The sequence below is a fragment of the Phycicoccus flavus genome, from assembly GCF_004025965.2.
GTDB lineage: Bacteria > Actinomycetota > Actinomycetes > Actinomycetales > Dermatophilaceae > Phycicoccus > Phycicoccus flavus.
In genome coordinates this window covers 1-225466 of record NZ_SAYU02000001.1, presented here as the reverse complement: position 1 = coordinate 225466, position 225466 = coordinate 1, and the positions used below count along the sequence as shown (strand labels likewise).

Annotated in this window: 209 protein-coding genes, 4 tRNA genes and 3 pseudogenes (1 of these 216 cut by a window edge); 93 read left to right on the top strand and 123 right to left on the bottom strand. The window is 74.5% G+C overall.

The features are described 5' to 3' along the window. The 8 genes from dtd to EPD83_RS01035 form a co-directional block, all read right to left on the bottom strand. A protein-coding gene (gene dtd / locus EPD83_RS01070; protein ID WP_128364941.1) for a D-aminoacyl-tRNA deacylase crosses the window boundary here: on the bottom strand, positions 1-160 show its 5' portion. The gene continues 266 nt to the left of window position 1, outside the view; 160 of the gene's 426 nt are visible here — the first part of the coding sequence; it begins with the start codon at positions 158-160; its stop codon lies off the left edge, out of view. Continuing rightward, positions 157-1215, bottom strand: coding sequence for an asparaginase (locus EPD83_RS01065; RefSeq protein ID WP_128364942.1), 1059 nt, complete (start codon positions 1213-1215; stop codon positions 157-159). Before EPD83_RS01065 ends, dtd begins: the two co-directional genes overlap by 4 nt. Before the next feature lie 146 nt (positions 1216-1361). Further along, positions 1362-2033: a hypothetical protein gene (locus EPD83_RS01060; protein WP_128364944.1), complete on the bottom strand. Its 672-nt coding sequence runs from the start codon at positions 2031-2033 to the stop codon at positions 1362-1364. A gap of 74 nt (positions 2034-2107) precedes the next feature. After that, positions 2108-2482 carry a helix-turn-helix domain-containing protein gene (locus EPD83_RS01055; RefSeq protein WP_128364945.1) on the bottom strand — a complete coding sequence of 125 codons (375 nt, stop codon included), beginning with the start codon at positions 2480-2482 and terminating at the stop codon, positions 2108-2110. 103 nt (positions 2483-2585) lie between these two features. Then, positions 2586-3092 carry a DUF4395 domain-containing protein gene (locus tag EPD83_RS01050; RefSeq protein WP_128364947.1) on the bottom strand — a complete coding sequence of 169 codons (507 nt, stop codon included), beginning with the start codon at positions 3090-3092 and terminating at the stop codon, positions 2586-2588. Between the two features lie 175 nt (positions 3093-3267). After that, positions 3268-4128, bottom strand: a complete 861-nt coding sequence (locus tag EPD83_RS01045) for a BKACE family enzyme (protein WP_128364948.1) — start codon at positions 4126-4128, stop codon at positions 3268-3270. Positions 4129-4180: 52 nt separating this feature from the next. Next, entirely contained in the window at positions 4181-5209 is a 1029-nt protein-coding gene (ygfZ, locus tag EPD83_RS01040; RefSeq protein WP_128364950.1) for a CAF17-like 4Fe-4S cluster assembly/insertion protein YgfZ, read from the bottom strand. After that, complete coding sequence (locus EPD83_RS01035) at positions 5206-5625, bottom strand: Fur family transcriptional regulator (RefSeq protein WP_128364951.1); 420 nt, start codon at positions 5623-5625, stop codon at positions 5206-5208. Before EPD83_RS01035 ends, ygfZ begins: the two co-directional genes overlap by 4 nt. A gap of 57 nt (positions 5626-5682) precedes the next feature. Here EPD83_RS01035 and EPD83_RS01030 point away from each other — a divergent pair, with 57 nt between their 5' ends. Further along, positions 5683-6750, top strand: coding sequence for an LCP family protein (locus EPD83_RS01030; protein ID WP_235950275.1), 1068 nt, complete (start codon positions 5683-5685; stop codon positions 6748-6750). A gap of 30 nt (positions 6751-6780) precedes the next feature. Here EPD83_RS01030 and EPD83_RS01025 read toward each other — a convergent pair whose 3' ends face one another. Genes EPD83_RS01025 through EPD83_RS01015 form a run of 3 tightly spaced genes read right to left on the bottom strand, consistent with a single transcriptional unit; the run spans position 6781 to position 8502 of the window. Continuing rightward, the gene (locus tag EPD83_RS01025; protein ID WP_128364953.1) at positions 6781-7290 is read right to left on the bottom strand and encodes an FABP family protein; all 510 of its coding nucleotides are present in this window, start codon (positions 7288-7290) and stop codon (positions 6781-6783) included. Between the two features lie 35 nt (positions 7291-7325). Further along, positions 7326-8189 (bottom strand): hypothetical protein, encoded by an 864-nt coding sequence (locus EPD83_RS01020; RefSeq protein WP_128364954.1) that lies wholly within the window; start codon positions 8187-8189, stop codon positions 7326-7328. A 16-nt stretch (positions 8190-8205) separates the two neighbouring features. Next, positions 8206-8502 carry a MoaD/ThiS family protein gene (locus EPD83_RS01015; RefSeq protein ID WP_128364956.1) on the bottom strand — a complete coding sequence of 99 codons (297 nt, stop codon included), beginning with the start codon at positions 8500-8502 and terminating at the stop codon, positions 8206-8208. Between the two features lie 22 nt (positions 8503-8524). Between EPD83_RS01015 and EPD83_RS01010 the strand changes: the two genes are divergently transcribed. The 9 genes from EPD83_RS01010 (at position 8525) to pstB (ending at position 19112) form a co-directional block, all read left to right on the top strand. Continuing rightward, on the top strand, positions 8525-9223 hold the full coding sequence (locus tag EPD83_RS01010) for a winged helix-turn-helix transcriptional regulator (protein ID WP_128364957.1): 699 nt from the start codon (positions 8525-8527) through the stop codon (positions 9221-9223). 2 nt (positions 9224-9225) lie between these two features. Next, positions 9226-10149 (top strand): mycothiol synthase, encoded by a 924-nt coding sequence (gene mshD, locus EPD83_RS01005; RefSeq protein ID WP_128364959.1) that lies wholly within the window; start codon positions 9226-9228, stop codon positions 10147-10149. Between the two features lie 50 nt (positions 10150-10199). Next, on the top strand, positions 10200-11294 hold the full coding sequence (locus EPD83_RS01000) for a WD40/YVTN/BNR-like repeat-containing protein (RefSeq protein ID WP_128364961.1): 1095 nt from the start codon (positions 10200-10202) through the stop codon (positions 11292-11294). Between the two features lie 104 nt (positions 11295-11398). Beyond that, complete coding sequence (locus tag EPD83_RS00995) at positions 11399-13723, top strand: RNA degradosome polyphosphate kinase (RefSeq protein WP_407676006.1); 2325 nt, start codon at positions 11399-11401, stop codon at positions 13721-13723. 16 nt (positions 13724-13739) lie between these two features. Then, entirely contained in the window at positions 13740-14684 is a 945-nt protein-coding gene (locus tag EPD83_RS00990) for an NUDIX hydrolase (protein ID WP_128364964.1), read from the top strand. A 295-nt stretch (positions 14685-14979) separates the two neighbouring features. Beyond that, positions 14980-16095, top strand: a complete 1116-nt coding sequence (pstS, locus tag EPD83_RS00985; RefSeq protein ID WP_235950274.1) for a phosphate ABC transporter substrate-binding protein PstS — start codon at positions 14980-14982, stop codon at positions 16093-16095. Positions 16096-16199: 104 nt separating this feature from the next. Beyond that, complete coding sequence (gene pstC, locus EPD83_RS00980) at positions 16200-17144, top strand: phosphate ABC transporter permease subunit PstC (RefSeq protein WP_128364965.1); 945 nt, start codon at positions 16200-16202, stop codon at positions 17142-17144. Continuing rightward, positions 17144-18265 (top strand): phosphate ABC transporter permease PstA, encoded by a 1122-nt coding sequence (pstA, locus tag EPD83_RS00975; RefSeq protein ID WP_128364967.1) that lies wholly within the window; start codon positions 17144-17146, stop codon positions 18263-18265. The genes pstC and pstA overlap by 1 nt, the downstream gene beginning before the upstream one ends. Before the next feature lie 67 nt (positions 18266-18332). Next, the gene (pstB, locus tag EPD83_RS00970; RefSeq protein WP_128364968.1) at positions 18333-19112 is read left to right on the top strand and encodes a phosphate ABC transporter ATP-binding protein PstB; all 780 of its coding nucleotides are present in this window, start codon (positions 18333-18335) and stop codon (positions 19110-19112) included. A gap of 129 nt (positions 19113-19241) precedes the next feature. Here pstB and EPD83_RS00965 read toward each other — a convergent pair whose 3' ends face one another. The 4 genes from EPD83_RS00965 to EPD83_RS00950 all read right to left on the bottom strand — a co-directional run bounded on the left by EPD83_RS00965 (position 19242) and on the right by EPD83_RS00950 (position 22231). Beyond that, positions 19242-20237: an inorganic phosphate transporter gene (locus tag EPD83_RS00965; protein ID WP_322095760.1), complete on the bottom strand. Its 996-nt coding sequence runs from the start codon at positions 20235-20237 to the stop codon at positions 19242-19244. 6 nt (positions 20238-20243) lie between these two features. Further along, complete coding sequence (locus EPD83_RS00960) at positions 20244-20867, bottom strand: DUF47 domain-containing protein (protein WP_128364970.1); 624 nt, start codon at positions 20865-20867, stop codon at positions 20244-20246. Positions 20868-21070: 203 nt separating this feature from the next. Then, the gene (locus EPD83_RS00955) at positions 21071-21262 is read right to left on the bottom strand and encodes a hypothetical protein (protein WP_128364972.1); all 192 of its coding nucleotides are present in this window, start codon (positions 21260-21262) and stop codon (positions 21071-21073) included. Positions 21263-21583: 321 nt separating this feature from the next. Next, positions 21584-22231: a hypothetical protein gene (locus tag EPD83_RS00950; RefSeq protein WP_128364973.1), complete on the bottom strand. Its 648-nt coding sequence runs from the start codon at positions 22229-22231 to the stop codon at positions 21584-21586. A gap of 163 nt (positions 22232-22394) precedes the next feature. Between EPD83_RS00950 and EPD83_RS00945 the strand changes: the two genes are divergently transcribed. The 4 genes from EPD83_RS00945 (at position 22395) to EPD83_RS00930 (ending at position 25703) form a co-directional block, all read left to right on the top strand. Then, positions 22395-23600, top strand: a complete 1206-nt coding sequence (locus EPD83_RS00945; protein WP_205859359.1) for a YihY/virulence factor BrkB family protein — start codon at positions 22395-22397, stop codon at positions 23598-23600. 120 nt (positions 23601-23720) lie between these two features. Continuing rightward, positions 23721-24935, top strand: a complete 1215-nt coding sequence (locus tag EPD83_RS00940; protein ID WP_235950273.1) for a serine/threonine-protein kinase — start codon at positions 23721-23723, stop codon at positions 24933-24935. 258 nt (positions 24936-25193) lie between these two features. After that, complete coding sequence (locus tag EPD83_RS00935; protein ID WP_128364975.1) at positions 25194-25487, top strand: DUF4193 family protein; 294 nt, start codon at positions 25194-25196, stop codon at positions 25485-25487. 140 nt (positions 25488-25627) lie between these two features. Then, positions 25628-25703: transfer RNA gene (locus tag EPD83_RS00930), tRNA-Lys, on the top strand. Between the two features lie 127 nt (positions 25704-25830). On the opposite strand, the gene EPD83_RS20305 is transcribed toward EPD83_RS00930, so the two are convergent. The 5 genes from EPD83_RS20305 to EPD83_RS20300 all read right to left on the bottom strand — a co-directional run bounded on the left by EPD83_RS20305 (position 25831) and on the right by EPD83_RS20300 (position 27253). Continuing rightward, on the bottom strand, positions 25831-26016 hold the full coding sequence (locus EPD83_RS20305) for an anthrone oxygenase family protein (RefSeq protein ID WP_205859358.1): 186 nt from the start codon (positions 26014-26016) through the stop codon (positions 25831-25833). After that, positions 26013-26300 (bottom strand): putative quinol monooxygenase, encoded by a 288-nt coding sequence (locus EPD83_RS00920; RefSeq protein ID WP_128364976.1) that lies wholly within the window; start codon positions 26298-26300, stop codon positions 26013-26015. The genes EPD83_RS20305 and EPD83_RS00920 overlap by 4 nt, the downstream gene beginning before the upstream one ends. Positions 26301-26358: 58 nt before the next feature. Next, positions 26359-26667, bottom strand: coding sequence for a putative quinol monooxygenase (locus EPD83_RS00915; protein WP_205859357.1), 309 nt, complete (start codon positions 26665-26667; stop codon positions 26359-26361). Further along, positions 26660-26902, bottom strand: coding sequence for a hypothetical protein (locus EPD83_RS00910; protein ID WP_128364978.1), 243 nt, complete (start codon positions 26900-26902; stop codon positions 26660-26662). Before EPD83_RS00910 ends, EPD83_RS00915 begins: the two co-directional genes overlap by 8 nt. A gap of 147 nt (positions 26903-27049) precedes the next feature. Beyond that, positions 27050-27253 (bottom strand): response regulator transcription factor, encoded by a 204-nt coding sequence (locus tag EPD83_RS20300; protein ID WP_205859356.1) that lies wholly within the window; start codon positions 27251-27253, stop codon positions 27050-27052. 233 nt (positions 27254-27486) lie between these two features. Here EPD83_RS20300 and EPD83_RS00900 point away from each other — a divergent pair, with 233 nt between their 5' ends. From EPD83_RS00900 to EPD83_RS00885, 4 genes are all read left to right on the top strand, one after another. Next, positions 27487-27807 (top strand): nucleotidyltransferase family protein, encoded by a 321-nt coding sequence (locus tag EPD83_RS00900; protein WP_128364982.1) that lies wholly within the window; start codon positions 27487-27489, stop codon positions 27805-27807. 186 nt (positions 27808-27993) lie between these two features. Beyond that, positions 27994-28122 carry a HepT-like ribonuclease domain-containing protein gene (locus EPD83_RS21015; RefSeq protein WP_164896028.1) on the top strand — a complete coding sequence of 43 codons (129 nt, stop codon included), beginning with the start codon at positions 27994-27996 and terminating at the stop codon, positions 28120-28122. A 714-nt stretch (positions 28123-28836) separates the two neighbouring features. Beyond that, the gene (locus tag EPD83_RS00890) at positions 28837-29130 is read left to right on the top strand and encodes an ArsR/SmtB family transcription factor (protein WP_235950272.1); all 294 of its coding nucleotides are present in this window, start codon (positions 28837-28839) and stop codon (positions 29128-29130) included. Positions 29131-29195: 65 nt separating this feature from the next. Continuing rightward, positions 29196-29351 carry a hypothetical protein gene (locus EPD83_RS00885; protein WP_164896030.1) on the top strand — a complete coding sequence of 52 codons (156 nt, stop codon included), beginning with the start codon at positions 29196-29198 and terminating at the stop codon, positions 29349-29351. Positions 29352-29378: 27 nt separating this feature from the next. Here EPD83_RS00885 and EPD83_RS00880 read toward each other — a convergent pair whose 3' ends face one another. The 6 genes from EPD83_RS00880 to EPD83_RS00855 form a co-directional block, all read right to left on the bottom strand. Continuing rightward, a complete protein-coding gene (locus EPD83_RS00880; RefSeq protein ID WP_128364986.1) occupies positions 29379-29648 on the bottom strand; it encodes a hypothetical protein in 270 nt (89 codons plus the stop codon). Positions 29649-29935: 287 nt separating this feature from the next. Further along, positions 29936-30250 (bottom strand): hypothetical protein, encoded by a 315-nt coding sequence (locus EPD83_RS00875; protein WP_128364988.1) that lies wholly within the window; start codon positions 30248-30250, stop codon positions 29936-29938. A 151-nt stretch (positions 30251-30401) separates the two neighbouring features. Beyond that, a complete protein-coding gene (locus EPD83_RS00870) occupies positions 30402-31295 on the bottom strand; it encodes a carbohydrate ABC transporter permease (RefSeq protein WP_128364990.1) in 894 nt (297 codons plus the stop codon). Then, on the bottom strand, positions 31292-32248 hold the full coding sequence (locus EPD83_RS00865; RefSeq protein WP_128364991.1) for a carbohydrate ABC transporter permease: 957 nt from the start codon (positions 32246-32248) through the stop codon (positions 31292-31294). Before EPD83_RS00865 ends, EPD83_RS00870 begins: the two co-directional genes overlap by 4 nt. Positions 32249-32255: 7 nt before the next feature. Continuing rightward, positions 32256-33563: an ABC transporter substrate-binding protein gene (locus EPD83_RS00860; protein ID WP_128364993.1), complete on the bottom strand. Its 1308-nt coding sequence runs from the start codon at positions 33561-33563 to the stop codon at positions 32256-32258. A 168-nt stretch (positions 33564-33731) separates the two neighbouring features. Continuing rightward, complete coding sequence (locus tag EPD83_RS00855; protein ID WP_235950271.1) at positions 33732-34754, bottom strand: NADP-dependent oxidoreductase; 1023 nt, start codon at positions 34752-34754, stop codon at positions 33732-33734. Positions 34755-35054: 300 nt separating this feature from the next. Between EPD83_RS00855 and EPD83_RS00850 the strand changes: the two genes are divergently transcribed. Genes EPD83_RS00850 through EPD83_RS00840 form a run of 3 tightly spaced genes read left to right on the top strand, consistent with a single transcriptional unit; the run spans position 35055 to position 38077 of the window. Then, on the top strand, positions 35055-35633 hold the full coding sequence (locus EPD83_RS00850; RefSeq protein WP_128364996.1) for a TMEM165/GDT1 family protein: 579 nt from the start codon (positions 35055-35057) through the stop codon (positions 35631-35633). A gap of 57 nt (positions 35634-35690) precedes the next feature. Continuing rightward, positions 35691-37217, top strand: a complete 1527-nt coding sequence (locus EPD83_RS00845; RefSeq protein ID WP_128364998.1) for a S10 family peptidase — start codon at positions 35691-35693, stop codon at positions 37215-37217. A gap of 35 nt (positions 37218-37252) precedes the next feature. Next, positions 37253-38077, top strand: coding sequence for a transglutaminase-like domain-containing protein (locus EPD83_RS00840; RefSeq protein WP_164896032.1), 825 nt, complete (start codon positions 37253-37255; stop codon positions 38075-38077). Between the two features lie 44 nt (positions 38078-38121). Here the strand turns inward: EPD83_RS00840 and EPD83_RS00835 are convergent, their stop codons facing one another. The 7 genes from EPD83_RS00835 to EPD83_RS00805 all read right to left on the bottom strand — a co-directional run bounded on the left by EPD83_RS00835 (position 38122) and on the right by EPD83_RS00805 (position 49566). Further along, entirely contained in the window at positions 38122-41331 is a 3210-nt protein-coding gene (locus EPD83_RS00835) for a fibronectin type III domain-containing protein (RefSeq protein WP_128365001.1), read from the bottom strand. Positions 41332-41336: 5 nt separating this feature from the next. Then, positions 41337-44465, bottom strand: coding sequence for a CBM96 family carbohydrate-binding protein (locus EPD83_RS00830; protein WP_164896034.1), 3129 nt, complete (start codon positions 44463-44465; stop codon positions 41337-41339). Beyond that, positions 44462-45769 carry a glycosyltransferase gene (locus EPD83_RS00825; protein WP_205859355.1) on the bottom strand — a complete coding sequence of 436 codons (1308 nt, stop codon included), beginning with the start codon at positions 45767-45769 and terminating at the stop codon, positions 44462-44464. Before EPD83_RS00825 ends, EPD83_RS00830 begins: the two co-directional genes overlap by 4 nt. Beyond that, a complete protein-coding gene (locus EPD83_RS00820) occupies positions 45766-46380 on the bottom strand; it encodes a sugar transferase (RefSeq protein WP_164896035.1) in 615 nt (204 codons plus the stop codon). The genes EPD83_RS00825 and EPD83_RS00820 overlap by 4 nt, the downstream gene beginning before the upstream one ends. Before the next feature lie 330 nt (positions 46381-46710). Beyond that, entirely contained in the window at positions 46711-47544 is an 834-nt protein-coding gene (locus tag EPD83_RS00815; protein ID WP_128365006.1) for a phosphotransferase, read from the bottom strand. Then, positions 47534-48664: a cellulase family glycosylhydrolase gene (locus EPD83_RS00810; protein ID WP_128365008.1), complete on the bottom strand. Its 1131-nt coding sequence runs from the start codon at positions 48662-48664 to the stop codon at positions 47534-47536. Before EPD83_RS00810 ends, EPD83_RS00815 begins: the two co-directional genes overlap by 11 nt. Then, positions 48661-49566, bottom strand: coding sequence for a hypothetical protein (locus tag EPD83_RS00805; RefSeq protein WP_128365010.1), 906 nt, complete (start codon positions 49564-49566; stop codon positions 48661-48663). The genes EPD83_RS00810 and EPD83_RS00805 overlap by 4 nt, the downstream gene beginning before the upstream one ends. A 204-nt stretch (positions 49567-49770) precedes the next feature. Between EPD83_RS00805 and EPD83_RS00800 the strand changes: the two genes are divergently transcribed. From EPD83_RS00800 to EPD83_RS00780, 5 genes are read left to right on the top strand one after another with little or no spacing between them, the layout of a single operon-like run. Beyond that, on the top strand, positions 49771-50703 hold the full coding sequence (locus EPD83_RS00800) for a YveK family protein (RefSeq protein WP_128365012.1): 933 nt from the start codon (positions 49771-49773) through the stop codon (positions 50701-50703). Further along, positions 50700-52853: a glycosyltransferase gene (locus EPD83_RS00795; protein ID WP_128365014.1), complete on the top strand. Its 2154-nt coding sequence runs from the start codon at positions 50700-50702 to the stop codon at positions 52851-52853. The genes EPD83_RS00800 and EPD83_RS00795 overlap by 4 nt, the downstream gene beginning before the upstream one ends. Continuing rightward, positions 52850-54355 carry an O-antigen ligase family protein gene (locus EPD83_RS00790; RefSeq protein ID WP_128365016.1) on the top strand — a complete coding sequence of 502 codons (1506 nt, stop codon included), beginning with the start codon at positions 52850-52852 and terminating at the stop codon, positions 54353-54355. Before EPD83_RS00795 ends, EPD83_RS00790 begins: the two co-directional genes overlap by 4 nt. After that, entirely contained in the window at positions 54352-55929 is a 1578-nt protein-coding gene (locus EPD83_RS00785; RefSeq protein ID WP_164896037.1) for an oligosaccharide flippase family protein, read from the top strand. The genes EPD83_RS00790 and EPD83_RS00785 overlap by 4 nt, the downstream gene beginning before the upstream one ends. Beyond that, complete coding sequence (locus tag EPD83_RS00780) at positions 55926-56864, top strand: sulfotransferase family protein (protein ID WP_128365019.1); 939 nt, start codon at positions 55926-55928, stop codon at positions 56862-56864. The genes EPD83_RS00785 and EPD83_RS00780 overlap by 4 nt, the downstream gene beginning before the upstream one ends. 16 nt (positions 56865-56880) lie before the next feature. Here EPD83_RS00780 and EPD83_RS00775 read toward each other — a convergent pair whose 3' ends face one another. After that, on the bottom strand, positions 56881-57708 hold the full coding sequence (locus EPD83_RS00775) for a D-hexose-6-phosphate mutarotase (RefSeq protein ID WP_128365020.1): 828 nt from the start codon (positions 57706-57708) through the stop codon (positions 56881-56883). 291 nt (positions 57709-57999) lie between these two features. Here EPD83_RS00775 and EPD83_RS00770 point away from each other — a divergent pair, with 291 nt between their 5' ends. The 3 genes from EPD83_RS00770 (at position 58000) to EPD83_RS00760 (ending at position 63637) form a co-directional block, all read left to right on the top strand. Continuing rightward, complete coding sequence (locus tag EPD83_RS00770; protein WP_164896038.1) at positions 58000-59445, top strand: sensor histidine kinase; 1446 nt, start codon at positions 58000-58002, stop codon at positions 59443-59445. Then, on the top strand, positions 59442-60167 hold the full coding sequence (locus EPD83_RS00765) for a response regulator (protein WP_235950270.1): 726 nt from the start codon (positions 59442-59444) through the stop codon (positions 60165-60167). Before EPD83_RS00770 ends, EPD83_RS00765 begins: the two co-directional genes overlap by 4 nt. Before the next feature lie 212 nt (positions 60168-60379). Further along, positions 60380-63637 carry a PxKF domain-containing protein gene (locus EPD83_RS00760; RefSeq protein WP_128365024.1) on the top strand — a complete coding sequence of 1086 codons (3258 nt, stop codon included), beginning with the start codon at positions 60380-60382 and terminating at the stop codon, positions 63635-63637. Positions 63638-63857: 220 nt separating this feature from the next. On the opposite strand, the gene EPD83_RS00755 is transcribed toward EPD83_RS00760, so the two are convergent. From EPD83_RS00755 to EPD83_RS00725, 8 genes are all read right to left on the bottom strand, one after another. Continuing rightward, positions 63858-64922, bottom strand: coding sequence for a TerC family protein (locus EPD83_RS00755; RefSeq protein ID WP_235950269.1), 1065 nt, complete (start codon positions 64920-64922; stop codon positions 63858-63860). 248 nt (positions 64923-65170) lie between these two features. After that, the gene (locus tag EPD83_RS00750) at positions 65171-66535 is read right to left on the bottom strand and encodes a cryptochrome/photolyase family protein (RefSeq protein ID WP_128365025.1); all 1365 of its coding nucleotides are present in this window, start codon (positions 66533-66535) and stop codon (positions 65171-65173) included. 13 nt (positions 66536-66548) lie between these two features. After that, positions 66549-67271, bottom strand: a complete 723-nt coding sequence (locus EPD83_RS00745) for a CPBP family intramembrane glutamic endopeptidase (RefSeq protein WP_128365027.1) — start codon at positions 67269-67271, stop codon at positions 66549-66551. A gap of 43 nt (positions 67272-67314) precedes the next feature. Next, on the bottom strand, positions 67315-68331 hold the full coding sequence (locus EPD83_RS00740; RefSeq protein WP_128365029.1) for an NAD(P)H-binding protein: 1017 nt from the start codon (positions 68329-68331) through the stop codon (positions 67315-67317). Beyond that, a complete protein-coding gene (locus tag EPD83_RS00735) occupies positions 68328-68759 on the bottom strand; it encodes an SRPBCC family protein (protein WP_128365030.1) in 432 nt (143 codons plus the stop codon). The genes EPD83_RS00740 and EPD83_RS00735 overlap by 4 nt, the downstream gene beginning before the upstream one ends. 3 nt (positions 68760-68762) lie before the next feature. Further along, positions 68763-70007: an SAM-dependent methyltransferase gene (locus EPD83_RS00730; protein WP_128365032.1), complete on the bottom strand. Its 1245-nt coding sequence runs from the start codon at positions 70005-70007 to the stop codon at positions 68763-68765. Continuing rightward, positions 70004-70768 (bottom strand): DUF1365 domain-containing protein, encoded by a 765-nt coding sequence (locus EPD83_RS20295; RefSeq protein ID WP_235950268.1) that lies wholly within the window; start codon positions 70766-70768, stop codon positions 70004-70006. Before EPD83_RS20295 ends, EPD83_RS00730 begins: the two co-directional genes overlap by 4 nt. Then, a complete protein-coding gene (locus EPD83_RS00725) occupies positions 70765-72051 on the bottom strand; it encodes an NAD(P)/FAD-dependent oxidoreductase (protein WP_128365033.1) in 1287 nt (428 codons plus the stop codon). The genes EPD83_RS20295 and EPD83_RS00725 overlap by 4 nt, the downstream gene beginning before the upstream one ends. A 77-nt stretch (positions 72052-72128) precedes the next feature. Between EPD83_RS00725 and EPD83_RS00720 the strand changes: the two genes are divergently transcribed. From EPD83_RS00720 to EPD83_RS00710, 3 genes are read left to right on the top strand one after another with little or no spacing between them, the layout of a single operon-like run. Then, the gene (locus tag EPD83_RS00720) at positions 72129-73256 is read left to right on the top strand and encodes a MerR family transcriptional regulator (RefSeq protein WP_128365035.1); all 1128 of its coding nucleotides are present in this window, start codon (positions 72129-72131) and stop codon (positions 73254-73256) included. Between the two features lie 58 nt (positions 73257-73314). Next, positions 73315-74616, top strand: a complete 1302-nt coding sequence (locus tag EPD83_RS00715; protein ID WP_128365036.1) for an SAM-dependent methyltransferase — start codon at positions 73315-73317, stop codon at positions 74614-74616. Continuing rightward, positions 74616-75413, top strand: a complete 798-nt coding sequence (locus EPD83_RS00710; protein ID WP_128365038.1) for a DUF1295 domain-containing protein — start codon at positions 74616-74618, stop codon at positions 75411-75413. Before EPD83_RS00715 ends, EPD83_RS00710 begins: the two co-directional genes overlap by 1 nt. Before the next feature lie 25 nt (positions 75414-75438). On the opposite strand, the gene EPD83_RS00705 is transcribed toward EPD83_RS00710, so the two are convergent. Next, entirely contained in the window at positions 75439-75903 is a 465-nt protein-coding gene (locus EPD83_RS00705; protein WP_205859354.1) for a DUF2177 family protein, read from the bottom strand. A gap of 106 nt (positions 75904-76009) precedes the next feature. Then, positions 76010-77257, bottom strand: a complete 1248-nt coding sequence (locus EPD83_RS00700; protein WP_322095761.1) for a DUF445 domain-containing protein — start codon at positions 77255-77257, stop codon at positions 76010-76012. A 202-nt stretch (positions 77258-77459) separates the two neighbouring features. Here EPD83_RS00700 and EPD83_RS00695 point away from each other — a divergent pair, with 202 nt between their 5' ends. From EPD83_RS00695 to EPD83_RS00670, 6 genes are all read left to right on the top strand, one after another. Beyond that, a complete protein-coding gene (locus tag EPD83_RS00695) occupies positions 77460-78896 on the top strand; it encodes a GuaB1 family IMP dehydrogenase-related protein (RefSeq protein WP_128365041.1) in 1437 nt (478 codons plus the stop codon). Between the two features lie 248 nt (positions 78897-79144). Next, on the top strand, positions 79145-80368 hold the full coding sequence (locus EPD83_RS00690) for a cysteine desulfurase-like protein (RefSeq protein WP_128368614.1): 1224 nt from the start codon (positions 79145-79147) through the stop codon (positions 80366-80368). 421 nt (positions 80369-80789) lie between these two features. Then, positions 80790-81842: a PHP domain-containing protein gene (locus tag EPD83_RS00685; protein WP_165566116.1), complete on the top strand. Its 1053-nt coding sequence runs from the start codon at positions 80790-80792 to the stop codon at positions 81840-81842. 216 nt (positions 81843-82058) lie between these two features. Then, positions 82059-82131: transfer RNA gene (locus EPD83_RS00680), tRNA-Glu, on the top strand. Positions 82132-82149: 18 nt separating this feature from the next. Beyond that, a tRNA-Asp gene (locus EPD83_RS00675) sits at positions 82150-82223 on the top strand. A gap of 47 nt (positions 82224-82270) precedes the next feature. Next, positions 82271-82344 (top strand) — tRNA-Phe (locus EPD83_RS00670). A gap of 76 nt (positions 82345-82420) precedes the next feature. Here the strand turns inward: EPD83_RS00670 and EPD83_RS00665 are convergent. Then, positions 82421-83851 (bottom strand): amidase, encoded by a 1431-nt coding sequence (locus EPD83_RS00665; protein ID WP_165566115.1) that lies wholly within the window; start codon positions 83849-83851, stop codon positions 82421-82423. 195 nt (positions 83852-84046) lie between these two features. On the opposite strand from EPD83_RS00665, the gene EPD83_RS00660 reads away from it, so the two are divergent. Further along, a complete protein-coding gene (locus EPD83_RS00660) occupies positions 84047-85015 on the top strand; it encodes an aldo/keto reductase (RefSeq protein WP_128367985.1) in 969 nt (322 codons plus the stop codon). A 112-nt stretch (positions 85016-85127) separates the two neighbouring features. On the opposite strand, the gene EPD83_RS00655 is transcribed toward EPD83_RS00660, so the two are convergent. The 6 genes from EPD83_RS00655 to EPD83_RS00630 all read right to left on the bottom strand — a co-directional run bounded on the left by EPD83_RS00655 (position 85128) and on the right by EPD83_RS00630 (position 89750). After that, on the bottom strand, positions 85128-86039 hold the full coding sequence (locus EPD83_RS00655) for an alpha/beta hydrolase (protein WP_165566114.1): 912 nt from the start codon (positions 86037-86039) through the stop codon (positions 85128-85130). A 63-nt stretch (positions 86040-86102) separates the two neighbouring features. Continuing rightward, positions 86103-86825 (bottom strand): aldolase/citrate lyase family protein, encoded by a 723-nt coding sequence (locus EPD83_RS00650; protein WP_165566113.1) that lies wholly within the window; start codon positions 86823-86825, stop codon positions 86103-86105. Positions 86826-86841: 16 nt separating this feature from the next. Further along, positions 86842-87090, bottom strand: a complete 249-nt coding sequence (locus EPD83_RS00645) for a hypothetical protein (RefSeq protein WP_205859353.1) — start codon at positions 87088-87090, stop codon at positions 86842-86844. 51 nt (positions 87091-87141) lie between these two features. Then, complete coding sequence (locus EPD83_RS00640) at positions 87142-87549, bottom strand: hypothetical protein (protein WP_128365415.1); 408 nt, start codon at positions 87547-87549, stop codon at positions 87142-87144. Between the two features lie 100 nt (positions 87550-87649). After that, positions 87650-89188, bottom strand: coding sequence for an ATP-dependent DNA ligase (locus EPD83_RS00635; RefSeq protein WP_165566112.1), 1539 nt, complete (start codon positions 89186-89188; stop codon positions 87650-87652). A gap of 130 nt (positions 89189-89318) precedes the next feature. Then, positions 89319-89750, bottom strand: coding sequence for a GNAT family N-acetyltransferase (locus EPD83_RS00630; protein WP_128365417.1), 432 nt, complete (start codon positions 89748-89750; stop codon positions 89319-89321). 108 nt (positions 89751-89858) lie between these two features. Between EPD83_RS00630 and EPD83_RS00625 the strand changes: the two genes are divergently transcribed. From EPD83_RS00625 to EPD83_RS00615, 3 genes are all read left to right on the top strand, one after another. After that, positions 89859-90320, top strand: coding sequence for an SRPBCC family protein (locus tag EPD83_RS00625; RefSeq protein ID WP_128365418.1), 462 nt, complete (start codon positions 89859-89861; stop codon positions 90318-90320). Positions 90321-90430: 110 nt separating this feature from the next. After that, positions 90431-91126, top strand: coding sequence for a haloacid dehalogenase type II (locus EPD83_RS00620; RefSeq protein WP_128365419.1), 696 nt, complete (start codon positions 90431-90433; stop codon positions 91124-91126). Continuing rightward, positions 91123-91773 carry a nucleoside/nucleotide kinase family protein gene (locus EPD83_RS00615; protein WP_235950266.1) on the top strand — a complete coding sequence of 217 codons (651 nt, stop codon included), beginning with the start codon at positions 91123-91125 and terminating at the stop codon, positions 91771-91773. Before EPD83_RS00620 ends, EPD83_RS00615 begins: the two co-directional genes overlap by 4 nt. A gap of 70 nt (positions 91774-91843) precedes the next feature. On the opposite strand, the gene EPD83_RS00610 is transcribed toward EPD83_RS00615, so the two are convergent. Beyond that, a complete protein-coding gene (locus EPD83_RS00610) occupies positions 91844-92605 on the bottom strand; it encodes an enoyl-CoA hydratase-related protein (RefSeq protein ID WP_128365420.1) in 762 nt (253 codons plus the stop codon). A gap of 245 nt (positions 92606-92850) precedes the next feature. Here EPD83_RS00610 and EPD83_RS00605 point away from each other — a divergent pair, with 245 nt between their 5' ends. Genes EPD83_RS00605 through EPD83_RS00595 form a run of 3 tightly spaced genes read left to right on the top strand, consistent with a single transcriptional unit; the run spans position 92851 to position 94893 of the window. Next, positions 92851-93774 carry a leucine-rich repeat domain-containing protein gene (locus EPD83_RS00605; protein ID WP_128365421.1) on the top strand — a complete coding sequence of 308 codons (924 nt, stop codon included), beginning with the start codon at positions 92851-92853 and terminating at the stop codon, positions 93772-93774. Then, positions 93774-94442: a DUF4241 domain-containing protein gene (locus tag EPD83_RS00600; RefSeq protein ID WP_128365422.1), complete on the top strand. Its 669-nt coding sequence runs from the start codon at positions 93774-93776 to the stop codon at positions 94440-94442. Before EPD83_RS00605 ends, EPD83_RS00600 begins: the two co-directional genes overlap by 1 nt. 58 nt (positions 94443-94500) lie before the next feature. Further along, positions 94501-94893: a DUF4259 domain-containing protein gene (locus tag EPD83_RS00595; RefSeq protein WP_128365423.1), complete on the top strand. Its 393-nt coding sequence runs from the start codon at positions 94501-94503 to the stop codon at positions 94891-94893. Between the two features lie 48 nt (positions 94894-94941). Here EPD83_RS00595 and EPD83_RS00590 read toward each other — a convergent pair whose 3' ends face one another. From EPD83_RS00590 to EPD83_RS00580, 3 genes are all read right to left on the bottom strand, one after another. Next, positions 94942-96156: a CaiB/BaiF CoA transferase family protein gene (locus tag EPD83_RS00590; protein ID WP_128365424.1), complete on the bottom strand. Its 1215-nt coding sequence runs from the start codon at positions 96154-96156 to the stop codon at positions 94942-94944. After that, positions 96153-97190 carry a glucose-6-phosphate dehydrogenase (coenzyme-F420) gene (gene fgd, locus EPD83_RS00585; protein ID WP_128365425.1) on the bottom strand — a complete coding sequence of 346 codons (1038 nt, stop codon included), beginning with the start codon at positions 97188-97190 and terminating at the stop codon, positions 96153-96155. Before fgd ends, EPD83_RS00590 begins: the two co-directional genes overlap by 4 nt. Before the next feature lie 376 nt (positions 97191-97566). Further along, positions 97567-97962 carry a VOC family protein gene (locus tag EPD83_RS00580; RefSeq protein WP_128365426.1) on the bottom strand — a complete coding sequence of 132 codons (396 nt, stop codon included), beginning with the start codon at positions 97960-97962 and terminating at the stop codon, positions 97567-97569. A 277-nt stretch (positions 97963-98239) separates the two neighbouring features. Here EPD83_RS00580 and EPD83_RS00575 point away from each other — a divergent pair, with 277 nt between their 5' ends. The 4 genes from EPD83_RS00575 to EPD83_RS00560 all read left to right on the top strand — a co-directional run bounded on the left by EPD83_RS00575 (position 98240) and on the right by EPD83_RS00560 (position 101921). After that, entirely contained in the window at positions 98240-99346 is a 1107-nt protein-coding gene (locus tag EPD83_RS00575) for a Glu/Leu/Phe/Val family dehydrogenase (RefSeq protein WP_128365427.1), read from the top strand. Between the two features lie 218 nt (positions 99347-99564). Beyond that, positions 99565-99753, top strand: coding sequence for a DUF3073 domain-containing protein (locus tag EPD83_RS00570; RefSeq protein ID WP_128365428.1), 189 nt, complete (start codon positions 99565-99567; stop codon positions 99751-99753). A 102-nt stretch (positions 99754-99855) separates the two neighbouring features. Next, complete coding sequence (locus EPD83_RS00565; protein WP_128365429.1) at positions 99856-101394, top strand: purine-cytosine permease family protein; 1539 nt, start codon at positions 99856-99858, stop codon at positions 101392-101394. After that, positions 101391-101921: a cysteine hydrolase family protein gene (locus EPD83_RS00560; protein ID WP_128365430.1), complete on the top strand. Its 531-nt coding sequence runs from the start codon at positions 101391-101393 to the stop codon at positions 101919-101921. Before EPD83_RS00565 ends, EPD83_RS00560 begins: the two co-directional genes overlap by 4 nt. 40 nt (positions 101922-101961) lie before the next feature. Here EPD83_RS00560 and EPD83_RS00555 read toward each other — a convergent pair whose 3' ends face one another. Both EPD83_RS00555 and purM read right to left on the bottom strand, forming a co-directional pair. Next, entirely contained in the window at positions 101962-102423 is a 462-nt protein-coding gene (locus EPD83_RS00555; protein WP_164896112.1) for a hypothetical protein, read from the bottom strand. A gap of 111 nt (positions 102424-102534) precedes the next feature. Next, on the bottom strand, positions 102535-103671 hold the full coding sequence (purM, locus tag EPD83_RS00550; protein ID WP_128365432.1) for a phosphoribosylformylglycinamidine cyclo-ligase: 1137 nt from the start codon (positions 103669-103671) through the stop codon (positions 102535-102537). Between the two features lie 251 nt (positions 103672-103922). On the opposite strand from purM, the gene EPD83_RS00545 reads away from it, so the two are divergent. Next, positions 103923-104498, top strand: coding sequence for a hypothetical protein (locus EPD83_RS00545; protein WP_128365433.1), 576 nt, complete (start codon positions 103923-103925; stop codon positions 104496-104498). Between the two features lie 62 nt (positions 104499-104560). Here the strand turns inward: EPD83_RS00545 and pntB are convergent, their stop codons facing one another. From pntB to EPD83_RS00510, 7 genes are all read right to left on the bottom strand, one after another. Then, complete coding sequence (gene pntB, locus EPD83_RS00540) at positions 104561-105964, bottom strand: Re/Si-specific NAD(P)(+) transhydrogenase subunit beta (RefSeq protein ID WP_128365434.1); 1404 nt, start codon at positions 105962-105964, stop codon at positions 104561-104563. After that, a complete protein-coding gene (locus EPD83_RS00535) occupies positions 105961-107514 on the bottom strand; it encodes a Re/Si-specific NAD(P)(+) transhydrogenase subunit alpha (RefSeq protein WP_128365435.1) in 1554 nt (517 codons plus the stop codon). The genes pntB and EPD83_RS00535 overlap by 4 nt, the downstream gene beginning before the upstream one ends. Positions 107515-107761: 247 nt before the next feature. Continuing rightward, a complete protein-coding gene (locus EPD83_RS00530) occupies positions 107762-110923 on the bottom strand; it encodes a sunset domain-containing protein (protein ID WP_128365436.1) in 3162 nt (1053 codons plus the stop codon). A 131-nt stretch (positions 110924-111054) separates the two neighbouring features. After that, positions 111055-112683, bottom strand: coding sequence for an AMP-binding protein (locus tag EPD83_RS00525; RefSeq protein WP_128365437.1), 1629 nt, complete (start codon positions 112681-112683; stop codon positions 111055-111057). Positions 112684-112770: 87 nt separating this feature from the next. Then, on the bottom strand, positions 112771-114246 hold the full coding sequence (locus tag EPD83_RS00520; RefSeq protein ID WP_128366614.1) for a pyridoxal phosphate-dependent decarboxylase family protein: 1476 nt from the start codon (positions 114244-114246) through the stop codon (positions 112771-112773). Next, a complete protein-coding gene (locus EPD83_RS00515) occupies positions 114243-115610 on the bottom strand; it encodes an MFS transporter (RefSeq protein WP_128366615.1) in 1368 nt (455 codons plus the stop codon). The genes EPD83_RS00520 and EPD83_RS00515 overlap by 4 nt, the downstream gene beginning before the upstream one ends. Positions 115611-115772: 162 nt before the next feature. Next, complete coding sequence (locus tag EPD83_RS00510; protein WP_128366616.1) at positions 115773-116516, bottom strand: TetR/AcrR family transcriptional regulator; 744 nt, start codon at positions 116514-116516, stop codon at positions 115773-115775. Between the two features lie 80 nt (positions 116517-116596). Here EPD83_RS00510 and EPD83_RS00505 point away from each other — a divergent pair, with 80 nt between their 5' ends. Both EPD83_RS00505 and EPD83_RS00500 read left to right on the top strand, forming a co-directional pair. After that, a complete protein-coding gene (locus EPD83_RS00505) occupies positions 116597-117439 on the top strand; it encodes an NAD(P)H-binding protein (protein WP_128366617.1) in 843 nt (280 codons plus the stop codon). 131 nt (positions 117440-117570) lie between these two features. Further along, positions 117571-118197: a hypothetical protein gene (locus tag EPD83_RS00500; RefSeq protein WP_128366618.1), complete on the top strand. Its 627-nt coding sequence runs from the start codon at positions 117571-117573 to the stop codon at positions 118195-118197. Between the two features lie 190 nt (positions 118198-118387). Here the strand turns inward: EPD83_RS00500 and EPD83_RS00495 are convergent, their stop codons facing one another. From EPD83_RS00495 to EPD83_RS00465, 7 genes are all read right to left on the bottom strand, one after another. Continuing rightward, positions 118388-119311: a hypothetical protein gene (locus tag EPD83_RS00495; protein WP_128366619.1), complete on the bottom strand. Its 924-nt coding sequence runs from the start codon at positions 119309-119311 to the stop codon at positions 118388-118390. 183 nt (positions 119312-119494) lie between these two features. Continuing rightward, positions 119495-120757, bottom strand: coding sequence for a PQQ-dependent sugar dehydrogenase (locus tag EPD83_RS00490; protein WP_165566111.1), 1263 nt, complete (start codon positions 120755-120757; stop codon positions 119495-119497). Positions 120758-120857: 100 nt separating this feature from the next. Next, on the bottom strand, positions 120858-121196 hold the full coding sequence (locus EPD83_RS00485) for an MGMT family protein (protein WP_165566110.1): 339 nt from the start codon (positions 121194-121196) through the stop codon (positions 120858-120860). An 86-nt stretch (positions 121197-121282) separates the two neighbouring features. Further along, positions 121283-122014 (bottom strand): cytochrome c biogenesis protein CcdA, encoded by a 732-nt coding sequence (locus EPD83_RS00480; protein ID WP_235950265.1) that lies wholly within the window; start codon positions 122012-122014, stop codon positions 121283-121285. Positions 122015-122027: 13 nt separating this feature from the next. Beyond that, a complete protein-coding gene (locus tag EPD83_RS00475; protein ID WP_165566109.1) occupies positions 122028-122561 on the bottom strand; it encodes a thioredoxin family protein in 534 nt (177 codons plus the stop codon). A gap of 104 nt (positions 122562-122665) precedes the next feature. After that, a complete protein-coding gene (locus EPD83_RS00470) occupies positions 122666-123694 on the bottom strand; it encodes a sensor histidine kinase (protein WP_165566108.1) in 1029 nt (342 codons plus the stop codon). Next, positions 123691-124539 carry a response regulator transcription factor gene (locus EPD83_RS00465; protein ID WP_165566107.1) on the bottom strand — a complete coding sequence of 283 codons (849 nt, stop codon included), beginning with the start codon at positions 124537-124539 and terminating at the stop codon, positions 123691-123693. Before EPD83_RS00465 ends, EPD83_RS00470 begins: the two co-directional genes overlap by 4 nt. A 242-nt stretch (positions 124540-124781) precedes the next feature. Here EPD83_RS00465 and EPD83_RS00460 point away from each other — a divergent pair, with 242 nt between their 5' ends. Genes EPD83_RS00460 through EPD83_RS00450 form a run of 3 tightly spaced genes read left to right on the top strand, consistent with a single transcriptional unit; the run spans position 124782 to position 126783 of the window. Beyond that, positions 124782-126002, top strand: a complete 1221-nt coding sequence (locus EPD83_RS00460) for a pyridoxal phosphate-dependent aminotransferase (protein WP_128368330.1) — start codon at positions 124782-124784, stop codon at positions 126000-126002. Beyond that, on the top strand, positions 125999-126427 hold the full coding sequence (locus EPD83_RS00455; RefSeq protein WP_128368329.1) for a fluoride efflux transporter FluC: 429 nt from the start codon (positions 125999-126001) through the stop codon (positions 126425-126427). The genes EPD83_RS00460 and EPD83_RS00455 overlap by 4 nt, the downstream gene beginning before the upstream one ends. Continuing rightward, positions 126424-126783 (top strand): fluoride efflux transporter FluC, encoded by a 360-nt coding sequence (locus EPD83_RS00450; protein WP_205859352.1) that lies wholly within the window; start codon positions 126424-126426, stop codon positions 126781-126783. Before EPD83_RS00455 ends, EPD83_RS00450 begins: the two co-directional genes overlap by 4 nt. A 153-nt stretch (positions 126784-126936) precedes the next feature. Here the strand turns inward: EPD83_RS00450 and EPD83_RS00445 are convergent, their stop codons facing one another. Further along, positions 126937-128664, bottom strand: coding sequence for a S8 family serine peptidase (locus tag EPD83_RS00445; protein ID WP_128365517.1), 1728 nt, complete (start codon positions 128662-128664; stop codon positions 126937-126939). Positions 128665-128865: 201 nt separating this feature from the next. Here EPD83_RS00445 and EPD83_RS00440 point away from each other — a divergent pair, with 201 nt between their 5' ends. Beyond that, positions 128866-129210: a hypothetical protein gene (locus tag EPD83_RS00440; protein WP_128365518.1), complete on the top strand. Its 345-nt coding sequence runs from the start codon at positions 128866-128868 to the stop codon at positions 129208-129210. A 9-nt stretch (positions 129211-129219) separates the two neighbouring features. Continuing rightward, positions 129220-129870, top strand: coding sequence for a hypothetical protein (locus EPD83_RS00435; protein WP_128365519.1), 651 nt, complete (start codon positions 129220-129222; stop codon positions 129868-129870). On the opposite strand, the gene EPD83_RS00430 is transcribed toward EPD83_RS00435, so the two are convergent. Next, complete coding sequence (locus EPD83_RS00430; RefSeq protein WP_128365520.1) at positions 129834-130487, bottom strand: hypothetical protein; 654 nt, start codon at positions 130485-130487, stop codon at positions 129834-129836. The genes EPD83_RS00435 and EPD83_RS00430 overlap by 37 nt on opposite strands. Before the next feature lie 41 nt (positions 130488-130528). Here EPD83_RS00430 and EPD83_RS00425 point away from each other — a divergent pair, with 41 nt between their 5' ends. Then, positions 130529-130720, top strand: a complete 192-nt coding sequence (locus tag EPD83_RS00425) for a hypothetical protein (RefSeq protein ID WP_128365521.1) — start codon at positions 130529-130531, stop codon at positions 130718-130720. 16 nt (positions 130721-130736) lie between these two features. Here EPD83_RS00425 and EPD83_RS00420 read toward each other — a convergent pair whose 3' ends face one another. The 3 genes from EPD83_RS00420 to EPD83_RS00410 are packed head-to-tail and all read right to left on the bottom strand — an operon-like array spanning position 130737 to position 132035. Beyond that, the gene (locus EPD83_RS00420; protein WP_128365522.1) at positions 130737-131153 is read right to left on the bottom strand and encodes a VOC family protein; all 417 of its coding nucleotides are present in this window, start codon (positions 131151-131153) and stop codon (positions 130737-130739) included. Positions 131154-131184: 31 nt separating this feature from the next. Then, positions 131185-131655: an SRPBCC family protein gene (locus EPD83_RS00415; RefSeq protein WP_128365523.1), complete on the bottom strand. Its 471-nt coding sequence runs from the start codon at positions 131653-131655 to the stop codon at positions 131185-131187. Continuing rightward, positions 131652-132035 (bottom strand): ArsR/SmtB family transcription factor, encoded by a 384-nt coding sequence (locus EPD83_RS00410; RefSeq protein ID WP_128365524.1) that lies wholly within the window; start codon positions 132033-132035, stop codon positions 131652-131654. The genes EPD83_RS00415 and EPD83_RS00410 overlap by 4 nt, the downstream gene beginning before the upstream one ends. Before the next feature lie 242 nt (positions 132036-132277). On the opposite strand from EPD83_RS00410, the gene EPD83_RS00405 reads away from it, so the two are divergent. After that, a complete protein-coding gene (locus tag EPD83_RS00405; protein ID WP_128365525.1) occupies positions 132278-132928 on the top strand; it encodes a hypothetical protein in 651 nt (216 codons plus the stop codon). A gap of 154 nt (positions 132929-133082) precedes the next feature. On the opposite strand, the gene EPD83_RS00400 is transcribed toward EPD83_RS00405, so the two are convergent. Next, positions 133083-134108: a LacI family DNA-binding transcriptional regulator gene (locus EPD83_RS00400; protein WP_235950264.1), complete on the bottom strand. Its 1026-nt coding sequence runs from the start codon at positions 134106-134108 to the stop codon at positions 133083-133085. A gap of 247 nt (positions 134109-134355) precedes the next feature. Here EPD83_RS00400 and EPD83_RS20515 point away from each other — a divergent pair, with 247 nt between their 5' ends. Both EPD83_RS20515 and EPD83_RS00395 read left to right on the top strand, forming a co-directional pair. Further along, positions 134356-135378, top strand: coding sequence for a discoidin domain-containing protein (locus EPD83_RS20515; protein ID WP_322095759.1), 1023 nt, complete (start codon positions 134356-134358; stop codon positions 135376-135378). Continuing rightward, positions 135375-139427 (top strand): annotated as a pseudogene (locus EPD83_RS00395) (GH92 family glycosyl hydrolase). Before EPD83_RS20515 ends, EPD83_RS00395 begins: the two are co-directional and overlap by 4 nt. Before the next feature lie 81 nt (positions 139428-139508). Here the strand turns inward: EPD83_RS00395 and EPD83_RS00390 are convergent. From EPD83_RS00390 to EPD83_RS00375, 4 genes are read right to left on the bottom strand one after another with little or no spacing between them, the layout of a single operon-like run. Further along, entirely contained in the window at positions 139509-140132 is a 624-nt protein-coding gene (locus EPD83_RS00390; protein WP_128365526.1) for a class III extradiol ring-cleavage dioxygenase family protein, read from the bottom strand. Next, on the bottom strand, positions 140129-141004 hold the full coding sequence (gene folP / locus EPD83_RS00385) for a dihydropteroate synthase (protein WP_128365527.1): 876 nt from the start codon (positions 141002-141004) through the stop codon (positions 140129-140131). Before folP ends, EPD83_RS00390 begins: the two co-directional genes overlap by 4 nt. Continuing rightward, positions 141001-141927: a glucosyl-3-phosphoglycerate synthase gene (locus tag EPD83_RS00380; protein WP_128365528.1), complete on the bottom strand. Its 927-nt coding sequence runs from the start codon at positions 141925-141927 to the stop codon at positions 141001-141003. The genes folP and EPD83_RS00380 overlap by 4 nt, the downstream gene beginning before the upstream one ends. Next, positions 141927-142424: a DoxX family protein gene (locus EPD83_RS00375; RefSeq protein WP_128365535.1), complete on the bottom strand. Its 498-nt coding sequence runs from the start codon at positions 142422-142424 to the stop codon at positions 141927-141929. Before EPD83_RS00375 ends, EPD83_RS00380 begins: the two co-directional genes overlap by 1 nt. A gap of 143 nt (positions 142425-142567) precedes the next feature. Between EPD83_RS00375 and EPD83_RS00370 the strand changes: the two genes are divergently transcribed. Then, the gene (locus tag EPD83_RS00370) at positions 142568-143353 is read left to right on the top strand and encodes an isocitrate lyase/PEP mutase family protein (protein WP_128365529.1); all 786 of its coding nucleotides are present in this window, start codon (positions 142568-142570) and stop codon (positions 143351-143353) included. Between the two features lie 18 nt (positions 143354-143371). Here the strand turns inward: EPD83_RS00370 and EPD83_RS00365 are convergent, their stop codons facing one another. The 6 genes from EPD83_RS00365 to EPD83_RS00340 all read right to left on the bottom strand — a co-directional run bounded on the left by EPD83_RS00365 (position 143372) and on the right by EPD83_RS00340 (position 147726). Further along, a complete protein-coding gene (locus tag EPD83_RS00365; protein ID WP_128365530.1) occupies positions 143372-143671 on the bottom strand; it encodes a putative quinol monooxygenase in 300 nt (99 codons plus the stop codon). A gap of 90 nt (positions 143672-143761) precedes the next feature. After that, on the bottom strand, positions 143762-144253 hold the full coding sequence (locus EPD83_RS00360; RefSeq protein ID WP_128365531.1) for a polyketide cyclase: 492 nt from the start codon (positions 144251-144253) through the stop codon (positions 143762-143764). 158 nt (positions 144254-144411) lie between these two features. Continuing rightward, a complete protein-coding gene (locus tag EPD83_RS00355; RefSeq protein WP_128365532.1) occupies positions 144412-144738 on the bottom strand; it encodes a putative quinol monooxygenase in 327 nt (108 codons plus the stop codon). A 103-nt stretch (positions 144739-144841) separates the two neighbouring features. Next, entirely contained in the window at positions 144842-145876 is a 1035-nt protein-coding gene (locus EPD83_RS00350; RefSeq protein WP_205859351.1) for an NAD(P)-dependent alcohol dehydrogenase, read from the bottom strand. 3 nt (positions 145877-145879) lie between these two features. Further along, entirely contained in the window at positions 145880-146683 is an 804-nt protein-coding gene (locus tag EPD83_RS00345) for a metal-sulfur cluster assembly factor (RefSeq protein WP_165566106.1), read from the bottom strand. After that, positions 146683-147726 carry an amidohydrolase family protein gene (locus EPD83_RS00340; RefSeq protein ID WP_128368089.1) on the bottom strand — a complete coding sequence of 348 codons (1044 nt, stop codon included), beginning with the start codon at positions 147724-147726 and terminating at the stop codon, positions 146683-146685. The genes EPD83_RS00345 and EPD83_RS00340 overlap by 1 nt, the downstream gene beginning before the upstream one ends. Before the next feature lie 161 nt (positions 147727-147887). Here EPD83_RS00340 and EPD83_RS00335 point away from each other — a divergent pair, with 161 nt between their 5' ends. The 3 genes from EPD83_RS00335 to EPD83_RS00325 all read left to right on the top strand — a co-directional run bounded on the left by EPD83_RS00335 (position 147888) and on the right by EPD83_RS00325 (position 151670). Next, on the top strand, positions 147888-149393 hold the full coding sequence (locus EPD83_RS00335) for an AAA-type ATPase lid domain-containing protein (RefSeq protein WP_128368088.1): 1506 nt from the start codon (positions 147888-147890) through the stop codon (positions 149391-149393). 171 nt (positions 149394-149564) lie between these two features. Next, the gene (locus EPD83_RS00330; protein WP_128366867.1) at positions 149565-150269 is read left to right on the top strand and encodes an SDR family NAD(P)-dependent oxidoreductase; all 705 of its coding nucleotides are present in this window, start codon (positions 149565-149567) and stop codon (positions 150267-150269) included. 156 nt (positions 150270-150425) lie between these two features. Then, positions 150426-151670, top strand: coding sequence for an FAD-binding protein (locus EPD83_RS00325; protein ID WP_128366866.1), 1245 nt, complete (start codon positions 150426-150428; stop codon positions 151668-151670). Positions 151671-151713: 43 nt separating this feature from the next. Here EPD83_RS00325 and EPD83_RS00320 read toward each other — a convergent pair whose 3' ends face one another. Genes EPD83_RS00320 through EPD83_RS00310 form a run of 3 tightly spaced genes read right to left on the bottom strand, consistent with a single transcriptional unit; the run spans position 151714 to position 154362 of the window. Further along, a complete protein-coding gene (locus EPD83_RS00320) occupies positions 151714-152730 on the bottom strand; it encodes an aldose epimerase family protein (RefSeq protein WP_128366865.1) in 1017 nt (338 codons plus the stop codon). A gap of 46 nt (positions 152731-152776) precedes the next feature. Next, the gene (locus EPD83_RS00315) at positions 152777-153556 is read right to left on the bottom strand and encodes a PIG-L deacetylase family protein (protein WP_128366864.1); all 780 of its coding nucleotides are present in this window, start codon (positions 153554-153556) and stop codon (positions 152777-152779) included. After that, the gene (locus EPD83_RS00310; protein WP_164896424.1) at positions 153553-154362 is read right to left on the bottom strand and encodes an alpha/beta fold hydrolase; all 810 of its coding nucleotides are present in this window, start codon (positions 154360-154362) and stop codon (positions 153553-153555) included. Before EPD83_RS00310 ends, EPD83_RS00315 begins: the two co-directional genes overlap by 4 nt. 82 nt (positions 154363-154444) lie before the next feature. On the opposite strand from EPD83_RS00310, the gene EPD83_RS00305 reads away from it, so the two are divergent. Together EPD83_RS00305 and EPD83_RS00300 are read left to right on the top strand one after the other, a co-directional pair. Continuing rightward, positions 154445-155077 (top strand): PadR family transcriptional regulator, encoded by a 633-nt coding sequence (locus tag EPD83_RS00305; protein WP_164896422.1) that lies wholly within the window; start codon positions 154445-154447, stop codon positions 155075-155077. Between the two features lie 164 nt (positions 155078-155241). Next, on the top strand, positions 155242-155688 hold the full coding sequence (locus tag EPD83_RS00300) for a ferritin-like domain-containing protein (protein WP_128367098.1): 447 nt from the start codon (positions 155242-155244) through the stop codon (positions 155686-155688). Here the strand turns inward: EPD83_RS00300 and EPD83_RS00295 are convergent. Continuing rightward, positions 155663-156280, bottom strand: coding sequence for a hypothetical protein (locus EPD83_RS00295; RefSeq protein ID WP_128367097.1), 618 nt, complete (start codon positions 156278-156280; stop codon positions 155663-155665). The two genes, EPD83_RS00300 and EPD83_RS00295, sit on opposite strands and share 26 nt — an antisense overlap. Positions 156281-156450: 170 nt before the next feature. Here EPD83_RS00295 and EPD83_RS00290 point away from each other — a divergent pair, with 170 nt between their 5' ends. Together EPD83_RS00290 and EPD83_RS00285 are read left to right on the top strand one after the other, a co-directional pair. Further along, entirely contained in the window at positions 156451-157068 is a 618-nt protein-coding gene (locus EPD83_RS00290) for a ClpP family protease (protein ID WP_128367096.1), read from the top strand. Next, the gene (locus EPD83_RS00285) at positions 157065-157661 is read left to right on the top strand and encodes a ClpP family protease (RefSeq protein ID WP_128367095.1); all 597 of its coding nucleotides are present in this window, start codon (positions 157065-157067) and stop codon (positions 157659-157661) included. Before EPD83_RS00290 ends, EPD83_RS00285 begins: the two co-directional genes overlap by 4 nt. Before the next feature lie 19 nt (positions 157662-157680). Here the strand turns inward: EPD83_RS00285 and EPD83_RS00280 are convergent, their stop codons facing one another. The 4 genes from EPD83_RS00280 to EPD83_RS00265 all read right to left on the bottom strand — a co-directional run bounded on the left by EPD83_RS00280 (position 157681) and on the right by EPD83_RS00265 (position 161400). Continuing rightward, entirely contained in the window at positions 157681-158019 is a 339-nt protein-coding gene (locus EPD83_RS00280; RefSeq protein ID WP_128367094.1) for a helix-turn-helix domain-containing protein, read from the bottom strand. A 70-nt stretch (positions 158020-158089) separates the two neighbouring features. After that, on the bottom strand, positions 158090-159610 hold the full coding sequence (gene araA / locus EPD83_RS00275) for an L-arabinose isomerase (RefSeq protein ID WP_128367093.1): 1521 nt from the start codon (positions 159608-159610) through the stop codon (positions 158090-158092). 51 nt (positions 159611-159661) lie between these two features. Continuing rightward, the gene (locus EPD83_RS00270) at positions 159662-160339 is read right to left on the bottom strand and encodes an L-ribulose-5-phosphate 4-epimerase (RefSeq protein WP_165566105.1); all 678 of its coding nucleotides are present in this window, start codon (positions 160337-160339) and stop codon (positions 159662-159664) included. Between the two features lie 44 nt (positions 160340-160383). Then, positions 160384-161400, bottom strand: a complete 1017-nt coding sequence (locus EPD83_RS00265) for a LacI family DNA-binding transcriptional regulator (RefSeq protein WP_205859350.1) — start codon at positions 161398-161400, stop codon at positions 160384-160386. A 319-nt stretch (positions 161401-161719) separates the two neighbouring features. Here EPD83_RS00265 and EPD83_RS00260 point away from each other — a divergent pair, with 319 nt between their 5' ends. Continuing rightward, positions 161720-163321: a xylulokinase gene (locus tag EPD83_RS00260; RefSeq protein WP_128367932.1), complete on the top strand. Its 1602-nt coding sequence runs from the start codon at positions 161720-161722 to the stop codon at positions 163319-163321. Positions 163322-163395: 74 nt separating this feature from the next. Here the strand turns inward: EPD83_RS00260 and EPD83_RS00255 are convergent, their stop codons facing one another. Beyond that, positions 163396-164325, bottom strand: a complete 930-nt coding sequence (locus EPD83_RS00255) for an NAD-dependent epimerase/dehydratase family protein (protein ID WP_128367931.1) — start codon at positions 164323-164325, stop codon at positions 163396-163398. A gap of 118 nt (positions 164326-164443) precedes the next feature. Between EPD83_RS00255 and EPD83_RS00250 the strand changes: the two genes are divergently transcribed. From EPD83_RS00250 to EPD83_RS00240, 3 genes are read left to right on the top strand one after another with little or no spacing between them, the layout of a single operon-like run. Continuing rightward, positions 164444-165658: a Tm-1-like ATP-binding domain-containing protein gene (locus EPD83_RS00250; protein ID WP_165566104.1), complete on the top strand. Its 1215-nt coding sequence runs from the start codon at positions 164444-164446 to the stop codon at positions 165656-165658. Then, the gene (locus EPD83_RS00245) at positions 165655-166566 is read left to right on the top strand and encodes a phosphoenolpyruvate hydrolase family protein (protein WP_235950263.1); all 912 of its coding nucleotides are present in this window, start codon (positions 165655-165657) and stop codon (positions 166564-166566) included. The genes EPD83_RS00250 and EPD83_RS00245 overlap by 4 nt, the downstream gene beginning before the upstream one ends. Then, positions 166563-166967 (top strand): cupin domain-containing protein, encoded by a 405-nt coding sequence (locus tag EPD83_RS00240; protein ID WP_128365786.1) that lies wholly within the window; start codon positions 166563-166565, stop codon positions 166965-166967. The genes EPD83_RS00245 and EPD83_RS00240 overlap by 4 nt, the downstream gene beginning before the upstream one ends. Before the next feature lie 21 nt (positions 166968-166988). Here the strand turns inward: EPD83_RS00240 and EPD83_RS00235 are convergent, their stop codons facing one another. Both EPD83_RS00235 and EPD83_RS00230 read right to left on the bottom strand, forming a co-directional pair. Beyond that, entirely contained in the window at positions 166989-167813 is an 825-nt protein-coding gene (locus EPD83_RS00235; protein WP_128365785.1) for a class II glutamine amidotransferase, read from the bottom strand. Between the two features lie 58 nt (positions 167814-167871). After that, a complete protein-coding gene (locus EPD83_RS00230; protein WP_128365784.1) occupies positions 167872-168780 on the bottom strand; it encodes a LysR family transcriptional regulator in 909 nt (302 codons plus the stop codon). Between the two features lie 73 nt (positions 168781-168853). Between EPD83_RS00230 and EPD83_RS00225 the strand changes: the two genes are divergently transcribed. The 5 genes from EPD83_RS00225 (at position 168854) to EPD83_RS00205 (ending at position 175165) form a co-directional block, all read left to right on the top strand. Further along, positions 168854-170887 (top strand): oxidoreductase, encoded by a 2034-nt coding sequence (locus EPD83_RS00225; protein WP_128365783.1) that lies wholly within the window; start codon positions 168854-168856, stop codon positions 170885-170887. A 38-nt stretch (positions 170888-170925) separates the two neighbouring features. Then, on the top strand, positions 170926-172197 hold the full coding sequence (locus tag EPD83_RS00220) for an aromatic ring-hydroxylating oxygenase subunit alpha (RefSeq protein ID WP_128365782.1): 1272 nt from the start codon (positions 170926-170928) through the stop codon (positions 172195-172197). Next, on the top strand, positions 172194-173285 hold the full coding sequence (locus EPD83_RS00215; RefSeq protein ID WP_205859349.1) for a hybrid-cluster NAD(P)-dependent oxidoreductase: 1092 nt from the start codon (positions 172194-172196) through the stop codon (positions 173283-173285). The genes EPD83_RS00220 and EPD83_RS00215 overlap by 4 nt, the downstream gene beginning before the upstream one ends. Positions 173286-173327: 42 nt before the next feature. After that, positions 173328-174434 carry a mandelate racemase/muconate lactonizing enzyme family protein gene (locus EPD83_RS00210; RefSeq protein WP_128365781.1) on the top strand — a complete coding sequence of 369 codons (1107 nt, stop codon included), beginning with the start codon at positions 173328-173330 and terminating at the stop codon, positions 174432-174434. Positions 174435-174511: 77 nt separating this feature from the next. Beyond that, positions 174512-175165, top strand: coding sequence for a dimethylsulfonioproprionate lyase family protein (locus tag EPD83_RS00205; protein WP_128365780.1), 654 nt, complete (start codon positions 174512-174514; stop codon positions 175163-175165). Positions 175166-175189: 24 nt separating this feature from the next. Here EPD83_RS00205 and EPD83_RS00200 read toward each other — a convergent pair whose 3' ends face one another. From EPD83_RS00200 to EPD83_RS00190, 3 genes are read right to left on the bottom strand one after another with little or no spacing between them, the layout of a single operon-like run. After that, positions 175190-176098 (bottom strand): carbohydrate ABC transporter permease, encoded by a 909-nt coding sequence (locus EPD83_RS00200; RefSeq protein ID WP_128365779.1) that lies wholly within the window; start codon positions 176096-176098, stop codon positions 175190-175192. Between the two features lie 5 nt (positions 176099-176103). Further along, a complete protein-coding gene (locus EPD83_RS00195; protein WP_128365778.1) occupies positions 176104-177030 on the bottom strand; it encodes a carbohydrate ABC transporter permease in 927 nt (308 codons plus the stop codon). Next, positions 177027-178400, bottom strand: coding sequence for an extracellular solute-binding protein (locus tag EPD83_RS00190; RefSeq protein ID WP_235950262.1), 1374 nt, complete (start codon positions 178398-178400; stop codon positions 177027-177029). The genes EPD83_RS00195 and EPD83_RS00190 overlap by 4 nt, the downstream gene beginning before the upstream one ends. A gap of 338 nt (positions 178401-178738) precedes the next feature. On the opposite strand from EPD83_RS00190, the gene EPD83_RS00185 reads away from it, so the two are divergent. Beyond that, entirely contained in the window at positions 178739-181177 is a 2439-nt protein-coding gene (locus tag EPD83_RS00185; RefSeq protein ID WP_165566103.1) for a beta-glucosidase, read from the top strand. A gap of 9 nt (positions 181178-181186) precedes the next feature. Beyond that, positions 181187-182209, top strand: coding sequence for a LacI family DNA-binding transcriptional regulator (locus EPD83_RS00180; RefSeq protein WP_128367644.1), 1023 nt, complete (start codon positions 181187-181189; stop codon positions 182207-182209). 103 nt (positions 182210-182312) lie between these two features. Here EPD83_RS00180 and xylA read toward each other — a convergent pair whose 3' ends face one another. After that, complete coding sequence (xylA, locus tag EPD83_RS00175; RefSeq protein WP_128367643.1) at positions 182313-183491, bottom strand: xylose isomerase; 1179 nt, start codon at positions 183489-183491, stop codon at positions 182313-182315. A gap of 68 nt (positions 183492-183559) precedes the next feature. Between xylA and EPD83_RS00170 the strand changes: the two genes are divergently transcribed. After that, positions 183560-184846, top strand: a complete 1287-nt coding sequence (locus EPD83_RS00170) for an ROK family protein (RefSeq protein WP_235950261.1) — start codon at positions 183560-183562, stop codon at positions 184844-184846. A gap of 60 nt (positions 184847-184906) precedes the next feature. On the opposite strand, the gene EPD83_RS00165 is transcribed toward EPD83_RS00170, so the two are convergent. The 4 genes from EPD83_RS00165 to EPD83_RS00150 form a co-directional block, all read right to left on the bottom strand. Beyond that, positions 184907-185923, bottom strand: coding sequence for a LacI family DNA-binding transcriptional regulator (locus tag EPD83_RS00165; protein ID WP_165566102.1), 1017 nt, complete (start codon positions 185921-185923; stop codon positions 184907-184909). Between the two features lie 74 nt (positions 185924-185997). After that, on the bottom strand, positions 185998-187203 hold the full coding sequence (locus EPD83_RS00160) for an endo-1,4-beta-xylanase (RefSeq protein ID WP_128368385.1): 1206 nt from the start codon (positions 187201-187203) through the stop codon (positions 185998-186000). 289 nt (positions 187204-187492) lie between these two features. Then, positions 187493-188755, bottom strand: a complete 1263-nt coding sequence (locus EPD83_RS00155) for a sensor histidine kinase (RefSeq protein WP_205859348.1) — start codon at positions 188753-188755, stop codon at positions 187493-187495. Beyond that, positions 188752-189453, bottom strand: a complete 702-nt coding sequence (locus tag EPD83_RS00150; RefSeq protein ID WP_128368066.1) for a response regulator transcription factor — start codon at positions 189451-189453, stop codon at positions 188752-188754. Before EPD83_RS00150 ends, EPD83_RS00155 begins: the two co-directional genes overlap by 4 nt. Positions 189454-189590: 137 nt before the next feature. On the opposite strand from EPD83_RS00150, the gene EPD83_RS00145 reads away from it, so the two are divergent. From EPD83_RS00145 to EPD83_RS00130, 4 genes are read left to right on the top strand one after another with little or no spacing between them, the layout of a single operon-like run. Beyond that, complete coding sequence (locus EPD83_RS00145; RefSeq protein WP_128368065.1) at positions 189591-190694, top strand: AAA family ATPase; 1104 nt, start codon at positions 189591-189593, stop codon at positions 190692-190694. Continuing rightward, positions 190691-191638: a DUF58 domain-containing protein gene (locus tag EPD83_RS00140; RefSeq protein ID WP_165566101.1), complete on the top strand. Its 948-nt coding sequence runs from the start codon at positions 190691-190693 to the stop codon at positions 191636-191638. Before EPD83_RS00145 ends, EPD83_RS00140 begins: the two co-directional genes overlap by 4 nt. Next, positions 191635-192612, top strand: a complete 978-nt coding sequence (locus tag EPD83_RS00135; protein ID WP_128365369.1) for a VWA domain-containing protein — start codon at positions 191635-191637, stop codon at positions 192610-192612. Before EPD83_RS00140 ends, EPD83_RS00135 begins: the two co-directional genes overlap by 4 nt. A gap of 24 nt (positions 192613-192636) precedes the next feature. Further along, positions 192637-193698 carry a S1C family serine protease gene (locus tag EPD83_RS00130; RefSeq protein WP_128365370.1) on the top strand — a complete coding sequence of 354 codons (1062 nt, stop codon included), beginning with the start codon at positions 192637-192639 and terminating at the stop codon, positions 193696-193698. Positions 193699-193863: 165 nt separating this feature from the next. Here the strand turns inward: EPD83_RS00130 and EPD83_RS00125 are convergent. The 8 genes and pseudogenes from EPD83_RS00125 to EPD83_RS00090 form a co-directional block, all read right to left on the bottom strand. Then, positions 193864-196023 (bottom strand): annotated as a pseudogene (locus EPD83_RS00125) (beta-glucosidase); the annotation flags it as partial. Positions 196024-196079: 56 nt separating this feature from the next. Continuing rightward, on the bottom strand, positions 196080-198422 hold the full coding sequence (locus tag EPD83_RS00120) for a glycosyl hydrolase family 95 catalytic domain-containing protein (protein ID WP_128365371.1): 2343 nt from the start codon (positions 198420-198422) through the stop codon (positions 196080-196082). Further along, positions 198406-200541, bottom strand: a complete 2136-nt coding sequence (locus EPD83_RS00115; RefSeq protein ID WP_235950260.1) for a beta-galactosidase — start codon at positions 200539-200541, stop codon at positions 198406-198408. Before EPD83_RS00115 ends, EPD83_RS00120 begins: the two co-directional genes overlap by 17 nt. 50 nt (positions 200542-200591) lie before the next feature. Next, entirely contained in the window at positions 200592-201608 is a 1017-nt protein-coding gene (locus EPD83_RS00110) for a LacI family DNA-binding transcriptional regulator (protein ID WP_128365372.1), read from the bottom strand. Then, a complete protein-coding gene (locus tag EPD83_RS00105; RefSeq protein ID WP_128365373.1) occupies positions 201605-202423 on the bottom strand; it encodes a carbohydrate ABC transporter permease in 819 nt (272 codons plus the stop codon). The genes EPD83_RS00110 and EPD83_RS00105 overlap by 4 nt, the downstream gene beginning before the upstream one ends. Next, positions 202423-203370: a carbohydrate ABC transporter permease gene (locus tag EPD83_RS20510; RefSeq protein WP_128365374.1), complete on the bottom strand. Its 948-nt coding sequence runs from the start codon at positions 203368-203370 to the stop codon at positions 202423-202425. Before EPD83_RS20510 ends, EPD83_RS00105 begins: the two co-directional genes overlap by 1 nt. 34 nt (positions 203371-203404) lie before the next feature. Next, positions 203405-204769 (bottom strand): ABC transporter substrate-binding protein, encoded by a 1365-nt coding sequence (locus tag EPD83_RS00095; RefSeq protein ID WP_128365375.1) that lies wholly within the window; start codon positions 204767-204769, stop codon positions 203405-203407. Positions 204770-205002: 233 nt separating this feature from the next. After that, positions 205003-206016 (bottom strand): LacI family DNA-binding transcriptional regulator, encoded by a 1014-nt coding sequence (locus EPD83_RS00090; RefSeq protein ID WP_128365376.1) that lies wholly within the window; start codon positions 206014-206016, stop codon positions 205003-205005. Positions 206017-206341: 325 nt separating this feature from the next. Between EPD83_RS00090 and EPD83_RS00085 the strand changes: the two genes are divergently transcribed. The 3 genes from EPD83_RS00085 (at position 206342) to EPD83_RS00075 (ending at position 211722) form a co-directional block, all read left to right on the top strand. Continuing rightward, positions 206342-208243: an RICIN domain-containing protein gene (locus EPD83_RS00085; RefSeq protein WP_128365377.1), complete on the top strand. Its 1902-nt coding sequence runs from the start codon at positions 206342-206344 to the stop codon at positions 208241-208243. Between the two features lie 89 nt (positions 208244-208332). Next, positions 208333-210171, top strand: a complete 1839-nt coding sequence (locus EPD83_RS00080) for an RICIN domain-containing protein (protein ID WP_128365378.1) — start codon at positions 208333-208335, stop codon at positions 210169-210171. 42 nt (positions 210172-210213) lie between these two features. Beyond that, positions 210214-211722, top strand: a complete 1509-nt coding sequence (locus EPD83_RS00075) for an RICIN domain-containing protein (protein ID WP_128365379.1) — start codon at positions 210214-210216, stop codon at positions 211720-211722. Positions 211723-211818: 96 nt separating this feature from the next. On the opposite strand, the gene EPD83_RS00070 is transcribed toward EPD83_RS00075, so the two are convergent. Further along, a complete protein-coding gene (locus EPD83_RS00070; protein ID WP_128365380.1) occupies positions 211819-212580 on the bottom strand; it encodes an SDR family NAD(P)-dependent oxidoreductase in 762 nt (253 codons plus the stop codon). Next, positions 212577-213452, bottom strand: a complete 876-nt coding sequence (locus EPD83_RS00065; protein ID WP_128365381.1) for a fumarylacetoacetate hydrolase family protein — start codon at positions 213450-213452, stop codon at positions 212577-212579. Before EPD83_RS00065 ends, EPD83_RS00070 begins: the two co-directional genes overlap by 4 nt. 108 nt (positions 213453-213560) lie before the next feature. Between EPD83_RS00065 and EPD83_RS00060 the strand changes: the two genes are divergently transcribed. From EPD83_RS00060 to EPD83_RS00045, 4 genes are read left to right on the top strand one after another with little or no spacing between them, the layout of a single operon-like run. Then, positions 213561-214844, top strand: coding sequence for an enolase C-terminal domain-like protein (locus tag EPD83_RS00060; protein ID WP_128365382.1), 1284 nt, complete (start codon positions 213561-213563; stop codon positions 214842-214844). Further along, positions 214841-215794: an aldo/keto reductase gene (locus EPD83_RS00055; protein WP_235950259.1), complete on the top strand. Its 954-nt coding sequence runs from the start codon at positions 214841-214843 to the stop codon at positions 215792-215794. Before EPD83_RS00060 ends, EPD83_RS00055 begins: the two co-directional genes overlap by 4 nt. After that, on the top strand, positions 215791-216645 hold the full coding sequence (locus tag EPD83_RS00050; protein WP_128365383.1) for an amidohydrolase family protein: 855 nt from the start codon (positions 215791-215793) through the stop codon (positions 216643-216645). Before EPD83_RS00055 ends, EPD83_RS00050 begins: the two co-directional genes overlap by 4 nt. Positions 216646-216685: 40 nt before the next feature. Beyond that, on the top strand, positions 216686-217414 hold the full coding sequence (locus EPD83_RS00045; protein WP_128365384.1) for a FadR/GntR family transcriptional regulator: 729 nt from the start codon (positions 216686-216688) through the stop codon (positions 217412-217414). Positions 217415-217430: 16 nt separating this feature from the next. Here EPD83_RS00045 and EPD83_RS00040 read toward each other — a convergent pair whose 3' ends face one another. From EPD83_RS00040 to EPD83_RS00010, 7 genes are all read right to left on the bottom strand, one after another. Next, positions 217431-218168 carry a glycosyltransferase gene (locus EPD83_RS00040; RefSeq protein ID WP_128365385.1) on the bottom strand — a complete coding sequence of 246 codons (738 nt, stop codon included), beginning with the start codon at positions 218166-218168 and terminating at the stop codon, positions 217431-217433. Continuing rightward, a complete protein-coding gene (locus tag EPD83_RS00035) occupies positions 218165-219550 on the bottom strand; it encodes a bifunctional PIG-L family deacetylase/class I SAM-dependent methyltransferase (RefSeq protein ID WP_128365386.1) in 1386 nt (461 codons plus the stop codon). Before EPD83_RS00035 ends, EPD83_RS00040 begins: the two co-directional genes overlap by 4 nt. Next, positions 219547-220569: an acyl-CoA dehydrogenase family protein gene (locus EPD83_RS00030; protein WP_165566100.1), complete on the bottom strand. Its 1023-nt coding sequence runs from the start codon at positions 220567-220569 to the stop codon at positions 219547-219549. Before EPD83_RS00030 ends, EPD83_RS00035 begins: the two co-directional genes overlap by 4 nt. Beyond that, on the bottom strand, positions 220566-221453 hold the full coding sequence (locus EPD83_RS00025; RefSeq protein ID WP_128368610.1) for a glycosyltransferase family 2 protein: 888 nt from the start codon (positions 221451-221453) through the stop codon (positions 220566-220568). Before EPD83_RS00025 ends, EPD83_RS00030 begins: the two co-directional genes overlap by 4 nt. After that, positions 221450-222496, bottom strand: a complete 1047-nt coding sequence (locus EPD83_RS00020) for a glycosyltransferase (RefSeq protein WP_165566099.1) — start codon at positions 222494-222496, stop codon at positions 221450-221452. Before EPD83_RS00020 ends, EPD83_RS00025 begins: the two co-directional genes overlap by 4 nt. Beyond that, positions 222493-223572, bottom strand: coding sequence for a glycosyltransferase (locus EPD83_RS00015; protein ID WP_128367868.1), 1080 nt, complete (start codon positions 223570-223572; stop codon positions 222493-222495). Before EPD83_RS00015 ends, EPD83_RS00020 begins: the two co-directional genes overlap by 4 nt. A gap of 275 nt (positions 223573-223847) precedes the next feature. Beyond that, the gene (locus EPD83_RS00010) at positions 223848-224756 is read right to left on the bottom strand and encodes an alpha/beta fold hydrolase (RefSeq protein ID WP_128367869.1); all 909 of its coding nucleotides are present in this window, start codon (positions 224754-224756) and stop codon (positions 223848-223850) included. Between the two features lie 173 nt (positions 224757-224929). Between EPD83_RS00010 and EPD83_RS00005 the strand changes: the two are divergent. After that, a pseudogene (locus EPD83_RS00005) lies at positions 224930-225466 on the top strand (hypothetical protein); the annotation flags it as partial.

The window sequence follows — 225466 nt, the reverse complement described above, 5'->3', positions numbered from 1 at the left end:
GCAGGTCGGCGATCTTGCGGGCGGTGAGGGCCACCTGCTCGGCGCCGTCGTCGTGGGTGACGCCGACCAGGGCGACGAGCCCGGGGCCCGGCAGCTCGCCGACGACGCGGCCGCCGACGGTGACCGAGGCGCTGCGGGCGCGCTGCAGGACGGTCCTCATCCGGCGGTCCCCTCCGCCGGGGTCCCGGGCCCGGCGGGGTCGACGACGCGGACGGTGGTTCCCAGGTCGGCGGCGACGACGGCCCCGACGGGCTCGCCGTGGCCGAGCACGGGGGCGTCCTCGAGCCGGTCGTAGGCGTCGGAGGCGACCCCGAGCCGCCGCAGCACCGCGGCGAGGACGACGGCGCGGGCGCGCGAGCCACCGTCGACGACCTTGAGGGCGACTCCGCGCCCGTCGGGCAGTCCGACGGCGTGGACGGCCTCGGCGCCCTCCTTGGCGACGACGCCGGGCGTGCCGCGCAGGAGCGCGGTGACGTCGCGGCGGGTCCCGCCGACGAGGTCGGGGTGGGCGCGGACGGCGGCGGCGACCCGACCCTCGTCGGTGCCGGGGTCGGCGGCGGCGAGGCGGCCGAAGGCGCGGGCCAGCCCGGCGAGCGGGACCGCGAAGGCCGGCGCCCCGCAGCCGTCGACGACCGTGGCCGCGACCGGCGAGCCGGTGAGGTCCTGCGTCGTCTCCGCGGCCAGCCGCTGGAGCGGGTGGTCGGGGTCGAGGTAGGTGTCGAGGTCCCACCCGCGCCCGCGGCAGGTGGCGAGCATCGCGGCGTGCTTCCCGGAGCAGTTCTGCGCCAGCGCGCGGGGCGGGCGGCCGGCGGCGACCCAGGCGTCGCGCTCCAGCGGGTCGTAGGGCAGGTCGGGGGTGTTGCGCAGGTCGGTCTCGGCGAGGCCGGCGTCGGCGAGCACCGCGCGCACCCCGTCGAGGTGGAACGCCTCGCCGCTGTGGCTGGCGCAGGCCAGCGCCAGGTGCGGCGGCGGGAGGTCGAGCCCGGCGCGCAGCATGGCGACGGCCTGCAGCGGCTTGAGCGAGGAGCGCGGGAAGACCGGGTCCTCGGCGTCGCCCCACACCTGCTCGAGGCGGTCGTCGGGGCCGGTGACGGCGACGCTCGCGCGGTGCACCGACTCGACGACGCCGCCGCGCACGACGTGGGCCAGGACCGGGGCGTCGGCGAGCGCGGGCGGGGTGGGGCGGGGGCGGGCGTGGGGGTCGGCGGTCGGCACGTCCTCGACCCTAGCCAGGGGGCGCGGCGGGTCCGGGGCCGGGGGACGACGCCGGAGCGCGCCCTCCGTGGGGAGGACGCGCTCCGGGTGGTGCGGCCGTGCCGGTGACCGTCGGCGGGCGGTCGGGCGCGGCGGGTGGAGGTCGGTCAGTCGCCGACCTTCTCGGCGGCCTTCTCGGCGGCGACCGGGGCCTTCTTGGCGGTCTTCCTCGCGCTCGTGCCGGCGGCCTTGGTCGACGAGGTCGTGCGCTTCGTGGCCTTCTTCGTCGTCGTGCTCGTGCGCTTGGCGGCCGAGCGGGTGCGCTTGGCGGAGGCGGCGACCTCGGTCTGGGCCTCCTTGGCCTCCTCGGCGACGGAGTCGGTGAGGACGGTGGCGACCTTGACGGCCTCCTTGCGACCGGTGGTGACCGTGGCCTTCGCGGACCGCTCGATCTCCGAGGCGGCGTGGCGGGCCGTGGTGACGGCGCCCTTGGCCTGGGCGATCGTCGTCTCGGCCTGCGCCACGAGGTCCTGGGTGGCCTTCTGGCCGCGGATGCGGTTCACGACCGACTTGCCGCGGACGGCGAAGGCGTCGTAGCCCTCGGAGACCTTGCCGCCGACGACGAGGCCCTGGTTGATCGCGAGGGTGGGGAGGTCCTTGACCTGCCCGGCGTACGCGGTGGCGCGGGCCTGGACGGCGGACGGGGCGAGGTCGGCGCGGGCGGCGTCGGCGCGCTTCTGGGCCTCGCGGACCTTCTCGACGGCGAGGTCGGTGACGCCGGCGAGGGCGTAGAACGGGGTGGTGTCGAGGTTCTTGCGGAGGTCGTCGATGACGGCCATGGCGGACTCCTTCTTCGGTGCAACGGGTGCGGGTTCGGTGCCCGGTCGGCGACGCTGCCGGGGGCGGTGCGGCGTCAGTGCCGGGGGACGTCCTCGACGTAGGACTCGTAGATGTCGAGGAGCGTCTTCTTCTGCCGGTCCGTGAGCAGGGCGTCCTGCCTGACGGCCCGGCGGACGTCGGGGGTGTCGGGCGTGGCCGCCTGCGGCTCGGCGTCGAGGATGCCGGCCCGGACGTAGAGCGACTCGGCGGAGACCTCGAGGCCCTTGGCCAGCTGCTGGAGGATCTCGGCGCTGGGTCGCTTGAGACCACGCTCGATCTGGGACAGGTAGGGGTTGGAGACCCCGGCGAGCTCGGACAGCTGACGCAGCGAGAGCTTGGCGGACGTGCGCTGCTCGCGCAGGTACTCGCCGAGGCTCTCGCCCAGGTCGTTCAGCGGGTTCTTGCTCACGGATCCATTGTGCTTGCTCTGGTTAGCAGAATGCAAACTCAGGCAAGCGTGAGCGTGGCCACACGGTGACGACGAGGCGCCCGCCGGTGCGGCGGGCGCGGGGTCAGGCGGTGACGCGGGTGCGGCGGCTGATGTCGGCGCAGTCCGCGCACGCGTCCTCGGGGAGGACGCCGAGCGCGATGAGCCGGCCGTACATCCAGCACCCGGCGCAGAAGCCCAGCCCGGCCTCGAGGGAGGCGAAGATCAGGAGCACGGCGAGCAGGCCGACGGCCACGGCGGGGGCACCGAGGGCCACGGCCACGGTGGCGCCGCCGGTGACCGCCAGGCCGATGCCCTGGGCGAAGCGCTTGGGGGCGCCGGCGGCGAACCGGGGCAGCCCGAGGCGCGGGGCGACGACGTGCGCCGCGAGGCGACCGAGCGGGTCGATGCGGGGCCCGGCGGCGACGCGGAGCGCGAACCCGACGGCCAGCAGGGCGCTCGCCCACAGCCACCCGGTGCCGAGCAGGCCCGCCAGGGCGAGCACGAGGGCGGTCAGGACGACGACCCCGGCGGCGACGGTGCGCGCCGCCTTCTCGTTGACGACCTCGGGGAACCCGATCAGTGAAGCCATGGAAGCCATAACTCGGGATTATGCCCACCGATTCCCCGGAGGAGGTTCACCGGCCCGAACCCCGGACCCCGCGGTCTCAGCCCCCTGCCAGCCGGCCGGCCCTCCCCACCCATCGGCGCGCGTCGGGCGACCGGTGCGGCCGAGGGGCGGACGCCGGCACCGGCCGCCGCCGTGCTCACCCGCGCGAGCGACGGTCCTTCACCCCGAGCAGCCCGCGCGCGTCCTCGCACGACAGCGGCGGCCGCTGCAGGAGCGTCGCGAGCTCGGCGGCCCGGGCGACGAGCTCGTCGTTGTGCTCGACGAGCCGCCCCCGCCGCAGGACGACGTTGTCCTCCATCCCGACCCGCAGGTGCCCGCCGGCCGAGAGCGCCGCGGCCATGACCGGCAGGTGACCGCGCCCGATGCCCGTGGCGGACCAGGAGGTCACCTCGGCGGGCAGCATCGCCACCCCGGCCATGAGCGCGGCCGTCGTCGCGGGCATCCCGCCCGGCACCCCGGTGACGAAGTCGACGTGGACCGCTCCGCCGAAGGGCAGGCCGTGGGTGTCGAGCAGCCGCCGCAGCGCGTGCACGTGGCCGAGGTCGAAGAGCTCGAACTCCGGCACGACCTCGCGCTCCTGCGCCTGGACGTACAGCGCGCTCATGAACGGCCAGGGGTTGAGGAAGACGTCGTCGCCGAAGTTCGTCGTGCCGCAGGTGAGCGAGCACGAGTCCGGCTCGGCGTCGAGCACGGTGAGCCGCTGCTCCAGCGGGTCGTGGACCGAGCCGCCGGTGGAGAGCTGGACGACGAGGTCGGTGGCCTCGCGGACGGCGCGCACCGCCTCGCGCAGCAGGCCGGCGTCCAGGGTCGGCCGGTGCTCGGCGTCGCGCAGGTGCAGGTGGATGAGCGAGGCCCCGGCGGCCTCGCAGCGGCGCGCGGTGTCGATAACCTCCTCGAGCGTCGTCGGCAGCTGCGGCAGGTCCGCCTTGGCGTGCTCGGCCCCCGTGGGCGCGACGGTGATGAGGGTGCCGGTGGCCCCGGCGGAGGGCGTCGTCATGCCGCCATCATGGCAGGCCGGTCACCCGGCCGAGCCGCAGGATCTTCGGCGCTCAGGCGGAGACGACGACGGTCTGCGCGCCGGCGATGCGGTCGACGAGAAGATCGACGTCCGTCGGCACCGACCGCTTGACCACGGCCAGCGCGATCGGGCCGTCCTCGTGGTGCCGCGCCACGGACGTCAGCCGGCCGACCTCGCGCTCCCCCACGACCACCGGAGACCCCGCGTCCGGCAGCACGTGCCCCGAGCCGTCGAGGTGGAGGAAGACGAGCCGGCGCGGCGGCCGCCCGAGGTTGTGGACCCGCGCCACGGTCTCCTGCCCCCGGTAGCAGCCCTTGTGCAGGTGGACGGCGGTGCGCAGCCAGTCGAGCTCGTGCGGGATGGTCCGGTGGTCGGTCTCGTGCCCGCAGCGCGGACGCCACGCCGCGACGCGCAGCGCCTCGGCCGCCCACGTCCCGGCCGTCGGCCGGTCACCCACGGCGGCCTCGACCTCCGCGCGCGGCACGAGCAGCTCTCGCCAGGCCCGGCCGTGCGCCGGGTGCCCGTCGACGGGCCCGTAGGCGGCGGTGTCCCCGACGAGCGCCGGCCACGGGTCGACCCAGGCCAGCGGCTCGCCCTCTGCGGACTCGGTGCCGACCGGCTCCCCGAGCACCGCCCAGTCGGCGGTGACGTCGGCGACCTCGACCCGCAGCATGAAGCGCATCGACTCCAGCCACGCGACGAGGGCCGGGGCGGAGCCCGGCTCGACCGTCAGCCACGCGGTCGTGCCGTCGTCGACGACGTGGACCGCGTGCTCGACGTGCCCCTTGGGCGAGAGGACCAGCGTCTCGCGGGACTCCCGCGGCGCCAGGCCCGCCAGCTGCTGGGTCGTCATCGAGTGCAGCCAGGAGAGCCGGTCCGGGCCGGTGACGGTGACGACGCCGCGGTGCGACAGGTCGACGACGGCGAGGCCCTCGGCGAGCAGGCGCTGCTCGCGCATCGGGTCGCCGTAGTGCGCGGCGACGCCGGCGTCGGGCCCCTCGGCCTCGACGGCGCCGTGCCGGCCGAGCAGGGGCGAGGGGGCGGCGGTCGTGGTGGTCATGGGTCCTCCCGGCAGGTGCGGCACAGTCCGTGGACCGCGGCGTGGCTCACGTCCGCGGCGAAGCCGACCTCGGCGTCGACCCGCGCGACGAGCTCGTCGGCGACGTCGAGCGGCAGCTCGCCCACCCACCCGCAGCCGCGGCACAGCAGGTGGACGTGGGTGGCGTGCTCGGCGAGGTGGTAGCTGGGCACCCGGTGGTCGACGTGGGTGTGCCCGACGAGCCCGAGCTCCTGGAGCGCCTCGAGCGAGCGGTAGACGGTGGAGACCGGCAGGGCCGGCCCGCCGTCGGTGGCGACGGACTCGGCGAGCTGCTCCGGCGTGGCGTGACCGAGCCGGCCCACGGCCGCGAGCACGCGTTCGCGCTGCGTCGTGAGCCGTTTGCCGCGGGCGCGCAGCCGGGCTCCGAGGTCGCTCACCCACCCAATGTATGCCGGGCGGGCACGGGGGCTTGCCCCGGTTCCTACACTGGCACGGTGACCGACCAGCGCACCGACGGGGGACTGGACGCCCTCGGGCTCGAGGACCGACCCGAGTCCCGCCACCGTTCCCGCGGTCGCCGCGACCGCCGGGGCCGCCGCCGGGTCCTCGTCGTGCTGCTCGCCGTCGTCGTCCTCGTCATCGGCTCGGTCGTCGGGTTCGCGGGCTTCCTCGGCGTCACCGTCGACCGCAACGTCCAACGCGCGAACCTGCTGCCCCCGCCGGAGCAGGACCCGGTCACCGCCCCCGACGGCTCGACGATCCCGACGTCCGGGACGGGCACGAACTTCCTCGTCATCGGCACCGACGGCCGCACACCCACCGACCGCGGCCGCTCCGACGTCATCATCATCGTCCACATCCCCAAGGACCCGACGACGATCCAGATGATCCACTTCCCGCGCGACCTCTACGTCCCCATCCCCGGGTACGGGAAGAACAAGATCAACGCCGCCTACGCCTACGGCGGCGAGCCGCTGCTCGTCCGCACGCTGCAGGACATGCTCGGCATCCGGATCGACCACGTCGCACGGACCGACTTCGCCGGTTTCGAGGGGATGACCGACGCCGTCGGCGGCGTGCGCGTCTACGCCGAGGAGGGCAACGACGCCACCGGCAACGGCGGCGTGGCGATCCGGAAGGGCTGGAACGAGCTGGACGGCGCGCAGGCGCTGGGCTTCGTCCGAGAGCGCTACCAGCTGAGCGAGGGCGACATCTCCCGCGGCCGCCGGCAGCTGGCGTTCATCAAGGCGCTGCTGCTCAAGGCCACGAGCTCGGAGACGGTGACCAACCCGATCAAGGTCGCGAAGTTCACGAACGCCGCGACCAAGAACCTCGTCGTCGACCAGGACCTGACGATCGGCGAGATGAAGGACTACGCCCTCGAGCTCAAGGGCATCCGCGGCAACGACGTCGTCTTCGCCACCGCGCCGTTCAGCGGCTTCGCGATGGACCCGGTTGCCGGCAGCATCGACGTCGTCGACGAGAAGGGCATGGCCCTGCTCGGCGAGGCGCTGCGCAAGGACCGGATGGACGACTACCTCGACGTCTTCCAGACGCCCTGACGCCCCGGCCGGTGGGACCGCAGCCGAGGGTCAGGCCACCCGCTTGAGCTCCGCGGACAGGTGCGACTGCAGCGACTGCCCGACGGCGGCCATGTCCATGACCCACATGAGGTTGCTCCCGACGTAGCCGTAGAGGCGGTGGGCCGCGGTGTACTCCTTGGCCTCGGGGCTGCGCATGACGCCGTCGGTGCGCAGCTCGACCTTGGCCGACTCGGCCTTGCCGGCGTACATCTCGACGAACCCGGTGGGGTGGGCGAGCAGCAGCTCGACGTTCGTGCCGTCCTCGGCGGGGGTCACCGGGCGCCAGAACCCCAGCTCGGTGGCCAGGGGGCGCACCTGGGTGCCCTCCTCGTCCAGCAGCCAGGTCCGCGACTCCCAGCGCAGGAAGCGCCGTCCGTCGTGGCTGCAGGTGACCTCCTGCCCGAAGCGCGCGGACTCGATCGTCGGGTAGCCGACGACGCCGGCACCGGCCCAGGTGCCGACGAGCCAGGCGAGCGGGGCGAGATCCTCGTGCAGGGTGGCGTCGAGCTGGAAGACCATGCCCCGCAGTCTAGGGACGCGACCGGGCGGGGGCGTCAGCCGACGAAGGCGAGGGCGACGCCGTAGGCGACGACGCCCGGGACGAGCACCCCGGCCGCCGCCGAGGCGAGCTGGCCGGGCACCCGGGTGATGGGCGGCAGCACCGACAGCACCCGCCGCAGCGCGAAGGAGACGGCCGCGACGAGCAGGCCGGTGAGCGCGGCGGCGGCCGGTCGCGGGGCCCCGAGCACGCTCGCCGCGACGATGGCCGAGGCCGCGCCGAGCACCATCGCGACCGGCAGCAGCCAGGCCCGCAGCCGCCGCATCCCGACGGCGAGGTCGGTGAGCGAGGAGACGGCCAGGGCCACGAGCCCGGCGACGGCGAGGTCGGCGGTGGGCTGGTCGAGGGTCAGCGGCAGCCACGTGGTGCCCACGCTGACCAGGGCGAGGCCGAAGGCGGTGATGCCGATGGACTCGGTGAGCCGGGGCCGGCCGTCGCGGCGGACGATCTGGTGGCCGAACATCAGCAGGAGGCCGACGGCGAGCGCCACGGGGACGAGCGAGAGGTCGGGACGGCCGTCGGGCAGCACCGCGGCGACCGGCGCCAGCACCCCGGCGACGCCGATGGCCAGCGAGGACCCGAACCGGCTCGAGCTGCCGAGCAGACGCGGCCAGCCGTAGGCGAGGACGAGCCCGGCCCAGGCCAGGGCCCCGGCGACGACGACGGGGTCGGTGCGGACGGCGGGGACGACGGCCAGGCTGAGGACGACGGTGGCGACGACGACGACCGGACGCGGCACGGTGGCCATCTCCGGCAGGAGCGGCGTGCGCAGCCTCGCCTCACGCCGGGCGCGGCGCGCGGCCCGGGTCTCCGCCGCGCCGCCGGTGGAGCCCCCCGGGCGGGCCGCCTGCTCGTCCACGTCCGGCATCCTCGCATCAGCCCCCGGCGAAGGGCGGGAGGACCTCGACGACGGCACCGTCGGGCACGGGGTCCGCGCCGTCGGCGGCGAGGCCGTCGACGAGCACCGAGCAGACCGGCAGCACGGTGGCCAGCTCCGGGTGCGCCGAGGTCATCGCCGCACGCAGCGCGTCGACGGTGACCGGCCCCGTGTGCGGCTCGGTGTCGACCCCCGCGGCGGCGCGGGCCCCCGCCCAGTAGCGCACGGTGATGCCGGTGGCCGCCGGGACGTCCTGGGTCCCACGGGCGCCCGCGGCTTCCTGCTGCGTGTCCATGACCGCCTATCCTGTGACCCCTATGGCCCACCTGTTGCTGCTGACGAACACCTTGGCGCCCAGCGCCGAGGTCCTTCCGGCGCTCGGGCTCCTCAGCCACCATGTTCGCATCCTGCCCGCGGAGGCGTCCGCGCTGGTGGACGCCCCGGACGCCGACGCCGTGGTCGTCGACGCGCGCCGCGAGCTCGCCATGGCCAAGTCGCTGTGCCGCGTCCTCACGACCACCGGGGTGTCCGCGCCGCTGCTCGTCGTCGTCACCGAGGGCGGCCTCGCGGGGCTCACGAGCGAGTGGGGCGTCGACGACGTCCTCCTCGACACCGCCGGCCCGGCCGAGGTCGAGGCCCGGCTGCGGCTGGCCGTCGGGCGACGCACCGACGCGAGCCCGGCCGAGGAGGGGCCGATCACCGCGGGCGCGCTCGTCATCGACGAGGCGACGTACTCCGTCCGGCTGCGGGGCCGGGTCCTCGACCTCACGTACAAGGAGTTCGAGCTGCTCAAGTACCTCGCGCAGCACCCGGGCCGGGTCTTCACCCGCTCGCAGCTGCTCCAGGAGGTCTGGGGCTACGACTACTTCGGCGGCACCCGCACCGTCGACGTCCACGTGCGCCGGCTGCGGGCGAAGCTCGGGGTCGAGCACGAGCTGCTCATCGGCACCGTCCGCAACGTCGGCTACCGCTTCGTCCCGGAGATCGCCGAGGAGCTCGAGGAGGTCGAGGGCTGACCATGGCGCCCACCGAGCGGCTCACCGCCGTCGGCGACGACCTCGCGGCCGACGTCCGCGCCCTCTGGGGCCGGGCCCACGACGAGGACGGGGTGGCGGCGGTCTCCGAGGCCTTCGCCCTGGCCCTCGGGCCGGCCCGGGAGGGCGTCGTCCACCTCCTGCGCCGCTCCGGCGACGGGACGCTCGTCGGGTACGGCCAGGTCTCCTCGGCCGGCACCGCCGACGCCGTCGCCGAGCTCGTCGTCGACCCGCCCGCCCGCCGGGCCGGACACGGCCGCGCCCTGCTCGACGCCGCCCTGGCCCACGGCACCCGCAGCGTCTGGGCCCACGGCGACCTCGACGCCGCGCAGGCCCTGGCCGCCGCCGGCGGTCTCACCCGCACCCGGAGCCTGCACCGGATGACCCGCCCGCTCACCGACGCCGACGCGCAGGACCCCGCGCTGCCGGACGGGTACACGGTCCGCGGCTTCCGGCCCGGCCCCGACGACGAGACGTGGGTCCGGCTCAACGCCGCCGCCTTCGCCGACCACCCCGAGCAGGGCCGGCTGACCCTCGCCGACCTGCGCGAGCGGATGGCCCAGGACTGGTTCGACCCCGACGGGCTCCTCCTGCTCGAGCGTGGCGGTCGCGTCGTCGCCTTCCACTGGACCAAGGTCGAGCCCGAGGCCGTCGCCAGCCACGCGCCCGGGATGACCGGCGCGCGGCACGGCAGCGGCGAGGTCTACGCCGTCGGCGTCGACCCGGCCGCGCAGGGGCACGGCCTCGGCGGACCCCTCACCGCCCTCGGGGTCGCCCACCTGGCCCGGCGGGGGCTCGCCGAGGTCGAGCTCTACGTCGACGGCGACAACGTGCGGGCCCAACGGACCTACGAGCGGTTCGGCTTCACCGACGCCGCCGTCGACGTCCAGTACTCGCTCTCCCGCTGACCCTCCCCGGTCGGGTGGACAGGAGCGCGGGGCGGGAGCAGGCTGCCGGGATGCGCCGCTCCCTCCGCCGCCCGCTCACCGTCCTCGCCGCACTGGCCCTCACCGCGCCGTTCGCCGCGTCCGTCGCCGTCGCCGCCCCGCCGGGGCAGCGGGCCCCCGACCTCGTGTGGACCACGACGGTCACCGACCCCGACCAGAGCCTGCGCGGGCTGGACGCCGTCGACCGCGTCACCGCGTGGGTGGCCGGCGGCAGCGTCTCCGGTGGCGCGGGCGGGGTGTTCCGGACCACCGACGGCGGCGCGACCTGGCAGGACGTCGCCCCGCCGAACGCCGACCTCAACTTCCGCGACGTCGAGGCGACGAGTGCCACCACGGCGTCGGTGCTGTCCATCGGCGAGGGCGAGGCGTCGCGCGTCTACCGGACCACCGACGGCGGCGCGTCGTGGACCGAGACCTTCCGCAGCACCGAGCCGTCGGCGTTCTACAACTGCATGGCCTTCTTCCCCGGCGGCCGGCACGGCCTGGCCGTCAGCGACCCCGTCGACGGGCGCTTCCGCATCGCGGCCACCGACGACGGCGGCGCGTCGTGGCGGGTGCTCCCGGCCGACGGCATGCCCGACAGCACCGGCGAGTACAACTTCTCGGCCAGCGGCGAGTGCCTCACCGTGCGGGGGAACGTCGCCTGGTTCGGCTCCGGCGGCGCCGACGCCCGGGTGTTCCGCTCGACCGACCGCGGCCGCACGTGGACGGCCGCCGACACCGGCCTGCCGGCCGGGGAGGCCGCGGGCGTCGACGGGATCGCCTTCCGCACCCCGCGGCACGGCATCGTCGTCGGCGGGGACTTCGCCGCCCCGGCGGACGGCACCGACGTCGTCGCGACGACCCGCGACGGCGGCCGCACCTGGACCGACGCCGGTGACCTCACCCACCTCGGGGAGGACGTCGCCTGGGTGCCGGGCACCCGGGCCGGCGTGGTCGTCGTCGGCGAGTCCGGTGCCGTCGGCGGGGTCAGCGTGAGCGGCGACGGCGGCGCCACCTGGATCAGGGCGAGCAGCACCGGCTTCCACACCCTCGACTGCACCCGCGACGGGTCCTGCTGGGCGGCGGGCTCGGGCGGGCGCGTGGCCCGCGCGGCGGTCCGCTGACCGCCCCCTCCCGGGTCTGGTGCGGAGGTGGTCGCCGGGGCAGCCACCCGGGCCCCCGACTCCGGTGATCGGCACGGGTGGACCGCGCGCCGCGACCTGACAGGATGGGTGGCATGACGGCAGAACCCGGGGTGGACGTCGAGGAGCGGGACGACACGAGCGCGCGGGACGCCGCGGCCGAGGCGTCCGCGGAGGCGGCCATCGTCAGCGAGGTCTCCATCGCCAGCGCCTCCGCCAGCGAGACCCGCCACCAGCAGCCGCGCGGCACCAACGGCCGCTTCATGCGGACCCCGGAGCCCGCCGAGGAGGCCGACGACGGCCTGCCCGCCGACCGGTTCCTCGACCGCGAGATCTCGTGGCTGCAGTTCAACGAGCGCGTGCTCCAGCTGGCCGCCGACGCCGACGTCCCGCTGCTGGAGCGGGCCCGCTTCCTCGCGATCTTCGCGCAGAACCTCGACGAGTTCTTCATGGTCCGGGTCGCCGGGCTCAAGCGCCGCATCGCCACCGGCATCGCCGTCCGCTCCGCCTCCGGCCTGGAGCCGCGCGAGGTCCTCGAGCAGATCTCCGGCGTCGCCCACGAGCTGATGACGATGCACGCCCGGGTCTACGCCGAGACCGTCCGGCCGGTGCTCGAGGACGAGGGCATCACCATCGTCCGCTGGGACGAGCTGTCCGAGGAGGAGCACGAGCGGCTGGGCACCGTCTTCGCCGACCGCCTCTTCCCCGTCCTCACCCCGCTGGCCGTCGACCCGGCGCACCCGTTCCCCTACATCAGCGGGCTGTCGCTCAACCTCGCCGTCATCCTCGTCAACCCCAAGACCGGCAAGGAGCACTTCGCCCGCGTCAAGGTGCCGCCCATGCTGCCGCGGCTGCTGCGGGTCGAGACCGGAGCCGCCGAGTCCCCGCTGGCCGACATGTACGACACCCGGTTCGTCCCGCTCGAGGACGTCATCGCCGCCCACCTCGACCAGCTGTTCCCGGGCATGGACGTGCGCGAGCACTTCACCTTCCGGGTCACCCGCAACGAGGACCTCGAGGTGGAGGAGGACGACAACGAGAACCTCCTCACCGCGCTGGAGCGCGAGCTGACCCGGCGCCGCTTCGGCCCGCCGGTGCGCCTCGAGGTCGAGGAGGCCATGGACGACCACGTCCTGGACCTCATCGTCCGCGAGCTCGGGGTGGCCGGCTCCGAGGTCTACCGGCTGCCGGCGCCGCTGGACCTGCGCGCGCTCAACGTCATCGCCGACCTCGAGCGCTCCGAGCTGCACTACGAGCCGTTCGTCGCCCGGACCAACCCCGACCTCGCGCCCACGGAGTCGGCCAAGGCGCGGGACATCTTCGCGAGCATCCGCAAGCAGGACGTCCTGCTGCAGCACCCGTACGACTCGTTCTCGACGTCGGTCCAGGCCTTCCTCGAGCAGGCGGCCGCCGACCCGCAGGTCCTCGCCATCAAGCAGACCCTGTACCGCACGAGCGGCGACAGCCCGATCATCGACGCCCTCATCGACGCCGCGACCGCCGGCAAGCAGGTGCTCGCCGTCGTCGAGATCAAGGCCCGCTTCGACGAGGAGAACAACATCTCCTGGGCCCGCAAGCTCGAGCACGCGGGCGTCCACGTCGTCTACGGCATCGTCGGGCTGAAGACGCACGCCAAGCTCTGCCTCGTCATCCGCCAGGAGTCCGAGGGGATGCGCCGGTACTGCCACGTCGGCACCGGCAACTACAACCCGAAGACGGCGCGCCTCTACGAGGACCTCGGCCTGCTCACCGACGACCAGCAGGTGGGCGAGGACCTCGGGCGGCTGTTCAACCAGCTGTCCGGCATCGCGCCGCGCAGCAAGTTCAAGCGGCTGCTCGTCGCGCCCCGCTCGGTGCGCTCGGGCCTCGTCGCCCACATCGACCAGGAGATCGACCGCGAGCGCGAGGAGCCCGGCTCGGGGCTCATCATGTGGAAGGTCAACTCCATCGTCGACGAGCAGGTCATCGACGCCCTGTACCGCGCCTCGCGCGCCGGGGTGCGGGTGGTCCTCTGGGTCCGCGGCATCTGCGCCATCCGGCCCGGCGTCGAGGGGCTGTCGGAGACGGTCGAGGTCCGCTCGGTGCTCGGCCGCTTCCTCGAGCACTCCCGGGTCTTCTTCTTCGGCGGCGGCGGCGAGCCGGTCGTCTACATCGGCAGCGCCGACATGATGCACCGCAACCTCGACCGTCGCGTCGAGGCCCTGGTGCGGCTCACCGACGACAGGCACGTATCCGACCTGCGCTCGCTCATGGAGCGCGGCGCCGGGGACGAGTACTCGCACTGGGCCCTCGCCGGCGACGGTCGCTGGACCCGGCACCACGTGGGCGCCGACGGCCAGCCCCTGCCGGACCTGCAGACGGCGCTCATCGAGATGCACGCCAAGCGGCGCCGCAAGGCCCGGCGGCGCTGAGCCCCGGCCGGCCCCGATGACGACGACGATCCCCGCGGCGGGGACGCTCCCCTGGCGCGTGGGAGCCGCGGGGCTGCAGGTCGCCCTCGTCCACCGCCCCCGCTACGACGACTGGTCCTGGGCCAAGGGCAAGCTCGACCCCGGCGAGGAGTTCGCCGTCGCCGCCGGCCGCGAGACCCACGAGGAGACCGGGCTGCGGGTGCGCCTCGGGGTGCCGCTGCCGGGGTCCCGGTACACGCTGCTCGGCAAGGACGGGCGGCCCGACGTCAAGGTCGTGCGGTACTGGGCCGCCACGGTCGTCGGCGGCGACGGGCGGCTCGTCAACGAGATCGACGACGTCGTGTGGCTCGAGCCCCGGGCCGCCCACGAGCGCCTCGACTACGCCCGCGACCGCGACCAGCTGCTCGCCCTCGTCCGTCGGCACCAGGCCGGGACGCTCGACACGTGGCCGCTCGTGCTCGTCCGGCACGCCCACGCGGTCTCGCGCAGCGACTGGGACGGCGACGACGACACCTGCCGGCCGCTGGACAAGGGCGGACAGCTCCGCGCCAAGGCCCTCGCCCCCGTGCTCGCCGCCTACGGCGTCCGCCGGGTCGTCTCCTCGCTCTCGGACCGGTGCGTGCAGACGGTGGCGCCGTACGTCCGCACCTCCGACGCCCGGCTGCGCACCAAGCGCGGGCTGTCCGAGGAGGGCTTCGAGGCCGACCCCACCCGCGCGGTCGCCCACCTGGAGCGGGCGCTGGCCAAGGGACGCCCCGTCGCGGTGTGCTCGCACGGGCCGCTCATGCCGACCCTCGTCGACGTGCTGCGCCAGCACGCGGCGGACGCCGCCGCCGACGACCGCGCCCTGCTGGAGCGGGCCGGCGCCGACAAGCTCGACAAGGGCGAGGCGCTGGTGTGCCACGTCTCCGGCACCGGGGCGCGCGCCCGGGTCGTCGCCGTCGAGCGTCACCGTCCCTGAGCCCGGCGGAGGCGCCGACCCCGCGGGCGTCGTCCCCCGCCGGCTCGGTTGCTGCGCCGGGTCCCTTCCTCGACGCCCCGGCGGCCCGTCCGGCCCCACCCGTCCCCCGCGTCCCCGGGGCCTGACCGTCCCGTCGGGGAATGCTCGGGTGCCGTTCACGCCGCGTTCACCCGCGACGGGCCACCGCGTCACCCACCGTCCCTAGCGTTCCCGCCGTACGACCACGAGGGTCCTCTCCGGGTGCTCCCGAGGAGGACCGGCGTGGCCCCGGAACCCCAGAGAGGTCCAACCCATCGTGAAGCGCAGCCTTTCGGCGTGGTCGGCGGTCTCCGCCGCGGTCGCCCTGTCCATGACGGTCGCCGCCTGCGGCGCCGCCAACGAGAACACCGGCGGGTCCGGCTCGGGCTCCGGCTCGTCCGACGCGGCCGGCGGCTCGTCGGTCTCCGGCACCATCTCGGGCGCCGGTGCCAGCACCCAGACGGTCGCCCAGCAGACCTGGAAGGCCGGCTTCGAGGGCGACAACCCCGACGCCACGGTCAACTACGACCCCATCGGCTCCGGCGGTGGCCGCGAGCAGTTCCTGTCCGGCGCGACCCAGTTCGGCGGCTCGGACGCCTACCTCTCCGACGAGGAGCTCGGCCAGGTCCCGACCGAGTGCGGCGACGTCATCGAGTACCCGGTCTACGTCTCGCCCATCGCCATCGCCTACAACCTCAAGGGCGTCGACAACCTCAAGCTGGACGCCGACACCCTCGCCAAGATCATGAAGGGCGAGATCAAGACCTGGGACGACCCGGCGATCAAGGCCCTCAACGACGGCGTCGACCTGCCGGGCACGACCATCGTCCCGGTGCACCGCAACGACGAGTCCGGCACCACCGAGAACTTCACCGAGTACCTGCACGCGGTCGCCCCGAAGGTCTGGACCGACGAGGCCGACGGCAACTGGCCGGTCTCCGGCGGCGAGTCCGCCAAGGGCACCCAGGGTGTCGTCCAGGCCATCACCGCCGGCGACGGCTACATCGGCTACGCCGACGCCTCGCAGGTCGGTGACCTCGGGGTCGCCGAGATCAAGGTCGGCGACTCCTTCCAGGGCCCGAGCGCCGAGGCCGCCGCGAAGATCGTCGACGAGTCCGAGCGGGTCTCCGGCCGCGGCCAGTACGACTTCGCCATCGACATCAAGCGCGACGTCGCCTCCGAGGGCGTCTACCCGATCGTCCTCGCCTCCTACACGCTGGCCTGCAGCACGTACAAGGACCAGGAGACGGCCGACCTCGTCAAGGCCTACCTCACCTACACCGTGAGCGCCGACGGGCAGAAGGCCGCGGCGGACGCCTCGGGCAGCGCCCCGATCAGCGACAGCGCCACGGAGAACGCGAAGAAGGCGATCGACGCCATCTCCGCGGGCTGACCTACCATCGGCGCGGAGGTCGTCCCCGAGAGGACGGCCTCCGCGCCGCCGCGCACCACCCGGGACCCCGCGACGGTCCCGGTCCCCACCCCAAGGAGAGGCCCGTGAGCACCACCTCGGCCGACCGCCCGACGACCCGCGAGACCCCCCGCTACGGCGACCGCGTCTTCGCCGGGCTGGCGACCGGCGCCGGCGTCCTCATCCTCGTGGTCCTGGCCGGGGTCGCCGGGTTCCTCCTCTGGCAGGCGCTGCCGGCGCTCACCGCGGCCCCCGAGGACGTCCGCGGCGGTGAGGGGCTGTTCTCCTACATCTACCCGCTGGCGTTCGGCACGATCCTCACGGCGCTCATCGCGCTCGTCATCGCGACGCCGCTGTCGGTGGGCATCGCCTTATTCATCACCCACTACGCGCCCCGGCGGATCGCGCTGGCACTCGGCTACGTCGTCGACCTGCTCGCCGCCGTGCCGAGCATCATCTACGGCCTCTGGGGGGTCTACGTCGTCGCGCCGGCGTCGGTGCCGGTCGCCACCTGGCTCTCGCAGTGGCTCGGCTTCCTGCCCTTCTTCGGGCCGGACCCGAGCGCGTCCGGCCGCACGACGCTCGTCGTCGGTGTCGTCCTCGCCATCATGATCCTGCCGGTGATGACCGCCGTGAACCGCGAGGTCTTCCTCCAGACGCCGACGCTGCACGAGGAGGCGTCCCTGGCCCTCGGCGCCACCCGCTGGGAGATGATCCGGATGGCCGTCATCCCCTTCGGCCGCTCGGGCGTCATCTCTGGCGCGATGCTCGGCCTCGGCCGCGCGCTCGGCGAGACGATGGCCGTCGCGATCATCCTGTCCGTCGCCGCCGGGGTGCACCTCGACATCATCGGCACCGCCAACTCCGGCACCATCGCCGCCGACATCGCCCTGCAGTTCCCCGAGTCCAGCGGGCTGGACGTCAACACCCTCGTCGCGTCCGGCCTCGTGCTGTTCTTCATCACCCTCCTCGTCAACATGGCCGCGCGGTGGATCATCGCCCGCCGGGCCGAGTTCTCCGGAGCCAACTGATGCCCGACATCGACCTCGACGTCCCGGACCAGCGCGAGACGCAGTCCCCGAGGCCGTCCCGCCCCGACCGGTCGCCGGTGGCCGACACGCCCCTGCTGCGCCCCAACCTCCCGCGGTACGCCGCGCCCGCGATGCTCGTCGTCGCCTTCGCCATCGTGCTCGCCCTCGGCCTCACGGTCTGGTCGACCAACCCCGTGGCGCTGCTGCTCGAGACCGCGGTGCTCTTCGGCGCGGCGATCTTCACCGCCAGCGCGCTCGTCGAGGGGCGTCGCAACGCGGTCGACCGCCTCGTCACCGTCGTCGTCACGACGTTCTTCCTGCTCGCGCTGCTGCCGCTCGTCTCCGTCCTCGTCGAGGTCGTCTCCGACGGCTACAAGCGCTTCGACCTGCAGTTCTTCACGTACTCGATGCGCGGCGTGGTCGGCGAGGGCGGCGGCGCCTACGCGGCGATCATGGGGACGCTCATCATCACCGCGGTGACCACCGTCGTCTCGGTCCCCATCGGCATCCTCACCGCCGTCTACCTCGTCGAGTACAGCCGCGAAAGCCGCCTGGGCAAGGTGCTGACCTTCTTCGTCGACGTGATGACCGGCATCCCCTCGATCGTCGCCGGCCTCTTCGCCGTCGCGCTCTTCGTGCTCTTCCTCGGCCCCGGCGCCCGGGCCGGCGTCATCGGCGCCGTCGCGCTGAGCGTCCTGATGATCCCCGTCGTCGTCCGCTCGACCGAGGAGATGCTGCGCCTGGTCCCCAACGAGCTGCGCGAGGCCTCCTACGCCCTCGGGGTGTCGCGCTGGCGGACCATCGTCAAGGTCGTGCTGCGGACCTCCGTCGCGGGCATCGTCACCGGCGTCACGCTGGCCGTCGCCCGGATCATCGGCGAGACCGCGCCGCTGCTCGTCACCGTCGGCACGACGACCTCCTCGAACCTGAACCCGTTCTCGGGCCGCATGGCGACGCTGCCGGTCTTCTCCTACTACGAGTACGCGCAGCCGGGCATCCCGCGCGAGCCGTACCTCGACCGCGCCTGGGCCGCCGCGCTGACGCTCATCATCATCGTCATGGCCCTCAACCTCATCGCCCGCCTCGTCAGCCGCCTCTTCGCGCCGAAGACCGGCCGCTGACCGGCCGCGGCCCAGCACCACCCCCCGAGCCCCCGAGCCCCCGAGCCCCCGAAGGACCAGGAACCCCGTGGCCAAGCGCATCGACGTCAAGGACCTCGACATCTACTACGGCGACTTCCTCGCCGTGAAGGGCGTCAACATGGTCATCGAGCCCCGCGCCGTGACCGCCCTCATCGGCCCGTCCGGCTGCGGCAAGTCGACGTTCCTGCGGACCCTCAACCGGATGCACGAGGTCATCCCCGGCGCGCGTGTCTCGGGCGAGGTCCGGGTCGACGACCAGGACCTCTACGCGCCGGGCGTCGACCCGGTGGGCGTGCGGCGGCGGGTCGGCATGGTCTTCCAGCGGCCGAACCCGTTCCCGACGATGTCGATCTACGACAACGTCGTCGCCGGGGTGAAGCTCAACAGCACCCGGATGAAGAAGTCGGAGATGGACGACCTCGTCGAGGGCTCGCTCAAGGGCGCGAACCTGTGGAAGGAGGTCAAGGACCGGCTCGACAAGCCGGGGTCCGGCCTCTCCGGCGGGCAGCAGCAGCGGCTGTGCATCGCCCGGACGATCGCCGTCAAGCCCGACGTCGTCCTCATGGACGAGCCGTGCTCGGCGCTGGACCCGATCTCGACCCTCGCCATCGAGGACCTCATCAACGAGCTGAAGTCGGACTACACGATCGTCATCGTCACCCACAACATGCAGCAGGCGGCCCGCGTCTCGGACATGACCGGGTTCTTCAACCTCAAGGCCACCGGCGAGCCCGGGCACCTCGTCGAGTACGACGACACCCAGAAGATCTTCAGCAACCCCGGCCAGAAGGCCACCGAGGACTACATCTCCGGCCGCTTCGGCTGATCCGGATCTGCCGTCGGCGGGCCGTCCCCGGTCGAGGGGTCGCGACGCGCTGCACCCGGGGGCGCCGGTACCGCGCGTCACGACCCCTCGGCGCGCAGGATCGCCCCGCCCCGGTCGACCCCGACGGGGTCAGGTCAGCGGCAGCAGCAGCAGCGACACCAGCGCCGCGAGCAGCCCGGCGCCGGGGAAGGTCAGCACCCAGGCCAGCAGGATCGAGTGGACGACACCCCAGCGCACCGACTTGGGCGAGCCGGCGACGCCCGCACCGGTGACGGCGGCGGTGACGGTGTGCGTCGTCGAGATCGGGGCGCCGGTGGCGGTCGCGAGGTAGAGGACGGAGGCCGCGGTCGTCTCGGCGGCGAAGCCCTGGGCGGCGTCGACGGGGACGATCCGCCGGCCCAGGGTCCGCACGATCCGCCAGCCGCCCGCGTAGGTCCCGGCGGCCAGGACGACCGCGGCGACGCCGATGACCCACCAGGGCACGGAGGTGTCGTCGGCCGCCTGGTGCCCGCCGGCGACGAGGGCCAGCGCGACGACGCCGGCGGTCTTCGGCGCGTCCTGCATCCCGTGCCCGAAGGCCATGGCCGCCGCGGACACGGTCTGCGCGTAGCGGAAGCCGCGCGTCGTCCGGCTCGGGGACGAGCGGCGGAAGAGCCAGTAGGCGGCGAGGACGAGCAGGAAGCCGCCCGCGAGCCCGACCACGGGCGAGACCACGCTCGGCACCGCGACCGAGTCGCGGATCGAGGTCCACTTCACCGTGCCCCCGGCGGTGAGCGCCGCGCCGCCGAGGCCGCCGATGAGGGCGTGCGTCGACGACGAGGGCATCCCTCGCCACCAGGTGAGGAGGTTCCAGGCCGTCGCGCCGACCAGGGCGCCGATGCACAGGACGAACCCGCGGCCGCCGGTCGGCACGGCGACGATGTCGCTGCCCACCGTCTCCGCCACCCGCATCCCGGCGAAGGCGCCGACGAGGTTCATCACCGCCGCGAGCAGCAGCGCGATCCGCGGCGTGAGCGCCCGGGTCGACACCGAGGTGGCGATGGCGTTCGCGGCGTCGTGGAAGCCGTTGGTGTAGGTGAAGCCCATGGCCAGCACGACGACCAGGGCGGTGGTCCACCACTCCACGACGGGTCAGGACTCCCGGACCGAGATCGCCTCGACCTTGAGGGCCACCTGCTCGATCCCGGCCGCGGCGGCCGCGAGCGCGGCGAGGACGTCTTTGAGCTTGAGGATGGTGAGCACGTCCGGCTTCTTGGCGTCGAAGAGCTCGGCGAGCATCTTGCGGTTCTGCTTGCCGACCCGGTTCTCCAGCCGGGTGATCTCGACCCAGTAGCCGTCCAGGTCCTTCATCGTGCGCAGCCGGGGCATGGCCTCGGCGGTGACATCGGCCATCCGGCCCAGGTGCTCGACCTGCTTGACGACGCGCGGCGGCACCTCGTCGATGCGGTAGAGGACGAGCAGGTCGACGGCGGTGCCGACGAGGTCGACGCACTGGTGGAGCAGGACGGCCAGGCCGTGCATGTCCGAGCGGTCGAAAGGGGTGACGAAGGAGCCGTTGACGCGGCGGACGACCTCGTGGGTCACGTCGTCGGAGGCGGACTCGATGTCGCGCATGCGGGCCAGGACGGCCTGCCGCTCGGCGGTGTCCGCGCCGAGCAGCGAGGTGAGCGCGGAGGTCCCCTCGACGAGCTGGCGCGCGGAGGCGGTGAACAGCTCGAAGAACGAGGGGTCCTGCGGGGTGAGGCGAAAGCCCACGTGGTGGTCTCCGGATCGTGCGTCCTGGGGGCGAACGTGGTCCAGCGTAGGGCCCGCACGGAGGGGCTGCGGTCCGGGCAGCCGGCCGGCGGCGCACGGCGGGGTCAGCAGCCCGTCGGCACCCCGGTGACCTGCGACGACGCCCGCGCCGGGGGGTCCGCACGACCCGGTGCCTCGGCTCGGGAGCAGCCGGGGCCGGTCGCTCAGCCGGTGGGGCCGGACGTCCCGCCCGACCCGGGCACCGCGGCGTCGTCGTCGGGGTCGACCCCGAGCACCTCGTCGATGCTGTCCTGGGTCATCGGCCCGTCGTTCTGCGCGGCCGCGAGGACCAGGGCGCCGACGAGGTCGATCTCGCGCTGGAGCTCGACATCGGTGAGCGACGGGTCCCCTGTCATCCCGCAACGGTACGGGCCGCCGGACGGTCGCGGTCGGTTGTCCACAGGCCAATCCGGGCCCCCCGGCGTGCCGTGGGCGGCGTGCCGACGCCGACGACCGGCTCGCGAGGTGGGTCCCGGACGGGCGGCGCAGAGCGCGGCCTGCCGTCGACGGGAGGGGGTGATGCGGGTGCCGGACCGGGAGCGCCTCACGGCGCGTGGCCGCTCGTAGCGGCTGATGTTGGGACCCGGGGCTGCCGCGGTCCGGCACCCACAGAAGACCCTAACGCCTCCACCCGCCGTAGGTGTTCCCGACGGCCGACCGGGCGGGCTCGAGGCGGCTCAGTCGAGGTCGCCGGAGCGCCACAGGCCGGCGCAGACCCGCAGGTCCTCGCCGGTGGCGAGGAGGGCGGCCGCCGTCCGGGTGAGGTCGCTGGCCCCGTCCGGGTCCGCCTCGTCGCGGTCGTTGGCCAGCTCGGCGCGGCCGGCGGCGATGACCGCGCAGAACGCCGACGCCCGCTCGAGCGCGACGGCGAGGTCGCCGTCGAAGACGCCGGCGAGGATCCGGTCGGCCACCCGCTGCAGCTCCTCGGGCTCGGGCGGCTCGGGGATGCCGGCGATGGCGTGCGCGACGTCGGTGAAGCGGATGCCGGCGGCGTACTCGCGGCTGGCCTCCTCCGGGCTGCGGCGCACCCATTCTCGCAGGGCGTAGAGGCGCCACAGCGCGCCGGGCAGGCTGCGGGCCGGGCGGGCGGACCACAGGTCGGCGACGGTCGACAGCCCGAGGTCGTCGACCAGCGCGACGAGCCGCGAGGTCACCTCGGGGTCGTGGGCGGAGCGGCCGGCGCCGACGAGGATCGCCGCCGTCTGGTGGGCGACCTCCGTCGTCTCCGCGGGACCGGGCAGCGTGCCGCCGTGCGCCTCCAGCTGCTCGGGGCCGAAGTGCATGGGGCGCCGCGGCGTCGGCCGGCGTCCTCCGTCACTCGTCATCCGGCCAGTGTGTCAGGCGGGACGGCGCAGGGCCCACAGGACCACCGACCTGCACGGATGCGCTCGTGGCGGCTAGGTTGGACGGCGCCACCCAGGCCCCGCCGAGCCCGACGGGACCCGGCCCGACACCCGGCGAGCGCCGCGTCCGCACCAGGAGGACCCGATGGCCCAGGAGGGATCGGCCGCGCAGCGCGCCGCCACCGCTCCCGCCCCCGACAGCCCGATCAAGGCCGAGGGTCCGGACGACGTCACCCGGCGGGGTTGGAAGCTGACGTTCAAGTACGCCGTCAGCGAGTTCCAGCGCGACCAGTGCACCGACCTCGCCGCCGCCCTCACGTACTACTCGGTGCTGTCGGTCGCGCCGGGGCTGCTGGCGCTGGTGTCGGTCCTGGGCGTCGTCGGTCGGGGCCCGGCCATCGTCGACGAGATGCTCTCGATGCTCAGGCGGCTGGGCCAGGCCGACGTGGCCAAGCAGCTGGAGGGCCCGCTGGAGGGCATGGTGAACTCGCAGGCCGCCGGGTTCACGCTCGTCATCGGCCTCGCGACCGCGCTGTTCTCGGCCTCCGGCTACGTCGGTGCCTTCGGGCGCGCGATGAACCGCATCTACGGCATCGACGAGGGCCGGCCCATCTGGAAGCTGCGGCCGGTCAACATCCTCGTCACGCTCGGGCTCGTCGTCATGGCCGCCGTCGTGCTCGTCGGCCTGGTGGTCAGCGGTCCGCTCGTCGACACCATCGGCAACACCATCGGGCTGGGCCAGCAGGCCCAGACGGTGTGGAACGTCGGCAAGTGGCCGGTCATCCTCGTCGTCGTCATGGCGATGGTCGCCGTCCTCTACTACGTCACCCCGAACGTGCGCCAGCCCGGGTTCCGCTGGGTCTCCCCCGGCGCCGCCCTCGCCATCCTCACCTGGATTCTCGCGTCGGTCGGGTTCGGCTTCTACGTCGGCACCTTCGGCAAGTACGACACGACCTACGGCTCGCTCGGCGGCATCATCGTCTTCCTCCTCTGGCTCTGGCTGACGAACATCGCCCTGCTGCTCGGCGCCGAGCTCGACACCGAGCTGGAGCGGGTGCGCGAGCTCGAGGCCGGCATGCGGGCCGAGAAGCACCTCCAGCTGCCGCCGCGGGACACGCGGCAGTCGGACAAGGCCAAGGAGAAGCTCGAGGAGCAGATCGAGGAGAGCCGCGCCATCCGGCGGGCCGCGGTGTCCGACACCGGGTCCGGCGGCCGTCGGGGCGGGGGCCGGCACCGCGCGGACGGGCGTGCGGCCGACGCGTCGGCACGGGCGTCGGCGGGTATCTCAGGGCGTGCCGTCGACCTGGAGCCGCTGCCCTCCGAGGAGGCCCGCGTTCGCGGTCTGCCCTGATCCGCGGGCGCTGGTCCGACACCGATGTCGACCGTTCGACACGTCCTTTGACAAACCCTTAACGTTGCAGGTCATCCCGGCGCTCGCTACAGTCTCCCGTGTGATGGACGGAACGCGCCGGTGAACCGGCTCGAGCACGGCTTCCGCCTCGGCGGTCGCTACTCGCTGGAGCGCCGCGTCGCGTCGGGGGGCATGGGCGATGTGTGGGAGGCGACGGACGACGTCCTCGCCCGGACGGTGGCCGTGAAGGTCATGCGGCCGACCATCGACGGCGAGCCCGTCTTCGCGCAGCGCTTCCGCGACGAGGCGCTGTACACGGCCAACCTCAGCCACCCGAACATCGCGACGGTCTACGACTACGGCGAGGAGGACGTGCTCGCCTACCTCGTCATGGAGCTCGTGCCCGGCGAGCCGCTGTCCGCGCTCGTCCAGCGCGAGGGCCGGCTCGACTCCGCCCGGGTGCGGTCCATCATGGGGCAGGCCGCCCTGGCCCTCGGCGCCGCGCACGAGGCCGGCGTCGTCCACCGCGACGTCAAGCCGGCGAACATCCTCGTCCAGCCCGACGGCACGGTGAAGCTCACCGACTTCGGCATCGCCCGGGCCGTGGAGGGCTCCGGCCAGACCCTCACCGGTGAGATCGTCGGCACCCCGCACTACCTCTCCCCCGAGCAGGCGCTCGGTGAGCCCGCCACCGGCGCGTCCGATCTGTATGCCCTCGGCATCGTCGCCCACGAGATGCTCACCGGCCACCGGCCCTTCGACAAGAACACCCCCGTCGCCACGGCACTGGCCCAGGTCAACGACCCGCCGCCGCCGCTCCCCGACGACGTGCCCAGCGAGCTGCGGGCGCTGGTGGAGCAGTGCCTCGCGAAGTCGCCCGCGGCCCGTCCGCACAGCGCCCGCGAACTCGGGGAGCGGCTGGGCGAGGGGTCGGGCAGCGCGTCGGGCCTGGACGACCTGCTCGCCTCCGAGGTCACCGGCGACGCGCTGGCGGTCGAGGACGCCATCGGCGCCGGCCGGGCGGACGACGCGGTCGGGGGCGGCGTCGACGTCGGCCCGGCCACCGAGGCCGCGGCGGGTGCCGAGATCGGCAAGCGCGTCCTCGAGCGGCTCGGCGGCGGCTACGACGCCCGGCACGCGGCCGGCGGTCCGGCCGAGGCGGTCGCCGACGAGCCCGGCCCGGTCGAGTCCGCGCTCTACAGCGACCCCACGCCCACACCGGTCGCCCTGTCGCTGCGCGGCCCGAACCCGATGCGCGTGCACTGGGCGTGGATCCCCGCGACCGGCGTCCTGGCCATCGTCGCCATGGCCCTGACCTTCGGCTTCCTGCGCTGAACCCTGCCCCTCCCATCCAGGAGGGCGACGGCGCCGAACTCACAGCGTTCTCCCAGGCTGCGATGGGCACACCCACCGGGTCCCGGGCGTTCACTGAGCAGAGACGAGGACGCCATGACCTCCCGGCCACGACCAGTCGTCCCAGGGTTTGACACACTTCAGACAAAGCTTTGACAAACGGCGTCTGACCTGGACATACTCTGACCACCCGGGGGTCTAGCAGACGGCCCCTCTCCCTCGCACACGGAAGGTGCAGACATGGCTACTGACTACGACGCTCCCCGGGTCCGCGACGGTGAAGAGGAGAAGAGCGACGCGTTCGTCGAGCTCGACGCCGCCCGTTCCCGCACCTCGGTCGACCTCCTCGAGGAGGACACCGACCCCGCCGACGGCCACACGCTCCCCGGCGCCGACCTCTCCGACCTCTCCCTCGAGGTCCGGGTCGTCCCCCAGCAGCTCGACGAGTTCGCGTGCATCGGCTGCTTCCTGCTGGTGCACCGCTCGCAGGAGTCCAAGCCGGGCACGAGCCTCTGTCTCGACTGCGCGGCCTGAGCACACCCTGCTCCGCCTGACGGGCGGGGCGCCGACCACCCCCTCCGGGTCGGCGCCCCGCCCGTCGCCATGTGAGGGGCGTCCGCTTGGTGCGACATACTGGCCCGCGGCGCGATCCCGGCCCTCGTCGGCGGTCGCCCGGGCCTCTAGCTCAATCGGTAGAGCTGCGGACTTTTAATCCGTAGGTTGTGGGTTCGAGCCCCACGGGGCCCACCAAACATTCCGTGTCGCAACGACTTCGGAATGGCTCTGCGCCGTGTTCGTGGCCTTTGCCCTGCCGTCGACCTCAGACCACCGGCCGGAGTCGACGCCAGGACGCTCGACCCATCGCCCGGTACCTGGCTCATCCGGATGTGGTGACGGCGAGGACGGCGCCGGGCGCCATCGCGGTGCGGACAAGGTAAGCGGCCGTCCAGGGTCGCTCGAAGGCCGCCCGCACGGCCGACTCGTCGCCCGCCGCGGCCAGGGTGTCGTTGAGCGGCACGTTGACGGCGCCGGTGATCCCGAGGCAGAGCAGGGGCGCCGTCACATCAGGGGTCGCTCGTCGGCGACGTCGTACTCGCGCACGTCGCCGCCGCGGATGTCGGTGGCCTGCTCCCCTTCCGGTCCGTCGCCGCGGAAGGCCTCGACCGCCTCGCGCGAGCGCCAGCGCTCCAGGACGACGATACGGCCCGGCTCGAGCAGGTCGGCGCTCATCGAGAACTCCAGGCAGCCGTCGTCCGCCCGTCCCTGGCGCACGACGTCGGCACTGCGCTCGAGGTAGTCGGCGCGACGGTCGGGGTCGACCTCGAGGTGGCCGCAGACGATGATCATGTGGGTCTCCTGTCGTGGCTGTCGTGCAGGGTCGGGTTCAGGGCCAGGGCAGGGCCGTTCACGGGAACAGCGGACCGCCGTCGACGGCGTCGTAGCGGGCCATCGTCAGGTCGCGCATCGCGACGCCCGGGTCGGGGGCGTCCGCCCGGGCGCGCCACGCCTCCAACGCGCCGGCGTCCCGCCACACCTCGACGTTGTCGATCCGTTCGGGGTCGACCGAGTCGGCGGTGATGGCGACGTGGATGCAGCCGTCGGCGTCGCGGGCGCGGGTGACCATGTCGGCGAAGGCGGCGACGACCTCGTCCCGCTGCTCGGCGTCGACCCGGTAGTGACCGGCGATGACGACCATCGGCTCCCGGTCAGCCATGGGAGGCCCCTGCGGCGCTCTGCTCGGCCAGCCGTTGAAGCGACGCCGGGATCCGTCCGGCGCCGAAGTCGTAGAAGCGGGCCCAGGTCGGACGGATGACGATGCGCACCTGCTGGTCGTACATGGCGCGCGGCGTGCCGTCGCGGCCGGTGCAGGCCTGGTGCGCGAAGGTGCGCTCGAGGATCTCTTGGGCGCCGGGCTCGGCCAGCTCGGCCTCGATCTCAGTCTGGTTCACGCTGCCCTCCTCGGTTCGGGTGCACCACCAGCCTCCCCGGACTCGGCCGGTGCCACAAGGGCCGGCTGCACCGGCCCGCGGCCCGGCATGCACCCGAATCCGTGCACTCTGCATGGTCACGCCGCCCGTGCGCGTGCAGCGTCGTGCTCAGCCGCGTCGACCTGGCTGGATCCAGCCTGCCTCGGAGTCGATCCGGATGGCGTCGACCCGGTTGCGGGCGTCGAGCTTCGTGGTGGCGGACGCGAGGTAGTTGCGGACGGTGCCTTGGGACAGGTGCAGCTGCGAGGCGATTGCCTTGGCGTCGCTGCCCACGGCGTAGCAGGTCAGCACCTCGGCCTCCCGCTCGCTCAAGGGGTTGGCCGGGGCCCGCAGGGCTTGGGCGGCCAGCTCGGAGTCGATGACCTGCTCGCCGGCTGCGACGCGCCGGATCGCGTCGACGAGCTCGTGCGGTGGGCGGTCCTTGAGCAGGAAGCCCCTGGCGCCGGCGTCCAGGGCGCGGCGCCGGGGGCAGCTGCCGAGCCGATCGTTGCGGCCCTCGTGGCCAGCGCGGCACGCCGACGCGGCGCGGGCTCTGCCCTTGACGCATGGACGCCGTGACCAGCCGGAGCGTCGCTCTGCGCTCGGCGATCACCCGCCACCGAGGCGAGGTAGACGAGGTCCTGGGGCGCTACGCCGCTACCGACGCGCGACTGGTCGGATCCGTGGCCCGAGGGGACGCCGGTCAAGCCGGCGACCTCGACCTCCTTGTCGACCTCGTGCCCGAAGCGGGCAGCCCGCTGTTGCGCGTCTCGGGAATTGCCGAGGAGCTGAGCGCACTGCTCGGGGCCGAGGTCGACGTCGTGGCGGTCTCTCTCCTGCGCAAGGAGGTCTCGGCCAGCGCCCTGGCGGACGCGGTGGCCGTGTGAGCCGGTCGGACCGCGAGCGGTTCGAGGACATCCTGCACGCCATCGAGCGCTGCCAGGACTACGCACCGCACCTGACCTCGGGTGACTTCACCGCCATGGCCTGTGACGCGGTGCTGCGCAACCTCGCCGTCATCGGCGAGGCCGTCCGCGCTCTGCCCGGGGAGACACGATCCTGCATGCCAGGGCGTGCCTCGGGCGTCCATCGCTGGTCTGCGCAACGTCGTGGTCCACGAGTACTCCCGTGTCGAACCGCGGCTCGTCCTGGACATCGTCGAGTACCAGCTCGCCGACCTCGCCGCCGCCCTCCGCACCTGAGCGACGCGCACCCGGCCCCATGCGGTGCAGTGGTGGTGCAGTCGCAGGGCGTCTCATGGCGTCTCAACGACGTGGGCTGGGCGCGGATGCGCAGGTCGAGCGGCCGGCTGAGCCTGCCTGCCACAGGGGTGCTGTGACTTCTGAAACCGTCGGCACCAGCATCACGTGTCTGGCCGGCATCGATGACCACTCCCGGTACGCGGTCAGCGCTGCCCTGACACCCCGGAACACGGGTGTGACGCGTTCGAGGCCGCGCTGACCCGGCACGGGGTGCCTGAGCAGGTCTTCACCGGCCGGTTCGACCACCCCCGACCGAGGTCCTCTCCGACCGGATCTGCCGGGCCACCGGGATCGACATCACCAGGGACGCGACCACGCACCTGTCGCCCGAGGCCGGCGGTCAGCACCAGTGCCTCGATGAGCACTTGGCCTCGTCACGCGCAGGCGCAGGGTGCGCTTCGAGATGTGAGCGAGGGCGTCCGCGGTGTTGACGATGAGCCGCTCGCGCGCCACGTCCGGCCGGAGGAACCAGCCCTGCGGCGCGAGTCGGCGGTGGCCGGGGGCACCTCGATCCCGTGCCGCCAGCGATCGTGACCCGGCTGTGCCGCATGCGCGAGGGGTTGACCTCTCGCCCTTACTTCGATAGTTTGCGAACTATCGAATCAACAGTCGGAGGTGCCACGACGGATGGATGCGACCAGCCCCGTGGGAGGCGTGCAGAGCCAGGACGCCGTCGACGGCGTCTCGGCGGCGTTCAAGGCGCTCGCCGACCCCGCCCGTGTCCGTCTGTTCGCCGCGGTCCTCGCGGCCGACGGTCCGATCTGCGTCTGCGACCTGTCCTCCGGGCTCACGCTCAGCGCGCCGGCCATCTCGCACCACCTGAAGGTCCTGCGTGAGGCGCAGCTGGTCGAGAGCCGGCGACGAGGCACGTGGATCTACTACTCCCTCGGCCGCGGAGCGCGAGCGGTCCACCTCGCGCGGTCGCTGCCCCATCTGTTGGCGGCGTGACCCGTCGAGAACCACCTCCACCCACCCGAGGGCAGCACGCCCCCACCAATCCGAGAGGACCACCCGTGAAGACCCTCCTCGCGCGACTCCGCGCACGTCTGGCCGCCGTCGACACCGGGAACGACTTCGTCGACAGCTGCTGCCACCGCGTCGGTGGCCGGATGCGGGCCGGGTCACCCGCCCAGCACCCCGGCGACCCCATCGACCCACCGACGACCTGAGCAAGCCGGGGTGGCATCGGCGCGGTGTCACCGCCGGGGTGCCGGCTCGGCGCCGTGGTCCAACATCTCCGCGAGCCGAGCGACGGCGAAGTTCTCCACCGGCGCGGCGTCCAGGACGAGGATGTCGGCGCGACCGACGGTGCCGCGCCGGGGCGGACGGCCGCCGACGTCGACAACGCTCGTCGCGAAGACGTCCTCGCCCGGAGCGGCTGCACCGGCCTGCTGGTGTCTACAGGAGCTCGGGAGGGCCCGTTGTCCCGGTTCGCCCGGCTCGTCGCGGCGTCGAGGCTGCGACATGGTCGCGCCACGAGAGCAGGGCGTCATCCGCGCGAGCCGCCCACGCCGAGACCCGGGGCCTCGGTCCGATCGCGGACCGTGTCATGCGCGTCATCCGGCCCCTGCCCGAGGATTGCGCGGTCGCCACGGTCCGGCTCAGCCGGCCACGGCCCGGTCGAGGTCTGCCGGGCAGACACGGGCCGGTGCGAGACGCGGCGCAGACGGGAGAGTCTGGCAGAAGGGGCCGGACTACCTCCGGGCCCGGTCGATGGCCCGCCGGCCGACCGGGACGGGCCGGCGGGTCGTCGTCACTCGATGGTCCAGCCGCCCTGACACGGGTCGTCGATCGCCGCGACCTCGGTGCCGTCCGGACGCGTCGCCGTGATGCGCCACCCGTCGGCGCAGCCGTCGCGGTTCGTTGCGATGCGGATCTGGACCCTCGCGTTGTCCGGGGGCTCCTCGGCGATGACGGAGCCCTCGGCCTCGTTGACGACCCGGACCGGTGCGCCGCTGTGGTTGGCGATGACGAGGCCCTTGGGCGTGCAGGCGGCCAGCGAGAGGACGGCCAGCAGGACGGGGGCGATCAGGCGGGCTGCCCGGGCCCTGCCGATGCAGACGGCCACGTCGACCACCCCTTCCCGGATCGGCGACCGGGGCCGACGTCGGCCCCACCGACGTCCCATGCTGCGCCGCCGGCGGCACGGGTGGGAGCCGAACGGGTTGCGATCCGGTCTCAGCTCGTCCGGTATCGGCCGGGCCGGTGACGACGCGCGGTCAGCGGATGCCGCTGCGGGCGAAGCCCTCGACGAACCAGCGCTGCGCCACGAGGAACAGCACGACCATCGGCAGCACGCTGACGAGCGCGAACGCCATCGTCCCGCCGTAGTCCGACCCCAGCTGTCCCTGGAGGTAGAGCAGGCCGATCGGCAGCGTGTAGAGCGCGTTGTCCTGGAGCGCGACCAGCGGCCAGGCGAAGTCGTTCCAGGACTGGAGCAGGCTCATGAAGAACAGCACCGCGAGCAGGGGCCGGCACAGCGGCAGGACGATGCGCCAGAAGATGCGGGCGTGGCCGGCGCCGTCGATGCGGGCGGCGTCGATGATGTCGCGCGGCACGGCGAGGACGAACTGCCGGGCGAGGAACGCCCCGAACCCCGTCGCCGCGGTGGGCAGGATGACGGCCCAGTAGCTGCCGAACAGCCCCATGGACGTCACGAGCCGGAAGAGCGGCACCATGATCACCTGCAGCGGGATCATGAGGCTGGCCACGGTGAGCAGGAACAGCGCCGTCGACCCCGGGAAGCGCAGCTGCGCGAAGGCGTACCCGGCGAGCATGCTCACCGCCACCGACAGCAGCGACACGACGAGGGCGATGGCGATCGAGTTCCCGACCCACTGCCACACCGGGAACGCGTCGAGGATGCGCCGGAAGTTGTCCAGCGTCAGCTCGCCCGGCCACAACTTGAGCGACCCGCCGAGCAGCTGCGACCGGCTCGTGAACGCGACGACGACCATCCAGTAGAGCGGGAACAGCGTGACGAGAGCGACGACGACCGCCGCCACGAGCCGCACCGGCAGCCAGCGGTCGCGCCGCTGCCGCCGCGACGCCGCGGGGGGCGTCGCCGTGGCGTCGGCGACCGGGGTGGCCGGGGCCGTCGGGGTGGCACTCATCCGACGAGGTCCCGGGTCCGGCTGGTCCGCCAGCGCAGCCAGGTGAAGGCCAGGCTGACGACGAGCAGCACGACACCGATGGTCGCCGCGTAGCCCTGGTCGCGGACAACGAAGCCGTTGTCGTAGGCGTAGGTGACGAGCACCGTCGTCGCGTTCCGCGGACCGCCTCCGGTGAGGACGAAGACGATGTCGAACACCTGGAAGGAGTAGATGACGTTCATGATGACGAGGAAGAACGTCGACGGCCCGAGCATGGGGACGATGACGTACCGGTAGCGCTGCCACACGGTGGCACCGTCGAGCGTGGCGGCCTCGATGAGCTCGCGGCTGATGCCCTGGAGCCCGGCGAGGTAGATGAGCATGTTGAAGCCGGTGCGCCACCACAGCGTCACGAGGACGACGCTGACGAACGCCGCGGTGCCGTTGGACTGCCAGTCGACCTGAGGCAGACCGAGCGCACCGAGCATTGAGTCGGCGAAGCCGCTGTTCTGGTCGAAGACGAGCACGCCGATGAGCGCGGTCGCGACCCCCGACACCGCCATGGGCAGGATGAGGATCGAGCGGAACAGCCCCCGCGCCGGCAGCACCGAGTTGAGCAGGACGGCCGCGCCGAGCCCCAGCGCCATCGACCCCGGCGTGACGACGAGCGTGAAGAGCACGGTGTTGAGCGAGGCCCGCCAGAACACCGGGTCGCCGAACAGCCGGGCGTAGTTGTCGAACCCGATCCACGTGCCCTCGCCGAACCCGTTGGTCCGCTGAAGGCTGAGGGCCAGCGCCCCGGCCAGCGGGACGAACACGAACACGCCGAGCAGCAGCGCGCTCGGGGCGAGGAAGCCGTACCCGGCCAGCGCCTCGCGGACCGCGCCGGGGCGGCGGGTCCGGAGGCGCTGCGGCGGCTCGGCCGGGCCGGTGTCCCCGGCCCGGTCGCGCGGCTCGGTGGCCGTCGTCGTCACCTCGGGCTCACTGCGCCACGGCCGCGCCGATGCCGTCCTGGAGGCCCTTCACCGTGTCCTCGACGCTCCGGCCGCCGATGAAGGCCTCCTCGAGCTGGTCCTTGAGGACGGTGATGATGTTCGACATCGAGGGCGAGGCCACCTGGCCGGAGTCCTGCGGCAGGACGGCGCCGGCCTGGGCGACGAAGACCGGCGACAGCTCGGGACGGACGTCGAAGTCGATGCCGGACTCGACGAGGTCCTTGCGGGTCGGCAGGAGGGAGGCGCCCGCGCAGAAGGCGCGCATCTGCTCCTCCTGGGTGACGTGGTCGAAGAACTTCGCGACGAGCTCGGGGTCCTTCGCGGCCTTCGTGGCGACGAGCGCGTTGCCGCCGAAGTCACCGGCGCAACGGACGTCCTTGGGCGGGAAGGTGACGTTCCAGTCGAAGTCCAGGGTGTCGGTGGCGTCCGGGATGATGAACGCGCCGGCCCAGTCGATGGCGCAGGTCTGCGAGTACCAGATGTCCTGCGCGTAGGTCGAGGACTTCACCGAGCTGTTCGGCGGCACGAGGTTCTTGCGGAAGAAGCCCTGGGTGAACTCGACCGCCTTGCGCCCGGCGTCGGAGTCGATGGCCGCGCTCTTGAGGTCCTCGGAGAGGAACCGGCCGTCGGCCTCGAACAGCCAGCTGAGCCAGCGGGTCACGCCGTTGCCCTGCCAGTTGTAGGCGAACGGCCACGTCTTCTTGGGCATCGAGCCGCGCAGCTCGACGGCCATGGCCTCGAACTCCTCCCACGTCCACGCGTCCTCGATGGTCTTCGGGATGTCGCGGATGCCGGCCTTGTCGAGCATCTCCGTGTTGTAGAGGATCACCGAGGTGTCGGTGTGGTGCGGCACCCCGAACGGCTTCTGGCCGTTCTGCACCGCGGCCCAGGCCTGCGGGGTGAACCGGTCGGAGAACCCGTCGGGCAGGTGCGTGGACAGGTCGAGCAGCTGGCCGCGGCCGGCGTAGCTGCCGAAGGTGTAGTAGGGCACGCGGAAGACGTCCGGCGGGTTGCCGGCCTGCAGCTGGGCGTCGATGGTCGTGAACATCTGCTCGTACGGCACCGAGTTGAGCTTGACGGTGACGCCCTCGTTGGCCTTCTCGAACGAGGCGATGGCGTCCCGGAAGCCCTTGAGCTCGGAGTCGGTGCCCCACGTCGTGAAGGTGATGGTCTTGCTGTCGGACGAGGACCCCGAGTCACCCCCCGAGGTCGAGAAGCCGCCACACGCGCTGAGGGCGAGCGGGGCGGACGCGGCGCCGGCGGCTCCGAGGAGCTGGCGTCGGGTGAGCGGCATGGCGGACCTCCGGGAGGTGGGGACGGCGAAGGGTGACCCGGCACGCTGCTCGACCGTGGACGCTTGACGCTAAGCCAGCCGTGCGGCGCCCGAGACCCCTCGGTCGTCGCGAGCGTACGCCTGTCGAAGGTGGGCCGCATGGCGGTGGCGGGCGACCCTGTGGGCGCCTCAGAGGCGGACGACCATCTTGCCGGTGTTCTCGCCGCGCATGACGCCGAGGAAGGCGTCGACGGCGTGCTCGAACCCGTCGACGGTCGTCTCCCGGAGGGACAGGGACCCATCGGCCAGCCACCCGGCCGCCCGCTGCGCGTACTCGCCCGCGAGGTCGGAGTGGTCACCGACGAGGAAGCCCTCGATCCGGCCGCGGGTCTGGATGAGCCGCGAGAGGTTGCGCGGGCCGGGGGCGGGCTCGGTGTCGTTGTAGACCGAGATCATCCCGCAGACCGCGATCCGGCCGTCGCGCCGCAGCGAGCCGACCGCGGCCTCGAGGTGGTCGCCGCCGACGTTGTCGAAGTACACGTCGACGCCGTCCGGGGCGGCCTCGCGCAGGGACTCCCGGACCGGGCGGTCGCGGTAGGAGAAGGCCGCGTCGAAGCCGAGGTCCTTGGTGAGGTGCCGCACCTTCTCCGGCGACCCGGCACTGCCGACGACGCGCGAGGCGCCGAGGGCCTTGGCGATCTGTCCGACCGCTCCGCCGACGGCCCCGGCGGCGCCGGAGACGAAGACTACGTCGCCCTCGCGCAGGGCGGCGACCCGGGTCAGGCCGGCGTAGGCGGTGAGGCCGGTCATCCCGAGGACGCCGAGGTAGGCCGACGCGGGGGCCGCGTCGACGTCGACCACCCGGGCCTGCGCCGCGTCGAGGACGGCGACCTCGCGCCAGCCGAGCGCGTGGAGGACGTGCTGTCCGACCTCGACGCCGTCGGCGCGGGACTCCTCCACGACGCCGACGGCCCCGCCGGTCATCGCCTCGCCCACGGCGTACGGCTCGGCGTAGGACTTCGCGGCACTCATCCGCCCGCGCATGTACGGGTCCACAGACAGGACGACGTTGCGCACCCGCACCTGCCCGTCGGCGAGGTCCGGGACCTCGCTCCCGGCGAGCTCGAAGTCCTCCGCGGTGGGCCAGCCGGTCGGGCGGGCGGCGAGCCGCCACTCGCGCGGGGCGGACGTGGGCGTCGGGGTGTCGGGCACGGGGGAACCTCCGGGGGTCGGGAGCAGGGACGCGGGAGGGCCAACGACGGCCCGGCGGTGGTCCATACCGCCGGCCCGGACCCGGTTCGCGCCGTCCCGCCCGGATCGCTAGAGTGGCGCCCCGGAAGGGAGTAGTCCCCGATCGCCGTGTCGACACACTGACCCGCGGGTCCGGTGCGGCGGGCCACCCACGGGTGGCGGACGAGACTTTCGGCCAGTGCACGCCCGACCCCGGACGTGCCGGCCGAGACGTCCGTCCATGACGGCCCCTCGTCCGGCACGAGGAAGAGCCCCCACTCCATGTACGCGTTCCTGCTCAGTACCGCCGTCATCTTCGTCGCCGAGCTCGGCGACAAGTCCCAGCTCATGGCCATGACCTTCGCCACCCGCTACCGCGTGCGCGACGTCCTCATCGGCATCACCGCCGCGACGGCGATCGTCCACCTCGCCTCCGTCGCCATCGGCGCCGTCGTCGGCACCGCCTTCGCGCAGTACCAGGACACCATCAGCATCGTCGCCGGTGTCGCCTTCCTCGTCTTCGCCGCGTGGACCCTGCGCGGCGACGAGCTCACCGAGGACGAGGCCGACAAGGCGCGGCGCAGCACCGGCGCCGCCATCCTCGCCGTCGGCGGGGCGTTCTTCCTCGCCGAGCTCGGCGACAAGACGATGCTCGCCACCATCACGCTCGCCACCCAGGAGGGCTGGCTCGGCACCTGGCTCGGCAGCACCGTCGGCATGGTCGCCGCCGACGCCCTGGCCATCGGCGTCGGCGCGGTCCTCGGCCGCAAGCTGCCGGAGAAGGTCATCCGCTACGGCGCCGCCGCCGCCTTCGTCGTCTTCGGGCTCGTCCTCGTCGCCGAGGGACTCGGCCGGCTCTGACCGGCCGGGGACGCGCGGCCGGCGACCCACGGGTCGTCGGCGGTTAGGGTCGGCGCCATGGAGGAGCCGACCGCCGAGACCCCGAGGACGACCCCCGACACCGCGACGCCCCCGCCGTCCGGGGCGACCGCGCCGGGCGCGACGACGGCGCCGGCCCCGCCCACCGACGACCTCGTGACGACGACGCACACCCTCGGTCGGGGGCGCAAGGCGCTGTCCTACACGGCGACGACCGGGCGGGTCGTGCTGCGCGAGGAGGTGCTCGAGGACGGCGTCTTCGCCGGGGTCAAGCCCCGGGCCGAGGTGTTCCTCACCTCCTACGTCGTCGAGCCCTCCGGCGACCGGCCCCGTCCGGTCGTCTTCGCCTTCAACGGCGGGCCCGGGTCGAGCTCGGTCTGGCTGCACCTCGGCCTCCTCGGACCGCGGCGGGTGCTGGCCCGCGACGCCGACGGCGCGCCGCGCCCGCCGCACGGGCTGACCGACAACACCGAGACGCTGCTGGCCGAGGCGGACCTCGTCTTCGTCGACCCCGTCTCGACCGGGTTCTCGCGGGCCGTCGAGGGCGGCCGGCCCGGGGAGTACCACGGGTTCACCGGGGACGTCGAGAGCGTCGCCGAGGTCATCCGGCTGTGGACGACCCGCCACGACCGGTGGCTCTCCCCGAAGTTCCTCGCCGGTGAGTCGTACGGCACGCTGCGGGCCGCGGCCGTCGCCGAGCACCTGCAGACCCGCCGCGGGATGTACCTCGACGGGGTCGTCCTCGTCTCGACCGTGCTCGACCTGGGCTCGATCGGCTCCGAGGAGCCGGAGGACCGCAGCCACGTCGGCTTCCTGCCGACGTACGCCGCCATCGCCCACCACCACGGCCGGCACGGGTCGAGGGCGCTCGCCGACGTGCTCGCCGAGGCCGAGGCGTTCGTCGAGCGCGACTACCCCTGGGCCCTCTCCCGCGGCGACCGCCTGACCCCGCAGGAGCGGTCCGCCGCCGTCGACACCGTCGCCCGGCTCACCGGGCTGAGCCCGGAGTACGTCGACCTGTCCGACCTGCGCGTCGAGCACCTGCACTTCTTCGCCGAGCTGCTGCGCCGCGAGCGCCGTGTCGTCGGCCGGCTCGACGGGCGGTTCTCCGGGCCCGCCGGTAACCCGGTGGCGGAGAAGGCCGACACCGACCCGAGCATGGACGCCATCGCCGGCCCCTACGCCGCCGCGTGGAACCACTACGTGCGTGCCGAGCTCGGCTACGAGAGCGACCTGCCCTACGAGCTGCTGTCGCAAGCCACCCACGAGGCGTGGTCGTACAAGGAGTTCGAGGGACGGTCGGTCGACGTCACCGGCCGCCTGGCGCGGGCCATGCGGGCCAACCCGGACCTGCGGGTCCACGTCGCCTACGGCTGGTACGACGGCGCCACCCCGTACTTCGCCGCCCGCGAGACCTTCGCCCGGATGGGGCTGCCGCCGGAGCTGTCGGCGAACATCGAGCACCACTACTACCCCGCCGGGCACATGATGTACGTCCACGACGAGAGCCGCCGCCGGCAGAGCGCCGACCTCGCCGCGTTCGTCCGCCGCGCGAGCCGCACGTGACGCCGTCGTCGGGTCCGCCGGCCGGTCGGCCGCCGGTGGCCCCCGCCCTGGACCGGGTGGAGGTCGAGGTCGAGATCACCGCTGAGGTGACGACGCCGGGCCGCATCGCGCTCTGCCTCGCCGTGGCCGGCCACCTGGGGGCGCAGGACGCGCTGGTCGCCACGGGGCCCGCCGGGGTGGTGCCGGTCACCCCGGTGGCGCTCTCGCACGGCACCCGCGTGCACCTCGTCGACGTGCCGCTCGGACGGCTGCACGTGCGCTACTCCGGCGTCGTCGGGCGCGGCGGACCGGGCGCCGCCCTCTCCCCCGAGGTCACCGACGCCGACCGGCTCACCTTCGTCCTGCCCAGCCGCTACTGCCCGAGCGACCGGCTGGCCGGGTGGGCCGAGCGCGAGTTCGGCTCGCGGGCCGACGACCGCGTCCGGGCCCTGCGCGCCGCCGAGTGGGTGCACGAGCGCACCGAGTACGTGCCCGGGTCGACCGGACCCGGCGACGACGCGCTCGTCCCGCTGCTCACCGGACGCGGGGTCTGCCGGGACTACGCCCACCTGCTCGTCGCCGTGCTGCGAGCCCTGGAGATCCCGGCCCGCTACGTGTCGGTCTACGCGCCGGGCCTGTCACCGATGGACTCGCACGCCGTCGCGGAGGTCGCGGTCGACGACGCGTGGTGGGTGCTCGACGCCACCCGGCTCGCCCCGCGGCGCTCGATGGTGCGGGCCGGGACCGGACGCGACGCCTGCGACGCCGCGCTCATGACGACCCTCGGCGCCCAGACCGACCTGCCGTCGGTGCGGGTGCTCGCCCTCGCCCAGCCCGACCTCCCGGACGAGGACCCGGGAGAGTGGGTGGCCCTGCGCTGACGACGGGCCCGGGGGGTCTCGCCTCCACCCCGGGCCCGCCGGGCTCAGCGGACCGGACCCAGCTCCAGGTCGAGCGAGATGTCGCTCGAGCTCGGCTGGTCCTGGTGGACCTCCACCGCGACGACGTTCCGGCCGGGGACCAGGGCGCTCGCGGGGACGTCGACGGTGCGCCACAGGTTCTCCTCGCTGCCCGCGATATAGCGCAGCGCCCGGGTCTGCGAGTCGATCGGCCCGGTGGGCAGGTTGAAGCGGTAGACCTCGCTGCCGTTGACGTAGACGACGCAGCCGTCGTCGACGAGCAGGCGCATCCGCAGCGCGGTGACGTCGGCGGTGGTCGGGCCGATGTCGACGGTCGTGCGGCCGTAGGCGGTGACCGGACGCGGGGCGGTCGCCCACTGCAGGACGGTGGCCTCGTCGCCGTCGCCCACGCCCCACTGGCTGGGCCCGCGCTGCCACGAGGAGTCGTCGTAGGTCGGGGCCCGCCAGGCCGTCCCGAGGTCGGCGCCGGTGCCGTTCATCCGCCAGGTGTCACCGCTGAGGAGCAGGGTCCGGGTCCGGACGGTGAGGGTCGCGCTCGGCGCGCTCGACCCGTTGCCGTTGCTCGCGAGGACCCGGTAGTCGTAGGTCAGGTCCGCCGAGAGGCCGGTGTCCTCCCAGCCCGTGCCCGTGACGGTCGCGACGGCCGTGCCGTCCCGCTGGACCGTGTACGACTCGGCGCCGGCGGCCGGCTGCCAGGACAGGGTCGCCGCCGTCGAGGTCACGGCCGACGACGCGAGCCCGGTGGGGGCCGGCGGCGGCGCCGCCGGGGCGGCCGGGGTCGTGACCGAGGCACCCGGCCCGGGCGCGCTGGACCCGGCGTCGTTGGAGGCGACCACCGAGTACGTGTACTGCGTCTGCGGAGAGAGCCCGGAGTCGAGGAACGAGGTGCTGGACGTCGTGGCCACCGCCGTGCCGTCGCGGCGCACGGTGTACCCGGTGGCGCCGGCCACGGCGCTCCAGCCGACCTGTACGCTCGTCGAGCTCGGGGCCGTCAGGACGGGTGCGGCCGGGCTCGCGGGCGGGGCGGGCGCGGCCGACGTGGTCACCGACACCGCCGCGCTGGGCGCGCTCGCCCCGGAGGCGTTGCGGGCGAGCACCCGGTATGAGTACTGCGTGCTCTCGGTGAGGCCGGTGTCGGTGAACGCGGGCGAGGCCACCGTGGCGACGGTGGTGCCGCCCCGCTGGACGTCGTAGCCCGTGGCCCCGGCCGCCGAGCCCCAGGTGAGGTCCACCGAGGACGACGACGTCGCCGTCGCGGTCAGACCGGTCGGGGTCGCCGGCGCGGACTGCGGCGTGTACTCCACCCGCGCCGCGTAGCTGACGTCCGACGAGGAGGACGACGCGTTGTGCACCTCGACGGCGAGGACGTTGGCGCCCTGGACCAGCCGGCCGCCCGGGACGGCGTAGGTCGACCAGTCCATCTCGCCCGTGCCGCCGATGCCCGACGACGCGAGCGTCGTGCTGGACACGGTCCCGTTCGGCATGTTCTCGCGGACGAGCTCCGAGCCGTTGAGGTACACGACCGCGCCGTCGTCGACGAGCAGCCGCAGTCGCTGCCCGGACACCGCCGACAGGTCGGGGATCGTGAACGCGGTGCGGAAGTAGTGCGCGACACCGAGGGGACTGATGAAGGTGTCCTCGTCGCCGTCACCGTAGCCGAGCTCGCCGGCGCCCACGGACCAGCCGGAGTCGTCGTAGCCCGTCGTGGTCCAGGCGCCGGACGGGGCGTTGCCGGTGGACAGGAACCGGACCGGCGTCGTGTGGCCGACGAGCAGCGAGCGCGCGGCCTCGGTGGTCACCGTGACCACGCCGCTGGCATCGCCGGCGTTGCCCGAGGTGTCGACCGCGCGCACCGTGTAGCGGTACTGGGTGCCGGGCAGCACCGTCCGGTCGCGGAAGAACGGCCGGTTGACCTCGGCGACGGGCTGACCGTCGCGGTGCACGACGTAGTGCGACACGGCGACGTCGTCCTGGGACTCGTTCCACGACAGGCTGACCTCGTCCGACAGCGCGGCGGGGGCGACGACGGAGCCGGGCACCGAGGGCGGCGAGGTGTCCGCGGGGTCGGGGACGACGGAGAACGCGGCGTACCGCCGGGTCGTCACGCCGTCGACGGTCTCGAAGTGCCCGCCGATACCGAACCGCGACCCGTCGAGGGTCATCGCCCACACGCCGGACCAGCCGAGGACCCGGGCGGTGACGTCCGGCAGGACGGCCCCGCTCAGGGCGTCGAGGACGACGACCCCTGCCCGCGGGGACCCGGCGAACGCGGTGTCGAAGTGCCCGCCGGCGTACAGCTTGCCGTCGCGCAGCCGGAGCACCTGGACGTCACCGTCGCCACCCGCCCACCAGCGCTCGAACCCCGTGGCCCGGTCAAGCGTCGTGACCCGTCCGCCAGGTCCCCCGACGGCGAGGTGGACGAGGTCGTCGGTGACGACGACGTCGAAGACGTAGCAGGGGTTGTTCGCGTCGTTGCACGACGAGCGGGGGACCCACGAGGTGACCGCCCCGCTCGTGGCGTCCACCGCGCCGGCGAACTCGCGGGCCGCGCCGGACAGGGTCGTGAAGGTGCCGCCGAGGTAGGCGGTGGCGCCGGTGGGCCCGAAGGCGACGGACCGGATGCCGCTGTTGGCCCGGGGGTTCCACGCGCCGACCGCCGCGCTGCCGGGGTCGAGGGTCGCCCCGCGCCCGCGGGACTGTCCGCCGACGGTCGAGAACGAGCCGACCACGTAGAGCTGCCCGTCGTGCAGCGCGGTGTCCCGGACCTGCCCGTTGGTGTCGGCCCGCCACGAGGCGACCGCCCCGGAGGACAGGCCGACCCGGGCCAGGTTGCCCCGGGCCGTCCCGCCCACCGCGGTGAACGACCCGCCGACGTAGACGCTGCCGCCGTCCGGGGTGAGCTCGAGCGACCACACGGCACCGTCGACCGCCGGCGCCCAGGGCAGCAGCTCGCCGGTGGTGAGGCTCACCGCGGCGAGACCGTAGCGACGGGTGACCGACCCGTCCGGGCCCCGCATCCACGAGAAGTCCCCGCCGAGGACCATCGTGTCGCCGGCCCGCACCATGGCGTAGGTGTGCCCGTTGTCCGGGCGCCAGGAGGCGAGGGGGGCGGGGTCGACGACGGCGGCGGCGCCCGGGGCGAGCGCGGTTCCGGTGGCGGCGAGGATCGCCGTGGTGAGGACCAGGACCGCTGCCCGCAGGCGACCGCCGCGCATCGCCGTCAGCCGATCAGCACGGTGAGGGCGGGAGACCCGGACGGGGCCTCTCTCGTGTCGAACTCGGCGTTGTCCGCGCCGGTCCCGACGACGGCGAGGGTGAGGTCCTGCCCGGCGTACGCGCTGAGCGTCGCCGGGTCGAGGGTCACCGTCCGGTTCTCGTCGACCCCGATGCCCGCGAGCGTCCCGGCGACGGTGCCGGACACCGCCGGCCGGTTGGCCCAGGTCATCGTCGACTGCGACCAGGAGGAGTCGGTGACGACCCGGATCTCCTGCGTCTCGGTGGTCGACGCCCAGCTGTTCGCCGAGGACGACAGCGCCAGCGTGGCGCTCTTCAGCGCCTTGCCCGCCGGCACCGTCGGCACCCGGAACTTCAGGTAGGAGACCTGCTCGGAGGTCCCTCCCCGCGAGCGCATCACCCAGCTGGCGCCGTAGTTCGTTCCGGTGCTCGTCGAGTTCACCCAGGTGTCCTCGAGCGGCGCGAGCGCCTGCGGGGTCGGGGGCGGCTCGGTCACCGTCACCGAGGCGGCCGACGAGGCCGCGCTGACGTTGCCGCTGGGGTCGACGGCGGCGACCTTGTAGTACCAGGTGCCGGCGGCCACGCCCGGGTCGACGGTCGACAGGGCGCCGGTCCGGGCGACCTGCGAGGCGTCGTCCGCGGTGAAGCCCGCCGACGTCCCGCGGTAGACGCGGTACTCGGCCACCGAGTCGTCGTCGGTGGAGGCGTTCCACGACACCGTGACGTCCTGGCCGTTCGCCGCGGCCGAGACCCCGCCGGGGACCGTGGGCGGCTGGGTGTCGGCGACCGGCCCGCCCGCGAGCCCGTAGTGCCGGGACACCTGGCCCGGGGTCATCGGGTAGGTGTAGAGCGCGAACTGGTCGACGGTGCCCGAGAACCAGTCGCTGGACGGACGCGAGGGCCACCCGCTCAGCGAGTCGCCGCCGAGACGCCAGTACCCGTTGAGGCGGGCGATGGTGTGCGCGTCGGGGTCGGACCCGACGGCCTTGCCGTCGACGTACAGCACGGTCCCGTTGAGGGAGTCGATGGTGGCGACGACGTGGTGCCACCTGCCGTCGTTGAGGCCGCTGCCGGAGAACAGCGTGCGTCGCTGGTCGGACGCGACGCCGAAGGCGACCCGCCCGTCGTTGGTGAGGTAGACGACGCGGTCGGTGCTGCTCGAGGTGCCACCGGTGCTGCGCGAGTTGCCCATCCCGGCCAGCCGGCCTCCCAGCGACGACGACGTCGAGAACCACAGCTCGATGCTTGCCTGCTTCTTCGCCCACTCCGCGGTCTGGTCCGCCAGGGCGGCGCCGCTGAGGCCGCTCAGGGAGACCGCGGTGCCGCCGAGGCCCGTGACGCCGGGGCGTCCGAGCGTCGCCCGGGAGCCGACGGAGAGGGAGCGGCCGGCGACGACGTCCCGCACCGTGCTCGAGCCGGCGCTCTCGTCCAGCGGGTAGGACAGGCGCGCGCCGTCCTTGGCCGGGACGTCCCTGGGCGCGGTGGCGCTGCTCGGGACGACGACCGTCGTGGCCGGCGACAGCGGCCCGACCCGGCCGTCGGGATCGACGCCGCGGACGGCGTAGGTGTGCGTGGAGCCCGGCACGACGCTGGAGTCGGTCCAGGACATCCACCCGGGGTACCAGGGCTTGGTCTCCATCGCCGTCGAGTAGACCGGCGCGGAGGTGTTGCCGTCCTTGACCACCTGGTAGGTGACGGTGCGGCTGTCGCGGTCCTCGCCGGTGGACCACGTGACGGTGGCCCGCCCGGGGACCGAGGAGTAGGCGATCGGGGCGTCGCCGCGGCGCGGGGCCGACGGCACGCCGCCGGCGTCCTTGTACGCGAAGCGGGTGAGCCCCTGCTGGGGGAGGTTGTCGTTGACGAGGGTGAACTCGCCGCCGATCCACAGCATGTCGTTGCCGACCGTCGCCATCTCGCGCGGGCCGTTGCCGTCGTCGGTCTGCGGGGTCCAGTTCAGCAGCTGGAACTTGCCGTCGCCCACGGGGACCTCGGCGCGCAGCTTGTAGCGGCGGGAGGTCTCGGGGTCGGTGGACTGGTACTGCTCGGTGAAGCCGTCGACCATCCCCGAGCCGCTGGCGGTCGACCCGCAGTTGTGCGAGTGCGAGCCGGCGTAGACGACCCCGCGGAGCACGGCGACGGAGTGCGAGGCGCCGAGGCAGTTGTCGAAGTGCTGGCGCACGCCGGCGCTGTCGTACTGGTCGATGCCCTCGTTGATCGAGCCCGAGGCCTCGCCGGCGACGTAGAGCGAGTCACCGAAGACCTCGATGTCCTCGACCCAGGCGTTGGTCGCGAAGTTGTTCGTCGCGTTGAACGACGTGATGTGCGCGCCGGTGTCGAGGGTCACGGCCGAGAGGCGCCGCGGGCCGGTGCCGTCGATCGTGGAGAAGTTGCCGCCGACGACGAGCTTGGAGCCGTCCGGCGCGACCTTGAGCTTGCGGACGGTGTCGTCGGCGGACGGCGCCCAGGGCAGCGTCTCCCCGGTGGTCCGGGAGAAGGCCGCGAGGCGGCTGCGGACGCTGCCGTCGGACAGCTTGCTGAAGTTGCCGCCGACGTAGACCGTCGTGTTCGTCGCGGTGACGGCCATCGCGCGGCCGTAGATGCCGGCGCGGTAGACGTCGGTCATGGCGCCGGTGGCGGTGTCGAAGCCGACCAGGCCCATCCGCCACTGGCCGTTGACCTGGGTGAAGTCACCCGACATGTAGAGCGTCCTGCCGTCGGGCGTGACGTCCATGTCCCAGACCGTGCCGCACTCGCGCTTCCCGCCGCCGACGGAGGGGCAGTTGGTGTCGGTCGAGGAGCTGACCGTGCCCGAGAACGTCGGGTTCCACGGCAGCAGCGCCCCGGTGCGGGCGTCGAAGGCCGCGGCGAACCGCCGCGAGACCTCCTGGGTCCCGGGGGCGGCACCCGGTGGCCGGACCGTGGTGAAGCTGCCACCGACGTAGGCGACGTCGCCGACGACCTGGATGGCCCAGACCGTGCCGTTCGTCTGCCACGTGTCGAGCGGCGTGGCGGTGAGTGTCTCGATCCCGGCATCCACTGCGGATGCCTGAGGGGCCGGGACGGTGATGACCATCGATGCGGCTGCGAGCAGCACGCACGCGAGACGACGGATCATCGAGATCCTCCTGCGGGAACACCCCCGACCGAGGTCGGGGTGAGGTGGTGCACGTCGGGACGAGGCGCCCGGTCGTGGGCCGGCGGCACGGGCCGCTCGGTGGTGCCCGGGGCCGTCGGCAGAACCGACGGGGGACGGGCGGAGGTCGCCGCGCGAGAGCGGGGGGCGACGGAGGGCACGACGGGGGCGTGCGTGATGACGAGCTCGCGGTACAGCCGGTCGAGGTGGTCGGCGTTGTCGGCCCATCGGGTCCGGAGGCGCTGCCGCAGGTCCGCGGCGGCGGAGGTGGCCGTGAGCGCGAGCTCCGCGCGGCGCACCAGTCCGTCGGAGATCGCGGCGGCCAGGGCCAGCGCGTCCTCGGTGGGGAGCAGTCGGGCGGGAGTACCCGTCAGGGCCTCCCGCATCCCGCCGACGTCCGTGGCGAGCACCGGGGCGCCCATCGCGGCGGCCTCCAGGGCGGCCAGCGACAGGCCCTCGTAGCGCGACGGAGCGACGACGAGGTCGGCGGCACCGCACCACAGCAGGACGTCCGTCCGGGACGCGGGCACGACGACGACGGTGCCGGGCGGGGCGAGCGCGAGGATCCGGTCGCGGTCGGCGACCGCACCGACGAGGACGAGCGTGGCGTCCGGGGCGGCGGCCCGCCAGGCCTCGAAGAGCACGTCCTGGCCCTTCTGGTGGCTGACCCGCGCGGCGCAGACGACGACCGCCCGGTCGGCCGGGACACCGAGCCGGGACCGGGCTGCGGCCCGGTCCAGCGGCGGCAGCGCGTCGGGGTCGACGGTGTTGGCGAGGACGTCCCAGCGGTGGGGTCTGACGCCGGCCGCCACGCCCTCGTCGACCTCGTCGGACCCGCAGCAGAGCACGACGTCGGCGCGCCGGGCCGCTGCGCGCTCCCAGGTCCGGGCCGCGCGGGCCACGGGCCCGCTGGTGCCGTGCCAGCTCCAGGCGTGCGGGGTGAGGACGACGGGCACGCCGGAGCGGCCGAGCAGCCGGCCGGCGAGCCCGGCCTTGCTGCTGTGCAGGTGCACGACGTCGGGGCGCACCTCCTCGACGACCCGGGCCAGCGCGCGCGCCTCGGCCAGCGAGGACCGGCCGGGAGACCGGGTCGCGTCCCAGCGCACCCAGCGCGCTCCCGCGGCCTGCGCCGTCGCGGCGAGGTCACCGCCCGGCGGGCAGGCCACGACGGACTCCCAGCCCCGCTCGGCGAGCATCGACACGTAGCCGGTGACGGCGACGGCGATGCCGGCGGTGACCGGCTGGGCGACGTGGAGGACCCGGGGCGACGGAGGAGCGCTGCTCACATGGCCCCCCGGCGCCAGAGGACGGCCGGGACGGTGAGGAGCAGGATGCGGAGGTCGAAGGAGAGCCCGCGGCGGCGCACGTATTCGAGGTCGAGCTCGAGGCGCTCGTCACTGGTGGTCGAGGAGCGGCCGGACACCTGCCAGAGGCCGGTGATCCCGGGCAGCACCCGCTGCCGCTCCTCCGCCGAGTCACCCAGCGCCTCGACCTCGGCCGCGACGAGCGGCCGGGGTCCGACGAGGGACATCTCGCCGGTGACCACGTTGAGGAGCTGTGGCAGCTCGTCGACGGAGGTCTTCCGGAGGAAGGCACCGAGCCTGGTGATCCGCGGGTCGTGGTCGATCTTCACGAACGGCCCGTCCGCGTAGACGTTGCCGACCGCGGACAGCTCACGGAGGCGGGCCTCCGCGTCGTTGACCATGGTGCGGAACTTCCACATGCGGAAGCTGCGGCCGTGCGCGCCGACCCGGGTGTGCCGGAAGAAGACCGGGCCCTTGGAGTCGAACTTGACCAGCGCTGCCACCACGACGAACGGGATGAGCAGCACGAGCAGTGCCACGGAGGCGATGAGAAGGTCCAGCACCCGCTTGACGACACGTTCGAGACGTGTCACCACCGGATGTGGACGTGCGGCAGCCGGATACGCCGGCCTGGAAATGAGGTCGTCAATAAACGCCACGATGAAGCTCCCCCTGCAAGAGCGGTGTCGCGGAAGCCCCCATAGTGCACGGTTCCCGGACGGCCACGCAACCGGCCCGATCGGACCATGTGGACGAGCCGTTCCCCGTGACGAGGAGGCGATGTGTGGTTGTCGTGAAACAGGAACGAACGCTCCCGCGCCGTGATACACGCGCAGTCGTCGTCCTGTCTCGACGGTGGTTAACCGCTTGCCGCAGCGGATTATTCCCGGACGTGGAAAACCCGGTCCGAGGGCCTTCCGGGCTCAGGTGATGAGGACGGAGGCCAGCCGTTCGCCCTCGGGGACAACGCGGCGAGCGTGATCCACGTCATCGGAATTTCTTTCGGCGGGCGGCGCGGCGAGGTTCTCCGCGAGCAGCCGCAGGCTCAGGTGACGGACGAGGACGGCCAGGTGGCCATGGGCCGCGGCCGGCACGACCGCCTCGAGGTGCGCCACCGCGACGGCCCGGTCGGCCGGGTCCGTGAGCGTCGACCAGAGACGCACGTGGTCGGTCCACCGCGGGTGCGTGGAGAGGAACTCCCAGTCGACCACCGAGACGCGGTCACCGTCGGCGAGGACGTTGCGGCGGTAGAGGTCGCCGTGGCCCGGGGCCTGGTCGGTGAGCGCCGCCGCCGCGGCTCGCGCCGCCCGGAACCGGCGCAGCGGGAGCCCGCCGACGGCGGACCGGGCGACGCGCGCGACGAGGGTGCGCTGGTCACCGCGCCACGTCGACGCCGGCACGGTGGGCAGGGGGGCCCGGCAGGCGGCGACGGCGTCGGCCGCCGCCAGGGCCGCGCGCACGGCGCCCGCCCCCCGGCAGGAGACGCCGGGAGCGCGCGCGGTGAGCATCCAGCCGTCGCCGGCTCCGACGGCGAGGACGGCCGGGACGGGGACACCGGCCTCCGCGGCCCACCGACGCCCGGCCACCTCGGCCGCGACGAGCCGGCGCCCCTCGGCGGAGGTCGCGAGGTCCAGCAGCACGGTGTCGCCGGTCCAGCGCCGGACGGGGCGCGGCGGCCCGGGCTTGCGCACCTCCCGCAGGCCGTCCGGGTCGGGACCGGCCGCGCGGACGGCGGCCGCGACGTCGTCAGGGAGCATCCGCGCAGTCCCCCACGGTGACGCACCGCAGGGCGTACCAGGCCGGCTTGCGCGAGCCGTCGGCCCGGAGGAGCCCGAACGAGTCCTGGTGCACGTCGCCGAGCGCGGTGTCGCGCACGGTGTACCAGAACCAGCCCTTCACCTGCGGGTAGCGCTCGGTGACGAGGCGGACGGAGTCGTAGAGGTAGGCGCCCTGGTCGACGGGGCTCACGCCGAGCGCCCACACCTCGGCGTCGGCGTCGTTCTCGTGGGCGGACCAGCCGACCTCGGTGAGCCAGACCGGCACCGTCGCCTCCCCGTGCTCGCGCATGAGGACCATGAGCTCGTCGAGGTTGCGGAACCGGTACTTCGACCCGTCCGGCGGCGCGCCCGGCGGCAGGTCCCCGGGGCTGGGGTAGGGGTGGACGGCGAGCACGTCGTAGGACCCCTTGGCGCCGGCGGCGTAGAGCTCCTGGAGCCACTCGAGGTCGACGTACTCCAGCCCGCCCATGACGACCTCGGCCGTCGGGTCGGCGGCCTTGACGGCGGGGTAGGCCGCCCGCAGGAGGGCCGCGTACGCCCTCGCGTCCGGCGGGTTCCAGAACCGCTTGCCGTTGGGCTCGTTCCACACCTCGTAGGCGTCGACGTCGTCACCCCACCGGTCCGCGACCCACCGCAGCGCCCGGGCGTACGCCGCCGGGTCGGGGTGGGCCGCCTTGCCGTCGCCGCCGGTGGCCCAGCCCGGCGCCCAGTAGAAGGTGAGCAGGACCTTGAGTCCCCCGGCCCGGGCCGTCGTGATGGCCTCGTCGACGCGCCGCGCCCCCCAGTCGGTGTCGTACCGGTCCGGTCCCGAGGGCTGCAGCGTCGCCCAGGCGACGTCGAGCCGCACCCAGCCCGCCCCGGCGCCGGAGACGGCGTCGACCATCTGCCGCCGGTCCGCCTCCTCGACGCCGTCCCAGAGGGCGGTGTACTGCACACCGACGACCGGCGGCACGTGCGCCAACGGGGTGGCGGACGCGCGTGGGGTGGGCCCGGCGTCCCGGGCGGCCTCGGTCACGGCCTGCCCCGTGTGGTGCACGGCCACCCCTCCGAGCAGCGCGACGGCCATCGCGCCGGCCACGGCGATCAGGCGCCGGCTCACGGCACCTCGACGCGGGTGCGGGTGATCCGCACGGTGTCGACGGAGGCCGGCAGGCCCTCGGTCGTCGCGATGAAGGCCGTGCCCGCGTCGGCGTAGGTGATGGCCTCACCCTGCCGGCTCGGGGGCAGCGGCACGGTGCGCGGCGTCCCCCCGACGAGCGCGGCGGCGATGTCGCCGTCGACGACGTCGTACTCGTAGGCGTCCCGGTAGGTGCGCAGGACGGCGAAGACGCCGGTGGACGACACCGCGGCGCCGGTGACCAGCCGGTCGCGCGAGGCCCCGCCGGGGTCCCCGAGGTCCACCGTGCCCTGCCGCACGAGCGCGGTCCGGTTGCCGTCCACGAGCGGGCCCGGCGTGACGAACACCGTCCCGGGACCGAACTCCTCCTTGGTGACGAGCACCGCCCGTCCGTCGACGCCGACGAGGAGGGCCTCGGTGTCGTGCCGTCCGCTCGGGTAGTCGAGGACGACGACCTTCGTCTGCTGCGTCGTCGGGTTCCACCCGATGAGCTGCACCGCGAAGCGTGGCGCCCGGTTGCCGCCGGTGTCGGCCATCCAGAGCCAGCCGTCGGGCGAGGCGACGAGGTCCTCGACGTCGCGCACCCGCACCTTGCGGTCCGTGAGCTGGGGCAGCAGGTCGACCGAGCGCGTCACGCGGCAGGCACTGTCGACGCGGTACAGCGTCGCGCCCTTGTCGTTGACCATCCACAGCTCCCCGTCGAGCTCGGCGGTGCCGCTGATCTCGGGGAGCCGGGGGTCGGTGATCTCGCACCGCGGCGTCCCGGCGGCGTACGTGGTCTCCAGCCGGGTGGCCGCCGCCCCGCCGCGGGTCCCGAGCACGACGGCCCCGACGGCGACCGCCGCGACGAACACGGCGGTGACGACGACGGCGACGACACGCATGAGCGCGGGAACCTCCTCCAGCCCGGAGGGTCACGACCGGGCGGTCTCTGCCCGGAGGGTGAGGCGGTTCCGGGCGACCGCTCCCGCGAGGGCGGCGTCCGTGGAAACGGACGTGATGGCCGGTCGCAGGCCCTACCGTGTCATGGTAACGACTAGCCGACGTGGGCCGACGGGTGTCGATGCCCGGGGCCAGAGAGGGAACCCGTGCTGCGCCGCCGCATCCTCACGAGCGCCGTGGTCGGACTGCTGCTCGCCCTGGCCGCCGGTGTGCTCGGCCAGGCCTACGCCTCAGGCCTACCCGACGAGTACACCGCCTCGACGGTCGTCATCTTCGGCTCCCGGCCCACCGAGAACGGCAGCGTGTCCGGCTCCGACTCCGTGCAGTCCGCGGCGGCGGGCTACGTCGCGTTCCTCTCCGCCCCGGCGACGCTGCGGGAGGTGGCCGAGGGCATCGGCGAGGACTCCGCGGCGCTCAAGGACGGCCTCAGCGTCACCCAGCTCCCCGCCACCGCGACCATCCGCATCGACTTCGAGACCACCGACCCCGACCGCGCCGCCCGGGGGGCCAACGCCCTCGCCTCGGCCGTCTCCACCCGCACCGTGAGCGACCCCGTCGTCTACGCCCAGGTGCTGGCCCGCGCGGCCGTCCCGCTGCGCCCGTCGGGCCCGCCGCGCGGAATCCTCCTCGGGGCCACGGTCCTCGTCGCCGTCGTCGTGGGCGTGGGCGCCGCCACCGCCACGTGGGTGCTCAGCGGGCTGCTGCTGCGCCGCCGCCCCGACCTGCTCGGCGGCGACGCGGCGGGGACGACGGAGCCCCCCGACCGGCCCGTCGTCGGCCCGGGCGGGCCGCAGCCGTCCCATCCGGAGGAGGACCGGAGCACCGACCGTGCGCCGTCGACCACCGCTGCCACGGGTGCCGCCGAGCCCACGGTCCCGGCGGACGCGCACGAGGAGCCCGCGCGGACCGAGGGGACCGCGGCGACCGCCGACGAGCCGGACGCCGAGGACGAGGCGGGCACGGAGCCCGTCCCCGCGGCCACCTCCGGAGGCGCCGCGAAACGGCCGTCGGATCCGCGGACACCACAGCGGGCCCCCCGGCGCCGGAGCTCGACCGCACGCACCCGCAAGTCCCGATGACGCCGGACGCGGGATCCCGCCCGTCGCCGGCCGACGGTGGGGACCGCGGCGCGCTGCGGGTCCTGCTCGTCGCGCCCAAGGGGTTCGTCGGCGGGGCCGAGTCCTGGCTGCTCTCCCTGCTCGACGCCGCGGGGTCGAGGCTGGAGGCGCGCGCGGTCCTTCTCGACGCCGGCCGGCTGGCCGACGAGCTGCGCACCCGCGGAGTGTCGACCACAGTGCGCCGCACTGGTCCCCGTCCGGTCGACCTCGTCGGCGCAGCGGCCGACCTGTGGGCCGAGATCGCCCGGACCGACCCCGACGTCGTCCTCGCCAACGGCGTCAAGGCGGCCGCCGCCGTGGCGCCGGTGGCGTGGGCCGCCGGCGTGCCGCTCGTCTGGGTCCGGCACGACCCCAGCTTCGACGCCACGCTCGGCCGCGCCGTCCACGCCCTCGCCTCGCGCACCGTGACGGTGACCCCGGAGGGCGCCTCGGAGGTCGAGCTCCCCGGCGCGATCGTCGTGCCCCCTCCGCTGCTCGCCGAGCCGCTGCCCCGCGAGGACGCCCTCGGCCGGCTGCGCGCGCTCGGCGTCCCCGAGGACGGTCTGCTCCTGCTCGGCATGGCCACCCGCCTCGCGCCCTACAAGGGCGTCGACACCGCGGTCGAGGCCCTGGCCCGTGAGGGTGGTGAGCGGTGGCGGCTCGTCGTCGCCGGTGTCGAGGACCCCGGGGCGCCGGACGAGGCCTCCCGGCTGCGGGCGCTCGCGGACCGGCTGGGCGTCGCGGACCGGGTCACCTGGCTGGGCCACGTCGACGGCGCCGGACGGCTCGCCGCGGGCTTCGACGCCCTCGCCCTGCTCACCCGGGCCGGCGTGCCTGGCTACCCCTCCGCCGAGGGCCACCCCCTCACGCTCATCGAGGCCTTCGCCGCCGGCACCGCCGTCGTCGCCGACCCGCGTACCGTCCCCCCGGCCAGGGGGACGTCCGCGACGGGGTGCGTCGCCGTCGACGCCACGGACGCCGGTGCGGTCGCGACGGCGCTGGGGCGCCTCACGGACCCGGACGAGCGCCGCCGGGTCGCCGACGGCGGGCGCACGGTCGACGCCGGCCACCCCCGACCGGCCGACGTCGCCGACACCGTCCTCACCGTGCTCGCCGAGGCCGCCACCCGGCCGGGGGCGGGCCTCACGGGCGGACCGGCGATCACCGTCGTCTCCACCGTGCTGGACGAGGTGGACGGGGTCGACGACCTGCTCGACCTGCTCGTGCCCCAGCTGCGCGAGGACGACCGCGTCGTCGCCGTCGACGGCGGATCCACCGACGGCACGCTCGAGGCCCTCCGGGAGCGGGCCGGCCGAGAGCCCCGCCTCACGGTGCTGTCCTCCCCCGGCGCCGGGATCTCCGAGGGACGGAACCTCGGCATCCGCCGGGCCACCACCGACTGGGTCGCCTGCACCGACGTCGGCTGCCGCCCGGTGCCCGGATGGCTCGAGGGCTTCCGTCGCGCCGCGGCCACGGGCCGCTACGACCTCGTCACCGGGGTCTACGAGGCCGACGGCAGCGGGTCGGACTGGGAGCGCGCCCTCGCCGCCGTCGCCTACCCGGACCCGCAGGAGCACCGCCGGCGCACCCCCCTGGTCCGCGCCTACGGACGCCTCTTCGGTCGCGCCTACGACGCCCGGCTGTGCACCGGCCGGTCGGTGGCCTTCACGACCGCGGCCGCCGAGGCCGCCGGCGGCTTCCCCGAGCACCTGGCCACCGCCGAGGACGTGCGCTTCGGGATGGCCGCGGTCGAGGCCGGCGCCCGCCCGGTGCTGACCCTGGACGCCGCCGTCGTGTGGGGGCAGCGTCCCACCGTCGCCTCGAACGGACGGATGTTCCGCGGCTACGGGCGCGGCGACGGACTGTCCGGCGACCCCGTGCTCGTCGGACGCAACCTCGCCCGCGCCCTGGTCTACGGCTCGCTGCCGGTGCTCGCCCTGAGCCGACGCGGGCGACTGGCCGCCGTCGCCGGCCTCGGCGCCTACCTCTCGCTGCCCCTGGTCCGCGCCCTCTCCGGGGACCGGCCGCTGCGCACCGCGGCGCTCGTCCCGGTGCTCGGCGCCTACCGCGACCTCACGAAGGCGCGCGGCTGCGCCGAGGGGCTCCTGCGCGCCCGCCGGGAGGGCTCGTGAGCGACGACCGCGTCCCGATCCTGCCGGACGCCTCGCGCGCCTCGACCTGGGTGACCGCGAGCGCCGCCGTCCTGCTCCCCCTGCTCGTCGTGGCCGTCGTCGTCTGGCAGGGACCGGTCGTGGCCCTCCTCGGCGTGGCCCTCGTCGTCGTCGCGGCCGTCGTCACCCGGCGGGCCTCCGTGGCCATCGCCGTCCCCCTGCTGGCGGCGCCCGTCGCCCTGCGGGACATCCCGGGGGCCCAGGGCGCCCAGGTCATCCACCTCCTCCTCGTCGCCGTCATCGCCGTCGTCGCCCTGGCCGTCCTCCGCCGACAGGTGCCCCTCCCCCCGCTCACCGTGGCGGTCGGGGGCGTGCTCGTCGCGGCGCTGCTCCTCGCGACCCTGACCTCGATCGACCCGTTCCGCAGCCTCAAGGTCTCGGTCAACCACGTGCTCGGCCTGCTCGTCTGCGTGGCCGCCGCGATGGTCGCGCGCCGCTCGCACGCCTGGCTGCGCGAGGTGCTGCGGCTGTGGACGCTGGCCTCGCTCGTCGTGCTCCTGCCCAACCTGCCCGCCGCCGCGGCCGGGTCCGCCCGGTTCGGCGGTGCCGTCGTCACCGACCGGGCCCAGGGCGTCTTCGCCCAGCCGAACGACTTCGGCGAGTTCTCCCTCTACTGCATCGGGGTGGCCTGGGCGTTGACCGTGGCCGCCGACCGCCGGGCCGACCGGGTCATCGGCGCCGTCGGCCTCATCGTGGGCCTCGCCGGCCTGGGGTTGTCCTTCTCGCGGGGCTCGTGGATCGGGGCGATGGCCCTCGTCGCATTCGCCTGCCTGCTCGCGCCGACGCTCCTGCGTCGCGTCGTGCCGGTGGCCGGCGGCGGGCTCGTGCTGGCCGGCGTCGGGGCGGCCCTGTCCGTCCCGCCCTTCGGGCTGCTCGCCTCCCGGTTCGGGACGCTGACCGGCGGGGTGCCCAACCCCCAGGACGACCGCCCGGTCATCTACGCGGAGGCGTTCCGCACCTGGCTCGCGCACCCCCTCCTCGGCCAGGGACCCGGCACCTTCGCCGACGTCGCCAGCGGCGCCTCGCCGCTGCTCGTCCGGCGCCCGTACATCCACGCCCACTCCGTCCCGCTCGACCTCGCCGCCGAGACCGGGGTCCTCGGCGTGCTGGCCCTCGCCGTCGTCACCGGCGTGGCCATCCACGTGACGCGACGCTCCCTCGGGGCGCTGCGGACGGCGCGCGACCTCGCCGCCGAGTCCGGGGACGAGGCCACCGCCGCCCGGGCGCGGCAGGTGCGGACCACCCTCGCCCTGCTCGGCGCACTGCTCGGCGGGGTGGCGGTGCACGGGATGATCGACGTCAACTACACCAACCCCTACCTCATCCCGATGGCGTGGACGATGCTCGGCCTCGTGCTCGGGACGGCGGCCCGCGCCGTCGACCGCGTGGGTCCGGACGGCCGCGGCGGCACCGGTCTGCGGCCCGCCCCCGCCACCGTCGACCGGCCCGCGGTGCCCGCGTGAGCACCCGGCCGGCCGCGGCGTCGTCGTCCTCGCCCGTGACCCGGCAGGTGGCCCGCGCCGGTGCGCTGACAGGCATCGGGGCGGTCGTGTCCGCCCTCGCCGGGTTCGCCTTCACCGTCGCCGCCGGCCGCACCCTGGGGACGGCCGGCGCCGGTGTCGTCTTCGTCCTCACCTCGCTCTTCACCATCGCCACGACCGTGCTCAAGCTCGGGACCGACACGACGTCGGTCCGGGTCGCGGCCCGGCTCGTCGCCCTCGGCCGGGTGCGCGACGTGCGGTCCGTCGCCTGGCGGCTCACCGCCCCCGTCCTCGTCCTCACCGTCCTCACCGGAGTGGCCGTCGCGCTGCTCGCGCCCGAGGTGGCGCGGGCGGCGCTCGGCGGCTCGGACCGGACGGCGGGGGCGGTCGCCTCGGTCGTCGCGCTCGCGGTGCTCGTGCCCGCCCAGACCCTCACCGTCGTCCTGCTGGCGCTGCTGCGCGGCCTCGGCGACATCCGCACGCTCGTCCTCGTCGACCAGGTGCTCAAGCCCGTGCTGCGGGTGGTGCTCGTCGGAGCCTTCGCGCTGCTGCTGCCGGGCGTCCTCGGGGTCACCGTCGCGTGGGCCGCGCCGGTCGCCGTCGGCATCGTCGTCTCCGTGCTCGTCCTGCGGCGGCGCCTCGGCCACGCCGAGTCCGCGGCGGGCGACGCGGTGACGGCCGCGGCCGACGTCCCCGACGAGTCCTCGGCGCGGGCGCTGTGGCGTTACACCCTGCCGCGCGCCGTGGCCCAGGCGGTCGAGATCCTCACGCTGAGCATCGGCGTCACCCTCGTCGGGCGGCTGGCCGGCGCGTCCGAGGCCGGCCTCTTCGGCGCGGTCAACCGGCTGGCCCTCGCGGGCATGCTCGTGTGGCAGGCGGTCCGCATCGTCGTCGCCCCGAACATCGCGGGCCTGCTGGCCGGCGACGACGTCGCCGGGGTCCGCCGGCTGCACCAGACCGGGTCGGGCTGGATCGCCGCGCTCGCCTGGCCCGGCTACCTCGTCCTCGCGGCGGCCAGCGTCACGGTGCTCCGGCTCTTCGGCGAGGGCTTCGTCGCCGGGGCACCCGCGCTCACGGCCGTCGCGCTGGCCATGCTCGTCCCGTCGCTCGTCGGGCCGGCGCAGTCCCTCGTCCTCATGGCCGGCTGGAGCGCGCTCGGGCTCGGGGTGTCGCTGCTGGCCCTCGCGAGCAACCTCGTCCTCATCTTCCTGCTCGTCCCCGACCACGGGGCGCTCGGCGCCGCCGTGGCCTGGGGGGTCGCCCTCGTCGTCGAGAGCGCCGCCTACGTCGCCGTCGTCCGGGCCCGGCTCGGGGTGTGGGCGATCGGACGGCCCGCCCTCGTCGCGGCGGCCGTCGCCGCCGCCACCGTCGGCCTGCCGCTCGGGGTCGCCGCGACCCTCGGCGCGGGCGAGACCGTCACGGTCCTGGTCGCGGTCGGCGGCCTCCTCGCGCACGCGGCTAGCCTCGTGCTCGTGCGACGACAGGTACGCCTCGACGAGCTCGTCGGCGCGCTGCGCCGGCGCGGGTCCGACCGCACCACGGAAGGAACACGATGAGCCAGGGCGCCACCCCGAAGGACGTCCGGCAGCTCGAGGTGCCGAGCACGCTGCGGGCGCTGAAGAAGCGCGTGCCGAAGCCGGTCAAGGACCTTGCCCGGCACACGACCCGGGCGGCGGGACTGGCGACGGCCGCGCGCCGCACCGACCCCGACTTCCTCGTCGTCGGCACCAAGCGCGGTGGCACGACGTCGCTGTGGAACTACCTCGTCGAGCACCCGGACGTGCTGCCGATGTTCCCGGCCAGCCAGGAGATCAAGTCCCCGCACTACTTCGACATCCACTACGACCGCGGCCGCCGCTGGTACCGATCGCACTTCCCGACCGAGGCCGAGCGGGACCGCCACGAGCGCCGGACCGGCAACCGCGCGCTGGCCGGTGAGGCCTCGCCGTACTACATGTTCCACCCGCTGGCGCCGCAGCGGATCGCCGCCGACCTGCCGTCCGTCCGGCTCGTCGTCAGCCTGCGCAACCCGGTGGACCGGATCTGGAGCCACTACCACGAGCGGGTCGCGGGGCAAACCGAGACGCTGTCGTTCGACGACGCGCTGGAGGCCGAGACCGGCCGCCTCATGGGCGAGGCCGAGCGGATCGTCGCGGACTCGCCGTCGTACTACAGCCACCACCACGACCTGTCGTCCTACCTGGCCCGCGGACGCTACGACGAGCAGCTGGCCGTGCTCCTGGACCTCTTCCCGCCCGAGCGCCTGCTCGTCCTGCGTGCGGAGGACTTCTACGCCGACCCGGCCGCGGAGCTGGCCAAGGTGTGCGACCACCTCGGGCTGCGGCTGCACGGCGCCGAGGCGTTCCCGCAGTACAACAAGCTGCCGCGCTCGTCCCTGCCGGAGGACACCCGGGCCCGGCTCGAGGAGTACTACCGGCCGCACGTGCGGGCCACCGAGGAGCTGCTCGGCCGCTCGCTCGACTGGTTCTGAGCCCGGACCGGCCCGGTCAGGCGTCCTCGACGGTCAGCCGGTAGGTCAGCGTGTGGGACCCGCCCGCGGGCACGGTGACGACGTCGTCGAGCACGTTGGCCGCCTCGACGCAGACGAACCGCGGCCAGGCCTCCCCGACGTCGTCGAGGTCCGCGGCCAGGTCGTCCCAGGGGTTCCACACCACCCGGCAGCTGGCGCCGTCGGCCTCCACCCGCAGCCGCCGCCGCAGCACCGGGTCCTCGACGACGACGGCGCCGGTGGTGCAGTAGACCCGGTCGGTGCGCCCGCCCAGGACGAGGTCGCCGGACTGCACCTCGTCCTCGTCGGTGACCTTGTCGTGGTAGCGGGCGCCGTCGAGCCCGGTGACGACGGCCTCGCGCACGTCGCCGACCGCGAGGTAGGCGTGCAGGGCCTCGCCGACGACGACGTCCTCGTCGCCGGTGTTGTGCGTCGTCAAGGAGATCGTCAGGGTGTCGGCGAGCACGGCGGTCAGCTCGAGCCGGTACGGATGCGGCCAGGCGGGGTGCGTGGCCTCGGCGTCGGTGAGCCGGTAGGACACCGTCGTGCCCGACGCCTCCGTCGTGGTCCCCACGTGCTCCCACACCGCGTTCCGGGCGAAGCCGTGGCTCGGGGCGTCGTCCGTCGGGCCGGGTCCGAACCAGGGCCAGCACACCGGGATGCCCGCGTGCGGCGGGGTCCCCGCGCGGGGCGCGACGTCGGGGTGGACGAAGAGGACGGGCTCGCGGCCGTCCGGCGCCCAGCGCAGCACGAGCGCGCCCTCGTCGAGCAGCTCGCCGGTGCAGGCGGGCCCGTCGACCTCGCGGGCGTGGGGGGTGTCGGTCATCCTCCGACCCTAGGCACCCGGGCGACCCGGTGCACCTCTGGCGACCGCCCCATCCGATGACCGGGACCGCGGCGAACCCCTGCTCGTGCGGACGGCCGGGGTTGCGTCGACTCGTGCCCCTCGGGCGGTCCGCGCCGTTAGCCTGACCGGGCACGACGACGTGCCGCGTCGCCGGCGTCCCGGGCCGTCCGGACGCGGCACCGCGATCCGCCGGGGTCGCTCCGCCCGGGGCGGCGCGACAGGAGGGGAGCCGATGGCAGGGGTCGCAGCGACCGGCCGGGACCGGGCATGGTGACCCGCGGCCCGGGCCCGCTGCCGGCGTGGCTGCCCGTGGTCGTCGCCACCGTGGCCGGCGTCGTCACGACCCTCCTCGTCCTCCTCGCGCCGACCGTGCCCGCCGCCGTCCGCGCGCCCGACCTGCACGTCGCCATCGAGACCGCCAACGTCCTCGTCGGTCTGCTCGTCGCCGTGCTCGTCCTCGGCCGCTACCAGCAGGACGGCCGGCTGCACCAGCTGCTGCTCGTCGACGCCCTCGTCGTCCTCGCGGCGGCCAACCTCGCCCTCGGGGCGGCAGCCGCCATGGAGGAGTCGGCGGCCGTCGAGTCCCTGCGCTGGGCCTCGGTGCTCGGCCGCCTGCTCGGGTCGGCGCTGCTGTGCGCGTCGGCGCTCGCGCCCACCGGCGCCCGCCTCACCCGGCCCCGGGCCCGGGTCCTCCAGGGCGTGCTGCTCGTCACCGCGGTGGCCGGCGCGCTCGCGCTGCTCAGCGGGCGGCTGCCCCCGCCGGTGCTCGTGCGCGTCGTCGCGCCGGACGGGGCGACGACCCTGGACGTGCACCCGGTGGTCGTCGTGAGCCAGGCCGCCGGTCTCGTCCTGCTCGGCATCGCCGCCGTCGTCTTCACCCGGCGCGGGCTGTCCACCGGCGACCGGCTGACGCTCTGGCTCGCCACGGGGACGATCCTCGCCGCCTGGGCCCGGCTGCACTACCTGCTCTACCCGTCGCTGCTGTCCGACGTCGTCTACACCGGGGACGCGCTGCGGGCCGGGTTCTACGGCTGTCTGCTCGTCGGGGCCCTCCAGGAGATCGAGGGCTACTGGCGGCTGCGGGCCCGTTCCGCGGTGCTCGACGAGCGGCGCCGCCTGGCCCGCGACCTGCACGACGGCATGACCCAGGAGCTCACCTACATCCTCGCCCGCTCCCGCACCCTCGTCGCGGGCGGCACCCACGACGAACGCACGCTGGTGCGCATCGAGGACGCCGCCGCCCGCGCCCTGGACGAGGCCCGCCGCGCCATCGACGCTCTCGACCGTGAGGACCCGCGCTCCCTGGCCGACGAGCTGCGCGGGCTCGCCGCAGACCTCGCCGGCCGGCACGAGGTGGCGGTCGAGGTCGACGCCGCGGACGGGCCCGCCGGGGCTCCTTCGCCGGGCGCCGTGGACCAGCTGCTCCGGATCGTCGCCGAGGCCGTGACCAACGCCGTCCGGCACGGCGGGGCGCGGCACGTCCGGATCGCGCTGGTCGAGGCGGAGCCGGCGGGGGCCGCGGACCCCGCCGCCCCGGCCGCGCGGCTGTCGGTGAGCGACGACGGGTCCGGGTTCTCCCCCCGGGCGGCCCGTCGCCGGCGCGGGCAGGGCGGCTACGGCATGACAAGCATGCGGGAGCGGGCGGCCGCGGTGGGCGGCACGCTCGAGGTCGTCTCGGCACCGGGCCGGGGCACGGACGTGACGGTGACGTGGTGACTCGGCCCGAGGACGAGGACCGCCGGGACGACGCCGGGGCCGCGTCCGCCGACGCCGAGGACCGGGCGGGCGGGCCGCTGCGGGTCGTCATCGCCGACGACCACGCCCCCACCCGCGGCTGGGTCCGTCAGGCGCTGGAGGCCGGCGGCTGCGTCGTCGTCGGCGAGGCCGCGGACGGCGCCGGTGCCGTCGACCGGGTGCGCGAGGCCGTCGCCGCGGGCGGGCTGGACGTGGCCCTGCTCGACGTGCGGATGCCCGGCGGCGGCGTCCTCGCGGCCTTCGAGGTCACCCAGGCCCACCCCGACGTCGCCGTCGTCATGCTCACCTCGTCGCGGGGGGACGAGGATCTCTTCGGCGCGCTGCGGGCCGGCGCCTCCGGCTACCTGCTCAAGGACATGGACCCGGCCCGCCTGCCGGACGCACTCGCCGGGGTCGTTCGGGGTGAGGGGGCGATGCCCTCCTGGCTCGTCCGGCGGGTCATGGAGCAGTTCCGCACCCAGCCGCCGCGCCGGCTCAGCCGCTGGTCGCGTCCCGGGACCGCCAAGCTCACCGAGCGGGAGGCCGAGGTGCTCGACCTCATGGTCGAGGGCCGCAGCACCGACCAGATCGCCGCCGCGATGTTCGTCGCCCCGGTCACCGTCCGCACCCACGTGCGGGCCATCCTCAAGAAGCTCCGGGTGCCCGACCGCGAGGCCGCGGTGCGGCTCGTCCGCGGCGACTGACGGTCCTCCCGCCGTCCGGGGTGGCCGGCGGGGACCGACCGTCGCGAGGCGCGTGCGCCCGAGCCGCGTTGAGGAATCTCAACACCCCTCCTCACGCATTCCGTGGACGTGTGCCCCCGGGGGTTCTTACGGTGAGGCGGCCGGCACCAGGACCGGCGTCGATCCTTTGCAGCAGGGGCAGAGCACACATGCGAATCAGACAAGCACTCGTCGTGGCGACCTCCGCCATGACCCTCCTCCTCGTCGGCGGGACGCCGGCCTTCGCCGACGACGTCTCCAACGGCCTCGACGGCACCGTGGACGCGACCGTCGAGGTCATGACCCTCGTCCCCGGCGCCACCGGGTCGACGACGATGCGTGTCATCCCGGCCAACAACGACGGCAAGAGCGGCTGCAACCTCACGGGTAGCACCGTCCTCACCGCCGCAGTGGCGTCCTCGAACACGGCGGTCGCGACCGTGACGCCGGCCTCGATCACGTTCGCTGCCTGCAACACCGAGTACCCGGTGACGGTCAAGGCGGGGACGACGAGCGGCACGGCCCGGGTGACCCTCACCCAGACGGCCAACACGACCGACGGCACCTTCTCCCTCGCCCCCGCGACGTTCGACGTGGTCGTCACCGCCCCGGCCAAGAGCGCGACGACCACGACGCTCTCCTGCGCCGCCCCGGTCGTCTACTCCGGCTCCGCCCAGACGCCGTGCTCGGCCACGACCACCGGGACGAACGGCTTCACCGCCTCGCCGACGCTGGCCTACTCGGCCAACACCGAGGCCGGCACCGCGTCGGTCACCGCGACCTACGCCGGTGACGCCACGCACCTCGCGAGCAGCGACACCAAGACCTTCACCATCGCCAAGGCGTCCAGCACGACGACGCTCACCTGCAAGGACGTCACCTACACCGGTTCGTCGCTGCAGCCCTGCTCGGCCACCGTCACCGGGGTGGGCACCGGCCTCGGCACCGCGACGGTCACCTACACGAACAACACCGACGCCGGCACCGCGAGCGCCGACGCCGTGTACGCCGGCGACGCCAACCACACCGGGTCCAAGGCCGGCCAGACCTTCACCATCGGCCAGGCCGCCGCGACCTGCACCATCACCGGGTTCACCGGCACCTACGACGGCAAGGCCCACGGCCTCAGCGGCTCGTGCACCGGCGCCGGCGGCGCGGTCGTCGGCAGCGTGGACCTCGGCGCCACCCACACCGACGCGGGCAGCTACGACGTGCCGTGGTCCTTCTCGGGCGGCACGAACTACGCCGACCAGACCGGCACCGTCGCCGTCACCATCGCCCGCGCCCAGAGCACCACCACGGTCACCTGCCCGAAGGCCGTCACCTACGACGGCTCCGCGCAGACCCCGTGCTCCGCGACGGTCACCGGCGCCGGCGGCCTCTCGACGACTGCCGGGGTCACCTACGGCGCGAACACCGACGCCGGCACCGCGACCGCCTCGGCGTCCTACGCCGGCGGCAGGAACCACGAGGCGAGCAGCGACTCCGCGTCGTTCGTCATCACCAAGGCCCCGTCGACGACAACGGTGACCTGCCCCGGCGACGCCGTCGAGTACACCGGCTCCGCCCTCACCCCCTGCTCCGCGGCGGTCACCGGCGTCGGCGGTCTCTCGACCACCGCACCGGTCTCCTACTCGGACAACATCGACGCGGGGACCGCGCACGCGGGCGCCCTCTACCTGGGCGACACGAACCACTCGTCGTCCTCGGACGCCACGACCTTCACCATCGCCCCGGCCGCCTCGCTCGTCACCGTGACCTGCCCGGGCGGGCCGTTCACCTACACCGGCAAGGCGCAAGAGCCGTGCTCCGCGGACGTCACCGGCGCCGGCGGGCTCGACCGGCCGCTGACCGTCACCTACTCCGGCAACGTGAACGCCGGGACGGCCACCGCCTCCGCGTCCTACGCCGGCGACCGCAACCACGTCGCCGCCACGGGGTCGAAGGACTTCACCATCGCCAAGGCGTCCTCGACCACCACGGTCACCTGCACCGGTCCGGTCACCTACACCGGCGGGACGCAGAAGCCCTGCACGGCCTCGGCGAGCGGCGTGGCCATGGACGACGTCACCGGCCTGGAGGTGACCTACGCCGACAACACGAACGCCGGTGAGGCCACCGCGACCGCGACGTGGGACGGCGACGACAACCACAAGGCGTCGACCGGCACGGCCGTCTTCACCATCGCCAAGGCCGGCTCGACGAGCACGATCAGCTGCCCGGAGAGCCGCGTCTACACCGGGTCCCCCCTGACCCCGTGCACCGGCGCCGTCACCGGCATCGGTGGGCTCGACGAGAAGCTCACGCCCTCCTACGAGAACAACGTCGTCGTGGGCACCGCGACGGCCGGCGTCACCTACCCGGGCGACGTCAACCACGACGGGTCGAAGGCCTCGACGACGTTCGCCGTGACGAAGGCGCCCGTCGACGTCACCATCACCTGCCCCGGGTCGGTCGTCTACAACGGCACCGCGCAGACCCCCTGCTCGGCACTCGTCACCGGTGCCGGCGGCCTGAGCGAGTCCGTCCCGGTCGCCTACCCGAACGACGTCACCGGGGCGGGCACGGTCTCGGTGTCGGCCGCCTACGAGGGCGACGCCAACCACCAGGGCGGCTCCGCCACGGGCTCGTACGTCATCGCCCAGGCGCCCTCGACGGTCGTCATCGTCTGCGACGGTCCCTCCGTCTACACCGGCTCGGCGGTCACGCCCTGCGCGGCCACGGCCCAGGGCGTCGGGATGTCGGCGGTCACCCTCAGGGTCGACTACACCGGCAACGTCGACGCCGGCACGGCGGGCGCCTCCGCCACCTGGGAGGGCGACCGCAACCACACCGGCAGCACGAAGTCGGTGCAGTTCGCGGTCGCCAAGGCGACCTCGAGCACCGTCGTCACCTGCCCCGCCGGGCCGTTCCCGTTCACCGGGTCGCCCATCACCCCGGCGTGCACCGCCCGGGCCACCGGGGCCGGCGGTCTCGACGTGGCGGTCACCCCGGTGACCTTCGCCAACAACACGGCGGTCGGCACGGCGACGGCGTCGGCGAGCTACGCCGGCGACGGGAACCACACCGGCTCCTCGGGGTCCGCGACCTTCTCCATCGCGGCGTGGAACCTCAAGGGCTTCTACCAGCCGGTCGACATGGGCGGCGTGCTCAACACCGTGAAGAACGGCTCGACGGTCCCGCTGAAGTTCAACGTCTTCTCCGGAGGCAGCGAGCTGACCGCCACCTCGGCCGTGAAGACCTTCACGCAGACCAAGATCGCCTGTGACGGCTCGGCGGCCGAGGACGCCATCGAGGTCACGACGACCGGTGGCACCTCGCTGCGGTACGACGCGACGGGCGGCCAGTTCGTCCAGAACTGGCAGACGCCCAAGACCGCGGGTGTCTGCTACCGGGTCACGATGACCACGCAGGACGGGTCGACCATCTCGGCGCAGTTCAAGCTCAAGTGACGCGCTGAGCCCATCGTGGCGGGGTCGGGTGCTTGCAGGGGCACCCGGCCCCGTCCACTGCGTCCGGGGCTGGGTTCCCTCCAGGGACTCAGGCCCCGTCCGCGGTGTCCGACAGGCGAGGGGTCGCGGCGCGCGACACCGGGCGGGTCCGGTGCCGCGCGTCGCGACCCCTCGTCCGGACGATGCCCCCGTCCCCGCGCGTGGGGACGGGGCCTGACCGTCAGGAGCGGTCGGAGTCGACCGTCTCCGGCGGGGTGCCCTCCGGCTCCTGGATCGCCTGCGCCACGCGGTCGCGCCGGTTGGCGAAGAGGCTCGTCACGGTGACGAGCCCGAGGATGCCGACGATGACGCCGAGCGAGGCCAGCGTCGGGACCTCCGGGGTGCCCGGCCAGATGCCGTGCGCCCAGTGCAGGACGAGCTTGACGCCGATGAACGCGAGGATGGCCGCGAGGCCGAACCCGAGGTGACGCAGCGCCCCGAGCAGCCCCTCGAGGACGAAGTAGAGCGCCCGCAGCCCGAGCAGCGCGAAGGCGTTCGTCGCGAAGACGAGGTAGGCGTCGCCGGTGATGCCGAACACCGCGGGCACAGAGTCGACGGCGAAGACGATGTCGGTGCCGAGGATGGCGACGGCGACGAGCCCCAGGGGCGTCAGCGCGCGCTTGCCGGCCTCGCGGACGGTGAGGTTCGGCCCGCGGTAGTCCTCGGTGACGGGGAAGAATCGCCGCAGCACCTTGACCGTGCGCAGCGACCCGATGTCGACGGCCTCGTCCTCGTCGGACATCGCGTCCTTGAGCACCTTGACCGCGGTCGCGAGGAGGATGACGCCGAACAGCAGGAAGGTCCAGGAGAACATCGCGATGAGCTGGGCGCCGACGGCGATGAAGATGCCGCGCAGCACCAGGGCCCCGGCCACGCCGATGAGCAGGACCCGCTGCTTGAGCGCGTCGGGCACCGCGAAGGCGGCGAGCAGGAGCATGAAGACGAAGAGGTTGTCGACCGACAGCGACTTCTCGACGAGGTAGCCGGTGTAGTACTCCAGCCCGCGGTCCCCGCCGTACTGCGTCCACACGAAGACGCCGAACAGCAGCGGGAGCGCGATGTAGAAGGCGGACCAGCCGGCGGCCTCCTTCATCGACACCTCGTGCGGCTTGCGGGTGAGGACGAAGTCGAGGGCGAACATCGCGAGGACGCCGGCGATGGTGACGGCCCACAGCATCGGGGTGCCGACGGACTGCTCGGCGGCGGCGGGCTCGGCCGCGGTCAGGAGGGTGGAGGGGAAGGACATCGGATGCTCCTCAGGGCACGACGTTGCGGTCCTGAGGTCTCCTTCACCGCCCGGGGGCGGCGCCGCACCGGGGCCGCCGTGGGGCGTCCGTACTGACCGGAGCGGACTTGGGAAGTACTCCCCTCGTCTGGGTCCAGGATACGGGGGGCGCCCGCATTTCCCCAAGCCCGTGTGCGGAAACTCCGCCCCACCCCGCCCGACGAACCTCTACGCGCACCATTCCGCAGGGGAAGGGGTGGGACGAGCCGTCAGCGGCGGGTCTTCTCGTACCGGTCCAGCGCCTCCTGGCGCTCCTCCTTGTGGTCGACGATCCGCTCGTGGTAGCCGTGGGCGTACCCGTCCTCGTGCTCCCACGGCTCGTGCGCCGCCTTGCCGGACAGGTGCCTCAGCTCGGGGACCCAGCGGCGGACGTACTCGCCGGACGGGTCGAACTTCTGCCCCTGGGTCACCGGGTTGAACACCCGGAAGTACGGCGAGGCGTCGGTCCCGGTGCCGGCCACCCACTGCCAGCCGTGGTTGTTCGACGCGAGGTCGCCGTCGCAGAGGTGGTCGAGGAAGTGTCGCGCCCCGACCGGCCACCACACGTGGAGGTCCTTGGTGAGGAAGCTCGCGGTGATCATCCGCACCCGGTTGTGCATCCAGCCCTCGGCGAGCAGCTGGCGCATGCCCGCGTCCACGACGGGGTAGCCGGTCTCGCCCTTCTTCCACGCCTCGATGGCGTCCTCGGGCTCGTCGTAGCGCATGCCGGACATCGGCCGCAGGTCGTGCCAGGCGCTCCTGGGGTTCTGGTGCAGGACGTCGGCGTAGAACTCGCGCCAGGCGAGCTCGTCGCGGTAGGTCTCGACGTCGTTCCCGGACCGGTCGGCGATGTCGTGCAGCAGCGTGCGCGGGTGCACGACCCCGAGCTTGAGGTAGGCCGACATGCGCGACGTCGCGTCGGCGGCGGGGTCGTCGCGCTGCCCGTCGTAGTCGGCGAGGTCCTCGTCGCGGAAGGACCGCCAGCGGCGCAGCGCGGCCTCCTCCCCCGGCGCCGGCAGGTCGGGCAGGTCGGACGCCGACAGGGCGTCGTCCAGCGCCTTCGTCGCGTCGGCGTCGTTGCGGGCGTGCCGCAGCGGCAGCGTCCGCGGGGTCGACGCCGGGTCCGGCCAGCCGTGCTTCCGCCAGGCCTTGGAGAACGGGGTGAACACCTTGTACGGCTCCCCCGACCCGTTGACGACGAGGCCGGGTCCGACGGCGTAGGGCGTGCCGGTCTCGACCCACTCGACGTCGTCGCCCTCCAGCGCCTTCTTCACCGCCTCGTCGCGGCGCACCCCGGACGGCGTGGTCTCGCGCGTGACGTGCACGGAGGACGCCTCGACCCGCGACGCGAGCTCGGGCACCACCGTGCGGGGGTCGCCGTGCAGCAGCGTGAGGTTGCCGTCGAGCGACTCGTCGAGGGCGCGCAGGTTGGCCGCCAGCCAGGCCTTGCGGACGGGCCCGCCGCCCTCCCACAGCCGGGGGTCGACAACGAACGCGACGACGAGGTCACCGTCGCCGGCGGCGTCGCGCGCGGCGAGCAGAGCGGGGTGGTCACGGCGGCGCAGGTCGCGCCGGAGCCAGAGGACGGAGGTCATGCGGGGGCGCCTCTCAGGAGAGTCGGTCCAGGACGGGCGGGAGGAGGAAGAGCATGCCCAGCGACCAGGTGAGGTGGGTGACGATCGGCCCGAGGATGCCGCCGGTGACCCGGCGCTGCAGCCCGACGACGAGCCCCACGAGCGCGGCGGCGAGGACGAGCAGCGGGATGAGCGAGGTGGCGGTGACCAGCGCGTAGACGACGGTCGTCACGGCCACCGCGTGCCGTCGGCCCACCCCGGCGTAGAGGGCGCCGCGGAAGTACAGCTCCTCGGCGACGCCGTTGACGGCGGTGATGGCCGCGACGACGAGCAGCGAGCCGTACTGCGCGTGGTCGAGCAGCTGCTGGACCGGGTCGCGGAGGAAGGGCACCTGCGCGACGACGACCGCCCCGAGCAGGAAGAGCCCGAGCAGCGCGAGGCCCAGCATCAGCGACTGCACGACGGCCCGGCTGTCCGCCCGGCCGTCGCGGGTGTGGGCATGCCCGAGGTGCAGCGGACCCGAGGCGAAGGCGCCGACGGCCCACACGGCGGCCAGGGCGAAGGTCGCGACGTAGAAGGCGGGGTCACCGGGCTCGATGCGCAGGGCCCAGCCGAGCAGCCCGGCACCGAGGAGCAGCGTGACCGCCGCGACGACCCGCCGGCGACGGAAGGCCGAGTCCGGCTGGCTGTGGTCGCGCGGGACGGGGTCGACGAGGGCCGCCCGCACGAAGGCGCGCAGCTCTCCCACCGGGTTCACGGCGTCCCCCCGCGGCGGAGGCCGCACCTGGTCCCGGCGGCCGTCACGATCCGGCGCCGCCTCCGGCCCACGCGGGGTCGGCCGCCGTGATGTGCGCGGGGTCGGTGGTCCCGGGCTCGGGCAACGGGTCGGCGTCGTCCCCGGCGATGGCGTCGGTCACCGCCCGGTCGAAGGACAGGTGCCCGCCGGGCGGGGGGCCGATGAGGTCCTCGACGTCGTGCTCGTGGCAGACGACCTCGTGCAGCAGGCTCTCGACGAGGGGCTGGGCCAGCCCGGTCGGCACCGGCGTCACGAAGCCGACCCAGTGGCTGGCCAGGCTCGGGGTCAGGACCGGCACGGTGACGATGGTCCGGCGCATGAGCCCGGACAGCCGGGCGAAGCGGGTGATCATCTCGCGGTAGGTGAGGACCTCGTCGCCGCCGATGTCCAGCGTCCGGTTGACCTCGGGCGGTAGGTCGGCCGCCCCGACGAGGTAGTGCAGCACGTCGCGCACGGCGATCGGCTGGATCCGGTTGCCGAGCCACTTCGGGGTGAGCATGACCGGCAGCCGCCGGGTGAGGTGGCGCAGCATCTCGAAGGACGCCGAGCCGGACCCGACGATGACGGCCGCCTGCAGCACCGCCGTCGGCACCCCGCTGGCCATGAGCAGGTCGCCGACCTCGACGCGCGAGGCGAGGTGGTTGCTCAGCTTGCCGTCCGGGTGCAGCCCGGAGAGGTAGACGATGCGCGAGGTCTCGGCCTCGAAGGCCGCCCGGCCGAAGCCGCGGGCCATCTCCCGGTCGCGCTCGACGAAGCCGCCCTCGCTGTCCATCGAGTGCAGCAGGTAGTACGCCACGTCGACGTCGGCGAGCGCGGCGTCGAGGGAGATCCGCGACGTCGCGTCGCCCTCGACGACCTCGACCCGGTCCACCCACGCCCGCTCGGCCACCTTGTCGGCGCTGCGGGTGAGCACCCGGACCGTCCAGCCCTCGTCGAGCAGGGCGGGGACGAGCCGCGAGCCGATGTAGCCCGTCGACCCGGTGACCAGTGCGCGGCGACCCGCGCCTCCGTCTCCGCTCACCGCTTGTCCAGAGCCTCCTTGAGCTGGGCGGCCGTCCGGTCGCCGAGCCGCTCCAGCAGCGGGGTCATCACCGGGCCGAGGAACCGGGCCATGCCGCTGAACTCGAAGTCCGCGCGGTAGGTGACCTTGGACCCGGTGCCGTCCGGCTCGACGGTGATCGTGTCGTGGCTCGCCGTCGTGTCGTTGCGCCCGGTGATCTTGAAGGTCGGCTCGGCGACCTCCTCGGTCGTGTACTCGAGCTCGACGGTGTTGCCGGCGAACTTCGAGACGTTCTTGTACTTCGTCCCGACCCCACCGTCACCGGAGACCCGCTCGCAGGACTCGGTGCCCGCGTCCCACTCCGTCGCGTTGCGGAAGTCGACGAGGTAGGGAAAGACGACCTCGGGCGCCGCGGTCGTGTGGATCGTGCGTTCGACGGTCGTCGACATGCATTACCTCCTGGAGAGACGGATCTGGGCGACGTCCAGGTACCCGGTGGCGAACCCCGCCTCGCAGTACGCGAGGTAGAACTCCCACATCCGGCGGAACGTCTCGTCGAAACCGTGCCGCGAGATGTCGTCCCACCGGTCGGTGAACGTCTCGCGCCAGCGGCGCAACGTCTCGGCGTAGTCGGCGCCGAAAGCCTGCACCCGCTCTACCCGCAAGGAGGTGCCGTCACGCGTCACGTCCTTGATCGCCTGGAGCGAGGGGATGAGACCACCGGGGAAGATGTACTTCTGGATCCACCCGAAGCTGCCCTTGGTGGCCAGCAGCCGGTGGTGCTCCATGAGGATGGCCTGGATGGCGACGGCGCCGCCGGGGGCGAGCAGCTCGTCGATCTTGGCGAAGTAGGCCTCCCAGTACTCCTCGCCGACCGCCTCGATCATCTCGACGCTGACGATGGAGTCGAACTCGCCGGTGGTCTCGCGGTAGTCCTGCAGGAGGACCTGGACCCGGTCGGCGTGGCCGGCGGCCTCGATGCGCCGCAGCGCTAGGTCGCGCTGCTCGGCCGACAGGGTGACGGAGGTGACGGTGGCGCCGCGGGCGGCGGCCCGGATCGCGAGCTCGCCCCAGCCGGTGCCGATCTCGAGGACGCGGCTGCCGGCGCGGACGTCGGCGGCGTCGAGGATGGACTCGACCTTGCGGACCTGCGCCTCGTGCAGGTCCTGCTCGCGCACCGGGAGCGCCGGGTCGAACAGCGCGGAGCTGTAGGACATCGACGGGTCGAGGAACGCGGCGAAGAGGTCGTTGGACAGGTCGTAGTGGGCGCTGATGTTGCTGCGCGAGCCCTCGAGGGTGTTGCGCATGGTCTTGGGGATGGCCCGGTCGACGAGGCCGCGCAGGGACAGCAGCGGCTTGGGCACGAGCTCGCCCATCCGCGCGGCGAAGGGCATGAGCGCCTCGGCGAGGTCGGTGCCCTCCCCCGCGCGCCAGTCGCCGGCCATGTACGCCTCGCCGAGTCCGATCTTGGGGTGGGCCTCGAGGCGGCGGAACATCGCCCGCGGCCTGACGACGTCGAGGACGGGGCTGTCCGGCCCGCCGTCGCCGACGACCGTGCCGTCGGGGTAGCGCATCCGCACCGGCATGGGCCGGACGGCGACCTCGGTGATCGCCTTGGCGACGGCGCCACGGGTGAGGACGCGGGGGAAGCCGAGTCGCGGGGTCGCGAGCTCGAGTCGCGGGGTGTCGGCGGTCATCGCACACTCTCCAGGCTGGTCTCGGGGCGGGGGCGGACGGGCAGCCTCCGCAGCCACAGCCAGATGCCGTGGACCCGGATGAGCCCGCTCACCCGCTGGGGCATCAACGGGTCGCGCACCGCGCTCCGGGCCACCTGGGCGGTCGTGGCCGGTCGGGGGGTCCCGGAGACGGTCGCGGTCACCAGTGGTTCGTCGCCGACCCGCAGCCGGATGGCCACCCCGACCCGCTGCGGGCTCATCGTGAGGCGGATGGCGTACGAGCCCTCGACGTCGTTGAAGGGGCTGACGTAGAAGTCCTTGTCCACGTCGTCGCGGCCGGCGGCGTCCGGGCGGAGCACGTAGGCGTGCCGCCCGCCGTAGGTGTTGTGCACCTCGACGAGCACGCCGCGCAGGGCGCCGTCGGGCGCGAAGACCCAGAAGGCGCTCATGGGGTCGAAGACGTGCCCGAGGACCCGGGCGTGGGCGAGCATGACGACCCGGTCCCGCGCCGTCGTCGCGAGACCGTCGCGCTCGAGCACCCTCAGCACGTTGGCCTTGAGCGCCGCGATGCCCGGGTTGCCGGAGAGGTGGTCCTCGCCGCGGAAGGTCGCCGCCCAGCGCAGCGCCCGGGGCAGCCGGGGCATCGCGTCGAGGTCCACGAGCCACTGGGTGTGCCGGTGGGTGAAGGCGTGGTGCAGCGGACGGTGGCGGACGTGGTGCACCCGGCCGACGACGAGGGCGGGCAGCGTGGGCAGGTCCGCGGCCGTGACGGAGGCGGTCACCACTCCACCCCGAACGCCCGCGCCGCCTCGACCCCCGACCGGCAGCCGTCCTCGTGGAAGCCCCACCCCTGGTAGGCACCGGCGAACGCCGTGCGCTCGGTGGTGATATCCGGGATCCGGCCCTGGGCGCGCACGGCGGCGAGGTCGTACAGCGGGTGGGTGTACTGCATCGTGGCGACGACGCTACTGGGGTCGATCCGGTCGGTCGCGTTGAGGGTCACGTAGAACGGCTCCTCCTGCGGGAGTCCCTGCAGCCGGTTCATCCAGTACGTGACGATCGCGCCGGCTCCGGGCTCGGAGCCGACGAGGTAGTTCCACGACGCGCGGGCCAGCCGGGCCCGGGGCATGAGCGAGCCGTCGCGGTGCAGCACGGTCTCGTTGCGCGAGTAGCGGAACGCCCCGAGGACCTCCTTCTCGGCGGGCGAGGGGTCGGCGAGGAGCTTCAGCGCGTCGTCCGCGTGCGTCGCGAGGACGACGCGGTCGTAGTGGTCGGTCCGGCCCGAGGCCGTGCGGACCTCGACGCCGTCGGGGGTGCGCGCGACCGAGGTGACGGCGTCACCGCTGCGGACGTCGTCCAGGCGGGAGGCGAGCTCGTCGACGTAGCTGCGCGAGCCGCCGACGACGGTCATCCACTGCGGGGAGTCGCCGACCTGGAGCATCCCGTGGTGGCGCAGGAAGCGGAAGAGGTAGCGCGCCGGGTAGTCGAGCGCGTCGCCCTCACCGCTGGACCACACACAGGCCACGACCGGGACGGCGTAGAGCCGTGAGAAGGACTCGGGGAAGCCGTGCTCGCGGATGAACTCGCCGTACGTCGTCGTGTCGCCGTCGTCCGTGGAGTCGAGGAAGCGGTTGGCCAGCACGTGGAAGCGCTTGACCGCCCGCAGCATCCCGACGTACTCCCGGTCCAGGAGCTGGCGGGGGCGGGCGACGAACCCCTTGACGCCCCGGCCGCCGGCGTACTCCAGGCCGGTGGAGTCGTCGCGGATGCTCATCGACATCTCGGTGTCGTGGGTCCGCACGCCGAGCTCGCGGAAGAGCCGTCGCAGGTAGGGGTAGGTGCGGTCGTTGTGGACGATGAAGCCGGAGTCGACCCGCAGGTCGCCGTGCTCCGTCGGCACCGTGTGGGTGTGCGCGTGGCCGCCGAGGCGGTCCTCCGCCTCGACGAGCGTGACGTCGTGACGGGTGGCGAGCACGTGGGCGGCGGTGAGCCCGGAGATCCCCGCCCCGACCACGACGACGCGCTCGGGGGCGCTCTCGCGCTCCCGGGGGTGCAGGGGGCTCATGTCCATGACCGTAGAACCTTTCGCTCAGGATCGTCAAAGGTTTGTCAAAACTCCGCCGGAGACGTACCGTGGAGCGCATGAGACGTTCGGTTCCTCCATCGATGCGGATTGGCGAGCTCGCCACTCGCGTCGGCGTGAGCACCCACGTCCTGCGTGCGTGGGAGTCGCGGTACGGGTTGCTCACCCCCTCCAGGTCCTCCGGCGGGTACCGGCTCTACGGGGTCGACGACGAGCGGCGCGTCCGTGAGGTCCTCTCGCTGCGCGACCAGGGCGTCAGCGCCATGGAGGCCGCGCGGCAGGTCCTCGCGGCCGAGCGTGCCGGCGCCCAGGCCACCGGCGAGGCCGACGGCGACGACCCGGGTCTCGACACCGGCTCGCGCGTGGCGGCGAACGGCGACGGCAGCCTGCGCGTCGACCCCCCGATGCTCGTCACGCAGCTCCTCGACGCCATCACCGCCCTCGACGAGGACCGGGCCCACGCCGTCCTCGACACCGCCTTCCTCGACCGGTCGGTCGAGAGCGCGGTCGTGGACGTCCTCGTGCCGTTCTTCGTCAAGGTCGGCGAGCAGTGGGAGCTCGGCCGCATCGGCATCGCCCAGGAGCACTTCGCCTCCAGCCTCGTCCGCCGCCGCCTCGGCGCGCTGTCGATGACCTGGGGTCTCGGCACGGGGCCGGTCGCCGTCCTCGCCTGCCCCCCGGGCGAGTTCCACGACATCATCCTGCTGAGCTTCGGCGTCCTCCTCGGGCGGGCCGGCTGGCGGGTGCGCTACCTCGGCCCGGACACCCCGATCGCCTCCCTCACGGCGGCCGCCGACCTCACCTCCCCCGACGCCGTCGTGCTGGCCTCGCGCCGCCCGTCCGGCTTCCGTGCCCACGCCAAGGAGCTGCGCCGGCTCGGCGACCGGCACCCGGTGTGGGTGGCGGGTCGTGGCACCACGCCGCGCATCCTCGAGGAGATCCGCGCCTACCACCTCGGTCCCGACCTCGTCGCGGACGTGCAGCAGCTGACCGAGTTCGCCCGGCAGCGGCGCCGCGCGGCCGGCGAGCGGTCCGAGGCCGTCGAGCAGGAGCACGGCGAGCGGTCCGACGCGCAGCGCAACGGGTCCGTGAACGGCCGTCAGGCCGAGCCGGTGAACGGGCGCGTCAACGGCCACGCGGCCCACGCGACATCCGAGGCCCGCTCGGACTCCGAACCGCACGCGTGACCCCTCCGGCCGTGCCCGCCTGCACGCGCGCTCCGGCCGCTCGTCGACAGGAGCCCCGATGACGCAGACCGAACACGTGCCCGCCACCGCCACCCCCACCTCGGGGGTGGCGGTCCGCATCGAGAGCGCGCTGCGCCCCCTCCTCGCCGGACCGCTGCCCGTCCGGCTGCGCGCCTGGGACGGGTCCGAGGCCGGACCGCAGGACGCACCGCTCGTCGAGCTGCGCTCCCCGCAGGCCCTCACGCGGCTGCTGTGGCACCCGGGCGAGCTCGGGGCGGCGCAGGCGTACGTCACCGGAGAGCTCGAGGTGCACGCCCCGGTCGGCGACGTGCTCGACCTCGTCCGCGAGACCGTCGCCGCGCGCTCGCTGCCACCGCTGACCCCGGCCCGGGTCGCCCGACTGCTCCCCGACCTCGTCCGGCTGGCCCGGGACACCGGGGCGATGGGCCGCCCGCCCGCCCCGCCCGCGACGCAGGCCGTCGTCAAGGGGCGGCTGCACTCCCTCGCCCGCGACCGGGCCTCGATCAGCCACCACTACGACCTGTCGAACGCGTTCTACGAGTTCCTCCTCGACCCGCACCTGGCGTACTCGTGCGCCTTCTACGCCGACGGCCCGGAGATGCCGCTCGTCGACGCGCAGGCGGCCAAGCTCGACCTCGTCTGTCGGAAGGTCGGCCTCACCGAGGGCATGCGCTTCCTCGACGTCGGCTGCGGCTGGGGCTCGCTGTCGCTCTACGCCGCCGAGCACTTCGGGGCCCGGGTCACCGGCGTCACCATCGCTGCGGAGCAGAAGGCGTTCATCGACGCCCGCATCCGCGAGCGCGGCCTCGAGGACCGGGTCGAGATCCGCCTGCAGGACTACCGCGAGGTCCGCGACGAGCCGTTCGACGCCGTCGCCTCCCTCGAGATGGGCGAGCACGTCGGCGAGAAGAACTACGCCACCTACGCGCGGGCGCTGCACCGCCTCGTCCGGCCCGGTGGCTACGTCCTCGTCCAGCAGATGTCGCGCGTGCGGGGTCACCACCCCGGCGGCGGACCGTTCATCGAGCAGTTCATCGCCCCCGACATGACGATGCGCCCGGTCGGCGACACCCTGACCTTCCTCCAAGACGCCGGGCTCGAGGTCCGCGGCGTGCACGCCCTGCGCGAGCACTACGTGTGGACCGTCGACGCCTGGCACGCCACCCTCGAGGAGAACTGGGACCGCGCCGTCGAGCTCATCGGCGAGGAGGGCGCGCGGGTCTGGCGGCTGTACCTCGTCGGCGGGTCGCAGGCCTTCCGGGACAACCGGATGGGCGTCGACCAGCTGCTCCTGCGCCGCCCGGGTGGTGCACCCGTCGTCTCCGACCCCGCCCGCTGATGGACGGAGGGTTCTCCGGGGGCACCCTCGTCGCCGTCCTCGTGGCGTCGGCCGTCACGTCGGCGCTCGCCATGGGGGTCACCGCGCTGGTCGCCCGGCGGGTCGGGCGGGTCGCCGTCGTCGACGTCACCTGGGGGCTCGTGTTCGTCGCCATCGGGTGGGTGGCGTACGCCGTCGGTCAGCACTCCGGGCGCTCGCTGTTGCTGGCCGTGCTCGTCACGGTGTGGGGCGGCCGGCTGGCCTGGCACATCCGGGGCCGGGCGCTCGGACAGGGCGAGGACCCGCGGTACGAGAAGATGCTGTCGCAGAAGCCTCCCGAGGAGCGCTTCCGCTACGCCCTCGTCCGCGTCTTCGGGACCCAGGGCGTCGCGGCGTGGTTCGTCTCGCTGCCCCTCCAGGTGGCGGCCGCCACCGACAGCGCGCTCGGCTGGGTCGCCGCGCTCGGGGTGCTCGTCTGGCTCGTCGGTGTCGCGTTCGAGACCGTGGGCGACGCCCAGCTGAAGGCGTTCAAGGCCGACCCCGCGAACAGGGGCCGGGTCATGGACCGGGGCCTGTGGGCGTGGACGCGCCACCCGAACTACTTCGGCGACTCCGCCGTCTGGTGGGGCCTCTGGGTGGTCGCCGCCGGCGCCTGGCCGGGGGTGCTCACCGTCCTGTCACCGGTGGTGATGACGTACTTCCTCGCCTTCGCCACCGGGGCGCGGCTGCTGGAGTCGGAGATGGCCAAGCGGCCGGGCTACCCAAAGTACATGGAGCGCACGAGCATGTTCTTCCCGCGGCCGCCGCGCCGCGCCTGACCGCCCGGGTCCGGGGTGGGCCGGACTAGCGGGTGGCGTCGTCCGGCCCGAGGGACTTCATCGCGACGAGGACGACGGCGGTCGTCACCGTGCAGAGCGCGACGCCCCAGGTGAGGTCGACCGCCGCGACGAGCAGCGGGAAGCCGTCGAGGACCGCCATCGAGGTGAGGTCGAACGTCGCGTAGGTGACGAGGCCGAAGAGTGCGGCGTCGACCAGCGCGCGGCGGATGCCGCCCGTCCCGGCGTCGAGGCGGGCCAGGGCGGGGCGCAGGACGAACCAGACGAGCCCGACGACGTAGACGAGGTAGAAGGCCACGGCGGCGCCGACGTGCTGCTCCTCGGCGAGGAGGTCGCCGATCTGGCTCGCGTACAGGTCCCCCGAGACCACGCCCAGCCAGAGGGCGTCCAGGACGCCGAGGACCGCGGCCGTGAGCACCGCGGCGACGGCGATCCGGCGTCCGGGCGCGGAGAGGTCGACCGTCGTGCTCACGCCGCCCAGCATCGCAGGCCCGGACCGGGCGCGGCCAGGGCGGGCCGGGAGCGGTGCGGGGCGCCTGTCGGCCGGGCGCCGCTGGGCCGGGCCCGGGGGACGGCGCTCACGCGAGCACCTGCGCGACGGCGTGGATGACGACCCCGGCCAGCGCGCCGACGACGGTGCCGTTGATCCGGATGAACTGCAGGTCGCGTCCGACGTGCAGCTCGATGCGCTCGGCCGCCTGGCGGCCGTCCCAGCGCTCGACGGTGACCGGGATGACCGCCGCGAGCTCGTGGCCGTAGGTGTTGACGACGAAGGAGACGGCCTCGGCCAGCCGGGCCTCCACCCGGTCCTTCCACACCGGGTCGGAGACGAGGTGCTCGCCGAGGTGGGCCAGCAGCTCGTCGCCGCGGACGTGGAAGTACGAGGTCTCGTCGTCCATCGCCGTCTCCAGCGCGGTGCGGAAGGAGTGCCACAGCCCGAGCACGGTCTCGGCGGTCTGCGGGTGGGTGAGCAGCCGCTCCTTGAGCGACTCGGCGCGAGCCATGACCTCGGGGTCGTGCTGCAGGTCCTGGGCGAGCCGGCGCAGGAGGTCGTCCAGGGCCTGCCGGGCCGGATGGCGGGCGTCGTCGCGGACCTCGCGGAGGAAGGCGAGCACCTGCTCGTAGGTCCAGCCGATGACCCGGTCGTCGAGCCAGGGCGGGCTCCACCACGGTGCCCGCGAGCCGAGGACCTCGGCGTAGGTGCCGGGGTTCTCGCGGAGCCAGGCGTGCAGCTCCTCGAGGGCGAGGTCGACGAGGCCGTCGTGGGTGCGCTCGGCAACGACGCCCTCGAGCAGCGCGCCGGCGATGGGGCTGACCGGCTCGCGGACGAGCCGGGGGACGAGGAAGTCGTCGACGAGGGTGCGCACCTCCGCGTCCTCGAGCCGGCCGAGCCCGGCCCGGGCGATGCGGACGGCCTCGGTGCGGACGGTGCGGCGGTGGTCGGGGTCGCCGAGCCAGCGGCCGATGCGGCCGGTGACGCCGGCGGCGGCGAGGCGCTCGCGGGCGATCTCCTCGGTGAGGAAGTTCTCGGTGACGAAGTCCTGGAGGCTGCGGCCGATCTCGTCCTTGCGCCGCGGGACGATCGCGGTGTGCGGCACCGGGATGCCGAGCGGGTGGCGGAAGAGGGCGGTGACGGCGAACCAGTCGGCGAGCGCGCCGACCATCGCGGCCTCGGCGGCGGTGTTGACGTACCCCCAGAGGCCGCCGTGGTCCAGGCGGAGCGTGGCCAGGAAGACGACCGCCGCGAGCAGGAGCAGGGCCAGCGCCACCATCCGCATCCGGCGCAGCCCCGCCCGCCGCCGGACGTCGGCCGGGGACGCCGCCATGAGACTCACGGCCCCGATCCTGCCGCACGCGCCTCCCGCCCCCACCCCGGCGGACATTTCGGGGTCACCCCGAAATGTCCGCCGGGCACCGGTTCGAAACCGGGGCCTCGGTGACGAACCGGGGTGTCGAGTGCTGCGCCGCTCCCCCGACGACCCCCGACGGCGGGTGGGCCGACGGCGCGGCGACCGTAGGCTGGCCACCGTGCAGTTCCTCGACGGCCTCATGCCCCAGCACGACCTCACCTACGACGACGTCTTCATGGTCCCCAACCGCTCGTCGGTGACCAGCCGCCTCGACGTCGACCTGCGCTCGCAGGACGGCACCGGGACGACCGTCCCGCTCGTCGTCGCGAACATGACCGCCATCGCCGGGCGCCGCATGGCCGAGACGACCGCCCGCCGCGGCGCGCTCACCGTCATCCCGCAGGACATCCCCACCGAGGTCGTCGCCGAGGTCATCGCCTGGCAGAAGACCCGCCACCTCGTCTACGACACCCCGATCACCCTCGACCGGACGAGCACCGCCGGCGAGGCGCTGGTCCTGCTGCACAAGCGGGCACACGGCGCGGGCGTCGTCGTCGCGGGCGACCGGCCGGTCGGCGTCGTCACCGAGAGCGACCTCACCGGCGTCGACCGGTTCACCCAGCTGGCCGACGTCATGGTCACCGAGATGGTCACCCTCGACGACGGCGTCGACGTCGAGAAGGCGTTCGACGTCCTCGCGCACGCCCGCCGCCGCCTGGCCCCGGTCGTCGCGCCCGACGGCAGCCTCGTCGGCATCCTCACGCGGGCCGGGGCGCTGCGCACCAGCCTGTACGAGCCCGCCGTCGACGACGCCGGCCGGCTGCGGATCGCCGCCGCGATCGGCATCAACGGCGACGTCGCGGCCAAGGCCGCCGCGCTCGCCGAGGCCGGCGCCGACGTCCTCGTCATCGACACCGCGCACGGCCACCAGGAGAAGATGATCGAGGTGCTGCGCGCCGTCCGCGCCCTCGACCTCGGTGTCCCGCTGGTCGCCGGCAACGTCGTCTCGGGCGCGGGCACCCGCGACCTCGTCGAGGCCGGCGCCGACATCGTCAAGGTCGGCGTCGGGCCGGGCGCCATGTGCACGACCCGGATGATGACGGCGGTCGGCCGTCCGCAGTTCTCGGCGGTGCTCGAGTGCGCTACCGCCGCACGGCAGCTCGGGGCGCAGGTGTGGGCCGACGGCGGGGTGCGGCACCCGCGCGACGTCGCGCTGGCCCTGGCCGCCGGCGCGTCGAACGTCATGGTGGGGTCGTGGTTCGCGGGGACGCTGGAGTCACCGGGCGACCTGTACACCGACGAGCAGGGCCGCCAGTACAAGGAGTCCTTCGGGATGGCGTCGGCCCGGGCGGTGCGGCACCGGACGGCGACCGACTCCGCCTACGACCGGGCCCGCAAGGCGCTCTTCGAGGAGGGCATCAGCAGCGCCCGGATGTACGTCGACCCCGCCCGTCCGAGCGTCGAGGACGTCATCGACCAGATCGTCGCCGGCCTGCGCTCGTCCTGCACCTACGCCGGCGCCCGCACGCTCCAGGAGTTCCACGACCGCGCCACCGTCGGCATCCAGAGCACCGCCGGCTTCGCCGAGGGCCGCCCGCTCCACACCTCCTGGTGACCCCCTCCCCCGAGCCGCCGCCCCGGCCGTCCCCCTCTCCCGCCTGATCCCGGAACCCCGCGTTCGCTCAACGTCGAAAGGCCGGCGAACCCGAACGTTCCGGGATCAGGCGAGAACCTTCGGGTTCGCGCACCCACCGAAGACCGGCGAACCCGAACCTTCCGGGATCAGGCGAGAACCTTCGGGTTCGCGCACCCACCGAAGACCGGCGAACCCGAACCTTCCGGGATCAGGCGAGAATCGTGGGCATGGCCTACGACGTCTCCCGCATCCGCTCGCACTTCCCCGCCCTCGAGGGACCCGACGCCCTCGCGCACTTCGACGGGCCCGGTGGGAGCCAGGTGCCCGACGTCGTCGCCCGCGCCGTCGCCGACACGCTGACCTCGGCCATCTCCAACCGCGGCACGGTCACCGCCTCCGAGCGCCGCGCCGCCGACGTCGTCCTCGCCTGCCGGTCCGCCCTCGCCGACCTGCTGGGCGCCGACCCGGCGGGCATCGTCTTCGGCCGCAGCGCCACCGCCCTGACCTACGACGTCGGCCGCGCGCTGGCCAGGACCTGGGGACCGGGCGACGAGGTCGTCGTCACCCGCCTGGACCACGACGCCAACGTCCGGCCGTGGGTGCAGCACGCCGAGGCCGCTGGCGCCACGCTCCGCTGGGTCGACTTCGACCCCGCGACCGGCGAGCTGGACCTCGCCCACGTCGAGGCCGTCCTCTCCGACCGCACCCGGCTCGTGGCGACGACCGCCGCGTCGAACCTCATCGGCACCCGGCCGCCCACCCGGCAGATCTCCGAGGCGGTCCACGCCGTCGGCGCGCTGCACTGGGTCGACGGCGTGCACGCCACCCCGCACGCGTCGGTCGACGTCGCCGAGCTCGGCGCCGACGTCTGGGTCTGCTCGCCGTACAAGTTCCTCGGGCCGCACTGCGGGGTCCTCGCCGCCGCGCCCGGCCTGCTGGAGACGCTGCACCCGGACAAGCTGCAGCCCAGCTCCGACGCCGTCCCCGAGCGCTTCGAGGCCGGCACCCTGCCCTACGAGCTCATGGCCGGGACGACCGCGGCCGTCGACTTCCTGGCCCGGCTCGACGACCTCGACCGGGAGGTGACGCCCGAGCACCGCCGCGCCCGCCTGCTCACGTCGATGGACGCCCTCGAGCAGCACGAGAAGGGCCTCATGGACCGGCTGGAGCCCGCCCTGCGCGCCCTGCCCGGCGTCACCGTGCACTCCAACGCCGAGCACCGCACGCCGACGCTGCTCTTCACGGTCGACGGGGTCGAGGGCGCCGACGTCTACCGCGGGCTGGCCGAGCGCGGCGTCAACGCGCCGGCGAGCAGCTTCTACGCCGTCGAGTGCTCGCGCCACCTCGGGCTCGGCGACACCGGCGGGGTGCGGGTGGGCCTCGCGCCCTACACGGACGACGGCGACGTCGACCGTCTGCTCGACGGGCTCACCGCGCTGCTGGCAGGCTGAGACCGGGGCTCGTGCGGCGACGGGCCGACCACGGGCTTTCATCCTGCGGCGCGCCGCCGACGGGGCTCGTGGTGCCGCGCACCGACGTCGAGGATCACGGCGACGGGCCGACCACGGGCGCTCGTCCTGCGGCGCGCCGACGACGGGGCTCGTGCTGCCGAGCGTCGACCTCGAAGCTCACGGCGACGGGTCGACGCCGGGGTCCTGAGCCGACGAGCGGACGACCAGGACGCGCCGCCTGCGCCGCCACGGCCCCCGACCCGCCGGCCGACGGACACTGCGTGTCGTCGGTCCGTCCGCCGCCCACCCGCCCGTCAGGGGACTACGAGTCGTCGGCCGACGGACACTGCGACTCGTCGGCCGACGGACCCTGCGTGTCGTCGGCCGGTCCGCCGTCGAGACGCTGTGCGAGCATCGGCCCATGGTCGCGCTGCTCGAGCCGCTGGAGGCCCCCGTCGACCCGGTCGACGCGCTGCGCCGGATCGCCTTCCTCCTCGAGCGCACCCGGGCCGGCACCTACCGGGTCGAGGCGTTCCGCAACGCCGTGAAGACCCTGCGCGGCCTGGACGACGACGAGGTCCGCGAGCGCGCCGAGGCCGGGACGTTGCAGCAGCTCGACGGCATCGGGAAGTCGACGTCGGGGGTCATCGCCGAGGCCGTCGCCGGAGAGCTGCCGTCCTACCTGGCGTCGTTGCAGGAGAAAGCCGGCGGCCCGCTCGTCGACGGCGGCGAGGACCTCTACGCCGCCCTGCGCGGCGACTGCCACCTGCACTCGGACTGGAGCGACGGCGGGTCGCCGATCGACGAGATGGTCCTCACCGGCGTCGAGCTCGGGCACGACTGGATGGTCCTCACCGACCACAGCCCGCAGCTGCGCGTCGCCAACGGGCTCTCCGTCGAGCGGCTGCGCAAGCAGCTGGCCATCGTCGACGGGGTGAACCGCTCGCTCGACGGCTCGTTCACCCTGCTCAAGGGCATCGAGGTCGACATCCTCGACGACGGGTCGCTGGACCAGACCGAGGAGATGCTCGGCCGGCTCGACCTCGTCACGGCGTCGGTGCACAGCAAGCTGCGGATGAACCACGGCCCGATGACGGCGCGGATGGTCGCCGCGGTGAGCAACCCCCGGGTCAACGTCCTCGGGCACTGCACCGGCCGCCTCGTCACCGGATCCCGCGGGAAGCGCCCACAGTCCGAGTTCGACGCCCGGGCCGTCTTCGAGGCCTGCGCCGAGCACGACACCGCCGTCGAGATCAACAGCCGGCCCGAGCGCTGCGACCCGCCGGACGAGCTCGTCACCCTGGCCCTCGAGATCGGCTGCCTGTTCTCCATCGACTCCGACGCCCACGCGCCGGGGCAGCTGGACATGAAGGCGTACGGCTGCGAGCGGGCCGAGCGGCTCGGCGTCCCCGCCGACCGCATCGTGACGACCTGGAACGTCGACCGCGTCCGGGACTGGGCCGCCGGAGCCTGACCGCGACCGCCGCGCCCCGGCGCCACGGCGACCCCGCGACGGCTCCGCGGTCGCCCGGTGCACGGGACGCCACGGCCCGCCCGCGGCGCGTCCGGCGACCCGGACGGCGGCCACGGACCCCGTTTTGGTGGCTGGCCTGGCGTCCCCTATGCTTTCGCAAGTCCTCGACGGATCCGAGCGCCGGGTTGCATGACGTCAAGGTCCGACCGAGGTCGGGTCCCCATCGTCTAGCGGCCCAGGACCCCGCCCTTTCACGGCGGTAGCACGGGTTCGAATCCCGTTGGGGATACGGTCTTGCACCAGTCAAGGCCCCGTAGCGCAGTTGGTTAGCGCGCCGCCCTGTCACGGCGGAGGTCGCGGGTTCGAGTCCCGTCGGGGTCGCTCCTCCATGCGGGGGCCGGATCCTTCCGGCCCCTTCTGGTAGGTCCGGCCAGGTAGCTCAGTTGGTACGAGCGTCCGACTGAAAATCGGAAGGTCGGCGGTTCGACCCCGCCCCTGGCCACTCCCGAGCCGCAGCGTGAGTCCCTCCGCTGCGGCTCCGTCGTCCCTGCCGGGTCCCGGCGCCGACGTCCCGCCCGTCAGGGGCCCAGCACGCTCGGGGTGCGCGCGCTCCAGTCGGTGGCGGCCTCGTAGGCGTGGCCGGCGCGCAGGACGAGCCGGTCGGCGTGGCGGGCGCCGACGACCTGGAGACCGACGGGGAGACCGGCCCCGGTGAACCCGCACGGCACCGACAACGCCGGCTGGCCGGTGAGGTTGAAGGGGTAGGTGTACGGCGTCCACGAGGTCCACAGGTCCTCGGGCCAGCCGGCGGGGGCGTCGCGGTCGCGCGCGAAGGCGGCGATCGGCATCGTCGGGGTGAGCAGCAGGTCGTAGCGCTCGTGGAAGCGGCCCATCGTCGCGCCGAGCCGCATCCGGATGTCGACGGCGCCGAGGTAGTCCGACGCGGTGTCACCGGCGTGCCGGCGGACGTGTTCGGCGAGCAGCGGGTCGATCCGGTCGAGGGCGTCGGCACCATAGGGCTCGACCACCTTGCCGGCGCCGGTGAACCACAGCGTCTCGAACGCGTCCCGGACCTCGCCGACCTCGGGGTCGACCTCCTCGACCTCGGCGCCGAGACCGGCCAGCACCTCGACGGCGGCCCGCACCGCGGCCTCGACCTCGGGGTCGTTGACACCGGTGCCGGCCAGCGTCGGCGAGAACGCGACGCGCAGGCCGGCGACACCGTCGTCGAGCCCGTCGAGGAAGGACCCCGTCGGCCGCGGCAGGGCGAACCAGTCACGGGCGTCGAACCCGGTGAGGACGTCGAGCAGGAGCGCCGCGTCCCGGACCGTGCGGGTCATCGGGCCCGCGTGCGAGAGCGTGCCGTACGGGCTCGGCGGGTGGATGGGCACGAGCCCGAAGGTCGGCTTGATGGCCACGGTGCCGGTGAACGCGGCGGGGATGCGCACCGACCCGCCGCCGTCGGTGCCGATCGACCACGCGCCCATGCCCAGCCCGACGGCCGCCGCCGACCCGCCCGACGAGCCGCCGGCGGTGAGGTGCGCGCCCCACGGGTTGCCGGTGGAGCCGGCGAGGACCGAGTCGGTGACGCCCTTCCACGCGAACTCCGGCGTCGTCGTCTTCCCGAGGACGACGGCGCCCGACTCCTGGAGGCGGGCGACGGCCGGCGCGTCCTCGTCCCACGGGCCGGCCGGGTCGACGAGCGTGCTGCCGCGCAGGGTCGGCCGGCCGCGGGTGAGGAAGAGGTCCTTGACGGTGACGGGCACGCCGTCGACCGGGCTCAGCGGCCGGCCGGACGCCCAGCGGTCGGCGCTGACCCGGGCCGCCTCGAGCGCCTCCTCGGCGAAGACCTGCGTCATCGCGTTCACGGCCGGGTCGTGGGCGGCGACGGCGGCGAGCGACCGCTCGGCCGCGGCCACCGGGTCGGCGCTGCCGTCGGCGAACCCGGCGGCCAGGGCGGAGGCGGTGGGCAGCGGTCCGGCACCTGCCGGGTGGACGGCGTCGGTCACGGGCGGCCTCCCGCTCGGGTCGGTGCACCGGGCGCGGGCCCGGCTCGTCGTCCCACCCTGGCACGCCGCCGAGGTGACCGCCCGGCTCCCGGACCGGTCACCTCGCGATCGGCGCGACCCGCCGGGCCGACGGGCGGACCGGGAGGCGCATGATGCGAGGAGACCTCACGACCCCGACCCTCGAGGAGCACGAGCATGGAGTACACCCGCCTCGGCCGCACCGGCCTCACGATCAGCCGTATCGCCCTCGGCTGCATGACCTACGCGGACGCCTCGGCCGGCAACCACCCGTGGGCCCTGGACGAGGAGACCTCCGGCGCGTTCTTCCGCCAGGCCGTCGAGCTCGGGATCACGTTCTGGGACACCGCGAACGTCTACAGCGCGGGCACGTCCGAGGAGTTCGTCGGCCGGGCGATCCGGGAGTACAGCCGCCGCGAGGACATCGTGCTGGCCACGAAGGTGCACGGCCACATGCACGACGGACCGGGCGGGTCGGGCCTGTCGCGCAAGGCGATCCTCGAGCAGGTCGACGCCTCCCTCACCCGCCTCGGCACCGACTACGTCGACCTCTACCAGATCCACCGTCTCGACCCCGAGGTGCCGGTCGAGGAGACCATGGAGGCGCTGCACGACGTCGTCAAGGCCGGCAAGGCGCGCTACATCGGGGCGTCCTCGATGTACGCCTGGCAGTTCGCGTCGATGCAGCACGCCGCCGAACTCAACGGGTGGACGCGGTTCGTCTCGATGCAGGACCAGTACAGCCTCCTCATGCGCGAGGAGGAGCGGGAGATGCTGCCGCTGCTCGCCGACCAGGGGGTCGGGTCGATCCCGTGGAGCCCGCTGGCGCGCGGTCGCCTGGCCCGGCCGTGGGGTGAGCAGACCGACCGCAGCGGCACCGACGAGTTCGGCAAGAGGCTGTTCCAGGACTCCGACGCGGACATCGTCGCGGCCGTCGAGCGGATCGCGGCCGACCGGGGCGTGGCCATGGCGTCGGTCGCACTGGCCTGGGTGCTGCGCAACCCCGTCGTCGACGCCCCGATCGTCGGCGCCACCAAGGAGCACCACCTGCCCGACGCCGTCGCCGCGCTGGACCTCGACCTCACCGACGACGAGGTCGAGGCGCTGGAGTCGGCGTACACGCCGCGGGAGCCCACCGGCTTCTGAGCGGGGCCGCCGGCTCCCCCGTCCGTCGAGGGGTCGCGACGGGCGGCACCGGCGAGTGGGGATGCCGCGCGTCGTGACCCCTCGACCCTCCGAGCGGCCGCTGGGACGCCGGTCAGCCGCCCGGCGGCGACGGGGTGGCGTCCGCGCCGACGGCGGAGGCGACCCGGGCGGCGACCATCGCCATCGTCCGGCGGGCCCGCACCGGGTCGTCGGTGAGGAAGTAGTGGTCGACGCCGGGCGTGACGTCGTGGATGACCTCGACGCCGGCCGCCCGCAGGCGCCGCGCGTAGTCGTCGCCGTCGGGTCGCAGGGCGTCGCGCTCGCCGGTGAGCACGACGGTCGGCGGGAGCCCGGAGAGGTCCTCGGCGAGCAGCGGCGAGGCGTACGGCTCGCGCCGACGCTCGACGTCGGGGAAGTAGACGCGGCGGACGAGGCGGCGCATCCCCGGCGCGAGCATGCCGGGCCCGTCCTCCGGCACCTCGGACGCGAGGTCGAGCGCGGGCACCCCGAGCACCTGGAGGGCCGGCGCGAACGAGCCGCGGTCCCGGGCCTGGAGGCAGACCGACGCCGCGACGTTCCCGCCGGCGCTGAACCCGCTGACGACCAGCCGGCGTCCGTCGACGCCGTACTCCGCGCCGTGGGTCGCGAGGGCCTCCGCGACGTCGTGGCCCTCCTCCTGCCCGACGGGGTAACGGGCCTGCGGCGCGACGGACCAGTCGACATTGGCGACCGCGACGCCGGCGGTGGCCGCGAGGTAGCGGCACCACCAGTCGTCCATCTGCGGGTAGCGCATGACGAAGGCGCCGCCGTGGAAGTGGACGACGACGGGCGGGTCCGAGGGGCGGTCGGCGCTGCCGGGCGGACGGTAGAGGTGCGCCGGGACCCGACCGTGCCGCGTCGGGACCCGCAGCCGCTCGGGCCCGGGCAGGTCCCGGCCGGCGAAGCGCAACGGCTCGCCGTACCGGACGGTGAGCGGCGCGGACCACTGCAGGGCGAGGGCTCGCAGGTCGTCGAACCGGGTCATACCGCCTGGTTCGGCGCATCGGCGGTCACCGGATGGCTCGGGTCGCCCGCGGCCCGAGCGCCGTCAGTCGTCGAGCTCGGCGAGCACCGCGCGCACCCCGGCCGCGACGACGGCGGCGTCGGTGGTCACGGCGACGTGGTCGAGGCCGTGGGCGCGCATCCGGCGGGCGTTGCCCGGCGTGCCGGCGAACCCCGCGGTGTCGATCCCCTGCCGTCGAGCCGCGGCGACGACCCGCGCCAGCCGCCCGTCGTCCGAGGTGTCGTCGAGCAGCGCGTCGGCCGTCGTGCCCAGCGAGAGCGAGAGGTCGAGCGGGCCGACGAAGAGGCCGTCGACGCCGGGGGTGGCGGCGATCTCGTCGACGGTGTCGAGCGCCCCGGGGGTCTCGACCATCACCCAGCACCGCACGGCCTCGTTCGCCGCCTCGGGCGTCGGCGCGTCGCCGCCCCACAGCGGCGCGAACGGGCCCCAGCTGCGCTCCCCGAGCGGCGGGTACCGCGCGGCGAGGGCGGCACGCCGGGCGTCGTCGGGTCCGGTGACGGAGGGGACGACGACGCCCGCGGCCCCGGCGTCCAGCGCCGCACCGATCCACGCCGCGTCGACCGCCGGCACCCGCACGAGGAACGGCGTCGCGGCCCCGGCGAGCGCTCGGCCGAGCGCGGGCAGCGCGGCCCGGTCGACCGGCCCGTGCTGGGCGTCGAGGGCGAGCCAGTCCAAGCCCGCACCCGCCAGCCGCAGCAGCAGGTCGGCGTCGGTCGTGCAGGTCCAGATCCCTCGGCTGCCGCTCATCCCGTCATCCTGCCGGTCAGCCGGGCCCGAGGGCACGCACGGCGTCGACGGTGTCGACCTCGTCGAAGCGCTTGTCGTCGCGGTAGCCCAGCACCCGGGAGAAGGCCAAGGCGATGCCGCCCGGGTAGCGGGTTGACCGCTGGATGCCGTCGATCGCGATCTCGACGACCTGCTCGGGCCGGACGGTGACGACGTCCCCGTCGGCCGGTCCGTCGGCGAGGTCGGTGAAGCGCTCGGTCCGCCAGCGCAGCATCTCGTCGGTCATGCCCCTTGAAGGTCCTGCGAGCCAGAGGTGACCGAACGACGGGACGTGTGTTCATTCCCGGGCTAGATCGGCTGCGAACACGCCCGCGACCTTGAGAGGCCGTCGGCGCCACCACCAGCCGTCCTTGTCCTCGATGCGGTAGTAGCGACCGATCGCGATCCCGTCATCGTCCTCGGTCGCCGCCTCGAAGCGGGCATCGAGGGCTTTCAACTCCTCGCTTCGTGCATCGCGAACACCATCCGTCACCATCGGCCAGACGAGCGCGATCCAATCGCGGCACGCCATGTCGTTCGTGTACTCGTAGACCATCTGGTCATAGCCGGTCTCGACTTCGTCGACGAGGGAGGCCCACGCCCCGAGCATCTCGTTCAGCGTGAACGCCTTTCGCCAACCCCGAGCGTGGAGGGCACGGGATGCGCGATCGATGGACTCGTAGTCGTCGGCGGTCATCTCGCTCATGCCTCGTCACGTTGTCATGACCCGCTGGCGGGAACACCGAGGAAGGACCGTAGGCCGACTATCCGGCGCCACAACTCACCACCGTTGCCGATGTTGCGGCCTAATCGGACGTCGAGTACGACCGCACGGCGTCGATGGTGTCGACCTCGTCGGGGCGCTTGTCGTCGCGGTAGCGCAGCACCCGGGCGAAGCGCAGGGCGATGCCGCCCGGGTAGCGGGTGGACCTCTGGATGCCGTCGATCGCGATCTCGACGACCTGCTCGGGCCGCACGGTGACGACGTACCCGTCGGCCGGTCCGTCGGCGAGGTCGGTGAAGCGCTCGGTCTGCCAGCGCAGCATCTCGTCGGTCATCCCCTTGAAGGTCTTGCCCACCATGACGAACCCGCCGGACTCGGGGTCGCGGGCGCCGAGGTGGATGTTCGACAGCCAGCCGCGCCGCCGGCCGGACCCCTGCTCGACGGCGAGGACGACGAGGTCCAGGGTGTGCGTCGGCTTCACCTTGACCCAGCCGCTGCCGCGCCGGCCGGCGGCGTAGGGGGCGTCGGCGTCCTTGACGACGACGCCCTCGTGCCCGGCGGCGACGAGGTCGTCGAAGAAGGTGGCCGCCGCGTCGGCGTCGTCGGTCAGCAGGCGCGGCACGACGAGGTGGGGTGCGAGGGCGATGAGCACCTCGTGCCGCTCGCGGGCCGGGGCGTCGACGAGGTCGCGCCCGTCGGCGCGCAGGACGTCGAAGAGGTACGTCGTCAGGGGGACCTCGGCGCGCAGCCGCTCGACGTCGGCCGAGCTGGCCGTGCGGGCGCCGGTGACCTGGAACGGCGCCGGACGGCCGCCCTCGCGCAGGACGATGGCCTCGCCGTCGAGGACGAGGTCGCCGCCGGGCAGGGCGGCCACGGCCTCGACGACCTCGGGCACGCGGTCGGTGATGTCGTCGAGGCTCCGGGTGAAGACGGTCACGGCGCCGTCCAGCCGGTGGACCTGCACCCGGATGCCGTCGAGCTTGCCGTCGACGAGCATCTCGGCGCCGGCGAAGGTGTCGGCGGCCTCGGCCGTGGTCTTGGCCGACGCCGCGAGCATCGGCCGCAGCGGCCGCCCGACGACCAGACGCACGTCCTCCAGGGCCGGCTGCCCGCCACGCGCGGCCAGTCCGGCGACGACGTGGGTGAAGCCCGCGAGCATGATGGCCCGGCGGACGACGGCGTCCGGGATCTCGTAGGCGCGGGCGACGGCGGCCTGGACGACGCCGTCGAGCGCGCCCTGACGGAGGTTGCCGGTCATGAGGTCGCGCAGGAAGCGCTGCTCGTCGGCGGTGGCCGCGCCCAGGAGGGACACCAGCTCGGCGCGTCGGGCGGTGGACGACCCGGATCCCGCGGCGGCGGCCAGACGGTCGAAGGCGGCGTCGACCTCGGCGACGGTGAGCGAGGAGTCCGGGGCGGGTTCGGGCAGAGACCGCAGCGACTGGTGGCCGACCCCGAGCCGGCGTTGCGGCAGCACCCCGGAGAGGAAGGCGACGACGGTGCCGACCTCGTCGGCACCCGCGCGGGTCAGCAGTGCGGCGATGGCCTCGGTCTTCGCGGTGCGCGACCGGGTGGCCGCGACCTCGCGCGAGGTGGCGACGAGGTCGGCGAGCGCGGTGTCCATGCCGTCATCCTGCCGCGCGCCGCCGACACCGGTCCTTCCCCGGCCCGGCCGGGTCGTGGACCTCGTCCGTCCGGTCGCCCGCCCCCGCCGTGCGTTGTGGCGCCCCCAGGGGGGACGTCCGGGACGCGGGTCAGCGGGTGAGGCGCATGGGGACGTGGGGGATCCCGTCCTCGACGAACTCGGCGCCGTCGCGGCCGAACCCCAGCCGCTCGTACCAGCCCTCGAGGTGGCTCTGGGCGTCGAGGACGACCGGCCCGCGGGTGGCCGCCAGCACGGCCTGGACGAGCGCGGCGGCGACCCCCGTGCCGCGGGCCGACGTCGCGGTCGCCACCCGGCCGACCCGCACGACGCCGCCGCCCTCGTCCAGCGCGCGCAGCGTGCCAAGCACCGCGCCGTCGTCGGCCTCGGCCCAGTAGTGGACGGCGCCGGGCTCGAGGTCGCGGCCGTCGAGGTCGGGGTAGAGGCACTGCTGCTCGAGGACGAACACGTCCTGGCGCAGCCGGAGCACCGCGTAGAGCGTGACGGGCGGGACGGCGGACAGGGGCGCGGAGCGGACGAGCACGCCCCCATGATGTCCGCCCCCGGGACGTGGGCCGCCCCCGCGTCCACCCCACCGCCCGGCGCGCACCGAGAGCCCCGCTGGGCGTCCTGACCGGGGAGGATCGAGGACATGGACGACGACAAGAAGATCACGGTCAGCCGCACCATCGACTCCTCGGCCGCCGAGGTGTTCGACGTGCTCACCCTCCCGGCCAACCACGTCGAGCTCGACGGCTCGGGGTTCGTGGTGTCCGACGAGCACAACGACCGCATCACCGGCACCGGGCAGGTGTTCACCATGAACATGACCGGCGACCACATGGGCGGCGACTACAAGACCGACAACCACGTCGTCGGCTACGAGCCGAACAAGCTCGTGGCGTGGAAGACCGCCCCGGCCGGCACCGAGCCGCCCGGGTGGCAGTGGGTCTGGGAGCTCGAGCCCCAGGGTCCCGACAGCACGCTGGTGTCCGTCACCTACGACTGGGCCCAGGTCACCGACCCCGAGCTGCTGCAGAAGGTCTCCTTCCCCCTGGTCAGCCAGAGCCAGCTCGAGGACACCCTCGCCAAGCTGGCCGCCACCACCGGCTGAGCACGGCATCGACGGCGGAGGGCGGGCACCGCACGGTGCCCGCCCTCCGCGCGTCCGGCCCTCCTCGGCGGTCGCTCGTCGGCGGGCCCCTCCCGGTGGATGATGGGGCGATGAGTGACACCGTCGTCCCCTGCCCGCCCCCCGGTCTGCTGATCTTCGACGTCAACGAGACGCTGTCGGACCTGTCGCCGGTGGCCGCGACGTTCGCCGAGCTGGGTCTGCCCGAGCACCTCGCCGCGACGTGGTTCGCGGGTGTGCTGCGCGACGGCATGGCCCTCACCGTCACCGGTGAGAACCCGGCGTTCGCGGACCTGGCCACGGCCGGCTTCCACACCGTGGCGGCCGGGCGGCCCGGCGCCCCGGAGGACCTCGACGAGGCCGCCGACCGGGTCGTCGCCACCTTCATGGACCTGCCCCTGCACCCGGACGTCGAACCGGGCCTGCGCGCGCTCGCCGACCTCGGCATCCGCATGGTCACGCTGAGCAACGGCTCGACCGCCGTCGCCCAGGGTCTCGTCGAGCGCAACGGCCTGGACGACGTCTTCGAGCAGGTGCTCTCCGTCGCCGACGCCCCGCTGTGGAAGCCGGACAACCGCGCCTACGCCTACGCCCTGTCCGCGTGCGAGGTCGAACCCGAGGACGCCATGCTCGTCGCGGTGCACCCGTGGGACACCCACGGCGCCGCGGTCGCCGGGCTCCGCAGCTGCTACGTCGCCCGCACCGGCACCCCGTACCCGACGACGATGCGCGAGCCCGAGGTGACCGTCGACTCGCTGACCGCCCTCGCCGAGCGGTTCTCCGCGTGACGACGGCCCCCGACCAGGTCCGCCTGCCGCGCGCGGACACCGCCCGCCTCGTCGAGCGGGCCCGGGCCCTGGCCGGCCGTGGCGGGCGCCGCCTGCTCGGCCTCACCGGGTCGCCCGGCGCCGGGAAGTCGACGCTGGCCGAGGCGCTCGTCGCCGCTCTCGGACCGCAGGCGGTGCTGCTGCCGATGGACGGCTTCCACCTCGCGCAGTCCGTGCTCGAGGACCTCGGGCGGACGGCGACCAAGGGCGCGGCCGACACCTTCGACGCCGCCGGCTTCGTCCATCTGCTGCGGCGGGTCCGGGCGGCCGACGAGGACGTCGTCTACGCGCCGACCTTCCGCCGCGACCTCGAGGAGCCGGTCGCCGGCGCCGTCGCCGTCCCGCGCGAGGTCCCGCTCGTCGTCGTCGAGGGCAACTACCTGCTGACCGACGCGCACGGCTTCGACCCGGTCGCCGCCCTCCTCGACGAGTCCTGGTTCGTCGACCCGGGGCCGGCGCTGCGACGGGAGTGGCTCGTCGCGCGGCACATGACCTTCGGCCGCGACCACGCGGCGGCGGTCGAGCGCAGCGACGGGTCGGACCAGGTCAACGCCGAACTCGTCGAGCAGTCGCGGAGCCGGGCCGACGTCGTCGTCGAGGGCGCCTGACGGCGCACTCCGACCCTCCGAGGCAGCGACACCCGCGGAAGCCCCGGACGCGGACGCCCGCAGCGGCGGGTCAGTGGCCGGTGAACTCGGGCCGGCGCTTGCCGACGAACGCCGCCGCGCCCTCGCGGTGGTCGGCCGTCGCACCGAGCCGGCGCTGCCCGGCGTCCTCGAGGGCCAGGGCCGCCTCGACGTCGAGCCCCGCCGCGTTGACCGCCGCCTTGGTCTCGGCGTAGGCCAGCGGTGGGCCGGCCGCGAAGCTCTCGAGCAGTTCGGCGGCACGGGCGTCGAAGCCGTCGGCGGGGACGCTCTCGGCGACGAGCCCCCACTGCGCGGCGGTGGCGCCGGGCAGGGCCTCGCCGGTGAGCGCGAGACGCATGGCGCGGGCCCGACCGACCGCGGCCGTGACGAGCGCGGTGGCCCCGCCGTCGGGCATGAGGCCGATGCGGGTGAAGGCGAGCACGAACGGCGCCTCGTCGGCCACGAGGGCGTAGTCGCAGGCTAGGGCCATGGGGACGCCGATCCCGGCGGCGACGCCGTGCACGAGGGCGACGACCGGCGTCGTCGTCCCCAGCAGGGTGCGGACCAGCTCGGCGCCGGCCTCGAGGACCCCCATCTGGGCGCCCTCCGCGGTCAGCGGCGCGCCGGAGCAGAAGCCCCGCCCGGCCCCGGTCAGCGCGACGACCCGGACGGCGGGATCGGCGTCGAGCTCGCGCAGGGCGGCGACGACGGCCGCGCACATCTCGGGGTCGACGGCGTTGAGGCGCTCGGGGGCGTCGAGGGTGATCCGGCCGATGGCTCCGTCCGCCTCCACGCGGACCCGTGCGCTGCTCATGCCGCCCATCCTGGCCCACCGACCGATGGACCACCGCCGCGGGAGCGGTTCGGCCGTTCGGCTCGGGGTGGCGGCCGGGGCTAGTGGGTGTCGGACGACGCCGCTAGGTTCGGCGCACGGTGATGACGGATCGACGGGGGGACCGGCGTGGAGCTCGACACGCCCGCTGCGGGCGTAGGACCCCGAGGGCCCGGGGCCTGGCCGGCCGTGTCTTCGAGCCCGGACATCTCCGGACGGAGGCTGTCGTGACGCCCGCCCTCACGCCGAACCCTCTGCTCCGGCGGGACATCCCGGCCCACCGCGAGCTCATGGACGCCGGTGGCCAGTGGGTGGTGGAGCAGGGCGCCGACCCCGCGGCGGTGGTGCGCGAGGCCCAGCAGCACGACGTCGCGGCGCTCTCGGTCACCGGCAAGGACCTCTCCTTCCTCGCCGAGCTCCCCGAGCTCGAGCACTTGCGGCTCGGTGACGCGGGGGACATCGGACCCGCGGCTTCTCTCCCACGGCTGCGCAGCTTCGAGGCGGTCGGCTGGGACGGCGGCCGGATCGATGCCACCGGGTGGCCGCGGCTGCAGCGGTTCGCCGTGGGGGCACCACCGCGCGGCGGGGGCGTCGAGTCGGTGTACGCCCATCCGACGGTCGAGGTGCTGGGGCTGAACCGGTTCGCCGGCACCGAGCTGACCGAGGTGACCGCACCGCGCCTGCGTGAGCTCCGCCTGTCCTCGCCGAAGCTCGAGAGTCTCACCGGGCTCGAGGCCCACGCCGACACCCTCGAGGTGCTGGTGCTCTCGGGAGTGCCCCGTCTTCGGGACCTCTCGTCGCTGGCTGCCATGACCCGGCTGGAGGTCCTGGGCATCTCCTCCGCCCGCGGGGTGACGACGCTCGACGAGGTGGCCGCCGCCCGCGGGCTCCGGCTGCTGGACCTCGGGGACCAGCGAGGAGTGGAGTCGCTCGGGCCGCTGGCGGGCCACCCGTCGCTGGAGTACGTGCTGTTCCAGAAGACCGCCGACATGTCGCTGGCGGCACTGCGGGACCTTCCCCGGCTCCGCGCCGTCGGCGGGTACCGCAGCCGCGACTGGACGCCGGACCTCTCAACCTTCCCCGACCTCGTCACGTTCGCCGAGGAGGACGACGTTTCTCGCGACTACGCCGTTCTGCGACTGCGCTACTGATGGCGACGTCCCCCGAGCTGCTGGTCGCCTACGGCCGCACCTTCACCTTCCCGGAACGCGAAGGGGGTCGAGCGGCGACCGCAGAGCTGGTCGCCGTCCCCGGCCCGGAGGTCACCCTCCGGTCAGGAGATGTGCTCCTCCTCGACGCGTGGTCCCCGGACTTCTGGCCGCAGGACGCCCAGGTGCGGCTGTCCCCGGGTCGGCACCCCACCACCCTGGGCGTGGTGCACCTGCCCGACCCTGACGGGGCGATCTGGCCGGTGGGCTGCGCGGCGGTCCTCGGGCGAGCTGACCTGGTCGCGGCGTGGCGAACGTTGGTCGTCGACGGTGAGCCGTTCCGGGCCGACGTGGGAACCGGGCTCGGGGCAGTCGCCGACGCTGCGGCGATCGACGCCCTGCGGGTGCTGGCGGACGACGACGACCACATGGCCACGGTCATGGACGCCACGCCGCAGGGCTCGGACCGGCTCACCGCCATGGAGGTGGGCGATGGGGTCGCGGCGGTCGCCTTCGCCCCGTCGCAGGGGTCGTGGACCTACCCCGTTCACGTGGGCCTCGACGACGAGGGCAGGTCCGTCGCGGTCCTCGTCGACGTCGACTGGCTCGAGGAGTCGAACCTCGTCGACTCCGACCACCCCGCGACGGCAACTGGCGACGCACCCCGATGACCGATCCCGACCCGTTCCACTCCACCCTCGAGGACCCGCCTTGAGGCAGGATGCCGCCATGGGCACGTGGGGACTCAGACCGTTCGAGAACGATGACGCCGCCGACTGGGTGTTCGGCCTGGAGGACGACGGGCTCGCCGCCGTCACCGCCGCGCTGCGCACGGACGAGGGCTACCTCGAGGCCCCTGAGGCCGCCGAGGCGGTGGCCGCCGCGGCGGCCGTCGGCGTCGTGCTCGGGGTGCCGGTCGAGTCAGCCGAGGAGGTCGACGAGTGGGCCGCGGGCGCAGACCCCGGCGAGGTGCGACTCCTCGCCGCCGAGGCGGCGGCCGCGCTGGACCGGGTGCTGGACGGCTCCGAGCTCGCGGAACTGCACGACGAGGCCGGCAACGACGACTGGCGGACGAGCACGGCCGCACTGCGGGACGGACTGCGCGCGGCCGGCGGCTCCTGAGCCGAGCCTCTACCGACGACCAGGGTCCGGCAGGTCCCGAACGCGCCGTCAGCGTGCCGGGTCGTCGCTGGCCTGGCTGACCGCGCCGGAGGCGAGCAGCGCCTCGACCTCGTCGGCCGTGAGACCGGTGGCCCGCAGGAACGACACGGTGTCCGCGCCCGGCGCGGGCTCGGGACCGGGTATGCCCAGGGGCGTGCCCGAGAAGCCGGGCGTCGGGGCGGGCACCGGCGAACCGGTCGGCCCCGGGACGAAAGATCCCCGGGCCACGGCCTGCGGGTGGCGCGAGGCCTCGGCCAGCGACAGCACCGGCGCGACGCACGCGTCCGTCCCGTCGAACACCGCCGCCCACTCGTCCCGCGAGCGCGCGGCGAAGGCGGCGGTGAACGCGGCCCGCTGCGCCGGCCAGGTCGCGGTGTCGTACTGGTCGCCCGGCAGGTCGGCCCCGGCCTCGTCCCGTAGGACGGCCACCAGCTCGGCCCAGAACTGCGGCTCCAGCGCCCCGACCGCCACGAACCGGCCGTCGGCGCACCGGTAGACCGCGTAGAACGGCGCGCCGCCGTCGAGCAGGTTCGCCTCCCGCTCGTCCCGCCACGTCCCGGCGCCGACCATCGCGTGCAGCATCGAGACCAGGTGCGCGGAGCCGTCGACCATCGCCGCGTCGACGACCTGCCCCCGCCCCGTCCGCCCGCGCGCGAGGAGTGCGGCCAGCACCCCGGCCACGAGGTACATCGACCCGCCCCCGTAGTCGCCGAGCGCCGGCACCGGCGTGATCGGCCGGTCCGCCGGGCCCATCGCGTGCAGCGTGCCCGACACCGCGGCGTAGGTGAGGTCGTGCCCGGCCCGCGCCGCCCACGGCCCGTCCTGGCCCCACCCGGTCATCCGCCCGACGACGAGCCCCGGGTTGCGGGTCCACAGGTCGTCGGGAGCCAGGCCCAGTCGTTCCAGGACCCCCGGCCGGTACCCCTCGAGGAGGACGTCGGCGTCGTCGACCAGGCGGCGCACGACCCCGAGCCCGTCGGGGTGTTTGAGGTCGACGGCGATGCTCGGCCGCGAGCGCCGCAGCCCGCCGGTGAGAGCCAGCGGGTTCGCCTCGCCCGGCCGGTCGACGCGGACGACGTCGGCGCCGAGCTCGGCGAGGTACATGGCCGCGAAGGGCCCGGGGCCGATGCCGCCCAGCTCGACGACGCGCGTCCCGGCCAGCGGTCCGCCGGCGTCGGGCCCGGGCTCGGGCTTCGCGGGGTCGGCCCCGGCGCCGTCGGTCACCGCTGCGCGGGCACGAGCTCGCGCAGACCGGGGACGACCTGCTCGGTGAAGGTGCGCAGGAACCGCTCCTGGTCGTGACCGGGGCCGTGGACGACGAGGTGGTCGAACCCGAGGTCGGTGTAGAACCGCAGCGCCTCGACGACGTCCTGCGGGTCCGACGCGACGACCCAGCGCTTGGCGACCTGCTCGATGGGCAGCTCGTCGGCGGCGCGCTCCATCTCCTCGGGGCTGTGGATGGAGTGCTTCTGCTCGGCGGTCAGCGACAGCGGCGCCCAGAACCGGGTGTTCTCCAGCGCCCGCTCGGGGTCGGGGTCCCAGGACACCTTGATCTCGATCATCCGGTCGATCTCGTCGTGGTCGCGGCCGGCCTTGTCCAGGCCCTCGTCGACGGACGGGACGAGCTGGTCGCGGTAGAGCTCCTCGCCCTTGCCGGAGGTGCAGATGAACCCGTCGCCGTGCCGACCCGCGTAGCGCGCCACCATCGGACCGCCGGCGGCGATGTAGACCGGGACCGGGGTGTCCGGGCGGTCGTAGATGGCGGCGTCCTCGGTGCGGTAGTATTCGCCCTCGAAGGTGACCCGCGGCTCGGTCCACAGCTGGCGCATGAGCGTCACTGCCTCGCGCAGCCGCCCGAAGCGCTCCTTGAACTCCGGCCACTCCCCCTCGGCCACCGACCCGACGGCGATCTCGTTGAGCGCCTCGCCGGTGCCGACGCCGAGCATGACCCGGCCGGGGGCCAGGCAGGCCATCGTCGCGAAGGTCTGGGCGACGACCGGCGGGTTGTAGCGGAAGGTCGGCGTCATCACCGAGGTGCCGACCATGATCCGCTCCGTGCGGGCGAGCACCCAGGACATCCAGGCCAGGGAGTTCGGCGCGTGGCCGCCCTCGAGTCGCCAGGGCTGGAAGTGGTCCGAGATCGTCGCCGAGTCCAGCCCCAGCTCCTCGGCGAGGACCGCGAAGCCCGCCAGCTCGGCCGGCGCGAACTGCTCCGCCGACGCCTTGTACCCGATCCGGACTCCGCGCGATGCCGTCATGGGCCCATCCTGCTACAGCGGCCGCGCGCGGCGACCGGCCGGCGGATCACCGGCCGCACAACGGCCGACGGTCGTGCCCTCACCCTCGGTCCGCCTGCTGGACGACGCCCCGGCCCCGGACAGCGCTTCGGGGTGCGGACCGTCCCCCTCGAACGGTCCGCACCCCGTGGTGGTGCTGTCCCGGGCCGTCGACCCCCCGACGGCCCGGGTCCCGCATCTCCGTCTCCCCCGGTGGTGCGTTGGGAACGACTCTGCCGGAGCCCGCTACGGCGTCGCTGCGAATCCGCTGCGCGGCCTGCCCGCCGGGCGGCCGGGGGCACATGACGACGCCGACGCGCCGGCCCGGTCGGCCGGCGCGTCGGCGTGGCGCCCGTGCTCAGGCGCCGGCGAAGAGCTCGAGCGCGATGTTGTCGGGGTCGCGGAAGGACAGCCCGTGGCCGTACCCGGCCGACTTCACCCCGCCGTGCGCGATGCCGAGCTCGTCGAGCCGGCTCTCCCACTGCCGCAGGTCCTCGACCGAGCCGACGGCGAACCCGACGTGGTCCAGGCCGGTGCGCTCCTCGTCGAAGGCGTCGCCGGACTCGCGGCCCTGGTGGGTGTGCAGCCCGAACAGCTGGCCCCCGTCCAGCGCGAACACCGTGTGGTGGAAGCGGCCCCCCTCCTCGTCCTCGTCGAGCACGGGCTCGGCGTCGAAGAGGGCCGCGTACCAGCGCGTGCTCCGCTCGAGGTCGCTGACGGTGACGGCGACGTGCTGCAGTCCGGGGAAGGCCATGCTCGGCTCCTTTGCCGTGGAGGTCCGCCGCCGGCCGGGGTCCCGGCGGCGCTGGTCCCTCCGGTCTACGCCGCGACGAGCCGGCTCGCCCCGTCCACCCGGGCAGGCACCGGACAGGGCACGCCCGCACCGGGACCGCCGGTCGTAGGCGGGCGCGAGCGGGCCACCGCGCCCCGAGACCCCGGTTCGTCCTCCACGACGGGCTTAGGAACCGGGGTCCTGAGGACATTTCGGGGTCACCCCGAAATGTCCACCGCAGCGGGGATAGCGTGGCGAGGTGCCCACGGACCTCGTCGACCTGTCCGGCCACGAGCAGGTGGTCTTCTGCTCCGACCCCGCCACCGGCCTGCGCGCGGTCATCGCGCTGCACTCGACGGCCCTCGGTCCCGGGCTCGGCGGCACCCGCTTCCACCCGTACCCGTCGATGGACGCGGCGCTGGCCGACGTCCTGCGGCTCTCACGGGCGATGTCGTCGAAGAACGCCCTCGCCGGCCTCGACCACGGCGGGGGCAAGGCGGTCGTCCTCGGCGACCCGCGGACGGACAAGACGCCGGAGCTGCTGCGGGCCTACGGGCGGTTCGTGGAGTCGCTGGGCGGCCGCTACGTCACCGCCTGCGACGTCGGCACCTACGTCACCGACATGGACGTCGTCGCGCAGGAGACGCGCTGGGCCACCGGCCGCTCGCCCGAGCGCGGCGGCGCCGGGGACTCCTCGCTGCTCACCGCGCTCGGCGTCTTGCGCGGCATGCGGGCCGCGGCGCAGCACCTGTGGGGCGAGCCGACGCTCGCCGGGCGACGGGTCGGCATCGCCGGCGTCGGCAAGGTCGGCTCCCGCCTCGCCGGACACCTCCTCGACGACGGCGCCGAGGTCGTCGTCACCGACGTCGACCACGCCGCCGTGGCCCGCCTCGTCGAGCGCCACCCCGCGCTCACCGTCGCCGAGGACGCGCGGGCCCTGGTCCGGATGCCGCTGGACGTCTACAGCCCCAACGCCCTCGGCGGCGCGCTGGACGACGACACCGTCGACGCCCTGACCGCCGGCCTGGTCTGCGGCGGCGCGAACAACCAGCTGGCCCACGACGGGACGGCCGAGCGGCTGGCCGCCCGCGGGGTCGTCTACGCCCCCGACTTCCTCGTCAACGCCGGTGGGGTCATCCAGGTCAGCGACGAGCTGCACGGCTTCGACGCCGAGCGCGCCGCGGCCCGGACCGAGGCCATCTTCGACGCCACGCTCGCCGTGCTGCAGGCCGCGGAGGCCGACGACGTCACCCCGGCGACGGCCGCCGACCGCCTCGCCGAGCAGCGGATCGCCGGCGGTGGCCCGGTGCCGTGGCTGCCCGCCGCCCCGTCCCGAGGGGCGGACACGAGGCCGCCGGCGTCCTGAGCCCGTCGTCGCGCGGCCACGTCCGCGGCGCGGTGCCCGGCCGCCGCGCCGCGCCGTCCGACGAGGCGCCCAAGGTGCCCGGTGACGCCCCGGGCCATGTAGAGTTGGCGGCACGATTGCACACCATCCCCGGAGCCGCTCCGCGACGTGTGACGACCACCGCAAGGGGCCGTCGGACCAGCGATGCCGCCCCGGCAGACGCACGAGGGGGTCACGCCATGGGGCGCGGCCGAGCAAAGGCCAAGCAGACGAAGGTCGCCCGCGAGCTGAAGTACTTCAGCCCCGACACCGACCTCTCGGCGCTTGAGCAGGAACTTCACGGACAGTCGCAGAACGGCCGGACCCCCGACCGTCGCGACCGGGACGACGAGGACGACTACGACTCCTGGGCCTCCGGCCGGCGTTGACGCCGACCTGACCCTCCTCCGCAGCACACCGCCCCCTCGGGGGCGAGATGCCGTGCTGCACGCTGTTCGCCACGTGCCGCCACGGCGTGCCATGCTCCCGGCATGAGCGCTCCCACAGCGGCCGAGACCCGTCGGCTCGGCGTCGAGACCACCGGTATCGAGATCATCGACGAGGCCGAGCGCACCGCCGCTCCCCGCGACCTGTTCTGGCCGTGGTTCGCGGCCAACGTCTCGGTCTTCGGGATCTCCTACGCGGCGTTCGTCCTCCAGTTCGGGATCTCGGTGTGGCAGGGCGCGGTCGTCACCGTGCTCGGCATCGTCGTCTCCTTCCTCCTGTGCGGCCTCGTCGCCGTGGCCGGGAAGCGCGGCTCGGCCCCGACGATGATCCTGTCCCGCGCCTCGTTCGGGGTGGTCGGGCAGAAGGTGCCGGGTGTCATCTCCTGGCTGGTCTCGATCGGCTGGGAGACCTTCCTCGCGATCCTCGCCGTCCTCGCCACCTCGACGATCTTCACCCGGCTCGGCTGGGGCGGCGGCACCGGGACCAAGGTCGTCGCCGCGGTGCTCGTCGCGGCCCTCATCGTCGCGGCCTCGGTGGCGGGCTACCACGTCATCATGCGGATGCAGTCGGTGCTCACCTGGCTGACCGGGCTCGTCACCGTCCTCTTCGTCGTCGTCGCGGCCGGCAACATTGACTGGTCGGCCGTGCAGGCCGTCCCCGGCGGGCCGCCCCAGGCCGTCGTCGGCGCCTTCGTCATGCTCATGACCGGGTTCGGCCTGGGCTGGATCAACATCGCCGCCGACTGGTCGCGCTACCAGCGGCGGGACGCCGCGGGCGGCGCCATCGTCCTGTGGAACACGATCGGCGGCGCCGTGGCACCGGTGCTGCTCGTCCTCTTCGGGCTGCTGCTGGCCGCGTCGGACGAGACCGTCCTCCAGGGCATCCCGAACGACCCTATCGGCACCCTGGCCACGGTCCTGCCGACGTGGTTCCTCGTGCCCTTCCTCGTCGCGGTCATCCTCTCGCTGGTCTCCGGTGCCGTGCTCGGCATCTACTCCTCCGGGCTGACTCTGCTCTCCCTCGGGGTGCGGGTGCCCCGCCCGGCCGCGGCCGCCGTCGACGGCGTCATCCTCACCCTCGGGACCATCTGGGTCGTGTTCTTCACGCAGAACTTCCTCGGCCCCTTCCAGTCCTTCCTCATCACCCTCGGCGTGCCGCTCGCGGCGTGGGCCGGCATCTTCATCGCCGACCTCGCGCTGCGCCGCCGCGACTACGACGCCGGCCCGGACGGTGAGCGCGCGCTGTTCGACGCCTCCGGCCGGTACGGCGCCTGGGACTGGATCTCCATCGCGACGATGGTCCTCGCGTCCGTCGTCGGCTGGGGGCTGGTCGTCAACGGGTTCGCCAGCGACGCGTCGTGGAACAACTGGCAGGGCTACCTGCTGGAGCCGCTCGGCCTCGGGACCTTCGTCACCGCCGCCGACGGCGGCCCGTACTGGGACGGCGCGTGGCCGTACTCGAACATCGGCGTGCTGCTCGCGTTCGCCATCGGCTTCGTCGTCACCGGGCTCGCCCGCCGCCCCAAGGTCCGGCGGCAGGAGCGCGCGGCCGGCGAGCGCACCGCCGAGTCCGTCCCGGCGTGACCGCTCCTGCCGACGACCTGCTGGTCCTGGTCGACCCGCAGGTCGTCTTCGCCGACCCCGGCGTCTCGCCCTGGGGGTCGCCCATGTTCGGTGCGGCGGTCGGCGCCATGCGCGAGCTCGCGGACGCCGCCGGACCGGACGCCACGGTGGTCACCCGCTTCGTCGCCGACCCGGCGCTCGGGGGCTCGTGGGGCCGGTACTACGAGGACTGGCCGTTCGCCCTCGTCCCCGACGACGACCCGCTGTACGCCGTGGTCCCCGAGCTGGACCGGCTCGGAGCCCGGGTGGTCACGGCCGGGACCTTCGGCAAGTGGCCGGTCCTGCGCGACCTCGTCGCCCCGGGGGCCCGGGTGCGGGTGGCCGGCGTGGCCACGGACTGCTGCGTGCTCTCGACCGTGCTGCCGATGGCCGATGCGGGCATCACCGTCGAGGTCGTCGCCGACGCCTGCGCCGGCTCGACGCCGGAGAACCACGCCCGGGCCCTGGACGCGATGCGGCTGTTCGCGCCGCAGGTCCTGATCGTCTGAGCGCCGGCCGGGACACGACGCCGGCCGGGTGCTGCGCCCGTCAGAGCATCGGGCCCAGCGCGAGGATCCCGGCTCCGCACAGCGCGCCGACGAGTCCGGCGGTGACCCCCGCGAGCCGTGGCCCGAGCGCCGCACCCCGGCCCAGCGCGGCGACGCAGGCCAGGCCGCAGCACCAGCCGACGAGGAGCGCGGGCGCGAGGTCGTCGACGGCGCCCAGGACGTCGAGCGAGCCCAGGTCGCGGCCGGTGACGAGGGTGTAGGCGCCGGTGGCGAGCCACACCCCGAGAAGCACCAGGGTGGAGTGGACGACGGCGGCGAGCGTGGCCAGGGTGAGCACCCCGACGGTCCAGCGCCGGGCCCGGACGACGTCGACGTCCGCCGCCGCGGCGTGACGGGGTCCGGGGTGGGCCGGCTCAGTGGTGATGGCGGGGAGGCCCAGCGGCGGCGTCGGGGAGCCGGTGCCGGAGGGGAAGGGGGCGGCGGGGGCGGGGGCCGGCGTCATGTCGGCGAGCATGGCGGTGACCTCCGACAGCGCGCCTGAGTCGTCGTACTCACAGGCGGCCCGTACCGGGCCGGGCAGCCGGTGGGGAGCGCGGGGCGGGGGCTGCGGGGGTCAGGCGGTGCGGTGGTCGCCGACGAGCGCGACCGAGCCGCCGTCGACGCCCTTGGCGCCGCGCACGAGCGGTCCGACCGCGTCGTCGGCGATGCTCGCGTCGAAGACCTCGCCGATGACCCGGGTGGCGATGCCGCGCGACTCCAGGTGGGCGACGGCGGGGTCGACGGCGTCGGCGGGGACGACGGCGGCGAACCCGATGCCGAGGTTGAGGGTCCGCTCCAGGTCCTCGCGCGGCACGGCCCCGAGGCGCCCGACCAGCCCGAAGACCGGCGGCGGGGTCCAGCAGCCGCGGTCGAGCCGGGCGTGGACCGACGGCGGGAGCACGCGCGCGAGGTTCGCGGCCAGCCCTCCGCCGGTGACGTGGGAGAGGGCGTGCACGGTGACGCCGTGGGTCCGGACCAGGTCGAGCAGGTCGGCGGAGTAGACGCGCGTGGGCTCGAGCAGCTCCTCCCCGAGGGTGCGCCCCAGCTCCTCGACGTGCCGGTCCAGCTCCCAGCCGGCGTGCGCGACGACGCGCCGCACGAGGGAGTACCCGTTGGAGTGCAGCCCGCTGGACGCGAGCCCGAGGACGACGTCGCCCGGCTCGACCCGCTGCGGACCGAGGACGTCGTCGTGCTCGACGACGCCGGTGGCGGCGCCCGCGACGTCGTACTCGTCCGGGCCGAGGAGCCCGGGGTGCTCGGCGGTCTCGCCGCCGACGAGGGCCACGCGGGCCTGCTCGCAGGCGGCCGCGATGCCGGAGACGATGGCGGCCACCCGCTCCGGGACGACCGACCCGCAGGCCAGGTAGTCGGTCATGAAGAGCGGCTCGGCCCCGCACACGACGATGTCGTCGACGACCATCCCCACGAGGTCGAAGCCGATGGTGTCGTGCCGGTCCAGGGCCCGGGCGATGGCGACCTTGGTGCCGACGCCGTCGGTCGAGGTGGCGAGCACGGGGCGCCGGTAGGAGGTCAGCGCGCTGGCGTCGAACATCCCGGCGAACCCGCCGAGCCCGCCGAGCACCTCGGGCCGGGTCGCTCGCCGCACCGACTCCTTCATCAGCTCGACGGCCCGGTCGCCGGCCTCGACGTCGACCCCGGCGGAGGCGTAGGTGATGCCGCCGGGCTGGTCGGGCGCACTGGGCTCGCTCACGCCCGGCAGCCTACCGACGCGGTCACCGGCGGGCCCGCTCCGCCCGGGTCGGCTGTCCGGACGGTCGCCCGGGCAGCCGTCCGGGCACCCGACTCCGCCGGAGCGGCCGGTCGGCGGGGGCGGCGCAACAGCTGGAGGCAGGGCGTCGGCCGTTCGGTCGGATATCGTCCCTCGGCGAGAAATCCGGCCCGCACGGCCATAGCGTCGCTGACGCCCGCCTCTCCGGTTCACCCTGCCCTCTGGAGTCCCCCGTGCCTCGTCCTGTCCTGCCCACGCGCCGTGCCCTCGTCGCCACCACCGCCTGGAGCACCCCGCTCGTCCTCGTCGGCGGGGCCGCCCCCGCGTTCGCCGCCTCCGGCACCTCGGTGACGGCGACGTTCGCCGTCCAGCGGACCGCCGCCGACCAGGTGGTCGAGAGCGGCGTCGTGACGAACCACACCGGCGCCCCGGTCACGGTGACCATCCGGATCAGCGCGGACATCACCCCGGGGACGCCGGGCCGGATCACCAACGGCGACCTGAACAACGACGCGCCCTGGAGCCGGGACTACTTCTACTGGACCGACGGCACCGGCGACGACCCGACCTCCGCCTACTTCCAGGGGACCACGACCACGGCGCTGGCGCCCGGCGCGAGCCTCGCGACCCCGAACGTCATCTACTACCTCGACGCCGCGGCGACCACCGGGACCGCCCGGCTCACCCTCACGGTGCCCGCCCCCGCGACGGTCGTCCAGCCCGCGCCGCTGCCCATCCCGCCGTTCACCGCCCTCGCGCCCGCCCGGATCGCCCGTCGCACCACCGGGGCCTTCCGCAAGCCGCGCTGACCCACCGACGCCGGGGTGGGGGCGCGTCGTGCGTCCCACGCCCGGCGTCGCGGGCCGACGGCTCAGAGGGCCTTGAGGATGTCCTCGACCCGGTCCTTGGCGTCGCCGAAGAGCATCTGGGTGTTCTCCCGGAAGAACAGCGGGTTCTGCACGCCGGCGTAACCGGTCGCCATCGACCGCTTGAAGACGACGACGTCCTTGGCCTCCCACACCGTGAGGACGGGCATGCCGGCGATCGGCGACGAGGGGTCCTCGGCGGCGGCCGGGTTGACGGTGTCGTTGGCGCCGATGACGAGGACGACGTCGGTCTGCGAGAGGTCGTCGTTGATCTCGTCCATCTCGAGGACGATGTCGTAGGGGACCTTGGCCTCGGCGAGGAGGACGTTCATGTGGCCGGGCAGGCGGCCGGCGACCGGGTGGATGCCGAAGCGGACGTCGACACCCTTGTCCCGCAGCGCCTTCGTGAGCGACGCCACCGGATACTGCGCCTGGGCGACCGCCATGCCGTAGCCGGGCGTGATGACGACCGACGACGCGTTCGACAGCAGCGCCGCCGCGCCCTCGGCGGTGACCTCGCGGTGCTCGCCGTAGTCGACGTCACCCACGGCGGCGGTGCCGGCCTCGACCCCGAAGCCGCCGGCGATGACCGAGATGAAGGAGCGGTTCATCGCCTGGCACATGATGTACGAGAGGTACGCACCGGAGGAGCCGACGAGCGCGCCGGTGATGATGAGCAGGTCGTTGTTGAGCAGGAAGCCCGCCGCGGCCGCCGCCCAGCCCGAGTAGCTGTTGAGCATCGAGACGACCACGGGCATGTCGCCGCCGCCGATGGAGGCGACGAGGTGCCAGCCGAGCGCCAGCGCCAGGAGCGTGACGAGACCGAGCAGCAGGTGGCGCCCGAAGACCGCGGTGTCGGGGACGAGGACGTAGACGACCGTGAGCACGACGAAGAGCCCGAGCGCGCCGACGTTGAGCCAGTTGCGGAAGGGCAGCATGAGCGGCTTGCTGGGGATGCGCGCCGACAGCTTGAGGAAGGCGACGATGGACCCGGTGAAGGTGACGGCGCCGATGAAGACGCCGACGAACACCTCGACGTCGTGGATCTTCGGGTACGCGGTCTCCTCGTAGGAGGAGTTCCAGCCGACGAGGACGGCGGCGAGCCCGACGAAGCTGTGCAGCATGGCGATGAGCTCGGGCATGCCGGTCATCTCGACCTTGCGGGCCCGGTCGAGGCCGATGGCGGCGCCGATGCCCATGGCGACGACGATGAGGGCGATGCCGAGCCCGCCGGAGCCGTTGCGCCCGGCGACCGCGGCGAGGACCGTGAAGACCAGCGCCACCGCCATGCCGGCGATGCCGAACCGGTTGCCGCGGCGCGCGGTCTCGTGCCGGGAGAGGCCGGCCAGGGCGAGGATGAAGAGCAGCCCGGCGACGATGTACGCGCCCTGGACGAGGGTGGGGCTCATCGGGCGACCTCCTCGCGCTTGAACATCTCGAGCATTCGGGCCGTCACCCGGAACCCGCCGAAGACGTTGATGCTCGCGACGAGGATGCCGACGAACGCGACGACGGAGACCGCCCAGCCTCCGCGGCCGACCTGGAGCAGCGCCCCGACGACGATGATCCCGCTGATCGCGTTGGTCACCGACATCAGCGGCGTGTGCAGGGCGTGGTGGACGTTGCCGATGACGTAGAAGCCGATGACCACCGAGAGCATGAAGACCATGAAGTGCCCGAGGAAGGGCGCCGGGGAGAACGCCGCGACGAGCAGGAACAGCAGCGCGGCGACGCCGGCCGCGGCGAGCTTCGTCCCTGCGGGCAGCGGCCGTCTCCGGGCCTTCGTGGCCGTGGTGTCGACGGTGATGACGTCGGTGCCGGGGGCGGGCGCGGCGGACACCTGCACCGGCGGCGGCGGCCACATCACCTCGCCGTCGCGGACGACGGTCATGCCGCGCTGGACGACGTCGTCGAGGTCGAGGACGACCTCCCCGTCCTTCTCCGGCGTCAGCAGCTTGAGGAGGTTGACGAGGTTGGTCCCGTACAGCTGCGAGGACTGCGTCGGCAGCCGGCCCGGCAGGTCGGTGTAGCCGAGCAGGGTCACGCCGTTGTCGGTGACGACCTTCTCGCCCGCGACGGTGCCCGCGACGTTGCCGCCGTTGGCCGCGGCCATGTCGACGACCACGGACCCCGGCTTCATCGAGGCGACCATGTCCTCGGTGAGCAGCCGCGGCGCCGGCCGGCCGGGGATGAGCGCGGTGGTGATGACGATGTCGACGTCCCGCGCCTGCGCGGCGTACAGGTCGGCGGCCTTGGCGTCGAAGTCGGCGCTGGTCTCCTTGGCGTAGCCGTCGGCCGACGGGCCCTCGTCCTCGACCTCGATGCGCAGGAACTGCGCGCCCATCGACTCGACCTGCTCGGCGACCTCGGGCCGGGCGTCGAAGGCCCGGACGACGGCGCCCAGGCTGTTCGCGGTGCCGATGGCCGCGAGCCCCGCGACGCCGGCGCCGACGACGAGCACCTTGGCCGGCGGGACCTTGCCGGCCGCGGTGACCTGGCCGGTGAAGAAGGAGCCGAACTCGTGCGCGGCCTCGATGACGGCGCGGTAGCCGCCGATGTTCGCCATCGAGGACAGCACGTCGAGGGACTGGGCCCGGCTGATGCGGGGCACGGCGTCCATGGCCAGGGCGGTGACGCCGCGGGCGGCGAGGGCCTCGACGAGCTCGGGGCGCAGGGCCGGGCTCAGCAGCGCCGCGAGGAGCTGGCCGGGGCGCAGCCGCTCGAGCTCGGTCTCGGTCGGCGCGTTGACCTTGAGGACGACGTCGGCGTTCCACACGGCGTCGTCGATGACGTCGGCGCCCGCGGTGCGGTAGGCCTCGTCGTCGAAGGCGGCCAGGGCGCCCGCGCCGGACTCGACGAAGACGGTGTAGCCGAGCCCGACGAGCTTTTCGACGGTCTTCGGGGTGGCCGCGACCCGGGTCTCACCGGGCACGGTCTCGCGAGGGACGCCGATGCGCACGTGTGCTCCTCACCGCAGGGGGACGGACGCGACGAACCTATCTCGTCGACCCCGGGTCGGCGCGGGACGTGTCGCGCGGACCACCGCCCGGCGGGTCGCGGCGCGGGGGGGGTGGCGGCGGGCCCGTATCCGGCCCGTGCGTCGCGCCCGGTCCGGGGGCCGGTTCCGGGCACGGGTCCGCCCCGGGACCGGGCGGGCCGCCGGCGGGGTGCGCGGCGGTGCCCGGGTCCCGGGGCGGGACGGCCCGTCAGCCCTGCGAGCGCCCGAAGCCGCTGCGCTCGGCGGCGCCGGCGTCGTAGAACCAGACGTCCGGGTCGGCGTCGTCGTACCCGGGGTCACCGGGGACGCGGTACGTCATCGTGTCGCGGTAGGCCTGCACCGGGTGGTCCATCGGCTGGGCGCCGTCGTCGAGCGTCGCGGCCGACCCCATGCCGTAGCCGCCGTCCCGGATCTCGTGGAACTCCGAGACCCGGCGCTGCCGCGGGCCGGCCGGCGCGCTGTCGTCCGCGCCCTCCGCGCCCTCCGAGCCCTCGGCGTCCGGTGCGGTCGTGGCGTGGTCGTCCGCGCCGTCGGCGACGGCGGTGTCGTCCGCGGAGGAGGTGTCGTCGGCCTCCCAGGTCCGCTCGTCCGCCCCGGCGTCGCCGTCACCGGCGGTGCCGGCCGAGGACTCCTGCTCCTCACCCGGGTCGACGAACGAGACCTCGGACCGGCTCGGCGTGCCCGCCGGCTCGTCGGCGTCGTGGTCGGTGTCGGAGGACGTGCCGTCCGCGGCGGTCGTGTCGGTCGGGTCGGAGCGGTCGTCGTCCGCCGCGGCCGTCCCGGTCGTCTCCGCGTCGGTCGTGGCGGAGCGGTGGCCGTCCGCGGCCTCGTCGCCTGCGCCCCCGGCTCCGCCGTCACCCGTCGCGTCGCTGCCCGCACCGGTCCCGCTCGCGTCGGGGTCTGCGCCGTCCGTGGCGGCCTCGTCGCCGTGGTCCGTGCCGTCCGACGCGGTGCCGTTGTCGGGGTCGGTGCCGTCGGCGGCTGCGTGGTCACCGGTCCCCGAGGCGTCACCGGTCCCGGCGGAGCCGCCGTCCGACCGCTCCTCCTGCTCGGGCTCGACGTCGTGGACGGTGTCCATGCCGACGGCGGCCGCCTCGCGCTCCATCCGGACGAAGTCCTCGTGCAGCCGGTCGCCGCGCTCCTGGTTCTCCTCGAGGCGGGCCCGCTCGGAGGCACCCCAGTCGGGCGCGTCGTCCTCGTCGGGGTCACCGGTGGACTCGACCTCGGGCTCGGCGGGGATGGCGGCGTCGGTCTCGGCCTCGGCCGGCGGCGCACCGCCCGGCTCCGGCTCGACGTCCGTGCTCCCGGCGTCGGTGGTCCCGGCCTCCGGTGACACCTCGGCGGCGGGTGTCCGGTCGGACCCGTCGTCGGTGACGTCCTCGGCGGCGGCCTCGTCGTCCGTGGCCGTGGCCTCCGCCTCCGGCCCGGCGGTGCCGGCGGCGACGCTGGGCCCCGCGGCGGAGGTCTCGACCGGCCCGTCGGCCGACTCCGGCTCGGCGCGGTCCTCGGCCCCCTCCACCTCGTCGGCGGCGGAGGTGTCGGCGGTGCCGGCGGCGTCCGAGGTGCCGGCCGAGTCGGCGCTGCGCACCGCGGCCGACGCACTCGAGGCCTCGGACTGCTCGCCCGTCGCGGACGACGCCTCGTCGTCCCGCACGGAGGATGCCGGCTCTGCGCCGGCCTGCTCGGTCACGGCCGTGTCGTCGCCGTCGGTGTCGTGCGGGCCGCCCCACTCGCCGGACGGGCTGCGCGCGTCGTCGGCGGCGGTCCCCTCCTGGTCCGCCGCGCCGCGGGCGGCGTGGTCCTGCTGGTCGTCGGGGCCGGACGTCGTCGTCATGTCGCTCCCTGTTCCGCTCGGGCTCGCGGCCGGGACCCCGGACGACCGGGCGTCGTCCACGTCGTCGTCGGCCGAGGCCTGCTGTGCGTCGGTCTCGTCACGGTAGTCCGTGGCGGCCGCGATGCGCGCGCTGCGGTGCTCGTCGTCGCCGCCGTCCCCGGCCGACCGCTCGGGGTCGACCGCGGCCGTCTCGGACCACGACGTCGCCCCCGAGGACCGGTGCGCCTCGGCCTCCGCCGCCTCGCGGGCGCCGGCCTCGTCGTCGCTCGCCTCGTGGGCGCTCGCGTCGTCGGGAGTCGCGTCGTCGTGCGTCCGCTCGTCGGCGTCGTGACGCCCGTCGGACACGGCCGCCGCCGCGACGGCGCCCACCGCCGCACCACCGGCGGCGACGGCCGGGGTGCTCCACGCCGTGGCACCGGGGCTCCCGGGCGCCGCCTCGTCGTCCGAGGGCTCGTCCGACGTCTCCGCGCCGTCGGCGGACGCGAAGCCGCGACGCTCGTCCGCGGCGGGAGACGCGTCGTCCTCCGGCTGCCCGGCCGCCGGCCCCCCGGTGCCCGCGCCCTCCTCGACCGACCAGTCGTCGGCCGGACGGTCTCCGCCCTCCGCTGGACCCGAGCCCTCGCCCGCCCAGCCCAGCGGCGCCGCACCCTCGTCCGCAGCCGTCGTCCACGAGTCGGGGCCCGGCTCGTCGCCGGCGCCCCCCGTCGTCGCGCCGTCGTCGGTCCGCCACTCCTCGGCCGGCCGGTCCCGCTCCTGCGGGTCCTCGAACCCGCCGTCGCCGTCCGCGCGCTGCTCGTCCCGCGGGGTCCCGTCCTCGTCGTCGTGCGTCGCGGCCCAGGTGCCGGCGCCGATGACGGCGGCGCCCGCCGCGCCGGGGACCGGGGCCGCGGGGCTGCCGGCCCAGGCGGCCCGCTCGGCCTCCTCGCGCATCTGCCGGGCCTCGGCGCGCGTCGTCGGGCGACGCTCCTCCCCCGCCGTCGCCTCCGACCCGGCCGGCCGGTCGCGCTCCCAGTCCAGCCCCTCGGGATCGGCGGGACGGTCCTCGCCCGCGCCGTGACCCGAGACCTCGTCGTCGGTCGTCTCGTCGTCGGCGGTCTCGCCGTCGCCGAAGGTGTCGTCCTTGCTGTAGTCCGGGCCCCGGTGGTCGGCGTCGTCCGCGGCCTCGAGGGCGGCGGCGTGCTCGGAGTGCCGGACGTCGGGGTCGACCTCGTCGGCGCGGGCCAGCATCGTCTCGTACTCGCGGCGGGTGGCCTCGGCGGACTCCCGCTCGCGGCGGGCCTCGTCGCGCAGCCGCTCGGCCTCCTGGCGCGCGGCCTCGGCCTCGGCGTAGGCGACCCTTGCCCGTTCCTCGGCCTGGGCGGCGAACGTCTCCTGGCCGCGCACCGCGCCCGCGACCTCCTCGGCCTCGGCGCGCAGGCCGGCGGCCTCGACGCGGGCCTCCTCCTTGCGCGACGAGGACCGACGCACCAGCAGGAACACCACCGCGAGGGCGACGACGATGACGAGGATCACGATGAGCAGCTGCGTCGTGGTCATGGCACTTCCTGTCCGATCGGTGCGGGCGCGAGCGACGCGTCGCCCGGACAACCTACCGCCGGGCCGCGGGTCCGTCCTGCCGCCGCCCCGGTGGCTCGTCGCAGGAGGTCAGCCGTGGTGCGGGGCCCGCGTCAGAGGCCCAGCTCCGCGACGGTCTTCTCACGCATCTCGACCTTGCGGACCTTGCCGGTGACGGTCATCGGGAACTCCTCGACGACCTGCACGTAGCGCGGGATCTTGTAGTGCGCGAGGCGGCCGGTGCAGAACTCGCGGACGGCCTCGGCGGTCAGCGGCTCCGCGCCCTCGCGCAGGACGACCCAGGCGCACAGCTCCTCGCCGTACCGCTCGTCCGGGACGCCGATGACCTGGACGTCCTGGACGTCCGGGTGCTCGTAGAGGAACTCCTCGACCTCGCGCGGGTACACGTTCTCGCCGCCGCGGATGACCATGTCCTTGATGCGGCCGGTGATCTGGACGAACCCGTCGTCGTCCATGACGGCGATGTCCCCGGTGTGCATCCACCCGTCGACGAGCACCTCGGCGGTCCTCTCCGGCTCCTCCCAGTAGCCGAGCATCACCGAGTAGCCCTTCGTGCAGAACTCGCCCGGGGTGTTCCGCGGCAGCGTCTCGCCGGTCGCCGGGTCGACGACCTTGACCTCGAGGTGCGGGTGCACCGACCCGACCGTCTCGACCTTCTGCTCGAAGGTGTCGTCGGTGCGGTTCTGGGTCGAGACCGGCGAGGTCTCGGTCATCCCGTAGGCGATCGTCACCTCCTCGATGCCGGCCTCGATGAGCCTGCGCATCATCGACGCCGGGCAGGGCGAGCCGGCCATGATCCCGGTGCGCACGCTCGACAGGTCGTAGGTGGCGAAGTCCGGCAGGGCCCACTCGGCGATGAACATCGTCGGGACGCCGTAGAGCGAGGTGCACCGCTCCTGCGCGACAGCCGCGAGCGTCGCCGCCGGGTCGAACCCCGGCGCCGGGATGACCATGCACGCGCCGTGCGTGACGGCCGCGAGGTTGCCCATGACCATGCCGAAGCAGTGGTAGAAGGGCACGGGGATGCAGATCCGGTCGGCCTCGGTGTAGCGGCACAGCTCGCCGACGAGGTAGCCGTTGTTGAGGATGTTGTGGTGCGAGAGCGTCGCGCCCTTGGGAAAGCCCGTCGTGCCCGAGGTGTACTGGATGTTGATCGGCTCGTGGCACTCCAGCGCGTTGTGCACCATGGTCAGCCGCTCGGGGCTCACCTGGTCGGCGCGCTCCAGCAGGTCGGTCCACGACTCCTGCCCGATGACGTACACCTGCTCCAGGTCCGGGGTGTCGCCGCGGGCCTGCTCGACCATCGCGACGTAGTCGGAGGTCTTGAAGGACGCGGCGGTGACGAGCATCCGGATGCCGGCCTGGCGCAGCACGAAGGTCAGCTCGTGGGTGCGGTAGGCGGGGTTGATGGTGACGAGGATCGCGCCGACCTTCGCCGTCGCGAACTGGACGAGGGTCCACTCCGCGCAGTTCGGCGCCCAGATGCCGACCCGGTCACCCGTCTCCAGACCGGCGGCGACGAGGGCGCGGGCCAGGGTGTCGACCTCGGCGGCGAGCTCGGCCCAGGTCCAGCGGATCCCGCCCGCGCGGTCGACGAGGGCCTCCCGGTCCGGGTGACGGGCGGCGGTCGCGCCGAGCGCGGCGCCGATCGTCTGCTCCAGCAGCGCGGGCTCCGGCGGGCCCACGGTGTGCGAGAGCGTGGGGTCCGGGGTCGTGGTCATCGTGCTCCTTCCGGCGGTGGTGCCTGTCGGTCCCAGCCAACCCCTCGGGGGGCGCGCTGGCAACCGGCCGCCCCGGGGCGGCGCGGGTCAGGGTGCCGAGGTGGTGCCGGCGGGGGCGCTGGGCCGGGAGAGGCGGTCGAGGACGCCGAGGAGGATCGCCTCGCGCAGCGCCGGCGGGCAGGCGTCGAGCAGGGCGTTGACCGGGGCCATCCGCTGCGGGAGGGCGAGCGCGCCGTCTTCACCGGCGAGGCCCGCGGCGGCGAGGAGCCGGCCGAACGTCGCGTCGTCGAGGTGGCCGGCGTCGAGCGACCCGAGCATCCCGGCGAGCGCGGGGTCCACCTGCACCGGGCCGGCGGCTCGGGCGGCGGCGACCGCGGCGCGCAGGTCGTCGAGGAAGGCGGGGACCGACGGGGCGGTGGCCGCCGAGAGCGTGAGGTGCAGGGTCGGCGGCAGGTCGCGGAAGGCCATCTGCGGCTGGACGTACCAGCCACGGGCCAGCATCTCGTCGGCGACCGTGTAGACGTCGCAGGAGGCGTCGGTGGTCAGGGCCAGAAGGCTGGCGTCGGGCGCGGCGACGACGGCCAGCCCCTCGATGCCGGCCGCGGCCCCGGCGAGGTCGAGCGTGGCGGCGCGGGCCTGCCGGGCCAGGTGGGCGTAGCCGTCGCGGCCGATGTGCCGGACGACGGCCCAGGCGGCGGCCAGCGGGCCTCCGGACTTCGTCGACTGGAGGGTGCTGTTGAGCATCGTGTAGCCCGGCCAGTCCGCGGAGGCGAAGAAGTGGCCGCGGCGCAGCACGGCGTCGCGGTGCAGCAGCAGCGAGACGCCCTTCGGCGCGTAGGCGTACTTGTGGAGGTCGACGCTCACGCTCGTCACGCCGTCGACCGCGAAGGTCCACGACGGGACGTCGTCGAGGTGCGGCAGCACCCACCCGCCGATGCAGGCGTCGACGTGGCAGCGGATGCCGCGCTCGGCGGCGACGGCCGCGATCTCGGCGACGGGGTCGACGACGCCGTGGGCGTAGGACGGCGCGGACGCCGCGAGGAGGACCGTCGTGCCGTCGACGGCGGCGCGCATCGCCTCGGGGTCGGCCCGCAGGGTGGTGGGGTCGACGTCGACGACGACCGCGCGGACGCCGAGCAGGTGCGCGGCCTTGAGGAACGCGGCGTGGGCGCTCGAGGGGATGACCATGCTCGGCGTCGTCACGTGCGGGGCGCCGTCCCGGGCGGCGAGGACGGCAAGCACGACCGACTCGGTGCCGCCGCTCGTCACCGAGCCGACGAACCCGTCGGGCGCGTCGAGGAGGTGGCCGGCCTCCGCGACGAGGTCGTTCTCCATCTGCAGCAGGGAGGGGAACGCGGTCGGGTCGAGGCCGTTCGTCGGGCCGTACATCGCGAGGGCGTCGCGGCCGAGGGTGTCGACGTCGGCGAGCCCGGAGTCGTAGACGTAGGCCAGGGTGCGTCCGCCGTGGGTCGGCAGGTCGTGGACGCGCAGCGCCTCGAGGGCGGCGCGGACCTCGTCGGCGGACGGTCCGGTGGCGACGGGGGCCGGGGCGTGGTCGGTCATCGGGGGACCTCCTGGTCGAGGCGGTAGCGGCGCAGGACGAGCAGGGACGCCGCGACGAGGACGGCGGGGACGAGGGTGAAGCCGAGAGCGATGGCGGTGCGGGCGGAGTCCGGCTGGGCGACGGCGGCGTCGGTGGACGAGACGTAGCCGCCGAGCGCGAGGACGCCGGCGAAGAGGAACGGCCCCAGCGCCAGCCCGAGGGTCTCCGCGGCCGTCCAGACGCCGGTGTAGGTTCCGGCCCGGTCCTCGCCGGTGCGGTCGGTGTCGGCGGCGGCGACGTCGGGGAGCATGGCCAGCGGGAACATCTGGCAGGCGGCGTACCCGATGCCGACGACGGCGACGGTGACCGCCGTCGCGGCCGTCCCGGCCCGGACCGCGAGGAGGGTCGCGAGGGCGCCCACCCCGAGCAGCACCGAGCCGGCGACGAAGCCGGTGCGCTTGCCGCGGGCCTCGCCGAGGCGCTGCCAGAGCGGGGTGACGAGCAGCGCCGGCCCGACGAAGCAGACGAAGAGGACGGTCGCGGCGGCCGGGCTGGCGAGCAGCACCCGCGCCACGTAGTCGACGCCGGCGAGCATCGCCCCGGTGGCGAGGGCCTGGAGGACGAAGGCCCCGAGGAGGACGCGGAAGTCCGGCGCGGCGGCGACGACCCGCAGCTGGTCGCGCAGGCTGCCTCCCGCGGTGGCCGTGCGGCGGGCCGGGGCGTGACGGGTGCCCCACCAGGCGCCGGCCGCGCCGACCGCGATGAGGACGCCGACGAAGAGCCCGACGCCGCGGTAGCCCCACGTCGGGCCGAGCGCGTCGCGGATCACCGGCGACAGCCCGCCGGACACGAGGATGGCCAGCGCGAGCACGGCGACCCGCCACGTCATGAGCCGGGTGCGCTCGTCGTAGTCGGCGGTCATCTCCGCGGGCATGGCGACGTAGGGCACCTGGAAGAACGCGTAGGCCGTGGCGCAGGCGAGGAACGTGACGACGACCCAGGTGCCCGCGAGGGCCGCCGGTGCGGTGGGGCCGGCGAAGAGGAGCACGAAGGCGACGGCGAGCGCGAGCCCGGCGGTGAGGAGGAAGGGGCGGCGGCGTCCGGCCGGGTTCGTCGAGCGGTCGCTGATCCGGCCCGCGACCGGGTTGAGGACGGCGTCCCAGGCCTTGGGGAGGAAGACGACGAGCCCCGCGACGCCGGCGGCGATGCCGAGCCGGTCGGTGAGGTAGGGCAGCAGCAGCAGCCCGGGCACGGTGCCGAACGCGCCGGTGGCCACGGACCCGAGCCCGTAGCCGCGCCGGACGGAGGCCGGCAGGGCCGGCGCCGTCGCGGTGCCCCCGGCGCGGTCGCGGCCCGGTGGGCCGGACGCGGCGGCGGGGCTCATGCCCGGGACCCTAGCCGCCGGCGCGGGCGGGGGACGGCACACCGCCCACACCGCCCGGGGTCCCGGTCGGCGTCGAGCGCGGGGCTCGCGGGCAGCGGTGCGGTGGATCGGGGTCCTGGCCCCGCTCCACCGCACCGCCGGCCGTTCGTGCGCGGGGCGTCGTCAGGCGCCGAGGCCGTCGGACGACGGGCCGGGCCGCGCGAGGACGCGGTCGAGCCACTCGGCGAGGAGCCGGCGCTCGGGCTCGCTCAGGGCGTCCAGCTCGGACACGACGGCGCGCAGGTGGACGGCCGCGGCGGCGGGTCCGGCTCCGGCGGGCGGAGGCGCGGCGCCGAGGATCCGGCCGAGGACGGCCTCGAACATCTCCCCCGCGAGGGTCGGGTCGCGGTCCTCGACGGGGGTGGCGAGCAGCTGCTGGATCACGCCGACCCCGGCGGCCTGGATGAGGTCGACCGCCTGCCGCTCGGGGACGGCGAGACGCCCCACGACGGCGAGCCGGTGGACGCGCGCGGCGAGGACCTCCCGGCCCGTCCGGGCCGCGGGCGAGTCGACGACGCGCTCGGGGTCGCCGAGGAGCCGGAACACCGCGGGGTTCGCCAGGCCGAAGTCGACCTGCCGGGCCCAGCTGCGGCGCAGGTCCTCGAGGGGGTCGGCGTCGGCGGCGGCCTCGGCGGCGGCGGCGTCGACCTTGGCCGCGACGAAGGTCGCCATGACGTGCTCCGCGACGGCCTCCAGCAGTCCGTCCTTGTCGCCGAACTGCCGGTAGATGGTCGGCGCCTGAACGCCGGCGGCCTCGGCGACGCCGCGGGTCGTCATCGCCGCGGGGCCGCCGTCACGCAGGAGGCGGGCCGCGGCCTCGACGATCGCCGTGCGCGTCGCCTGACGGGGGGTGTCGGCCTCGGTCACGGACCAACGGTAACAGCAACTTGCTTCCACTGATCCGTGCGCCTACGCTCGCTAACGTCGATAACACGAAAGGCGAACCAATGATCATCATCACCGGAGCGACCGGCGCCCTGGGCGGCGCGACCACCGAGCACCTCCTCCAGCGCATGCCGGCCGACGAGATCGTCGTCGTCGCCCGCGACGCCGCGAAGGCCGAGCATTTCGCCCGGGCCGGGGTCGAGGTGCGGCACGGCGACTACGCCGAGCCCGACTCCCTGCCGGCGGCGTTCGCGGGGGCGGACCAGCTGCTCCTCGTCTCCTCCAACGACCCCGCTGAGGACGCCGTTGCGCTCCACCGCGCCGCGATCGACGCCGCGGTGCACGTCGGGGTCGGGCGGGTCCTCTACACGAGCCATCAGGCAGCGGCGCCGGACAACCCGTTCCGGCCGGGGCAGGACCACGCCGCGACGGAGCAGCTGTTGGCGGAGTCCGGGCTCCCGTGGACTTCATTGCGCAACGGCTTCTACGCGCACAGCCTCCAGTGGTTGGCCGGCCCCTGGCGGGAGACCGGCGTCATCACGGTGCCCGGCGACGGCCCGGTCTCGTGGACGGCGCGCGAGGACGAGGCCGAGGCAGCGGCGCGCATCCTCGAGGCGGACGGCGCGTACGACGGCGCGGTCACCCTGACCGCGCCGCGGACGTGGACCTTCGCCGAGCTCGCTGCGGCGGCCTCCGAGGCCACCGGCCGGGACATCGGGCTCCGGCTCCTCGACGACGACGAGTGGGTCGCCGGGCGGACCGCGGCCGGGCAGCCGGAGCAGATGACCGGCTTCCTGCTCGGCTTCCACCGGGCGGCGCGTGCAGGCTTCTTCGCCGGCACCGACCCGGTGCTGACCGAGCTGCTCGGCCGCGAGCCCCGCTCTGCCGTGGACGCCCTCGTCTGACGGGACGGCCCGGGGTCCCGGTCGGCGTCGACCGCTGGCTCGCGGGCAGCGGTGCGGTGGATCGGGGTCCTGGCCCCGCTCCACCGCACCGCCGGCCGTTGGGACGCGTCCGGGTCGGCGAGGATGGGGCGGTGAGCGGACGGCAGCGGTTCCGGGGGCGGATCGCCGGGGTGGGCTCGACGTCGGGGACGCGCGTCGTCGTCGGCTGGTGGACGGAGTCGCCGTTCGGGGGGTTCGCCGACGTCATGGTCGAGGGGGCGGACGGGCACCGCGTGCTGCTGGCGCCGACCGAGGAGGTCGCCGAGCTCGTCGCCACCACGTACACCTTCGACGAGGTGCGCATCGAGCCGGTCGAGGTCCTCGCCGGCTGGGCCGACGGCGACGCCGAGCCGCAGTCCTGGGGGCCGTCGTCGCCGTCGGTGTCGCTCACGGTCGAGGTCGGCGCGCGCACCGGGCTCGGCCGGCTGCTGCGGGCGGTCCCCCGGCCGGTCGCCGAGAGCCCGGCGTTCGCGACCCTCGCCGACCCGGTGGCGCGGCTCGTCCTCGACGGGGTCCGCACCCGCGGCGTCGCCCGGGCCGGCCGGCGCGAGTACTACGGCGCCACCGACGTCCACGCGGTCACGGCGATGCACGGCTCCTTCGACGGCGCCGACCTCGGGGCGCTCGCCCCCGTCGACCCGCCGTGCCGGTTCGGCTTCTCCTCGACGCCGCGCCGCCCGTCGGTCACGAGCGTGACGACGACCATCGTCGACGAGTAGTCGGCGACCGCCGGCCCGCCCGACGCCGATGGTGGGCCGCTGCTGCGTGCCCCCCGGCGGGACCGCGAGCGTGGTGCCGGACGAGGGGTCACGACGCGCTGCACCGAGTGCGCTGCGTGCCGCGTGTCGCGACCCCTCGTCCCGTCCGGCACCCCATCCCCGGCCCCGCGACCGCCGGCCGGGGCCCGGGTCACTCCAGCCGGAGCGAGCGCGGGTCCGCCCCCAGCTCCCGGGCCAGCCGGAGCAGGGTGGTGACCCGGCGGGACCGCTGCAGGAGGTCCTCGGCGAACAGCTCGACGACGGTCCAGCCCTCGTCGCGAGCCAGCCCGAGCCGCTGCGCGTCCTCGCTGCGACGCCGGCGGGACGCATGGACGGCCCCCTGGTACTCGGCGAGGACCCGCTGGGCATGCCACACGAGGTCACCCTCCAGCAGCCACGTCCCCGCCCGGTCCAGCACCGGGGCGCACACCGCGGGCTCGGGCAGGCCGGCACCGACGACCACGAGTCGCGCCCGGGTCTCCATCGGCGAGCGCACCCCGGGCCGGACCGCCGCGACGGCGTCCTGGAGGGTGACCGCTCCGCGTGGTGCGCGGCGCCTGTCGATGACCGCCGACAGGGTGGCGACGCCGGCGGGAAGCCGTCCCACGACCGCGTCCCCCGCCACCACGAGGTCGGTCCACGTCAGCGCCGGTCCGAGCAGCTCGCCGAGGTCGCACCACGTGTCCTCGGGCGAGGTGACACGGAGCCCGTCGACCGTCGTCACGCCCCGTCGCTCCAGCCCTCGGTGACCCCGGCAGCCGGCCCGCCGCACGCGCGTGCGCGCGGAGTCGCGCATGACGTGGAGCAGCGTCGCGCCCGCGAGGTCGGACGGCAGCGGGAGTCCGTGGAGCACCGCCGCCGTGACGTGCGAGAACGCGACGTCGGACGGGAGGACCGCCGCGAAGCCGAGGGCGCGCTCGACGACGTCGGCGAACGCCTCGGTGGCCCGCAGGCCGCGCGTGGGCCGCAGCAACCGCGGGTGCCGCGTCCGGGACGCCGGGACGCCCGACGCCGCCAGGTCACGCACCCGGAAGGCTCCGCGCGGGAACGCGGCGGCGGGGAGCGGGGCGGGCATGCCGCCACCCTGGACCGTAGGGCCGGGCGACGCGGACCGCCGTCCACAGCCCCGGGTCGAGGAGTCACGACGCGCTGTACCGAGCGACCCGGGTGCAGCGCGTCACGACCCCTCGACGGGGAGGCGGGTCGTCGACGCCCTCGCCGGCGGGCCGCAGGGACTCGGCGATCCGGGGGGTCGGGGTCAGGTGCGGGGGGTGATGCGCAGCAGCTTGTCGTCGTCGCCGTTGGTCGTCGTCACGTAGAGGGCGCCGTCGGGGCCGAGCCGAGCCGCCCGCAGCCGGCCGTACGGGCCGTTCGTCGACTCGGGGATGGCGACGTCGGCCAGCGTGCCGTCGTCCTTCAGCTGGAGGACGAGCAGCTTGGCGCCCTTGAGCGCGGTGATGACCAGTGCGCCGTCGAACGCGCCCCACTGCTCGCCCTCGAGGAACGCGGCGCCGCAGATCGCCTGGGTCGAGCGGCCGGACTGCCAGATGGCGGGCACGGCGTCGGGGTAGCGCTTGCGGTCGGTCATCGGCACGCTCTCGTCGTAGCCGCCGACCGTGCCGCCCTGCGCGGGGTCCCAGCCGTAGTTGGCGCCGGACTCGATGCGGTTGACCTCGTCGTCGAAGCTGGGACCGTGCTCGGCGGTGTAGACCTCGCCGGTGCCCGGCTGCAGCGCGATGCCCTGGATGTTGCGGTGGCCGAAGCTCGTCACGTACCGCTTCGCCTCGTCGTCCGCGTCGGCGAACGGGTTGTCCGGCATGGGGTCCCCGGTCTCCAGGTCGAGCCGCAGCGTCTTGCCGCCGAGGCTCGTGAGGTCCTGGGGGATGGACCCGACCGCGGTGTCGCCGGTGCCGACGACCAGCGCGCCGTCCTCGTCGACCACCATCCGGCAGCCGGAGTGCCGCCCCGTCGACAGGGGCAGCCCGTCGAGCAGCGTCCTCTCCCGCTCCGCCGACGCCCCGTCCGCCGACAGCCGCCAGGTGACGAGCCGGATGTCGACCGGCGAGCCGTTCTCCTCGTGGGTCTGGCAGGTGGTGAACCGGCGGCTGTCCGCGAAGTCGGGGTGGACGACCAGCCCCATGAGGCCGCCCTCGCTCTCGACGAACACGTCGTCCAGGTCGGCCCGCACCCGGGTGACGTCCGCCCCCTTGCGCAGCGAGGAGACGTAGGACAGGCGCGCCGGCCGCTCGGTGACGAGGGCGCCGCCGTCCGGCAGGAAGCCGACGTCCCAGCCGTGCTCGAACCCGTCGGCGACGACCTCGACGGCGAGGTCCGGCTCCTGCGTCGAGCGGGGGGCGGGGCTCGGGGACTCCTCGGTCGTGGCGGTCGACGAGGACGGCCGCGGGGCCGGGACCTCGCCGACGTCGTCACCGCCGCCGGACGAGCAGGCCGTCACCGCGAGCAGCGCGAGGCCGGAGACGACGGCGACGGGGCGGGGGGCGGGACGGCGGAGGTGACGCATACCCCAGTGTCACAAACGTGCTGGTCGGAGCCGCACGCCGATGCGGGATCGTGACGTCCGGCGTCGAGGGCTCAGCCGCCGGCGGCCGCCGACTCCGCGGTCAGCCCGGGAGGTCGGCGACGGCCTGCTCGTACGCCGCCGCGAGGGCGGTGAGGTCGGCCCGGTAGTCGGCGATGCGGCAGCCGAGGCCGTTCGACTTGGGCAGGATGCCCTCCTGCGCCCACCGCTCGCGGGCCGGCTCGCGCAGCGGTTCCGGCAGGTCGCCCGCGGCGTTCGTCACCCGCCACCACGTGACGTTCCCGCCGTAGGCCTTCATGATCGAGCCGACGTAGCGCGGCCCGCAGCCGACGAGGGACGCGAGGTCGCCGTAGGACACGACGCGCCCGCGCGGCACCTGCTCCACGGCCCGCAGCACCCGCTCCACGACGACGTCGTCCACGACGCCGAGTCTGCCGGACCGCGAGGCGCGGCGGCGGCGGCGCGGACGCCGCCGGCTCAGCGACAGCGGCGCGGACGCCGCCGGGCTCAGCGGCCGAGGTCGGCGCCGATCTCCCACGGCGCGAGCGGCGAGTGCACGAGCACCCAGGTCTCGAGGTCCTGCATGAGCCCGGTGGCGACGAGGACCCCGAGGACGACGAAGAGCACCCCGAGACCCCGGCGCAGCGGCGAGTGCGGGTCGGCCGCCCAGCGCATCCGCCGCACGACCCGCTGCCCGCCGAGCCCGACGGCCAGCAGCACGGTGACGAGCCCGACGACGTACGTCGTGAGCAGGGCCAGCCCGCGGACGGGCTCGGCCGGCAGGACGGTGACGACGACGTACCCGTAGAGCGGGCTGCACGAGGTGAACACCGGCCCCAGCGCCGCACCGGTGAGCACGGCGCCCACCGCGCCCTCGCGCCGGTGGGCGGCGGCGAGCCCCCGCGCGCTGCCCCCGGAGAGGCCCGTCGCGACGGTGATCCGGTCCCAGACCTCGGGCAGCGCCTGGGTGACGCCGAGGGCGACGAGCAGCCCGCCGCTCAGCCACTGCCAGACACTGGGTGGGACGCCGATGAGCGCGGTGCTGGCGCGCAGCACGAGCGTGAAGACGAACACCGACGCGCCGAGCGAGATCGCGACGAGCGCCGCCCGCCTTGCCACCGGGCGCCCCGGCCCGCCGGCCACCGAGCCGCCGACGACGACCGGCAGCAGCGACAGCGCGCAGGGGGCGAGCGTCGTCAGCGCCCCGGCCACCAGGGCGCCCGCGAGCGCGAGCAGCACGGCGCTCCCTCCGTCAGACGGTCTCGGCGAGGATGGCGGCGCCGTCGCTGCTGCCGGTCCAGGTCTTGAGCCCCGAGCCGTCCGGCGCCACCTGGACGAAGGTGTGCTGCGTCGTCACGCCGTACTCCTGCCGCAGCGCCGTCGCGGAGTCGAAGTCGACCTTGACGAGGGTGAGGCCCGCGGGCACCCCGGAGGTCCGCACGGCCTCCTCGGTCGCGCGGCAGCTCGGGCACCACGGCGCGTGGAAGAAGTAGACGACCGTCGTCCCCGCGTGGGCCCCGGGGTCGGCCTCGTAGTCCTCGTAGGTGACGTACGCGCCGGGGGCCGCGGAGTCTGCTCCTGCGTCGTCCGTCGCCGGCGAGGCGCCGGCGGTCGGGGTGTCGGCCGGCGCCGACGGGGAGGGGGCGGCCGGCGTGGGGGCCGCGCCCCCGGTGTCCGTGGCCGCGCTGCCGCAGCCGGCGAGCAGCGCTGCCACCGCGGCGGCGGCCAGGGCGCCGGCGTGGGCGGTGCGGACGGGGCGGGGCGGGGCGGGGCGGCGGATCGACATCGTGGTCTCCTCGGGCTGGGGTGCTGACCCGAGTCCAGCGCACCGACGGGCGGCCCGGCCAGCACCGGGGGTCGGCCGTGAGGACCGGGTAAGGAGGGCGCCGCTCAGCCGGAGGCGGACGGTCGTCCGGCCGCCGCGTCGGGCACGGCGAGGGTGACGACGCACCCCTCGCCGTCCGGCAGGTTCGCGAGCGTCGCGTCGCCGCCGTGCGCGCGCGAGACCTCGCGGGTGATGGTCAGGCCGAGGCCCATGCCGCGCTCGTGCCGGGAGGTGTCGCCGCGCCAGCCGGCGTCGAAGACGTGCCGCAGCGACTCCTCGTCGAGGCCACCGCACCCGTCGGCGACCTCTACGCGCACGACGTCGCCGTCGCGCCGGGTGCCGACCGTGACGCTCCCGCCGGACGGGGTGTGCTGGACGGCGTTGCGCAGCACGTTGCTGACCGCGCGGGAGAGGGCGCGGGCCTCGCCGAGGACCGTCGCCCCGGCCAGGTCCCCGGCGACGAGGCGGACCCCGGCGGCGTCCGCCAGCGGCGAGACCCCGGAGACCGCGTCGGACACGAGGTCGTCGAGCTCCACCGGCTCGCGCGGCATCTCGGCCGGCCCCTGGAGGCGCGACAGCTCGGCGATGTCGTCGACCATGCCGTCCATGCGGTCGACCTCCCGGACGATGCTCGAGTGCGCCCGGGCGGGCTCGGCGACGGCGCCGTCCTCGAGGGACTCCGCGAGCACCCGGATCCCGGCCAGCGGGGTGCGCAGGTCGTGCGAGAGCCAGCGGATGGTCTCGCGGCGGGAGGTCTCGATCTCACGGTCGCGCGCCCGCGCCGCGCGGGACGAGGCGGCCTCATGCTCCAGGCGCCACACCCGGCGGGCGAGCAGGAGCCCGACGACGACGGCCATCGGCGCTCCGGCGAGCAGGACGAACAGCAGTGTGCGGTAGTCGTCCTCGGCGATGAGCATCGAGCGGGTGGCGACGGCGACGCCGGCGGCCAGCGAGCCGACGAGGACGAGCGGGGCGCCGAGGGCGGCGACGGCCGGCCGCTCGCGGGCCAGGCGGGCGAGGAGGAGCGCGCCGGTGCCGCCGGCGCCCGCGGTGACGACGGCCGACAGGGCGACGGCGCTGGTCTCGGGCGTCACGAGCGGGGGCCCGGCGGGGCGTCGTCGACGGCCGCGTCGGCGTCGAGGGAGGCGTCGACGGGCGCGTCGGCATCGACGGTCGTCGGGGCGTCGTCGACGGGCGCGTCGGCATCGACGGTCGTCGGGGCGGCGTCGGAAGCGACCGGTGCGGCGGCGCCGTCGGGAGCGGCGTCCCAGCGGTAGCCCCGGCCGAAGACGGTCGCGAGCCGGACGGGGGCGCCGGGGTCGGCCTCGACCTTCTCGCGGACCCGGCGGACGTGGACGGTGACGGTGGACGCGTCGCCGACGTCCCAGCCCCAGACCTCGCGCATGAGCTCGTCGCGGGACCAGACGACGCCGGGGTGCTGGAGGAACCAGGCGAGCAGGTCCAGCTCGCGGGCCGTGAACGACAGCGCCTCGCCGCCGCGGGTCACGGTGCGGGCGCCGAGGTCGACGACGAGGTCGCCGTCGCGCAGCACCCCGGCCACCTCCGGCGGTGGGGCGGTGGCGCGACGCAGGACCGAGCGCACCCGCAGCTCGAGCTCGCGCAGGCTGAAGGGCTTGGTGACGTAGTCGTCGGCGCCGTGCTGCAGGCCCTGGACGCGCTCGTGCTCCTGGCTGCGGGCGGTGACCATGATGAGCGGCAGGTCGCGGCGCATCGAGCGCAGCCGCCGGGTCACCTCGAGCCCGCCGAGGCCGGGGAGCATGAGGTCGAGCAGGACGAGGTCGGCGGGCCGGGCCGTGAACGCGGCCACCGCGCTCTCGCCGTCGGGGGCCGTCTCGACGTCGTGGCCGGCCCGCGCCAGGTAGGCGGCGACGGCGTCGCGCACCGTCGCGTCGTCCTCGACCACCAGGATGCGCACCACCCGCCCAGGCTAGGGCGGCCCACCCACGCAACCACCCGGGCCCGGCCCACCGGTAAGCCCCCCGCAACCCCCACCTCCACACCGGCGAACCCCCCGTGACATTTCGGGGTGACCCCGAAATGTCGCTGAGACACGGCTTGCGAACGGGGGGTCTCGGTGACATTTCGGGGTCACCCCGAAATGTCGCCCGGCGGGGGGTGGCGGGAGGACGGGGGGGTGGGGTGGGCTGAGACACTGGCGGCATGCGCCGGATCGTCCAGAGCAAGAAGCTCCAGCACGTTCGCTACGACGTCCGGGGGCCGATCCTCGTCGAGGCCCAGCGCCTGGAGGCCGAGGGTCACAAGATCCTCAAGCTCAACATCGGCAACACGGCTCCGTTCGGCTTCGAGGCCCCCGACGCCATCGTCGCCGACATGGTCCACAACCTGCCCGACAGCCAGGGCTACGCCGACTCGCGCGGCATCTACTCGGCCCGGACCGCCATCGCGCAGTACTACCAGTCGCGGGGTCTGCGGGACACCGGCGTCGAGGACGTCTACATCGGCAACGGCGTCTCCGAGCTCATCACGATGGTCCTCCAGGCCTTCGTCGACGACGGCAACGAGGTGCTCGTCCCGGCGCCCGACTACCCGCTGTGGACCGGCGCGGTCTCCCTGTCCGGCGGGACGCCGGTGCACTACCGCTGCGACGAGGCCAACGGCTGGAACCCCGACCTCGAGGACATCGAGGCCAAGATCACCCCGGACACCCAGGCCCTCGTCGTCATCAACCCGAACAACCCCACCGGCGCGGTGTACTCGCAGGAGACGGTGCGCGCCCTCGTCGACATCGCCCGGCGCCACGACCTCGTCCTCATGGCCGACGAGATCTACGAGAAGATCCTCTTCGACGACGCCGTGCACCACCACGTCGCGACCTACGCCGCCGACGACGTGCTGTGCCTCACCTTCAGCGGCCTCTCCAAGGCCTACCGGGTGTGCGGCTACCGCGCCGGCTGGGTCATGGTCAGCGGTCCCAAGCACCTGGCCGAGAGCTTCCTCGAGGGCCTCACGCTGCTCGCCAACATGCGGATGTGCGCCAACGTCCCCGCGCAGCACGCGATCCAGACCGCGCTCGGCGGCTACCAGTCGGTCAACGAGCTCATCGGCCCCGGCGGCCGGTTCCGCGAGCAGAGCAAGCTCGCCTGGCGTCTGCTCACCGACATCCCGGGCGTCACCTGCGTCGAGCCCGAGGGCGCCCTCTACTGCTTCCCCCGCCTGGACCCCGAGGTCTACCCCATCGAGTCCGACGAGGCCTTCGTCATCGACCTGCTGCGCTCGAAGAAGATCCTCGTCACCCACGGCACCGGCTTCAACTGGTTCGAGCCCGACCACTTCCGGCTCGTCACCCTCCCGGACGAAGAGGTGCTCACCGAGGCCGTCGGCCGCATCGCCGAGTACCTCGAGACCATCCGCGCCCGATGACGGCTCCGGTGCCCGGCCCCGCGCCGGGGCGCGCACCGGACCTCGGGCTGCTTGGGTCGGTCGCGCTCGGCGGGGCGGCCGGCTCGCTCGGGCGCTGGGGCGTGGGGCTCGCCCTGCCGCACGGCGCCGGCCAGGTGCCCTGGGCGACGTTGCTCGTCAACGTCACCGGCGCCTTCGCGATGGGCCTGCTCGTCGCGTCCCTCGTCGACCGGCCCGGGGCGCACCGCCTCGTGCGGCCGTTCCTCGGGGTCGGGGTGCTCGGCGGCTGGACGACGTTCTCGGCGCTGGCCGTCGAGACGGTCGAGCTGGGGGCGGGCCGGCACGTCCAGGTCGCCCTCCTCTACCTCACGCTCACGTTCGTCGCCGGACTGTTCGCCGTCGCCGCGGGGGTCCGCCTCGGCCGCACGGCCCGGCCGGGACCGTGACGGCCACCCACGCGCTGCTCGTCGCGCTCGGGGCGGCGGTCGGCGCGCCGGCCCGGATGCTCGTGGGGCAGGCGGTCCGTGACCGGTTCGGCGCCAGTGTGCCGACCGGCACCCTCGTCGTCAACGTCGCGGGGGCCTTCGTCCTCGGCCTGCTCGTCGGCGGCAAGGCCGGCCCGGGCTGGCTCGCGCTCCTCGGCACCGGGTTCTGCGGGGCCTTCACGACCTTCTCCAGCCTGGCGCTGGAGATCTGGCAGGCCACCGAGGACGGCGACCGCCTCGAGCCGACCCGGATCGTCGCGCTGACCGTCGTCCTCGGCGTCGGCGCGGCCGCCGCCGGCTACGCCCTCACGGCCTGACCGGGCGTCGCGGCCGGACGCCCGGGTCCCCAAGCGCGGACGCCCGGCTTCCGGCACACGGACGCCGGGTCCCGGCACGCGGACGCCGCCCGACCCCCGTGGGGGCGGGCGGCGTCCGCGTCCGCTCGGGGTCCCGAAGGCCCCGCGCCGACGTCAGGACACGGCGTTCAGCGCGTTGACGATGCCGTCGCCGTAGAACCCGTTGAAGTCGGCGGTGCCGACGCACGTGGCGTTGTAGCTCGCCGGGATCGGGGCCGCGTACGAGTACACGCCGCCGTCACCGTTCGGGCAGGCCTTGTCGCGGGCGGTGTCCATGAGGATCTTCGCCGTGACGTCGGGCGCCAGGCCGAACTCGCCCGGACCGGTCTTCCCGCCGTGGGCGGCGACGACGAGGGCCGCGACGCCGGCGGCGTGCGGCGACGCCATCGAGGTACCCTGGAGGTACTGGTAGTACCCGCAGACCTCCTCGCCGTCCTCGGTCCTGCAGTCCTTCTTCACGAAGCCCTCACCCGCGGGGGTGATGTCGCCGTTGGCGTCGACGTCACCGTTCGCCTGGAGGACGTGCAGCGGCGCGGCCGACAGGATGAGGTTCGCCGGGTCCCGGGGGGTGCCGTCGTAGAAGTCGCCACCGGGAGCGGAGACCTCGATCTCACCGGAGGTGAGGTCGGTCGTCCAGTTGGAGTAGTACGCCTTGCGCTCGCTCGGGCCGGTCGCCGAAACTCCGACGACGTCGGGGCCCTCGACGGGCAGGTCGACACAGGCCTGACCGTCGATGGTGCGCGGGTGCGGACCGTCGAACCCGTAGTCGGGGCTGCTCGTGTCCGTCCGCGGGTTCGCCAGGTCGTCGTGCCCGTTGCCCAGCGCGGCGACGAGGGTGACGCCGCGGTCGTGGGCGTAGGCGAGCGCCCGGTTCATCGCCTCGATGATGGCGTCCTGGTTGGCCGCCTCCTCGGCGGTGTCCTCGGGCGCGCCGCCGGGGCAGTTGTAGGCCCACGGGTCGACGTAGAACGACATGTTGACGACGTCCAGGCCGACGTCACCGGAGTAGGTGAGCGCGTCGACGGTCGGGCCGAGGAGGAAGTAGCCGCTGTCCTGGCCGGCCCGGACGTTGACGAGGTCGACCTTCGGCGCGACGCCGGAGACCCCGAGGCCGTTCATCGCGGCGCCGATCGTGCCGGCGACGTGGGTGCCGTGGCCGTCGTCGTCGACGTCCGCCGGGTCGACGCAGCCCGCGTAGTCGCAGGTGCCGTCGAACAGCGGGTCGTCGGCGTCGTTCGTGAAGTTGCGCGACAGCCGCCGGTCGAAGTTCGGCGCGATGTCGGGGTGGCTGCCGTCGACGCCGGTGTCCATGACGCCGACCCGCACCTTCTTGCTGCCCATCGTGATGCGGTGGGCCTCGGGGGCGTCGATCTGGTCCATGCCCCAGAGGAGTCCGTCGAACGGGTCCATCTTGGTCTTCTTGCCCGCCGCGGCGCCCTTGCCCTGGCCCGACGCCGCGCCGACGGCCCCGTTGCGGGGCTTCTCGACCGCCATCTGCTGCGGGACGTCCTTCGGCGCCCTGCCGACGACGCTGTTGTCGGCGGCGGCCTCGACACCCTTCAGGGAGCGGGCCTTCGCCGCGAAGCCGGTCACGGTGGAGCGCACCGTGACCATGCCGATCGCCGAGTTGACCGACTCCACGGTCGCGCCGGCCCGGGTGAGCTGCCGGGCCAGGGCCTTGGCGTCGGTGCCCTTCTCCGCGAGCACCACGTAGGACTTCGCCGGTCCGTGACCGGACGCGGCCGGGACCGCGGTCGGGGCTGCGATGGCAGCCGTCGCCGCGAGGGCGCTGGTGGCGAGCGCCACCACACCGGTCGCCGCGAGTGTGCGAGATCGTCGCATCGGGTTGGTCTCCTCCGTCGGGAACGGACGCGGGGGCGTCCGCGGCACACCGTAGGCCGGTCCACCGACGGGTGGGGCTTTGGTGGCAGAGGAGCCGTCCGCCCCGACACCTCCCGCAGCCGGCAAGGACCGGCGACGGGTCCGGGCCGGACGTCGCCCGCTCGGTGCGTCGTGGCGCGGTCACGCCTATGCTCGGGCCCCATGCGCCGACGCACCGAGGGCCAGGAGCCCGACCTGTTCGAGTCCTTCGCGGACACGGACGACGCGGCCGAGCCCGAGGGCGGGCTCCCTCCGGCGCGCACCCTCGCCCGGTCGGCAGGCGTGACGGTCGTCCTCATGGTGCTCGCGTCGCTGGGCTTCATCGGCGCCGCCTGGCTCGCGAGCCGGCACACCCCGGACGTGCAGTACACCTCGCTGTTCTGGGAGGGCCTGGTCCTCCTGGTGTGGGGCGGGCTGTGGGGGCTGCTCGGCGGGGCGGGCGCCCTGTCGGTCGGGGTGGTCGCGGTGGCGCTGCCGTGGGTGCGCCGCCAGCGCGCCCGCTCCTGACCGCCGGGGATGATCGACCCGCGGTTCGTCCTCCTCGGAGCCCTGCTCAGCCTCGTCGGCAGCACCCGGTACGCCTGGCTCACCGTCGCCGGCCGGACCCGGCCGAACCGGGTGACCTGGATCCTCTGGGCGACCGCGCCGCTCGTCGGCTTCCTCGCCCAGCTGGACGAGGGGGTCGGGTGGCCCGCCGTCCTCACCCTGTCCATCGGCCTCGGCCCGGCGGTCATCGCCGCCGCGACGTTCGTCAACCCGGCCGCGTACTGGCGCGTGGGCCGCGTCGACCTCGCGTGCGGGCTCGTGTCGGTCCTCGCGCTCGGCGTGTGGCTGACCCGTGACGACCCGGTGGGCGCCGTCGTCCTCGCCGTGCTCGCCGACGCCGTCGCCGGCGTGCCGACGATCCGCAAGGCCTGGACCCACCCGTGGACCGAGAACCCGGTGGTCTTCGTCCTCGGGGCGGTCAACGGGTACGTCACCCTCCTGACCATCGACCGGTGGGACGTCGCCGTCTGGGCCTTCCCGGCCTACCTCGCGGTGCTCGGCACCGGCGTCGGCCTCGTCGTCGTCCTGCGGCAGCGCAGGCTCCCGCCGCCCGTGACCCCGCCGGCCGGAGCGGACGGCCCCGGTCAGGCCGGCGGCGCGACCTCGACCTCGGCGCCGTAGCGGCGGCCCTCGGCGAGCGGCAGGGAGTCCCCGCTCCAGAAGCGGCCGGGGTCGTACCAGTTCGTCGGGACGTCCGGGCGCAGCACGCCCATCTCCTCGAGCGTGGCGGCGACGACCTCCGCGCAGTACGCGTCCTCCGGCCGCAGGCCCTTCGCCTCCCGCGAGCGCCGGGTGAGGTGGGCGTCGCGCCCGCGCAGCCACCGCCAGCCGAGCCGGACCGTCGAGGGGAAGGACACCCCGTCGAGCCGGGCCACGACCCGCAGCGCGGCGTCCTCCTCGGCGGCGCCGGCGGCCGGGTCGAGCTGCCGCAGCCAGGCGCGCTGGCCGTAGCGCACCTGCCACGTCATCACGGCCTCGGCCAGGTCGTGCAGCTGGACGCCGCGGTGGTGGTCGCCGGTCCACTGGTCCCGCAGTGACCGCCCGAGCTCGGCGTGCCACATGAGCGGCGGCAGGTCGTCGAGGACGAGGGCCATCCCGACGTGGTTGACCGGGGCGTTGCTGGCCGTCTGGATCGCCCGGTCGGCGACGGTGCCGCCGCGGAAGATCCACAGGTCGCCGGTGCGGGTCGTCGCGACGGCGTCGTCGAACGGGACGGCGGTCGAGCGGGGGCGCGCCATGGCCCCAGTGTGCCGGGCCCCCGGTGGCTAGGGTGAGCGCCGTGGACCGCAACCGGATGTGGAAGCTGCTCGGCATCGCGTCGGCGGCCGGGGTCGTCGCCACCGGGGTGCTCGTGACGAGGGACGAGCGCTCGCGCCGGGCCTACAGCCCGGACGAGGTGCGCGACCGGCTCCGCGAGCGCGCCGCCCGGACCTCGTCCGAGCGGTCCGGGGACGACGCGCCGGCCCCCTGACCCCCGGGCCGTCCGCTCAGCCGGCGGGGTCGCGGGGCGGCGACGAGGACCCGCCGCGGGCCCGGATCTCCTGAACCACCCAGGAGTTGCCGTCGGGGTCCGCGAACCCGAACAGCGTGCCGCCGTCCCGCTCGTCGAGCGCCGTCACCTCCTCGCACGCCACGCCGCGACCCACGAGCTCCGCGTGGGCGGCCCGGGCGTCCGGGACGACCAGCTGCAGCCCGTGCAGCGAGCCGGGGGCCATGCGCTGCATGGGGGGCAACGTCCCGAGGACCACCGAGCAGCCCGACCCGCGCGGCGTCAGCTGGACGATGCGCCCGTACCCGGCGTCGGTGTCGTGGTCCAGGGCGAACCCCACCCGGTCGCGGTAGAACGCGATCGACGCCTCGACGTCGGACACGGGGACGACGACGACCTCGAGGGTCCAGTCCATGGGTCCTCCTTCGGTGGCCACGGGGCCGCCCTCAGCGCAGCACGGAGTCCAGGCGCACGTACCCCTCGCGCATGCCCGACTCCATGCCGCTCTCGACCATGGCGTCGCGGCCCTCGACGGTGCGGCCGATGCTGCGGCCGCGCAGGCGGGTGCGGCCGTCGCCGAGGTCCTCGAAGGTGAGGAACTCCAGGGCGACCTGGTCCGGCATGCCCACGAACTCGAAGGTCTGGATGACGGTCTCGTCGTCGCGCACGGTGTGGAACGAGCCCCTAAAGCCGTACTCGCCGCCGTCGGGGTCGCGGTGCACGTACTCGTAGGCGCCGCCGTCGGTGAACTCCCAGTGCACGACGTCCATCTCGTAGCCGTGCGGGCCGAGCCAGCGCCGGACCTTGTCGGGGTCGCGGTGGGCGTCGAAGACGGCGGCGACGGGGGCGTCGAACTCGCGGGTGAAGTCGATCCAGGGGACGTCCTTCGGGACGTCGAGGTGCAGCTCGTTGCTCATCGGTCTCTCCTTCTGGGGGTGGTGGGGTCGGTCCCGGACGGGGCCGCCGGTGGGGCTTGGGGGTCCTCGGCGAGCAGGGCGTCGAGGCGGCGGAATGACCGCTCGGCCGCGATCCGGTAGCCGTCGATCCACGCGGTGAGCCGCTCGAGGGCGGCCGGCTCGAGGCGGACCGGCCGGCGCTGGGCGTCGCGACCCTTGGACACCAGGCCGGCGTCCTCGAGCACCTGCAGATGGCGCGAGACCGCCTGCAGCGAGATGTCGAACGGCTCGGCGATCTCGCCGACGGTGGCCGGGCCCCGGCTGAGCCGCGCGACGATCGCCCGGCGGACGGGGTCGGCCAGCGCGGCGAACCCGCGGTCGACGTCGTCCGGCTTCTCCATGTCTGTATTAAATCACTGAGTTGATCAACAGTCAAGTTGATCTAGGACGATCCACGCGCCGCACGGGACGGACGAGGACGGTGGGGCGGGTGAGAGGGGCAACGCCGGCATCGGCGAGAAAGTCGGAGGATTTCCGCGATCCGGGCAATCCGCCCGAGCGGGGTGCGACGAACCGCCTCCCGGGACGGCACCACAGATGCTGTCGTCCGTCATCGCAGGGAAACCCCACGGAGGATCACCCCATGAAGGTCAGGACCCCCCTCGCACTCACCGCCGCCGCCGCGCTCTCGCTCGGTACCGCCGGCGCTGCGTTCGCCGCGCACGACGACAACCCCTCGGCCAAGGTCGCGAGCTACTCGTACTCGCTCGACCCCGTCCAGGCACCCACGGTGCCGAACAGCCAGGCCAACGGCACGACCCGCATCAAGACGCTGCCCAGCGGCAAGGTGCAGGTCAAGGTCGAGGCCTGGGGCCTCATGCCCAACGCCCCGCACGCCATGCACCTGCACGGCGTCGACGGCCCGGCCACGGACATGGGCTGCCCGGACAGCGACGCCGACGTCAACGGCGACGGCTACGTCACCGTCGTCGAGGGCGTGCCGTACTACGGCAGCATCCTCACCTCGCTGACCACGACCGGCGACGTGTCGCCGAGCAGCGCGCTCGACCTCACCCGGATGGCGGTCGCCGACGAGAACGGCTACCTCTCCTACAGCCGCACGTTCAGCCAGGACTCGGCGATGGCCAACGCCGGCACCGTCCAGGTCGTCGTCCACGGCATCGACATCAACGGCAACGGCGAGTACGACTTCGAGGCCGGCCCGTCCTCGCTCGGCAACGCCTTCCCGCTCGAGGCCACCATCCCGGTCCTCTGCGGCGGCATCGCCAACTGACCCACCCGTCGCGGCCGCCCGTCGGCCACGACACCCGTCTTCCGCGAGGACCCCGCGCGGGAGGGACGACCCCGGCAGCTCTCGCGCCGGGGTCGTCGCACGTCCGGACCCGTCCGCGCCCGCCCCACCCGACCCGCGGGTCCAGGGTGGGGGGTCAGGCGCGGGCGGGGCGGCGGCCGGAGCCCCGGACGACGAGCCGGGTCGGCAGGACGATGGTCCGGGGCGGCGACTCGTCACCGAGCAGCCGGGCGAAGAGCACCTGGGCCGCCTTCTCCCCCATCGCCGCCGGATCGAGGTGGACGGCCGTGACCGGCGGGTCGACGAGCTCGGCGAGCTCGAAGTCGTCGTAGGCCACGAGCGACAGCGCGATCCCGAGGTCGCGCAGCGCGACGAGGGTGAGCACGGTGACGCGGTTGTTGCCGGTGACGAGCGCCGTCACCGGCTCCGGCCCCTCGGTCCAGGCCGCGAGCGCCGCCCGCACCGACTCCGGGCCGTGGGGGCCCATGACGACCGGTGCCGGCGACGGCAGCCCGATCGAGCCGTGCGTCGCGAGGAAGGACTCCCGCCGCTGACGCGCGGTCCAGAACTCCGGGTCGTCGCCGAGGAAGCCGATCCGCCGGTGGCCGTGGGCGACGAGGTGCTCGACGGCGCTGCGCATCCCCCCGAGGTTGTCCGACAGCACCGTGTCGCAGTGCGCCCCGCGCACGGGCCGGTCCAGGTGGACGATCGGGGTCCCCGCGGCCTCGAGGGACGGGTCGGCGACGGGAGCCTCGCCGGCGGGGACGACGACGACGCCGTCGACGCGCCGGGCCAGCAGCGCCTGGACGACGGCCCGCTCGCGGTTCGGCGAGTTCTCGGCCGACGCGGTGATGAGGTGGTAGCGGTGCATCCGCGCCTCCCGCTCCACCCCGGCGGCGATCTGCGAGTAGAACGGGTTGGCCAGCTCCTCGACGACGAGCCCGATGGTGAAGGTCCGCCCCTCCCGGATCGTCGCGAGACCGCCGGCCCGGCGGAACCCGGTACGCCGGATGATCTCGCGTACCCGCTCGGCCGTGTCGGGCCGGACCCCGGGGTGGTGGTTGACGACCCGCGAGACGGTCTTCACCGACACGTGCGCCTCCGCGGCGATCTCCGCCATCGTCGGGCGCGCGGGGGGCCGGTGGTCCGACGTCGGGGTCACCGCGTCATGACACCAGAGCACCGCCCCGCCCGGCAACGACCGGCCGCGGTGGACCCGGGCGGTCCGGTCCTGTCCGGTGCCGTTGTCCTGACCGGACAAGCCGTCGGCCCCGGTTGACACGTCCTGCGCGGCGACCGAAGGTCGGGGCACCGGTGGGCAGCGACGCCCTCATCGGCGGCCTCCCCCGGCCGCATCGTCGCCGCCGCTCCAGGCCGGGACTGGCTCGACGACGAGCACGGAGGACCCGATGGGTGGCAGGACGAGGTTCCGCGCGGTGGTGACCGCGCTGGCGGTGGCGACGACGACGACGATGGCGGGAGCGGTCCTCCCGGCGGCGGCCGCCCCGGCCCCGGGTGACTGGTCGACCTCCTTCGAGGAGGGTCAGCCCCAGCCCCAGGTGTCGACGGTCGAGGTGGGCCCCGACGGCCCGCGCCAGCACGGCGTCACCGGCACGACGAGCAGCGAGGGCAGCCTCCTCGGCCAGGTCGCCGACGTGACCGCGAGCGCCGAGAACGCGCCCGGCGAGGTCGCCGCGAACCTCGCGGACGGTAGCCCCGACAGCAAGTGGCTCGCGTTCGCCTCGACCGCCTGGGCGCAGTACGAGCTCGGCGCGCCGGCGAAGGCGGTGACGTTCTCGCTGACGTCGGCCAACGACGCCCCCGAGCGCGACCCCCGGGCCGTGACGCTCCGGGGCTCGAGCGACGGCAAGACCTGGACCGACCTCGACCGAGAGACCGGCATCGACTTCGCCGACCGCTTCACGACGAAGACCTTCGACATCGACAACCCCGGCAGCTACCTCTACTACCGGCTCGACGTCACCGCGAACCACGGCGGCGGCATCATCCAGCTCGCCGACTGGGACCTCTCGGACGGCTCCACCGGCGAGGCCGGCGCCGGCCCGATGGTGACCAGGACCGGCTCCGGCCCGGTCAGCGGCTACAACATCAAGCCCTCGTCGGCTGGACCGGCGTCAAGGCGATGCGCTACTCCGGCGGCCACATCGCGGACGGCCGCGGCTACGCCTGGAACCGGCTCTTCGACGTCGACCTGCCCGTGGGCGCCGACAGCACCCTGTCCTACAAGATCTTCCCGGACATGGTGGGCGGCGACCTCACCTATCCCTCGACGCACACCGCCGTCGACCTGCACTTCACCGACGGCACCTACCTCTCCGACCTGCGCCCGAGCGACGTCCACGGCGTCGACGCGAGCCCGGCCGGCCAGGGCGCGGGCAAGATCCTCTACGCCGACCAGTGGAACTCCGTGACGATCCCGCTCGGCGACGTCGCGGCCGGCCGGACCGTCGACCGGATCCTCCTCGGCTACGACAACGAGACCGCGAGGACCGACACCCGGTTCGGCGGCTGGGTCGACGACCTGAGCGTCCAGGCCGCCCCGGCCGCCGTCGACGACCGCGACCTCACGAACTTCGTCGACGTCCGCCGCGGCACGAACGCCTCGAGCTCGTTCTCGCGCGGCAACAACCTGCCGATCAGCGCGCTGCCCAACGGCTTCACGTTCCTCACCCCCGTGACCAACGCGAACTCGCAGTCGTGGGAGTACTACTACCAGCAGGCCAACAACGCCCGGAACCACCCGGTGCTGCAGGGGTTGGCCGTCTCGCACGAGCCGAGCCCGTGGATGGGTGACCGCAACCAGATGTCGGTCATGCCGTCGATGACGAGCGGCGTCCCCACCGGCAGCGCCTCCGGCCGGGGCCTGCCCTTCGACCACGCGAGCGAGATCGCCCACCCCGACTACTACCGGGCGGTCCTCGACGACGGCATCGTCGCCGAGCACACCCCGGCCGACCACGGCGGCGTCTTCCGCTTCACCTTCCCCGAGGGCACCGACGCGGGCCACCTCGTCCTCGACACGGTGAACGACAACGGCTCCTTCACCGTCCACCCCTCCGACGGCACCGTCACCGGCTGGGTCGACAACGGCAGCGGCCTGTCCGCCGGCCGGAGCCGGATGTTCGTCTACGGCACCTTCGACCGCACCCCCACCTCTGCCGGCACCGCGCCGAACGGCCACACCGGCACCCGGTACGCGACGTTCGACACGCGCACGGACCGGACGGTCGTGCTGGACCTGGCGACGTCCTTCATCGGCCTGGACCAGGCGAAGCGCAACCACGCCCTCGAGCTCGCGGGCCGGGACTTCGACGGCGTCCGGGAGGCCGCGAACACCGCGTGGAACGAGCGCCTCGGCGTCGTCGACGTCGAGGGCGCGAACGACAGCGACCGCACGACGATGTACTCCAACCTCTACCGGCTGAACCTCTACCCGAACAGCCAGTTCGAGAACACCGGCACCGCGGCCGCGCCGCGCTACCGGTACGCCAGCCCCGTGTCGGCGAAGTCCGGCTCCGCGACCGCCACGACGACGAACGCGAAGGTCGTCGACGGCAAGATCTACGTCAACAACGGCTTCTGGGACACCTACCGGACCGTCTGGCCGGCCTACAGCCTCCTCTACCCGGAGGTCGCGGCCGAGATCGAGGACGGCTTCGTCCAGCAGTACCGCGACGGCGGCTGGGTCGCCCGCTGGTCCTCGCCGGGCTACGCCGACCTCATGACCGGCACGAGCTCGGACGTCGCCTTCGCCGACGCCTACCTGCGCGGCGTCGAGATCCCCGACCCGTTGTCGACGTACGACGCGGCGCTGAAGAACGCGACCGTGCTGCCGACCTCGAGTGCGGTGGGCCGCAAGGGCATCGACACCTCGACGTTCCTCGGCTACACGAGCACCGCGACGCACGAGTCGGTGTCCTGGGGACTCGAGGGCTTCATCAACGACTAAGGCATCGGCAACATGGCCGCGAAGCTCGCGACGGACCCGGCGACGCCGGACAGCCGCCGGGCGGGCCTGCGCGAGGAGTCGGCGTACTTCCTGGAGCGGGCGACGCACTACGTCAACAGCTTCGACGAGGCGACGGACTTCTTCCGCGGACGCCAGCCCGACGGCGCCTTCCCCGACGCCTCCTCCTTCGACCCCGAGGACTGGGGCGGCGACTTCACCGAGACCAACGGCTGGAACTTCGCCTTCCACGCACCGCAGGACGGGGTGGGCCTGGCCAACCTTTATGGCGGCCGGGACGGGCTCGCGAAGAAGCTCGACGAGTTCTTCTCGACGCCGGAGACGGCGACCAAGCCGGGCGGCTACGGCGGCGTCATCCACGAGATGCGCGAGGCCCGCGACGTCCGGATGGGGATGCTCGGCCAGAGCAACCAGGTCTCCCACCACATCCCGTACATGTACGACTGGACCGGCCAGCAGTGGAAGACCGCCGAGAAGGTCCGCGAGATCCTGCGGCGCCTCTACGTCGGCACCGAGACCGGCCAGGGCTACCCCGGTGACGAGGACAACGGCGAGATGTCGGCCTGGTACGTCCTGTCCGCGCTCGGCATCTACCCGCTGGAGGTCGGCTCGTCGCAGTGGGCCATCGGCTCGCCGAAGTTCGAGCGGACGACGATCCACCGCACCCAGGGCGACCTGACCTTCGAGGCCCCGGGCAACTCGGAGCGCAACATCTACGTCCAGGGCGTCACGGTGGACGGCAAGACCCACCAGAGCGTCTCCCTCGACCAGGCGGACCTCACCGGCGCCACGACCGTGACGTACCGGATGGGCCCGACGCCGTCCGACTTCGGCTCGCGGGAGCAGGACCTGCCCCCGTCGCTGACGAAAGGCACCGAGGCCCCGAACCCGCTCAAGGACGCCACCGGCAAGAACCGCGGGAAGGCAGCGGCGACCGACCTCGCCTCCGGTGGCTCGGCGGCGTCGCTCTTCGACAACACCTCGAGGACGTCGGCGGCCTTCACCTCGGCCACCCCGTCGGTCACGTACTCCCTGTCCGGCGCCGGCCAGCGGGCCACCTGGTACACCGTCACCTCCGGCCCGGAGAAGGGCGACCCGACGGCGTGGCGGCTCCAGGGCTCCAAGAACGACGGGAAGACCTGGCGCACGCTCGACACCCGTAGCGGTCAGACCTTCCCCTGGCGGGTCCAGACCCGGCCCTTCCGGATCGCGCACACCGGGACCTACACGAGCTACCGGCTCGTCGTCACGGACGCGACCGGCAGGGTGAACCTGTCCGAGCTCGAGCTGCTCACCGACGGCTCGAAGGAGCAGAACACGGCCCTGAAGGTCACAGCCGGCGACGCCGTCGAGACCTCGGCCGGCCAGGAGTGGTCCGGCCAGGTCGCGACGTTCTCCGGTGGCGTCGCCGACAACGGCACCGGCTCCGACGTCACGGCGACGGCGACCATCGACTGGGGCGACGGCACCGAGCCCAGCCAGGGTGTCGTCAAGGCCGGTGACCTCGGGACCTCCACCGTGTCCGGCACCCACACCTGGGCCGAGCCGGGGTACTACCAGCCCCGGGTCACGGTGACCCTCGGCAAGGAGTCGGCCTCGGCCCTCGGCGCCGCCACCGTGCACCAGGCCGTCCTCCCGTCCTACGCGGCGGCGTTCGACCTGCAGTGCATCGGCGACGTGGGGACCTCGGTCGCCTGCGACGGCGGACGGTCGGGTATCGCCCGCCAGGCCCTCGTCGACCAGGGCGTCGTGCCGGGCAAGCTCCTCACGGTCCCCGGCTCCGACCTCTCCTGGTCGCTGCCGGCGGTCCCCGCGGGTGATCCGGACAGCGCGACGGGTGCGGGCCAGACGCTGGACGTCACCCTCGCCCCCGGCGCCACGCAGATGTCGCTCATCGGCACCGCGACCCAGAAGAACCAGGACACGATGTCGACGGTGACCTTCACCGACGGCTCGACCGTCCAGTACCCGGTGCAGTACGGCGACTGGTGCGGTGACGCCCGCTTCGGCAACACCGTCGCGGTCGAGATGACCTACCGGACGAACGGCACGGGCACCGACAGCTGCCACGTCAAGCTGTTCGCCACCGCGCCGCTCGACATCCCGGAGGGCAAGACCGTGCAGTCGGTGACGCTGGCGAGGCAGACGGGCGACCCGCAGTCCGCGGGCCGGATCCACGTCCTCGCGGTCGCCGACGACGGCGCGCCCATCGCCCTGGAGACGGCGGCGGACGCGAGCACCACGAAGGGCTCCGCCGCCACGGTCACGCTCGGCACGGTGACCGGCGGGGTCCCCGGCGACGGCTACACCGCCCGCGTCCAGTGGGGCGACGGGACGGTCACCGAGGACGCCACGGTGACGGCCGCCGCCGACGGCACGGCCACGGTCAGCGGCTCGCACACCTGGGCGGCGGCGGGCACCTACACCGTCCACGTCCTCGTCGGCGACGAGCGCACCGACGTACTCGGCTCGCTCACCGTCACCGTGCGGTGACCACGAAGGGGCGGGTCCGCCGCCCCCCGCCCCCGTGGGTGGGCGGCAGCGGGCCGTCCCGGCCGCCCGTGGGGTTCGCGGTCAGGCGGCGGAGAGGCGGGCGACGACGTAGAGGACGCCGAACGGGTCGGCGGTCTCGAGGTCGGCGCAGTGCAGCCCGCCACGCCCGGCCAGCGCCGCCGCGGCGACCTGCAGCGGCGCTCGGCCGTGGGCCAGCAGCTCGGCGGCGAGGGCCGGGTCGAGGTCCAGCAGCGCCGCCGGGTCGGCCGCGCGCAGGGCGGCGACGAGGTCGTCGTCGAAGACGACGGCCCGGGGGTCCAGGTGGCCGGGCGCCTTCTCCCCGCGGCGCGCGCTGCCGTCGGCGACGGCGACGAGGGTCACGGCGGGCCGGCCGGCCAGGTGCTCGCCCAACGCGCGGCACTCGGCCACCGGGGCGTCCCAGGCGACGACGAGGACACCGTCGACCCCGACCCCGGCCAGCCCGCACAGGTGCGAGCCCACCCGCTGCCCGAGCGGCGAGCGCGTCCCCCGCTGTTCACGGTCGGTGGCGACGACGAGGACGACGCGGTCGGTGCCGTCGAGGTCGGTGGCGGCGCCGATCGCCTGCACCGCCCGCTCGCGCAGCGCGGAGCCCGCGTCGGCGCGGCCGGTGTACTCGGGCAGCAGCAGCGGCGCGCCGGGGACGACGACGAGCGAGCCGCTCACGCCAGCCCCCGCACCGTGCGCGCCGGGGGCAGGTCGCCCGCCACGACGGACACGAGGTCGAGGACCTCGCGGGTCTGCGGCACCTCGTGGACGCGGTAGACCTGCGCGCCGTGCCAGGCGCACAGGGCCGTGGCCGCGAGGGTGCCGGTGAGGCGCTCCCCCACCGGACGGTCGAGGGCCTCGCCGACGAAGTCCTTGTTCGACAGGGACACGAGCACCGGCCAGCCCAGCGACGTCAGCTCGTGCAGCCGCCTCGTGACCTCGAGGGAATGCCAGGTGTTCTTGCCGAAGTCGTGCGCGGGGTCGATGACGACCCGCTCCCGCTCGACCCCGGCCGCGACGGCGCGCTCGGCCTGCCGCAGCAGGGACTGGCGGACGTCGGCGACGACGTCGTCGTACTCGATCCGGTGCGGGCGGGTCCGTGGCGTCACGCCCCCGGTGTGGGTGAGGACGAGCCCGGCGCCGAACTCGGCCACGACCTCGGGCAGGGCGGGGTCGGCGCCGCCCCACGCGTCGTTGACGACGTCGGCGCCCACCTTGAGCACGGCGCGGGCCACCTCGGCCCGCCAGGTGTCGACGCTGATGACGAGGTCGGGGTGCTCGGCCCGCACCCGCTCGACGAAGCCGACGACACGCTGCTTCTCCTCGGCGGCGTCGACCTCCACGCCCGGGGCCGCCTTGATGCCGCCGATGTCGACGAGGTCCGCTCCCTCGTCGACGACCTGCCGGACCCGGTCGAGGGCCGCGTCCTCGGCCCAGGTGAGGCCCCTGTCGTAGAAGGAGTCCGGCGTCCGGTTGACGATGGCCATGACGAGCCGGGCGCTCGCGGGGTGGCTGCGCCGGCCGAGCCGCAGGGGTGCACCGCGGGTCATCGCGCACCCCCCGGGTAGCCCGGCGTGCTCACCGCGGGCGGACGCTCGGCGAGGTCGACGTCGCGCGGCCGGGCCTCGAACCCCGAGGGCCCGCGCTCGTACTGGACGAGGACCGCGGTGTCCGGGCGCTCGGCGGCCCGCCCGACCCGGCGCTCGACGGCGGAGAGCACTTGCACCGCCATCGGGCCGAGGGTGTCGTGCCGGTGGTGCCGGTGGGCACGGCGGCCGAGGTCGACCTGCGCCACCGCGTCGGCGCCGAGGGCGGCGGCGGTGTCGAGCACCGCGGCGATCTCGACGCCGTACCCCACCGGGACCGAGAAGCGCTCGAACACCGACCGGCGGACCGCCCACTCCCCCGCCAGCGGCTGGACGAGCCCGGCGAGGTCGGGGCGGTGCAGCGCCAGCAGCGGCCGGGCGACGAGCTCGGTGACCCGGCCGCCGGTCTCGGCCTCGTGCCCGGCGGCGTCGAGCAGCGGCCGGTCGTAGACGGCCTTGACCAGCGCCACCGTGGGGTCGGTGAGCAACGGCGCCAGCAGCCCGCTGACGAAGCCGACGTCCCACTCGACGAGGTCGGCGTCGACGAAGACGAGGACGTCCCCGCGGGTGACGTGCAGCGACTTCCACAGCGCCTCGCCCTTGCCGCGGGCGGGCCCGAGGTCGGGACGCACGTCCGCGGCCGCGTGCACGGTGGCGCCGGCGGCCGCGGCCACGGCGGCCGTGGCGTCGGTGGAGTCGGAGTCGAGGACGACGAGCTCGTCGACGAGCGGGACCCGGTCCACCCAGGCCCGCCGGATCCCGGACACGACGTCCCCGACCGTCGCCTCCTCGTCGCGGGCCGGGACGACGACGGTGACGACCGTGTCCCCCTTGGCCGCGAGCAGCTCCTGCGCGTCGTGGCCGCCGGCGAGGGTGCGGACGGGCATCAGGCCCCGCCGGGGGCCGGCCGCCGGAAGACGGCGAGCAGTGCGAGGGCCGCGGCGACCCCGCCGACCGCGGCGACGACACCCCAGACCACCCCGGAGAGCGGCAGCCCCAGCGCCGCGTCCAGCGACCAGGCGCCCGGCCCCAGCACCGCGAGCGCGACGGCGAGGACGGCGACGACCGCGACGTACTCCCAGCCGCCCTTGAAGACGAAGAAGCCCTTGCCCCGGTGGTCGGTGAGCGCGGCGACCGTCATGAGCCCGACGAACGCGGTCGACGCGAGCCCGGTGAGGAGGCCGAGGGTGACGAGCACCCCGGCGACGAGCTCGGTGCCGGCGCCGAGCCGGGCGTGCAGCCACCCCGGGCGCAGCCCGAGCCCCTCGAACCAGCCGGCGGTGCCGTCCAGCCCGCCGCCGCCCCACACCTTGTTGTAGCCGTGGACGACGAGCATCGGCCCCAGCGCCAGCCGGATCAGCAGCATCCCGAGGTCGAGGTCCATCACGCTCCGTCCGTCGCCGGTTCCTGGGGCCCGCCCGACGATCCGCGCGGTCGTCACCACTCTAGGTCGCGCCCCCGGCGCCCCGGCGCGCACTCACCCCCGGACGGTTGTCGCGTCCGGGGTCAGCCCGGGATGCTGGGGCGATGAGCCAGGACACCGCCGCCCTCGCCGCCTCCTTCCTCGACCTGCACCGCGCCCGCGACCTGCTCACCGTCGTCAACGTGTGGGACGTCGTCAGCGCCCGGGTCGTCGCCGACGTGCCGGGGACGACGGCGCTCGCGACGGCCTCGCACTCGATCGCCGCCTCGCTCGGGTACGAGGACGGCGAGCACATCCCCCGGGACGAGATGCTGGCCGCCGTCGGCCGCATCGTCCGGGCCACCGAGCTCCCGGTGACCGCCGACCTGGAGTCCGGCTACGGAGACCCCGGGGACACCGTCGCGCGGGCCGTCGACCTCGGGGTCGTCGGGGCGAACATCGAGGACGGGATGCGCCCGCTGCCCGAGGCGGTCCGGGCGGTCGAGGCGGTGATGGCCGCCGCGGAGTCCGCCGGCGTCCCCGACTTCGTCCTCAACGCCCGCACCGACGCCTTCGTGCGGACGGCGGACCGCTCGCCGCAGGAGTGCCTGGACGAGGCCGTCGCCCGCGGGCGGGCCTTCCTCGACGCGGGGGCGCCCTGCGTGTTCGTCCCGCGGGTGACCGAGCGCGCGCATGTCGAGGCCCTCGTCGACGCGCTCGGCAGCCAGCGGCTCACCCTCATCGAGGTGCCGGGCAGCCTGCCCCACGCGGAGCTCGAGCAGCTCGGGGTGGCCCGGGTGTCCTACGGTCCGTGGTCGCAGCGGGTGGCGCTGACGGCGCTGCAGCAGCTGGTGGAGCGGGTCGTCGACGGGTCGGGTGCGCTGCCCGAGGACGTCCGCGCCCTCACCTGAGGGTCGCGGTCGCCCCGGTCAGGCGGCGACGACCGGGACGAGCGGGTGGATGGCCACCTCGCCCGCGAGCAGGTCCTGGGCCGCGGCGAAGGCGGCCGCCAGGTGCTCCGAGGACATGTGGGCGTCGAGGGCGGCCTGGTCGGCGTACCTCTCGACCATGACGAACACGTCCGGGGCGGCGGCCGACTCGAAGAGGTCGTAGGCCAGGCACCCCTCCTCCGCCCGGGTCGCCTCGACGAGCGTCCCGAGGACCTCGAGCGCCTCGCTGCGCCGGTCGGGCCGGACGGGGATGGTAGCGACGACCTGGACCTGGCTCATGACGGACCTCACTGTCCTCGGGGGGGTCTCCACCGTAGGGCCGGGAGCGGGGGGCCGGAACCCCCCGACCGGGCTGCGCCGGCCCGGGGGTCACCGCTCCGCGAGCTCCTTCCACGTGAGCAGCTGGCGGCGGGCCATGACGAGGTCCCCGACGGAGACCGGGGGCGCGAGGAGGCGTCCGCGCACCAGGACGAGCTTGAGCACGAGCCGGGTGGCGGCGGGCCCGAGCGGCTCGAGCCGGTAGCTCATGACCGCGCCGAGGATGCGTCCGGTCAGCTGGCGGCCGGGGTCCACGGCGAGGATCTCGCCCTGCGGCCGGCCGAACGCCGTCGTGAAGGGCTCCCCGGCCCGCGGCTCGGCGAGCCCGACGAGCCGCCGGGGGGAGCGCCGTCCGAGGTTGTCGACGAGGTCGTAGGAGTACGGCGCCACCCGGACCTGCGCGACCCACGGCCAGACCCGCAGCGGTGGAGCCTCGACGGTGACGCCGCGCCAGGCCGAGAGCACGGGGGCGGGGACGAGGTCGTCGCAGGCGAACCGGGACGCCACCTCGGCGTCCGTCACGCCCCACCGGTCCCCGAGCACCCGCCCATCCTCCCAGCCGACCGACACGAACGCTCCCGCGCACGACGCGTCCCGCACGAGCACGGGTCCCGCACGAGCACGGGTCCCGGCCGGCCGCGTGGCTCCGCGCGCGGTCCCGGGACGGAGGTCGTGGCGCCGGGCCCGGGACGGCGAGGACCTCAGCGGGGCTGGATCTCGCCCATGGGCCCGAAGCCGGTGACCTCCTCGGCGTCGACGTAGATGATCTGCGGCTGCGCGGCGACGATGTCCGGCATCTCGGACATGAACCGCGCGACGTGCTCCTGCTCCATGTGCGCCTTCCCCGCCGCGTCGTCGCGGAAGCCCTCGATGCACACGAAGGTGTTGGGCTCGTCGACGCTCTCGGAGAACTCGAAGAAGACGTTGCCCGGCTCGGCGGTCACGGCGTCGACGTAGAACCGGGACAGCTCGCGCCACTCGGCCAGCTTGTCCTCGCGGATCGGGAACTTGACGGTGATGAGGATCATCGGGGGTCCTTCCTCGGTCGGGGTGTCGCGGACGTGGGTGACATCGATCGTCCGGGCGAAGGATGTCACCCCCGTCCGCGGGTCGGGGGTGGGAGGCCCCGGGTCAGGGCACGAGGATGGCGCGCCCGCGGACGTCGCCGTTGTCCAGGTCGGTGACGGCCTGCTGGAAGTCGTCGAGCGCGTACTTCTGGGTGTGCAGCGTGACGAGCCCCTTGGCCGCCAGCGCCATGAGGTCCTGGAGGTCGTTGTAGGACCCGACGAGGTTGCCGACGACGTTCTTCTCGCTCGAGACGAGGTCGATGGTGGGCACGTCGACGTTCTCGCCGTAGCCGACGACGTGGTAGTCGCCGGCCTGCCGGGTCATCGCGAGGCCCTCGGCCGTCGAGCCGTTCTCGCCGACGAAGTCGACGACGACCTCGGCCCCGGTGCCGCCGGTGAGGTCGAGGACGGCCTCGACCTGCCCGCCGTCGGCCGGGACGCCGACGTCGGCCCCGATGGTCCTCGCGAGGTCGAGGGCGGCCGGGATCCGGTCGACGACGACGAGCCGGGCCGGTGTCAGCGCCTTGAGCACCTGGATGCCGATGTGCCCGAGGCCCCCGGCGCCGATGACGACGCAGGTGTCCCGGGGCGTGAGCCGGCGGGCCGCCTTGGCCGCCGCGTGGTAGGCGGTGAGGCCGGCGTCGGCCAGGGCGGCGACGTCGGCCGGCTCCAGCGCGTCGTCGATCCGCACGCAGGAGCGGGCCGAGGTCAGCAGGTACTCGGCGTACCCGCCGTGGGTGTCGATGCCCGGGAAGGCGCTGTTCTCGCAGTGCACGTCGTCCCCGGAGCGGCAGGCCCGGCACAGCCCGCAGGTGACGAGCGGGTGGAGGATGACCTTGTCGCCCTCGGCGACGTTGGTCACCGCGGACCCGACGGCGTGCACCCAGCCCGCGTTCTCGTGGCCGATCGTGTACGGCAGCGTCACCTGCGACTTCTCGGCCCACTGCCCCTCGAGGATGTGCAGGTCGGTGCGGCACACGCCCGCCCCGCCGATCCGCACGACGACGTCCCACGGCCCGGTGGCCTCGGGGACGTCCACCTCGGTCATCTCGAGCTTCTCGTGGTAGCCGACGACGCGGACGGCGCGCATGGTGGACATGGCTCAGGTCTCCTTCACGGTGAGGGGCAGCAGGTGGTGGTGGTCGGCCGGCTCGGCGCCGTCCTCGCGGGGGCTCTGGTCGTCGCCGGAGCCTGCGTAGCGGGTGCGCAGCAGTCCCCGGCAGAAGTGCGCGTTGCCGTCGATGCTGATCCGGGTCGAGCGTGCCTTGCGGAGGAACAGCGCGACCCGGTCCCCCGGCGGGGGGACGCCGTCGTGGTCGACGAGGACGAGCGCGTCGCCGTCGGTCGGTAGGCCGAGCGCCTCGCGGCGGGCGAGCAGCGCGAGCCGCTCCCGGCCGTCCGGCAGGTCGGCCAGCCGCACCGACCCCAGCGAGGCCTCGGTGCGGGACGGCTCGGCCCGCAGCAGCGCCGTGAGGCAGCGCTCCAGGGCGGCGGTGTGCGCCTTGCGCCGGAACGTGGCGCGCAGCTCGTCGAGGTCGCTCTCGGCCTCGTGCCCGAAGGTGCCGACGTAGCCGGCGTCCGCGGCGAGCCCGCGGTTGATGAGGTCGGAGTCGTGGTGGTCGTCGAGCTCGACGACCACCCGCCCCACCCCGGCCAGCCGGCCGACGGCGTCCTTGGCGTCGGAGGCCATGAGGTAGGCGAAGTTCGGCGCGCAGAACGACGTCGGCAGGCGCAGGTGCACGGTGACGTCGGCCGCCCCGGCCCCGCCGCCGACCGAGACCGAGCGGACGAAGCCGAGGTCGGTGACCGGCTCGTCGAGCTCGGGGTCGACGACGGTCCCGAGGGCGGCGCGCACGTCGGCCTCGGTGACCGGGCCGGACGCGGTGCGGGTCGCGAGCGCGGTCATCAGACGCTCGCGAGGTCGGCGGCCTCCGGGTCCCGGGGGCCGGTGGCGGTCTCGTCGGCGTCGGGCAGCCGCAGCTCGGCCGGGACGTCGAGGCCGTACATCTTCGCCGCGTTGAGCCCGAGGATCTTCTTCTTCTGCTCGGTCGTGATCGGCGCGTACTCGCTCATGTCCTCGGGGATCTGGAAGTCGACGAACCGCTCGACGAGCCAGCGCGGGGTCCAGATGGCGTAGTCGCTGGAGAAGAAGATCCGGTCCTCGCCGATCCAGTAGAGGAGCTCGCCCATGATCTGCGCGAAGTAGCGGGGCCGGGTGTGGATGAACGGCATCGCGACGGCGAGCCCGCCGTAGACGTTGGGCTCCTGGGTGGCGATCCAGCAGTAGTCCTCGAGCCGGGGCAGGCCGACGTGCTCGACGACGAAGTTGAGGTCGGTGAAGTCGGTGGCGACGTGGTCGATGTCGGCGACGTCGAAGGCGTCGCGGTCCAGCGGGCGGATCGTCGGGCCCTTGTGGACGTGGATGTTCGTGACGCCGAGCTCGCGGCAGGCCTCGAGGTAGCGGTAGGCCCACGGGTCGGTGAGCTTCCACCCGCGGGACTCCCCGTGCCACTCCGCCGTGTAGAGCTTGACCCCGGTGAAGCCCATCCGCTCGTGGTCGGCACGCAGCTGGTCCAGCCCCTGCTCGCCGTTGCGGGGGTCCCAGTTGTGGTTGTACGTGAGCCTGCCGGGGTTGGCGCGGGTGAGCGCGAAGGCCTCCTCGGTCTGCCCGAAGCCGCGCTCGTAGAACTCGGTGAGGGCGGCCGGCTGGAAGATCGCGTGGTCGACGTACCCGTCCTCGAAGAGGTCCTTCAGGAGGCGCTCGCCGCCCTGGTAGAGGTACTCGTCGTAGCCCCACACCTCCTGCTCCGGCGAGAGGTTGCGGTGGTAGTCGTAGAAGCAGTCGATGAACTGCTTGCCGTGGATGTTGCGCTGGTTCTCGGGCCGGGCGTCCCACAGCGCCACGTGCGCGTCGACGATGTAGTAGCTCTCGCCGTCCTTGGTGTACATCGGCAGGTCCCCTTCTCGCGACGCCGTCGTCGCGGACGCTGTCGACGCTAGGTCGCGGGCCGGGCCCCGACGAGGGGGCCGGTGTCCCACTTTGGGACACTCCGGCGCGCCGGGGGAGGTGGGCCGGGGTTACCGTCGGACCAGCACGAGAGGAGCCGGCGATGGAGCCGTCCGACGCGGTGGGCCCACCCCGCCGCGCGGCGCTGCCCGGAGCCGTGGCGGGCACGGTCGACCGCCGGCTGCTCGCCTCCTGGCGGCGCAGCGAGGAGTACGGCGTCTCGCTCGAGGCCGTCGACCCCGTCTGGGCCGGCACCGGCCCCACCGACTCCCTCTTCGCGCAGTGCGGCCACGAGGTGCTCACCGACCTGCACCGGACCCTGGCCGCCGAGCCGCTCAGCCTCATGCTCACCGACGCCGACGGTCTCGTGCTCGGCCGGTTCTCGGGCGACACCTCGCTGCTGCGGGCGCTGGACCGGGTGCACCTCGCCCCCGGCTTCGCCTTCTCCGAGCGTGAGGCCGGCACCAACGGCCTCGGCCTGGCCCTCGCCGACCGCACCCCCTCGCTGGTGCGCGCCGACGAGCACTACAGCGCCAGCCTGTGCACGTACACGTGTGCCGCCGTGCCGGTGCTCGACCCGGTGAGCGGGGCCCTCGAGGGCTGCGTCAACATCACGACCTGGGCTCGCTCCTCCGCCGACCTGCTGCTCGCCCTGGCCCAGTCGGCGGCCGGCACGACGAGCGCGCTCATGCTCGCCCGGGCCGGCGGACGGACCCCGCGGACACCCCCGAAGGGCGGGGTGTTCCGAGTGCAGCGGGCCCGGCTCGAGCCGGCGGCGGGCACGGTGCGGGCGATGTCCGCGGCGTGGCAGCGGGCGGGCGCCGAGGCCGAGACCGCACTGCGTGACGGGCGGGTCGTCGCGGCCGTCGGCGAGCCCGGGGCCGGGCGCGCCACCCTGCTCGCCCAGTCCCTGAGGCGGGCGCACCCCCGCGTCCGTATCCTCAGCGCCGCCGCACCGGCGCCCGAGGACGTCGAGCAGTGGCTGCGCCTGTGGACCCCGGAGCTCGCCAAGCCCGAGACCGCCGTCGTCGTCGAGCACGTCGACACCCTGCCGGCGTGGGCCGCCGAGGAGCTGCGCGCGCGGGCCGTCGCCGCCCGCCGCACGTCCGCGGGTGGACCCGACGGGACCGGTCCGCGCGTCGCGTGGGCGGTGACGGCGGCCTCGCTGGCCCGGGTGCCGGCCCCGCTCGCGTCGCTCGTCGACACCGTCGTCGACGTCCCGCCGCTGCGCGAGCGCCCGGACGACGTGCTGCCCCTCGCCCGCTACGCCGGCTACCAGGCCCGGCTGCGGGAGGTCGCCTTCACCCCGGCGGCCGAGCGCGCGCTGCTCGCCCACTCCTGGCCCGGCAACGCCGACGAGCTCGTCCGCGTCGTCCACGACGCCGCCTCGCGCGCCGACACCGTCGACGTGCGCCACCTGCCGCCCGGGGTGCTCGGCGGGGGCGGGTCGCGGCTGTCGCGCCTCGAGTCCCTGGAGCGGGACGAGATCGCCCGGGTGCTCACCGAGCCGGGGACGACCATGACGCAGGCCGCGCTGCGGCTCGGGATGGGCCGCTCCACGCTCTACCGCAAGGTCGCGCACTACGGGCTCGGAGACCTGCGCGCCTGACCGGACGCCCGGTCCCGGCTCCGTACGGGCGACGCCGACCGACGCGCTCCCGTCCCTGAGAGAACGCTGGGAGTCGTGCTGTCGGCGGGCGTTCGGGGCATGAAGTTGTCATGATGACCGCAACGTGTCGACGGCAGGGGTCGCACACCGAGTACCAGGAGTCCTATCAGCATGTCCAGGGTCGTCGCCATCACCGGAGCCTGTACCGAGACCGCGGTGGCCGCGGCGCGCGAGTTCGCCCGACGCGGCGACGCCGTGGCCCTCCTCTCCCGCACTCCCGCCAGTGTCGACGCGGCGACGACCCTCGTGCGCGACCTCGGGGCGCAGGGCCTCGGGCTCGTCGTCGACACCACCGACCCCGACGCGGTCGAGTCCGCCGTCGACCGGATCGAGGAGGCCCTCGGGGAGGTCGACGTCTGGGTCAACACCGCCGACGACCCCGGCTCGGTCCACTTCGACGACCTGTGCCCCATGGAGCTGCGGCGGGTCACCGACCTGCTCTACCTCGGGCACGTCCACACGACGATGACGGCGCTGGAGCGGATGAAGGAGCGAGAGTCCGGCACCGTCGTCCACGTCACCTCGCCGCTGTCCTGGCGCGGACAGGCGGGGCGCGCGGCCGAGTCGGGTGCGGCCGCCGCGCTGCGCGGGTTCCACGAGGCAGTCGCCGCCGAGCTGCGCGAGGAGGACAGCCCCGTGCGGCTCGTCCTCGTCGAGCAGACCGAGGACGCCCGCCCGTCCGCCACGGCCCACACCATCGTGCAGGCGGCGCGACGGCACGACCGGCGGGCCCGGATCCTGCGGGCGGGGGCCATCGGCACCGGCGCCGCCGTCGCGGCCGGCACCGCCGCGGCCCTGCGGCGCCGCTCGCGCTGACCCGGAGAGCGGCCGGCGGTGCCTCCGGGCGCCGGCGGGTCGAGGACGTCCTGCGACGACGGCCCACCCCGGCAGCGGACCGCGCCGGTGCTCACACCGGGCGGGACCTAGGGTTGGGGTGGGACGAGCACCCCTGACCTCCGGGAGCGAGCGGCGATGACGACCATCGGGACGAACTGGGCCGGCAACCACACCTACCGCGCCGCGGCGCTGGAGCGACCCGACTCGCTCGACGCGCTGCGCGAGGTCGTGGCCGGCGCCCCGTTGGTGCGCGCCCTCGGCTCGCGGCACTCCTTCTCCGACCTCACCGACACCCGCGGGGTGCTCGTCGACCTCTCGGGCTTGCCGGACGACGTCGCCGTCGACGAGGCCGCGCGGACGGTGTCGGTGAGCGGCGGGGTGCGCTACGGCGACCTCGCCCGGGCGCTGGAGGACCGGGGATGGGCCCTGGCCAACCTCGCGTCGCTGCCGCACATCTCGGTCGCGGGCGCGGTGGCCACCGGGACGCACGGCTCGGGCAACCGCAACCGGTCGCTGGCCGCGGCCGTCGCGTCGGTCGACGTCATGGGTCCGGACGGCGAGGTCCGCCACCTCGCCCGCGGGGACGCCGACTTCGACGGGTCGGTCGTGGCCCTCGGCGCGCTCGGCGTCGTGACCCGGCTCGAGCTCGACGTCGAGCCGACCTACCTCGTGCGCCAGGAGGTCCGCACCGGGCTGACCTGGGACACCGTGGAGCGGCGCTTCGACGACATCACCGGCGCCGGCTACAGCGTGAGCATGTTCACCCGGTTCGACGGTGACGGCGTCACCCAGCTGTGGGTGAAGAGCCGGGCCGACGAGCCCGCGCTCGCCGACGTCTTCGACACCGTGCCCGCCGCCGACACGATGCACATGCTGCGCGGCGGCTCGACCGAGGCCGTCACCGGCCAGGGCGGCGAGCCGGGGCCGTGGCTGGACCGCCTGCCGCACTTCCGGATGGAGTTCACCCCGAGCAACGGCGAGGAGCTCCAGGCCGAGTACTTCGTGCCCCGCGAGCACGCCGTCGCGGGCATCGAGGCGCTGCGGGGCATCGGCGAGGAGCTGTCGCCGCTCCTGGAGGTCGCGGAGATCCGCACCATCGCCGGCGACGAGCACTGGCTGAGCGGTGCCCACGGCCGCGACACCGTCGGGTTCCACTTCACCTTTCGCCGCGAGGAGCCCGCCGTCCGCGGCGTGGCCCGGCGGATGGAGGAGGTGCTCGCGCCCTTCGACGTCCGGCCGCACTGGGGCAAGGTCTTCGAGATGGACGCGCCCGCGCTGGCGGCCGTCTTCCCCCGGCTGGGGGACTTCGCCGACCTGCGCGAGCGCGTCGACCCCCAGCACGTCTTCGGCAACGCCTTCCTCGACCGCGTCCTGCCCTGAGCCCGTCCGCCCTCGCCCGTCCTGCGGGACGGGGGCACCCCGGTCAGTCGCGGCCGAGGCGCCAGGTGGTGCGGGTCCGGTACTCCTCGCCGGGCCGCAGCACCGTGCTCGGGAAGTCCGGGTGGTTCGGGGCGTCCGGCCAGCCCTGGGTCTCGAGGGCGACGCCGGCCCGCGCCCCGATCGGACGGCCGTCCAGCCCGGTCTGCGAGCCGTCGAAGTGTGCGCCGGTGTACACCTGGACGCCCGGCAGGTCGGTGGTGATCTCGAGCCGGCGGCCCGAGGTCCCGGTGAGGCGGGCGGCGACGCGGGGGGCGGCGTCCGGGCCGGGCCCGGCGCCGGGGACGACGAGGCAGTAGCCGTGGTCGAGGCCGCCGGCGAACCGCAGCTGCTCGTCGTCGCGGGCGAGGACGTCGCCGATGCGCACCGGTGAGCGCAGATCGAGGGGCGTGCCGGCCACGTCGCGGACCTCGCCGGTGGGGACGAGGTCCTCGCGCACCGGGAGGACGGCCGGCGCCGGCACCTCGAGGACGTGGTCGTCGACCGGTCCGGACCCGGCGCCGTCCAGCGCCCAGTAGGCGTGGTTCGTGAGGTTGACGACGGTCGGCGCGTCCGTGCGGGCGCGGTAGTCCAGGGTCACCTCGCCGGGGGCGACGCGGTAGGTCACCGTCACCTCGAGCCGGCTCGGGAAGCCCTGGTCGCCGTCGGGGCTCGTGAGCGCCAGGGTCGCGTGGTCCGGCCCGGAGTCGACCACCTCCCACGCGTGCCGGTCGAAGCCCCGCGCGCCGCCGTGCAGGGTGTTGCCGAACTGGTTGGTGCTGAGGGAGTGCTCGGTGCCGTCGAGCGGGAAGCGCCCGGCGTCGATGCGGTTCCCGTAGCGCCCGATCGTCGCGCCGAGGTAGCCGCCGTCGTCGACGTAGTCGGCCGGGTCCGCGAGCCCGAGGACGACGTCGACCGGACCGGAGCCGTCCTCGACGACGAGCCGGCGGACGGCCGCCCCCGCGGTGACGACCTCGAGACGGAGGCCGTCGGCGGTCAGGTCCAGGGTGCGCGGCGTGCTCATGCCGCCATCCTCGCGCACCCGGGCGGGGTGGGCGGGGTGGGCGGGGTCAGGCGGTGGTCGTCGGGGGCCGGGCCGCGGACCCCAGCAGGGCGTACTCCGCCGGCGTGACGGGGGCGGACGGGCCGACCCGCACGAGGTGCTCGGTGGCGAGGAAGCGGCGGCGCAGGTCCTCGGGCAGGTCGTCGTACGGCGAGCGCTGCGAGTGGTGGACGGCGATGGCCGCCAGCCGCTGCTCGTAGTGCGCCCCGGAGTCCAGGACCGTCGTGAGGTCCCCGTCGGGGGTCCCGATGTCGGGCAGCTCGACGTAGGCCGCGGAGTGCTCGTCGCCCGCCCGGGAGAGGATCCACTCGTGCATGAGCGAGCGGGGCAGGCACTGGAGGTAGAGCGGCAGCCGCTGCTCGAGCGCCACCGACGTCAGCGCCGCCCGCACCGCCAGGTGGTCGCGGTGGCCGTCGTCCCCGGCGAGGCCGGCCAGCACCTCGGGCCGGTGCCGGGCGACGGCGTCGGCGACGCGGGCGGCCAGGGCCTCCGGGGCCTCGGCGCACACCGACCCCGCCGGTGGCTCGCCGCCCATGCCCGAGTCCACCAGGCCGAGGACCTCGACCTCGGCCACCCCGAGCAGGTCGGCCGCGGCCCGCAGCTCGGTCTCCCGGAGCTCGGCGATACCGCCTGCGGGGAGGTCGACGCCCTCGCGGACCTCGCCGGCCTCGCCGCGCCCGGCGCACACGACGACGGTGCGGATGCCGGCCGAGGCGGCGGCCAGGAGGAGGGACCCGCAGGCGAAGGTCTCGTCGTCCGGGTGCGCGACGACGACGAGCAGCGTCATCGCAGGCCCGCCACGAACGTCTCGATGCGGTCCGCCATGACGTCGGGGACCTCGAACATCGGGACGTGGCTGCGGGCGTCCAGCCGCTCGACCGAGAACCACGGGCGCTGCGCGGCGTACTCCTGCTGCGCGGTGAGCGCGGCGTCGTCGGCGGGCTGGGCGTAGAGGTGCAGCGTCGGGAACGGCTGCAGGGCCTCGATGGCGTCGAGCGGGACGGGCGACTCCGCGAAGGCGGCCGCGATCTCCCGGCCGGCGCGGGCCCAGTGCAGCCGCCCGTAGTCGCCCATGGCGTCGACGTACCGCTGGAGGTCCGGCAGGTCCAGGCCCGCCGTCCACATCTCGCGGAGCCGGGCGTTCACCTGCGCCCAGTCGGGGCCCTGCAGCGCGGCGAGGGCGTCCTCGAAGCCCGGAGGGGTCCCGAGCACCATCCAGTCCAGGAGCACGACCCCGGGGACGAGGTCCGGCCCGAGCCGGCGACGCAGCTCGACCGCGGCCCAGCCGGCGTGGGACATGGCGACGGGGACCACCCGGGTGATGCCGGTCCGCGCCATCTCGGCGACGAGGGTGTCGACGACGAACGCGGTCCCGTAGTCGCCGGGGTCGGGGGAGTCGCCGTGGCCGGGCAGGTCGACGGACACGGCGTGCCGGTGGACCGACGCCCGCTCGAGGAGGCCGTCGAAGACGGAGCGGTCGCCGCACCAGCCCGGGACGTACAGGAGGGCGGGCCCCCCGGTGCCCGCGTCGGTGCAGCCGGGGAGCCGCGTCGGGCTCGCCTCGACCGTCGGGTCGGCCATGCGGTCGGGCATCGCGGTGCTCCTCGTCGATGGTGCAGCGTGCAGTAAGTGAGGACGAGTAGATACTGCAACCGGCACCATGTCAAGATGTTTCATGCCCTCCGTCCCGACGACGACCGGATACGCCCTCCTCGGCCTCCTGCACGTCCGCCCCTGGACGACCTACGAGCTCGCGAAGCAGATGCAGCGCAGCCTCCACTGGTTCTGGCCGCGGGCGGAACGCCGGCTGTACGACGAGCCGAAGCGGCTCGTCGCCGCGGGCCTCGCCGTGGCCCGCCGCGAGCACACCGGCCTGCGCCCGCGGACCGTCTACGCCATCACCGACGCCGGGCGCGCGGCCCTGCGCGACTGGCTGTCGACGCCGGCGGCCGGTCGGGTCGTGGAGTCCGAGTCGATCCTGCGGGTGTTCTTCGCCGACGCCGGGTCGCTGGAGCAGCTGCAGGCCGGGCTGGACCGGATGGAGGCCGAGGCGATCGAGCGGATCGACGCCCTCGCCGGGCTGGCCGAGACCCCTCCCGACGACCTGCCCTTCCCGGAGCGCGGCCACATCACCGCCCTCCTCCTGCGGCTCCTGCTGGACGAGGAGCTCGCCGTGCTGCGGTGGGCCCGGTGGGCGCGCGGCACGGTCGCGGAGTGGCACGGGGCGGGCGACCCCGGGTCGTGGGACGGCGCGACCGACCTCGCCGCCACCGCGGCGCGGGCCCGGGCCGCGGTCCGGGGCGGCTGACCGCCGGTCCGGCCCGTCCCGCGCCGCGGCCCCGGCGCCGGTCCGGCCGCTCGCAAGCCCCCGACCTTCACCACCGCGTCGACGAATCTGTCGAAGGTTTGTTTCAGGTCCGGTGGGTGGGGTAGACAGACAGGACCTGTACGACGAGAGAACGGAGCTGGAGCATGTCGACCGACGAGAAGGTGGCCAAGGACCTCGTGGAGACCCTGCGGGACGGCGAGAAGGGTTTCGCCGAGGCCGCGGACAAGCTCCGGGGCAACGAGCACCCGGAGTGGGCGGGCACGATGGAGCGGCTGTCGAAGCAGCGCGAGACCTTCGCCCGCGAGATCGTCGAGATGGGGCACGACTACGGCGACGAGGTGAACGAGAGCGGGTCCGCCGGTGCGGCGGTCCACCGCGGCTGGCTGTCCCTCAAGGACGCGCTGACCGGTGACGACGCCTCGGGCGTGCTCGGCGCGGCCGTCTCCGGCGAGGACCACACGGTCAAGGAGTACGAGAAGGCGCTCGACCACGACGACCTCAGCGAGGGGTTCCGCACGCTGGTCAGCCGCCAGCACCAGGCCGTCGTCGCCGCGCGCGACGAGGTCAAGGCCCTGCGCGACGCCGGCTGACGACCGGACCGACGGCGCGGCGACCGGGACGACCGGTCGCCGCGCCGTTCGTGTGTCCGCGCGGGTGCGGAGCGGATGGCCCGTCGGTGGGGGCGTGGGCGACCGCCCGGCGGGCCGCCCGCAGCTGGCCCGCGAACGAGCCGGACGCCGGCACGTCCGCGGCCGGCCCGACGTCGGCGACGAGGTCGTCGGCGCGGCGGAGGGTGCGGACCGCACGGTCGAGGTCCGCCTCCGCCGCCAGCGCGACGAACCGCGGGACCTCGTCGGCCTCGCCGCGCACGACGTGGTGGTCGACCGCGGCCGCGAGCAGCCCCAGCTGCACCGACCAGGACTCGCAGCGCGGGCCGAGGTCCTCGAGCCGCTCGGCGCGGTGGCCGAGCTCGCGGACGCCGTCGTCGCCGGGGTCCGGCAGCAGCGCACCCCGGTCGGGGTGCAGCGCCTCGTGCTCGGCGGCCTCGTGGACGGCCAGGTAGCGGACGAGACGAGAGCAGGCGGCCTCCCGGTGCTCGACCGGGGCGTGCGCTGCCTCGTGGAACAGGTCCCGGATGCGCGCGTGCTGGTCCGCGACGACCTCCGCCACCTCGATGTCCACGCCGGCCGGCCTCCTCTCGTCCCGTCTGCCGGACCCGTTACCCCGTCCCGACCGGCTCCATGCACACCGACGGGTCGGGGACGGCACCCGGGCCACGCCTCCGCCGTCGGCGGATCCGCCCGCGGCAGCACCACCGGCCGGCCCCCGCCGCGTCGTCGCACGCTGGCCCCATGGACGACGACCGACACCCCCGGACCACCCTCGACAGCGAGCTGGGCCGCCGCCTCTTCGCCCGCCGCGTGCTGCTGCTCGGCGAGCCGCTGGAGGACTGGAACAGCAACCGCCTCTGCAACGGCCTCCTCCTGCTCGCGCTCGAGGACCCGAAGGCCGACATCCATCTCCTCGTCAACTCCCCCGGCGGCTCGGTCCCCGGCATGCTCGCCATCCGCGACTGCATGCGCGCCGTGCCCAACGACGTGCGCACCGTCAACCTCGGCATGGCCTACAGCGCCGGTCAGTTCCTCCTGTCCTCGGGCACCCAGGGCAAGCGGTACGCGATGGCGCACTCGAAGGTGCTGCTGCACCAGGGGTCGGCCGGCATCGGCGGCACGGCCATGGACATCGCCATCCAGGCCGAGGACCTGCGGGCGACCCGCGACACCGTGCTCCGGCTCGTCGCCGAGGACACCGGCCAGAGCATCGAGACCATCGAGCGCGACTCGCGCCGGGACCGGTGGTTCAGCGCGCAGGAGGCACTGGAGTACGGCTTCGTCGACGCGGTGGTCGACGGCCTGGAGGACGTCCTGCCCGACGGCCGCCGCGTCGTCGGCCTCGGGGGTGCGCGATGAGCGGATACCCGATCCCGTACGTCACCACCCGCAGCGCGCAGGGCGAGCGCACCGTCGACATCTACAGCCGGCTGCTCTCGGACCGGGTCGTCTACGTCGGCACGCCCATCGACGACGGGGTCGCCAACGCCGTCATCGCCCAGCTGCTGCACCTGGAGACCGACCGCCCGGACAGCCCGATCTCGCTGTACGTCAACTCACCGGGCGGCCACCTCTCCGCGACGCTCGCCATCTACGACGCGATGCAGTACGTACGGGCGCCGGTCGAGACGACGTGCGTGGGCCAGGCGGTCGCCAGCGCGGCACTGCTGCTCGCCGGCGGGGCGGCCGGCTCGCGGCAGATCCTCCCGCACGCCCGGGTCGTCGTCCACGCCCCGGCCGCCGAGGGGCGGGGCACCATCCCCGACCTCATCCTCGAGGCCGACGAGGTCGAGCGGGTCCGGCTCGTGCAGGAGGAGCTGCTGGCCCGGCACACCGGCCGCACCCCCGAGCGGGTGCGCGCCGACACCGAGCGCGACCTCGTCCTCACCGCCGAGGCCGCGGTGGACTACGGCGTCGTCGACGCGGTCGTCCGCTCGCGACCGGTCGACTGACGGACCGCGCCGCCCCGGCTCAGGCGGCGAGACGGACGGCCCCACCGGGCGCCGCGACGGCCCGCGCGAGCCGGCTCGAGGCCCGCCCGGCCAGCTCGGCGACGGTGAGGTCCAGCGCGCCGGCGACCGCAGCCAGCACCTCCGACGAGGGCTCCTTGAGCCCGCGCTCGACCTCGGAGAGGTACTGCACGGACACCCCGGCCCGGGCCGCGACGTCGACGAGCCGCTCCCCCCGGTCGGCGCGCTCCTCGCGCAGCTCGGTCCCGACGGCCTCGCGCCACAGCGGCTCGGGCGCGGCCGGCCCGGCGGTGGGGCGGGAGGGTCCGGAACGGCGGTGCAGCGGGACGACGGCGCTCATCCGCCGACGGTAGCCCCGGCCACCGGCCACGGGACCCCCGTTCCGCCCAGGGCGGACGTGAGGGCCGGCGTCAGAGCCCGGCGGCCAACCGGTGGTAGGCCGCGGACCAGCGGAGCGAGTCGCGCAGGGCGGGGACGGTGCTCGAGCCGTCGATGACGACGAGCTCGGTACGCAGCATCTCGGCCAGCTCGCGGAACTCGGGCGTGCCGACCGCGGTCGACAGGACGGTGTGGTGCGGTCCGCCGGCGAGGATCCAGGACTCGGTCGAGGTGGCGAAGTCCGGCTTCGGCTCCCACACGGCGCAGGCGACGGGGAGCCTCGGCAGCGGCTCGGACGGCTCGACGACGTCGATCTCGTTGAGCACGAGCCGGAACCGGTCGCCCAGGTCGTTCATGCCCACGACGACGGCGTCCGGCGCGGGTGCCGCGGTGAACCGCAGCCGCACGGGGTCCTCGCGGTCCCCGATCGCCAGCGGGTGGATCTCCAGGGTGGGCCGGCCCGCGGCGATGGTCGGGCAGACCTCGAGCATGTGCGCGCCGAGGATCCTCTCCCGGCCCGGCGTCGCCAGGTCGTAGGTGTAGTCCTCCATGAACGAGGTGCCGCCCGGGCGGCCGGCCGCCATCGCCTTCGTCGTGCGCAGGACCGTCGAGGTCTTCCAGTCGCCCTCGCCGCCGAAGCCGTAGCCGTCGGCCATGAGGCGCTGCACGGCCAAGCCCGGCAGCTGTCGCAGGCCGCCGAGGTCCTCGAAGTTGCTGGTGAACGCCGTAAAACCGCCGCCCTCGAGGAAGGAGCGCAGGCCCCACTCCACCGCCGCGCCGTAGCGCAGCGACTCGTGCCGCTCCCCACCCGCCCGCAGCTCCGGGGCGACGTCGTAGGTGTCGGCGTACTCCTCCACGAGCGCGTCCACCGCAGCCGGCGGCGCGGAGTCGACGAGGTCGGCCAGCTCGGTGACGCCGTAGGCCTGCACCTCGACGCCGAACCGCAGCTGGGCCTCGACCTTGTCGCCCTCGGTGACGGCGACGTTGCGCATGGTGTCGCCGAACCGGGCCAGCCGCATCGTCCGCAGCTCGTGGGCCCCCCGGGCCGCCCGCGACCAGACCGCGACCCGCTCCCGCACGACCGGGTTCGACACGTGGCCCGACACGACCGTGCGCGCGACCCCGAGCCGCGCCCCGACGTACCCGAACTCGCGGTCGCCGTGGGCGGCCTGGTTGAGGTTCATGAAGTCCATGTCGATGGTGCTCCACGGCAGCTGCGCGCCGGCCTGGGTGTGCAGGTGCAGCATCGGCTTGCGCAGCGCGTCCATGCCGGCGAGCCACATCTTCGCCGGGCTGAAGGTGTGCATCCACGTGATGACGCCCGCGCAGTCCGGGTCGGCGTTGGCCTCGAGGATCGCGGCGTGGATCGACGCGGCGTCCTTGAGCACCGGCTTCCACACCACCGTCACCGACAGGTCGCCCTCGGCCTCGAGCTGCTCGGCGACGGCGCGCGACTGGTCGGCGACCTGGACCAGGGTCTCCTCGCCGTACAGGTCCTGGCTCCCCGTGAGGAACCACACGGTGAGGGGGCGGATGGGAAGCGGCGCGGACATGTGCGGATCTCCAGTTCGGGACGTGGTCGGGGCGGGGTGCGGCCGGCGCGCTCAGCGCTGGCCGTAGACGTTCTGGTAGCGGTCGAAGAGGGAGGCGACGTCGGCCGGGTCGATGGGCTTCGGCTCGCCGAGCTGGCGGGAGACGTGCACCGATCGGGCCACGTCCTCGAGCATCACGGCGGCCTTGACCGCCTCGCGGGCGTCCGTGCCGATGGTGAACGGCCCGTGGCCGGCCATGAGCACCGCGCGGCTGTTCGAGTCCTTCAGGGTCTCGACGATGCCGCGGCCGATGGAGTCGTCGCCGATGAGCGCGAAGGGACCGACGGGGATGTCGCCGCCGAACTCGTCGGCCATCATCGTCAGCACGCACGGGATCGGCTCGGCCCGCGCCGCCCAGGCGCAGGCGTACGTCGAGTGGGTGTGGACGACGCCGCCGACCTCCGGCATGTGCCGGTAGACGTAGGCCGCGGCGGCGGTGTCCGAGGAGGGGGCGTGCTCGCCCTCGACGACCTCGCCGTCGAGGTCGCAGACGACCATCGACTCCGGGGTGAGGTCGTCGTAGGAGACGCCGGAGGGCTTGATGACCAGGAGGTCGTGGTCCGGCACCCGGGCCGAGACGTTGCCGGCGGTCCACACGACGAGCCCGTACCGGGTGAGCTCGCGGTGCAGGTCGCTCACGGTGCGTCGCAGCTCGGCGATCGTGGCCTGGACGTCGGAGACGGCGGTCATGCGGGGGGAACCTCTCGGAGTGGGTCGGACGGGGCGGGGACGGGTCAGCGGAGCGGGGGCGGCGGGGCGGTGCTGGAGCGCACGACGAGCTCGGGGACGAGCAGCGGCACCGGCTCGGCCGGCTCCCCGGCGACGAGCCGCTGGACGAGGTCGATGGCGCGGCGGCCGACCGCGGCGAAATCCTGCCGGACCGTCGTCAACGGCGGGATCAGGTAGGCGGCCTCGGGGATGTCGTCGACGCCGACGACGCTCACGTCGCCGGGGACCGTCCGCCCGCACTCGTACAGCGCGCGCAGCAGCCCGAGCGCGATCTGGTCGTTGGCCGCGAACACCGCGGTGACCTCGGGCCGCTGGCAGATCTGCAGCCCGGCCCGGAAGCCGCTCTCGGAGCTCCAGTCCCCCGTGATCGGCGACGCCGGCCGCAGCCCCGCGTCGAACATCGCCTGCCGCCAGCCCTCGAGCCGGGCGCGGGCCTCGGCCCAGTCCAGCGGGCCGCTGACGTGGACGATCTCGCGGTGCCCGAGCCCCACGAGGTGCTCGGTGACCGCCCGGGCGGCGGCCCACTGGTCGACGCCGACGCCGGACGAGTCACGGCCGAGGTCGCCCTGGGCGACGACGACCGGGACACCGGTGCGCTGGGCCCGCACGATGCCGAGCGCCTCGTCGTGGCCGGCGATCATGACGACCGCCTCGACCCCGAGGGTGCGCAGGTGGTCGACGGCCTGCTCGAGCGCCGCGGTCGACAGCTCGGGGAGGTTGACCGACGTCGGGAAGAACCCGGCCGCGGCCGCGGCCTGCTCGACGGTGCGCTGGATGCTCACGGGACCGAACTCCACCGACGCCGTGGCGATGACCCCGATGATCCCGGTCCTCCCGCGGACCAGGGCCCGTGCCGAGGTGTTCGGCCGGTAGCCAAGACGCTCGATGGCGTCCAGCACCTTCTCGCGGGTCTCGGGACTGATGTGCGCCGCGTCGTTGACGACCCGCGAGACGGTCTGGTGCGACACCCCGGCGAGCCGGGCGACGTCGGCCATGACCGGGGCCCGGACGGTCTGGCTCACGACCCTCCGCCCGGGACGCCGAGCCCGACGACGCCCGTCCCGGGTCGGGTCGCTCCGTGCATCGTGGCGCCCTCGCTCGTCCGGGGCCCGTCCGACCGGGCCGTCTTGTTAACGCTCACATCACACGGTAGGGGCCCGCCCCGGGCGGTGTCAATCGCCCCCGGGCCCCTCGCCGCCTGCCCCTCGACGCAGCGCCCGAGCTTCGGGCTCGAGTGGTCGCGCGAGCACCCCGACCGCGCGGCGGCGGCTGGTGCCGCCCCTTTGTGAGCGCTAACATCATGGTTGGCCACCGATGTCCCGTCCCCCGAGGAGCACGCCCATGTCGACCACCGACGACCGGTCCCCCGCGCGGGACGTCATCGCCGACGGCCGGGCCGTGCTCGGCATCGAGCTGGGGTCCACCCGGATCAAGGCGGTCCTCGTCGACGACGCCGGCCGGCCGCTCGCCGGCGGCGGGCACGACTGGGAGAACCGGTACGAGGACCGCACCTGGACCTACTCCGAGGACGACGTGTGGACCGGTCTGCGCGAGTGCTACGCGGCGATGGCCGCCGACTGCGAGGAGCGGCACGGCGTCACCCCGACCTCGCTCGCCGGCCTCGGGGTCTCGGCGATGATGCACGGCTACCTCGCCCTGGACAACACCGGCGAGCTGCTCGTGCCCTTCCGGACCTGGCGCAACACCTCGACGGGCACCGCCGCCGCGGAGCTCACCGAGGCGCTGGGCTTCAACGTGCCCCTCCGCTGGTCGGTGGCGCACTTCTACCAGGCGGTGCTCGACGACGAGCCGCACCTGCCGCAGGTCGCCGGGCTCACGACGCTGGCCGGCCTCGTGCACCGCGCGCTCACCGGCGAGCACGTCCTCGGCGTCGGCGACGCCTCCGGCATGTTCCCTATCGACCCCGCCACCGGCACCTACGACGCCGACCGGCTGGCCCGCGTCGACGCCCTCGTGGCCGAGCGGCGGTCGGGGTCGGACCTGTCCTCGCTCCTCCCCCGCGTCCTGCCCGCGGGCCGCGAGGCCGGGCGCCTGACCGCCGACGGCGCGGCGCTGCTCGACCCCACCGGCACCCTAAGGGCCGGGGCGCCGGTGTGCCCGCCCGAGGGCGACGCCGGCACCGGCATGGTCGCGACGAACGCCGTCGCGCCACGCACCGGCAACGTCAGCGTCGGCACGAGCATCTTCCTCATGGCCGTCCTGGAGCAGGAGCTGGACGCGGTGCACGAGGAGATCGACATCGTCACCACGCCCGCCGGCGACCCGGTGGCGATGGTCCACTGCAACAACGGCGCCAGCGAGCTCGACACCTGGGCCGGCGTCTTCGGCCGGTTCGCCTCCGCCCTCGGGCACGAGGCCGACGCCGACGAGGTCTTCCGCGTCCTGCTCCACGAGGCGCTGGAGGCCGACGCCGACGCCGGCGGCCTGCTCGCCTACAACTACCTGTCCGGCGAGCCCGTCACCGGTCTCGACGAGGGACGGCCGCTCGTCCTGCGCACGCCGGACAGCCGGCTCACCCTGGCCAACTTCGTGCGCGCCGAGCTCTACGGCGCCTTCGCCACGCTGGCCCTGGGGATGCGGGTGCTCGACGCCGAGGACGTCGCCCTCGACGTCGTCGTCGCGCACGGCGGGCTGCTGCGCACCGAGGGCGTCGCGCAGCGGCTGCTGGCGGGGGCGCTGCGGACGAAGGTCGCCGTCGGCGAGTCCGCCGGCGAGGGCGGGGCCTGGGGCATCGCGGTGCTCGCCGGCTACCTCGCCCACGCGGACGAGACGTCGCTGGGCGAGTACCTGGACACGGTGTTCGCCGACGCCGAGAGCACGGTCGTGGAGCCCGAGCAGGACGACGTCGACGGGTTCGCCGCCTACCTCGAGCGCTTCGAGGCCGGGCTCGCCGTCCAGCGCGCCGCGGTCGACGCCGGCTGACCCCGGCCCCACCTCCGGACGTGTGTGAACACGCCGCGGATCCGCGGCGTGTTCACACACGTTCGGGGAGGTCGTCAGACGTGGTCGCGCCAGGAGTGCTGCGGGTCGTAGCCGAGGACCCGCCGGGCCTTGTCGATGCCGAGCAGCGTCTCGTGCTCGCCGAGCTCCTTGGTCACCGGCACGTCCGGGTACACCTGCGCCATGAGCTCCGCCGACGAGCGTGACATCACGGTGTCGTGGTTGGCGATGACGAACACGTCGGCGCCGGGCACGTCGTGCCGCAGCCCGCGCTCGACCGCCTGGGCGCCGTCGCGGGCGTCGATGTAGCCCCAGAGGTTCCACCGCCGCAGCTGCGGGTCGGCGTCGAAAGAGGGGAACTGCGCATAGTCCTCGACGTCCATGACGTTGCTGAAGCGCAGCCCGACGCAGACGAGCCCCGGCTGCCAGCGGCAGAACTGCCGGGCCAGCTCCTCCTCGAGGGTCTTGTTCAGCGAGTACGTCGACTCCGGCCGGGGCGGGTACTCCTCGTCGACCGGGGCGTACGGCGGCGGGGTGTCGAAGGGCAGGCCGAGGACGGTCTCGCTGGAGGCCCAGACGACCCGCCGGATCCCGAGCGCGCGGCTCGCGGCGAAGACGTTGTACGTCGCGGCCGAGTTGTTCGCGTACGTGGCGGCGTTCGTCGTCATGCCGGGCGCGGGGATGGCCGCGAGGTGGACGACGGCGTCGACGGCCTCGTGCTCGTCGACGCTGCCGGAGAGGGCCTCGATCACCTGCCCGTAGTCGGTGAGGTCGATGGCGAGGAACTCCCCCTCGACCTCGCGGGGGTCGCCGCCCCACCGGTCGAGGGCGAGGACGTCGAGGCCGGTCTCGCGCAGGTGGGCGACGACGGCACGGCCGAGCTTGCCGTGGGCGCCGGTGACGGCGACGCGGCTCGCGGCGGGCGGGGCGGAGGCGGAGGGACCGCCGGGGCCGTCGGCGGCGGTGGTCGCGGGGGTGTCGGTCATCCCCCCATCCTGCGCCCCGGAGGGCCGCCGTCGACGCCCGGGTGCGCACCCCCTGCGGCCGGTGCGCGCGTTGCTACGGTCGGAGGACACCGCCACGGACGAGACGAAGAGGTGCGCCATGGCCGGCCGCGTGTACGTCGTCGGGACCGCCGACACCAAGGGCAGGGAGCTCGCCTACGTGCGGGACCGGGTGCAGGCCGCGGGGGTGGAGGCGGTCGTCGTCGACGTCGGCACGTCCGACCCCGACGCGGCGGGCGGCGGCGACGTCACGGCCGCCGAGGTCGCCGGGCACCACCCGGACGGCGCCGACGCCGTCTTCGTCGGCGAGCGCGGCGCCGCCGTCTCCGCCATGGCGGTCGCGCTCGAGCACTTCCTCACCGGCGTCGACGACCTCGGCGGGGTGATCGGCATCGGTGGCTCGGGCGGCACCGCCCTCGTCACCCCGGCCCTGCGGGCCCTGCCCGTCGGCGTCCCCAAGGTCATGGTCTCGACGGTGGCCAGCGGCGACGTCGCGCCGTACGTCGGCCCCTCGGACATCGCGATGACGTACTCCGTCACGGACGTCGCCGGCATCAACCGCATCTCCCGCGTCGTCCTCGGCAACGCCGCGCACGCCGTCGCCGGCATGGTCGCGACGTCGGTGCCCTCCGGCGACGAGGACCGCCCCGCCGTCGGCCTCACGATGTTCGGGGTGACGACGCCCGCGGTCACCCAGGTCGTCGAGCTGCTCGGGGACGACGTCGAGCCGCTGGTCTTCCACGCCACCGGTACCGGCGGCCGGTCGCTGGAGAAGCTCGTCGCCTCCGGGCTCGTCGGCTCCGTGGTCGACCTCACGACGACCGAGGTCGCCGACCACCTCATGGGCGGGGTGTTCAGCGCCGGCGAGACCCGTCTCGACGTCCTCGCCGACCACCCGGTGCCGTACGTCGGCAGCTGCGGCGCGCTGGACATGGTGAACTTCGGCGCCCGCGACACCGTCCCGGAGAGGTACGCCGACCGGCTGTTCCACGAGCACAACGCCCAGGTGACGCTCATGCGCACGACGGCCGAGGAGAACGCCGAGATGGGCGCCTGGATCGCCCGCAAGCTCAACGCCGCCGCCGGGCCGGTCCGCTTCCTCGTCCCCGAGGGCGGGGTGTCGATGCTCGACGCGCCCGGTCAGCCCTTCCACGACCCCGAGGCCGACGCCGCCCTCTTCGACGCGCTGGAGGCGGGGTTCGAGACTACCGACGACCACGTCCTGGTCCGGCTACCCCACCACGTCAACGACCCCGAGTTCGCGCAGGCGGTCCTCGCCGCCCACCGCGAGCTGACCGCGAAGGAGACCCCGTGACGATCCGCCGCCGGTTCACCCGCGCCGAGCTGCTCGCCCGGTTCCGGGCCAAGATCGACGCGGGCGTGCCGATCATCGGCGGCGGCGCCGGCACCGGCATCTCCGCGAAGTGGGAGGAGGCCGGCGGCATCGACCTCATCGTCGTCTACAACTCCGGCCGCTACCGGATGGCCGGGCACGGCTCGCTGGCCGGGCTGCTGGCCTACGGCAACGCCAACGACGTCGTCGTCGAGCTGGCCGACGAGGTGCTCGCGGTCGTCCGCGACACCCCCGTGCTCGCCGGCGTCAACGGCACCGACCCGTTCATGGACACCGAGCGGTTCCTCGGCCGCCTGCGCGACCTGGGGTTCGCGGGCATCCAGAACTTCCCGACCGTCGGGCTCATCGACGGCACGTTCCGGGCCAACCTGGAGGAGACGGGCATGGGCTTCGACAAGGAGGTCGAGCTCGTGTCCGTCGCCCACGACGCCGACCTGCTGACGACGCCGTACGTGTTCTCGCCGGAGGACGCCCGCGCCATGACCGAGGCCGGCGCCGACATCGTCGTCTGCCACCTCGGCCTCACGACCGGCGGCGGCATCGGGGCACGGACCGCCCGCACCCTGGAGGACTGCGTCCCCGAGGTCGACGAGTGGGTCGCCGCCGCCCGCGAGGTACGCCCCGACGTCATCGCTCTCGTCCACGGCGGCCCGGTCTCCTCCCCCGAGGACGCCGAGCTCATGCTGCGCTCGTGCACCGGGCTCGACGGGTTCTACGGCGCCTCGAGCATGGAGCGCCTGCCCACCGAGCGGGCGCTGAAGGAGCAGACCGAGCGCTTCACCTCCATCACCTTCGCCGCCGCCGGGTCCGACGGCTCCGGCGGCCCCGACACCCCCCACACACCCGACACCCCGCAGGAGAACCGATGACCGGGTCCTTCGTCCGCTCCGCCGACATCACCCGCGACACCCTGGACTGGGGCGAGCTCGGCTGGGTCGTCACCCCCGCCACCGCACCGGGCTCCGGGCTCACCGTGCTCGACGTGACGATCACGCCCGGCCAGGGGCACGCCTTCCACCGGCACCCCGACCAGGAGGAGGTCATCACCGTGCTCTCCGGGACCATCGAGCAGTGGGTGGAGCAGGAGCGCACCACCCTCGGCCCCGGCGAGAGCGTGCACGTGCCGAAGGACACCGTCCACGCCTCGTTCGTCGCCGCCGACGCCGACGGTCCCGCGCACCTGTCGGTCGTCCTCACCCCGAGCGTCGGGGAGTCCGGCTACGCCGCCGACGAGGTCGCCGACACCGAGCCCTGGGCCTCGCTGCGCTGAGGCCGCGTGCCTCGCCGTGGGTCAGGGTGCCTCGGGGGCGAAGTCGCGGATCTCGTCGTGTCCCGCGCCGACGACGCCCACCGAGGACTCCGGGTACTCCACCCACTCGCCGGGCAGGTCGCTGAGCGGCTCGGAGACGACGACGCGCGCACCCGCCGGGGCGGCGTCCGGGTCGGCGTGCAGGCCGCGCACCGCGTCGTCGTCGGCGGTGTGGAAGAGCGTGCGGGTGTCGTGCTCGCTGGAGTACCGGAACGCCCACAGGGTGGCTCCGTCGGTGACGGCCACGGTCATCATCACCGGGTGCTCCACCCCCTGGTCCGCGCCGACCGCCTCGACCAGTCCCACGGTGCGGGCGACGGCGCGGACCGGGTCCTCTTCCAGCCCGAAGGTCAGGGCGAGCAAGAAGAGGAGCTCGGAGTCGGTGCTCCCGCGCAGGTGCGGGTAGCGCCGGGGGTCGAGCGCCAGCGCCAGGTCGCGGCGGAGGCGGTCGATGCCGCGGACCTCGCCGTTGTGCGCCCAGAGCCAGCGTCCGTCGGCGAAGGGGTGGCAGTTCGTCGGCTCCACCGGGCTGCCGGTGGCGGCCCGGACGTGGGCGACGAACAGCGGTGAGCGGACGGCCCGCGCGAGGTCCGGCAGGTTCGGGTCGCCCCAGGCCGGTCGGATGCTGCGGAAGCGCGCCGGCCGCGGGTCGCCCTCGGTGTACCAGCCGACGCCGAACCCGTCGGCGTTGACCTCGTCGGCGCCGAGCCGGGACCTCCGGCTCTGGTGGATGAGCGAGTTCTCCGGGTCCGCGACGAGCGAGGCCAGCGGGACCGGATCGCCCGCGTACGCCAGCCATCGGCACATCCCTGCATGCTCCCCCCGGTGACTGGACCTCCGCTGGGCGCGAGGACCGATTCCGCTGTCAGTCCCGGTCGCCGGCTGCGAGGTCCTGGAGGACGGCGAGGGCGGCGGCGACCGCGGGCTGGCCGTCGCTGCCGCGCCGGACGCCGGTGAGGATGCGCCGTGAGGGCACCGGGTCGCCGGAGAGCGGCACCCGGACCACGGCGTAGCCGTCCGGGATGTGCGCCAGCCGGGGCACGAGCGCGATCCCGAGCCCGGCACCGACGAGGGCCGCACCGGTGTCCCACTCCGCCGCGTGGTGGGCGACCGAGGGCGTGAACCCCGCTGCCGCGCAAGCGGTCTGCAGCAGCTGGCTGTACGGGCGCCCGGGCCGGTCCATGATCCACGCCTCGTCGCCGAGGTCGCGCAGCGGGACCGCAGGCTCCGCCGCCAGGGCGTGGCCGGACGGCAGCAGCACGTCCAGCGGGTCGTCGAGCAGGTGGTGCAGCGCGAAGCGCGGTTCGCTCGTCGCGGGCAGGCCGGGGGTGGCGACGACGACGGCGACGTCGGCCTGGTCGGCGAGCAGCAGCGCGAAGCACTCGTCCGGCTCGGCCTCGATGATCCGCACCGTGCAGCCCGGCATCCGGTCCCGCAGCGCCGCGGCCGCGGGGGGCAGCAGCGCGGCGGCGGCCGTGGAGAACCCGCACAGCCGCAGCAGCCCGCCCCCGCCCTCCGCGGCCGCGGACACCTCGGCCCGGATCTCCTCCCAGCGGGTCAGCAGCTCCTCGGACCGTTCGAGCAGCACCCGGGCCGCCGGGGTCAGCCGCACCCGTCGGCCGTCCTGCACGAGCAGCTCGACCCCGAGGTCGCGGGCCAGCCCGCGCAGCTGCTGCGAGACCGCCGACGGGGTGTAGTCGAGCGCCTCGGCGGCCCCGGTGACCGTGCCGCACTGCGCGACCATCCGCAGCACGTGCAGGCGCCGGTCGATCATGCAGCAATGGTGCACGAACCAGTGCACATTCCGGCGCTGGTGCCGCCGCGGCTCACGGCCCCACACTCGGGGCATGCGCGCCCTCGACCCGCTGCTCGAGCCGTACGAGCTGAGGGGCCTCACGCTGCGCAACCGGGTGGTCAGCACCTCCCACGAGCCTGCGTACACCGAGGCGGGCATGCCGCGGGACCGCTACCGCGCCTACCACGTCGAGAAGGCCCGCGGCGGGGTCGGCCTGACCATGGTCGGCGGCTCGGCCGTCGTCTCGCCGGACAGCCCGCCGGCCTTCGGCAACATCCTCCTCCACGACGACGAGGCCGTCCCGTGGCTGCGCGCCCTCGTCGACGACGTCCACGACGCCGGCGCCGCCGTCATGTGCCAGGTCACCCACCTCGGCCGCCGGACGAGCAGCTACACCGGCGACTGGCTCCCCGTCGTCTACTCCTCGCCGCTGCGCGAGCCCGCGCACCGGGCCTTCCCCAAGGAGGCCGAGCCCTGGGACCTCGACCGGATCGTCGCCGACTACGTCGCCGCCACCCGGCGCTGCGTCGAGGCCGGCCTCGACGGCATCGAGCTCGAGTCCTACGGCCACCTGCTCGACGGCTTCCTCTCCCCCGCGACGAACCACCGCACCGACGACCTCGGCGGCGACCTCACCCGCCGGCTCGCCTTCCCCCGCCGGGTCGTGCGGGCGGTCCGCGAGGCGCTGGGGCCGGGCCCCGTCCTCGGCATCCGGATGTCGCTGGACGAGGACCGGGCGGGCGGGCTCGGCCGCGAGGAGGCGCTGGCCGCCGTCGCCGCCTTCGTCGAGGACGGCGTCGACGTGCTGTCCGTCGTCAAGGGGACGATCGAGAGCGACGCCACCCTGGCGAAGGTCATCCCGTCGATGGGCACGCCGTCGGCGCCGTTCCTCGACTTCGTCGGTGGCATCCGGCGCGAGGTCGGCGTCCCGGTCATGCACGCGGCCCGGATCGCCGACGTCGCCACCGCCCGGCACGCGCTGCGCGACGGCCTGCTCGACCTCGTCGGCATGACCCGGGCGCAGATGGCCGACCCGCACCTCGTCGCCAAGGTCGCCCGCGGCGAGGAGGACCGGATCCGGCCGTGCGTCGGGGCCAGCTACTGCCTCGACGCGATCTACGAGTCCGGCGACGCCAAGTGCATCCACAACCCCGCGACCGGCCGCGAGCTGACCCTCACCCACGTCGTCCCCCGGGCCGCGACCGCGCGGACGGCGGTCGTCGTCGGCGCCGGACCGGCGGGGCTGGAGGCCGCCCGCGTGCTCGGCGAGCGCGGTCACCGGGTCGTCGTCCTCGAGGCCGCGGACGTCCCCGGCGGGCAGGTCCGGCTGGCCGCCACCCCGGCCCGGCGGCGGGACCTGCTCGGCGTCGTCGACTGGCGGCTCGCCGAGGCCAAGCACTCCGGCGTCGAGTTCCGCTTCGGCGCCTACGCCGACGTCGACACGGTGCTCGCCGAGGAGCCGGACGTCGTCGTCGTCGCCACGGGCGGCCTGCCGAACCGGGACTTCCTCGCCGAAGGCGCCGCGCTGGTCAGCGACACCTGGGACGTCATGGCCGGCGACGTGCGCCCGGTCGGCCGGGTGCTCGTCTACGACGACAACGGCGCCGAGCCGGGGCTGGACGCCGCCGAGCTGCTCGCCGCCCGGGGCGCCGCCGTCGAGCTCGTCACCCCCGAGCGCACCGTCGGCCCGCTCGTCGGCGGGATGAACTCGCCGGCCTACCTGCGGGCCTTCGACGAGCACGGCGTCACCGTGACCCTGGCCTCCCGGCTGGTCTCCGTGACCCGTGACCCCGCAGGAGGGCTTCGGGCCCTGCTGCGCCACGAGTACAGCGGCGCCGAGGTCGAGCGGGTCGTCGACCACGTCGTCGTCGAGCACGGCACGCTCCCCAACGACGAGCTGTACCACGGGCTCGTCCCGCACTCGGGCAACGGCGGCGCGGTCGACCACCCGGCGCTGCTCGCCGTCCGGCCCCAGCCGGAGCCCGCCGACGGACGGTTCCTCCTCTTCCGGGTGGGCGACGCCGTCGCCAGCCGGAACATCCACGCCGCCGTGTACGACGCGCTGCGTCTCTGCCTCGCGGTCTGACCGCACCCCCGCCGACCGCACCACCGACAGGAGGACCGATGACGACGACCGCCGGACCCGCCGCCCCGACCGACGAGGTGCGCGACCTCGTCGCGCGCCGCGTCCCCGGACACACGCTCGAGGCGCCCTTCTACACGAGCGAGGCGGTCTACGAGGCCGACCTCTCGGCGGTGTGGTCGCGCACCTGGCTGTTCGTCGCCCACGAGGCCGAGGTCCGCGAGCCGGGCGACTTCGTGACCGTCGACGTCGGGCCGTCCTCGGTCATCGTCCTGCGCGACGACGACGGGGTGGTGCGCGGCCTGCGCAACGTCTGCCGTCACCGCGGGGCACGGGTGCTCACCGAGCGCGAGGGCTCCGTCGGCAACCTCGTCTGCGGCTACCACCGCTGGACCTACGCGGTCGACGGCAGCCTCCTGCACGCCGGGGACCAGGCGCCCGACTTCGACAAGGGCTGCTGGAGCCTCAGGCAGGTGCACGTCCGCCTCGTCGCCGGGCTCGTGTTCGTCTGCCTGGCGGCCGACCCGCCGGACGACGTCGACGACCTCGTCGCCACGGTCTCGCCCTACCTCCTGCCGCACGCGCTGCACCGGACGAAGGTCGCCGCGCAGGTGGACCTCGTCGAGGAGGCGAACTGGAAGCTCGTCATGGAGAACAACCGGGAGTGCTACCACTGCGAGGGGTCGCACCCGGAGCTCACGTGCACCTTCTTCCCCACGTGGGGCATCGCCCCGGACCGGGTGCCGCCGCGGCTGCGGGTGGCCCACGAGCGCTACCTCGCCGCCGAGGCCGCGCTGGAGCGCACCTGCGACGAGCGCGGCCTGCCCTACGCGGAGGTCGAGGCGCTGGAGGCGGAGCGCCGCACCGCCTTCCGGGTGCAGCGCGAGGCGCTCGACGGCGCCGGGGAGTCCTACACGACGGACGGCTCGCTCGCGGTCCGGCGGCTGCTCGGTGACCTCGACGTCCCCCGGCTCGGCCGGGCCTCGGTGCACACCCAGCCCAACGGCTGGTACCACGCGCTGTCCGACCACGTCGTGACCTTCTCGGTGCTGCCGCTCGGCCCGACGCGCACCCTGGTCCGCACGACGTGGCTCGTCCACGAGGACGCGGTGGAGGGCGAGGACTACGACGTGGACGCGCTCACCCTCGTCTGGCGGGTGACCAACGAGCAGGACTCGGCCCTCGTCGCCCGGGCCCAGGCCGGCGTCACCGACCCCGGCTACGTCCCCGGCCCCTACGCCCCGAGCGAGCGGCAGGTCGAGACCTTCACCGCCTGGTACGTGGCCCGGATGCAGGAGCACCTGGCCCCGTGACCGCCACCGTCGAGCGCGTCGCGCCGCCGCTCCTGGACGGCGTCGACGGCGACCTGGTCTGCGTCGCCGCCCGCGACGAGACCCACGACGTCCGCAGCCTCGTGCTGCGCGCACCCGGCGGCGGGCTGCGGTTCGACCCCGGCCAGTACCTCACTCTCACCGCCGACGTCGGCGGCGTCCCGGTCTCGCGCTGCTATTCGATCTCGTCCTCGCCGCACCGTCCGGAGGAGGTGACGGTCACCGTCAAGCGCGTCCCCGGCGGACCGCTGTCGAACCACCTGCACGACCACGTCCGGCCCGGGGACACCGTCCGCGCCACCGGGCCCCTCGGCACGTTCTCGACCGCGCACCACCCGGCCGGCCGCGTCCTGCTGCTGTCCGCCGGCAGCGGGATCACCCCCGTGGTGTCGATGGCCCGCACGCTGCACGGGTCCGCCGACGTCGCCTTCGTCCACAGCGCCCGCACCCCCGCCGACCTCGCCTTCCGCGAGGAGCTCGAGGCGCTGGCCGCGACCGACCCGGCGTTCGCCCTCACCCTCGTCTGCGGCAGCGACCCCACCGGCACCTGGACCGGGCCGCGCGGCCGCCTCACCGCCGACGTCCTGCGCGCGGCCGTCCCCGACGTCGCCGAGCGCGAGGTCTTCGTCTGCGGGCCCGCCGGGTACCGCGAGGCGGTCCGCGGGATGCTCGACGGCCTCGGCGCCGACCCGGACCGCTGCCACGAGGAGTCCTACGTCCTGGGGCCCCCGGCCACGACCGGCGTCGACACCGGGACGGCCCCGACGGCAGCGGGCGCCCCGGCGTCGCCGGCCCCCGCGGCCGGACGCACGTTCCGGGTCGAGCTCGCGCGCAGCGGGCGGGTCCTGGACTGCCCCGACGGCACGACCGTCCTCGAGGCGCTGGCGACCGCCGGCGTGGTCTGGCCCTCGTCCTGCGCCGAGGGCATGTGCGGGACGTGCAAGACCACGCTCGTCGGCGGCAGCGTCGACATGGACCACCAGGGCGGCATCCGCCCGCGCGAGGTCGCCGACGGCAAGATCCTCCCCTGCTGCTCGACCCCGCGCGAGGACCTCGTCCTCGATGCCTGAGCGCGACGACGGCCGCGGGCCCGGTCCGGGGGCCGGACGCGGATGAGGATCGCCTCCGTCCGGGTCTGGTCCCGCCTGCGGCCCGTGGTCGGCGGCTCCTACGTCATCGCCGGCAGCACCGTGTCCTGCCTCGACAGCACGCTCGTCGAGGTCACCACCGACGACGGCCTCGTCGGCTGGGGCGAGACCTGCCCCGTCGGTCCCACCTACCAACCGCACCACGCGGCCGGCGCCCGGGCCGCCCTGGCGGAGCTCGCACCGGGGCTCCTCGGGGCGGACCCGGGCCACCCCCTGCTGCTGCGCCGCCGGATGGACGCGACGCTCGCCGGTCACCGGTACGCCAAGGCGGCGCTCGACATCGCCGCCCACGACCTGCTCGGCAAGCACCACGGGGTGCGGGTGGCCGACCTCCTCGGCGGACCCGCCACCGAGCGGGTGCCGTCGTACTACGCGACCGGGGTGGGCGAGCCCGACGACGTGGCGGCCGTCGCCGCCGACCGGGTCGCGCGGGGCTACCCGCGCCTGCAGGTGAAGATCGGCGGGCGCGACGTCGCGGTCGACATCGAGGTCGTCCGCAAGGTCTGGGAGGCGGTCGGCGGACGCGTCCGTCTCGCGGTCGACGGCAACCGGTCGCTGACGACCGCGGACGCGGTGACCCTCAGCCGGAGCTGCGCGGACGTGCCCTTCGTCCTGGAGCAGCCGTGCGACACCCTCGACGAGATCCGCTCCCTGCGGGGGCGCGTCGCCCACCCGGTGTTCGTCGACGAGAGCGGCACCGACCTCGCGACCGTCGTCGGGCTCGTCGGCCGCCGCGAGGTCGACGGCTTCGGGATGAAGGTGACGCGGATCGGCGGGCTGCAGGCGATGGCGGCGTTCCGGGACGTCTGCGAGGCCGCGTCCGTGCCGCACACCTGCGACGACGCGTGGGGCGGGGACGTCGTCGCCGCCGCGTGCGTCCACGTCGCCGCCACCGTCTCCCCGCGGCTGCTCGAGGGCGTGTGGGTCGCGCAGCCGTACATCGCCGAGCACGACGACCCCGAGCACGGGCTCGAGGTGCAGGACGGGCACCTGCGGCTGCCGTCCGGGCCCGGCCTCGGGGTGGTGCCGGACACCGCACGGCTCGGGGCGCCGGTGCTCGAGGTCGGCTGAGCCGGCCCCCGACGGGACCCACGACCGGGTGGCCACGGCGGGCCGGGGGGCGGCCGGGCAGCGCCATACTCACAGGCATGCGGCTGCGCGACCGACCGGACCTGCTCTACCTCGTGCGCGAGTACGACCGGATCTACCGGCACGGGTCCTCGGGGGGCAGCAGGCCGATCCGCGGCCACCTGCGGCGGGTCCGGGAGGGCATCGCCGACGTCGTCGAGGCCGACCCCGAGGTGTCCGACCGCGCGCCGGCGTCCCTCCCGGTCACCGACCACCTGGGCCGGGCCCTGGACGCCGGCTCGCGGGGCGTGCTCGGTGGCCTCGCCGACGCGTTGGGCCGGGTCGCCGGGCTGCTCACCTGGGAGTACGGGTACGAGAAGGTCCCGCGCGGGCTCACCGGCAAGTACGGCTACTGCGAGATCGTCGGGCCGCGCGGGCCGGTCGTCACCGACGAGCTCATCCTCGGTCTCGTCCTCTTCGCGCCCGACACGATCTACCCGCAGCACCACCACCGCGACATCGAGGAGTCCTACGTCGCCATCTCCGGCGCGTGGAGCGAGAACGACACCGCCGTCTACGCGCCCGGGTCGCTCATCCTCAACGTCCCCGCGCACGAGCACCGGATCACGACCGGACCCTTCGAGCCGTGCCTCCTCGCGTACGCCTGGCTCGGCCCGGTCGAGCGGCTGACGACGCCGGGGATGCGCTTCAGCGCACGACGCCCCCGCCGGTGAGAACCGGCGGGGGCGTCGGACGGGCTACTTGCCGAAGCCGGCGGTGAGTCCGGCGAGCAGCTGGCGGCGGCCGATGGCGTAGAAGACGACGATCGGCAGCGTCGTGAGGACGACGGACGCGAGGACCGCCGGCACGTTGACGCCGTACTGCCCCTGGAAGCTCCACACCGCCAGCGGCAGCGTCCGCTTGCTCGGGTCCTGGGTGAGGATGAGCGGCAGCAGGAAGTTGTTCCAGGTGAGCAGCGCGTTGTAGATCGTCACCGTCATCAGCGCCGGCTTGGTGAGCGGGAAGGCCAGGCGCCACATCGTCGTCCACTCCGAGGCACCGTCGAGCCGCATCGACTCGAAGAGCTCCTTCGGGACGTCCCGGATGAAGTTGCTGAGCACGAGGACCGACAGTGGGATGGCGAAGGCGATGCTCGGCAGGATCATCCCGCCGAGGGAGTCGTACATCCGCATCCGGATGATGATGAGGTAGACGGGGATGATGACCGCCTGGAGCGGGATGGCCAGGCCGAGCAGGAACAGCGAGTTCGACAGCCGCAGGAAGACGCTGTTGCCGCCGCGGACGATGGCGTAGGACGCCATGAACGACATGAGCACCGCCGGCGCCACAGCGCCCACCGTGACGACGAGGCTGTTGACGAAGTAGCGCGCGAAGTCGCTCTCGATGACGAGCTTGTAGGACTCCAGGGTCGGCTCGGTCGACGGCAGCATCGGGTTGGTGAGGAAGTACGTGCTCTGCGACTTGAAGCTCGTGATGACGATCCAGTAGATCGGCACGAGCACGATGGCCACCCACACCCAGCCGGCGAGCCCGCCGGCCAGGTTGTAGCGGCCGAGCGAGAACCGGGAGGGCCGGTGCTCGCGCGGGGGCGGGGCGTCGCGGCGGGGCGTCGCCTGCTCGGTGGCGCTGGGCGTCGTCGTCGCCATGCCGGTCACATCCCTTCCAGCTGGCTGGCGGAGGCGTCACGGCCCCCGAGCCGGCGCAGGAGCTGGGCGATGACCAGGCCGCTCAGCACGATGATGACGGCGATGGCGCTGGCCGGTCCCATCTGGTTGCCGAGGAAGCCGGTCTGGTACATCTCGACGGCGAGCACCCGCGTCGCGTCGCCGGGACCGCCGGCGGTGAGGACGAAGATGAGGTCGAAGAAGGTCAGCGACCCGACGACCATGAGCGTCGAGCTCGTGATGATCGTGTACTTCAGCTGCGGCAGCGTGATGGAGAAGAACTGCCGCACCCGCCCGGCGCCGTCGATCTCGGCGGCCTCGTAGAGCGAGCGCGGGATCTGCCGGACACCGCCCTGGTAGATGAGGGCGTGGAACGGCACGAACTGCCAGGACACGATGAAGATGACGACCGCGACGGCCAGTCCGCCCTCCCCGAGCCAGTTCTGGCTGAGCAGGGGGATGCCGAGCCCGGCGCCCAGCCCGAAGTTGGGGTCCAACAGGGCCTTCCACGTCACGGCCAGGGCCGCGGAGGACAGCAGGAGCGGCAGGACGTAGAGGACGGCGAGGACGCCGCGGTAGCGCTGGAAGCCGGCGAGGAAGGTGCCGAGGAGGATCGAGGCCGGGGTCTGCACCGCCCACGAGATGACCATGATCTCGAAGGTCACGAAGATCGAGTGCAGGAGGCCGGGGTCGGCGAGCACGGTCCGCCAGGCGTCCAGGCCCCCGAAGGTGATCGCGCCGATGCCGTTCCAGCTGGCGAAGGAGAGCCCGAAGACGCCGAGCAGTGGGACGACGCCGAAGGTGACGAAGAAGGCGAGGGCCGGCAGGACGAGCCACCACAGGCCCCCCGTCCCCCCGCCGCGCCGCGGGGTGCGCGACGCGGCGGACGGGACGACGGGAGCGCCGGCGGTCACTTGCCGATGACCGCGTTGAGGTTCGAGGCGAACTGCTGCGGGCTGATCGACAGCTGGAAGAGCTTGGCGATGTTGTCGAGCAGCACCTCGGCCTGGGTGGGCGGCAGCGCCTGGTCCCAGGACTGCGCGAAGCTCTTGGCGTTGGCGGCGGTGTCGTACTGGAACTTCAGCCAGTCGGCGTCCTCGCCGCTGCCGATGAGGGAGTCCGAGCCCTGGGCGACGGGGATGTTGCCCGAGTCGATCCAGGCCTGGAGGATCTCGTCGGTGAACTGGCTCTCGGCGAGGAACTTCTTGGCGCTCGCCTTCTCCTCCTCGGACGCCTTGGACGAGATGGACAGGTACTGCGCGGGGTTGCCGACCGAGTCGCTCGGGTCACCCTTGCCGCCGTCGTAGGCCGGGAAGTTCATGTAGCCGAGGTTGCCGCCGGAGACGAAGTCGCCGCCGTCGTTCTTCATCCCGCCGTAGGTCCACGCGCCGTGCAGCATCATCGCGGCCTTGCCGGTGTAGAGCAGCGCCTGGTCGGCGTTGGAGTCGGCGGTGATGGAGGCGAAGCCCTTGACGAAGCCGTTCATCTTGATGAGCTTCTGCATCTCGGTGAGCGCCTGGATCGAGTCCGGGTTGCTCCACGCGTCCTTCTCGCCGTCGAACACGGCCTGGAAGACCTCGGGACCGCCGATGCGGTCGTAGAGGAACTCGAGCCACATCATGTTCGTCCAGCGGGACTGCCCGCCGAGCGAGAACGGCGCGACCCCCGCGGCGTTGATCTTGGGGACGATGTCGAGGATCTCCTGCCACGACTGCGGCGGCTGCACGCCGACCTTCTCGAGCACCTTCTTGTTGTAGAACAGCACGATCGGGGTGACCGTCTCGCACGGCAGGGCGTAGACCTTGTCGTCGACGGTGGCCGCTCCGAACGAGGACGGGAAGATCTTGTCCTTGAGCGCGGAGTTCTCGGCGAAGAAGTCGGTGAGGTCGTCGACCTGCCCGGCGTCGACCCAGCTCTTGAGGCCGCCGCCGCCCCAGCCCCACAGGATGGTCGGCGCCTGGCCGGCCCCGAGGGCGGTCTTGACCTTCTGCTTGTAGGCGTCGTTCTGGAACAGCGTGATCTTGATCGGGGTGTCGGGGTTGGCCTTGTTGAAGGCGTCGACGGCCTGCTGGCGGATGTCCTCCTGCGGCTTGCCGCTGAGGGTCCAGAAGCTGGCGCCGGTGCCGTTGCCGCCGCCGCTGCCTCCGCTCGCGCTCCCGGACGCGGAGGTGCCGGGGCCCGACGAGCCACAGGCGGCGAGCCCGCCGATGAGCGGCAGGCCGGCGGCCATCCCGAGGATGGCGCGACGGGTGGCGGTCGGACGGTGCTGAGACTGAGGATCCACGCTGATCTCTCCCGAGAGGCCGGTGCGGCGTCGTCGCCGCTGGACGGGGACGGCGGGGGGTCCCGCCGGACCGCGCCACCGTCCGCGGCGGCGCGGTGCGCGTCGAAATTTGCGATAAGTTTCGGGCGCACGGTCACGCTAGGAGCCCGGACGCGGTGCTGTCAACAGGCGCCGCCGAGCAGTTCGGTAACGATGTCGAGATGGCCTCGCCGCGCGTCTTGTCCGGTGAACGCGCTTGCATCGGCCCACCCTCACGCGCCAGACTCTCGCTGAGCCGGACGACGACGACCGACGGTCGCCTCGCGCCGGATCTGTCGAAACTTTCGAACGGAGCCCGTATGAGCTCGGCGTCCCCCGCCGTCGACCCGTCCACGTCCGCCACCGACCTGCCGGTGTGGCGCGACCCGAGCCGGTCGGTCGACGAGCGCACCGACGCCCTCCTGGCGGCGATGACCCTGCGCGAGAAGGTCGCCCAGCTCGGCAGCCGGTGGGTCGGCAACGACATGAGCGCCGACCCGGAGCAGGAGGCGGGCGGGGACGAGGACGCCGGCGAGACGTTCGTCGTCGCCCCCATGCAGGACGTCTTCGCGGCCGCCGGCAGCGTCTCGCTCGAGGAGGCCAGCCGCGACGGACTCGGCCAGCTGACCCGGGTGTTCGGCAGCTACCCGCTGACCGTCGCCGAGGGCGTCGCCGAGGTCGTGCGCCAGCACCACGTCGTCCTCCGGGACAGCCGCCTCGGCGTGCCCGCACTGGTCCACGAGGAGTGCCTCACCGGGTTCACGACCTTCGGCGCCACCGTCTACCCCGCGGCCATCGCCTGGGCCGCCACCTTCGACCCCGACCTCGTCGAGGAGATGGCCGCCGCCATCGGCCGCGACATGGCCGCGGTCGGGGTGCACCAGGGACTCTCGCCGGTGCTCGACGTCGTCCGCGACCCGCGCTGGGGGCGGGTCGAGGAGACGATGGGCGAGGACCCGTACGTCGTCGCCACGCTGGGGTCGGCGTACGTGCGCGGGCTGCAGTCGGCGGGGGTCGTCGCCACCCTCAAGCACTTCGCGGGGTACTCGGCCTCGCGGGCCGCGCGCAACCACGGCCCGGTGTCGATGGGCCGCCGCGAGCTCGTCGACGTCATCCTCCCGCCGTTCGAGACCGCGGTGCGCGAGGCCGGCGTGAAGTCGGTGATGAACTCCTACAGCGACGTCGACGGCGTCCCGGCCGGCGCCGACCCGTGGCTGCTCACCGAGGTGCTGCGGGAGGAGTGGGGCTTCGAGGGCACGGTCGTCTCCGACTACTGGGCGGTGCCCTTCCTCGCGTCGATGCACCGCGTCGCCGGGGACGTCGACGCCGCCGGGGTCGCCGCCCTCACCGCGGGCATCGACGTCGAGCTGCCCGACACCTCGGGCTTCGGCGCCCACCTCGCCGACCTCGTCGAGGCCGGCGCGCTGGACGAGGCGCTCGTCGACCGGGCCGCACGGCGCCATCTGCGCCACAAGGTCGAGCTCGGTCTCCTGGACCCGGACTGGACGCCCGAGGGCTCGGTGGCAGGGTCCGGCGACCTCGACCTCGACTCCCCCGGCAACCGCGACATCGCCGCCCGGATGGCCGAGCGGTCGGTCGTCCTCCTCGACCCCGGCAGCGCGCTGCCGCTCGCCGGCCCGGGCCGGACAGCCCCCGCCCGGGTCGCCGTCCTCGGCCCCTGCGCCGACGACCCCCGCACCCACATGGGCTGCTACGCCTTCCCCAACCACGTGCTGCCCCGCTACCCCGGCCGCGGCCTGGGGCTCGAGGTCACGACGATGGTCGACGCGCTACGCGCCGAGCTGCCCGACACCGAGATCGCCTACGAGCGCGGCTGCGCCGTCGAGGGCGAGGACGCCTCGGGCATCGGCGCCGCCGCGGAGGCCGCGGCCGGCGCCGACCTCGCGGTCGTGTTCGTCGGCGACCGGGCCGGGCTGTTCGGCATCGGCACCTCCGGCGAGGGCTGCGATGCCGAGGACCTCCGCCTCCCGGGCGTGCAGCCCGCGCTGCTCGACGCCGTGGTCGCGACGGGGACGCCGACGGTGGTCGTCGTCGTGTCCGGACGGCCGTACGCCCTCGGCGCCTGGGCCGACCGGGCCGCCGGGCTCGTCCAGGCGTTCATGCCGGGCGAGGAGGGCGGGCCGGCGGTCGCCGGCGTGTTGTCCGGCCGGGTGCAGCCGAGCGGCCACCTGCCGGTGCAGATCCCGTACGGCCCCGGCGGGCAGCCGCGCACCTACCTCCAGCCGCCGCTGGGCTCCCCCGATAGCAGCGGCGTGAGCAGCCTCGACGCCTCGGCACTCTTCCCCTTCGGCCACGGCCGCAGCTACACGACCTTCGAGGTGGCCGACCTCACCCTGTCCGCGGACGAGGTCGGCAGCGACGGCGCGGTCGAGGTCTCGGTGCGGGTCACGAACACGGGGGACCGCGCCGGCGAGGAGGTCGTCCAGCTGTACGGGCGTGACGTCGTCTCGTCCGTCGTCGTCCCGGTGCGCCGGCTGCTCGGGTTCACCCGCGTGCCGCTGGAGCCCGGAGCCTCGGCCACCGTCACCTTCGACCTGCACACCGACCGGCTGGCGCTCGTCGGCCGCGACCTCGAGCGCGTCGTCGAGCCGGGGCTGTTCGAGCTCACGGCCGGCAGCTCCGCCGGGGACACCCCGTGCCGGGCCGCCCTCGAGGTCACCGGCGAGCCCCGGGTGCTCGGGGGCGAGCGCCGTCTCACCGTCCCGGTCCGCCTGACCCGCGAACCGGCCCGCCCCTAGGGTCTTCCCGTGCCCGCCACCCGCACCACGCTCGCGACGATCGCCGACTCCGCCGGCGTGTCCGTCGCGACGGTGAGCAAGGTGCTGAACGGGCGCAGCGACGTCGCGGCCACGACGCGCGCCCGGGTGCAGGAGGTCATCGAGGCGCACGAGTACACCGCCCAGCAGCGGCGGCGGCCCGAGGCCACCCGCTCGGTCGAGCTGCTCGTCGACCACCTGCACTCGCCGTTCACGAGCGAGGTGCTGCAGGGGGTCGCCGACGCCGCGGCCGAGGAGGAGGTGTCGGTGACCCTGAGCACCCGCCAGTCCGGCGCCGGCTCCGGGACCTCGCCGGGGACGTGGGCCCGCGAGCTCGTGGCCGCGGGCCGCAGCGGGCTCATCTCCATCGCCGGGGAGATGACCCGCCAGCAGGTCCGGGCCTTCGGCGACGCCGACCTGCCGCTCGTCCTCATCGACCCCATCGACCCGCAGGCCAGCCACGCGCCGAGCATCGGCTCGACGAACTTCACCGGCGGGCTGAGCGCCGGCGCCCACCTCATCGCCCTCGGGCACACCCGGATCGGCTACGTCGGCGGGGCGCTGCGCGCGGCCTGCAACGCCGCCCGCGTCGGCGGGCTCCGCGCGGCCCTGGAGCAGCACGGCCTGGGGCTGGACCCCGGCCTCGTCACCGCCGGGCAGGTCTTCGACTACGACACCGGGCTCCAGGGCGGCCTGCAGCTGCTCGACCGGCCGGACCACCCGACGGCGGTCTTCTGCGGCGCCGACGAGGTGGCCCTCGGCGTCATCGAGGCCGCGCGCCAGGTCGGGCTGCGGGTGCCGCAGGACGTCTCCGTCATGGGCTTCGACGACACCCCGTCGGCGATGACCGGGTCACCGCCGCTGACGACGATCCGTCAGCCGCTCGGGGAGATGGGGCGGGTGGCGCTGCGCACCGTCCTGCGCCTGGCCGAGGGCGGCACCGTCGACGCGCCGCACGTCGCCCTCGCGACCCGGCTCGTCGTCCGCGCCTCGACGGCGCCCCCCGCGCGCTGACCCGGCGGCGGTCCTGCGCCGCCGCGCCGTCCCTTTGGGTCCTGCCCCGCACGACGGACCGGCCCGGACGGTGCGTCCGGGCCGGTCCGAGGGGACGCGGTGCTCAGCCGACGAGGTGCTCGACGGCCAGCTGGTTGAGCTTGACGAACCCGTAGTCGCGCTCGGCGGCCTTCTCGGGGTCGAAGCCGTCGTCGGTGGCGAGGAAGTCCTCCACCGACTCGCCCGGGTCGAGGGTCGGCTGGGCCAGGCTCATGACGCCGGCGTACTCGGCCGCCTCGGTGACGCGCGGGTCGGCGCGGAAGGCACGGGCCTTCTCGGCGAGCAGCAGGTAGGTCTGCATGCAGGCCTTGGCCGACTCCCACACCCCGTCGAGGTGCTCGGTGCGCGAGGGCTTGTAGTCGTAGTGGCGCGGACCGGTGTAGCGAGGGGCGTCGGGGTTGCCGATGAAGCCGTTCTCCAGGAGGTCGACGGTGAAGAACGCCGACATGAGGTCGCCGTGCCCGAAGACGAGGTCCTGGTCGTACTTCAGCCCGCGCTGGCCGTTGAGGTCGATGTGGAACAGCTTGCCGCTGAAGAGCGCCTGCGCCAGCTGGTGGGTGTAGTTGAGGTTGGCCATCTGCTCGTGCCCGGTCTCGGGGTTGAGCCCGACGATGTCGCCGTGGTCGAGCTCGGCGATGAGGGCGAGGGCGTGACCGACGGTGGGCAGGAAGATGTCGCCCCGGGGCTCGTTGGGCTTCGGCTCCAGGCCGATCCGCAGGTCGTAGCCCTTGTCCTTGATGTAGCCGGCGACGGTGTCCAGCCCCTCCTTGTACCGCTCGAAGGCCGAGTACAGGTCCTTGGAACCGTCGTACTCGCTGCCCTCGCGGCCACCCCACATGACGAACGTCGTCGCGCCCAGCTCGGCGGCGAGGTCGACCGCGCGCATGACCTTGCGCAGGCCGAAGCGGCGCACGCCGCGGTCGTTGGCGGTGAGCCCGCCGTCCTTGAAGACCGGGTGGCTGAAGGTGTTCGTCGTGACCATCTCGATGGTCAGGCCGGCGGAGTCACAGGTCTGCTTGAGGCGGTCGACGCGCTGCTGCTTCGTCGCCTCGTCGGCGTCGAAGGGGTAGACGTCGTTGTCGTGGAAGGTGATCCCCCACGCGCCGAGCTCGGCGAGCCGGTCGGCGTACTCCCACGGCTCCAGGGCCGGGCGGGAGGGGCCGCCGAAGGGGTCGGTGCCGGTCCAGCCGACGGTCCAGAGACCGAAGCTGAACCTGTCCTCGGGGGTGGGCTGACGAACCACGCTGTCCTCACTTCCACGTATTTGTTGTGTTGTAGAACTTTACGGAACCTCCGGGGTATGGTCAACCCGTGCCCGCATCGCGTTCCGCGAGGTCCCTCGCCGCGTCCCCGGTGGCGGGTCCGGCTGCGGGGGTGGGGATCTCGCAGGCGGCCCTCCGGGCGACGAACCTCGCGACCGTGACCCGCGCGGTGCTCGCCGCACCGTCGCCGCCCTCCCGCGCCCGCGTCGCGGAGGGAACCTCGCTCACCCGCTCGACGGTCTCCCGGCTCGTCGACGAGCTCGTGGCGGGCGGGGTGCTCGCCGAGGGGGCGCCGGACCTCCCGGCCCGGCGCGGACGGCCCGGCATCCCGCTGTCCGCGGGGCGGGTGGCCGCGCTGGGGATGCTCGTCAACGTCGCCGGCATGACCGCCCGGGTGCTCGACCTCGGCGGGTCGGTGCTCGCCCAGGCCTCGGTCGAGCGGGACCTGCGCGGGGAGTCCCCGGACGCCGTCCTCGGCGAGCTCCTCGGGCTCGCCGACCGGGTCCGGGCCGAGGTGAGCGAGGGGCTCCCGCTGGCCGGTGCCCGGCTCGCCCTGCCCGGCGTCGTGACGACGGGGTCCGACGTCCTGCTCGTCGCGCCCAACCTCGGGTGGACCGACGTCCGCCCGGCCGACGTCCTCACCCCGGGCGCCCTCGGCGGGCTCGCCCTGCGGCTCGGGAACGAGGCCGACCTCGCCGCCCGCACCGTCGCCGACCTCGCGCCGGGACGCCCCGGGCCGCTGCGCGACTTCCTCTACGTCTCCGGCGAGGTCGGCATCGGTGGGGCCGTCGTCGTCGACGGACGGCCGCTGAGCGGTCGGCACGGCTGGGCGGGCGAGATCGGCCACGTGTGCGTCGACCCGCGGGGCCCGTCGTGCCGGTGCGGGTCCACGGGGTGCCTCGAGCGGTACGTCGGCCGGGAGGAGCTCGCCGCCCGGGCGGGGGTCGCCGCGGCCGACGTCGGGCGGCTCGTGCGGCAGCGGGTGGCGGAGGGCGACAGCCGGGCCGCCGAGGCCGTCGAGCACGCCGCGTGGGCCCTCGGCGTGGCGCTGTCCAGCGCGGTGACGCTCATCGACACCCCGGCCATCGTCCTCGGCGGGCACCTCGGGCAGATCGCGGACCTGCTGCGCGAGCCGCTGGAGGCCGCGCTCGAGCAGCGCGTCCTGTCGGCCCACCGGGTGCGCCCGACCGTGTGCGCCCACGACGGCTCGGTGTCCTCCCCCGCGGCGACCGGCGCCGCGATGGCCGAGCTCGACGAGCTCCTCGCCCGCCCGGACGCCTGGCTCGCCCGCGTGACCGACGTCGACGTGCCGGGGGGCGTCGCCGCGGACGGGTAGCCGGACGGGCGGCCGGACGCGCCCGTCGACGACCTCCGGCGGACGTCGGGAGGCGTCGGGTCAGTGGGCGGTGCGCGCGGGCGGGGCGGTCGAGGAGCGGTGGACCAGGCGCGTCGGCAGGGTGAGACGGCGGGTCGGGGGCTCCTCGCCGCGGAGCAGGTCGACGACCATCGTGAGCGCCGCGGACCCCATCTCGCGCAGCGGCTGGGCGACGGTGGTGAGGGGCGGGTCGGCCAGCGCGGACTCGGGCAGGTTGTCGAAGCCGACGACGGAGAGGTCCTCGGGGACGCGCAGCCCGAGCCGGTGGGCGACCTCGAGGACGGCGACCGCGGACTCGTCGTTGGCGGCGAAGACGGCGGTCGGCCGGTCGGGGCGGTCGAGCAGCTCGAGCGCCGGCGCCGTCGAGGTCTCGCGCCGGTAGCCGCCGACGCGCACCGAGGCGGGGTCGACCGCCAGCCCCGCGCCCGCCATCGCGGTGCGGAACCCCTGCTCGCGGCGGCGGCTGGACTCGAGGTCCTCGCGGCCGGCGAGATGGGCGATGCGGCGGTGCCCGAGCCCGAGGAGGTGCTCGGTCGCGGCGACGGCGCCGGCGACGTTGTCGCCCTCGACGGTGGGGATGTCGGTCGGCCCGAAGTGCGGGTCGACGACGACGACGGGGATCTGGGTGTCGGTGGAGACGACGGTCGGCGTGACGAGGATGGCGGCGTCGACGAGGGTGCCGCCGATGCGGCTCAGCGAGCGCCGCTCCCAGCCGACCGCGCCGCCGTTCGCGCCGCCGGAGTAGGCGAGCAGCTCGTAGCCGGTCTCGCCGAGGGCGTCGGACACCCCCATGAGGAGCTCGTTGGTGAAGCTCGTGAACTCCGCAAGCAGCACCCCGACCGCGTTGCTGCGCCGGCCGCGCAGGCCCTGCGCCCCGAGGCTCGCCTGGTAGCCGAGCTCGTCGATGGCGGCCTGGACCCGGGCGAGGGTGGCGGGGGCGACGCCGTCGCGACCGCCGACGACCTTCGAGACCGTGGGCACCGACACCCCCGCGGCCCGAGCGACGTCCGCCATCCGCACCCGGCCCGGTCCGTCCATGCGCCGAGCGTAGCCGTGGCGCGGGCGGGAGGACCCCGGGTTCCCGGTCCCGGAGCCCTCCCGTCCCCCGCCGGTCAGCGCGCCGGCTTCTGCGGGATCCGGGGCAGGACCATCGGCGGTCCGGCGTAGGCGAGGTCGGCCTGCAGCTGGGCGTACGCCGGCTTCGGCCGGTAGTCCTCGTCGTAGATGGCGGCCAGGGCCTCCGTGCCGACGCCGCCGCCGAAGTCCCAGTCGTTGGTCCAGCTGTGCCCGTCGTCGAAGCCCCAGACGGTGTAGGAGATGCACTTCCGGCTGGCCAGGCAGCCCTGCATGAGCGCGCCGTAGTTGAACGCCTGGGCCTGGAGCAGGGGGTTGATCGTGTCGCCGGTGCGCTCCTCGGGCAGGAGGTTGCGCACGTCGACCTCGGTGAGGGCGGTGGCGACGCCGAGCCCGGCGAACCGGTTCAGCGCGTCGGCGATCTGGAAGGAGGAGTAGTTGGGGTACCGGGTGGACAGGTGCGCCTGGCTGCCGACGCCGTCGACCGGGACGCCGCGGGCCTTGAGGTCGCGGACCATGTCGTAGACGAACTGCGTCTTGTCCAGCGAGCCCCCGTCGGCGAAGGCGTCGATGTTGTAGTCGTTGTAGAACAGCAGCGCCTTGGGGTCGGCGGCGCGGGCCCAGCGGAAGGCGTCGGCGACGTAGCCGGGCCCGAGGTTGTCGTACCAGAAGCCCTTGTAGCCGACGACGCCGTCGGGCCCGGGGTCGAACCCGTCCTCGACGGCCTCGTTGACGACGTCCCACTGCCAGATCCGGCCCTTGTAGCGCGTGACGACGTCCGTCACGTGCTTGCGCAGCAGGGCGCGCAGCTCGGTCCTGTCGATCGAGCCGTCGGCCACGCCCTCGGTGAGCCAGCCGGGCAGCTGGTTGCTCCAGACGAGGACGTGGCCGCGGACCTGCTGGTCGTTGGCCTCGGCGAAGCGCATGAAGCGGTCGGCGGCGCTCCAGTCGTACCGGCCCCGGGTGGGCTCCAGCGCCTCCCACTTCATGACGTTCTCGGGGGTCACCGTCGAGAACTCGGTGGAGGCGATGGAGCGGTAGGTCGGGTCGGACAGCGCGCCGACGTCGATCGCCGTGCCGACCGCCAGGTGGTGGCGGTCCGCGAGGGTGGCGAGGGTCTGCGTCGACGGGTCCGAGGGCGGTCTCCGGGCGACCGCCGGGGACGAGGTGGCCACGAGGGCGGTGACCGCGGCGAGGGCCAGCCCGCCGAGGGCCGAGGCGGCGCGGGTACGGGTTCGCGACATGGTGGGCGCTCCTTTGCGCGGGTCCCGATATCGTTATCGGGACGGATGGGCGAGACCGTAGCGGGGGCGGGCGTCGGTGGCAACCGGTGGCCACGGTCGGGGATCGCACCGGAACCTTCGGGTTCGCGCACCTTCCGAATCCCGGCGAACCCGAAGGTCCGGGGATCAGGCGAGAAAGCTCGGGTCCGCGCACCAACCGAACCCCGGCGAACCCCAAGGTTCCGGGATCAGGCGAGAAAGCTCGGGTCCGCGCAGGAACCGAACCCCGGCGAACCCCAAGGTTCCGGGATCAGGCGAGAAAGTTCGTGGGGCCGAGGGGGTCGTCGTCGGGGGCGGCGGGGGCGCGCTGCTCGGGGCGGGTCGAGGCGCGGTCGGGCAGCCACACGACGAACGTCGCCCCGGCGCCCGGGCTGCTGTGCACCGCGATCCGGCCCTGGTGCGCCTCGACCACCTGGCGGGCGATGGTCAGCCCCAGGCCGTGCCCCTCGGTGGGCGCTGCGTCGGGGCCGGCGGTCCGGGCGAAGCGCTGGAACACCCGGTCGCGGTCCTCCTCGGCGATCCCGGGCCCCTCGTCGCGCACCGCGACCCAGGCCCAGCCCCGCACCGACCCGGAGGCCACGACGATCTCGCCGCCACCGGGCGACAGGCGCACCGCGTTGGACAGGAGGTTGCCGAGGCCGCGCGCGAGGGCCTCCCGGTCGCCGATGACGGTCGGCCCGGGCGGCAGAGCCAGCGAGAGGACGAGCCCGCGGTCGGCCGAGAGGATGCGGTACTCGTCGACCGCCTCGGCGGCGAGCCGCGGCAGGTCGACGACCTCGTCGGCGAACGCGCCGGACCGTGAGCGCGCCGTCGCCAGCAGGTCCTCGAGCAGCCCGGTCATCCGCGAGGTGGCCCGGTGGACGACGACCGCGGCGTGCGCGCGCTCCTCGGCGGTGACGTCCTCGCGCGACAGCACGGCGTCGACGTTGGCCTCGATGACGGCCACCGGGTTGCGCAGCTCGTGCGAGACGTCGTCGACGAGGTCGCGCTGGGCGGTGAAGGCGCGCTCGATCCGTTCGAGCATGCCGTTGATGGTCTCGCCGAGGGTGCGCAGCTCGTCGGGCGGGCCGTCGGTGGGGATGCGGCGCGAGAGGTCGGTGGCGGAGATGTCGCGGGCCGTCGTCGTGATGGCACCGACGGGCCGCAGCGCCCGGCCGGCCACCCACCAGCCGACGGCCAGGCTGAGGACGAAGAGCCCGGCGAGGGCCAGCCACGAGTAGGTCCGCAGCGTCTCCAGGGTCGAGAAGTTCACGAAGGCCTGGACGTCCTCGATGTCGGCGGCCTGGAAGTCCTCGCCCGGCCGGTACTTCACCGTCCCGCCGGGGCCCTTCTCGAACTTCTTCACCGTCACCGGGTCCAGCGGCCGTGACTCCACCGAGCCCGCGAGCGCCAGGTAGATGCCCCCGAGCAGCAGGGCGGTCACGCCGAACAGCACCGCGGAGTACGTGAGCGCCAGCCGGGCCCGGATGGTGCGCAGCCACGACGGGAGCACGCCGGCCACACTCGCCTTCACGACGCCTCCCCGCCCGCCCGCAGCCGGTAGCCGCGGCCGATGACCGTCTCGACGACCGGCGCCTCGCCCTCGGCGGTGAGCTTCCGGCGCAGCGTGCCGACGGTGACCCGGACGGTCTGGGTGAAGGGGTCGGCGTTCTCGTCCCACACGTGCTCGAGCAGCTCCTCGGCGGAGACGAGGTGGTCCGGGCGCGACATGAGGTAGCGCAGGACGGCGAACTCCTTGAGGGTCAGCGACAGCTCGCGCCCGCCGCGCCGCACGAGGTGGCGCGAGGAGTCCAGCGTCACCTCCCCGACGGTGAGCACCGAGGACTCGGCCCGCACGTCCCGGCGCAGCAACGCGCGCATCCGGGCGGTGAGCTCCTGGAGCGCGAAGGGCTTGACGAGGTAGTCGTCGGCGCCCTCGTCGAGTCCGCGGACCCGGTCGCGCAGCGCCGTCCGGGCGGTGAGCATGAGGATGCGGGTGTCCGGCACCCGCGCCCCCTCGACCTGCCCGGCCCGCACCTCACGGGCGAGGTCGTAGCCGGAGCCGTCCGGCAGGTTGAGGTCGAGCAGGACGATGTCGTACTCGGTGAGCGCGAGCCGCTCACGGGCGCCGGCGCAGGTCCCGGCGACGTCGACGGCGTAGCCCTCGCGGACCAGCCCCGTGCGCAGGGCACCGGCGAGCCCGTCCTCGTCCTCGACCACCAGCACCCGCACGGGCCCACCGTAGGCGGGGTCCGCACGCCGCGCCCAACGCGCTTTCGCCCGATTTTCGATCCGGCTTCCTGCCGTTTTCGGCGCCCCCTGATGTCGTGGACGACGTCACCACCCGTCCCGGACCCCAGGAGGCAGCCATGCTCGAGCCGCACCACGACCCCGACGAGCGGACGGGCCCGACCCCCGGCGCGGACGCACCCCAGGGCGCCCACCACCGCCCCTCGCCGGCCGCCGACCGGGCCCTGCTCGAGCGCGCACTGTTCGAGGTCAAGCGGGTCGTCGTCGGCCAGGACCACATGGTCGAGCGGATGGTCGTCGGGCTCGTCGCCCGGGGCCACGTCCTCCTCGAGGGCGTGCCGGGTGTCGCGAAGACGCTCGCCGTCCGGACCCTGGCGCGGACCGTCGGCGGCTCGTTCGCCCGGCTCCAGTTCACCCCCGACCTCATGCCGGGCGACATCGTCGGCACCCGGGTGTGGCGGCCGAGCGCGGAGTCCTTCGACGTCGAGCTCGGGCCGGTGTTCGCCAACCTCGTCCTCGCCGACGAGATCAACCGCGCCCCGGCCAAGGTGCAGTCGGCGCTGCTGGAGGCCATGGCCGAGCGCCAGGTGAGCATCGCCGGCCGCACCTACCCGCTGCCTCGGCCCTTCCTCGTCCTCGCGACCCAGAACCCCATCGAGTCCGAGGGCGTCTACCAGCTGCCCGAGGCCCAGCGGGACCGCTTCCTGCTCCAGGTCCACGTGCCGCACCCGAGCGAGGCCGAGGAGCTGACCATCCTCCAGCGGATGAGCGTCGCCCCGCCGGAGCCCGAGCGGATCCTGTCCCTCGCCGACGTCGAGACGCTGCAGGCGGCCGCCGACGACGTCTTCGTCCACCACGCCGTCGCGCAGTACGCGGTCTCCCTCGTCATGGCGACGCGTGAGCCGCACCGCTACGGTCTCGGCGGGCTCGACGGCGTCGTCGAGCTCGGCGCCAGCCCGCGGGCGACCCTCGGCCTCGTCGCCGCCGCCCGGGCCCTGGCGCTGCTGCGGGGACGCGACTACGTCCTGCCCGGCGACGTCGCGGACGTCGCGCTCGACGTCATGGCCCACCGCCTGGTGCTCGGCTTCGACGCCGTGGCCGACGGCATCGACCCCCGGGACGTCGTGCGGGCGGTGCTCGCAGCCGTCGAGCCGCCCCGCGTCGCCCCCTCCCAGGCGCCGGACGACACCACCGAGGTCCCGGAGGGGGCGGGCCGGCGGTGACCGGCGCCGACCCCGCCGCGGCGCGCGACCCCGCCCGGGCGTTCGCCGCGCTCGACCTCGTCGTGCGGCGCCGGCTCGAGGGCCTGCTGCACGGCGACCACGCGGGCGTCCGCCTCGGTCCCGGCACCGACCCCGAGGAGGTCGTCCGCTACCGGCCGGGCGAGGACGACGTCCGCCGCATCGACTGGAACGTCACCGCCCGCAGCCTCGAGCCGCACGTCTGGCGCCCGGTGGCCGAGCACGAGCTGGAGACCTGGCTGCTGCTCGACGAGACCCCGAGCATGGCCTTCGGCACCGCCACGGTCGAGAAGAGCACGCTCGCGGCCTCGGCCGGCGCCGCCGTGGCGCTGCTCACCGACGGCCCGGGCAACCGGCTCGGGGTCGCGCGGCTGCGCCCGGACGGCCTGCGCTGGGAGGCGCCGCGGTCCAGCCGCGCCGGGGCCCACCGGGTGGCCCGGTCGGCCGCGGACGTCCCGCGCGAGGGCGCCGGCGGGCCGTCGCTCGCCGAGGCGATCGGCGCCCTGGAGCGGCGCGCCCGGCGGCCCGGGGTCCGGGTCGTCGTGAGCGACCTCGTCGAGCCCGACGGCACCCACGCCCGGCCGTTCCCGTGGGAGCCGGCCCTGCGGCGGCTCGCCGCCCGGCACGACGTCGTCGTCGTCGAGGTGGTCGACCCCCGCGAGCTCGACCTGCCCGACCTCGGGCTGCTCACCCTCACCGACCCCGAGTCCGGCCGCGCCCGCGAGGTGTGGGTGTCGGCCGACCTGCGCGAGCGCTACGCCGCGCTCGCGGCGAGCCACCGGGCGGCCGTCGCCGACGCGGTCCGGTCCTGCCGGGCCGGCCACGTGCGGCTGCGCACCGACGGCGACTGGGTGCGCGACCTCGCCCGCTTCGTCCTCGGCCGGCGCCGGGGCCACCGACCCGTCCCCCGAAGGAGGACCCGATGACCTTCCTGTCCCCGTGGTGGCTCCTGCTGCTGCTGCCCGTCGCCGCGCTCGTCGGCGCCTACCTGCTGGCCCAGCGCCGCCGCCGCCGGTACGCGGTGCGCTTCGCCTCCCTCCCCCTGCTCGACGCCGTCGCGCCCGCCCGGCCCGGCTGGCGCCGCCACGCGCCCGCCGTCGCGTTCTCGCTGGCCCTGGCCCTGCTCGCCCTCGCCGCCGCCCGGCCCGAGGCGAGCATCCGGGTGCCGCACGAGCGCGCGACCGTCGTCGTCGCCCTCGACACCTCCCGCTCGATGGAGGCCGAGGACGTCGCCCCCAACCGGCTGGACGCGGCCCGCGCCGCGGCCGAGACGTTCGTCGAGAACCTCCCGGACTCCTTCAACGTCGGGGTCGTCGTCTTCTCGGGGACGGCGACGGTGCTCGTCGAGCCCACCACCGACCACGACGCGGTGGCCGCCCGCCTCCAGGACCTCACCCTCGGCAGCGCCACGGCCATCGGGGACGCCGTCGTCACCTCGCTGGACGTCATCGAGCGCACCACCCGTCCGGAGCCCACCGACCCGGCCGACGAGACAGCGGCGCAGGCCGAGCCGGTACCCGGTCGCGTCGTCCTGCTCTCCGACGGCACGAACACCCGGGGCCGAACCCCCGAGGAGGCGGCGGCCGCGGCCGAGGCGGCCGGGGTCCCGGTCTCGACGATCGCCTACGGCACGCCGGGCGGCGTCATCACCTCGGGCAGCCGGACGGTGCCGGTCCCCGTCGACGAGGACGCCCTCACCGGGCTGGCCGACGGCTCCGGGGGGCAGGCCTACACCGCCGCGAGCGGGGACGAGCTGGCCGCCGTCTACGAGGACATCGGCTCCTCCATCGGCTGGCGCACCGAGGACCGCGAGCTCACGCCCTACCTCGCCGCCCTCGCGGCCCTGCTGCTCACCGTCACCGGGGTCATGTCCATCCGCTGGTTCGCCCGGCTCCCCTGACGCCCGTTCCCCGAGGAGGGACCCATGTCCGAGCACCCCACCCGCCCCGAGCCCGCCCCCGGACGCCCCGCGGCCCCGTCGCCCGTCCGCGGGCTCGGCCAGCCCGCCGGCCCCGACTTCCGCCGGCCGGACCCCGCGATCCGGGCCGGTGGGCGCGGTCCCGGGCGACCGGAGCGGTCCGACCCCGCGCCGGTGCCCGCCCCGGCCGCGGTCCACGACCCGACCCTCCTCGGCCCGACGATGCTGCCCGACGCCGCCACCATCCTCGGCACGGCCGGTCTGCCGGGTACCGGGCGACCGTTCCCGGGGGGCGAGGCGACGCCGCGGCCACCGCAGGACGACGGGCGGCGACGCGGTCGGCCAGGGTCCCGGCTCGCGGCCGCCGCCCTCGTCGGTGTCCTCGCGGGCGGCGCGGCCGGCGCCGGCGCGGCGGTGTGGACCGCCGAGCGCGGGGACCGGCCCGGTGCGGCCGCCCCCGGGGTGGCCGCAGCCCCGGCCGGCAGCGCCCAGGCGGCCGCCACCCGGGCCCTCCCGAGCGTCGTGCAGGTGCGCGCCGGCCGCTCCTCGGGCAGCGGCTTCATCCTCGACGACCGCGGCCACGTGATGACCAACGCCCACGTCGTGGGCGACGCGTCCCAGGTGCGGGTGCAGCTCTCCGGCGGACGCAGCGTCGCCGCCACGGTGGTCGGCAGCGACGACGAGAACGACGTCTCGGTCCTGCGGATGAGCAGCCGGGGCGGCGCGCCGGCGGCGGACCTCGGGTCCTCAGCGGACCTCGCCATCGGCCAGGGGGTCATCGCCGTCGGCTCACCCCTCGGCCTCACCGGGACCGTCACCGGCGGGCTGGTCAGCGCCGTCGAGCGCGAGGCACGGCTCGGCGGCGGCGCGGCCCAGGAGGTCATCCAGACCGACGCCCCGATCAACCCCGGCAACTCCGGCGGACCGCTGGTCGACATGGCCGGTCGGGTCGTCGGGGTGAACACCGCCATCGCCACGCTGAGCAGCGGGTCGGGGTCGATCGGTATCGGCTTCGCCATCCCCATCGACCGGGCGCTGGCCGTCGCCGACCGGATCGTCGCCGGCTGACCGCCGCGCCCCGGTCACGTCGAGGGCCGGGGCGGCGTCCGGCGATCGGCTCGCGGCCGGCCTGAGCGTCCAGGGCACGTCGACGACCTCCCGGCGGCGCAGCGTGCGCACCGGCCCGGTGAGGGTCACGGACACGGTGCACGGCAGGTCCTCGCTCGAGGAGCCCGCCGCGAGGTCGATCCGCCCGGGCTCGACGACGAGCTCCTCGGCCAGGCCGGCGAACGCGAAGCGGTCGGTGTGGACCTCGAAGGTCACCGTGGCCGCCTCTCCGGGCTCCAGCGACACCTTCGCGAAGGCGAGCAGGCTGCGCACCGGCCGGGTCACCTGGGCGACCGGGTCCGTGGCGTAGACCTGGACGACCTCGCTGCCAGCCCGGTCCCCGGTGTTGCGCACGTCCACGGCGAGCTCGAACGACCCGTCGGTGCGCACGACCTCGCGCGAGGCCCGCAGCCCGCCGACCTCGAACGAGGTCCCGCTCAGCCCGTGCCCGAACGGGAAGAGCGGCGTGGGGTCGAGGTTGGACAGGGCCGTCTGCCGACCGCCGAGCGGCGCGTGCAGGTAGGTGTGCGGCTGGCCGTTCGGCGTCCGGGGCACCTGCACCGGGAGGCGCCCTGTGAAGGGGACAGCACCGGTGAGCAGGCCGGCCAGCGCCGGGCCGCCCTCCTCGCCCGGGAGGAAGAGCTGGACCAGCGCGGCCCGCTCGTCGACGAACCCCAGGGCGTAGGGCCTGCCGCTGCTCACGACGACGACGGTCGGACGCCCGACCGCGAGCACCGCCTCGACGAGCTCCTGCTGCGAGCCGGGGAGTCGTAGGTCCTCGACGTCGCAGCCCTCCCCCGAGGTGCCGAGCCCGAACATGCCGGGCCGGTCACCGACGACGAGGACGACGGTGTCGGCCGCGCGCGCAGCCTCGACGGCGGCGGCGATCCCGGAGGTGTCCGGCTCACGCACCGGGCAACCCGCCGCGGAGGTGACCTCGACGTCCGGCAGGGCGGAGGCCAGCGCGGCCCGGTGCGTCGGCACGTCGACCCCGAGCCCGAGCTCCGGCCGGTCGGACAGCACGTGGTTGGGGAAGGAGTAGCAGCCGAGATGGGTGTGCGGGTCGTCGGCGCACGGGCCGAGCACGGCGAGGCGTCCGGTGCTCGGCAGCGGCAGCGCGGCGCCGTCGCGCAGGAGGACCGCGCTCGCCTCGGCGACCTCGCGCGCCAGGGCCCGCGACGCCGGGCGGTCCAGGTCGAGGGTGCCGTCGCGAAGGCCCGGCGGACGCGGGTCCCAGTCGGGGTCGAGCAGGCCGTGCGCGGCCTTCTGCGCGAGCACCCGGCGGACCGCCCGGTCCACGAGGTCCTCGGCCACCGCTCCGGTGCGGACGGACTCCACGAGGGCCGGGCCGAAGCCGCGCTGGTCGGGAAGCTCGACGTCCATCCCCGCCGTGAGCGCGAGCACGCCGGCGTCGGCGTCGTCCAGCGCCACCCGGTGCGAGGAGACGAGGAAGGGGATGGACCAGTAGTCGGACACGACGGTGCCCTCGAAGTCCCAGCGCTCGCGCAGCATCGTCGTGAGCAGCCACTCGCTGGCCGCGGGGGCGACGCCGTCGAGGTCGGCGTAGGAGTTCATCACCGACTCCACGCCGGCCCGCACACACCGCTCGAAGGGGGGGAGGAAGACGTCGAGCAGCTCGCGGTGACCGACGTGCACGGGCGCGTGGTTACGCCCGGCGGCGGACGCGGAGTACCCGGCGAAGTGCTTGAGTGTCGCGCCGACCCCGTGGCTCTGGAGCCCGGTGACGTACGCCTCGGCCATCTCACCGACGAGGAAGGGGTCCTCGCCGAAGGTCTCCTCGCAACGACCCCAGCGGTGGTCGCGGACCACGTCCAGCACCGGCGCCAGCCCGAGGTGCACCCCGGCCGCCGCGAGGTCCTGGCCGATGGCCTCGCCGACCCGCCGCACGAGCGCGGGGTCGAAGGTCGCGGCCAGGCCGAGCGGCGTCGGGTACATCGTCGCCCCGAAGGCGGTGAACCCGGTGAGGCACTCGTCGTGGGCCATGGCCGGGATGCCGAGCCGGCTCAGGGCCACCACCCGGCGCTGACGGTCCGCGTACACCTGCGCGTGCTCGAGTGCGGTCCGGGGGACGGTGCCGTAGGGCCGGGTGAGCTGCCCGAGGCCGTGCGCGGCGGTCTGCTCCAGCGGTCCGACCACCCCGAGCAGGGAGGTGCCGGGGGCGACCTCCGGCCCGGCGGGCTCGACGTCCTCCCACGCGCTGCCGAGCTGGGCGACCTTCTCCTCGAGGGTGAGGGCACCGAGCAGGTCCTCGACCCGCTCGGGCACCGGGCGGCTCGGGTCCCGGAAGGGCCGGGTCGCGTCGGTGGTGGAGGGGACGGTGCTCACGGGCTGCTCCTCCGGCTCGCCGGACGCCCGTCGACGTCGAAGTCCTCGGCCCGCAGGACGGCCCCCTCGCTCCCGAGGTCGAGGGTCCGGGCCGCTCCGTCGTAGCGAACCCTCACCCGGGTGGGGCGCTCGGCCCGCAGGCGCACCTGCACCAGGCGGCCGCCCCGCCACTCCAGGTCGACCCGGACCCCGGGTCTCGCGGTGAGGCCGGACGCGCGGCCGTCGGCGAGCTCGGACGGGAGCGCGGGGAGCAGGTGGATGTCGTCGTGGCTCTGGACGAGCGCCTCGGCGAGGGCGGCGGGGAAGCCGAGGTTGGCGTCGATCTGGAACGGCGGGTGCGCGGCGAAGAGGTTCGGGTACAGCCCGCCCGCCTCGGGACCCTGGTCGGTGGGGACGTGACGGAAGAGCAGCCGGGCCAGGTCGGACACCTTGTCCCCACGGCCCAGCCGCGCCCAGAGGCACATCTTCCACACCAGCGACCACCCGGAGGAGTCGTCGCCGCGTCGCTCGAGCGTCGCGACCGCCGCCGCCAGACCTGCCTCGTCCCAGCCGCCCCACCCGGGGTAGACACCCCAGAGGTGGCTGACGTGCCGGTGCCCGGGCTCGACCTCCTCCCGCTCGCCGGCCCACTCCTGCAGCGTCCCGTCGGCGGCCACGGCCGGTTGTGGAGACAGCGTGACCGTCCGCGCCCGGCTCCGCACGGCGACGTCGTCGTCCTGGAGGCCGAGGCGCTCGGCGAGGTCGGCGACGACCCGGAAGAGGGCGTGGACGAGCTGCTGGTCCAGGGCCGTCGTCTCGTCGACCGCGACCACCGCGCCGTCCGGGCCGCGGTAGACGTTCTCGGGCGAGGTGGCCGGTGCGGTGACCCAGCGGCCGTCCCCGACCTCGTGGTGCCAGGCGAGGAGGAACTCGGCGGCGCCCCGAGCTAGCGGCCAGAGCCGCTGCGGGTGGCCCGCGCCGAACTCGACGGCCGACCAGAGCTGCACGACGAGCCACGGCGCGGCCATCGGCCAGGAGGACCAGCGCGCCTGTCCGTGGCCCTCCCCGACCGGGCTGCTGAAGAGCCACTGGTCGGTGTTGTGGTGGACGCACCAGCCCGGCGCGTCGTACAGCCTCCGGGCCGTCTCGCGACCGGCCACCGCGAGGGCCTCGACGAGCGCGAGGAGGGGCTCCGCGGTCTCCGACAGCGACGTCGGGTGGCAGGCCCAGTGGTTCATCTGGGCGTTGATGTTCAGCGTGTAGTTGCTGCTCCAGGGCGGGCGCATCTGCGCGTTCCAGATCCCCTGGAGGGTCGGGGGCAGGCCTCCCTCGCGGGCGGAGGCGACGAGCAGGTAGCGGCCGACGTCGTAGAGGAGCCCGGCCAGGCCCGGGTCGGCCGCCCACGGATGGGTCCCGGACGAGAACGCCGCCTCGAGGCGGCGCCCGAGGTCGCGGTCGGGCTCGACCGGCGAGGCGGTCTCGACCCGGCTCCGGCCGAAGAGCCGGCCGTGGTCCTGCGCCGCCTGCGCGAAGACCTCGTCCACCGGGAGCACGCAGGCATGCGCGACCCGCGCCCGGGCGCGCTCCACGGCGTCCTCGACCCTGCCGCCGCCGGTCCGGCCCAGGCCCGGGAAGGTGGTCTCGAGGGCGAGGACCACGAGCGACCCTCCGTCCGGGGCGGGGCGGGTGCGGGCGAGCACCACGCCCTCCAGCGCGGCGCCCGGCGTCGGGTCCCAGGTCGCCGCCGGGTAGTCCTGCTCGTGGACCGGCGGCACGTCCGAGGGCCACCGCACGAGCAGGACGCGCTCGTCGCCGGACTCTCGGCGGTCCACGACGGCGAGCGGGGTGTCCAGGGCCACCTCGACGGGACAGGTCGTCTCGACGGCGAGGACGCCGAGCGGCGCCGAGGCCACGACCCGCTGGCGCACCTCACCGGCACGCACCTCGTGCACCCCGGTGGCCAGGTCGAGGCTGCGCTCGTAGCCCCCGTCCGGGGCCGCCGCGCACCGCAGCACGCATTCGCCCATGGGGAGGAAGGCCTGCGAGTAGCGGCCCTGCATCCGAGCCAGATGCCCCTCGGCGTCGGCGGGCCGCCCGTCCGCGAGCGCCCTCCGGGCCCGGGCGAGGGCCGCGGCGGCGATGTCGGCCGGGACCGACGCCTGCCGCTCGCTCCCGGGGGAGCCGGACCAGCCGTGCTCGTGGTTCAGCCGCAGGCGTCCCTCGGGCACCCCGCCGTCGAGCATGGCACCGACCGACCCGTTGCCCAGGGGCAGGCACTCCAGCCAGGTCCGTGCCGGCCGGTCGAAGCGCAGGACCGCCGGGGGGGCGGGGTCCGGGGGGACGTCACCGACTGACGGCATGATCCCGGGGGACCTCCTGCGCCGGGGTGGCCTGCGCGAGAAGCACCCGCACCGACCACGGGGCCAGCCGGATCCGGGAACCCGGCGTGAGGGAGCCGTCACCGTCGCCCACCCCGACCGGCACGAGCACCTCGGCCTCGTCCCGGCTCCAGTTCGACACGAACCACAGCCGCCCGTGGGTGCTACGCCCGGAGGTGACGGTCACCGCCGGGTCGCGGGTCCAGTCGGCCGTGGCGGTCCGGGGCACGGCCCAGCGCAGGAGGTCGGCGGCCAGCGTCCGGTTCGGGACGGTCCCGACGTACGTCATCCGGCCGAGCCCGACCTCTCGGGTGGTGACGGCGGGACCCCCGGCGTAGATGCCGTCGGTGTAGCACACGAGCACCTCCGCCCCCTCGACGTGCAGGCCGTCGGCCCACGCGTCACCGGCGGCCCCGTCCCCGAGCGGGACCGTGCTGCTCGTGACCGCCGCCGGGCTGTCCAGGGTCGTGTACTCGTCGTACATGACGCCCGCGGCCGGCCCGATCCTGGCGGGTGCGACCTCGGGCCGCGCCCGGGCGAGCTCGTCGCCGTACCCGGTCCGGATGCCGACGACGAGGTGCCCGCCCGCCTCGGCGTACGCGACGAGCGCGTCCAGCTGCGCGTCGGAGGCGACGTAGAGCGACGGGACGACGAGGACCGGGTGCTGCCGGACGGCGTCCGCCGGGGTCAGCGCGGTGAGCTGCTCGACGTGGAGGACCCGCGCCTGCGCCCCCGCCTCGAAGGCGCCGCGGTAGAACGCGTCGAAGATCCGCAGGTAGGAGTCGCGGTCCGGTCCACCGTCGGCGTCGGCCAGGGGTGGGTAGAAGTCGAAGCTGCGCTTGGTGTCGGTGGAGTACACCAGCGTGACGTCGGCGTCTGGGACGAACCCCTCGAGCTGCGGGGACAGCTCGCGCAGCCGGTGCCCGAGCCGCGAGACCTCGCGGTAGATGCGTCCGGGGCGTCCGCTGTGCGGCAGGACCCCGCCCCAGTAGGTCTCGATGCCGACGTGCAGCGTCTGCCACTGCCAGTACTCGATCATCGCGGCGCCCCGGGCCACGAGGGCGAGGCCGGCGAGCTCGATCTGCCCCGGGTAGGGGATGTGGTTCTGCCAGTGCGACTGCCCGATCGACTGGGCGTTGGTCTCGGTGACGAGGAAGCGGTCCTGCTTCGAGGACCACATCCGGTCGGCCTGCTCGTAGAGGCCCCACACGCCGGAGGACCACCACATCTCCTCGCGGCGCACCTCCCGGGTGATGTCCAGGGCGTCCTGCATCTTGTAGTACGGGTTGCCCGCGGTGACGTCGAGGGCCTCGGTGAGGGACCGGTCGTCGACCGCCGGCCGCTCGTAGGAGATGCAGGTCGTGACGAACTGGTCCTCGCCGGCGTACTCGCGCACGATGTCGGCCTGCCAGGCGATGAACTCGTCGACGAGCAGGTGCTGGAAGCGCCGCCACTCCAGCTGGTACTGCGGCGAGTGGTTGCCGTCCGGGCGCCACAGCTCGTCCAGGTCGCGCAGGCGGTGCGACCAGTAGGTGAGGCCCCATCGCTCGTTGAGCGTCTCGACGTCCCCGTAGGTCGCGAGCAGGTGGTCGCGGAAGCGCTCGAAGAGGTGCTCGTTGTGCAGGAGGTGCAGTCCGGGCTCGTTGTCGACCTGGAACCCGATCACCGCCGGGTGCCCCGCGTAGCGGGCGACGACCTCGCGGACGACCCGCTCGGCGTACCAGCGGAAGGTCGGGTGGGTGATGTCGACCTCTTGGCGCGAGCCCCACGGGTGCGGGGTCCCGGTGGCGAGGTCGGCGGCGATCTCGGGGTGCATCGTGCTCAGCCAGGCCGGCACGGCGTACGTCGGCGTCCCGAGGACGACGCTCAGGCCGCGCTCGTAGGCGCCGTCGAGCACCGGGGCCAGCCAGTCCAGCGAGAACTCGCCGGGCGAGGGCTCCCAGGTGGACCACACCGACTCCCCGACCCGGATGACGGTGAACCCGGCCCCGACCATGAGGTCGAGGTCCTGGGCGAGGCTTCCGGTGCGGCGGTACTCGTCGTAGAAGGCGGCCCCGAACAGGATGCGGTGGTGGCGGTCGAGGTGCGATGGGCGGTTCACGGGAGATCTCCAGGCTCGGCGGACGGCGGTGTCGGTGCGGCGCTCACGGCTCACGGCAGGGGGGCGGTCGACCCCCGGTGGACGAGCCGGGCCGCGCGGTCGGGCAGCACCGGCGGGGGCGCCCCGTCGATGAGGGCGATGAGCGTGGCCACGGCGGCCCTCCCCTCGTCCTCGTAGGCGGGCAGGATCGTCGTGAGCCCCGGCGCGACGTACGCGGACTCCGGGATCGCGTCGAAGCCGACGACGCTGACGTCCTCCGGCACCCGGCAGCCCAGCTGCCGGAAGCCGTGCATGCAGCCGATGGCCATCGCGTCGTTCGCCGCGAAGACGGCGGTCACGCCCGCCTCCGCGAACCGCCGGGCCGCCACCTCGCCCGACTCCGGGCTCCAGTCCCCCTCGGTGACCGCCTCGACCGACGCGCCGGCCCTGTGCACCGCGGCGAGGAAGCCGTCGCGGCGCTGGCGGGCCGGCAGCCAGCCGAGCGGACCGGACAGCAGCCCGAACCGGCGGTGGCCGAGGTCGAGCAGGTGGCCCGCGGCGAGCGCCGCGTCGTGCTCGACGTGGCTCGTGCCGTCGAGGGCGGCCTCGGCGGGGTCGACGATGACGGGGATCTCCGAGGACCGGTGCTGCACGACCGCCCGGACGTCGTCGGTGAGGGTGACGGCGATGATCCCCGCCACCTGCTCCTCCTGGAAGGTGTCGAAGGCGGCCTCGACCGACGCCGCGCTCTCGCCGTCGACCCCGACGATGCTCAGCGAGTACCCCGCCTGGCGGGCCGCCGTCGTCGCACCCTGCAGCAGCCGGGCCGGGCCGTAGGCGAACATCTCGTGCACGAGGGCCCCGAGCCGGTAGGACTTGCGCGTCCGCAGCAGCTGCGCGGCGCGGTTCGGGCGGTACCCGAGCTCCCGGATCGCCGTCTCGACCCGGAGTCGGGTCTCCGGGCGGATGCCGTCGAAGCCCTTGAGGAGCCGGGAGACGGTCTGCGCGGACACACCGGCCAGGGCGGCCACGTCGTGCACGGTGGCCGGCTTCTCGCGCTCGACCGGAGCGTGGGGGACGGTCGTCACTTGCCACCCACTCCCATGAGGCCGCGGACCAGGGCCCGGCGGGCGAAGATGTAGAGCAGGAGGATCGGGATGACGGTGAGGAGGATGGCGGCCATGATGCCGGGGATGTTGAGGCTGTACTCCTGCCGGAAGATGCCCAGGCCGAGGGTGGCCACGCGCAGGTCGTCCGAGCGGGTCAGGGTGAGCGGCAGGAGGTAGTTGTTCCACGCCTGCAGCGCCGCGAAGATGACGATGGTCGCGATGCCCCCCTTGGACAGGGGCAGCACGAGACGCAGGAAGGAGCGCACCGGGCCGGCGCCGTCGAGGGCCATCGCCTCGTAGAGCTCGTTGCCGATCTCGCGCATCGACGAGGACAGGACCAACGTCGTCAGCGGGATGGTGAACGCCGCGGTCGGCAGGATGACGCCGATGAGCGTGTCGTACAGACCGACCTTGGTGATGAGGAAGTTCAGCGGGATCACGACCACCTGCGCCGGGATGGCGAGGCCGAAGAGCATCGACTGGAAGCTGACCCGGGTCCAGCGGCTCTGGCCGCGGACCAGGGCGAAGGCCAGCGGGGGCACGAGGACGACGACGATGAGGACGGTGCCGAGCGTGACGATTCCGGTGTTGAGCATGTACCGGCCGAAGCCGTTGTCGAACGCGTACCGGAAGTTCTCGAGCGTGAACTCGGTCGGCAGGCCGAGCGGGCCGTTCTCGGAGTACGTCGCCCGGCTCTCGAAGGCCGCCCGCACCATGATGTAGATGGGCAGCAGGATGATGAGCAGCCAGAGCCCGGCGAAGGCGCCGGCGAGGTAGTTCGGTCGCTGACGCATCAGATGCCCTCCTGCGTTCCGGCCATCTTGTCGTAGCCGGTGGCCTTGACCATGACCGCCGAGGTGGCGGTGGCGATGACGATGAGGATGGTGGCGACGGCGCTGCCGTAGCCGAAGTCGAGCGCGGCGATGCCCTGGTCGTACATGTAGTACGGCAGGTTCGAGGTGCCGCCGCTGGGTCCGCCCCGGGTGAGCAGCAGGATGATGTCGAACGAGGTGAAGGTGCCGACGACCATGATGAGCGTCGAGGTGACCATCGTGTTGCGCAGCATGGGGACGGTGATGCTCACGAACTGGCGCACCCGGCCGGCGCCGTCGATGGCGGCCGCCTGGTAGAGCACCTCGGGGATGTTCCGGGCCCCGGCCTGGTAGATCAGGGTGTGCAGCGGCGAGGAGCCCCAGAGGTAGATGAAGGCGATGACGCCCAGCGCCGTCGTGGAGTTGCCGAGCAGGTTGCTGAAGACGTTGTCGACCGGCAGGTTGAAGATCTCCCGCAGGGTGGCCGGGATGCCGAAGTTCGGGTCGACGAGCGAGGCGAACAGCACGGTGATGGCAGCCGTCGACATGAGCAGGGGGATGAAGTAGAGCGCGGCGACGACCGCGCGGTTGCGCTGGGGGCCGGCCGCCCAGACGCCGATGAGGAGAGAGATGGGGACCTGGGTGACCACCGCCAGGACGATGAGCGCGACGGTGACGTAGATCGCCTTGTGCAGTCCCTCGTCCGTGAGGAGACGGTCCCAGTTCTGCAGGCCGATCCACTCCGGCGGGAGCAGGGGGATGCCCTGGTAGGAGGTGAACGAGAGGTAGATGGCCACCGCCAGGGGCACGACGGAGAAGAAGGCGAAGAACAGGAGTGCGGGAAGCGACCAGACGAAGTTGGGGCGGCCGGCCGAGGGCCGGCCGCCCCGCTTCGTCCCGGCCCGCTCCGTGGTGCGGAGGCGGTGCATGGGGGACCTTTCGGTGGTGCGTGTCGAGCGACGGTTACTTCGACGAGGTGATCTGGACCATCTTCTTGATGAACCCGTCGGCGTCGATGGCGCCGTTGAAGAAGTCGGCCGCGGCGTCCTGCGAGGCCACCTGCTGCGAGGCCGGGACGGTCTGGTCCCAGGACAGCTGGAAGGTGGGGGCGTCGTTGACCAGGCCACTGACGAACGTCAGGTGGTCCTTGGTCGAGGCGTCGAGCTTCTTGCTGGAGTTGACGAACTGCGCGGCGTCGGTGGTCGGCGGGAGGTTGCCGAGCGCGAGCTCCGCCTTCTGGAAGTCCGGGCTGTAGAGCTCCTTGAGGAAGTCACGCACGGTGTCCGGGTAGCGAGTGTCGGCCGACACGTTGTAGTAGTTGCTGAGGTTGCCGACGATCTCGCCCTCCTGGCCGGCCCCGCCGGAGATGGTGGGGAACGTGGTCCAGCCGAGGTCCTTGGCGTCACCGACGGTGGCGTAGTGCCACGAGCCCATGAGCTCGTAGGCCGACTTCCCGGAGCGCAGCAGCGCCGCCGAGCCGTCGCCGCCGTAGCTGACCGACGCGAAGTTCTGGCCGAAGGCCCCGGCGTCGATGAGGCTCCTGATGTCGGCGAGCGCCTTCTTCGAGCCGTCGGACTCCCAGACCGAGGCGTCCCCGGCCAGGCCCTTGGCGACCTGGTCGTTGCCGATCTCGCGGGCGTAGACGTACTGGAACCAGATCTGCTGCGGCCACTTGTCCGCACCCGCCAGCCCGATCGGGATGACGTTCTGGCCCTTGAGGGTCTGGACCTGGCTCATGAGCTCGTCCCAGGTCGTCGCCGGCTTGAGGCCGGCCTTGTCGAGGACCTTCTTGTTGTAGTACATGAACTCGGGGGCGACCCCGCGCATCGGGATGCCGTAGGACTTCCCGTCGACGACCTCCTCGTCGAACACCGAGGGGACGAACATGCTCTTGAGCTTGGGGTCCTCCTTGATGAAGTCGTCCAGGGGCAGGAGGGCCTTCGCCTTGAGCAGCGGCGCGATGCCGGCCGCGCCCCAGCTCATGAAGATGTCCGGCGCGTTCGGCGTGCCGATCTGGGTGCGGACGGTGGTGTTGTACTCGGCTCCGGCGGTGGCGCCGGTGTCGATGACGACCTTGACGTCCGAGGTCTTGTTGAACCGGTCGGCCGCGGCCTTCTCGGCGGACGCCGCGGCGTCACCGAGGACCAGGACGTGGATCTCGTTCTCGGGACGGCTGTCGTTGGGGCGCCAGCCCGCAGGACCGGAGGCGGTGCTGCCCGAGCCCTCGTCGCTGGTGCCGCTGTCGCTGCTGCCGCACGCCGCCACGGTCCCCGCCAGGGCGATGCTCAGCCCCAGGGTCAGGACGCGCTGGGCACGTGTGTTCTTCATTGAACGCCTCTCCGCCGCAACGGTGCGGCTTCCTGCTGTGGGTGATGCTCCGAGAGTCGGAGGGTGGGGCTCCGAGTGGATGTTAACGATGACGTGATCGATAACATCGGGAACCGTACGTCGCCGGGGACGGTGCTTGTCAAGCCCTTCCCAAAAAATCGACACAGATTTTGGTATCGATAACATCACGGCAGCCCGCGGTGCGCCTGCCGCGGCCGCCGCGGGTGTGCCCGTCAGCCGTCACGCCGTGGGCCGCTGCTGGCGCGGACGACGAGGTCCGCCGTCACGACGGTGGCGGCCGGGAGTGCGGCGTCGGCGTCGGTGATCCGCGTCAGCACCGTCTCGAGGCACCGCCGCCCGACCTCGGTGAGGTCCTGACGGACGGTCGTCAGCGGCGGCCGGAAGAACGCCGCCTCCGGGATGTCGTCGAATCCCACGACGCTCACCTCGCCCGGGACGTCGCGGCCGCTCTCCGCGAGGGCCAGGAGGACGCCGAGGGCCATCTGGTCGTTGGCGGCGAACACCGCCGTGAGCTCCTCCATCCGGGCCAGGATCCGTCCGGCCTCGTACCCGGACGCCCCGTCCCACGTGCCGTGGAGCGTCGGCGGCGCCTCGACACCGGCGGCCTCCAGCGCGGACCGCCATCCGTCCTCGCGCGCGACGGCGTCGGGCCAGTCCCTCGGTCCGGCGACGTGCCAGACCGTCTCGTGACCGAGGTCCAACAGGTGACGGGTGGCCTGGCGGGCGCCGCCCTCGTTGTCGACGCCGACGAGCGGCAGCGGCGACGGGGCGCGGGACCCCTGGAGGAGCACCGTGGGAACCGCGTCGAGGAGCGGCGAGAGCAACTCGCCGTCGGCCTCCAGCGGCAGGACGGCGACGACCCCTGCGACCCCGAGCGACAGGAGCCGCTCGCACGCAGCACGAACGGCGCCCGGCGACGTGCTGGCGAGGTTGACGACGACGACCTCGTAGCCGGCGTCGGCCGCTGCGGCCTCGACCCCGTACAACGCCGCCGACGGGCCGAAGAAGGAGGTGCGCGAGGACAGGACGCCGATGAGCCGCGACCCACCGCGCAGCGAGCGCGCCGCGTGGTTGGGGCGGTACCCCAGCTCGGTCATCGCCGAGGTGACGAGGGACCGGGTCCGGTCACTGACGTTGGGGTGCTCGTTGAGGACGCGCGAGACGGTCTGCGCCGACACCCCGGCCACCTTCGCGACGTCGTGGATCGAAGGGGTCCGTCGGCGCATGGACGTAGCCTGCCCTACCACCGTGCGGGGGCCTGCGCCCCCGTGGCCCGACCCGGGCATCACCCGACGTCCATCACGCGCCGTCCTGTCTTGTGATCGATATCAGAGTTGGGTCCGCATGGGCACGTGCGGGCGTCCGTGACCGCAGGGCCGACCGGCACCCGCACGCCGGGCCGGATCGTCAAGAACCGCTGATGGGACGGTAAAGGGACAGCAAGGATCTCTCGCCCCCCTTGACGCGGCACCGCTCCGCCGCGCACTGTTGTTATCGATCACAACACATCCCGTCGGACACGATGTCCGGCCGCACCCCGAGGAGCCGGCAATGTCGCCGACCAGTCCCCCACGCCGCGTCACCCGTGCGCTCGTCGCCACGACCACCGGACTGCTGGCCCTCGGGCTCGCGGGCCCGCTGGCCCCCGCCCGGGCCTACACCCCGACCCCCGGCGTCATGTACACCCTCCCGAGCGACACCCCCTGCCTCAAGGGCCGGGGCAACTGTGCCGTGTACCCCAAGGCCGCGCAGCTGCCGAACGGCCGCCTCGTCGCGGGCTTCGAGCTCTCCACCGTCCAGGCCTCCGGGTCGGCCGTCGGCCAGACCATCCCGATCTACGTCAGCGACGACACCGGGGACTCGTGGAAGCACCTCACCGACGTCAAGCCCCCGGCCGAGATGTCCGACGACCCCGCGGTCGCCAAGTACACGAGCAACTGGACCAACCCGTACTTCTACGTCATGCCCGAGACCGTGGGCGACCTCAAGAAGAACACGCTCCTCATGGCCTCGGTCGTCTCCGGCGACGACGAGTACTACCTCGAGCGGAAGAAGGCCGACCCCACGTGGACGCCGGACAACGACGGTGACCGCAAGGACGTCGCCATCGCGCTCTACGCGAGCATCGACAACGGCAACCACTGGCGCTTCGTGAACATCGTCACCGAGGGCGGATGGCAGGGCGGCAGCGCCGGCGCGCCCGGGCGCAACGTCGCCACCGCGAACACCCACCGCCAGCTGGACCCGGTCTGGGAGCCCTATCTCATGGTCTACCGCGGCCGTCTCGTCGCCTACTACTCCGACGAGAACGAGTACAGCGGCTACGACCGGGCCACCGGACGACCGACGCCCTCCCCGGTCAACGACACCGCGGCGGACCCGAACACCCAGATCCTCGCCCACCGCACGTGGGACGGCACCGGGCGGTGGAGCGCACCGGTGCTCGACGTCTCCGGGTCCTCCTTCGAGCAGGGCGGGCAGCAGTACATCGGCGGCGGACGTCCCGGCATGACCAACGTCGTCCAGACGGCCGACGGCCGCTGGATGATGACCTTCGAGTACTGGGGTCTGCCCTGGTGGCAGGCGAACAACCGGTTCAAGCTCGCCGACAGCCCGCTGGAGTTCTTCCGCGACGGCGACCCCGACGGCCTGCCGGTCAGCGACATCGACGACGCCGTCCAGGAACCGCTGAAGCACGCCGCGGGCTCCCGGGGCCTCGCCTGGGGCGGCAACCCCGTCCTCGTCCGGCTGCCCGACGGCCGGATCGTCTACAACGCCGGCGGCGACCCCGACCTGTGGCTCAACCCCACCGGTGACATGGACGACCCCTGGACCCAGATGCACACCGACGTCCCGGGCGGCTACAGCCGGAACATCACCTACGAGCGCAAGAGTGGCCGCCTGCTGCTCCTGCAGGCCGGGTGGGGCGGGGCCGACGCCAACTCCGTCGTCCGCTTCGGGCACGTCGACGTCGGCCACTCCACGGCCAGGTACACCCAGGTCACCAACCGCGCCACCGGCCAGGTCATCGGCACCGGCGGGAACTGGACCGACGCCCAGTTCGGCAACGCGTGGACGCCCGACGTCCGCCTCGAGAAGCCGGGCGCCACGGACGTCCCCGACACGCAGTACTGGTCGGTGGTCACGAAGGACGACGGCAACGTCACACTCCTCAACAGGGCGGGCGGCCGCGCCGCCGCCATCTGGGGCGACACCCCCAGCGAGGGCGTGCGGATCGCGTCCTGGGCCGACAACGTCGAGAAGGGCCTGTGGACCGTCGTGCGCACCGACGGCGGCTACGTCCAGCTCCGCTCCGCCGGCGACCCGAGCCTCTACGTCACGGCCGACGCCGACCACCGGTTCCTGACGCTGGAGAAGGAGCGCACCGACGGCTCCCAGGAGTGGCTGCTCGGCAACGGGGTCGCACCTCGGCCGGGTGCCTCCGGCCGCTGACCCGACCACCGGCTCCCGGCCGCCCACCCCTGCCGGCCGGGAGCCGGACCATCCCTTGGCAGCACCACCGTTCGAAGGAGAACAGCACGATGCGCCGAACCTGCCTGACCCGAGCCGCCGGGGCCGCCGCCCTGGCCGCGACCCTCGCCGGCGGCACCGTCGTCGCCGCCTGGGCCTACGTCCCCACCCCGAAGGTCCTCTACCAGCTGGACGGCGCCGAGGCGTGCCTCAAGGGCCGCGGGAACTGCGTCATCTACCCGAAGACCACCGAGCTGCCCTCCGGGCGGCTGGTGGCGGCGTTCGAGAAGTCGACCGTCGTGGGCTACCCCTCCCCCGACACCGCGGGGGGCGCCGTCGGACAGACGATGCCGGTGTGGAAGAGCGACGACCACGGTGACAGCTGGCAGCCGCTGTCCCAGGTCCGCCCACCCTCGCAGCTCAGCTCCGACCCGGCGGTCGCGAAGTTCTCGAGCAACTGGACCAACCCGTACCTCTACGTCATGCCCGAGACCGTCGGCAGCCTCACCAAGGGAACCCTGGTGCTGGCCAGCGTCGTCTCCGGCGAGGACGAGTACTACCGGGAGCAGAAGGCGCAGAACCCGAGCTGGGAGCCGACCAACGACGGCGACCGCCGCAACGTGAGCATCGCCCTGTTCAGGAGCAACGACTCCGGGGCGTCCTGGTCCTTCGTCAACATGGTCGCGGTCGGCGGCTGGCAGGGCGGCAGTGCGGGGAACATCGGGTCGGCAATCTCCCGGGCCAACGTCAGCGGGCAGATCGACCCCTTGTGGGAGCCGCATCTGCTCGTCCACGGCGGCAAGCTCGTCGCCTACTACTCCGACGAGAACGACTACAGCGGCTACGACACCACCACCGGCGTCCCCACCCTGGCGGCCGACAACGACACCGGCCACGACAGCGGGGCCCAGATCCTCGTGCACCGCACCTGGGACGGGACGAGCCCGTCGTGGAGCGCGCCCGTCGTCGACGTCGCGGGTGACCCGTTCACCGACAACGGCGCGCCGCGCATCGGGGGCGGCCGGCCCGGCATGACGACCGTCGCGCCGACCACCGACGGCCGGTGGATGATGACCTTCGAGTACTTCGGCGGCGGCTCCTCGACCCGCCACAAGGTCGCCGCGGACCCCACGCGCTTCTTCGCCGACGGCGACCCCAACGGTGAGCCCAACTCGGGCTTCGCGACGACGCGCGGGTCCGGCGCGATGGGCGGCGGTGGCTCGCCCGTGCTCCAGTCCCTGCCCGACGGACGACTGATCTACAACGCCTCGAACAGTGGCAGCGTGTGGATGAACGACGGCAGCAGCACCGGGGCGTGGACCGAGTACCAGACGACGCTCGGTTCCGGCTACAGCCGCAACCTCCAGTACGTCACGGCCACCGGTCGCGTCGAGGTCCTCCAGGCCACCTGGGGCGGTGCGTCCACCCAGCCGGTCATCCGGCACGCGGACGTCGACCTCGGTCGGTCGGCCGGCACGTACTACCGCATCACGAACCGGCGCCACAACCAGGTCGTCGGGACCGGCGGCAACGTCACGGACGCGAACATCGGCGCCGGTGACCGGCCCGACGTGCGCGTCGAGGGAGCCGGGTCCGCCCCGGCCGCCACGCAGCAGTGGCACCTCACGACGAAGCCGGGCGGCGGGACCACCCTGCTCAACCGGTCCGGCGGTCGCGCGGCGTCGATCTGGGGCGGCAACGCCTACGGCGGGGCGTCGATCGGCTCCTGGGTCGACGACACCGTCACCGGCCAGTGGACGGTGGTCGACCTCGGCACCGGCTACGTGAAGCTCCGCTCCACCGGCGACCCGAACCTCTACCTGACGGCGACCCGCAAGAGCACCGGCCTGTCGCTCCAGCCCGCGACGAACGACGGCTCCCAGGAGTGGCGTCTGGACGTCACTCCCTGACCGAGCCGTCCCGACCCCCGAACCCGACAGATCGGAGTCATCATGAGATGGTCCCCCCGCCGCGGAGTCCTCGCGGTCGTCACCGCCGCCCTGCTCGTCGCCGCCGGCCCGCTCCTGGCCGCGCAGGCCTTCGGGCCGAACGTCCTCTACGCCCCGAACCCCGGCGACTGCCGGCGGGTGTCGTGCGTGACCTACGTGAAGTCGGCGCAGCTGCCGAGCGGCAAGATCGTCGCGAGCTTCGAGGACGACAGCCAGGACTACAACGGTCAGGTGTGGCCCATCTGGTCCAGCACCGACGACGGCCGCAGCTGGTCGCGGACGTCCGAGGTGCCGGACACCCACCGCGGATGGGGCAACTGGACCAACCCGTTCTTCTACGTGCTGCCGCAGCCCATCGGCGGGATGCCGGCCGGCACCCTCCTGCTGGCGGGGATCTCGGCGCCGCCGGACCGGTCCAGGACGGCCGTCGAGATCTACAAGAGCACCGACGAGGGCGTCACCTGGTCCTTCCTCAGCGAGGTCGCCGTCGGTGGGGCCGAGAACGGCACTCCCGTCTGGGAGCCCTACCTCCTCGTCGCGGGCGGCAAGCTCATCTGCTACTACAGCGACGAGCGCGACAAGGCCCGCCACAACCAGAAGCTCGTCCACCAGGTGTCGACCGACGGCGTGTCCTGGGGTCCGGTGGTCGAGGACGTGGCGCTGGCCGACTCGCGTCTGCGCCCGGGTATGCCGGTCGTCACGAGGATGGCGAACGGGCAGTACATCATGACCTTCGAGGTGGTCGGCGCACCCGGCGTCCCCAACAACTTCAAGATCTCCGCCGACCCGGAGTCCTGGAGCCCCAAGAAGGTGGGGACGACCATCGACTACGGCGGCAGCCCGGTCATCACGACCCTCCCCAACGGCCGGCTGGCCTACAACTCCTACGACTCCGGTGACATCCGCATCAACACCGGCAACGGCACCGGGCCCTGGACGAAGGTGGGCACGAACATGCCGGTGGGGTACAGCCGGATGATGCAGTACGTGCGGGGGACCGGGCGGATGCTCGTCCTGTCCGTCGACGGCTTCTGGAGCAGCACGACGAACGTCGTGCGGGCCGGTGACGTGGACCTCGGGTACTCGACCGGCCCGTACTACACGCTCGTCAACGTCAAGAGCGCCAAGGTGCTCGACGCGAGCCAGGCGAGCCTCCAGGACGGTGGCTCGGTCATCCAGTGGACGAACACCGGCGCGGCGAACCAGCAGTGGCACGTCTCCGACGTCGGCGGCGGGTACCGCGCGATCCTCAACCGGAACAGCGGTCGCGCGGTGAGCATCGAGGCCGGGTCGACGGCCGACGGCGCACCCGCGATCCAATGGGTCGAGAACAACGGCGACGACCAGGACTGGCAGCTGGTGCCCTCGGGCAGCAGCTACAAGCTGGTCAACCGCCAGAGCGGCAAGCTGCTCACGGTGAGCCAGGGCTCGACCTCCGACGGCGCCGCTGTCGTCCAGTGGCCGGACCGGGGCCTCACCGAGCAGCTCTGGACGCTGGTCCCCGTCTCCTGAGGCGACCGTGAGGGCGTCGCCGCCGGGTCCGTCCGGCGGCGACGCCCTCCGTGCGTCCGCGGCGCTCCCCGGGCGGGGACGCACGGCCCGCGTCGCTCAGGACGCCGGTGGCCGGAGCACCACGTGGTCCATGCCCCCGTCGACGGCCAGGGTGACGCCGGTGGTCGACCCCGCGCCCGGCGAGGCGAGGTAGGCGACGGCCTGGGCCACCTCGTCGGCCGAGACGAGCCGACCGTGCGGCTGGCGCGCCTCGAGCGCCGCGCGCTCGGCAGCGGGGTCGTCGGCGGCCGCCAGCAGCCGTCCCACCCAGGGGGTGTCGGCCGTGCCCGGCGCGACGGTGTTGACGCGGATGCCCTCGCGCAGGTGGTCGGCGGCCATCGCCCGGGTCAGGGCGTGCACCGCTCCCTTGGTCGCACTGTAGAGCGCCCGCTGGGGCAGTCCCTGGGTCCCGGCGACGGAGCCGACGTTCACCACGGACGCGGCCCGGGAGCGGCGCAGGTACGGCAGACAGGTCCGGGTGACCCGGGCCGTGCCGAGCACGTTGACCTCCCAGACACGGCGCCACTCGTCGTCGGCGTTGTCGGCCACGGTCCCGGCGGCGCCGACGCCGGCGCAGTTGACGACGACGTCCACGCCGCCGTACGCCACGACGGCGGTCTCGACGCCGCGCACCACCGACTCCTCGTCCGTGACGTCGCACGTGACCGGCAGCACGCCCGGCCCGCCGTCGACCCCCGACACGTCGCGGTCGAGAACGGCGACCTCGCAGCCCTCGGCGCGCAGCACGTGGACGACGGCCGCACCGATGCCGGAGGCACCCCCGGTCACGACCGCGACGAGCCCGTCGAACCGGCTCATCGCGCCTCCTCCTCCCGCACCGCCGACGCGGGGGCCCGCGCCACGAGTGCCTGCCGGGCCCGGCCGAGTCCCTCGACCTCCACCTCGACCACGTCGCCGACCCGCAGGTACGGGAACCGACCGGAGAGCGCGACCCCCTCGGGGGTGCCGGTGAGCACGAGGTCCCCCGGCTCGAGCGTCAGGTACCGGCTGAGGTCGTGCAGCAGCTCACCGACGGAGAAGACCATGTCTCCCGTCGCGGAGTCCTGGCGTGGCTCACCGTTGACCCAGCTGCGCAGGCGGGGGTCCGCGGGCACGTCGTCCGGGGTGACGAGGAAGGGCCCGGTCGGGGTGAACGTGGGGCAGCACTTGCCCTTGCTCCACTGGCCCCCGGAGAGCTCGAGCTGGAGCTCGCGCTCGGAGACGTCGTTGACCGTGCAGTACCCGGCCACGTGGGTGAGCGCCTCCTCGGGCGAGGAGAGCGAGCTGCACCGGCGTCCGACGACGACACCGAGCTCGACCTCCCAGTCGGTGCGCGTGCTCCCCGGGGGCAGGACGACGTCGTCGCCGGGGCCGACGACCGTGTTCGGGTGCTTGAGGAAGACGACCGGGCGCTCCGGCGGCGCGGCTCCGGACTCGGCGGCGTGCGCCGCGTAGTTCATCCCGATGCAGACCACCGCCGGAGGCCTGGCCACCGGGGCGCCCCACCGGGTGTCCGGCGGGATCTCGAGGAGGGGCAGGTCCTCGAGATCCGCGCGCACCCGGTCGAGACCTCCGGACTCGAAGAACGGGCCGTCGAAGTCGCGCGTCAGCCCGCGCGCGTCCGCCCAGCCGCCCGGTCGCTCGACGACCGGGATCTCCTGCCCCGGGTCTCCGCGTCGTGCCAGTCTCATCCGGTCCTCCCAGACATCGGGTCTCTGTTGGTTCTGTTGCGGCAGAGTCTAGACTCGACCGACGAGAGATCCGATGTCTGATCGGACCGACCGCCCTGGACGGAGCCCATGAGCACGATCACCGCCTTCCGCACCCACGACGTGCGGTTCCCCACCTCCACCCTGCTCGACGGCTCGGACGCGATGAACCCGGACCCGGACTACTCGGCCGCCTACCTGCGCATCGTCACCGACGACGACGGGCCCGACGGCCACGGCTTCGTCTTCACGATCGGCCGCGGCAACGACGTGCAGGTGGCAGCCGTCCGCCTCCTCGAGGGGATGCTCGTGGGACGGGAGGTCGAGTCCGTGCTCGGCGACCTGGGGGAGACCTGGCGGCGGCTGGTCCACGACTCCCAGCTGCGCTGGCTGGGACCCGAGAAGGGGGTGATGCACATGGCGATCGGGGCGGTCGTGACCGCCCTGTGGGACCTGCGGGCCAAACGTGCGGGGTTGCCGCTGTGGCTTCTGCTCTCGTCGTTGTCGCCGGAAGAGCTCGTCGACCTGGTCGACTTCCGCTACCTGACCGACGCCCTCACCCCGCAGGACGCCCTCGACATCCTCCGGACGGCGCTCCCCGGTCGCGAGGAGCGCACGGCGACGCTGCTGCGCGAGGGGTACCCGGCCTACACGACGACCCCGGGCTGGCTCGGCTACGACGACGCCAAGCTCGAGCGGCTGGCGGCGGAGGCGGCCGCGGAGGGGTTCCGGCAGATCAAGCTCAAGGTCGGCAGCGACCTCGCGGACGACCGTCGGCGCCTGGCCATCGCCCGGCGGGCCGTCGGGGACGGGGTGGCCATCGCCGTCGACGCCAACCAGCGGTGGGGCGTCGACGAGGCCGTCGAGTGGGTCCGGGCCCTGGAGGACCCCACGCTGGCGTGGGTCGAGGAGCCGACCAGCCCCGACGACGTCCTCGGCCACGCCCGTATCGCCCGGGAGGTCGCGCCGATCCCGGTCGCCAGCGGCGAGCACATGGGCGGGCGGGTCATGGCCAAGCAGTTCCTCCAGGCGGACGCTGTCCAGGTTCTCCAGATCGACGCCACCCGGGTGGCCGGCGTCAACGAGAACATCGCCATGCTCCTCCTCGCCGCGCGGTTCGGCGTCCGGGTCTGCCCGCACGCCGGGGGCGTCGGCCTGTGCGAGGCGGTCCAGCACCTGTCGATGTTCGACGTCGTCGCCGTCAGCGGCACGCTGGAGGGGCGGATGATCGAGTACGTGGACCACCTCCACGAGCACTTCGCCGAGCCGGTCGTCGTCCGCGGCGGCCGGTACCTCGCGCCGTCCGGTCCGGGGGCGGGCACCGAGATGCTCGCGCCGTCGATCGCGGCGTACGAGGTGGGGACACCGCGGTGACCCTCGAGGTCGGGTCCATCACCCTGGGGACCGCCGAGATGGGCAACCTGTTCCGGGTGATGCCCGACGCGCAGGCCCGGGCCGTCCTCGACGCCGCCTGGGAGTGCGGCATCCGCTCCTTCGACACCGCGCCGCACTACGGCCTGGGGCTGGCGGAGCAGCGGCTCGGCGCGTTCCTCGGCACGGTCGGGCGCGAGAGGGCCCGGGTGTCGACGAAGGTCGGCCGGCTGCTGGTGCCGCGCCCCGACGGGCGGGCGGTCCCCGACACGGACATCTTCGCCGTCACCTCCACCCTCACCCGCCGGTGGGACTTCTCGGACGCGGGCGTGCGTGCCTCGGTCGAGCAGTCGCTGGAGCGGCTCGGGACCGACCGGCTGGACGCGGTGTACCTGCACGACCCGGACGAGTCGCCCGACCCGCCCGGGGCGCTGCACTCCGGGCTGTCGGCGCTCGCTCCGCTGCACGCGGCCGGGACCGTCGGCGTGCTGGGCGTCGGGACCAAGTCCGTCGCCCAGATGGCCGCGGCAGCGGCGGACGACCGCGTCGGCGAGGTCATGGTCGCGGGGCGCTACACGGTGCTCGACCGGAGCGCGCGAGGTGAGCTGGTCCGGTGCTCCCGCGCCGGGGTGCGGGTGGCGGTCGCGTCCGTGTACGCGAGCGGCCTGCTGGCCTCGGACGAGGTCGCCGGGACCTACGGCTACCGGACCGCCGGTCCCGACGTCGTGCGGCGGGCCCGCCGGGTGGCGGAGGTCTGCCACCGGTACGGTACCGACCTGCCCACGGCCGCCCTCCGCTTCGCGGCGCAGGGCCCCGGGGTCGCGTCCGTCGTGCTCGGCGCGAGGTCACCGGAGCAGGTCCGCCAGAGCGTGGCCCGGGCGACGGCCCCGATCGACCCCGCCCTCTGGGCCGCACTCGAGGAGCTCGAGCCGGACCCCGGGCCGGCGCGATGAGGATCGACGCCCACCTCCACCTCTGGGACCCGGCCGAGGGCATCTACCCCTGGCTGCGTCCAGAGCACGGGCCGCTGCACGCTCCCTTCTCCGCGGCGGACGCCGAGCCCCTGCTGCGGGCCGCCGGCGTGGACCTCGCCCTCCTCGTCCAGGCCGCGGACGACGGACGCGAGAACGAGCGGCTGCTCGCGACCGCGCGGACCCACTCCTGGGTGGCGGGCGTCGTGGCCTGGGTCGACCTGGAGCGTCCGGACCTCGCGGACGGGGCCCTGGACGGGCCGCTCGCCGACCCGCGGGTGCGCGGGGCCCGCCAGCTCCTGCACGACGACCCGCGTGAGGACCTGCTCGACCGGGCGGCGGTCCGGGAGACGCTGCGCGTCCTCGCCCGGCGTGACCTCGCGGTCGACGTGCCCGACGGATTCCCGCGGCTCCTGCCGGGCGCGGCCCGGGCCGCGCAGCGGACCGACGGTCTGCGCCTGGTCGTCGACCACCTCGGGAAGCCGCCCCGCGCGGGCGGACCCGAGGCCATGGCGGCCTGGCGGCGCCAGCTGGCCGCGGTCGCCCGGACGGGCACCACGGTGGCCAAGGTCTCGGGGCTGTACGTACCCGGGCTCGCGTGGAGCGAACAGGCCCTGCTGCCGGTCCTCGACGTGGCGCTGGAGCTCTTCGGCCCCGAGCGCCTCATGCTCGGGAGCGACTGGCCGGTGACGGTCGCCGGGCCGGGGTACGCGGGGACGGCGGACGTCCTCGACGGGCTCGTCGCCCGGCTCTCCCCGTCCGAGCAGGAAGATCTGCGGTGGCGCACCGCCGCCCGGACCTACCGTGTGGGACCGGCGGTCCAGGACCGGTGACACCCTTCTCCGCCGCCCCACCTCTCCGAGGGAGAAAGCCATGGCCGTGACCGACGACGCGATCCTGCGCATCAAGGCGATGATCGTCCAGGGTGACCTGCGCCCCGGCGACCGGCTGCCCCGCGAGGCCGACCTGGCCGACCGTCTGGGGCTCTCGCGCAACTCCCTGCGCGAGGCGGTCCGGGCGCTGTCCCTCGTGGGGGTCCTCGACGTCCGACGCGGGGACGGCACCTACGTGACGAGCCTCGACGCGGCGCTCCTCATGGGCGCGATGGAGTTCATCGTCGACCTCCACCGTGACGACACGGTCCGCCATCTGGTGCAGGTACGCCGGATGCTCGAGCCCGCGGCGACGGCGCTGGCGGCGGCCCGGATCGGCGACGACGACCTCGCGGCCCTGGAACGGGACCTGCGGGCGGTCGGTCCGGACACCGGTGCCGAGGAGCTCGTCGCCGCGGACCTCGCCTTCCACCGCCGGATCGCGGCCGCTTCGGGAAACCCCGTGCTCGCCTCGGTGCTCGACGGCCTCAGCGCCCCGACCCAGCGGGCGAGGGTCTGGCGTGGGCTCACCGAGGCCGGCGCCGTCGAGCGGACGGTCGCCGAGCACCGGGGCATCTGGCTCGCGCTGCGCGACCGTGACCCCGAGGCCGCCCGCACCCGGGCGCTGCTCCACGTGGCGGGGACCGAGGCGTGGGTCGGCGACGCGATGGAGGGCGTCGTCGACGGGTCGTCGCCGACGTCCACGGACCCGGCGTCAGGGTCGGGGTGACCGCGGCGGTGCGAGGTCAGCGGCGGCGGGTCCGGGCCCGCCGGGCGGGCGCGGGGTCGGTCCCGGGCAGGGCGGCGAGGTAGCCGGCGAACCCGCCCTCGACCCGCCCCTGGAGCCGCGGCGAGGTCCGCACCCGGGTCCGGTCGGTGGCGACCCACGGGTGACCGAGCGCCCGGACGCGCCTCACGAGCCCGACGTCCTCGTGGCGGACGAGCCGCCGGAAGCCCCCGGCCGCCGCGTAGGCCGTGAGCCGGACCCCGAGGTTGGCACCGTGCACGTAGGGGTGGCCGTCGCGCAGGTCGTGCCGGGAGTGCCACTCCGCGAGCCGGACGGGGTCGAGGTCACCGGCCGGGACGACGGTGCCGACCACGAGGTCGGCGCCGCCCTCGGCCAGCGCGACCTGCTCGGTCAGCCAGTGCGGCGGGACCTCGCAGTCGGCGTCCGTGCTCGCGATCCAGACGGCCTCGTTGGGGATGTCGGCCGGGCGCAGGGCGAGACCGCCGCGGACCCCCAGCCGGCGCGCGGCCCCCACCGTCCCGGCGAGGACGGGGAACGCGGTCACCGGGTACCGCGCGGTCACGGCCGCCGAGCCGTCGACGCACCCGTCGAGGACGACGACGACGTCGACCGCGACGTCCGGCCGGGCCCGGCGCAGCCGCGCGGCGGCGACCTCGAGGCTGCGCAGGCACGGCCCGAGCACCTGCTCCTCGTCGCGCGCGGGCACGACGACGAGGACGTGGCGGACGGCGCTCACCGGCGCCCCTCGGCGGCCGCCACCGACCCCGGCCCGCCCCAGACGTCGGCGAGCACGTCGGCGTCGGCGTGCCGCACCCGGTGGCCGAGGTCGGCGAGGACGGCGCCGGCCTGGGCGTGCACGGTGGGCCCGTCGAGCGGCACCTCGTCCGTGGAGTGCCGCCAGTGGACGAGCACGACCTCGCCCTCCGGCGCCAGGGCGGCGTGCACCCGGCGCAGGGTCGCGAGCAGCTCCACCGGGGTGAGGAAGTAGCCGACCTCGGACACCACGACGAGGTCGAACGGGCCGTCGGGCACGGCCCCGGGCGCCCGGCCCCGGACCCAGGCGACGTGGGCCGGCGCGTCCCGGCGGGCCTGCTCCAGGGCCCGGGCGCTGACGTCGACGGCGACGACCTCGTCGGCGCGGCCGGCCAGCCGGCGGGTGAGCAGGCCGTCCGCGCAGCCGATCTCGAGGACCCGGCGGTAGCGCTCCCGGCCGAGCAGCGCCGCGGTGAGGTCGCGCTTGCGGGACTCGTAGAACGAGCCGCGGAAGCCCCACGGGTCGGGGCCGTCGTCGTACATGGCGTCGAACGGCTCGGCCACGGTGTCGTCGGCGCGGGCGGGCCGCACGGGCAGCACGCCGTCGGCGGCCAGGAGCAGCTCGACGACGCGGGCGGCCCGGCGCAGCACGGGCGGGGTGAGGACGGCCTCGTCCCCGGAGCCGGGGCCGAGCGGGCGGGTCTGCGAGGGGTAGGCCTCCAGGGCGCCGGCCTTGGCGTCGAGGTCGGCCGGCGTGAGCTCGACGACGTGGGCCCGGGACCAGTCCAGCTCGTCCGGCGAGCCCCAGTGCCACAGCCAGAGCGGGTAGTGCGCGAGGCCCGACCCGTCGCCGACCGCCCGGGCGGCCGCCCGGCCGAGGGCGTCGTGGTCGGGGTGGCCGTCGCCGGTCCACGGGGCGAGGACGAGGGTGCGCGGGCCGCGGCGGCCGGCCACCTCGGCCACGAGGACGTCCTCGGCCGCCTCGAGCCCGCCGTCCGGCAGCTCCAACTGGTCGACCGGCGCCCCGGGGGCGAGCCGGCCGACGGCCAGCGTGGCCTCGGCCCGGCGGACCTGGGCCAGCAGCCTCGGGGTCCAGGCCGTCGCGTGCGGGTGCGAGCCCTCGCCGCGGGTCGCGACGAGGACCCGGACGGGCAGGCCGGCCCGGGCCGCCGCGGCGACGAGACCGCCGACGGCCAGCGACTCGTCGTCGGGGTGGGCGGCGAGGACGAGCACGTCGTCGTAGCGGTCCGCGAGCCCGGGGACGTCGACGAGCGGGACGTCCGCCCAGCGCGGGTCCAGCAGCCAGGCCGGCTCCGGGGTGCCGGGGTCGCTGTGGTGGAAGAGCGGCTGGACGCGGGCCGTCATCGGTCGTCGTCCCCCAGCACGAGCGACCCGAGGGCGGCGAGGTCGCGCTCGGCGTGGTGCTGGCGGAGGTAGACGGTGAGGTCGGCGACCCGGCCGGCGTGCTCGTCGTCGTGGGTGAGCGGCGCGGGGCCGAGGCCGTGCCCGACGACGGTGAGCACCTCCTCGGCGACGCCCGCGACGACGGCCCGCACCCGGGCGGCGAGCAGGGACCCCGCCGGGCCGTCGGCCGACCCGTCCCCGATGGCGCGGGCGGCGTCCCGGAGGGCGAGCAGGGCGGTGTGCAGCCCGCGGTCGGCGGTGCCGAGGTGGAGGAGCGCGACCTGGTCCGGGGGGCGGCGGCCGGCGGCGTCCACGAGCCGGCCGCCGAGCGCGGCGGCCCCGCCGAACCAGACCGCGGCGACGCCGATGCCGCCCCAGGCGAAGCCGGGCCGCGCGAGGTACCAGCCGGGCTCCCCCACCGGGACGGCGGGCACGTCGTCCAGGACGACCGCGCCGGTGGTGACGGCGGTCAGGCCGCGGGCGACCCAGTCCCCCGCCTCGTGCGCGACGCCGCCGTGGCGCAGCGGCACTGCGTACAGCCCGGGCCGTTCGCCCTCGTCGACGGTGACGAGGGCGTGGCTGAGGCTCGGCGCCAGCGAGCACCAGGCCTTGCGCCCGGAGACCCGCCAGCCGGTGTCGTCGGTGCCGCTCGAGCGCGTGGCCCGCAGGACGGCGCCGGGGGCGCGGGCGGCGTAGACGCCGAATGTGCTGTCCTCGTCGACGCCGAGGGGCGTCAGGTCGGGGCGCCCGGCCTGCTCGAGGACGGCGACGGCGTCCAGGTGCGGCTCGACCGTCCGGGCGGTGCCGAGGTCGCCCGCCCCCAGCGTGGCCAGCGTCGCGAGGTAGCGCCACGGGTCCGCGGGCAGGTCCCGGGCGACGGGCGCCAGCCGGCGGCCCAGGTCGAGCGCGGGGCCCAGGCCCGCCGGGACGGCGGGCGGGTCCGGCTCGGCCCACTCGGCGGCCCGCCACACGGTGCTCACCGCGACCCCGCCGTCCGCCGGGCCGGGCCGGTGGCGACCCAGCCGCCCGCGCCGTCGCGCCGGACCAGCCCGAGGTCCTCGAACCCGTCGAGCCAGCCGCCCATCGGCCACCAGCCCCAGCGCCGGGCGAAGCGGCCGCCGTTGGCGACGATGTCGTGGACGTGCTGCACGGGCAGGCCGCCGTCGCCGTGGTGCTGGTGGTAGGCGGTGGCGCCGCCGAGCCAGAGGATGCTGCCACCGGCCGCCTCGAGCCGCTGGCCGACGTCGGTGTCCTCGGCGCCGTAGCCGACGTAGCCCTCGTCGAAGCCGCCGACCCGCTCGAAGTCGGTAACCGTCGCCGCGAACGACAGCGACCAGAACAGCCGGGCGTCGCCGCCGCGCTCGACCGCACCGGCGGGCGGCGCGGGCCGGGCGGCGTGCGGGGTCGAGCCCGCCTCCAGCGCCGAGTCGTCGACCCAGACCGGGCCGGCCGCGGTCGTCGCGGCGTCGAGGTAGCGCACCACCCCGCAGGCGAAGACCGGCGGGTCACCCTCCGCCGCGGCGGACGCCAGCGCGGCGAGGTAGTCAGCGACGAGGTCGGGGGCCGGGACGCAGTCGACGTCGAGGAGGACGACGACCTCGGCGCCCCGGTGCGCGGCCTCACGGACGCCGGCGTTGCGCGCGGCGGCCAGCGGCAGCCGGCCGTCGACGAGGTCGACGTCGACGACGTGGGCGGGCGGGCCGTCCGGCGCCTCGGCGAGGACGCCCGTCACGTCGGGGTCGCCCATGGCGACGACGACGTGCGCGTCGGGGGCGTGGGTCTGGCGGGCCAGGCCCCAGCGCTGCCCGGTGAGGTGCCGGTGCCGCCCGTGCACCGGCGTCACGACGGCGACCCGGGGGGTCACAACGGCACCCGGTCGGGCCGCGGGGCGGCCGTCCGCCCGGTGGGGTGGTCGGTCGGCTCGTCGGCCAGGTCGTCGGCGATGGCGTCGAGCCGCCGGGCCGCGTCGGCCGCGGCGTCGCCGGGGCTCCACCGCTCCCAGCCGGCACCGCCGAGGGTCCGGGCGCGCTCCAGCAGCGCCGGCCAGGCGTCGGCGTCCGGCCACTCCGCCAGGCCGACGGCGAGGCCCAGGGCGTCGACGCACCGGGCGGTCCACGCCTGCTCGTCGAAGGGCCGCGGCTGGGCGACGACGACCGCCGGACGCCGGGCGGCCGCGACCTCGGCGACGGCGTTCTGCCCGCCGTGGGTGACGACGACGTCGGCGTCGAGCAGGGACTCCCACAGCTCCTCGGGGCCGGTGTCGCTGCACTCGGTCCACTCCCAGCCGGGGGTCGCGGCCCGCGCGGCGGCCACCTGCCCGTCCGTGGTCGACCGGCCGCCGGCGCCCCAGAGCAGGAGGACGCGCGGGGCGTCGCGGCGCGCGGGCGGGCGGACGGGACGGCCGTCGAAGCGGCTCATCGCCCCGACGGTCCAGACCTTGCCGGCCCATTCGGACGGCCAGGCGACCTCGTGGGTGCCGGCGGGCCAGGGGGCGAGCAGGGCCTCGGCGACGTCGTGGGCCAGGGCGTGCACCGGGTCGGACCGGTCGCCGGGCAGGACGGCGACGACGACGGGCACGCCGCACAGGCGCGCGAGCAGCGTCACCTCGACCGAGACGTCGACGACGAGCAGGGCCGGCCGTTCGGCGGCGGCCCACGCGGCGACCCGGGCCGAGCGGGCGGCGAGGCCGGCGTCGCGCCGGGGGACGTGGTGCAGCACCCCGCGGGCGGTGGCGTCGGCCGGGGCGGGGTCGAGGTCGTCGGGCTCGAGGTCGACCCAGTGCCCCGTCCAGCCCTCGGGCGGCGGACCGGACCCGAGGCCGGTCACGGGGTGGCGCAGGTGCGCGGCGACGGCGGCGGCCCGGGTCGCGTGCCCGCGCCCCTGGTGGTGGACGTACCACCCGATCACGCGACGAGCCCCGCGCTCAGGGTCTCGTAGTGGTCGAGGTACTCGCGCACCATCCGGGTCACCGAGCACTCGCGCACCGCCCGCTCGCGGCACGCGCGGCGGTCGAGGCGCCGGGCGGCGGCGACGGCGTCGGCCGCGCGGTCCAGCAGGTCGGGGGCGTGCGGGTCGAGGAGCACGCCGGAGGTGGCGTCGATCACCTCGGGCAGGCCGCCGCGGGCCAGGGCGACGACGGGGGTCCCGCAGGCGAGGGACTCCGCGGCGACGAGCCCGTACGGCTCGTCCCACTCCGGCGTCACGAGGGTCGTGGCGCTGGAGCCGAACAGCGCGGCCAGGCCGGCGGTGTCGAGGTGGCCGACGTACTCGACGTCGTCACCGAGCTGGGGCCGGACGAACCGGTCGAAGTACACCGGGTCGCCGACCGGTCCGGCGAGGCGCAGGCGCCGCCCGGCGGCCCGCGCCATGGCGATGGCGACGTGCGGCGCCTTCTCGGGGACGAGCCGTCCGCCCCAGGCGAGGTCCGGACCCCCGAGTCCCGGGGTCCAGCGCTCGACGTCGATGCCGTTGCGCACGACCTGCACGGGCGCGACGTGCCGCCAGGTCTCGGCGGTGTGCTCGCTGACGGCGACGTGCCGTGAGGACCGGCCGGGCGAGGCCTCGGCGATGGCGATGGCGGGCTCCAGCCAGGGCGTCGGCGGGGTGTGCAGCGTCGTGACGACGGCGGCGGGGACCGACCCGGCCATGGCGACGGGCAGGTGGTGGAGGCTGTTGTTGTGGACCACGTCGACGTCCTCGCGGCGCTGGAGCTCGAGCATCACCTGGAGGTAGGCGTGGTGCTCGCGCAGCCAGGGCTCGGGGACCATGCTCACGTCGGCCCGCGCGGCGTCGCTGAGCCGCAGCGGGCTGGTCCGCAGGATCCGGGCCCCGAGGCCGGGGTCGGTGCCCTCGCCGGCGAAGACGGTGACGTCGACCCGGTGCTCGCGCAGGCCACGCACGAGGTGCCAGGTCAGCGACTCCAGGCCGCCGGCGAAGGGCTCGGCGACCGGGTGCCGGGACGCGGCGAGGATCACGACGTGCACGCGGCCTCCCCGGCGACGGGGACGACCGGGTGGGTCGTGCGCGGGGAACGGGTGGCCGGCGGTCCTGCCGTCACCGAGGGCCGGTCGTGGGCCCTGCCGCGGACATGGGTCCGCTGCCGCCCCCGAGGGTCGTGCTGGTCATCGTCGCTCCTGCCGTGGTGTGGCCCTCCCTGTACCCCCTCGGGGGCCCGGTCATGCCCCCCACCTCGCCGGGCGTCGGCGGCCGCGTCGTCGCCGTCCGCCCCCGCGGCTGTGGGGCGGGGCCGGGGCCGGGCTCAGCCGGTCCGCTCCTGCGCCGCGCGGGCGTGGGCCGCGATCTCGGCGACGAGCCGGGGCCACAGCTCGCGGGGCAGGTCGTGGCCCATGCCGGGGAGAGTGACGAGGCGCGCCCCGGGCACGGCGTCGGCCGTGGCCCGGCCGGCCTCGACCCGGATCAGCGGGTCGGCCTCGCCGTGGACCACGAGGGTGGGCACCGCGAGGCCGCGCAGCCGCTCGGTGCGGTCGCCGGACGCGAGGACGGCGGCGTACTGCCGGGCGACCCCGACCGGGTCGTTCGCCCGGCGGTACGCCGCACGGGAGCGCTGCGCGACCTCCGCCTCGTCGGCGGGGTAGGCCGGCGAGCCGATGACCCGTGCGACGGCCACCCCGCGCTCGCCGGCCGCCGCCTCGTCCGGGACCGGCGGCAGGGTGAGGACGGCGAGCGCCTCCGGTGTGCCCCGCCCGACGCCCCCGCCCGGGGTGGACATGACCGAGGTCAGGCTGGCCACCCGCTCGGGATGGGCGAGGGCGGTCTCCTGGGCGACCATGCCGCCGAGCGAGACCCCGACCAGGTGCACCCGCTCGACCCCGAGGGCGTCGACGAGGCCCGCGGTGTCGGCGGCCATGTCGGCGAGCGTGTACGGCGCGTCCGTCACCGTCCCGCCCTGCGCCAGCGGTGAGAGGTCGGGCCTGCCGGCCTCGTGCAGGTGGGTCGAGAGCCCGACGTCGCGGTTGTCGAACCGGACGACGTGGAAGCCCTCGGCGGCGACGGCCGCGCAGAGGTCGGGGTGCCAGCCGGTCAGCTGCGTCCCCAGCCCGTTGACGAGGAGCACGGTCGGGTCCTGCGGCGAGCCGAGGGTGTCGTAGGCGATGTCGACGTCGCCGCAGCGGGCGGTCCGCACCTCGGGCTCGGGCTGTCCGGTCATGGCTCGCTCCTGTCGCGGGGGTCCCTCGTCGTCGGGGACGGCGCGCGGTCCACAGGGGGCGCGAGCCGCTCAGGCCCACGCTACGTCGGCCACAGGTCCGTGACAGGCACGCCCCGGACCGTGGGGCGACGAGCGGCCCTCCGGCCGTTCGGACGAACCCAAGGAGTGTCATCATGCGACGCAAGACCCTCGGCGTGGCCGCCGCCTCCCTCGCGGCCGTCGGAGCCTTCGCCGTGACCGGCGCGGCCATCGCCGCCGCGGCGGACGACTCGTCCGCCACCCCCTCCCCCTCCTCGTCCGCGAGCGCGTCCGGGTCCGCCGGCGACCGCGGTCCGGGCGGCCCGGGCGGGGCGGACCAGCACACCGCCGTCACCGGCGCCGAGGCCGAGAAGGTCGTCGCCGCCGTCGAGGCCCAGGACCCCACCGCCACCATCGACACCGTCCGCAAGGACCCCGACGGCTCCTACGACGCCCTCGGCACCAAGGACGGCAGCCCGGTCATGTACGACGTCAGCGCCGACCTCAAGACCGTCACCGAGCACACCGGCGGCCCCGGCGGCCCGGGTGGTCACGGCGGTCCGGGCGGGGCGGACCAGCACACCGCCGTCACCGGCACCGAGGCCGAGAAGGTCGTCGCCGCCGTCGAGGCCCAGGACCCCACCGCCACCATCGACACCGTCCGCAAGGACCCCGACGGCTCCTACGACGCC

What these genes read in the sequence shown, in the direction of transcription:
- EPD83_RS00750 (WP_128365025.1), bottom strand. Translation starts at nt 66,535, where the DNA reads ATGACCTCCGTCCTCTGGCTCCGGCGCGACCTGCGCCGCCGTGACCAC.
- EPD83_RS00520 (WP_128366614.1), bottom strand. Translation starts at nt 114,246, where the DNA reads ATGACCGACCACGCCCCGGCCCCCGTCGCCACCGGACCGTCCGCCGAC.
- pntB (WP_128365434.1), bottom strand. Translation starts at nt 105,964, where the DNA reads ATGAGCCCCACCCTCGTCCAGGGCGCGTACATCGTCGCCGGGCTGCTC.
- EPD83_RS00525 (WP_128365437.1), bottom strand. Translation starts at nt 112,683, where the DNA reads ATGACCACGACCCCGGACCCCACGCTCTCGCACACCGTGGGCCCGCCG.
- EPD83_RS00660 (WP_128367985.1), top strand. Translation starts at nt 84,047, where the DNA reads ATGGAGTACACCCGCCTCGGCCGCACCGGCCTCACGATCAGCCGTATC.
- pstA (WP_128364967.1), top strand. Translation starts at nt 17,144, where the DNA reads ATGCCCGACATCGACCTCGACGTCCCGGACCAGCGCGAGACGCAGTCC.
- EPD83_RS00475 (WP_165566109.1), bottom strand. Translation starts at nt 122,561, where the DNA reads ATGTCGATCCGCCGCCCCGCCCCGCCCCGCCCCGTCCGCACCGCCCAC.
- EPD83_RS00250 (WP_165566104.1), top strand. Translation starts at nt 164,444, where the DNA reads ATGGCCGGCCGCGTGTACGTCGTCGGGACCGCCGACACCAAGGGCAGG.
- EPD83_RS00045 (WP_128365384.1), top strand. Translation starts at nt 216,686, where the DNA reads ATGGCCGTGACCGACGACGCGATCCTGCGCATCAAGGCGATGATCGTC.
- EPD83_RS00440 (WP_128365518.1), top strand. Translation starts at nt 128,866, where the DNA reads ATGCGCCGACGCACCGAGGGCCAGGAGCCCGACCTGTTCGAGTCCTTC.
- EPD83_RS00735 (WP_128365030.1), bottom strand. Translation starts at nt 68,759, where the DNA reads ATGTCGACGACCGTCGAACGCACGATCCACACGACCGCGGCGCCCGAG.
- EPD83_RS00710 (WP_128365038.1), top strand. Translation starts at nt 74,616, where the DNA reads ATGGACGGAGGGTTCTCCGGGGGCACCCTCGTCGCCGTCCTCGTGGCG.
- EPD83_RS00355 (WP_128365532.1), bottom strand. Translation starts at nt 144,738, where the DNA reads ATGATCCTCATCACCGTCAAGTTCCCGATCCGCGAGGACAAGCTGGCC.
- EPD83_RS00345 (WP_165566106.1), bottom strand. Translation starts at nt 146,683, where the DNA reads ATGACCGCGCTCGCGACCCGCACCGCGTCCGGCCCGGTCACCGAGGCC.
- EPD83_RS00260 (WP_128367932.1), top strand. Translation starts at nt 161,720, where the DNA reads ATGTCGACCACCGACGACCGGTCCCCCGCGCGGGACGTCATCGCCGAC.
- EPD83_RS00285 (WP_128367095.1), top strand. Translation starts at nt 157,065, where the DNA reads ATGAGCGGATACCCGATCCCGTACGTCACCACCCGCAGCGCGCAGGGC.
- EPD83_RS00210 (WP_128365781.1), top strand. Translation starts at nt 173,328, where the DNA reads ATGAGGATCGCCTCCGTCCGGGTCTGGTCCCGCCTGCGGCCCGTGGTC.
- EPD83_RS00430 (WP_128365520.1), bottom strand. Translation starts at nt 130,487, where the DNA reads ATGGCGCGCCCCCGCTCGACCGCCGTCCCGTTCGACGACGCCGTCGCG.
- EPD83_RS01045 (WP_128364948.1), bottom strand. Translation starts at nt 4,128, where the DNA reads ATGACGACGCCCTCCGCCGGGGCCACCGGCACCCTCATCACCGTCGCG.
- EPD83_RS00845 (WP_128364998.1), top strand. Translation starts at nt 35,691, where the DNA reads ATGGAGGAGCCGACCGCCGAGACCCCGAGGACGACCCCCGACACCGCG.
- EPD83_RS00165 (WP_165566102.1), bottom strand. Translation starts at nt 185,923, where the DNA reads ATGGACGGACCGGGCCGGGTGCGGATGGCGGACGTCGCTCGGGCCGCG.
- EPD83_RS00280 (WP_128367094.1), bottom strand. Translation starts at nt 158,019, where the DNA reads ATGAGCGCCGTCGTCCCGCTGCACCGCCGTTCCGGACCCTCCCGCCCC.
- EPD83_RS00720 (WP_128365035.1), top strand. Translation starts at nt 72,129, where the DNA reads ATGAGACGTTCGGTTCCTCCATCGATGCGGATTGGCGAGCTCGCCACT.
- EPD83_RS00085 (WP_128365377.1), top strand. Translation starts at nt 206,342, where the DNA reads ATGTCGCCGACCAGTCCCCCACGCCGCGTCACCCGTGCGCTCGTCGCC.
- EPD83_RS00290 (WP_128367096.1), top strand. Translation starts at nt 156,451, where the DNA reads ATGGACGACGACCGACACCCCCGGACCACCCTCGACAGCGAGCTGGGC.
- EPD83_RS01050 (WP_128364947.1), bottom strand. Translation starts at nt 3,092, where the DNA reads ATGGCTTCACTGATCGGGTTCCCCGAGGTCGTCAACGAGAAGGCGGCG.
- EPD83_RS00570 (WP_128365428.1), top strand. Translation starts at nt 99,565, where the DNA reads ATGGGGCGCGGCCGAGCAAAGGCCAAGCAGACGAAGGTCGCCCGCGAG.
- folP (WP_128365527.1), bottom strand. Translation starts at nt 141,004, where the DNA reads ATGACCCGCGGTGCACCCCTGCGGCTCGGCCGGCGCAGCCACCCCGCG.
- EPD83_RS01060 (WP_128364944.1), bottom strand. Translation starts at nt 2,033, where the DNA reads ATGGCCGTCATCGACGACCTCCGCAAGAACCTCGACACCACCCCGTTC.
- EPD83_RS00995 (WP_407676006.1), top strand. Translation starts at nt 11,399, where the DNA reads ATGGGTGGCATGACGGCAGAACCCGGGGTGGACGTCGAGGAGCGGGAC.
- EPD83_RS00225 (WP_128365783.1), top strand. Translation starts at nt 168,854, where the DNA reads ATGCGCGCCCTCGACCCGCTGCTCGAGCCGTACGAGCTGAGGGGCCTC.
- EPD83_RS00655 (WP_165566114.1), bottom strand. Translation starts at nt 86,039, where the DNA reads ATGACCCGGTTCGACGACCTGCGAGCCCTCGCCCTGCAGTGGTCCGCG.
- fgd (WP_128365425.1), bottom strand. Translation starts at nt 97,190, where the DNA reads ATGACGGCATCGCGCGGAGTCCGGATCGGGTACAAGGCGTCGGCGGAG.
- EPD83_RS00635 (WP_165566112.1), bottom strand. Translation starts at nt 89,188, where the DNA reads ATGGACACCGCGCTCGCCGACCTCGTCGCCACCTCGCGCGAGGTCGCG.
- EPD83_RS20510 (WP_128365374.1), bottom strand. Translation starts at nt 203,370, where the DNA reads ATGCACCGCCTCCGCACCACGGAGCGGGCCGGGACGAAGCGGGGCGGC.
- EPD83_RS00640 (WP_128365415.1), bottom strand. Translation starts at nt 87,549, where the DNA reads ATGAGCGAGATGACCGCCGACGACTACGAGTCCATCGATCGCGCATCC.
- EPD83_RS00205 (WP_128365780.1), top strand. Translation starts at nt 174,512, where the DNA reads ATGCGGCTGCGCGACCGACCGGACCTGCTCTACCTCGTGCGCGAGTAC.
- EPD83_RS01025 (WP_128364953.1), bottom strand. Translation starts at nt 7,290, where the DNA reads ATGGTCTTCCAGCTCGACGCCACCCTGCACGAGGATCTCGCCCCGCTC.
- EPD83_RS00505 (WP_128366617.1), top strand. Translation starts at nt 116,597, where the DNA reads ATGATCATCATCACCGGAGCGACCGGCGCCCTGGGCGGCGCGACCACC.
- EPD83_RS00815 (WP_128365006.1), bottom strand. Translation starts at nt 47,544, where the DNA reads ATGCTCCCTGACGACGTCGCGGCCGCCGTCCGCGCGGCCGGTCCCGAC.
- EPD83_RS01010 (WP_128364957.1), top strand. Translation starts at nt 8,525, where the DNA reads ATGGCCCACCTGTTGCTGCTGACGAACACCTTGGCGCCCAGCGCCGAG.
- EPD83_RS00945 (WP_205859359.1), top strand. Translation starts at nt 22,395, where the DNA reads ATGGCCCAGGAGGGATCGGCCGCGCAGCGCGCCGCCACCGCTCCCGCC.
- EPD83_RS00370 (WP_128365529.1), top strand. Translation starts at nt 142,568, where the DNA reads ATGAGCCAGGACACCGCCGCCCTCGCCGCCTCCTTCCTCGACCTGCAC.
- EPD83_RS00685 (WP_165566116.1), top strand. Translation starts at nt 80,790, where the DNA reads ATGGTCGCGCTGCTCGAGCCGCTGGAGGCCCCCGTCGACCCGGTCGAC.
- EPD83_RS00565 (WP_128365429.1), top strand. Translation starts at nt 99,856, where the DNA reads ATGAGCGCTCCCACAGCGGCCGAGACCCGTCGGCTCGGCGTCGAGACC.
- EPD83_RS00445 (WP_128365517.1), bottom strand. Translation starts at nt 128,664, where the DNA reads ATGCGACGATCTCGCACACTCGCGGCGACCGGTGTGGTGGCGCTCGCC.
- EPD83_RS00420 (WP_128365522.1), bottom strand. Translation starts at nt 131,153, where the DNA reads ATGGACTGGACCCTCGAGGTCGTCGTCGTCCCCGTGTCCGACGTCGAG.
- EPD83_RS00365 (WP_128365530.1), bottom strand. Translation starts at nt 143,671, where the DNA reads ATGAGCCAGGTCCAGGTCGTCGCTACCATCCCCGTCCGGCCCGACCGG.
- EPD83_RS00515 (WP_128366615.1), bottom strand. Translation starts at nt 115,610, where the DNA reads ATGAGCCCCGCCGCCGCGTCCGGCCCACCGGGCCGCGACCGCGCCGGG.
- EPD83_RS00090 (WP_128365376.1), bottom strand. Translation starts at nt 206,016, where the DNA reads ATGCGCCGACGGACCCCTTCGATCCACGACGTCGCGAAGGTGGCCGGG.
- EPD83_RS00060 (WP_128365382.1), top strand. Translation starts at nt 213,561, where the DNA reads ATGAGCACGATCACCGCCTTCCGCACCCACGACGTGCGGTTCCCCACC.
- EPD83_RS00075 (WP_128365379.1), top strand. Translation starts at nt 210,214, where the DNA reads ATGAGATGGTCCCCCCGCCGCGGAGTCCTCGCGGTCGTCACCGCCGCC.
- EPD83_RS00380 (WP_128365528.1), bottom strand. Translation starts at nt 141,927, where the DNA reads ATGCCCGTCCGCACCCTCGCCGGCGGCCACGACGCGCAGGAGCTGCTC.
- EPD83_RS00230 (WP_128365784.1), bottom strand. Translation starts at nt 168,780, where the DNA reads ATGATCGACCGGCGCCTGCACGTGCTGCGGATGGTCGCGCAGTGCGGC.
- EPD83_RS00315 (WP_128366864.1), bottom strand. Translation starts at nt 153,556, where the DNA reads ATGACGCTGCTCGTCGTCGTCGCGCACCCGGACGACGAGACCTTCGCC.
- EPD83_RS00435 (WP_128365519.1), top strand. Translation starts at nt 129,220, where the DNA reads ATGATCGACCCGCGGTTCGTCCTCCTCGGAGCCCTGCTCAGCCTCGTC.
- EPD83_RS00595 (WP_128365423.1), top strand. Translation starts at nt 94,501, where the DNA reads ATGGGCACGTGGGGACTCAGACCGTTCGAGAACGATGACGCCGCCGAC.
- mshD (WP_128364959.1), top strand. Translation starts at nt 9,226, where the DNA reads ATGGCGCCCACCGAGCGGCTCACCGCCGTCGGCGACGACCTCGCGGCC.
- EPD83_RS00300 (WP_128367098.1), top strand. Translation starts at nt 155,242, where the DNA reads ATGTCGACCGACGAGAAGGTGGCCAAGGACCTCGTGGAGACCCTGCGG.
- EPD83_RS00775 (WP_128365020.1), bottom strand. Translation starts at nt 57,708, where the DNA reads ATGACCGACACCCCCCACGCCCGCGAGGTCGACGGGCCCGCCTGCACC.
- EPD83_RS00065 (WP_128365381.1), bottom strand. Translation starts at nt 213,452, where the DNA reads ATGAGACTGGCACGACGCGGAGACCCGGGGCAGGAGATCCCGGTCGTC.
- EPD83_RS00620 (WP_128365419.1), top strand. Translation starts at nt 90,431, where the DNA reads ATGAGTGACACCGTCGTCCCCTGCCCGCCCCCCGGTCTGCTGATCTTC.
- EPD83_RS00035 (WP_128365386.1), bottom strand. Translation starts at nt 219,550, where the DNA reads ATGACGGCCCGCGTCCAGCCGCTCTTCCACCACAGCGACCCCGGCACC.
- EPD83_RS00120 (WP_128365371.1), bottom strand. Translation starts at nt 198,422, where the DNA reads ATGCCGTCAGTCGGTGACGTCCCCCCGGACCCCGCCCCCCCGGCGGTC.
- EPD83_RS00490 (WP_165566111.1), bottom strand. Translation starts at nt 120,757, where the DNA reads ATGCGTCACCTCCGCCGTCCCGCCCCCCGCCCCGTCGCCGTCGTCTCC.
- EPD83_RS00900 (WP_128364982.1), top strand. Translation starts at nt 27,487, where the DNA reads ATGGACGCCGTGACCAGCCGGAGCGTCGCTCTGCGCTCGGCGATCACC.
- EPD83_RS00200 (WP_128365779.1), bottom strand. Translation starts at nt 176,098, where the DNA reads ATGGCGACGACGACGCCCAGCGCCACCGAGCAGGCGACGCCCCGCCGC.
- EPD83_RS00920 (WP_128364976.1), bottom strand. Translation starts at nt 26,300, where the DNA reads ATGATCATCGTCTGCGGCCACCTCGAGGTCGACCCCGACCGTCGCGCC.
- EPD83_RS00950 (WP_128364973.1), bottom strand. Translation starts at nt 22,231, where the DNA reads ATGACGAGTGACGGAGGACGCCGGCCGACGCCGCGGCGCCCCATGCAC.
- EPD83_RS00310 (WP_164896424.1), bottom strand. Translation starts at nt 154,362, where the DNA reads ATGCCCGACCGCATGGCCGACCCGACGGTCGAGGCGAGCCCGACGCGG.
- EPD83_RS00955 (WP_128364972.1), bottom strand. Translation starts at nt 21,262, where the DNA reads ATGACAGGGGACCCGTCGCTCACCGATGTCGAGCTCCAGCGCGAGATC.
- EPD83_RS00305 (WP_164896422.1), top strand. Translation starts at nt 154,445, where the DNA reads ATGCCCTCCGTCCCGACGACGACCGGATACGCCCTCCTCGGCCTCCTG.
- EPD83_RS00010 (WP_128367869.1), bottom strand. Translation starts at nt 224,756, where the DNA reads ATGACCGGACAGCCCGAGCCCGAGGTGCGGACCGCCCGCTGCGGCGAC.
- EPD83_RS00335 (WP_128368088.1), top strand. Translation starts at nt 147,888, where the DNA reads ATGGAGCCGTCCGACGCGGTGGGCCCACCCCGCCGCGCGGCGCTGCCC.
- EPD83_RS00645 (WP_205859353.1), bottom strand. Translation starts at nt 87,090, where the DNA reads ATGACCGACGAGATGCTGCGCTGGCGGACCGAGCGCTTCACCGACCTC.
- EPD83_RS00850 (WP_128364996.1), top strand. Translation starts at nt 35,055, where the DNA reads ATGTACGCGTTCCTGCTCAGTACCGCCGTCATCTTCGTCGCCGAGCTC.
- EPD83_RS00455 (WP_128368329.1), top strand. Translation starts at nt 125,999, where the DNA reads ATGACGGCTCCGGTGCCCGGCCCCGCGCCGGGGCGCGCACCGGACCTC.
- EPD83_RS00050 (WP_128365383.1), top strand. Translation starts at nt 215,791, where the DNA reads ATGAGGATCGACGCCCACCTCCACCTCTGGGACCCGGCCGAGGGCATC.
- EPD83_RS00240 (WP_128365786.1), top strand. Translation starts at nt 166,563, where the DNA reads ATGACCGGGTCCTTCGTCCGCTCCGCCGACATCACCCGCGACACCCTG.
- EPD83_RS00835 (WP_128365001.1), bottom strand. Translation starts at nt 41,331, where the DNA reads ATGCGCGGCGGTCGCCTGCGGGCAGCGGTCCTGGTCCTCACCACGGCG.
- EPD83_RS00070 (WP_128365380.1), bottom strand. Translation starts at nt 212,580, where the DNA reads ATGAGCCGGTTCGACGGGCTCGTCGCGGTCGTGACCGGGGGTGCCTCC.
- EPD83_RS00755 (WP_235950269.1), bottom strand. Translation starts at nt 64,922, where the DNA reads ATGTCCTTCCCCTCCACCCTCCTGACCGCGGCCGAGCCCGCCGCCGCC.
- EPD83_RS00650 (WP_165566113.1), bottom strand. Translation starts at nt 86,825, where the DNA reads ATGAGCGGCAGCCGAGGGATCTGGACCTGCACGACCGACGCCGACCTG.
- EPD83_RS00410 (WP_128365524.1), bottom strand. Translation starts at nt 132,035, where the DNA reads ATGGAGAAGCCGGACGACGTCGACCGCGGGTTCGCCGCGCTGGCCGAC.
- EPD83_RS00160 (WP_128368385.1), bottom strand. Translation starts at nt 187,203, where the DNA reads ATGTCGCGAACCCGTACCCGCGCCGCCTCGGCCCTCGGCGGGCTGGCC.
- EPD83_RS00780 (WP_128365019.1), top strand. Translation starts at nt 55,926, where the DNA reads ATGAGCCAGGGCGCCACCCCGAAGGACGTCCGGCAGCTCGAGGTGCCG.
- EPD83_RS00145 (WP_128368065.1), top strand. Translation starts at nt 189,591, where the DNA reads ATGCTCGAGCCGCACCACGACCCCGACGAGCGGACGGGCCCGACCCCC.
- EPD83_RS00415 (WP_128365523.1), bottom strand. Translation starts at nt 131,655, where the DNA reads ATGAGCAACGAGCTGCACCTCGACGTCCCGAAGGACGTCCCCTGGATC.
- EPD83_RS00185 (WP_165566103.1), top strand. Translation starts at nt 178,739, where the DNA reads ATGAGCTCGGCGTCCCCCGCCGTCGACCCGTCCACGTCCGCCACCGAC.
- EPD83_RS00870 (WP_128364990.1), bottom strand. Translation starts at nt 31,295, where the DNA reads ATGAGTGCCACCCCGACGGCCCCGGCCACCCCGGTCGCCGACGCCACG.
- EPD83_RS00130 (WP_128365370.1), top strand. Translation starts at nt 192,637, where the DNA reads ATGTCCGAGCACCCCACCCGCCCCGAGCCCGCCCCCGGACGCCCCGCG.
- EPD83_RS00495 (WP_128366619.1), bottom strand. Translation starts at nt 119,311, where the DNA reads ATGCCCGCCCCGCTCCCCGCCGCCGCGTTCCCGCGCGGAGCCTTCCGG.
- EPD83_RS00725 (WP_128365033.1), bottom strand. Translation starts at nt 72,051, where the DNA reads ATGAGCCCCCTGCACCCCCGGGAGCGCGAGAGCGCCCCCGAGCGCGTC.
- EPD83_RS00555 (WP_164896112.1), bottom strand. Translation starts at nt 102,423, where the DNA reads ATGACGCCGGCCCCCGCCCCCGCCGCCCCCTTCCCCTCCGGCACCGGC.
- EPD83_RS00915 (WP_205859357.1), bottom strand. Translation starts at nt 26,667, where the DNA reads ATGGCTGACCGGGAGCCGATGGTCGTCATCGCCGGTCACTACCGGGTC.
- EPD83_RS00730 (WP_128365032.1), bottom strand. Translation starts at nt 70,007, where the DNA reads ATGACCGCCGACACCCCGCGACTCGAGCTCGCGACCCCGCGACTCGGC.
- EPD83_RS00805 (WP_128365010.1), bottom strand. Translation starts at nt 49,566, where the DNA reads ATGCGTGTCGTCGCCGTCGTCGTCACCGCCGTGTTCGTCGCGGCGGTC.
- EPD83_RS00600 (WP_128365422.1), top strand. Translation starts at nt 93,774, where the DNA reads ATGGCGACGTCCCCCGAGCTGCTGGTCGCCTACGGCCGCACCTTCACC.
- ygfZ (WP_128364950.1), bottom strand. Translation starts at nt 5,209, where the DNA reads ATGACCACCACGACCGCCGCCCCCTCGCCCCTGCTCGGCCGGCACGGC.
- EPD83_RS00715 (WP_128365036.1), top strand. Translation starts at nt 73,315, where the DNA reads ATGACGCAGACCGAACACGTGCCCGCCACCGCCACCCCCACCTCGGGG.
- EPD83_RS20515 (WP_322095759.1), top strand. Translation starts at nt 134,356, where the DNA reads ATGGGTGGCAGGACGAGGTTCCGCGCGGTGGTGACCGCGCTGGCGGTG.
- EPD83_RS00220 (WP_128365782.1), top strand. Translation starts at nt 170,926, where the DNA reads ATGACGACGACCGCCGGACCCGCCGCCCCGACCGACGAGGTGCGCGAC.
- EPD83_RS00105 (WP_128365373.1), bottom strand. Translation starts at nt 202,423, where the DNA reads ATGCGTCAGCGACCGAACTACCTCGCCGGCGCCTTCGCCGGGCTCTGG.
- EPD83_RS00580 (WP_128365426.1), bottom strand. Translation starts at nt 97,962, where the DNA reads ATGGCCTTCCCCGGACTGCAGCACGTCGCCGTCACCGTCAGCGACCTC.
- EPD83_RS00880 (WP_128364986.1), bottom strand. Translation starts at nt 29,648, where the DNA reads ATGTCGCAGCCTCGACGCCGCGACGAGCCGGGCGAACCGGGACAACGG.
- EPD83_RS00255 (WP_128367931.1), bottom strand. Translation starts at nt 164,325, where the DNA reads ATGACCGACACCCCCGCGACCACCGCCGCCGACGGCCCCGGCGGTCCC.
- EPD83_RS00830 (WP_164896034.1), bottom strand. Translation starts at nt 44,465, where the DNA reads ATGATCCGTCGTCTCGCGTGCGTGCTGCTCGCAGCCGCATCGATGGTC.
- EPD83_RS00700 (WP_322095761.1), bottom strand. Translation starts at nt 77,257, where the DNA reads ATGGCGGCGTCCCCGGCCGACGTCCGGCGGCGGGCGGGGCTGCGCCGG.
- EPD83_RS00135 (WP_128365369.1), top strand. Translation starts at nt 191,635, where the DNA reads ATGACCTTCCTGTCCCCGTGGTGGCTCCTGCTGCTGCTGCCCGTCGCC.
- EPD83_RS00330 (WP_128366867.1), top strand. Translation starts at nt 149,565, where the DNA reads ATGTCCAGGGTCGTCGCCATCACCGGAGCCTGTACCGAGACCGCGGTG.
- EPD83_RS00690 (WP_128368614.1), top strand. Translation starts at nt 79,145, where the DNA reads ATGGCCTACGACGTCTCCCGCATCCGCTCGCACTTCCCCGCCCTCGAG.
- EPD83_RS00235 (WP_128365785.1), bottom strand. Translation starts at nt 167,813, where the DNA reads ATGTGCCGATGGCTGGCGTACGCGGGCGATCCGGTCCCGCTGGCCTCG.
- EPD83_RS00610 (WP_128365420.1), bottom strand. Translation starts at nt 92,605, where the DNA reads ATGAGCAGCGCACGGGTCCGCGTGGAGGCGGACGGAGCCATCGGCCGG.
- EPD83_RS01015 (WP_128364956.1), bottom strand. Translation starts at nt 8,502, where the DNA reads ATGGACACGCAGCAGGAAGCCGCGGGCGCCCGTGGGACCCAGGACGTC.
- EPD83_RS00320 (WP_128366865.1), bottom strand. Translation starts at nt 152,730, where the DNA reads ATGAGCACGCCGCGCACCCTGGACCTGACCGCCGACGGCCTCCGTCTC.
- EPD83_RS00935 (WP_128364975.1), top strand. Translation starts at nt 25,194, where the DNA reads ATGGCTACTGACTACGACGCTCCCCGGGTCCGCGACGGTGAAGAGGAG.
- EPD83_RS00350 (WP_205859351.1), bottom strand. Translation starts at nt 145,876, where the DNA reads ATGTCCACCATGCGCGCCGTCCGCGTCGTCGGCTACCACGAGAAGCTC.
- EPD83_RS01000 (WP_128364961.1), top strand. Translation starts at nt 10,200, where the DNA reads ATGCGCCGCTCCCTCCGCCGCCCGCTCACCGTCCTCGCCGCACTGGCC.
- araA (WP_128367093.1), bottom strand. Translation starts at nt 159,610, where the DNA reads ATGTCCGCGCCGCTTCCCATCCGCCCCCTCACCGTGTGGTTCCTCACG.
- EPD83_RS00860 (WP_128364993.1), bottom strand. Translation starts at nt 33,563, where the DNA reads ATGCCGCTCACCCGACGCCAGCTCCTCGGAGCCGCCGGCGCCGCGTCC.
- EPD83_RS00625 (WP_128365418.1), top strand. Translation starts at nt 89,859, where the DNA reads ATGGACGACGACAAGAAGATCACGGTCAGCCGCACCATCGACTCCTCG.
- EPD83_RS00095 (WP_128365375.1), bottom strand. Translation starts at nt 204,769, where the DNA reads ATGAAGAACACACGTGCCCAGCGCGTCCTGACCCTGGGGCTGAGCATC.
- EPD83_RS00340 (WP_128368089.1), bottom strand. Translation starts at nt 147,726, where the DNA reads ATGTACACCAAGGACGGCGAGAGCTACTACATCGTCGACGCGCACGTG.
- EPD83_RS00325 (WP_128366866.1), top strand. Translation starts at nt 150,426, where the DNA reads ATGACGACCATCGGGACGAACTGGGCCGGCAACCACACCTACCGCGCC.
- EPD83_RS00990 (WP_128364964.1), top strand. Translation starts at nt 13,740, where the DNA reads ATGACGACGACGATCCCCGCGGCGGGGACGCTCCCCTGGCGCGTGGGA.
- EPD83_RS00080 (WP_128365378.1), top strand. Translation starts at nt 208,333, where the DNA reads ATGCGCCGAACCTGCCTGACCCGAGCCGCCGGGGCCGCCGCCCTGGCC.
- EPD83_RS00405 (WP_128365525.1), top strand. Translation starts at nt 132,278, where the DNA reads ATGAAGGTCAGGACCCCCCTCGCACTCACCGCCGCCGCCGCGCTCTCG.
- EPD83_RS00460 (WP_128368330.1), top strand. Translation starts at nt 124,782, where the DNA reads ATGCGCCGGATCGTCCAGAGCAAGAAGCTCCAGCACGTTCGCTACGAC.
- EPD83_RS00375 (WP_128365535.1), bottom strand. Translation starts at nt 142,424, where the DNA reads ATGGACCTCGACCTCGGGATGCTGCTGATCCGGCTGGCGCTGGGGCCG.
- EPD83_RS00530 (WP_128365436.1), bottom strand. Translation starts at nt 110,923, where the DNA reads ATGACCACGACGCAGCTGCTCATCGTGATCCTCGTCATCGTCGTCGCC.
- EPD83_RS00795 (WP_128365014.1), top strand. Translation starts at nt 50,700, where the DNA reads ATGACGCCGGACGCGGGATCCCGCCCGTCGCCGGCCGACGGTGGGGAC.
- EPD83_RS00270 (WP_165566105.1), bottom strand. Translation starts at nt 160,339, where the DNA reads ATGACCGCCGTCTCCGACGTCCAGGCCACGATCGCCGAGCTGCGACGC.